The organism is Methylobacterium sp. Leaf85 (assembly GCF_001422125.1).
Lineage (GTDB): Bacteria > Pseudomonadota > Alphaproteobacteria > Rhizobiales > Beijerinckiaceae > Methylobacterium > Methylobacterium bullatum.
Genome location: NZ_LMME01000032.1, coordinates 1 through 223194, shown reverse-complemented (window position 1 = coordinate 223194; position 223194 = coordinate 1). Strand labels below are relative to the sequence as shown.

General features: G+C 65.1%; 221 protein-coding genes, 2 tRNA genes, 1 other RNA gene, 5 pseudogenes and 1 riboswitch (1 of these 230 only partly in view). Of the genes and pseudogenes, 85 read left to right on the top strand and 144 right to left on the bottom strand.

All coding sequences use genetic code 11. The annotated features are described in order from the left end of the window. Positions 1 to 92 carry the end of a citrate synthase gene (gltA, locus tag ASF08_RS18920; protein ID WP_027172387.1) on the top strand. The gene continues 1198 nt to the left of window position 1, outside the view, so the window shows 92 of its 1290 coding nt (coding positions 1199–1290); the start codon falls outside the window, past its left edge; its stop codon occupies positions 90 to 92. Positions 93 to 343: 251 nt separating this feature from the next. On the opposite strand, the gene rpsD is transcribed toward gltA, so the two are convergent. Further along, positions 344 to 961 (bottom strand): 30S ribosomal protein S4, encoded by a 618-nt coding sequence (gene rpsD / locus ASF08_RS18915; RefSeq protein WP_018044769.1) that lies wholly within the window; start codon positions 959 to 961, stop codon positions 344 to 346. A gap of 204 nt (positions 962 to 1165) precedes the next feature. Continuing rightward, a complete protein-coding gene (gene murI / locus ASF08_RS18910) occupies positions 1166 to 2044 on the bottom strand; it encodes a glutamate racemase (RefSeq protein WP_056148491.1) in 879 nt (292 codons plus the stop codon). A gap of 195 nt (positions 2045 to 2239) precedes the next feature. On the opposite strand from murI, the gene egtB reads away from it, so the two are divergent. Continuing rightward, on the top strand, positions 2240 to 3514 hold the full coding sequence (egtB, locus tag ASF08_RS18905) for an ergothioneine biosynthesis protein EgtB (RefSeq protein ID WP_056148839.1): 1275 nt from the start codon (positions 2240 to 2242) through the stop codon (positions 3512 to 3514). A gap of 59 nt (positions 3515 to 3573) precedes the next feature. Then, positions 3574 to 4545: an L-histidine N(alpha)-methyltransferase gene (gene egtD / locus ASF08_RS18900; protein WP_056148488.1), complete on the top strand. Its 972-nt coding sequence runs from the start codon at positions 3574 to 3576 to the stop codon at positions 4543 to 4545. A 3-nt stretch (positions 4546 to 4548) separates the two neighbouring features. On the opposite strand, the gene ASF08_RS18895 is transcribed toward egtD, so the two are convergent. From ASF08_RS18895 to ASF08_RS18880, 4 genes are all read right to left on the bottom strand, one after another. Then, the gene (locus ASF08_RS18895) at positions 4549 to 4824 is read right to left on the bottom strand and encodes a hypothetical protein (RefSeq protein ID WP_018044773.1); all 276 of its coding nucleotides are present in this window, start codon (positions 4822 to 4824) and stop codon (positions 4549 to 4551) included. 280 nt (positions 4825 to 5104) lie between these two features. Continuing rightward, positions 5105 to 7582: an ATP-dependent Clp protease ATP-binding subunit ClpA gene (gene clpA / locus ASF08_RS18890; RefSeq protein WP_056148484.1), complete on the bottom strand. Its 2478-nt coding sequence runs from the start codon at positions 7580 to 7582 to the stop codon at positions 5105 to 5107. Positions 7583 to 7605: 23 nt separating this feature from the next. After that, on the bottom strand, positions 7606 to 8052 hold the full coding sequence (gene clpS, locus ASF08_RS18885) for an ATP-dependent Clp protease adapter ClpS (RefSeq protein WP_200931879.1): 447 nt from the start codon (positions 8050 to 8052) through the stop codon (positions 7606 to 7608). A gap of 312 nt (positions 8053 to 8364) precedes the next feature. Beyond that, entirely contained in the window at positions 8365 to 8709 is a 345-nt protein-coding gene (locus tag ASF08_RS18880; protein WP_051074421.1) for a phasin family protein, read from the bottom strand. 300 nt (positions 8710 to 9009) lie between these two features. Between ASF08_RS18880 and ASF08_RS18875 the strand changes: the two genes are divergently transcribed. Further along, positions 9010 to 10500 (top strand): SPOR domain-containing protein, encoded by a 1491-nt coding sequence (locus tag ASF08_RS18875; RefSeq protein WP_056148468.1) that lies wholly within the window; start codon positions 9010 to 9012, stop codon positions 10498 to 10500. A gap of 146 nt (positions 10501 to 10646) precedes the next feature. Here the strand turns inward: ASF08_RS18875 and ASF08_RS18870 are convergent, their stop codons facing one another. The 3 genes from ASF08_RS18870 to ASF08_RS18860 form a co-directional block, all read right to left on the bottom strand. Continuing rightward, positions 10647 to 11360, bottom strand: coding sequence for a J domain-containing protein (locus tag ASF08_RS18870; protein WP_056148465.1), 714 nt, complete (start codon positions 11358 to 11360; stop codon positions 10647 to 10649). Next, positions 11357 to 11614, bottom strand: coding sequence for a hypothetical protein (locus ASF08_RS18865; RefSeq protein ID WP_056148462.1), 258 nt, complete (start codon positions 11612 to 11614; stop codon positions 11357 to 11359). Before ASF08_RS18865 ends, ASF08_RS18870 begins: the two co-directional genes overlap by 4 nt. 87 nt (positions 11615 to 11701) lie before the next feature. Further along, positions 11702 to 12835, bottom strand: coding sequence for a S1C family serine protease (locus ASF08_RS18860; RefSeq protein ID WP_056148458.1), 1134 nt, complete (start codon positions 12833 to 12835; stop codon positions 11702 to 11704). A gap of 424 nt (positions 12836 to 13259) precedes the next feature. Here ASF08_RS18860 and ASF08_RS18855 point away from each other — a divergent pair, with 424 nt between their 5' ends. After that, positions 13260 to 13475, top strand: a complete 216-nt coding sequence (locus ASF08_RS18855; protein WP_018044781.1) for a hypothetical protein — start codon at positions 13260 to 13262, stop codon at positions 13473 to 13475. A gap of 218 nt (positions 13476 to 13693) precedes the next feature. On the opposite strand, the gene ASF08_RS18850 is transcribed toward ASF08_RS18855, so the two are convergent. Both ASF08_RS18850 and ASF08_RS18845 read right to left on the bottom strand, forming a co-directional pair. Beyond that, a complete protein-coding gene (locus ASF08_RS18850) occupies positions 13694 to 13894 on the bottom strand; it encodes a hypothetical protein (protein WP_027172373.1) in 201 nt (66 codons plus the stop codon). Between the two features lie 71 nt (positions 13895 to 13965). Continuing rightward, positions 13966 to 14874 (bottom strand): DUF817 domain-containing protein, encoded by a 909-nt coding sequence (locus ASF08_RS18845; RefSeq protein ID WP_056148838.1) that lies wholly within the window; start codon positions 14872 to 14874, stop codon positions 13966 to 13968. A 113-nt stretch (positions 14875 to 14987) separates the two neighbouring features. Here ASF08_RS18845 and ASF08_RS18840 point away from each other — a divergent pair, with 113 nt between their 5' ends. The 3 genes from ASF08_RS18840 to ASF08_RS18830 all read left to right on the top strand — a co-directional run bounded on the left by ASF08_RS18840 (position 14988) and on the right by ASF08_RS18830 (position 19325). Further along, positions 14988 to 15410 (top strand): hypothetical protein, encoded by a 423-nt coding sequence (locus tag ASF08_RS18840; RefSeq protein WP_238254217.1) that lies wholly within the window; start codon positions 14988 to 14990, stop codon positions 15408 to 15410. A 139-nt stretch (positions 15411 to 15549) separates the two neighbouring features. Beyond that, the gene (gene scpA, locus ASF08_RS18835) at positions 15550 to 17715 is read left to right on the top strand and encodes a methylmalonyl-CoA mutase (RefSeq protein ID WP_056148835.1); all 2166 of its coding nucleotides are present in this window, start codon (positions 15550 to 15552) and stop codon (positions 17713 to 17715) included. Positions 17716 to 17891: 176 nt separating this feature from the next. Next, complete coding sequence (locus ASF08_RS18830) at positions 17892 to 19325, top strand: mannose-1-phosphate guanylyltransferase/mannose-6-phosphate isomerase (protein ID WP_026176106.1); 1434 nt, start codon at positions 17892 to 17894, stop codon at positions 19323 to 19325. Between the two features lie 15 nt (positions 19326 to 19340). Here the strand turns inward: ASF08_RS18830 and ASF08_RS18825 are convergent. The 21 genes and pseudogenes from ASF08_RS18825 to ASF08_RS18725 form a co-directional block, all read right to left on the bottom strand. Next, positions 19341 to 19895, bottom strand: a pseudogene (locus ASF08_RS18825) (ATP-binding protein); the annotation flags it as partial. A 104-nt stretch (positions 19896 to 19999) separates the two neighbouring features. Continuing rightward, a complete protein-coding gene (locus ASF08_RS18820; RefSeq protein ID WP_082473284.1) occupies positions 20000 to 20452 on the bottom strand; it encodes a helix-turn-helix domain-containing protein in 453 nt (150 codons plus the stop codon). A 111-nt stretch (positions 20453 to 20563) separates the two neighbouring features. After that, entirely contained in the window at positions 20564 to 20815 is a 252-nt protein-coding gene (locus ASF08_RS18815) for a hypothetical protein (protein ID WP_156629655.1), read from the bottom strand. Further along, positions 20806 to 21081: a hypothetical protein gene (locus ASF08_RS18810; RefSeq protein ID WP_056148449.1), complete on the bottom strand. Its 276-nt coding sequence runs from the start codon at positions 21079 to 21081 to the stop codon at positions 20806 to 20808. Before ASF08_RS18810 ends, ASF08_RS18815 begins: the two co-directional genes overlap by 10 nt. Next, positions 21078 to 21326 carry a hypothetical protein gene (locus ASF08_RS18805; protein ID WP_056148446.1) on the bottom strand — a complete coding sequence of 83 codons (249 nt, stop codon included), beginning with the start codon at positions 21324 to 21326 and terminating at the stop codon, positions 21078 to 21080. The genes ASF08_RS18810 and ASF08_RS18805 overlap by 4 nt, the downstream gene beginning before the upstream one ends. A gap of 369 nt (positions 21327 to 21695) precedes the next feature. Further along, positions 21696 to 21938, bottom strand: a complete 243-nt coding sequence (locus ASF08_RS18795; protein WP_056148441.1) for a hypothetical protein — start codon at positions 21936 to 21938, stop codon at positions 21696 to 21698. Beyond that, a complete protein-coding gene (locus ASF08_RS18790) occupies positions 21935 to 22114 on the bottom strand; it encodes a hypothetical protein (protein ID WP_156629654.1) in 180 nt (59 codons plus the stop codon). The genes ASF08_RS18795 and ASF08_RS18790 overlap by 4 nt, the downstream gene beginning before the upstream one ends. Next, complete coding sequence (locus ASF08_RS25215; protein WP_056148435.1) at positions 22114 to 22890, bottom strand: phage antirepressor KilAC domain-containing protein; 777 nt, start codon at positions 22888 to 22890, stop codon at positions 22114 to 22116. The genes ASF08_RS18790 and ASF08_RS25215 overlap by 1 nt, the downstream gene beginning before the upstream one ends. Before the next feature lie 91 nt (positions 22891 to 22981). Next, complete coding sequence (locus ASF08_RS25000) at positions 22982 to 23227, bottom strand: hypothetical protein (RefSeq protein ID WP_156629653.1); 246 nt, start codon at positions 23225 to 23227, stop codon at positions 22982 to 22984. Positions 23228 to 23441: 214 nt separating this feature from the next. After that, on the bottom strand, positions 23442 to 23660 hold the full coding sequence (locus tag ASF08_RS18780; RefSeq protein WP_056148432.1) for a hypothetical protein: 219 nt from the start codon (positions 23658 to 23660) through the stop codon (positions 23442 to 23444). Next, positions 23648 to 24586 (bottom strand): DUF7146 domain-containing protein, encoded by a 939-nt coding sequence (locus ASF08_RS18775; RefSeq protein ID WP_056148429.1) that lies wholly within the window; start codon positions 24584 to 24586, stop codon positions 23648 to 23650. Before ASF08_RS18775 ends, ASF08_RS18780 begins: the two co-directional genes overlap by 13 nt. Further along, positions 24586 to 26157, bottom strand: a complete 1572-nt coding sequence (locus ASF08_RS18770) for a DEAD/DEAH box helicase (RefSeq protein WP_162238976.1) — start codon at positions 26155 to 26157, stop codon at positions 24586 to 24588. Before ASF08_RS18770 ends, ASF08_RS18775 begins: the two co-directional genes overlap by 1 nt. Next, positions 26154 to 27254, bottom strand: a complete 1101-nt coding sequence (locus tag ASF08_RS24995; RefSeq protein ID WP_156629652.1) for a hypothetical protein — start codon at positions 27252 to 27254, stop codon at positions 26154 to 26156. Before ASF08_RS24995 ends, ASF08_RS18770 begins: the two co-directional genes overlap by 4 nt. A gap of 164 nt (positions 27255 to 27418) precedes the next feature. Continuing rightward, positions 27419 to 27778 (bottom strand): hypothetical protein, encoded by a 360-nt coding sequence (locus ASF08_RS18765; protein WP_056148421.1) that lies wholly within the window; start codon positions 27776 to 27778, stop codon positions 27419 to 27421. Then, a complete protein-coding gene (locus tag ASF08_RS18760) occupies positions 27775 to 28089 on the bottom strand; it encodes a hypothetical protein (RefSeq protein ID WP_156629651.1) in 315 nt (104 codons plus the stop codon). The genes ASF08_RS18765 and ASF08_RS18760 overlap by 4 nt, the downstream gene beginning before the upstream one ends. A gap of 821 nt (positions 28090 to 28910) precedes the next feature. Further along, positions 28911 to 29291 (bottom strand): VRR-NUC domain-containing protein, encoded by a 381-nt coding sequence (locus ASF08_RS18755; protein WP_056148416.1) that lies wholly within the window; start codon positions 29289 to 29291, stop codon positions 28911 to 28913. Positions 29292 to 29293: 2 nt separating this feature from the next. Further along, positions 29294 to 29500, bottom strand: coding sequence for a hypothetical protein (locus ASF08_RS18750; RefSeq protein ID WP_056148413.1), 207 nt, complete (start codon positions 29498 to 29500; stop codon positions 29294 to 29296). A gap of 1 nt (position 29501) precedes the next feature. Further along, positions 29502 to 29771, bottom strand: a complete 270-nt coding sequence (locus ASF08_RS18745) for a DUF2312 domain-containing protein (protein WP_056148410.1) — start codon at positions 29769 to 29771, stop codon at positions 29502 to 29504. Positions 29772 to 30073: 302 nt separating this feature from the next. Continuing rightward, positions 30074 to 30589: a helix-turn-helix domain-containing protein gene (locus tag ASF08_RS18735; RefSeq protein WP_162238975.1), complete on the bottom strand. Its 516-nt coding sequence runs from the start codon at positions 30587 to 30589 to the stop codon at positions 30074 to 30076. Positions 30590 to 30714: 125 nt separating this feature from the next. Next, entirely contained in the window at positions 30715 to 31092 is a 378-nt protein-coding gene (locus ASF08_RS18730) for a hypothetical protein (RefSeq protein ID WP_056148402.1), read from the bottom strand. Beyond that, entirely contained in the window at positions 31092 to 31676 is a 585-nt protein-coding gene (locus tag ASF08_RS18725) for a LabA-like NYN domain-containing protein (RefSeq protein WP_056148399.1), read from the bottom strand. Before ASF08_RS18725 ends, ASF08_RS18730 begins: the two co-directional genes overlap by 1 nt. A gap of 275 nt (positions 31677 to 31951) precedes the next feature. On the opposite strand from ASF08_RS18725, the gene ASF08_RS18720 reads away from it, so the two are divergent. From ASF08_RS18720 to ASF08_RS18690, 7 genes are read left to right on the top strand one after another with little or no spacing between them, the layout of a single operon-like run. Then, positions 31952 to 32509, top strand: coding sequence for a siphovirus Gp157 family protein (locus ASF08_RS18720; RefSeq protein ID WP_056148396.1), 558 nt, complete (start codon positions 31952 to 31954; stop codon positions 32507 to 32509). A gap of 3 nt (positions 32510 to 32512) precedes the next feature. Then, the gene (gene bet / locus ASF08_RS18715) at positions 32513 to 33448 is read left to right on the top strand and encodes a phage recombination protein Bet (protein WP_056148393.1); all 936 of its coding nucleotides are present in this window, start codon (positions 32513 to 32515) and stop codon (positions 33446 to 33448) included. Then, on the top strand, positions 33445 to 33834 hold the full coding sequence (locus ASF08_RS18710; protein ID WP_056148391.1) for a recombination protein NinB: 390 nt from the start codon (positions 33445 to 33447) through the stop codon (positions 33832 to 33834). Before bet ends, ASF08_RS18710 begins: the two co-directional genes overlap by 4 nt. Next, positions 33831 to 34322, top strand: coding sequence for a hypothetical protein (locus ASF08_RS18705; protein ID WP_056148388.1), 492 nt, complete (start codon positions 33831 to 33833; stop codon positions 34320 to 34322). The genes ASF08_RS18710 and ASF08_RS18705 overlap by 4 nt, the downstream gene beginning before the upstream one ends. Before the next feature lie 26 nt (positions 34323 to 34348). Beyond that, positions 34349 to 34696 (top strand): HNH endonuclease, encoded by a 348-nt coding sequence (locus ASF08_RS18700; protein ID WP_162238974.1) that lies wholly within the window; start codon positions 34349 to 34351, stop codon positions 34694 to 34696. 16 nt (positions 34697 to 34712) lie between these two features. Next, a complete protein-coding gene (locus ASF08_RS25925; RefSeq protein WP_244474579.1) occupies positions 34713 to 35234 on the top strand; it encodes a dATP/dGTP pyrophosphohydrolase domain-containing protein in 522 nt (173 codons plus the stop codon). Next, positions 35215 to 35481 carry a DUF3310 domain-containing protein gene (locus tag ASF08_RS18690; RefSeq protein WP_244474578.1) on the top strand — a complete coding sequence of 89 codons (267 nt, stop codon included), beginning with the start codon at positions 35215 to 35217 and terminating at the stop codon, positions 35479 to 35481. Before ASF08_RS25925 ends, ASF08_RS18690 begins: the two co-directional genes overlap by 20 nt. A gap of 146 nt (positions 35482 to 35627) precedes the next feature. Here the strand turns inward: ASF08_RS18690 and ASF08_RS18685 are convergent, their stop codons facing one another. Next, complete coding sequence (locus tag ASF08_RS18685; protein WP_156629650.1) at positions 35628 to 35783, bottom strand: hypothetical protein; 156 nt, start codon at positions 35781 to 35783, stop codon at positions 35628 to 35630. Positions 35784 to 35937: 154 nt separating this feature from the next. Here ASF08_RS18685 and ASF08_RS18680 point away from each other — a divergent pair, with 154 nt between their 5' ends. The 4 genes and pseudogenes from ASF08_RS18680 to ASF08_RS25920 all read left to right on the top strand — a co-directional run. After that, positions 35938 to 36231, top strand: coding sequence for a hypothetical protein (locus tag ASF08_RS18680; protein WP_056148375.1), 294 nt, complete (start codon positions 35938 to 35940; stop codon positions 36229 to 36231). Positions 36232 to 36262: 31 nt separating this feature from the next. Next, complete coding sequence (locus ASF08_RS18675; protein WP_156629649.1) at positions 36263 to 36871, top strand: hypothetical protein; 609 nt, start codon at positions 36263 to 36265, stop codon at positions 36869 to 36871. A 500-nt stretch (positions 36872 to 37371) separates the two neighbouring features. Beyond that, the gene (locus ASF08_RS24990) at positions 37372 to 38352 is read left to right on the top strand and encodes a phosphoribosyltransferase-like protein (RefSeq protein WP_156629648.1); all 981 of its coding nucleotides are present in this window, start codon (positions 37372 to 37374) and stop codon (positions 38350 to 38352) included. After that, positions 38304 to 38828 (top strand): annotated as a pseudogene (locus ASF08_RS25920) (NADAR family protein); the annotation flags it as partial. The gene ASF08_RS24990 and the pseudogene ASF08_RS25920, both read left to right, overlap by 49 nt. A 258-nt stretch (positions 38829 to 39086) precedes the next feature. Here the strand turns inward: ASF08_RS25920 and ASF08_RS25915 are convergent. The 5 genes from ASF08_RS25915 to ASF08_RS18650 form a co-directional block, all read right to left on the bottom strand. Continuing rightward, a complete protein-coding gene (locus tag ASF08_RS25915) occupies positions 39087 to 39701 on the bottom strand; it encodes a hypothetical protein (protein WP_056148370.1) in 615 nt (204 codons plus the stop codon). Continuing rightward, a complete protein-coding gene (locus ASF08_RS18665) occupies positions 39698 to 39928 on the bottom strand; it encodes a hypothetical protein (RefSeq protein ID WP_056148366.1) in 231 nt (76 codons plus the stop codon). Before ASF08_RS18665 ends, ASF08_RS25915 begins: the two co-directional genes overlap by 4 nt. Beyond that, positions 39925 to 40275: a hypothetical protein gene (locus ASF08_RS18660; protein WP_056148364.1), complete on the bottom strand. Its 351-nt coding sequence runs from the start codon at positions 40273 to 40275 to the stop codon at positions 39925 to 39927. Before ASF08_RS18660 ends, ASF08_RS18665 begins: the two co-directional genes overlap by 4 nt. Before the next feature lie 24 nt (positions 40276 to 40299). Beyond that, positions 40300 to 40806, bottom strand: a complete 507-nt coding sequence (locus tag ASF08_RS18655) for a hypothetical protein (protein ID WP_056148361.1) — start codon at positions 40804 to 40806, stop codon at positions 40300 to 40302. 170 nt (positions 40807 to 40976) lie between these two features. Then, entirely contained in the window at positions 40977 to 41675 is a 699-nt protein-coding gene (locus ASF08_RS18650) for an NlpC/P60 family protein (protein WP_056148359.1), read from the bottom strand. Between the two features lie 97 nt (positions 41676 to 41772). Here ASF08_RS18650 and ASF08_RS24985 point away from each other — a divergent pair, with 97 nt between their 5' ends. Then, positions 41773 to 42672 (top strand): hypothetical protein, encoded by a 900-nt coding sequence (locus tag ASF08_RS24985; RefSeq protein ID WP_156629647.1) that lies wholly within the window; start codon positions 41773 to 41775, stop codon positions 42670 to 42672. Between the two features lie 251 nt (positions 42673 to 42923). Here ASF08_RS24985 and ASF08_RS18645 read toward each other — a convergent pair whose 3' ends face one another. The 5 genes from ASF08_RS18645 to ASF08_RS18625 form a co-directional block, all read right to left on the bottom strand. Beyond that, entirely contained in the window at positions 42924 to 43535 is a 612-nt protein-coding gene (locus ASF08_RS18645) for a hypothetical protein (protein WP_056148356.1), read from the bottom strand. Continuing rightward, positions 43535 to 45199 (bottom strand): FAD-dependent oxidoreductase, encoded by a 1665-nt coding sequence (locus ASF08_RS18640; protein WP_082473276.1) that lies wholly within the window; start codon positions 45197 to 45199, stop codon positions 43535 to 43537. The genes ASF08_RS18645 and ASF08_RS18640 overlap by 1 nt, the downstream gene beginning before the upstream one ends. A gap of 3 nt (positions 45200 to 45202) precedes the next feature. Then, a complete protein-coding gene (locus ASF08_RS18635) occupies positions 45203 to 47419 on the bottom strand; it encodes a hypothetical protein (RefSeq protein ID WP_156629646.1) in 2217 nt (738 codons plus the stop codon). Between the two features lie 86 nt (positions 47420 to 47505). After that, positions 47506 to 48777, bottom strand: coding sequence for a phage tail protein (locus tag ASF08_RS18630; RefSeq protein WP_244474577.1), 1272 nt, complete (start codon positions 48775 to 48777; stop codon positions 47506 to 47508). A gap of 79 nt (positions 48778 to 48856) precedes the next feature. Then, on the bottom strand, positions 48857 to 49609 hold the full coding sequence (locus ASF08_RS18625; RefSeq protein WP_056148343.1) for a transglycosylase SLT domain-containing protein: 753 nt from the start codon (positions 49607 to 49609) through the stop codon (positions 48857 to 48859). A gap of 92 nt (positions 49610 to 49701) precedes the next feature. On the opposite strand from ASF08_RS18625, the gene ASF08_RS24980 reads away from it, so the two are divergent. Continuing rightward, entirely contained in the window at positions 49702 to 50097 is a 396-nt protein-coding gene (locus ASF08_RS24980; protein ID WP_210166706.1) for a hypothetical protein, read from the top strand. A gap of 268 nt (positions 50098 to 50365) precedes the next feature. Beyond that, on the top strand, positions 50366 to 50947 hold the full coding sequence (locus ASF08_RS24975; protein ID WP_210166705.1) for a hypothetical protein: 582 nt from the start codon (positions 50366 to 50368) through the stop codon (positions 50945 to 50947). 137 nt (positions 50948 to 51084) lie between these two features. On the opposite strand, the gene ASF08_RS18620 is transcribed toward ASF08_RS24975, so the two are convergent. The 19 genes from ASF08_RS18620 to ASF08_RS24970 form a co-directional block, all read right to left on the bottom strand. Then, the gene (locus ASF08_RS18620) at positions 51085 to 54390 is read right to left on the bottom strand and encodes a hypothetical protein (RefSeq protein ID WP_056148339.1); all 3306 of its coding nucleotides are present in this window, start codon (positions 54388 to 54390) and stop codon (positions 51085 to 51087) included. Positions 54391 to 54392: 2 nt separating this feature from the next. After that, positions 54393 to 56126, bottom strand: a complete 1734-nt coding sequence (locus tag ASF08_RS18615) for a hypothetical protein (RefSeq protein ID WP_056148336.1) — start codon at positions 56124 to 56126, stop codon at positions 54393 to 54395. Continuing rightward, on the bottom strand, positions 56123 to 57655 hold the full coding sequence (locus ASF08_RS18610; protein ID WP_200931878.1) for a tail fiber domain-containing protein: 1533 nt from the start codon (positions 57653 to 57655) through the stop codon (positions 56123 to 56125). The genes ASF08_RS18615 and ASF08_RS18610 overlap by 4 nt, the downstream gene beginning before the upstream one ends. After that, a complete protein-coding gene (locus ASF08_RS18605) occupies positions 57655 to 58074 on the bottom strand; it encodes a hypothetical protein (protein ID WP_056148333.1) in 420 nt (139 codons plus the stop codon). The genes ASF08_RS18610 and ASF08_RS18605 overlap by 1 nt, the downstream gene beginning before the upstream one ends. Further along, a complete protein-coding gene (locus ASF08_RS18600; protein ID WP_056148330.1) occupies positions 58074 to 58376 on the bottom strand; it encodes a hypothetical protein in 303 nt (100 codons plus the stop codon). The genes ASF08_RS18605 and ASF08_RS18600 overlap by 1 nt, the downstream gene beginning before the upstream one ends. After that, positions 58373 to 59851, bottom strand: a complete 1479-nt coding sequence (locus tag ASF08_RS18595; RefSeq protein ID WP_056148325.1) for a hypothetical protein — start codon at positions 59849 to 59851, stop codon at positions 58373 to 58375. Before ASF08_RS18595 ends, ASF08_RS18600 begins: the two co-directional genes overlap by 4 nt. A 3-nt stretch (positions 59852 to 59854) precedes the next feature. Then, positions 59855 to 60511, bottom strand: coding sequence for a phage adaptor protein (locus tag ASF08_RS18590; RefSeq protein ID WP_056148320.1), 657 nt, complete (start codon positions 60509 to 60511; stop codon positions 59855 to 59857). Between the two features lie 14 nt (positions 60512 to 60525). Then, positions 60526 to 61254, bottom strand: a complete 729-nt coding sequence (locus ASF08_RS18585) for a phage adaptor protein (RefSeq protein ID WP_056148317.1) — start codon at positions 61252 to 61254, stop codon at positions 60526 to 60528. Between the two features lie 229 nt (positions 61255 to 61483). Further along, positions 61484 to 61819 (bottom strand): hypothetical protein, encoded by a 336-nt coding sequence (locus tag ASF08_RS18575; protein ID WP_056148313.1) that lies wholly within the window; start codon positions 61817 to 61819, stop codon positions 61484 to 61486. A gap of 3 nt (positions 61820 to 61822) precedes the next feature. Then, on the bottom strand, positions 61823 to 62278 hold the full coding sequence (locus tag ASF08_RS18570; protein ID WP_056148310.1) for a hypothetical protein: 456 nt from the start codon (positions 62276 to 62278) through the stop codon (positions 61823 to 61825). Positions 62279 to 62360: 82 nt separating this feature from the next. Continuing rightward, positions 62361 to 63323, bottom strand: coding sequence for a DUF5309 domain-containing protein (locus ASF08_RS18565; RefSeq protein ID WP_082473274.1), 963 nt, complete (start codon positions 63321 to 63323; stop codon positions 62361 to 62363). Positions 63324 to 63387: 64 nt separating this feature from the next. Continuing rightward, the gene (locus ASF08_RS18560; RefSeq protein WP_156629643.1) at positions 63388 to 64551 is read right to left on the bottom strand and encodes a hypothetical protein; all 1164 of its coding nucleotides are present in this window, start codon (positions 64549 to 64551) and stop codon (positions 63388 to 63390) included. Between the two features lie 32 nt (positions 64552 to 64583). Next, positions 64584 to 64829, bottom strand: a complete 246-nt coding sequence (locus ASF08_RS18555; protein ID WP_056148302.1) for a hypothetical protein — start codon at positions 64827 to 64829, stop codon at positions 64584 to 64586. Next, positions 64829 to 67018 carry a portal protein gene (locus ASF08_RS18550; RefSeq protein WP_056148299.1) on the bottom strand — a complete coding sequence of 730 codons (2190 nt, stop codon included), beginning with the start codon at positions 67016 to 67018 and terminating at the stop codon, positions 64829 to 64831. The genes ASF08_RS18555 and ASF08_RS18550 overlap by 1 nt, the downstream gene beginning before the upstream one ends. Positions 67019 to 67099: 81 nt before the next feature. Continuing rightward, the gene (locus ASF08_RS18545; RefSeq protein ID WP_056148296.1) at positions 67100 to 67567 is read right to left on the bottom strand and encodes a hypothetical protein; all 468 of its coding nucleotides are present in this window, start codon (positions 67565 to 67567) and stop codon (positions 67100 to 67102) included. Beyond that, a complete protein-coding gene (locus ASF08_RS18540; RefSeq protein ID WP_056148293.1) occupies positions 67564 to 67944 on the bottom strand; it encodes a hypothetical protein in 381 nt (126 codons plus the stop codon). Before ASF08_RS18540 ends, ASF08_RS18545 begins: the two co-directional genes overlap by 4 nt. Positions 67945 to 67961: 17 nt before the next feature. Continuing rightward, positions 67962 to 68801, bottom strand: a complete 840-nt coding sequence (locus tag ASF08_RS25405; RefSeq protein WP_200931877.1) for a phage terminase large subunit family protein — start codon at positions 68799 to 68801, stop codon at positions 67962 to 67964. Beyond that, a complete protein-coding gene (locus ASF08_RS25400; protein ID WP_056148287.1) occupies positions 68690 to 69418 on the bottom strand; it encodes a terminase large subunit domain-containing protein in 729 nt (242 codons plus the stop codon). Before ASF08_RS25400 ends, ASF08_RS25405 begins: the two co-directional genes overlap by 112 nt. Further along, complete coding sequence (locus ASF08_RS24970; protein ID WP_156629642.1) at positions 69399 to 69761, bottom strand: hypothetical protein; 363 nt, start codon at positions 69759 to 69761, stop codon at positions 69399 to 69401. Before ASF08_RS24970 ends, ASF08_RS25400 begins: the two co-directional genes overlap by 20 nt. 138 nt (positions 69762 to 69899) lie before the next feature. Here ASF08_RS24970 and ASF08_RS24965 point away from each other — a divergent pair, with 138 nt between their 5' ends. Further along, on the top strand, positions 69900 to 70103 hold the full coding sequence (locus ASF08_RS24965; protein WP_156629641.1) for a hypothetical protein: 204 nt from the start codon (positions 69900 to 69902) through the stop codon (positions 70101 to 70103). Positions 70104 to 70115: 12 nt separating this feature from the next. Here ASF08_RS24965 and ASF08_RS18525 read toward each other — a convergent pair whose 3' ends face one another. Then, entirely contained in the window at positions 70116 to 70868 is a 753-nt protein-coding gene (locus ASF08_RS18525; RefSeq protein ID WP_056148284.1) for a phosphoadenosine phosphosulfate reductase family protein, read from the bottom strand. Positions 70869 to 71311: 443 nt separating this feature from the next. On the opposite strand from ASF08_RS18525, the gene ASF08_RS24960 reads away from it, so the two are divergent. Beyond that, entirely contained in the window at positions 71312 to 71674 is a 363-nt protein-coding gene (locus ASF08_RS24960) for a hypothetical protein (RefSeq protein WP_156629640.1), read from the top strand. On the opposite strand, the gene ASF08_RS18515 is transcribed toward ASF08_RS24960, so the two are convergent. Genes ASF08_RS18515 through ASF08_RS18505 form a run of 3 tightly spaced genes read right to left on the bottom strand, consistent with a single transcriptional unit; the run spans position 71650 to position 72448 of the window. Further along, entirely contained in the window at positions 71650 to 71928 is a 279-nt protein-coding gene (locus ASF08_RS18515) for a hypothetical protein (protein WP_056148277.1), read from the bottom strand. The genes ASF08_RS24960 and ASF08_RS18515 overlap by 25 nt on opposite strands. Continuing rightward, positions 71925 to 72188: a hypothetical protein gene (locus tag ASF08_RS18510; protein ID WP_156629639.1), complete on the bottom strand. Its 264-nt coding sequence runs from the start codon at positions 72186 to 72188 to the stop codon at positions 71925 to 71927. The genes ASF08_RS18515 and ASF08_RS18510 overlap by 4 nt, the downstream gene beginning before the upstream one ends. Further along, a complete protein-coding gene (locus ASF08_RS18505; protein ID WP_056148271.1) occupies positions 72188 to 72448 on the bottom strand; it encodes a hypothetical protein in 261 nt (86 codons plus the stop codon). Before ASF08_RS18505 ends, ASF08_RS18510 begins: the two co-directional genes overlap by 1 nt. A gap of 363 nt (positions 72449 to 72811) precedes the next feature. Between ASF08_RS18505 and ASF08_RS24955 the strand changes: the two genes are divergently transcribed. Further along, a complete protein-coding gene (locus ASF08_RS24955) occupies positions 72812 to 73186 on the top strand; it encodes a hypothetical protein (RefSeq protein WP_156629638.1) in 375 nt (124 codons plus the stop codon). A gap of 229 nt (positions 73187 to 73415) precedes the next feature. Here ASF08_RS24955 and ASF08_RS18485 read toward each other — a convergent pair whose 3' ends face one another. The 6 genes and pseudogenes from ASF08_RS18485 to ASF08_RS18465 all read right to left on the bottom strand — a co-directional run. Continuing rightward, entirely contained in the window at positions 73416 to 73883 is a 468-nt protein-coding gene (locus ASF08_RS18485; protein WP_056148261.1) for a hypothetical protein, read from the bottom strand. 2 nt (positions 73884 to 73885) lie between these two features. Beyond that, the gene (locus tag ASF08_RS18480; RefSeq protein WP_056148258.1) at positions 73886 to 74296 is read right to left on the bottom strand and encodes a DUF6538 domain-containing protein; all 411 of its coding nucleotides are present in this window, start codon (positions 74294 to 74296) and stop codon (positions 73886 to 73888) included. Beyond that, complete coding sequence (locus ASF08_RS24950; protein WP_156629637.1) at positions 74296 to 74901, bottom strand: hypothetical protein; 606 nt, start codon at positions 74899 to 74901, stop codon at positions 74296 to 74298. The genes ASF08_RS18480 and ASF08_RS24950 overlap by 1 nt, the downstream gene beginning before the upstream one ends. Before the next feature lie 113 nt (positions 74902 to 75014). Beyond that, positions 75015 to 75266 (bottom strand): hypothetical protein, encoded by a 252-nt coding sequence (locus ASF08_RS18475; RefSeq protein WP_056148255.1) that lies wholly within the window; start codon positions 75264 to 75266, stop codon positions 75015 to 75017. After that, complete coding sequence (locus ASF08_RS18470; protein ID WP_082473273.1) at positions 75263 to 77020, bottom strand: recombinase family protein; 1758 nt, start codon at positions 77018 to 77020, stop codon at positions 75263 to 75265. Before ASF08_RS18470 ends, ASF08_RS18475 begins: the two co-directional genes overlap by 4 nt. A gap of 58 nt (positions 77021 to 77078) precedes the next feature. After that, positions 77079 to 78065 (bottom strand): annotated as a pseudogene (locus tag ASF08_RS18465) (YifB family Mg chelatase-like AAA ATPase); the annotation flags it as partial. Between the two features lie 145 nt (positions 78066 to 78210). Between ASF08_RS18465 and ASF08_RS18460 the strand changes: the two are divergent. From ASF08_RS18460 to ASF08_RS18450, 4 genes are all read left to right on the top strand, one after another. After that, on the top strand, positions 78211 to 78474 hold the full coding sequence (locus ASF08_RS18460; protein ID WP_056148243.1) for a PepSY domain-containing protein: 264 nt from the start codon (positions 78211 to 78213) through the stop codon (positions 78472 to 78474). Between the two features lie 56 nt (positions 78475 to 78530). Then, positions 78531 to 78627: signal recognition particle sRNA small type (gene ffs / locus ASF08_RS24285), an RNA gene on the top strand. 87 nt (positions 78628 to 78714) lie between these two features. Next, positions 78715 to 80580 carry a DNA polymerase III subunit gamma/tau gene (locus ASF08_RS18455; protein ID WP_056148240.1) on the top strand — a complete coding sequence of 622 codons (1866 nt, stop codon included), beginning with the start codon at positions 78715 to 78717 and terminating at the stop codon, positions 80578 to 80580. Positions 80581 to 80640: 60 nt separating this feature from the next. After that, positions 80641 to 80961, top strand: a complete 321-nt coding sequence (locus ASF08_RS18450; protein ID WP_056148237.1) for a YbaB/EbfC family nucleoid-associated protein — start codon at positions 80641 to 80643, stop codon at positions 80959 to 80961. Between the two features lie 64 nt (positions 80962 to 81025). Here the strand turns inward: ASF08_RS18450 and ASF08_RS18445 are convergent, their stop codons facing one another. Next, positions 81026 to 82642 (bottom strand): phosphoenolpyruvate carboxykinase, encoded by a 1617-nt coding sequence (locus ASF08_RS18445; RefSeq protein WP_056148235.1) that lies wholly within the window; start codon positions 82640 to 82642, stop codon positions 81026 to 81028. 336 nt (positions 82643 to 82978) lie between these two features. Here ASF08_RS18445 and recR point away from each other — a divergent pair, with 336 nt between their 5' ends. The 6 genes from recR to ASF08_RS18415 all read left to right on the top strand — a co-directional run bounded on the left by recR (position 82979) and on the right by ASF08_RS18415 (position 87448). Then, positions 82979 to 83584 (top strand): recombination mediator RecR, encoded by a 606-nt coding sequence (gene recR, locus ASF08_RS18440; RefSeq protein ID WP_056148233.1) that lies wholly within the window; start codon positions 82979 to 82981, stop codon positions 83582 to 83584. A 114-nt stretch (positions 83585 to 83698) separates the two neighbouring features. Beyond that, positions 83699 to 84217 (top strand): peptide deformylase, encoded by a 519-nt coding sequence (locus ASF08_RS18435; protein ID WP_056148231.1) that lies wholly within the window; start codon positions 83699 to 83701, stop codon positions 84215 to 84217. A 28-nt stretch (positions 84218 to 84245) separates the two neighbouring features. Further along, positions 84246 to 85175, top strand: coding sequence for a methionyl-tRNA formyltransferase (gene fmt, locus ASF08_RS18430; protein ID WP_056148229.1), 930 nt, complete (start codon positions 84246 to 84248; stop codon positions 85173 to 85175). Positions 85176 to 85200: 25 nt separating this feature from the next. Next, positions 85201 to 85971: a tRNA pseudouridine(38-40) synthase TruA gene (gene truA / locus ASF08_RS18425; protein ID WP_056148226.1), complete on the top strand. Its 771-nt coding sequence runs from the start codon at positions 85201 to 85203 to the stop codon at positions 85969 to 85971. 91 nt (positions 85972 to 86062) lie between these two features. Continuing rightward, on the top strand, positions 86063 to 86572 hold the full coding sequence (locus tag ASF08_RS18420) for a hypothetical protein (RefSeq protein ID WP_056148223.1): 510 nt from the start codon (positions 86063 to 86065) through the stop codon (positions 86570 to 86572). Beyond that, complete coding sequence (locus ASF08_RS18415) at positions 86573 to 87448, top strand: hypothetical protein (protein ID WP_056148219.1); 876 nt, start codon at positions 86573 to 86575, stop codon at positions 87446 to 87448. A 45-nt stretch (positions 87449 to 87493) separates the two neighbouring features. Here ASF08_RS18415 and dapE read toward each other — a convergent pair whose 3' ends face one another. Then, positions 87494 to 88699 (bottom strand): succinyl-diaminopimelate desuccinylase, encoded by a 1206-nt coding sequence (gene dapE, locus ASF08_RS18410; protein ID WP_056148827.1) that lies wholly within the window; start codon positions 88697 to 88699, stop codon positions 87494 to 87496. 112 nt (positions 88700 to 88811) lie between these two features. Between dapE and ASF08_RS18405 the strand changes: the two genes are divergently transcribed. Continuing rightward, a complete protein-coding gene (locus tag ASF08_RS18405; protein ID WP_056148215.1) occupies positions 88812 to 89588 on the top strand; it encodes a HesA/MoeB/ThiF family protein in 777 nt (258 codons plus the stop codon). 3 nt (positions 89589 to 89591) lie between these two features. Here the strand turns inward: ASF08_RS18405 and ASF08_RS18400 are convergent, their stop codons facing one another. From ASF08_RS18400 to ASF08_RS18345, 12 genes are all read right to left on the bottom strand, one after another. Continuing rightward, the gene (locus tag ASF08_RS18400; RefSeq protein ID WP_056148212.1) at positions 89592 to 89795 is read right to left on the bottom strand and encodes a hypothetical protein; all 204 of its coding nucleotides are present in this window, start codon (positions 89793 to 89795) and stop codon (positions 89592 to 89594) included. 63 nt (positions 89796 to 89858) lie between these two features. Further along, a complete protein-coding gene (locus tag ASF08_RS18395) occupies positions 89859 to 90890 on the bottom strand; it encodes a formate dehydrogenase subunit gamma (RefSeq protein WP_056148209.1) in 1032 nt (343 codons plus the stop codon). Between the two features lie 47 nt (positions 90891 to 90937). Next, positions 90938 to 91534 (bottom strand): formate dehydrogenase FDH3 subunit beta, encoded by a 597-nt coding sequence (fdh3B, locus tag ASF08_RS18390; protein WP_018044800.1) that lies wholly within the window; start codon positions 91532 to 91534, stop codon positions 90938 to 90940. Between the two features lie 12 nt (positions 91535 to 91546). Then, positions 91547 to 94489 (bottom strand): formate dehydrogenase subunit alpha, encoded by a 2943-nt coding sequence (locus tag ASF08_RS18385; protein ID WP_056148207.1) that lies wholly within the window; start codon positions 94487 to 94489, stop codon positions 91547 to 91549. A gap of 7 nt (positions 94490 to 94496) precedes the next feature. Further along, on the bottom strand, positions 94497 to 94721 hold the full coding sequence (locus tag ASF08_RS18380) for a hypothetical protein (RefSeq protein WP_018044802.1): 225 nt from the start codon (positions 94719 to 94721) through the stop codon (positions 94497 to 94499). A 43-nt stretch (positions 94722 to 94764) separates the two neighbouring features. Continuing rightward, positions 94765 to 95412: a TorD/DmsD family molecular chaperone gene (locus ASF08_RS18375; RefSeq protein ID WP_244474576.1), complete on the bottom strand. Its 648-nt coding sequence runs from the start codon at positions 95410 to 95412 to the stop codon at positions 94765 to 94767. Between the two features lie 95 nt (positions 95413 to 95507). Next, positions 95508 to 96170, bottom strand: a complete 663-nt coding sequence (locus ASF08_RS18370; protein ID WP_056148205.1) for a DUF3306 domain-containing protein — start codon at positions 96168 to 96170, stop codon at positions 95508 to 95510. After that, positions 96167 to 96709: a DUF3305 domain-containing protein gene (locus ASF08_RS18365; protein WP_056148202.1), complete on the bottom strand. Its 543-nt coding sequence runs from the start codon at positions 96707 to 96709 to the stop codon at positions 96167 to 96169. The genes ASF08_RS18370 and ASF08_RS18365 overlap by 4 nt, the downstream gene beginning before the upstream one ends. Continuing rightward, positions 96706 to 97716 carry a DUF6352 family protein gene (locus tag ASF08_RS18360; RefSeq protein ID WP_056148200.1) on the bottom strand — a complete coding sequence of 337 codons (1011 nt, stop codon included), beginning with the start codon at positions 97714 to 97716 and terminating at the stop codon, positions 96706 to 96708. Before ASF08_RS18360 ends, ASF08_RS18365 begins: the two co-directional genes overlap by 4 nt. Then, positions 97713 to 98291 (bottom strand): DUF6505 family protein, encoded by a 579-nt coding sequence (locus ASF08_RS18355; protein WP_056148196.1) that lies wholly within the window; start codon positions 98289 to 98291, stop codon positions 97713 to 97715. Before ASF08_RS18355 ends, ASF08_RS18360 begins: the two co-directional genes overlap by 4 nt. A gap of 132 nt (positions 98292 to 98423) precedes the next feature. Next, positions 98424 to 99710, bottom strand: a complete 1287-nt coding sequence (locus tag ASF08_RS18350; RefSeq protein WP_056148193.1) for an OprO/OprP family phosphate-selective porin — start codon at positions 99708 to 99710, stop codon at positions 98424 to 98426. Continuing rightward, positions 99707 to 100444 carry a biotin/lipoate--protein ligase family protein gene (locus tag ASF08_RS18345; protein ID WP_056148190.1) on the bottom strand — a complete coding sequence of 246 codons (738 nt, stop codon included), beginning with the start codon at positions 100442 to 100444 and terminating at the stop codon, positions 99707 to 99709. Before ASF08_RS18345 ends, ASF08_RS18350 begins: the two co-directional genes overlap by 4 nt. A gap of 128 nt (positions 100445 to 100572) precedes the next feature. Here ASF08_RS18345 and ASF08_RS18340 point away from each other — a divergent pair, with 128 nt between their 5' ends. Further along, positions 100573 to 102615, top strand: a complete 2043-nt coding sequence (locus ASF08_RS18340) for a 4Fe-4S dicluster domain-containing protein (RefSeq protein ID WP_056148187.1) — start codon at positions 100573 to 100575, stop codon at positions 102613 to 102615. A 279-nt stretch (positions 102616 to 102894) separates the two neighbouring features. Here ASF08_RS18340 and ASF08_RS18335 read toward each other — a convergent pair whose 3' ends face one another. Further along, positions 102895 to 104184 carry a c-type cytochrome gene (locus ASF08_RS18335; RefSeq protein WP_056148824.1) on the bottom strand — a complete coding sequence of 430 codons (1290 nt, stop codon included), beginning with the start codon at positions 104182 to 104184 and terminating at the stop codon, positions 102895 to 102897. A gap of 422 nt (positions 104185 to 104606) precedes the next feature. On the opposite strand from ASF08_RS18335, the gene ASF08_RS18330 reads away from it, so the two are divergent. The 5 genes from ASF08_RS18330 (at position 104607) to ASF08_RS18310 (ending at position 110331) form a co-directional block, all read left to right on the top strand. Then, on the top strand, positions 104607 to 105692 hold the full coding sequence (locus ASF08_RS18330) for a molybdopterin-binding protein (RefSeq protein ID WP_056148184.1): 1086 nt from the start codon (positions 104607 to 104609) through the stop codon (positions 105690 to 105692). Then, complete coding sequence (locus ASF08_RS18325; protein ID WP_056148181.1) at positions 105689 to 107683, top strand: molybdopterin biosynthesis protein; 1995 nt, start codon at positions 105689 to 105691, stop codon at positions 107681 to 107683. Before ASF08_RS18330 ends, ASF08_RS18325 begins: the two co-directional genes overlap by 4 nt. A gap of 11 nt (positions 107684 to 107694) precedes the next feature. Next, positions 107695 to 108234: a molybdopterin-guanine dinucleotide biosynthesis protein B gene (gene mobB / locus ASF08_RS18320; RefSeq protein WP_056148821.1), complete on the top strand. Its 540-nt coding sequence runs from the start codon at positions 107695 to 107697 to the stop codon at positions 108232 to 108234. Beyond that, on the top strand, positions 108218 to 109474 hold the full coding sequence (locus ASF08_RS18315; protein ID WP_056148178.1) for a molybdopterin molybdotransferase MoeA: 1257 nt from the start codon (positions 108218 to 108220) through the stop codon (positions 109472 to 109474). The genes mobB and ASF08_RS18315 overlap by 17 nt, the downstream gene beginning before the upstream one ends. A 155-nt stretch (positions 109475 to 109629) precedes the next feature. Further along, positions 109630 to 110331 (top strand): TerC family protein, encoded by a 702-nt coding sequence (locus ASF08_RS18310; protein ID WP_056148175.1) that lies wholly within the window; start codon positions 109630 to 109632, stop codon positions 110329 to 110331. 205 nt (positions 110332 to 110536) lie between these two features. Here the strand turns inward: ASF08_RS18310 and ASF08_RS24945 are convergent, their stop codons facing one another. From ASF08_RS24945 to ASF08_RS18290, 5 genes are all read right to left on the bottom strand, one after another. Then, positions 110537 to 110992, bottom strand: a complete 456-nt coding sequence (locus tag ASF08_RS24945; RefSeq protein ID WP_162238973.1) for a hypothetical protein — start codon at positions 110990 to 110992, stop codon at positions 110537 to 110539. Positions 110993 to 111589: 597 nt separating this feature from the next. Beyond that, positions 111590 to 112153 (bottom strand): hypothetical protein, encoded by a 564-nt coding sequence (locus ASF08_RS18305; protein WP_244474575.1) that lies wholly within the window; start codon positions 112151 to 112153, stop codon positions 111590 to 111592. Positions 112154 to 112273: 120 nt separating this feature from the next. After that, a complete protein-coding gene (locus ASF08_RS18300; RefSeq protein WP_056148172.1) occupies positions 112274 to 113110 on the bottom strand; it encodes an extracellular solute-binding protein in 837 nt (278 codons plus the stop codon). Then, positions 113083 to 113814 carry an ATP-binding cassette domain-containing protein gene (locus ASF08_RS18295; RefSeq protein WP_056148169.1) on the bottom strand — a complete coding sequence of 244 codons (732 nt, stop codon included), beginning with the start codon at positions 113812 to 113814 and terminating at the stop codon, positions 113083 to 113085. Before ASF08_RS18295 ends, ASF08_RS18300 begins: the two co-directional genes overlap by 28 nt. Further along, a complete protein-coding gene (locus ASF08_RS18290; protein WP_056148166.1) occupies positions 113811 to 114506 on the bottom strand; it encodes an ABC transporter permease in 696 nt (231 codons plus the stop codon). The genes ASF08_RS18295 and ASF08_RS18290 overlap by 4 nt, the downstream gene beginning before the upstream one ends. Before the next feature lie 156 nt (positions 114507 to 114662). On the opposite strand from ASF08_RS18290, the gene ASF08_RS18285 reads away from it, so the two are divergent. Then, a complete protein-coding gene (locus ASF08_RS18285; RefSeq protein ID WP_056148163.1) occupies positions 114663 to 115643 on the top strand; it encodes a substrate-binding domain-containing protein in 981 nt (326 codons plus the stop codon). A 60-nt stretch (positions 115644 to 115703) separates the two neighbouring features. Here ASF08_RS18285 and ASF08_RS18280 read toward each other — a convergent pair whose 3' ends face one another. The 13 genes from ASF08_RS18280 to ASF08_RS18220 form a co-directional block, all read right to left on the bottom strand. Next, positions 115704 to 116432, bottom strand: a complete 729-nt coding sequence (locus ASF08_RS18280) for an amino acid ABC transporter ATP-binding protein (RefSeq protein ID WP_198290855.1) — start codon at positions 116430 to 116432, stop codon at positions 115704 to 115706. A 53-nt stretch (positions 116433 to 116485) separates the two neighbouring features. Continuing rightward, the gene (locus ASF08_RS18275; protein WP_018044823.1) at positions 116486 to 117178 is read right to left on the bottom strand and encodes an amino acid ABC transporter permease; all 693 of its coding nucleotides are present in this window, start codon (positions 117176 to 117178) and stop codon (positions 116486 to 116488) included. Positions 117179 to 117235: 57 nt separating this feature from the next. Beyond that, positions 117236 to 117958, bottom strand: coding sequence for an amino acid ABC transporter permease (locus tag ASF08_RS18270; RefSeq protein ID WP_056148160.1), 723 nt, complete (start codon positions 117956 to 117958; stop codon positions 117236 to 117238). Between the two features lie 28 nt (positions 117959 to 117986). Then, positions 117987 to 118865, bottom strand: a complete 879-nt coding sequence (locus ASF08_RS18265; RefSeq protein WP_056148817.1) for an amino acid ABC transporter substrate-binding protein — start codon at positions 118863 to 118865, stop codon at positions 117987 to 117989. 402 nt (positions 118866 to 119267) lie between these two features. Beyond that, positions 119268 to 120869 carry a porin gene (locus tag ASF08_RS18260; RefSeq protein ID WP_056148157.1) on the bottom strand — a complete coding sequence of 534 codons (1602 nt, stop codon included), beginning with the start codon at positions 120867 to 120869 and terminating at the stop codon, positions 119268 to 119270. A 467-nt stretch (positions 120870 to 121336) separates the two neighbouring features. Continuing rightward, complete coding sequence (locus tag ASF08_RS18255; protein WP_082473271.1) at positions 121337 to 122842, bottom strand: aspartate ammonia-lyase; 1506 nt, start codon at positions 122840 to 122842, stop codon at positions 121337 to 121339. A gap of 98 nt (positions 122843 to 122940) precedes the next feature. Next, positions 122941 to 123828 (bottom strand): amino acid ABC transporter substrate-binding protein, encoded by an 888-nt coding sequence (locus ASF08_RS18250; protein WP_244474574.1) that lies wholly within the window; start codon positions 123826 to 123828, stop codon positions 122941 to 122943. Positions 123829 to 123903: 75 nt separating this feature from the next. Continuing rightward, positions 123904 to 125178 (bottom strand): dicarboxylate/amino acid:cation symporter, encoded by a 1275-nt coding sequence (locus ASF08_RS18245; RefSeq protein ID WP_018044829.1) that lies wholly within the window; start codon positions 125176 to 125178, stop codon positions 123904 to 123906. Between the two features lie 318 nt (positions 125179 to 125496). After that, on the bottom strand, positions 125497 to 126114 hold the full coding sequence (gene eda / locus ASF08_RS18240) for a bifunctional 4-hydroxy-2-oxoglutarate aldolase/2-dehydro-3-deoxy-phosphogluconate aldolase (protein WP_056148151.1): 618 nt from the start codon (positions 126112 to 126114) through the stop codon (positions 125497 to 125499). Between the two features lie 171 nt (positions 126115 to 126285). Further along, positions 126286 to 128109: a phosphogluconate dehydratase gene (gene edd, locus ASF08_RS18235; RefSeq protein WP_056148147.1), complete on the bottom strand. Its 1824-nt coding sequence runs from the start codon at positions 128107 to 128109 to the stop codon at positions 126286 to 126288. Positions 128110 to 128258: 149 nt separating this feature from the next. Then, positions 128259 to 128345, bottom strand: a tRNA-Leu gene (locus tag ASF08_RS18230). A 37-nt stretch (positions 128346 to 128382) separates the two neighbouring features. Then, entirely contained in the window at positions 128383 to 129600 is a 1218-nt protein-coding gene (locus tag ASF08_RS18225; protein ID WP_056148145.1) for an FAD-dependent monooxygenase, read from the bottom strand. A gap of 32 nt (positions 129601 to 129632) precedes the next feature. Beyond that, positions 129633 to 129887 carry a zinc-finger domain-containing protein gene (locus ASF08_RS18220; RefSeq protein WP_018044833.1) on the bottom strand — a complete coding sequence of 85 codons (255 nt, stop codon included), beginning with the start codon at positions 129885 to 129887 and terminating at the stop codon, positions 129633 to 129635. A 212-nt stretch (positions 129888 to 130099) separates the two neighbouring features. Here ASF08_RS18220 and map point away from each other — a divergent pair, with 212 nt between their 5' ends. The 6 genes from map (at position 130100) to ASF08_RS18190 (ending at position 135939) form a co-directional block, all read left to right on the top strand. Beyond that, on the top strand, positions 130100 to 130930 hold the full coding sequence (gene map / locus ASF08_RS18215) for a type I methionyl aminopeptidase (RefSeq protein WP_018044834.1): 831 nt from the start codon (positions 130100 to 130102) through the stop codon (positions 130928 to 130930). Between the two features lie 26 nt (positions 130931 to 130956). Further along, positions 130957 to 131676, top strand: coding sequence for a RadC family protein (gene radC / locus ASF08_RS18210; RefSeq protein ID WP_244474573.1), 720 nt, complete (start codon positions 130957 to 130959; stop codon positions 131674 to 131676). A 139-nt stretch (positions 131677 to 131815) separates the two neighbouring features. Continuing rightward, positions 131816 to 133255 (top strand): circularly permuted type 2 ATP-grasp protein, encoded by a 1440-nt coding sequence (locus tag ASF08_RS18205; protein WP_018044836.1) that lies wholly within the window; start codon positions 131816 to 131818, stop codon positions 133253 to 133255. Between the two features lie 68 nt (positions 133256 to 133323). Next, positions 133324 to 134268: an alpha-E domain-containing protein gene (locus ASF08_RS18200; RefSeq protein ID WP_018044837.1), complete on the top strand. Its 945-nt coding sequence runs from the start codon at positions 133324 to 133326 to the stop codon at positions 134266 to 134268. 36 nt (positions 134269 to 134304) lie between these two features. Then, positions 134305 to 135132: a transglutaminase family protein gene (locus ASF08_RS18195; RefSeq protein ID WP_027172321.1), complete on the top strand. Its 828-nt coding sequence runs from the start codon at positions 134305 to 134307 to the stop codon at positions 135130 to 135132. A 57-nt stretch (positions 135133 to 135189) separates the two neighbouring features. After that, on the top strand, positions 135190 to 135939 hold the full coding sequence (locus ASF08_RS18190) for a peptidase (RefSeq protein ID WP_018044839.1): 750 nt from the start codon (positions 135190 to 135192) through the stop codon (positions 135937 to 135939). A 78-nt stretch (positions 135940 to 136017) separates the two neighbouring features. Here ASF08_RS18190 and ASF08_RS18185 read toward each other — a convergent pair whose 3' ends face one another. The 5 genes from ASF08_RS18185 to ASF08_RS18165 form a co-directional block, all read right to left on the bottom strand. After that, positions 136018 to 136650: a thiamine phosphate synthase gene (locus ASF08_RS18185; protein WP_056148140.1), complete on the bottom strand. Its 633-nt coding sequence runs from the start codon at positions 136648 to 136650 to the stop codon at positions 136018 to 136020. Beyond that, on the bottom strand, positions 136647 to 137441 hold the full coding sequence (locus tag ASF08_RS18180; RefSeq protein WP_056148137.1) for a thiazole synthase: 795 nt from the start codon (positions 137439 to 137441) through the stop codon (positions 136647 to 136649). The genes ASF08_RS18185 and ASF08_RS18180 overlap by 4 nt, the downstream gene beginning before the upstream one ends. Before the next feature lie 16 nt (positions 137442 to 137457). Beyond that, the gene (thiS, locus tag ASF08_RS18175) at positions 137458 to 137670 is read right to left on the bottom strand and encodes a sulfur carrier protein ThiS (protein ID WP_056148134.1); all 213 of its coding nucleotides are present in this window, start codon (positions 137668 to 137670) and stop codon (positions 137458 to 137460) included. Beyond that, positions 137667 to 138893, bottom strand: a complete 1227-nt coding sequence (gene thiO / locus ASF08_RS18170; RefSeq protein ID WP_443136826.1) for a glycine oxidase ThiO — start codon at positions 138891 to 138893, stop codon at positions 137667 to 137669. Before thiO ends, thiS begins: the two co-directional genes overlap by 4 nt. Before the next feature lie 70 nt (positions 138894 to 138963). Further along, a riboswitch (TPP riboswitch) is annotated at positions 138964 to 139094 on the bottom strand. 65 nt (positions 139095 to 139159) lie between these two features. Next, complete coding sequence (locus ASF08_RS18165; RefSeq protein ID WP_056148131.1) at positions 139160 to 140410, bottom strand: adenylate/guanylate cyclase domain-containing protein; 1251 nt, start codon at positions 140408 to 140410, stop codon at positions 139160 to 139162. Between the two features lie 163 nt (positions 140411 to 140573). On the opposite strand from ASF08_RS18165, the gene ASF08_RS18160 reads away from it, so the two are divergent. After that, positions 140574 to 140963: a hypothetical protein gene (locus ASF08_RS18160; protein WP_056148128.1), complete on the top strand. Its 390-nt coding sequence runs from the start codon at positions 140574 to 140576 to the stop codon at positions 140961 to 140963. A 132-nt stretch (positions 140964 to 141095) separates the two neighbouring features. Here the strand turns inward: ASF08_RS18160 and rpoD are convergent, their stop codons facing one another. From rpoD to ASF08_RS18145, 3 genes are all read right to left on the bottom strand, one after another. After that, positions 141096 to 143096 carry an RNA polymerase sigma factor RpoD gene (gene rpoD, locus ASF08_RS18155; RefSeq protein WP_056148125.1) on the bottom strand — a complete coding sequence of 667 codons (2001 nt, stop codon included), beginning with the start codon at positions 143094 to 143096 and terminating at the stop codon, positions 141096 to 141098. A 199-nt stretch (positions 143097 to 143295) separates the two neighbouring features. Next, positions 143296 to 145227, bottom strand: coding sequence for a DNA primase (gene dnaG / locus ASF08_RS18150; protein WP_082473270.1), 1932 nt, complete (start codon positions 145225 to 145227; stop codon positions 143296 to 143298). Between the two features lie 144 nt (positions 145228 to 145371). Continuing rightward, positions 145372 to 145833, bottom strand: a complete 462-nt coding sequence (locus ASF08_RS18145) for a GatB/YqeY domain-containing protein (protein ID WP_027174501.1) — start codon at positions 145831 to 145833, stop codon at positions 145372 to 145374. 227 nt (positions 145834 to 146060) lie between these two features. On the opposite strand from ASF08_RS18145, the gene carA reads away from it, so the two are divergent. Continuing rightward, entirely contained in the window at positions 146061 to 147299 is a 1239-nt protein-coding gene (gene carA / locus ASF08_RS18140) for a glutamine-hydrolyzing carbamoyl-phosphate synthase small subunit (protein ID WP_056148118.1), read from the top strand. 202 nt (positions 147300 to 147501) lie between these two features. Next, positions 147502 to 147879: a hypothetical protein gene (locus tag ASF08_RS18135; RefSeq protein ID WP_056148109.1), complete on the top strand. Its 378-nt coding sequence runs from the start codon at positions 147502 to 147504 to the stop codon at positions 147877 to 147879. A 51-nt stretch (positions 147880 to 147930) separates the two neighbouring features. Here ASF08_RS18135 and ASF08_RS18130 read toward each other — a convergent pair whose 3' ends face one another. Beyond that, positions 147931 to 148371: a pseudoazurin gene (locus ASF08_RS18130; protein ID WP_026176119.1), complete on the bottom strand. Its 441-nt coding sequence runs from the start codon at positions 148369 to 148371 to the stop codon at positions 147931 to 147933. Positions 148372 to 148688: 317 nt separating this feature from the next. Here ASF08_RS18130 and carB point away from each other — a divergent pair, with 317 nt between their 5' ends. The 6 genes from carB (at position 148689) to ASF08_RS18100 (ending at position 156505) form a co-directional block, all read left to right on the top strand. After that, positions 148689 to 152174 (top strand): carbamoyl-phosphate synthase large subunit, encoded by a 3486-nt coding sequence (carB, locus tag ASF08_RS18125; RefSeq protein ID WP_056148105.1) that lies wholly within the window; start codon positions 148689 to 148691, stop codon positions 152172 to 152174. Between the two features lie 125 nt (positions 152175 to 152299). Further along, on the top strand, positions 152300 to 152776 hold the full coding sequence (gene greA / locus ASF08_RS18120) for a transcription elongation factor GreA (protein WP_187273304.1): 477 nt from the start codon (positions 152300 to 152302) through the stop codon (positions 152774 to 152776). Between the two features lie 17 nt (positions 152777 to 152793). Continuing rightward, positions 152794 to 153330 carry a hypothetical protein gene (locus ASF08_RS18115; RefSeq protein WP_056148102.1) on the top strand — a complete coding sequence of 179 codons (537 nt, stop codon included), beginning with the start codon at positions 152794 to 152796 and terminating at the stop codon, positions 153328 to 153330. Positions 153331 to 153364: 34 nt separating this feature from the next. Next, the gene (locus ASF08_RS18110) at positions 153365 to 154393 is read left to right on the top strand and encodes a mitochondrial fission ELM1 family protein (protein ID WP_018044855.1); all 1029 of its coding nucleotides are present in this window, start codon (positions 153365 to 153367) and stop codon (positions 154391 to 154393) included. Positions 154394 to 154407: 14 nt separating this feature from the next. Beyond that, positions 154408 to 155382 (top strand): thioredoxin-disulfide reductase, encoded by a 975-nt coding sequence (gene trxB, locus ASF08_RS18105; RefSeq protein ID WP_056148101.1) that lies wholly within the window; start codon positions 154408 to 154410, stop codon positions 155380 to 155382. Positions 155383 to 155614: 232 nt separating this feature from the next. Further along, positions 155615 to 156505, top strand: coding sequence for a LysR family transcriptional regulator (locus ASF08_RS18100; RefSeq protein WP_026176123.1), 891 nt, complete (start codon positions 155615 to 155617; stop codon positions 156503 to 156505). Positions 156506 to 156517: 12 nt separating this feature from the next. Here ASF08_RS18100 and msrP read toward each other — a convergent pair whose 3' ends face one another. From msrP to ASF08_RS18080, 4 genes are all read right to left on the bottom strand, one after another. After that, complete coding sequence (gene msrP, locus ASF08_RS18095) at positions 156518 to 157474, bottom strand: protein-methionine-sulfoxide reductase catalytic subunit MsrP (RefSeq protein ID WP_056148098.1); 957 nt, start codon at positions 157472 to 157474, stop codon at positions 156518 to 156520. Positions 157475 to 157615: 141 nt separating this feature from the next. Beyond that, on the bottom strand, positions 157616 to 159319 hold the full coding sequence (locus ASF08_RS18090) for an AMP-binding protein (RefSeq protein WP_056148095.1): 1704 nt from the start codon (positions 159317 to 159319) through the stop codon (positions 157616 to 157618). 104 nt (positions 159320 to 159423) lie between these two features. After that, positions 159424 to 160125 carry a hypothetical protein gene (locus tag ASF08_RS18085; protein WP_162238972.1) on the bottom strand — a complete coding sequence of 234 codons (702 nt, stop codon included), beginning with the start codon at positions 160123 to 160125 and terminating at the stop codon, positions 159424 to 159426. 74 nt (positions 160126 to 160199) lie between these two features. Continuing rightward, positions 160200 to 161696 carry a leucyl aminopeptidase gene (locus ASF08_RS18080; protein WP_018044861.1) on the bottom strand — a complete coding sequence of 499 codons (1497 nt, stop codon included), beginning with the start codon at positions 161694 to 161696 and terminating at the stop codon, positions 160200 to 160202. A 238-nt stretch (positions 161697 to 161934) separates the two neighbouring features. Here ASF08_RS18080 and lptF point away from each other — a divergent pair, with 238 nt between their 5' ends. The 5 genes from lptF to rsmA are packed head-to-tail and all read left to right on the top strand — an operon-like array spanning position 161935 to position 168819. Beyond that, the gene (gene lptF, locus ASF08_RS18075; RefSeq protein WP_056148089.1) at positions 161935 to 163104 is read left to right on the top strand and encodes an LPS export ABC transporter permease LptF; all 1170 of its coding nucleotides are present in this window, start codon (positions 161935 to 161937) and stop codon (positions 163102 to 163104) included. 10 nt (positions 163105 to 163114) lie between these two features. Next, the gene (gene lptG / locus ASF08_RS18070; protein ID WP_018044863.1) at positions 163115 to 164203 is read left to right on the top strand and encodes an LPS export ABC transporter permease LptG; all 1089 of its coding nucleotides are present in this window, start codon (positions 163115 to 163117) and stop codon (positions 164201 to 164203) included. 56 nt (positions 164204 to 164259) lie between these two features. Next, positions 164260 to 166917 (top strand): LPS-assembly protein LptD, encoded by a 2658-nt coding sequence (locus ASF08_RS18065; protein WP_056148086.1) that lies wholly within the window; start codon positions 164260 to 164262, stop codon positions 166915 to 166917. A gap of 49 nt (positions 166918 to 166966) precedes the next feature. Beyond that, positions 166967 to 167986, top strand: coding sequence for a 4-hydroxythreonine-4-phosphate dehydrogenase PdxA (gene pdxA, locus ASF08_RS18060; protein WP_056148083.1), 1020 nt, complete (start codon positions 166967 to 166969; stop codon positions 167984 to 167986). Next, complete coding sequence (gene rsmA / locus ASF08_RS18055; protein ID WP_056148080.1) at positions 167983 to 168819, top strand: 16S rRNA (adenine(1518)-N(6)/adenine(1519)-N(6))-dimethyltransferase RsmA; 837 nt, start codon at positions 167983 to 167985, stop codon at positions 168817 to 168819. Before pdxA ends, rsmA begins: the two co-directional genes overlap by 4 nt. Before the next feature lie 70 nt (positions 168820 to 168889). Here rsmA and ASF08_RS18050 read toward each other — a convergent pair whose 3' ends face one another. Further along, entirely contained in the window at positions 168890 to 169342 is a 453-nt protein-coding gene (locus tag ASF08_RS18050; protein ID WP_056148076.1) for a response regulator, read from the bottom strand. A 55-nt stretch (positions 169343 to 169397) separates the two neighbouring features. Further along, entirely contained in the window at positions 169398 to 169865 is a 468-nt protein-coding gene (locus ASF08_RS18045; protein ID WP_018044868.1) for a BLUF domain-containing protein, read from the bottom strand. A 245-nt stretch (positions 169866 to 170110) separates the two neighbouring features. Between ASF08_RS18045 and ASF08_RS18040 the strand changes: the two genes are divergently transcribed. From ASF08_RS18040 to ASF08_RS18030, 3 genes are all read left to right on the top strand, one after another. Beyond that, positions 170111 to 171505: a flagellar hook protein FlgE gene (locus ASF08_RS18040; RefSeq protein WP_056148812.1), complete on the top strand. Its 1395-nt coding sequence runs from the start codon at positions 170111 to 170113 to the stop codon at positions 171503 to 171505. A gap of 37 nt (positions 171506 to 171542) precedes the next feature. Further along, entirely contained in the window at positions 171543 to 173420 is a 1878-nt protein-coding gene (flgK, locus tag ASF08_RS18035) for a flagellar hook-associated protein FlgK (protein ID WP_056148073.1), read from the top strand. 148 nt (positions 173421 to 173568) lie between these two features. Then, the gene (locus tag ASF08_RS18030) at positions 173569 to 175359 is read left to right on the top strand and encodes a hypothetical protein (RefSeq protein WP_056148066.1); all 1791 of its coding nucleotides are present in this window, start codon (positions 173569 to 173571) and stop codon (positions 175357 to 175359) included. A gap of 1 nt (position 175360) precedes the next feature. On the opposite strand, the gene ASF08_RS18025 is transcribed toward ASF08_RS18030, so the two are convergent. Next, positions 175361 to 177424 carry a M3 family metallopeptidase gene (locus ASF08_RS18025; protein WP_056148062.1) on the bottom strand — a complete coding sequence of 688 codons (2064 nt, stop codon included), beginning with the start codon at positions 177422 to 177424 and terminating at the stop codon, positions 175361 to 175363. Between the two features lie 170 nt (positions 177425 to 177594). On the opposite strand from ASF08_RS18025, the gene fliP reads away from it, so the two are divergent. After that, the gene (fliP, locus tag ASF08_RS18020; protein WP_056148808.1) at positions 177595 to 178359 is read left to right on the top strand and encodes a flagellar type III secretion system pore protein FliP; all 765 of its coding nucleotides are present in this window, start codon (positions 177595 to 177597) and stop codon (positions 178357 to 178359) included. 8 nt (positions 178360 to 178367) lie between these two features. On the opposite strand, the gene ASF08_RS18015 is transcribed toward fliP, so the two are convergent. The 4 genes from ASF08_RS18015 to ASF08_RS18000 all read right to left on the bottom strand — a co-directional run bounded on the left by ASF08_RS18015 (position 178368) and on the right by ASF08_RS18000 (position 182754). Beyond that, positions 178368 to 178673: a hypothetical protein gene (locus ASF08_RS18015; RefSeq protein WP_018044876.1), complete on the bottom strand. Its 306-nt coding sequence runs from the start codon at positions 178671 to 178673 to the stop codon at positions 178368 to 178370. Next, on the bottom strand, positions 178670 to 180970 hold the full coding sequence (locus ASF08_RS18010; protein WP_056148058.1) for an FdhF/YdeP family oxidoreductase: 2301 nt from the start codon (positions 180968 to 180970) through the stop codon (positions 178670 to 178672). Before ASF08_RS18010 ends, ASF08_RS18015 begins: the two co-directional genes overlap by 4 nt. A 321-nt stretch (positions 180971 to 181291) precedes the next feature. Further along, positions 181292 to 182380: a quinone-dependent dihydroorotate dehydrogenase gene (locus ASF08_RS18005; RefSeq protein WP_056148056.1), complete on the bottom strand. Its 1089-nt coding sequence runs from the start codon at positions 182378 to 182380 to the stop codon at positions 181292 to 181294. Further along, positions 182377 to 182754 carry a DUF952 domain-containing protein gene (locus tag ASF08_RS18000; RefSeq protein WP_056148052.1) on the bottom strand — a complete coding sequence of 126 codons (378 nt, stop codon included), beginning with the start codon at positions 182752 to 182754 and terminating at the stop codon, positions 182377 to 182379. The genes ASF08_RS18005 and ASF08_RS18000 overlap by 4 nt, the downstream gene beginning before the upstream one ends. Positions 182755 to 182958: 204 nt before the next feature. Here ASF08_RS18000 and ASF08_RS17995 point away from each other — a divergent pair, with 204 nt between their 5' ends. The 3 genes from ASF08_RS17995 (at position 182959) to ASF08_RS17985 (ending at position 185916) form a co-directional block, all read left to right on the top strand. Beyond that, on the top strand, positions 182959 to 183591 hold the full coding sequence (locus ASF08_RS17995) for a S24 family peptidase (protein ID WP_056148049.1): 633 nt from the start codon (positions 182959 to 182961) through the stop codon (positions 183589 to 183591). A gap of 96 nt (positions 183592 to 183687) precedes the next feature. Further along, positions 183688 to 184800 (top strand): ATP-binding protein, encoded by a 1113-nt coding sequence (locus tag ASF08_RS17990; RefSeq protein ID WP_056148045.1) that lies wholly within the window; start codon positions 183688 to 183690, stop codon positions 184798 to 184800. A 138-nt stretch (positions 184801 to 184938) separates the two neighbouring features. Further along, on the top strand, positions 184939 to 185916 hold the full coding sequence (locus tag ASF08_RS17985) for a TIM44-like domain-containing protein (protein ID WP_056148044.1): 978 nt from the start codon (positions 184939 to 184941) through the stop codon (positions 185914 to 185916). Positions 185917 to 186001: 85 nt separating this feature from the next. Here ASF08_RS17985 and ASF08_RS17980 read toward each other — a convergent pair whose 3' ends face one another. Both ASF08_RS17980 and ASF08_RS17975 read right to left on the bottom strand, forming a co-directional pair. Then, complete coding sequence (locus tag ASF08_RS17980) at positions 186002 to 187636, bottom strand: peptide chain release factor 3 (RefSeq protein ID WP_056148041.1); 1635 nt, start codon at positions 187634 to 187636, stop codon at positions 186002 to 186004. Between the two features lie 105 nt (positions 187637 to 187741). Further along, positions 187742 to 188494 (bottom strand): SDR family oxidoreductase, encoded by a 753-nt coding sequence (locus ASF08_RS17975; protein ID WP_056148038.1) that lies wholly within the window; start codon positions 188492 to 188494, stop codon positions 187742 to 187744. A gap of 88 nt (positions 188495 to 188582) precedes the next feature. Here ASF08_RS17975 and ASF08_RS17970 point away from each other — a divergent pair. Further along, positions 188583 to 188657: transfer RNA gene (locus ASF08_RS17970), tRNA-Gln, on the top strand. A gap of 1018 nt (positions 188658 to 189675) precedes the next feature. Here the strand turns inward: ASF08_RS17970 and ASF08_RS17965 are convergent. The 3 genes from ASF08_RS17965 to ASF08_RS17955 form a co-directional block, all read right to left on the bottom strand. Continuing rightward, positions 189676 to 190359: an HAD hydrolase-like protein gene (locus ASF08_RS17965; RefSeq protein WP_082473269.1), complete on the bottom strand. Its 684-nt coding sequence runs from the start codon at positions 190357 to 190359 to the stop codon at positions 189676 to 189678. Between the two features lie 270 nt (positions 190360 to 190629). Continuing rightward, positions 190630 to 191721, bottom strand: a complete 1092-nt coding sequence (locus ASF08_RS17960) for an alkene reductase (RefSeq protein ID WP_056148033.1) — start codon at positions 191719 to 191721, stop codon at positions 190630 to 190632. Positions 191722 to 191945: 224 nt separating this feature from the next. Further along, positions 191946 to 194093 (bottom strand): sodium-translocating pyrophosphatase, encoded by a 2148-nt coding sequence (locus ASF08_RS17955; protein ID WP_056148030.1) that lies wholly within the window; start codon positions 194091 to 194093, stop codon positions 191946 to 191948. Between the two features lie 342 nt (positions 194094 to 194435). Between ASF08_RS17955 and ASF08_RS17950 the strand changes: the two genes are divergently transcribed. From ASF08_RS17950 to ASF08_RS17935, 4 genes are read left to right on the top strand one after another with little or no spacing between them, the layout of a single operon-like run. Next, positions 194436 to 195026, top strand: coding sequence for a DUF1285 domain-containing protein (locus ASF08_RS17950; RefSeq protein ID WP_056148026.1), 591 nt, complete (start codon positions 194436 to 194438; stop codon positions 195024 to 195026). After that, positions 195023 to 195661 carry a CoA pyrophosphatase gene (locus ASF08_RS17945; RefSeq protein ID WP_056148023.1) on the top strand — a complete coding sequence of 213 codons (639 nt, stop codon included), beginning with the start codon at positions 195023 to 195025 and terminating at the stop codon, positions 195659 to 195661. The genes ASF08_RS17950 and ASF08_RS17945 overlap by 4 nt, the downstream gene beginning before the upstream one ends. A 33-nt stretch (positions 195662 to 195694) precedes the next feature. Continuing rightward, positions 195695 to 195952 (top strand): DUF6111 family protein, encoded by a 258-nt coding sequence (locus ASF08_RS17940; RefSeq protein ID WP_056148019.1) that lies wholly within the window; start codon positions 195695 to 195697, stop codon positions 195950 to 195952. Continuing rightward, positions 195949 to 197217 (top strand): CCA tRNA nucleotidyltransferase, encoded by a 1269-nt coding sequence (locus ASF08_RS17935; RefSeq protein WP_056148016.1) that lies wholly within the window; start codon positions 195949 to 195951, stop codon positions 197215 to 197217. The genes ASF08_RS17940 and ASF08_RS17935 overlap by 4 nt, the downstream gene beginning before the upstream one ends. A gap of 14 nt (positions 197218 to 197231) precedes the next feature. On the opposite strand, the gene atpC is transcribed toward ASF08_RS17935, so the two are convergent. The 7 genes from atpC to ASF08_RS17900 all read right to left on the bottom strand — a co-directional run bounded on the left by atpC (position 197232) and on the right by ASF08_RS17900 (position 203662). Further along, positions 197232 to 197633, bottom strand: a complete 402-nt coding sequence (gene atpC / locus ASF08_RS17930; RefSeq protein ID WP_056148013.1) for an ATP synthase F1 subunit epsilon — start codon at positions 197631 to 197633, stop codon at positions 197232 to 197234. A gap of 76 nt (positions 197634 to 197709) precedes the next feature. Further along, a complete protein-coding gene (locus ASF08_RS17925; RefSeq protein WP_056148010.1) occupies positions 197710 to 197958 on the bottom strand; it encodes a hypothetical protein in 249 nt (82 codons plus the stop codon). Between the two features lie 4 nt (positions 197959 to 197962). After that, positions 197963 to 199423: a F0F1 ATP synthase subunit beta gene (atpD, locus tag ASF08_RS17920; RefSeq protein WP_018044914.1), complete on the bottom strand. Its 1461-nt coding sequence runs from the start codon at positions 199421 to 199423 to the stop codon at positions 197963 to 197965. A gap of 46 nt (positions 199424 to 199469) precedes the next feature. Continuing rightward, positions 199470 to 200345: a F0F1 ATP synthase subunit gamma gene (locus tag ASF08_RS17915; RefSeq protein ID WP_056148008.1), complete on the bottom strand. Its 876-nt coding sequence runs from the start codon at positions 200343 to 200345 to the stop codon at positions 199470 to 199472. A gap of 161 nt (positions 200346 to 200506) precedes the next feature. Then, positions 200507 to 202036 carry a F0F1 ATP synthase subunit alpha gene (atpA, locus tag ASF08_RS17910; protein WP_056148003.1) on the bottom strand — a complete coding sequence of 510 codons (1530 nt, stop codon included), beginning with the start codon at positions 202034 to 202036 and terminating at the stop codon, positions 200507 to 200509. A 74-nt stretch (positions 202037 to 202110) separates the two neighbouring features. Next, a complete protein-coding gene (locus ASF08_RS17905; protein WP_056148001.1) occupies positions 202111 to 202680 on the bottom strand; it encodes a F0F1 ATP synthase subunit delta in 570 nt (189 codons plus the stop codon). Positions 202681 to 202966: 286 nt separating this feature from the next. Beyond that, positions 202967 to 203662, bottom strand: a complete 696-nt coding sequence (locus ASF08_RS17900; protein ID WP_056147999.1) for a DsbA family protein — start codon at positions 203660 to 203662, stop codon at positions 202967 to 202969. A 512-nt stretch (positions 203663 to 204174) separates the two neighbouring features. Between ASF08_RS17900 and ASF08_RS17895 the strand changes: the two genes are divergently transcribed. After that, positions 204175 to 205653 carry a methyl-accepting chemotaxis protein gene (locus tag ASF08_RS17895; protein WP_056147997.1) on the top strand — a complete coding sequence of 493 codons (1479 nt, stop codon included), beginning with the start codon at positions 204175 to 204177 and terminating at the stop codon, positions 205651 to 205653. A gap of 133 nt (positions 205654 to 205786) precedes the next feature. Here ASF08_RS17895 and ASF08_RS17890 read toward each other — a convergent pair whose 3' ends face one another. After that, positions 205787 to 206413 carry a 2-hydroxychromene-2-carboxylate isomerase gene (locus tag ASF08_RS17890; protein WP_018044920.1) on the bottom strand — a complete coding sequence of 209 codons (627 nt, stop codon included), beginning with the start codon at positions 206411 to 206413 and terminating at the stop codon, positions 205787 to 205789. A gap of 204 nt (positions 206414 to 206617) precedes the next feature. On the opposite strand from ASF08_RS17890, the gene ASF08_RS17885 reads away from it, so the two are divergent. Together ASF08_RS17885 and ASF08_RS17880 are read left to right on the top strand one after the other, a co-directional pair. Beyond that, positions 206618 to 207856, top strand: coding sequence for an argininosuccinate synthase (locus tag ASF08_RS17885; RefSeq protein ID WP_056147994.1), 1239 nt, complete (start codon positions 206618 to 206620; stop codon positions 207854 to 207856). Positions 207857 to 207867: 11 nt separating this feature from the next. Next, a complete protein-coding gene (locus ASF08_RS17880) occupies positions 207868 to 208830 on the top strand; it encodes a hypothetical protein (RefSeq protein WP_056147991.1) in 963 nt (320 codons plus the stop codon). On the opposite strand, the gene ASF08_RS17875 is transcribed toward ASF08_RS17880, so the two are convergent. Beyond that, the gene (locus tag ASF08_RS17875) at positions 208788 to 209363 is read right to left on the bottom strand and encodes a hypothetical protein (RefSeq protein ID WP_056147988.1); all 576 of its coding nucleotides are present in this window, start codon (positions 209361 to 209363) and stop codon (positions 208788 to 208790) included. The two genes, ASF08_RS17880 and ASF08_RS17875, sit on opposite strands and share 43 nt — an antisense overlap. A gap of 129 nt (positions 209364 to 209492) precedes the next feature. Continuing rightward, positions 209493 to 210290, bottom strand: coding sequence for a monofunctional biosynthetic peptidoglycan transglycosylase (mtgA, locus tag ASF08_RS17870; RefSeq protein ID WP_082473267.1), 798 nt, complete (start codon positions 210288 to 210290; stop codon positions 209493 to 209495). Between the two features lie 13 nt (positions 210291 to 210303). On the opposite strand from mtgA, the gene ASF08_RS17865 reads away from it, so the two are divergent. The 4 genes from ASF08_RS17865 to leuB all read left to right on the top strand — a co-directional run bounded on the left by ASF08_RS17865 (position 210304) and on the right by leuB (position 216655). After that, positions 210304 to 211263: a polyprenyl synthetase family protein gene (locus ASF08_RS17865; RefSeq protein ID WP_056147986.1), complete on the top strand. Its 960-nt coding sequence runs from the start codon at positions 210304 to 210306 to the stop codon at positions 211261 to 211263. 397 nt (positions 211264 to 211660) lie between these two features. Beyond that, positions 211661 to 213145 carry a SulP family inorganic anion transporter gene (locus tag ASF08_RS17860; protein WP_018044925.1) on the top strand — a complete coding sequence of 495 codons (1485 nt, stop codon included), beginning with the start codon at positions 211661 to 211663 and terminating at the stop codon, positions 213143 to 213145. Between the two features lie 344 nt (positions 213146 to 213489). After that, positions 213490 to 215124 carry a methyl-accepting chemotaxis protein gene (locus ASF08_RS17855; protein WP_082473266.1) on the top strand — a complete coding sequence of 545 codons (1635 nt, stop codon included), beginning with the start codon at positions 213490 to 213492 and terminating at the stop codon, positions 215122 to 215124. A gap of 421 nt (positions 215125 to 215545) precedes the next feature. Beyond that, complete coding sequence (gene leuB / locus ASF08_RS17850) at positions 215546 to 216655, top strand: 3-isopropylmalate dehydrogenase (RefSeq protein ID WP_056147980.1); 1110 nt, start codon at positions 215546 to 215548, stop codon at positions 216653 to 216655. 89 nt (positions 216656 to 216744) lie between these two features. Here leuB and ASF08_RS17845 read toward each other — a convergent pair whose 3' ends face one another. Together ASF08_RS17845 and ASF08_RS17840 are read right to left on the bottom strand one after the other, a co-directional pair. After that, positions 216745 to 217149, bottom strand: coding sequence for a hypothetical protein (locus tag ASF08_RS17845; RefSeq protein ID WP_018044928.1), 405 nt, complete (start codon positions 217147 to 217149; stop codon positions 216745 to 216747). Positions 217150 to 217250: 101 nt separating this feature from the next. Further along, positions 217251 to 218144: a hypothetical protein gene (locus tag ASF08_RS17840; protein ID WP_056147977.1), complete on the bottom strand. Its 894-nt coding sequence runs from the start codon at positions 218142 to 218144 to the stop codon at positions 217251 to 217253. 470 nt (positions 218145 to 218614) lie between these two features. Here ASF08_RS17840 and ASF08_RS17835 point away from each other — a divergent pair, with 470 nt between their 5' ends. After that, positions 218615 to 219646, top strand: a complete 1032-nt coding sequence (locus ASF08_RS17835; protein WP_018044930.1) for an aspartate-semialdehyde dehydrogenase — start codon at positions 218615 to 218617, stop codon at positions 219644 to 219646. Positions 219647 to 219841: 195 nt separating this feature from the next. Here the strand turns inward: ASF08_RS17835 and ASF08_RS25910 are convergent. Next, positions 219842 to 219954: pseudogene (locus tag ASF08_RS25910) on the bottom strand (IS630 family transposase); the annotation flags it as partial. 432 nt (positions 219955 to 220386) lie between these two features. Next, positions 220387 to 221670 carry a methyl-accepting chemotaxis protein gene (locus ASF08_RS26050; protein WP_274534502.1) on the bottom strand — a complete coding sequence of 428 codons (1284 nt, stop codon included), beginning with the start codon at positions 221668 to 221670 and terminating at the stop codon, positions 220387 to 220389. A 696-nt stretch (positions 221671 to 222366) separates the two neighbouring features. On the opposite strand from ASF08_RS26050, the gene ASF08_RS17815 reads away from it, so the two are divergent. Both ASF08_RS17815 and ASF08_RS24940 read left to right on the top strand, forming a co-directional pair. Continuing rightward, the coding region (locus tag ASF08_RS17815; protein ID WP_274534501.1) for an Asd/ArgC dimerization domain-containing protein at positions 222367 to 222642 on the top strand (276 nt) is incomplete at its 5' end. 425 nt (positions 222643 to 223067) lie between these two features. Further along, positions 223068 to 223194: pseudogene (locus ASF08_RS24940) on the top strand (IS256 family transposase); the annotation flags it as partial.

The following is a 223194-nucleotide window of genomic DNA, read 5'->3' as shown; positions in this document are numbered from 1 at the left end:
TCGAGGATCCCTCGCAGAAGATCGGCCGCCCGCGCCAGCTCTATATCGGCCCGGACAAGCGCGAATACGTGCCCATCGGCCAGCGCGGCTGATACTCGGGTTCAGACTCTCCGCCGTATCCAATCTTGGTTTCCGAGAGCGGACTCCAGGCTGCGAGTTGATCGTCCGTTAGAAGAGTTACCGAAGGCGGGGTGGCCAGATAGGCTGTCCCGCCTTTCTTGTGCTCTACCCGCACCGCAGGCCGCCAGCGGAGCGCAACCTGACCCGTTCCAAAGAGCATCGGGCAAACAAAAAGGCCGCCCTCTCGGGCGGCCTTTTTCGTCTCGGTGATGATCCGGTGGGATCAGCGCGAATAGAACTCGATCACGAGGTTCGGTTCCATCTGGACCGGGTAGGGAACTTCGCTGAGGCTCGGCACGCGGGTAACGCGAGCGGTCATCTTGGCGTGATCCACCTCAATGTAGTCCGGCACGTCACGCTCGGCGAGCTGCGAGGCGACGACGACGATCTCGAGCTGCTTCGACGAATCCTTCACCTCGATCACGTCGCCCGGCTTCACGAGGAAGCTGGCGATGTTCACGCGACGGCCATTCACCTTGACGTGGCCGTGGTTCACGAACTGGCGGGCAGCGAACGGGGTCGGCACGAACTTGGCGCGGTACACCACGGCGTCGAGGCGACGCTCCAGCAGGCCGATCAGGTTCTCGCTCGAGTCGCCGCGCAGGCGGATCGCCTCGGCGTAGTAGCGGCGGAACTGCTTCTCGGTGATGTTCGCGTAGTAGCCCTTGAGCTTCTGCTTGGCACGCAGCTGCGTGCCGAAGTCGGACATCTTGCCCTTGCGGCGCTGGCCATGCTGGCCGGGGCCGTACTCGCGGCGATTGACGGGGCTCTTCGGGCGGCCCCAGATGTTCTGGCCCATACGGCGATCGAGCTTGTGCTTCGCCTGAATACGTTTTGACATCGCGGTTCCTCTCAGCGAGTGAGATTGGTCGAGGAACGCGCCCTCCTCTTTCCGAAGCGGCCCGGGGCCGAAGCGGAACGACAGAGCGGACATTGCCGCTCACGGGTGCGCTTGAAAAAGCTGCGGGGCCCCTCTCGGAGCCCCGTAACTGAGCGCTGCATAGGCGAGAGAGGCCCGGAGGTCAATGCCGAGGCGGCAACGCATCTATTGCAGAGCGAGCGGCATCATCTCCACGGCGACATCGCCGACGCCCCTGGCATCGAGAGAGCGACGCAGGGAGGGCGTGATGCCGGCACCGCTGGTGAAGGCCGTCAGCCCCGGAGGGATGTCGTCCAGCGGCTTGCGCCGGGATGGACCGAGAAGCTGCGTGACCCGGCGGGCGATGGCCGGGGCCGGATCGATCCAGGTCACCTCCCAGGGGGCGAGGCGCTGGAATCGCGTGAGCAGCAGGGGATAATGGGTACAGGCGAGGCAGACTACGTCCGTACGTCGCCCGTCCTCGCTCTCGACGAAGCATGGGGCGATCTCGGCGGCGATCAACGCGTTGTCGACAGGGCGGCCCGCGAGTTCGGCCTCGGCATAGGCCGCCAGATTCGGCGATCCGACCAGGGTGACCGCACAGGCGCCCGCATAAGTCTCGATGAGGTCGTGGGTATAGGGCCGCGCCACAGTGCCAGGCGTCGCCAGGAGGCTGATCCTGCGCGAGCGTGTCGCCTCCGCCGCCGGCTTGATCGGCGGCACGACGCCGACGAACGGTGTCGAAAAGCGCGCCCGGAGTGCAGGAAGCACCAGGGTCGACGCCGTGTTGCAGGCGATCACGACGAGATCGGGGCCGTGGCGTAGGAGAAGTCTCTCCATCACCGCCAGGACGCGGGCGACGAGGATGGATTCCGATAGACGCCCGTAGGGAAAGGCGGCGTCGTCGGCGGCATAGACGTAACGCGCGTCGGGCCGGGCGCGCCTCACCTGTTCGAGAACGGTGAGGCCTCCAAGACCGGAATCGAACACGAGAATGGTTGGGGTCGGCCGGATTTCAGCCGCCAGGGCCGCCGTCATCACTCCTGCCATCAGATCGATCCGCATACGAGCCTTGCCTGGACACTGTGCGTGGATGGAGGAGTGTCGGGCCGGCAGGGTTAAGGCCGTGTCACTGAGGCATGAAAAAGGCCCGGCATTTTTCGCCCATGCGCGCCGCGTCGATGGGCGCAGGCGAACGGCCGTTGCCGAATGGCGGCGGGGCCATATTTCCGCATCATGGATGCGAGTGGAGTGATCGACATGGCAGCGACGGCGGCAATCCGCGAGACCTCGCATCGTCAGACGGAAAGCGCGGCATTCCCGCCGCCAAACGTCTCGGAAAGGCCGGTGGATCGCGCGGCCTGGATCAGGGCCTTCCGCGCCGTGCGTGACGAGACAGAGCGCCGCGCCGCGCCGCTATCGCCGGAGGACCAGCAGATCCAGTCCATGGCCGATGCCAGCCCGACGAAGTGGCACCGGGCGCATACCACGTGGTTCTTCGAGCAGTTCCTCCTGCGCGATCACGTGCCTGGCTACCGCATATACGACGAGCGGCTGCACTACCTCTTCAACTCCTATTATGTCGCCGCAGGCCCCCGCCAGCCGAGAATCATGCGCGGTCTCATCACACGGCCGACCGCGGACGAGGTCGCCGGTTACCGCACCCATGTGGACTGTGCAGTGGAGGGCCTCCTGGCGGATTCGACCGAGGCGACCCTCGACACGGTGCTGTCGATCCTGGAGATCGGCCTTTATCATGAGCAGCAGCATCAGGAGTTGCTCCTCACCGACATCCTCCATGCCTTCGCGCAGAACCCCCTGAGCCCCGTCTACGATGCCGGATGGCTTTTTCCTCGTCCTGTATCGCGGGGCGGAACCGCCGAGTTGGATGGGAGGGTCGAGAAGATCGGGCATCAAGGCGACGGATTCTCGTTCGATAACGAATCCCCACGCCATGAGACGCTGATCCTGCCGTGTCGGATCGACAGGGGCCTCGTCACTAACGCGCAATGGCTCGCCTTCATCGAGGATGGCGGCTACGCGCGGCCCGAACTCTGGCTCTCGGATGGCTGGCTCGCGGTGCAGGCGGAGGGCTGGGAGTCCCCCGGCTACTGGCAGCGCAATGAGGCCGGGCAATGGTCGAGCATGACCCTCGCCGGACAGGCCAGTATCGACCCGGCCCTGCCCGTCACCCACGTGAGCTATTTCGAGGCGGATGCCTTTGCCCGATGGGCGGGGCGCGATCTGCCCACCGAGTTCGAATGGGAGATCGCCGCCAAGGAGGGTCTGCTCGACGACGCCTTCGGCCTCGTCTGGCAATGGACCCGTTCTGCCTATTTGTCCTACCCGGGCTACAGGCCGGTGTCCGGTGCGCTCGGCGAATACAACGGAAAGTTCATGTCGAACCAGTTCGTCCTGCGCGGCTCTTCCGTGGCCACCTCCGAAGGTCATGCCCGGATCGGCTATCGCAATTTCTTCTATCCGCATCAGCGCTGGCAGTTCACGGGGCTGCGGCTTTCGAACTATCGCGACTGATCTCCGTTTCCCTCTCCCGCGAAACCTTACGTCCTTCGGCGTTCCTCGGAGACTTGCCCGTGACCATCAACCCCGTCTTCACGGACGCCACCCCCGTCTCCTCCGTCACTCCGGAGCATCAGTTCCTCGACGACATCCTCGTGGGGCTCTCGGCGGCACAGAAATTCATTCCGGCGAAGTATTTCTACGACGAGATCGGCTCCGACCTGTTCGAGGCGATTACCCGACAGCCGGAATATTATCCGACTCGCACGGAAATCGGCATCCTCGATGCGTCGGGGCCGGACATCGCATCGCTTCTTCCTTCACGAGCGAACCTCGTGGAATTCGGTAGCGGCTCGACGGTGAAGGTCCGGCGGCTTCTCGTCCATCTCACGGATTTGGCCGCCTACGTTCCGGTTGACGTTTCGGAGAACTTCCTACGAAGCGAAGCCGAAACCCTGTCGCGGGACTTCCCACACCTGTCGATTCAGCCGGTCGCGGCGGATTTCACCCGGCCCTTTACTCTCCCCGACGGGCTCTCCGATGGCGCTGTAGCGGGGTTCTTCCCAGGCTCGACCATCGGCAATTTCGAGCCGCCTCAGGCCGCTCATCTCCTTGCCCATTTCGGGCGGGTTCTCGGGCCTGGAGCATCCTTGATTGTCGGCGTCGATCTCGTGAAGGACAAGACGGTGCTGGATGCGGCCTATGACGATGCGGCTGGCGTGACGGCGCGTTTCAACCTCAACCTGCTCGATCGGATCAATCGCGAACTCGGTGCCGATTTCGACCGATCGGCCTTCGCCCACCGGGCCTATTTCGCACCTGAGGCGTCGCGGATCGAGATGCATCTCGTTAGCTTGCGCGCCCAGGATGTGTCGCTCGCGGGCCGCCGCTTCAGCTTCGCGGGTGGAGAGACGATCCACACCGAGAACAGCTACAAATACACGATCGACGGCTTCCGCGCCCTTGCGGCTCAGGCAGGATGGAAGGTTGCGAAAAGCTGGACCGATGCCGAGCGCCTGTTCTCGGTCCATGCCCTCACCCGGTAAGGGTCAAGCCTTCTTCTCAAGCATCTGCTTGACCTGCATCAACTGGTCCCAGACCGTGCCCGGAGTCGTTCCGAGCACGTCGAATCCGGCGCTGATCCCCCAATAAATTCCGTAGCAGATGATCGGAACGAGGATCCAACCCAGGATTTCCTCGCCCCGGCGCCGCCGTACACGACGACGACGTCGCTCTTCGCGCCGGGTTAGTTTTTGCGGGCGGGCCGCGACATGCGTGCCCTGGCTGGAGAGCGGTGTCAGGGGGCCCTCTTGCAGATCGCTCATGGATACTCCCCTGTCATCGCGAGTGGCTTCAACGATCCCACTCCAACCTTTCCCGCACCGGCATGAGCCGTGACGGGAAATCGAAGTCTGTGACGTTGCTCGGCGAGCCCCTCGAAGGTGTCACGGCCGAACGTGCGCTGATGCATTTACTCAAAGGCGCTAGCTAGCGACCGAGCCCGCGCATGTCGACAGCAGGACCGCGCATTTTCAGCCCGAACGCGAACGGGGCGCGCCTCCCTCGTAAGGAAGACGCGCCCCGTTCGGCAGAGCTTCGGTGCGATCAGGCCCGGACGAGAGGAACTTTCGGTACCGTGCGGACACCGCCCGAACCACCCTTGTCGTCCTTCTTCGCCTCTTCCTTCTTTCGCGGAGCGGCCTTGGCCCGGCTACGCTTGCGCTTACCGCCGGCATTGGTCACGTCCTTCTCCGGTTTCGGTGTCACGGGTCCGGCCGGGAACTCGAAGGCCAGCGCGTCTTTCTGCGCCAGCGTCACACCTTCCTCGGCCTTCTTCAGCACAACCCGAACCGCGCCGCCATCCTTGAGGCGTCCGAACAGGACTTCATCGGCGAGCGCCGTCTTGATCGTGGTCTGGATCAGGCGCGCCATGGGCCGGGCACCCATCGCCTCGTCGTAACCGTTCTCGGTCAACCACTCGCGCGCCTCGTCCGAGAGTTCAATGGTCACGTTGCGGTCGGCAAGCTGCGCCTCGAGCTGGAGCACGAACTTGTCGACAACCTTGGCCACCACGTCCTTCGGCAGATGTCCGAACGAGATGATCGAGTCGAGGCGGTTCCGGAATTCCGGCGCGAAGAGCTTGTTGATCGCTTCGACGTCGTCTCCCGTGCGCTTGGCCTGGGTGAAGCCGTAGGCCGACTTCGCCATGTCCGATGCGCCCGCATTCGTCGTCATGATGATGATGACGTTGCGGAAATCTACCTGCTTGCCGTTGTGGTCGGTGAGCTTGCCGTGATCCATCACCTGCAACAGGATGTTGAAGAGGTCGGGATGGGCCTTCTCGATCTCGTCCAGCAGCAGCACACAATGCGGATGCTGGTCGATCCCGTCAGTGAGCAACCCGCCCTGATCGAAGCCGACATAGCCGGGCGGAGCGCCGATGAGACGGCTGACCGTGTGGCGCTCCATGTATTCCGACATGTCGAAACGGATCATCTCGATGCCGAGTGACGAAGCGAGCTGATTGGCCGCTTCCGTCTTGCCGACACCGGTGGGCCCGGCGAACAGGTACGAGCCGATCGGCTTGTCCGGATCGCGCAAGCCGGCGCGCGCCAGCTTGATCGCCGAGGTGAGAGCCTCGATGGCATCCGTCTGCCCGTAGACAACGCGCTTCAGGTTCTCGGTAAGGTTCTTGAGAACCGCGGCATCGTCCTTCGAGACGGTCTTTGCCGGGATACGTGCCATCGTCGCGATGGTCGCTTCGATTTCCTTCACACCAATCGTCCGCTTGCGGCGAGCTTCCGGCACAAGCATCTGCGACGCGCCGGTCTCGTCGATCACGTCGATCGCCTTGTCCGGCAACTTGCGGTCGTTGATGTAGCGCGCAGACAACTCGACGGCGGCTTTCACGGCCTCGGTCGTGTATTTGAGTTTGTGAAACTCCTCGAAATAGGGCTTGAGACCCTTCACGATCTCGATGGCGTCCGGGATCGACGGCTCGTTGACGTCGATCTTCTGAAACCGGCGCACCAGGGCGCGGTCCTTTTCGAAGTACTGACGGTACTCCTTGTAGGTGGTCGAGCCGATGCAGCGGAGCGAGCCGTTGGCCAAAGCGGGCTTGAGCAAGTTCGACGCGTCCATCGCACCGCCGGAAGTCGCGCCGGCGCCGATGACGGTGTGGATCTCGTCGATGAAGAGCACCGCGTTCGGGTGCGCCTCGATCTCCTTCATCACCTGCTTGAGCCGCTCCTCGAAGTCGCCACGATAGCGCGTGCCCGCGAGCAGGGTGCCCATGTCGAGGGAGAACACCGTTGCGTCGATGAGAACTTCCGGCACTTCCTTGTTGATGATCTTGCGCGCCAGTCCTTCGGCAATGGCGGTCTTGCCGACACCCGGGTCGCCCACGAGCAGCGGATTGTTCTTCTGACGGCGGCACAGGATCTGGATGGTGCGCTGGACCTCGCTCTCACGACCGATCAGCGGATCGATCCGGCCATCGCGTGCCTTCTTGTTGAGATTGACGCAGTAAGCCTCGAGCGCGTCGCCCTTCTTTTTAGTGCGGTTCTCCGTCTCCTCGCCGCTCGGACGCTCGGTGGAAGGCTCCTCCTCCGCGCCACGGACGGGCTTCGGCTCGGACGCGCCGGGACGCTTGGCGATGCCATGGCTGATGTAGTTGACCGCGTCGTAGCGGGTCATGTCCTGCTCCTGCAGGAAATAGGCGGCATGGCTCTCGCGCTCGGCGAAGATCGCCACGAGCACGTTGGCCCCGGTCACCTCTTCCCGGCCGGAGGACTGGACGTGGATGACCGCGCGCTGGATCACCCGCTGGAAACCCGCCGTCGGCTTGGCATCCTGGCGCCCATCGCCGATCAGGTTGGCGAGTTCGGTGTCCACATACTCGACGAGGCTGCGTTTCAGCGTGTCGACCTCGACGTTGCAGGCGCGCATGACGGCCGCGGCGTCCTGGTCGTCCACCAGGGCGAGGAGCAGATGCTCCAGCGTCGCATATTCGTGCCGGCGCTCGCCGGCGAGCGCCAGGGCGCGGTGGAGAGCTTGTTCTAGGCTGCGAGAGAAGCTGGGCAAAAGCGGGTCCTCGTGTGAAGTGCCTATTTTTTTTCCATGACGCACTGGAGAGGATGTTGGTGTTTGCGCGCGAAGTCCATGACCTGCGTCACCTTGGTCTCCGCCACCTCATAGGTAAAGATCCCGCACTCGCCGACGCCATTCTGATGCACGTGCATCATGATCTGGTAGGCATCGGCCTGTGATTTGTTGAAAAATTTCTCGACCACGTGCACGACGAACTCCATCGGCGTGTAATCGTCGTTGAGAAGGAGCACGCGGTACAGGCTCGGCCGTTTCGTCTTGGGCTTGGTCCGGGTGATGATAGCAGTCCCCGAGCGACCGTCGTCATTGCCGCCCGGTCCAATGGGATCGGCTGCGCGCGGCGTCGAAGGATCGTCAGGGATCGCGCCATCAAGCCCAGCGGTCGTGGCGGCGCCGCCGTGATCCGTATTGAGGGAGACCAGACAACGCATCGGGTCGTCGGACATCGGAATAGCATCGACCCCATTTTTGGCAGAGAAGCCCGGACGCGGATCGTGAGACCCCACCGGCTTCCCGACTGCACGCTGGCGCCGCGCGCCTGCTTCACCGTCAATCTATAGGCCGTTTCCCGACTTCGCCAGTCGCCTGCGCGCACTTGTCCGGTACGTGGCGCGGTGAACGCCTGCCGCCGGGCGGACTTTACCCGGCAATGCCGCGGGAAGGTGCGATGACGCACGAAAAAGGGCGACCGAGCCGTCGCTCGATCACCCTTCGGCATATCTTTCCCGTCGTTGCCGGCTCCAACGCCGGACGGACGCTCAGTTGGTAGCGGGAAGCTTGATCTTGGTCAGGCCCTCGAGCGGCTTGCCGATCTCCTTGGCGAGCTCGGCATACAGGCCGCCGACCAGCTTCGCTTGAGCGACCATGCGCTCGTAGGACGCCTTCATGAACTCGGCCTGGATTTCCATGGCGCTCTGAGGGGTCTTCGCCTCAGACAGCTTCTTCATCGTGGCGGTGCCATGCTCGAAGGACTGCTTGGTGAAGTCCGCCATCTCGGTGCCGACGGTCTGGTTCGTCCGGGCGACGAGCGACACGCTCTTCATCGCCGAATCGAAGCCGGACTTGTCGAAAGCGGGGATCTTGTCGAAGGGCTGGAAAGTCATGGGATGCGAGATACCCTTGCGGGCATTCCTCTGGGGCCGGATGTCGACAAGGCCGGTTCCCCGACCCGCGGAATCGACCAACGCCGTCTTTATGTGCAATGCACCATGGATCGTCAAGATTTATATTGCACCGCAACGAAAGCGAGCAAATTGATGCCGAGGCATTAACCGGGCCGTAACCGCGTCGACCTAGCCTGATTGACAGATGTTGCGAGGGCACGGCGGCACGTTCGCCGGCCTTGCAGTGATGATGCAGTGCAAGCCGACCTCAGGGTCGGTTGTCGAGGACACCCCGTCGCGATGCGTAGCGTTCCGAGTCGCTCCCGGACGACCCATGGACTGCCGGCCCTGATTACGGCCGCAGCCGTTCTCGCGGCCATCGCCTCGCCCGCCGATGCGCGTCGTGGGCACCATCACCGGGGCGGTGGCGGGGGCTACAACCCGCCCTACGCCGCCATGGTGGTCGATGTGAAGACGGGCCGCACCCTTCATGCGGTCAACGAGGATTCCCTCCGCCACCCGGCGTCGATCACGAAGGTGATGACGCTCTACATGCTGTTCGAACAGCTCGAGCGTGGCCGTTTCAACCTCGACTCGCCCCTGACCATCTCGGCATTCGCCGCCGCCCGGCCGCCGTCCAAGCTCGGTCTCCGGCCCGGCTCGACGATCGAGGTGGAGGACGCGATCAAGGCGATCGTGACGAAATCCGCCAATGACGTGGCCTGCGCCATCGGCGAGAACATCGCCGGCTCGGAGCCGAAATTCGCCGAGATGATGACCCGCAAGGCACAGGCCCTGGGAATGTCCCGGACCAACTACGCCAACGCCTCGGGCCTGCCCGATGCGGACCAGATCACCACGGCGCGCGACCTGACCATCCTCGCCCGGGCGATCCAGGACCGGTTTCCGCGCTACTACAAGTACTTTCAGACCCGCTCCTTCGCCTTCCGCGGCCGGGTCATCGGCAACCACAACCGGCTCCTGGGCAATGTCGAAGGCGTGGACGGCATCAAGACCGGCTACACTCGCGATTCCGGCTTCAACCTGATGACCGCCGCCAAGTCCGACGACCGCCAGATCGTGGCGATCGTGCTCGGCGGAAAGTCCGGTGCCAGCCGCGACCGCATCATGGCCGATCTCGTCCGGGCGAACCTGCCGCGCGCCTATGCCGGCAACCGCCAGGCACCGGCGGTGACGGAAGTCGCCGAGCGTGGCCGCCCGGCCGTGGTGGCGGACGCCACGTCGCGGACGCGCACTCAGGTCGCCTCGGCCGACGACGAGGAGATCGAGGTGGAGACCACCGCCTCGACCCAACCTCTCGACATCAGCCCGCGCCAGACCACGACCCCTGGAAGTGCCGGTGCCAAGTGGCGGAGCGGCGCCCTCCCGGCCTCGGCTCAGGCCTATGCACCGAGCAGCGCACCCGCCGCTTTCCCCGGAACCAAGGCTTCGCCCAGCGGCAAGTCGGATGCACGTCTCGCATCGGTCGATGGCGCCCGGCCCGAGCCCGGCCCGAAGTCAGCGTCCACGAGCCGCGTCACGCCTACCGCCTGGGTGATCCAGCTCGGCGCCATGGACGACGAAGACAAGGCTAAGTCGATGCTTTCCGAGGCGCGCAGCCGGGCCGGAAGCGCTCTGTCCAAGGCCTCGCCCTACACGGTGAGGGTCGATCATGGCGGCGCCACCCTCTACCGGGCCCGGTTCTCGGGCTTCAGCGAACAGGAAGCCGCGCAGGACGCTTGCTCGACCCTGAAGCGCAACGGCTTCAACTGCTTCGCCACGCGAAGCTGAAACCCGCCATCGCGACGGCTTAGCTTTTCAGAAGCTGGAAGCCCTCCTGACATCGGTGACGACGCCATTTGCGTCCTCGCCGAACCCAGTCGGCTGTTCGCCGGCCGGGTCCGATCGAGCATTTTTCTGGCAACGCGCGTGGAGTATCAGCGATGTCGGCTCACAAGCCTGTCTCGGGCCGCGTTGATGCGCGAAGCCCCCTCGACCGTTCCGCCCTGGTCGGGATGCCACCGTTTCATCAGCGTGCGATGAGCCGTGCGGATCTGCTGCAGGGTCGCCCCGCTCTGAAGCCCCAGGATCTGGTGGGCCTCCTCTTGCGTCATCGCCCCTGGATCCGGCGGACGGCGCGACCGCGCGTCGGAATCTCTCTCAGCGTCTTCACGCCCGGCGGCCGTTCTGCCGTCGAGATACGTCTGTAAACGGCGAGCGGCGATGCGGTCGACTTTGCGGCAGACGGCGAGGATCTGTATCAGCGCCGCTTCAGGAAGCTGCGACAGGCGCCGCCCGGCATAGGGACCGATCTGGACGATCCCGTCAGCGGTCCGCCCATCGGGCATCACCTCGAACAGCACGATCGTGGGCCGCGAGACGGATGCGCGCCTGAACAGGCCGCGAAGCCGGACGAGCACGGCGTCTACACCATCGAGGAACCAGAACGCGACGCCCCCGAACAGGATCGCGAGTTCGATCCGACCACGAACCGCAGCCACGCCGGCCAGGGCGAGCAAGACATAGCCGCCGATCCGTCTCGCCAGTCGCGGCGTGATCAGCCGACCCATGCGCCGGACGAGGTGGGGCTTGGCGGTCTTGGCGTACCACCACAGGACGAACAGGGCCGCGAGGGCGGCAAGGATGGTCATCGGCGCATGTCGTGGTCGAGCGTGACCCGTCCGCCGATCCTGACCTGGACATCGCCGATCCGGTGGAAACCGCCCTGCGTTCCCACCTGCTCGGCGCTGCGATCCGGACACGTGTCGCGCGGCGGGAGGCGCCCCCCCTCGGGAGCATCGTCGAGGCATAGGCGCCGCGACCCGTCCCTCGCTCCGGCCGGCATCACGCCGAGCACGAGCGCGACGCGGACGAGGGATCGGAACAGGCGGGCCTTCGTCGTCATTGCGGTGTCTTGCGTGTTGTCGTTCGGCGCGGTTTCAACCCTACTGCACCGGAAACGGCCTTTGTGACAGCCCGGCCTGGGAAAGCCTTATTGCCGCGTCTCTGCCACATCCGCCGTGATGACCTTCACCTTGCGGATGCGGCCGTCCCGCTCGACGGCGAGATCGACGGCCTTGCCGATGCCCGCCGCCTCCATCGCGGCGGTGAGATCGGCGAGGCGGTGCACCGGCTGACCGCCGGCTCCGACGATGACATCGCCGATCGTACCGGTCTGGACATCGACACCGCGCAATCCGGCCTCGGCGGCCGGCGATCCGCGCAGGACCCGCAGGACCACGACGCCGTCGATCCCGAGACGCGCGGCGGTCGCTTCCTGACCGGCGATGATGCCGATGCCCGGATTGCGGGTGCGGCCGTTGCGGATGAGTTCGGGCACGACCCGGTTCACCACGTCCACGGGGATCGCGAAGCCGATGCCGGCGCTGGCGCCCGAGGGAGAATAGATCGCCGTGTTGACGCCCACGAGTCGCCCCGCGGAATCGAGGAGCGGCCCCCCGGAATTGCCGGGATTGATCGCGGCGTCGGTCTGGATCACGCCGGACAACTCCCTCCCCTCCCCCGTCGGGAGGCGGCGACGAAGAGCGCTGATGACGCCCGTCGTGAGGGTATGGTCGAGGCCGAACGGGTTGCCGATGGCGAAGGCCGCTTGCCCGACCTTGAGATCCGCCGAGGTACCGATGGCCAGGGGCGGCGGAACGACACCGGTGCCGCCGAGGCGAAGCACGGCGAGGTCGTAGCTCGGCGCGGTCCCGACGATCGTCGCCGGGCGGACCTCCCCCGAGGATAGGCGGACGGACACCGAGCCGCCTCGCTGGGCCGCGCCCGCCACCACGTGATTGTTGGTGACAACGTGCCCGGCGGCATCCCAGACGAAGCCCGTGCCCGTCTGCGCTCCGTTGCCCCCTTCGCCCTCCTCGGAATCGGGGCTCATCAGGGAACGCCCCTGGGCAGCGGCTTGGGCGAAGACATGCACGACCGACGGGCTCGCGCGCTCGAACAAGGTCGCGGTGGACGTTTCGGATGGGGCCAGATCCCCCCGAGCCGTGATCGCCCGAGGAGTTTCAGCCGAGAACAGGAGCGCCGCCAGATAGGGCTGTCCGACGTAGAGCGCCATGAGCACCAGGGCCGCCGTGATCGCCATGCGGCCAAAGCGATCCGACATGTCACATCCCTTTCACAGCTTTGGAAAAATTCTGGACTGCGTCCGTCGCATTAACTGGTCGGTCACCCATCTCCGTTCAACTGTTTTCACGGGCGGCACGATCCGGGTGCGCGGGCACACGGTTCCGTCCCAAGGTTCAAGCTACAAGTTCAATCAGCACTGTCACCCTAAACTCTTCATCATAAAAAGAGGGCGTCCCAGGGCAGCCGCTTCAAGCTTTGTGTTCAAAACATGATGTTTAAGGCGGGGGATAAAGGATCGGGTCTGCCATACTCATCATGGCAATGCCCAAATTGATCGCAAAGCTGCCCTAGAGATGCTTCCATTCTCACGGAAACACGTCCCGCTCTGGCTGCACCGAATGCTGGCCCAGCAGCACAGACCCGCGGGGAACGACCCTCTCAGGTTCAAGGAAAACATCGCTATGGAAACCGAAGCCCTCGAACGTCCCGCCGATCTAACGATCTGGCGGACCACTCCCGTCCCGGCGCCGCTGGCCCAGCCCGCGCGCTACGGCACCCTTCGCGAGGCGATCGAGGCCGCCGCAGGCGCCCTGACCGACCCGGCAAAGCAGCCGTGGATCATCACCGAGGAAGGCGAAATCCTCTCGCCGAACTGGATCCGCACCTATCTCAACTAAGGTGATGCGGCCTCTCGCAACCTCCTGACGAGGCCAGGAAGACCCAGCCGCCGGCGCGGAACCGACCGCGCCGCACGGCGGACGTCCCGATCTGTCGTGAACCGAGCCGGGCTGTCCGTTACGTTTTCGGCCCCTGGCGACACGCACGACCCATCCTGCCGGATGACCTGCCCCGATGCGGGCGATCATCCGGCCTCTCCACCGATGGCAACCGGGGCTCAGACCTGCCGGTCCACGACTGCGCCTTGGCCTTCGGGAAGAACGGCCTTCTGTTGATCGGCGGATTGCTGCAAGAGCTGGGCGATGGCCCGATCACTCTCACCTTGCTTGCGTATGAAGGTCGTCTGCATCGACTCGCGCGTCGCAGCGCTCTGGTTCGAGACGATCGACTGCGCGAGGCCGGCGATGGAATCACTCATGAACGGGGTTCCTCATGGCTCAGACGGGCTTAGCCCGCTCGATCTTGCCAAACACTGAAGAAAGCCAGTCGCTATTGTTTGTAATTTCCCCGTTCGATCTCGCCGTGCCTATAAACCTCCGGCTTGTTCACGAGGGAGACCAGAACGTAGGAAACGATCATCAGCAGGTACCAGGAACCAAGCTTCGGCCAGGAAACCATCGCCCAGCTCGATACCTGGTTCGGATAGAGCCAGACCCGCGTTCCGGTGCCGATGTTCTCGGCGAGCCAGATGAACAGGGCGACGAGCAGGAAGCCCAGGAGAAGCGGCATCCGCCGGTGTACCCGCCAGACCTTGAAATACACCCAGGTTCGGCCGAACAGCAGGGCCGTCGCCGCGAACAACCCGAGGCGGATGTCCGTTACGTAGTGGTGCGTGAAAAAGTTAAGGTAGATCGCCGTGGCCAGCAGAAGCGTCGCACCGGTGCCGGGATGGTGGGTGAAGCGGAAATCGAACAGGCGCCACACCCGGGCGATGTAGGAGCCAATGCTCGCATACATGAAGCCCGTGAAGAGCGGCACGCCGGCGATGCGGAACAGGCTCACCTCCGGGTAGATCCATGATCCGACGGCGGTCTTGAAGATTTCCATTACCGTCCCGACCACATGGAAGAGAGCGATCACCTTCGCCTCCTCCCAGGTCTCCATGCGCAGAGCGAGAAGGACGACCTGGATCATCACGGCCGAGAGGGTCAGCATGTCGTATCGGCTGAGCGTGGCCTGGGCGGGATAGAACAGGTAGCTGCCGATCAGGAGGGCGCACAGCAATCCGCCGAACAGGCAGGCCCATCCCTGCTTGATGCCGAAACGCAGGAATTCGTAGACCCCGGCCACCAGAGGTCCACGTGCCAGAGCCAAGGCGCCGACCCGCGCCTCGATGGCGACGAACCGGGCAATGGGGCGCCATAGGCGGGCCGCGCTGGCGGTCGGAATGTCTGTCACGGTGGCTGTCCCGAAGCTTTTGCGGTCTCCCTTTACCCGAATGGAGACCAGGCCCACATCGAGGCTCGGCCTTATCGATCGCGCGAGGGACCGACCGTTTGACGATCCACACGTTGTCCGACGAAACCGATCCCGAAACGCGCCGCGTGCGGCGGAACCTCGCCCGGCTTCAGGTTCTGCTCGAACGCCGCCGCGTACGCGCCGTGGCCATGCGCGGTGTCCGTGGGGCTCTCGGCGGCGGCGCCAGCTTCGCCGCCTTGGTGAAGCTGAAGCTCGCCGGCTCCCTCTTGCTAAAGGGCGGGCTAGCCCTGCTCGTCGGGCTCTGTTTCGCTTGGCCTGTCGTGGCCGGTCTACTCCTCGGGCTCGTCCTCGTCGTTCTCGCCGTGGTGGGTGCCTTCGAGGGCGAGGCGCCGAGTTGTCCCGATTCATGCTGGAGCGCCTCGAGGCGACGCGACAGGCTGCGCGAGCTGATCGACGAGCGTCTCGGATGGCTCGAAAGCCGCACCGGCCCGGCACCGCGATATCGCCGACCGTGATGAGATTGTCCCGCTCGTCGAACCCGGACCGACCGGTCCGATGACGTCACTGTTTCTCAAAATGGATTTGAGAGGGATAGCCCGAAGCCGGTGCTTCACTATAATGCTTCGCCAAACGCCGCCGCACGAGTTCGATCACATGACGTCCCGTATCCCCGATTTCGCGAACGTCCCATACGCGGCAGATGCCTTCACGGCGCCAGTGCCGCCGGCGGGCGAGCCATGGATGACGCCCGAGGGCATCCCGGTGAAGGGCGTGTACGGGCCGGAGGATCGCGAGGGGATCGAGTTTCTCCATACCTATCCGGGTGTGGCGCCCTACCTGCGCGGCCCCTACCCGACCATGTACGTGACCCAGCCCTGGACGATCCGGCAATATGCCGGCTTCTCCACGGCCGAGGATTCGAACGCGTTCTATCGGCGCAATCTCGCCGCCGGACAGAAGGGCCTGTCGGTCGCCTTCGATCTCGCTACCCATCGCGGCTACGATTCCGATCACCCGCGTGTCTCGGGCGATGTCGGCATGGCCGGCGTGGCGATCGATTCGATCTACGACATGCGGACGCTGTTCTCGGGCATCCCGCTGGACGAGATGACCGTGTCGATGACGATGAACGGCGCGGTGCTGCCGATCCTCGCCCTCTACATCGTGGCGGCCGAAGAGCAGGGCGTGCCGCCCGAGAAACTCGCGGGCACGATCCAGAACGACATCCTCAAGGAGTTCATGGTCCGCAACACCTACATCTACCCGCCGGCGGGCTCGATGCGGATCATCGGCGATATCTTCGCCTACACCTCTGCCCATATGCCGAAGTTCAATTCGATCTCGATCTCCGGCTACCACATGCAGGAAGCCGGGGCGACCAACGACCTCGAACTCGCCTACACGCTCGCCGACGGCGTCGAGTACATCAAGGCAGGTCTCGCCGCCGGGCTCACCATCGACAAGTTTGCCCCACGACTGTCGTTCTTCTGGGCGATCTCGACGAACTTCTTCATGGAGATCGCCAAGATGCGGGCGGCGCGCCTGATCTGGGCCAAGCTCGTGAAGGAGTTCGAGCCGAAAACGGATAAATCCCTCCCCCTGCGCACCCACAGCCAGACATCGGGCTGGTCTCTGACCGCACAGGACGTGTTCAACAACGTCACCCGCACGTGCATCGAGGCGATGGCCGCGACGCAGGGCGGCACCCAGTCGCTTCACACCAACGCCCTCGACGAAGCACTCGCGCTCCCCACCGACTTCTCGGCCCGCATCGCCCGCAACACGCAGCTTTTCCTGCAGCAGGAGAGCGGCACGACGCGCATCGTCGACCCGTGGGGCGGCTCCTACTATGTGGAGAAGCTCACTCAGGACATCGTCGCCCGCGCCTGGGAGCACCTGCGCGAAGTCGAGGAATTGGGCGGTATGGCAAAGGCCATCGAGGCCGGCATCCCCAAACTGCGCATCGAGGAAGCGGCGGCCCGCGCCCAGGCGCGGATCGATTCCGGCCGTCAGACCATCGTCGGTGTCAACAAATTCAAGCCCGAGGACGATCGCGCCATCGAGTTGATGCGCGTCGACAATGGCAATGTCCGCATGCTGCAGATCGACAAGCTCAAGAGGCTGCGCGCCGAGCGCAATCAGGCCGATGTCGATGCCGCGCTGGCGGCACTGACCGCAGCCGCCCAGGGAGAGGGCAATCTCCTGGCGCTAGGTGTCGAGGCTGCCCGCGCGAAGGCCACGGTGGGAGAGATTTCCGACGCCCTGGAGAAGGCCTGGGGCCGGCATCGCGCCGAGATCCGCTCGATCTCGGGTGTCTACAAGCGAGAGGTAGGTGGCATGTCGCCGGTGGTCGAGACCGTTCGTCAGCTCGTGGAGACCTTCGAGGAAAATGACGGGCGGCGCCCGCGCATCCTCGTCGCCAAGATGGGCCAGGACGGGCACGACCGTGGCCAGAAGGTCATTGCGTCGGCCTTCGCCGATCTCGGCTTCGACGTCGATATCGGCCCACTCTTCGCCACTCCGGCCGAAGCCGCACGACAAGCTGTGGAGAACGACGTCCACATCGTCGGCGTTTCGTCTCTCGCCGCCGGCCACCTGACGCTGGTGCCCGAATTGAAGGCGGCGCTGACTGAACAGGGACGCGGCGACGTGATGATCGTGATCGGAGGCGTGATCCCCCCGGGTGACTATCCGGCGCTCTATGCCGCTGGCGCATCAGCGATCTTTCCGCCCGGCACGGTCATTGCTGAAGCAGCCGTGAAGCTGATCGAGGAATTGAGCGGCAGGCTTGGCTACAACGCGCGGCAGGCCGCCGAATAGGATGACCGTATTGCTGCATCGGAATTCATGAAGTTAACTCCGAGGCCATTGCCGGACGCTCACCTCCTGCCCTAATCGCGTCCGTCGCATATTTTGCCCCGCAACGGGTTGGTTGCGGCGCAGCAAGATCGTATTTCCCGGCATCGTACTGAACCTGAAATTGTGAGTTGACGCCGATGGCCTCAGGATTTTCCGCCCTCATCCATCCGGTCATCCTATGCGGTGGCTCCGGTACGCGATTGTGGCCCGCCTCCCGCGAGAGCATGCCGAAGCAGTTCACGCCGCTCGTGAATGCCGATAGTTCGACCTTCCAGGACACGGCCCGTCGCGTCGCGGATGGAACCGCCTTCTCGCGGCCGACGATCATCACCAGCAGCGACGCCCGCTTCATCGTAGCCGAACAGCTGCTTCAGGCCGAAGTCCAGGCGGACATCGTTCTCGAGCCCGAGCGGCGCGACTCAGCCGCGGCCGTCGCGGTCGCCGCCCTCCATGCCGCCCGGCGCGACCCGGAAGCGGTAGTGCTCATCCTGGCCGCCGATCACGTCATCGGCGACACGGCTGCCTTCGTGGATGCTGCGCGCGCCGCCGCTGTTGGCGCGCAGGCCGGTCGGATCATGACGCTGGGGATCGAGCCCACCGCACCGTCCACTGCCTATGGCTATATCCGCAAGGGCGCATCGATCGACGGGGTCGAAGGCGCGTATGAGGTCGGTCGCTTCGTGGAGAAGCCCAACCGTCACGGAGCGGAAAGCCTGATCGCCGACGGCGCCTTATGGAACAGCGGCTACTTCCTGTTCCGGGCCGACGTCATGCTGGCCGAGCTGGAGACCTATGCTCCGGAAATCCTGGCCGCCACCCGCGCCGCTCTCGATGGGGCGACGACCGATCTCGATTTCCTGCGCCTGGATGCTACCGCCTTCGCAAGCGCGCCGAAGACCTCGATCGATTATGCCGTGATGGAGCGGACCGATCGCGCCGGAGTCTTGCCGGTGTCCTTCCCCTGGTCCGATGTCGGCACCTGGGACGCGGTCTGGGACGTGTTGCCCCGTGATGCGTTGGGTAACGCCGTGCGCGGTCGCGTGGAACTCGTCGAGACCCGCGGTAGTCTCGTGCATAGCGAAGGCGAGCATCTCACTGCCGTGGTGGGTCTCGACGATGTCGTCGTGGTCTCGACCCCGGACGCCGTCCTCGTGACCTCGAAGGCGAAAGCCGGCCTCGTGAAGGAACTGGTCACGCAGTTGCGCGAGAAGGCCCATCCCGAGGCGGATGCGCATCGTCGGATGTTCCGCCCCTGGGGTTGGTACCAGCGCATCGATATCGGCGAGCGCTTCCAGGTGAAGCGCATCATGGTGACGCCGGGCGGGCGGCTCTCGCTGCAGAAGCATTTCCACCGGGCCGAGCATTGGGTCGTGGTTCGCGGGACCGCCGAGGTCACCGTGGACGATCGCGTCGTGCTGGTTCACGAGAACGAGGCCGTGTACCTGCCCATCGGTTCGATGCATCGTCTCACCAATCCGGGCAAGATCCCCCTCGAACTCATCGAGGTCCAGGTCGGATCCTATACCGGTGAGGACGACATCATCCGCGTCGAGGACATCTACGGACGATAGGCGCGACGGTCGGGCTCAAGCGGCTACGGGTCGCTCGACCCGGCCGCGATAGGACAGGGCCTCGGCGAGATGGAGGCGGCGCACCTGCTCTTCGCCGTCGAGATCCGCCAAGGTTCGTGCCACGCGCAATACGCGGTGGAAGCCTCGTGCCGAGAGACGCATCGTCTCCGCCGCGTTCCGGATCAGAGCCGTACCGTCTGCATCAGGCGCTGCCATCTCCTCGATCAGCGGCACCGGACAGGTCGCGTTCGTAATGACGCCGGTCAGGCCGTGCGCCGCGAAACGTGCGGCCTGCAGCGCCCTTGCCGAGGCGACACGTGCCGCTGTCTCCGCCGAGCCTTCGGCTGGAGGAGGCAAGATCAGATCGGCCGCCGTGACGGCACCGACTTCGATCCGCAAGTCGATGCGATCGAGGAGTGGCCCTGAGATCCGCGCGCCATATTGGGCGACGCAGCGGTCGTTGGGTCCGCGCCGGCAGGCATAGCCCGGCTCCAGGGCCTGACCGCACCGACAGGGATTCATGGCGGCAATCAGCTGGAACCGCGCGGGGTACGTCACCCGGTGATTGCCCTGAATTGATATTGTCAACCCGAGGTCAAGCAATTGAGATTGTTGGTAATTTTCTCGGCATGCGCCCCGCCCGATGCCGAGCTTGATACCCGCGCCGAAGCTTCTCAGCGGTAGGTGATTTCACCGATCTTTCTGGTGACGAAGCCAGGACCGCGAACGGGCTCTTCCGGCTTGGCGCTGGCCTCGGCGACCACGGCAGCGGCAGCGATGGCCCGGATCGCCGCGAGCATGGCCGAACGCACCTTGGGGTTCACCGACCCGTAAGCCTGGAGGAGCTGAGGGGCGCCGGTAAGCCCCATCAGCGGCAGGATGCTGTCCTCGCCGCCCACCGCTTCCTCGCCGCACAGGCTCGCGACGGTCGTCTCAAGGAACCGGGCGATCTCCCCCAGCCGGCCCGCGCCGATCCGATTCTGGCCCTTTTCGTATTTCTGGATCTGCTGAAACGTCACCCCGACAGCCTGCCCCAACTCGGTTTGGGACTTCCCCATTGTCTTGCGCAGGAACGCAATCCGCGCCCCGACCTCGGCGTCCAGGTCGGTTGCCTTCTTCGTGCTCATATCGATCTCCCCGCGCCCCATGGCGCTGCATGTGAGGCCCCCGCGTACGGAGGCGATTCGCGCGCTACTTCGCGAGGCCCTTGCAGCGTGCGGCCTGCTCCACGGCACCCGTTAGGCCCAGCGCATCCTGAACTCGAAAAGCTCGTCCGGCCCGAGCAGGATCGTCGAATTGCCTGAGCGGATCTCTATGCCGCGAGCGGTGAACCACTCGATGAATTCGTCCGCATCGTCGCCGTTCAGCGAATCGGTCGGTGCAGCTCGCGTGAAATCCCGGAAGCGCACCGGGACGATTCCGAACACCAGCCCTCGGTGCCGTGGCATGAACGACAGGACGAGGACGTGCATCTCCTCCGTCACAGCCACACCATCTTGAACTCGAAGGCCAATGCCTCGGGCACGTCGAACCGCTGACCGCCGAACGGCCCAGGATAGATTACCTTCACCCCGCGTCGAGCGAGCCAACGCCGGAAGGATGATGCCGTTCGGCCGCCGACACAGCGGAATTCCACGCCATCATCGAACACGCCCCGATGGTCCGAGAGAGCCACCATCGAATAGAGGAGCGCGCTCGATCCAGGCCCGTCGAGCACCACCTCGATAGTCCAGGCCGGGGCCGACGAATCGCTCACAGCCAGCGCATTCTCAGTTCGAGCGCTTCGTCGTCACCGAGGCGGAGATCGGTCCAGCCCCAGCCTACACGGTGGCCCCTTTCCCGCATCCACTCGACGAACACGGGCACGTCGACATCGCGGAGCCGGCTGCGCGGCGCAGGCGCCCCGTCGAGTTGCCGGATCTCATTGAGGGCAAGATGGACACCGCCGTCGCCGCAGCCGCTTTCGACCGGCGAGCGATACACCTCAATCGAGTAGGTCATCACAACCACCGAACCTTGAACTCGGTTGCCTGTTCTCCGGTAAGTGCGATTGTCGCCGCGTTCGTGGCCAATAGGTGCCCCCTCTTGGCCATCCACTCATTGAAGGCGGGGACTTCTTCCAGCTCGATAAGGCGCGCATTGGCGAAGTTTCTTTCCTCTATCGCGCCCACGGTGTGCGAGGGGCCTAGAAGAATCGTTGCCCCATTGGGCCACGTCAAAGCCCCGAGTACCTGCACTACGTACGGAAGCGTCGGCGGTTTGGTCTGCGGGAAATGGTGTGCCCATATGTGTCTGATGGGCAAGTGCATGGGGTTGGACATGGCCACGTGACCTTTACGTCATGAGAGAATGCATCGGCGACCGGCTCCATCAGAACCATCGCATTCGGATTTCGAGCGCCGTCGCAGACGGGATGAGGAAGACGGACAGGTAACCGGGCTCCGCCGTGAAATCCCGGTCGGCAAGCCAGTCGCGCAGATCCGATCCGCGCTCCCCGCCGAGCCGGGCGAATCCGCTCCAGCCGTCGCTGTCATCCGCCATGGGCCGAAGCCGGACGGTCGTCGGCGAGGCAGGAGTGTCCCCCCAGACTTCGAGGGCGTACCTCTCGTTCATGACCGCCTCTTCCGAGCAGCCTGGACGGACGGCTTCACCCGCACGTCGGTGATGCAGGCGCCAGGGAAGCGCGCAAGCACCGCCCGGACGAGGGGATCGTTGAGGATGGCGGCCACGTCGCGCGGAGATCCGGCGAGGACGGGCACGGCCTGCCGGTCCTTTTGCTCAGCGCTCATCACGCCGCGCACGCAGCGGGCGGAAACGCCTTGGCCAGGGATGTCAGACCCTTTGCCGTCACCCGAACCTGTGTCGACGACCACTCCGTCCCGTCCGGCCGCAGGCCCGTCGTGATCTTGTGTTCAAGGAGCCCGTCGTTGATCTTGGACTGATATGCGATGTCGTCCTTGCCGCCCGGTCGCCTGAAGGTCCATCCGTTAGTCCGCATCCAGCGGGTCAGCGTCTGCGGCGGGACGTTGAGCATCTTTGCGGCGGTCGATCGGCAGAAGGTGCCATAAGTGTCCGCGATTCGGTCCAGGGCCTCGACCTGAGGTGTCATCTCGGCGACGCGGGATTCCAGCGCGATTACCCGCTCGGTGTAGCCAAGGAGCAGGCCGCGCATCGCAGCGGGATCGCTCAGCACGGCGATGGGATCGAGCGTCGCGCCACCCTTCAGCCGGCGCTCGCAATCAATGAAGTACTGCCGGACCCGCCTGCCCTGGTCATTGCGTTCGACCATGCCAAGCTCCTTGGCCATGTCGAGGGTAATGGCGTACTCGCTCGAAACCTGAGGCCGAGATTTTGTGCTCCCCGAAACGGGGGACCGCAAATCTTGTGTGACTACGAAGTCCGTGCCCTCGACAAAGCCGTAGGCGACGATCCGCTCCTTGATCCATGTTGTAAAATCTCGGCCGACGCAGAGGAAGGCGTGAAGCTCGCGAGCATCCACTGTCTGGACCCGTTCGGCTCCAATGTTGGCTTCCGAAACGACCGGAAAATTTGTATCGCTGCTCATCTGCGGTCTCCTGAACCGTGGGTGTGATGCAGAGGTCCGTGCAGGGCCTCGGCATTGATGGGGTGGCGGGCGTGTGAAGCCGCCCGTCACTTCAATGAGCGAGTTGGATCGGCCTTGCCGTCGTCAGCGTGGGCCGCGCATGCATGCGAGCAAGCTCCTCGAACGTGATGACGATGCCGCGCTCTTTTCCGGCCTCGACGAGCCTTACCCAGTGCCAAGCAGGTATCGAATCTCGCTTTATCATCTGCCCGACCTGACCTGTGTTGCGTAGATTCAGTGCCCGCGCCACCTCATACGCTGAATCAAATCGGTCGATGATTCCTTTTACATTCGACATCTTTCTGCTCCCGTGCCGATTGAGCGTTAGACGCCATTGATGCAGAGATCAAACAAAAAGCGCTTCCATAACGCTACGACGGCGCAGGCTACACAATCGACGATATTCGCGTTGCGCTACGAATTGGATTCCAACCAAATATCGCGCCAGCCCGGCCTGAATCTTTACGGAATCTGTACGCTCACACGGCTGCGATCGGCGTATGGATGGCGGACTATACCCACCGAAGCTTCCACTCGACCACATCCTCGGGGGTTATCTCGACCCCGATGATTCCGGCATCAAGCGAGTATCCGCGCGCCTCGATCCACGCGGTGAAATCCTTCGAAGCGCGGAGGTCCACTGTTCCGGTCGCACCCAGCGGGGAGATCCACCAAACGAACGCGGTGCCCTGCACGAAGAGCGGCAGAGGCAGGACGGTTAGGGCGTGCATCGGGACTGGCTCCAGACGTCACGCCAGTCCGTGCCCAGGGTCGGCGGGATTTCGACCCGCACACGGTACCGCTCCAGGGCCAGCGCGGCAGCGAGCGCGTATGCCCCGTTCTGGCCCACACCGTTGGCGTCGTTGTCGGCGAAGATCACCACCTCCTCGACACCATCCGGCGGCCTCCAATCCTTGAAGCCCCCGGCGTTTAGGACGGACCAAACAGGCAGGCCGTAAAGGGATGCCGCGCAGAGACAAGTCTCGATGCCCTCCCCGACACCCATGGAGGTTCCGACGACCGGGAACAGCCGAATCGCCGATCCGCGAGGCATAGGCGACTGCATCACCGCGCGTTGCGGCGTCACCGCAGCCTTGTCGCCGGCGTCCGTGAGGTAGGTGCGGTGGATCTGGCAGCCCGCCCCGTCTGGAGCTTGCACGCGAGCCAGCATGGCGGGATGCAGCGTCTTCGTCGCACCGTGAAAGAGGCGTGGGTGGTAGCGCAGGCATGACGGGACGGCAGTGACCCCGGCCCGTTTAGCCAGCCACAAACCAGCAGCGTCGTCGGGCCGTATCGCGGTGGACTCCTTCGTCCACAGCCGGGCCAGCCGCTTACGGTCGGTCTTGGCGGGTAGCGCAATCGGCGGCGACGTGCAGGCAGGACCGAGAGCGGGTAGAAGCTTATCAAGCTCCTCCGCCACGACATTGAACGGCTTGCCGGTGAACCGCATTGCAAGCGCGATGCCCCCTCCTGGGCCGCAGACCGAGCAGAAGAAGGAGCCGGAGCCCTCCTTGTCGTCGAATCGGAACCGATCACGCCCCGAGCAGACCGGACAGGGGCCATGACGGGCAACGAGAAACTTCCTGTCGATTCCGAGCTTCTGCAGGGCCTCGGGCCAGCGCCCTTTCATCCGATCGACGGTCGTCTGGCGCTGCATCAACGGACTCCTACCGGAGCGGCAGCAGCCGACGCGGTCGGAGCGCGGAATCCGCCCGCCTTTTCGCGACCCTTGGCCCAGCGAATATTCTGGGCCTTGATCCACGACAGGACGCGCGCACTGGGATCGACATCGGGAACATTCCGATGAGCATCCGGCCACTCCCCGAACCAGCTCTTGTACTTGTGGGCGACCCAGCCCCGGCTGTGACCACGCAGGGCCGCGCAGCTCTGGAGCTGACCAAGGATCGAACGCTGCTCCGCGAGATCCGCCTTGGCTTGCGCCTTGGCCCGAGCAGCATCGGCACGGGTCACCTCGATTAGAGATCCTTCCTCGCAAACGATCGTCGTCGGCTTGGCCGGTTCGAACCCGCACGAGGGGCACACATGAACATTGGGCGGCTTCAGGAACGAGCAGGATGGGGACGGGCAGACCTTCGGAAGCGCTTCCTCCTTCGCCTGGATCTGGTGCTTGCCGGCCTTGTTCGGCTTCCCGTCATCGAGGCGGTCAAGGCCGATGTCGGTGACAAATCCGAGCCGAGCGTGATTATCCGTGTGGTCGAGGATGATGCAGTCGGCCTTGGGACCGAACGGGCTGTCGGCCGGCGCCGTTCTCAGGCCCCTCCCGACGATCTGGACGTGGAGCATCGCGGATTTCGTCGGACGGGCCAGGATCAGGCACCTGACGTCCGCATCAACCCCCGTTGTTAGGCATCCTACCGAGGACACCACTCGGATCTCGCCCGCCTTGAACGCCCGGAACAGTTCCTTGCGCTCTTCGCGCTCGGCAAACCCATCAATGTACCCGCACGGTACTCCAGCCTTCTGGAATGCCGCCTGGATCGACTTGGCGTGCGCTCGATCGACTCCGAAGCAGAAGGTCGGGCGCATCTCAGCCCGCTCAAGCCAAGTCGTTACGATGTCGGCCACGAGCTTGGGCTTGTTCACGGCCTTGGTCAGGTCGGCCTGATTGTACTCGCCGGCCGTAGTCCGAACACCCGTCAGATCGGGGCGCTCGCCCGGCGCGAACACCCGGAACGGCGACAACCGACCGGCCGAGATCAGTTTCGATGTCGAGGTCGTTTGGATCAGCGTGTCATACAGCTTGCCGAGCCCCGCAGTGAACGGCGTCGCGGACAGGCCGACAAACGGTACGCCCTTCCAATCGGGGGCTTCCATCCACGGCTTCATCTTGGCGAAAACCTGATGGGCCTCGTCCACCAGAACCACGTCCGCCGGGCTGATCGCGCCCTTCAGGATCGTCTGGGCGGTGCCGACCTGAACGGGCCGCTCGGGATGCCAGCGAGGGTGATCGCCCTGCCGGATGCCGATCAATTCCGGGTCGACCCCGTGAGCCTCGAACGACTCCACGGCTTGTCCGCACAGGGCGATCGCAGGGACGACGAAGGTGACTCGCTTCTCCTTGGCCAATGCCCGCTTGACGATCTCGGACGCGATGACGGTCTTGCCTGCTCCGGTCGGCAACATCAGCATCGGCCTGCCCTTCCCCGAGCGGAGGGCTGAGTACAGGGCGCTCAGGGCGTCGATCTGGTCGGGGTAAAGCTGTCTCATCGGAGGAATCCCAGCGGCATCGAGAACGAGGAAGACGGGGGCGGCAGGCGGAAGGCCGGGGGACATCGGGACCGGGCTTGGATCGACTCAGCGGGTCCGCTGGCGGGCTTCAGTCGGAAATCCGCACTCGCCCTGCTCTGACCGCTTCCCGGCCGTCCTCGCGCCTCGGCGGGGTCTGGCCAGCCCTCGCGCGGGTGAGAGCTAACTGTTCCGAGTTCTTCCGGTTGGGCCGAGGCTGTCCGACCGTCGAGATGCCTTGCCAGGATGAGAGACTTGGCTGTCTGCGGCGTATCCTGATCCGGTTGAGGTGACCCGACCCGGTCTTCGCGACCCAAGTCCTGTTCCTGGCAAGGATCGACCTGTCCCTCACCCTCGGACTGTTCCGGACAAGGCGAGGTCAACCGAGGAGCGTCCAGGCTCTCTCCGTCCTGTTTATACGGAAGGTAGAGTTCTTTAGTGATGCTGACGAATTCGTCCAAAGCGGCCATCGACGGAATTGATGCTGACGAAATCGTCCAACCCCACATTTCGGGTGAGGGATTCGTCGGATTTGCCGGATTTTTCCGGGCGGCATACCAGCTCGAACGACTGACCCCTTCGGCCACCCAAGGCTTCGTTTGGGCCTTGGATTTCACGCGTGGCGTTGAGCCCCGCGACTGTCGCTTAAGCGCCTGATGCGCCGCGTTGGCCGCCAGCCGATCCCTCGTCCGAACCGCCTTCGTCCGCGACGCGGCCGGGATGATGCGGAGACCGAATTCCGCCACCTCGGCGACGGTGACCCCAAGCAGTCGAGCCAGATGGTCTGAGGAGGGGTATCGGCCGGACGACACCGCCTCACATGCGCGCGCCTTCGCTTCGATCCAGGCATCGCCATGTGCTTCGGCGAGGGCGGGCACGTGCCGGGCGACCCACTTGCGGACAGCGCTGAGCCAGCGAATGCGCGAGCCGATGATGTGCGGGAGGGCAGCGTCGAGGTACCGCTCGGCCAGCCCCAGATCCGCGCAAGCCCCCCGGTGCCGGCCGAAGATGATCCTCCCGATATCCGTCAGCCGCAGCCCATTGATCGGGCTATGAGAACCGCAGCGACGATCGCTCACGCGGTCCCCTCGGCATGGAGCAGGCTCAGGTCGACTCGTGGAGGCCGAGGCGCCCTCTGGAAGGGAAGCAGCCATAGGAATACCGTTCCGGGCCTCCCGAGGGAGCCGGCCATGGGGTCCGACGATGTGGTTGGTAGTCTTGGCCGGGCGCGATGCCCGTCAGGTCACGGCGGGAAACGAAGCCCCGCCGAGGTATCCTCGGGTCGCTTCAGGTGGCCGGTGAAGACCTTTTTCGGACGGTCCGGATGCAACCGCTCCGGAGCCGGTGGGTAGGCGAAATCACGCAAGGCCAGCAGGGAATCGGCCGTCACCGCCGACCATCTCGCGCGAGTCCGATTTCTGTCGGAAGCGATCTGAGAGCCCGTGCTGTAGACGTCACCGCCATTACGGCGTTCGATCGCGGCATCCCTCTCGGCCAGCGCTGCGAGAGACCGGGACAATTGGATCTCGGCCTCCGAGATCGAACGGTGATACTCGATCAACCGATCAAGGGTTTCGGCAGGAGGAAGCGCGAGGCCGCTCATTGCATCGCCCTCGCGCGCCGAGGGTGAGAGGCAAGCCAAGCCGAGAGCATCGCTTCGACGTAATCCGGGTCCGCATCGAAGACGAGGCCCCCATCTTCGTCTACAACGATTGCGTCGGTAAGCAGCCTGAGTTCCACGGCGACGTCATCGCGTGAAATTCCTTCGAGAAAGCCGGCAGGCACGAACGGACCGGACCTGACTTCCTCGGCAAGCGGCGCCGGCCATTCGCCGAGCCCGTCATCCCACAGTTGAACGAACGAGTGGTCATTCTCGCTGCCGAGATAAACCGCAGTGCTGGCGATCCCGATCATGACGCCACCCGCGACCGGGTTGCGGTTGACGTCGAAGCGCGAAGCCACATCCGATAGAGAGACGCAAAGCTAACGCCTCGAATGCCGCGCTTACGAGCGGAATCCACCGCCGCGCCCCAGTATCTCACTGGGATTCGTCCCTGATTCCTAAACACAGCCACGAGAGAAATGTCTCGGAATCCAAGATCAGCCGCAACCTCGGAATCCGAAGGCCATCTAGAAAGTATCGTCTTAATCGATGGGTCTTTGGCCATTCCCGTGAATCCCATAACGCCTAATTGCGTAGGGATATTGATAATTATAGCTGAAATGTACGTCAAGCGAGTGCTTCGGAGTCCTGCCGATCTACTATATGTTGACTTCGAAATCCGTCAAGCGGCAGCAGTAAGCGTTAAGTCATTACGATAGATCGAGGCAGAAGAGCTTGAAGAGTGGCGCAGGGCGCTTACTGCCGGTCGTAGTAGAAAGGGTTTTTTTTGCTGTCGGGCGATTCTTTGGGTGCAGCGGCCCTTACTCAAAAGACCTTCGCGGCTCGATGGGAGGGGCGCTTCCCCTCGCCTGAAAGTGCCGACACGACGGCGTGGCATGCGGCACTCCCGCCCCGGTCGCCCCCTGCATCAGGTTTGAGAACTTCGTGCAGCGACGCGGCGCCAGCGAACCACCACGGCGGCGAAACCGAGCGCCCTTGCCCCAAGCGCTACATTCGCGGCACGTCGTTCCTTCAGGCCCTGTCGTCGCCCAATGCGCCATGCCGGGGCGCGAGGCGGCGATGCGGGCGGCGGCAACTGGATCTGGTGACGTCCGGTGCGGCGGCTGGATCATCACCCATCACCATGCTTGATCGAGGCATCCAGAGACGGCAGGCCCCACGCCTCGACGGCAAGGCGAGCGTCATCCACCGACCGGGCGACCCGAACGCCGAACCCGATGTCCCTCAGGCGATCGTGGATCTCTCGCTGATGAGCCGGCACCGACACGCGAGGCGGCTTCACCTCCAAGAAGAAGACCCTCGGGGCGCCATCTATCTGTCCGAACACGGCAAGGTCAGGCCACCCCGAGATGGCGCCCATGGCCTTCTCGCGGGCGCCCTGCATCGCGCTCCGGGGCTTGTTCGCGCAGTGCTGAACGATCCACGCGTGCGGCAGCGTTGAGCGTAAATACCCAAGAATCGCCCGGTGGATCGGCCCCTCGACATCCTTCATCGTCAAAGGGCCGCCCGTTCAGACTCGGCGGCGACCGCATCGGCATCCGCCCTGGCTTGATCAAGGCGGGTGCTCTCTGCCCGCACCATCCTGTCCAGGGTATCGATGGCCGAGATCGATTCGCGCGAGAGCAGACCGCCGTGGGCGTCGTCGATCCGCAGGAACCGGACGGCCCTGCGAGAGGCGGAGAGGAGCGTTTCTTCTGCCATTTCAGACCAGCCCGAGGGCTTCGCGGTACAGAAGCTCGACTGCATCCTCGGCCTTGCGCTCGTCGGAGTCCTTCTTGCGCAGGGCGATGACCCGGCGCAGGGCTTTCACGTCGTAGCCCTGACCTCGGGCTTCCGAGAAGATCCCGGCAACGTCCTCTTTCAGGGATGTGATTTCCGCGAGGACGAACTCGGCCCTTTCGACGAAGGCACGGAGAGCGTCCGCCGCTTCCGAGGAGGTCGGCTCGACGGGGGTTGCAGTGGCTTCTGACATGTAGATTCACCTTTTGTTCTGAAGTAGACGAGGGACGTGAAATCCGGGCAGTTTGGGCGAGCCTTTGGGAGGGCGTCCGGGCGGAAGGACCGTGACCACGCGGCCCCCAAGGGCATCGCCATCGATGACGAACCGATGCGTTTCGAGAGGGTCAGGCCGGGCGCGACGAGGAGCGGCGAGAGACGCGGCGACCTCTTCCAAGATCTCGGCGCGGATCGCCTCGACATCCACGCCCATGACCCTTTCCATGTACCGGACCAGGGCATGGTCGCTGACGATCGGGACGGAGCGACGCGGCGGGGTCATTCGACCGCCCCCTTCACCGCGAGGTTCAATTCGGAGACCGAGTAGAGGTCCAGTCTATGCCCCGGATCGAAGAGGGACGGCGCTCCCCGTAGCGCGCGACGCGCCTCAATTAGATCTTCCCTAGTGAAGCGAGGCCAGTCCGCCTCCCACAGCAATCTCATCGCGTCGAGGCCGTTGGTCTCAGGGGGGATCTTAAGGGCGACAATGACCAAGCCGACCCTGCGGACGCCGCTCATCACCGCGCTATTCGTGCGCCCTCCCCCCACGGTGCCGATCTGGTGCCACGAACGGCCAACGAACCTGCGGCAGGCCCAGAAACCGATCATCCTCGCCTTGACCAGGGCAGCGGTTCTGCGCGGGCCGAGGATGTGAGCAAGAGGCAGGCCGGTGATCCGAGCGACGACCTTCATCATGCTGTTCAGGGTCTTCGGCATATCGGCCCAGGGCGTATCGAGCAGATCCACGACCTCTGGTCGAGCAGAAGTTACCGCCGCCATCGGCAGCGATGACATCGGCGCCGGCTTCGGAGCTGGGCGAGGAGGGGCAGCACCAAAGCACCGCTCTCTCACAGCCCGCGCGTGCGCCCGCATCTCTTCGACAGAGGAAAACTCCCTAACGGGCAGGGGGCCGCCGCCGCTCATCCGCCGTACCCGGTGATGACGCGGCCGAAACGCCCAGCGAAGCTGCCCCAATTCGCGACGTTGCGCGGGTCGAACATCACCTTGTGGGTGTGGAGGACTTCCCGCATCACCGCGACCGGGACTATCGCCTCGGGCACTTCGGCAAGCTCGTGATGACGAAGCGCTGAGGTTTTCGCGTCGAAAACCCGATTGACCTGATCCGCATCAAGCTCGCCGTGGAAGTTATCCATCAGAAGCTCGATCAGTTTCTCCAGCTTGAGGTCGACGACCGCACGGGTGCTGGTGCTCTTGTCGTCCACCAGACAGGACCGCCAAGCCCGGAGGACGTCCTCGGCGCACTCGATGGCGACCGATCGAATATCAACGTTGCCCATTATGCCACCGCCCGCGTGAGGATCTGACGGGAGGGCTTAGGGGGAAGCGCGAGGACGCCCTTGAGGCTGTTCAGATCAACGAAGCGGTCAACCGCCCGCCGAAGTTCGTCCGACGCGATCGCCGGGCTCGAAGCGATCGTTGATACAGCGGTGACACGCGCTCCCCGCCTCTGCGCCTCCTGAACAGCGGCCGTGAAGTCGCCGTCACCAGAGAACAGGACGAGGTGATCGCACCGCTCGGCGGCTCGGATCATGTCGATGGTCATCTCGACAGCGACGTTCCCCTTGAGCCGCTTCTTTCCGTCCGCTCCGATGTATTCCTTTGGCGTCTTGCGCGTCACGCAATATCCATTGAATGACGTCCAGTCGATCAGGGGCTGAAGCGAATTGTATTCGGTATCTTGACTTACAGAGATATAGTATCGCGCGGACGTAAAGCGGCACAAACCTTCGAACTGAGCGAGCAGTGCACCAAAATCCACAGCGAATCCGAGGGCTGCCGCCGCCGAATACACCCCAGCTCCATCGATAAAGATCGCGACCTTTTCGTCGCCGTGGATGCCGAAAGGGGAAGTAGAGGACATATCAAAAACTCCACGGAATCAGCAACGGCCTTATGAGGACTGAATCATCCCGACCGAATCTGATCTAAGCAGCCACCCAACGTGACCGCAGGCCGACAATCGTGCGTGTTCGATCGCATGTCAATATATGATTACGCGGATTCAGCGGAGAAATACAGAATCATGCTTGGGTCGACGGCAGCTATACTTGACGTACTAACGATTCGGTGTATCGTAAGGAAAGATATACTTCAGAATAGGGTTGACGCTGAGATCGGTTCGGGCCACTGTCGCGCATGCCCACCGATACCCAATCCCTCCCCAGCCCTCGCAAGCCGCGTCGCGACATAAGTATTGCGTTCGACGCGGCGCGCGAGATCGAGGCGGCGAAAGTGCTCCGGGAGCAGATTGCTGCCCTGGCCGGCGGTGACGACGAATTCTTGCGGGACACGTTGGAAGGCGAAGTCGATTTTGAGGGGCTGTGTGGCCGGCTTGTCGCCTCGATCGGCGAGGATGAAGCGCTGGCGGCCGGACTGAAGACCTACCGCGACACGCTCGGCCAGCGCATCGCGGCCATGGAGAAGCGGGCTGACGAGAAGCGCGTGCTGCTCCTCACAACCCTGGAAATCTCGGGCCGTCCCGGCATCACCACGACAACGGGCACCGTCTCGACCAGACCGGTACAGCCGAAGCTCCTGATCGTCGAAGAGAGTGAAATCCCCTCGGAGTACTGGACGCCGCAGCCCCCTAAGCTCGATTCGGCCGCCGTCCGCAACGCCCTGAAGGACAGCAAGTCCGTCCCCGGCGCGACGCTGAGCAACGGCGGCAAGACCATCTCAATTCGGAGGGCCTAAGTGATGTCGAACGTTGTCGCCCTGCCCTCTCCCTCACAGTCCTACGACGCGAAGACGCTCGCGCTTATCCGCCGGACTGTCGCCGCCGACACCAACGACGACGAGTTCAATCTCTTCGCGCACACCGCGCGCCATTTGAGGCTCGATCCCCTTCGCCGGCAGGTGTTCGCGATCGTCCATAACAAGGACAAGCCGGACAAGAGGAAGCTCACGATCATCACGGCGATCGACGGTCTGCGTTCGATCGCGGATCGCACGGGCGCATATCGGCCCGATGAGGAAGAGCCGACCTACGATACCGATGCGGCCCTCAAGAGCACGAACAACCCGGCCGGGCTGATCAAGGCCACGGTACGATGCTTCAAGCATTCGCACGGAGCTTGGTTCAAGGTGACCGCCTCGGCCTATTGGGAGGAGTATGCCCCCCTGCGCGACGAATGGGCAGAGAACCGGGAGACTGGCCGGCGCGGTCCTACGGGCAACAAGACCCTCGACACGTCAGGCCAGTGGGGAAAGATGCCCCGGCTTATGCTGGCCAAGGTCGCCGAGGCCCTGGCGATCCGCAAGGCATGGCCGGACGACCTGTCCAACGTCTACGTGGCCGAGGAGATCGACCGCACCCGCGTCGCTGACATGCTCCCTTCAGAAGCTGCCGCCGAGGGTGCCGCTCAGGATCGCATGGAGCGCATCGGCGCCGGCAAGACCATCCTCACCTCGTGGGAGCCCATGGCCCCCCTCGAACCCGTCCCCGTGGGTGTTTTCGCCGATAAGGCCGTCGCGTTCATCCTGAACCATATCGACGAGCCATCGGCGATCCGAGGCTGGCAGATCCGCAATCGGGAGGGGCTCAAGCAGTTCTGGGCGCACGCCCCCGGCGATGCCCTGGAGGTCAAGAAGGCCATCGAGAAGGCGCTTGCTTCGGATGCCGCAGCGCCATGAACGGCAGCACCCTCTTCCTCACCGCCGACCATGTCCGCGAGCGCGCCGCGACGTGGATTCGAAACGCCCCGCACGGGACACGCGTCGAGTTCCGCGAGGCCAAGCGATCGGACGAACAGAATCGGAAGCTGTGGGCCGCTCTGGGCGACGTGTCCCGTCAGGTGGAGTGGTACGGCGCGATCCTCTCGGCGGACGACTGGAAGGATATCTTCACCGCCTCGCTCCGCAAGGCCCGCGTAGTGCCCGGCATCGACGCCGGAACGGTCGTCCCCCTCGGCATGCGCACGTCGACCATGACGAAGGCCGAGTTCAGCGACCTGTTGGAGCTGATCCATGCATTCGGAGCCGAGCGTGGCGTCGTGTTCGGCGACGAGGTCGTGCCATGAGCCACGAAGCACTTGGCCGTTCCGACGAGTGGTACACGCCGCCCCAGGTGTTCGAGGCCCTTGGTTGCAGCTTCGACCTCGATGTGGCGCCCGCTCGATACGGCGTGTCGCACGTCCCGGCTCGCACATTCTTGGCCGGCGATGGCTTGGCGGAGCCATGGTTTGGTTACGTGTGGATGAATCCCCCGTTCGGCGGCCGGAAGGATAAGGCCCCGTGGCTGGACCGATTCTTCGAGCACGGGAACGGCATCGCCCTCACCCCGGATCGGACGTCCGCGCCTTGGTTCTGGCCCGCATGGGAAAGGGCCGGCGCAGTGCTCTTCACCCGCAAAATCCGTTTCCTCCGACCTGATGGGTCCGAAGGCGAAAGCCCATCCAACGGAACAGCGCTCTTCGCCGCCGGAGAGGCTGGTGTGGTCGCGCTGGAGCGGGCGGCGCGGCTTGGCTTTGGCATTATCGGCACGCCTCGCAGGCTGGTGGCCGCGTAATGAGCCGCCGGGAATTCTCGAAGAAAGTGAAGCGCGATGCATTCGTTCGCGCCGCCGGCCACTGCGAAGGTCCGGGCTGCGGGGCGAAGCTGAGCCTCGGGAAATTCGCCTACGACCACGTGAATCCGGACGGCCTCACCGGAGAGCCGACCCTTGAGAACTGCGCCGTCCTTTGCGACCCCTGCCACAAGGCCAAGACGAAGAACGACGTGGCCGACATCGCCCGCGCGAAACGTCGGGAAGACGCCCACCGGGGCATCCGCCCTCCCCCACAGATCAAGTCCGCTGGATTCCGCCCTGGATCTCCCCGGCGCCGCGCCACCACCCCCATCGACAAACTGAAGATCGGATACAGACCCCATGGACGAGACTGAGACCGACAAGCGCATCGTGGCCGCGCTCGGCACCATCGACCTTGAGCTTGAGGCGGAGGAGTACGAGTTCCGGGCCGACGAGGGCGATCACACCCCCACGGACGCCGAGAAGGCGCTCCTGATCGATTTCGGCGCCGGCCTCATGCACGCCGTTCACGACGCGATCCGGCCGCTCATGGCATCGGCGCCGACTGCACCGAAGAGCGACTTGGCGATGCTGCTCGCGAGGCAAATGGTCTGGAGCCGAGAAACCTTTGGGCCGGCGCCGCGCACGAAGGGCATCATCCAGCACATCACCAAGGAGCTTCGCGAGATCGAGGCCGACCCCCATGACCTGATCGAGTGGGTGGACGTGATCATCCTCGCGATGGACGGCTTCCACCGGCACGGCGGGAAGCCCCAGGATCTACCCCGGCTCCTCAAGGAAAAGCAGCTCAAGAATACCCGCCGCCGCTGGCCCGACTGGCGCAAGGTCGCCGAGGACCAGCCCATCGAGCACACGCGCGAGGGAGATGACGATGCCCGCGCCGCAGCATGACCCGGTGAACCATCCCGCCCATTACACGTCGCATCCGAGCGGCGTGGAGGCGATCACGATCACCCGGCATATGAGCTTTTGTGTCGGCAACGCCGTGAAGTACCTTTGGCGCGCGGGGCTCAAATCCGCGTCGCCGATCGAGGATCTGAAGAAGGCCCGGTTCTACGTGGATGAGGAGATTCGCCGCCTCTCGGAAAGCGCAGGCGCCAATGCGACGCCCGCGCCGGCCGTAGGCAAGCCGGGCTAGCCGAACTTACCGGAGCGTCGGAGTTCCGGGCATGATTCTCACTCGACGTGCCATGATCGCCTCACGCTGAAGAGCCTGCATCGGCAGGATCGAGGGGATGCTACCGCCACCGCCCAGGGATGCAAGATGCTGGGGTCAACCTGGGCTCAGGAGACCGAATCGAGATCGCCCCGAACGAAGCCGTGGGAGACCTTCCTGATCGCGGCATCCAGCTTTCTCTCCAGGGTGAGGATGTCCTCGACAGCGAAGAGAAGGGCCGTCGAAACGTCACCGCCAGCGGCCTCTTGGTATGCGATGGCCACGTGTTCGGCGTCCGAAAGGTCTGCGACCTGAGCAATGTGATTGGCTTGCATAATCTTGGCCTGCATGAGAACGAAAAGAGAACGTTCATACGATTCTCACGACGGGATCAACAGGGAATCTCATGGCCCGGAGCAGCGTTCGAGGTCGGACCGCATGACCATCGTTTGGTCCCGCACCTACCCCGGCACCGCGCGCAGCCACGATTTCGTCGCCCATGAGGACGGCGCCCTCGTCGGCCGGATCTACCGGATGGGCGGCGGCCCGCAGGATGGTCGATGGCTATGGTTCGCGAACGGCATCCAGGCCGCGCCCGGAACGGTCGGATGCGCATTGAGCGGCGAGGCCCCGACGAAGCAGGAAGCGGCCGAGGCGGTGAAAGCAGCATGGGCGCGGTGGCGCGAGATCCAACCCGAGAGAGCACCGGACGCCCTCCAGCAGGAATCGTGAAATGACAACGATCGTCTTCTCTTCGGCCCGCATGATGTCCTCGGGCGCCCACACTCACTCGTTCAGCGGCCTCACGGCGAAGCCATCGGCGAAGGACAAGAAACGGGCGAAGGCCCTCAAACGCTCATCGGTGCGGAAGGGCGGAGTATCCGAACCGTCTAAAACGGCCTCCGCCGGATTCGCCTTCGTGGTCAGGGTCGGGCGCAACCCGAAGCACGCGGTCTGGAGGTACGTCACCCCCGAGTACGGGAGAGGGCTCGGAACCTCGCCGATGCCCAGAGGGGTATTCCAGGCCATTACGCCCGAGCTTCACAGAATCTGGAAAGCCGCCGTGATCGACGACGCCTTCGTATGGGACGATCCATTCGTGCAGAAGGAGACGCTGCGACTGGTGGAGGTGCATCTGTCCTCCCTCGACGTGACGGATCGACTGTTCTCCGATCCCGAGGCGTTCGACGATTCCGTGAAGATGGCCGCGCTGGCAAAGCTCTCACCGGCCGAGGCGCAGATCCTTGGCCTGGAGACCGAGTACACGATGCTCCGAATCATCCAGAGCAAGCCGACCGAGGACGAGATGGAGAAGCTTGTCGGCGACGCTCGGCAGCAGCTCGAAGAAGTTGGGTTGACCCGGCTGGACTGAAGCCAACGGCGGAGCCAGCTTAGACGAGAATGGCCTCGGCGCCATCCTTTCATCATTTCGACGTGGTTGATGCACTGGACTGCAGTGGCCGTTGGTGCAACTCTGAGCATGCAGTGAGCCTGCCTTGCCACCAAGTGCGAGCGGCAAGCTGTTCGTAGACCGCGATAAGGCTCGTGCCGGGAACAATGGCCGCATCGCATTCCCTAAAGTTCGAGAAGCAAGGAGGGTGCTCCGATATGGATCTGAAAACAGGCGACCGCGTACAACTTGTCGGCACCGGTCCAATGATGACCATCGAATTCATAAATTATGTCGATGGGATTGCAACATGTGCTTTTACCGGCGCATACAAATCTAAGAAACCGGTAGATTTGCCCCTGGCTGATCTACATAAGGTGAAGCGTTTCGCAATGCGAGCAGGATAGGCGTGCGTAAGATTTAATTAATATAGTACGCGTTGCTCTAACTAAGTAATTTTTTTATCAGACGGATTGCGAAAAATGAACGTTAGAACTCAACTACTTACGTCAATTGCGTCAACTATTGAGGATTACCGGCCAGAGTTGATGCGTCCGCCGACGCCCGATCACGTGGAGCGATGGATCAATCAGTTTCCTCAAAATGTTCAACTACCGATATTGTCGGAAATGAATCATGCGCTCAGTAAGTCCTATTTTCCCAAAAAGAAGGTCAAAAAGATTATTAAAGCAATGATACGCTTTGATGGGTGGGTAGGAGCTGACCCAGTCGCTTTCTGGCGGCAAGTCAACTTCCTAAACATTCAGCCAAGAGGTCATTCACAGACCGAGCTTTTGACGTTCTTTGATCAAATTTTGCGGGAAGAATGCGGTATTTCTACCGCTGAATGCAATAGAGGTAATAAATTCCTATACCTTGACGATGGTCTTTTTTCCGGTGGCCGGATAGGCGCAGATTTAGGTAGCTGGATCACCAATACAGCCCCTCCTAACGCAGAGCTTTTCATCGGTTTAATAGCAAGCCATACACAAGGCCGCTTTTTTGTAGAGAGGGATCTAAAGAGCAATATCGAAGCGTCGGGAAAGAATATTACCGTTAAATGGGGGGCTTATCTAAAAATTGAGAACGGACTTTATAAAGTCAATGATTCTGATGTTCTGCGGCCGACCTCGCAAGGGCTAGACGAAGACGTTGCAGCCTATGTTGCATCTCTCGGAAAGCCTCAAACTTGGCGCACGGGGGCAAGCGTCGGCCCCAAAGAAATCTTCTCTTCAGCGCAAGGGCGAGAAGTGTTGGAGCAGGAATTTTTGAAGAAGGGGATTAGCATTCGCGCAATGTGTGGAAATCTAAATGAATACCAGAGACCATTGGGCAACACGCTGATGAAAACGGTGGGGTTTGGCACGTTGTTTGTCACCTACCGAAACTGCCCGAACAATGCCCCTCTGGTGCTATGGGCTGGCGATCCGTGGTATCCTCTCTTTCTCAGGAAAACGAACTGAAAATTATGGTCGCTACCGAGACACGTGTTTACCGGGCCATTGAGGTCGTCTCTTTCCGCAAAACGGCGGAGGAGTTCGGCGGTTTATCGAACATGGCCCCCGGTTTTCCGATACGGATCGCCGACGTATCGTTGCGAACGTCTGAGGCTCTATATCAAGCGTGCCGATTTCCTCACCTGCCAGAGGTGCAGAAGATTATTGTGAGCGAAATCAGCCCCATGACGGCAAAGATGCGGAGCAAGCCGTATCGAAAGGATAGCCGTGAACATTGGGACGATCTCCGTGTTCCAATCATGAAGTGGTGCCTTCGTGTCAAGCTAGCGCAAAATTGGTCGAAATTTGGAAATTTGCTTCTACTGACCGGAGAAAGAGCAATCGTCGAAGACTCTCGAAAGGATGACTTTTGGGGAGCGATTAAGGACGACAGCGGAAAATTTCACGGTAGAAACGTGCTTGGGCGGCTCCTGATGGAACTCCGCGAAATATTGAAGCAAGACCCTGAAAGCCTTAGGTATGTTGCGCCGCTTAAACTTCCGGAGTTCACTTTACTTGGTCGTGAAATTCCGGAAGTAGCGATCGATCAAATTAGTTCCGCGAGCTTTTGGAGCGCCACGCCAAAGAGCGATATGTCGAAAGCGCGCTCATCGACGAAGGCCGCGACCAAGACAAACGAAAAGGCCCCGCCTAGCCGAAGCCAGACAGGGCCAGAATCATCGAAGCGGAAGAAGGCGGTCTTAGGTGAAGATGCCTCGCAAGCTTTTGGTGGCTCGGTCCAACACTCCGAGGAACCACGACGCGGTGTCCTCAAGAACGAATCGGCTCGCCTCGACGTAATTCGAGATGTCGGGACGGCTCCAGAGCACGATGCAGATTCCCATAACGGCGACGCCTATGCCGGCCCCGAGCACGATCCGGTTTCGCCGAGGGACAACCCCATCCACCGCGCCGGGGGCCACGATGTGGAGAATCCCAGAGATGGCCGACATCAAGATCCAGAGCGAGTTCGCGTCGATGTTGGTGAACCAGAGGGGCATGCCGGCGAGGCGAAAGATCACTGAGAACATCGCCTGACAGAACGTGGCGCACCATCCGATTGTAACCCCGACGATGAGGTAATCCCCGCGCTCCGGGGACTGAGACTTCCACGCCTCTCGCGCATCGGGCCAGTAGACCACGACCACCGTTGCCGCCACCGAGGCCTGAAAGATGCGCTCTGCCAGGATCAGATCGGCATTTGGAACGAAGAAGTTGAGCATGAACACCGTGCCGACGAGCACGATGGTGGCGAACACGATTTGCTTTTTAATGGTCTCGGGCGAGGTGTCATCGTAGCGTGGCAGCGGCATCATACTTCTTCCCCAACATGCAATCGATCATGCCGAAGCCGGTCCACCGCCGAATTCGCCACCTTCCTCATATCCCCGACTCGCAAGCCGGTTTTCCTGCTCTCGATCGCCGCATTCTTCGCGCTCATATCGAGCATCTTCTCCGCCCGCGCGAGACGGTCCTCACCCGGTGTCTGGTGATGCGATCCAAGATGCGGGCACAGGGCGCGGCGAATCCGATCCAAGATCATGGGCGGGCTCCCACGTTCCGTTCGATTGCCTTCCGGGATTCATCGATCTCCTTGAGGATGGCACGGTCGTTGGCCGAGCTAGTCAGGGCCGCTTCCGTCGCCGTCTTCAGGATCGAGGCTTGCGCATCCCTTAGATCCTTGATCGCCTCAGTCAGATCGACGTTGGTCGAGGACTGGCGCTCAATCGCGGTGGCGACGCGTTCCACCATCGCCTGCTTGTCGTCGAGGCGCGCTATCCACGATTCCTTCAGCCAATGGACGAGCAGTCCCAGAGCGGCCAGGGCCAGCGCCAGGGCGCCGACCAGCCCGTAATCCTTCAGCAGGGAAGCGATGGCGGCTGCGGTCATCTGCTCCGCCTCCACCTACCGGGCTCACTTCACGAACGGCAGATTCGGCAGGGCTTGGATCAGCGGCGTAAGGGTGTTCCTGTCTGACACTGTCTCGTCGAACTTGAAGACGCGGAACAGTCGCTCGGAGATGCCCTTCGCCCCGCCCATCTCCTTGATCAGCCAATTCGGCGTCGATCCGAGGATGCGCTCTAGAGCGACCTTCAGGACGGTGAACCCGACGTCGACCGACAGGGCCTTGCCGGCGGTGGCGCCCTCTACCGCGTTCAGAGCATAGTCGGCGCCGGTTTTCAGGGCGCGGTCGATTCGTTGCGTGGTCAACCACATCGTCACCCACCAGGGCAGGCGAATGGCAGCGGCGGCGACGGCAGCACCGGCAACCGGAATGATGCCCTCGACGGCGACCCTCAAGATGTTGTTGAGCGTATCGCCCCACGGGATCGAGAGGACAGACCCCTCCGCAGCAAGGGCGGGAGACAGGTTGAGCGCGAGGCAGGCGAGCGCCAGCGCGCCCAGAACGAGGCGATTCATATCGGATCTCACGATGTCAGAGGGAAAGGATCAGCGCCGCGTGATGCGGTCGAACAGCCAGCGCCCGAGGCGAGCCCACGGCGACGGATTCTCGGGGAAGCGAGGAGGAGGAAGGGCTTCGCTCACCCTTCGGAAGGCAGGCGGGAAGAGAGGGCGGCGATTGTCGTTCATCAGGCTTCACTCACGCCGGAACGAGCGCCCGCGATGGTTGCCGGCAGCGATGACAGAACCGGAATCGGCACGTCCGCCGGCCAACGGTAGGCGGTCACCTCGGAGCGCTTGAACGCCGCGACCGTGACGGCGTCGCTCTGATTGCCGCCGAGCAGGAACACCTGATCCTTGTTGGCGCCAACAACGAACGCCACGTGACCCTGCCAGGAGGAATTGCCGCGCTTCTTCGTGGCGATACAGCCGAGGACAGGACCAGGGAGACCGACGCCCCACCCCTCGTAGGATCGTGCTGCGAGGCTCCCAGACGGCTTCGGGCCTGCCCGGTGGAGCATCGCGCCGACGAAGGCCGAACACCACGCCACCGAGTCGTCCTTGATCCCGGTGAAGCCCGCGTCGGCGAAGTACCGGATCACCTTCGGGTTGTTGGACTTGCCGATGCCCTCGACGGTACCGACCTCATCGGCCGCCAGGGTAAGCCACGCGGGCTGATCCGGCTCGGCCCTCTTCTCGGCCACGGCGACGGAGGAAAGCGCCTTTACGGTGAGCGGCCCGGCGATGCCATCCGCAACGAGCCCGGCAGCGCGCTGAAACGCGGTGACAGCAGCGATCGTCTTGGGGCCAGCATCCCCATCGGCGCCGGCTCGGCCGAGGTCATAGCCACGCGCCAAGAGAGCGCGCTGAATGGCAGCGACGGTCATGGTCTTCTCACGATGTTGGGGATTGCGCGGCGACCGGCCGGCGCGGGCATGTTAGTGTTCGACGATTAGGTTAGCGCACTGAATCGGACACAATTTTATGTCTACAATTGAAGACGAAATCTCAGCTCGGGTTGAACGAGTGCTCTCTGGCAAAAGAAGATCAGACGATCTGTTGAAAACTGTATTATGGCTGCGATTTCAGTGCGCAGGATCTGTCAAAGAGTTGGGTCACTTTTTAGCGCATTTCGATGCAAAAGACCGAGGCGCACCAACTAAAGAGATGACGAATTACTTTTTGTATATGAAGACATTCTTGGGTTCTCGTGACGAATCAGCAATAACACCAGAACATATCATGGGAGTTTTCAAGTTTGATGATATGTCACCGGATTTTAGAGCTGGTCTGACCGCTCGATTCCAGAACGTAAAGGGAATAGAGCTATACAAAACCACTGGCATCCCAATTACGGAAGCCCCTAGAATACTAGAAACAGCCTTATCGAAAGCAGAGTTGAAGAAAAACGGGAAATACACCCTGAAGGGAAAGTGCACAAACGAAGAGGTAAAATTATTACAGGGCATGATGGGCAACTTCGGCGACAGGCACATCTTAAATGCTGATGAAGTTTTTAAGGAGTTCGTCTCAGCTTTAGCAGAAAACGGCGTTGTAGATGCGAATGACCCCCGAATTCAATCAGTTAAAGAGTTTTATTCCTTGTTTGTTGCCGTCAGCCTAAACAACTCGAAGCTTAATATGGGGGGAATCGAGGCAGATCTCGAATTGCTTGTCATAGAAGGCAAGGTCAAGGTAATGGCAAGAGCTATAATATACACCTCCGTCAAGGGTGGGCATATTTTCCATGTCGCGCCAATATATTGGACTGATATAATGGCAGAAAGCGTCATGGATGGACAGACGCAAGCTCATTTATCAGACCTTAAAATTCCCCATCGTCCTGTAGAAATCGATGAATTTGGAAGACTGGTCCTCATCTGATGATACCCTACCCCGCAGAACGTGCTATCGTTCGCAGATCAGTGCGGCGGCGGGGTCAGGCCCGAGAGTGCCTTCGTCAGGCATCGTCCGACGCGGGGTAGGCAAGTTAAGCGTTAGCCGCCGCAGACACGACGTGCGGTGTACGTGGGTATGATCGAACCCCACCCCCGCCAGGAGCCGGTATCCAGCCCGGCCCGCGCTGATCCCAGATCACCCGATCCGACGTGGAAGACGAGGCCCCCCCCCTCGCCTCACGCCTTGGGCTTCGCGTGGTTCAGAGCCCATTTCGGCATGCCCCAGACGGACACTTCGAAGGTGGTGGCGCCACGGACGACAGGTCGATACCAAAGCGCAACCGGGCGACGGAGATCGTGGAAGCACTCCACGCGCTTGCCCCGTCGTCCGCCGAGGTCGCCGAGAGCCGTCACCGGGATCAGTGCGGCAGCATCGGACCAAGCGCCATTGACCGGCGGCGCCGCGTAAATCGCCCCTGAGAGGTTGGCCGGAGAGAGCGAGCCGTCAGTGCCCGTCACGAAGCGTTGGAAGCTCACGTGCGTCCACTGGACCTCGTCCATACCGCCCATGATCTTGATGAGCGTCGGGGAGGTCGCGTTGGCGTTGACCGTTCCAGACGCGAGCCTCGTGATGGTCGGCTCGGTGTACCAGATCGGCGACTGCGTCTTGCCGTTGGCGTGAATCGCACGCAACCCACCCTCAAAGATGGGATCACGCACCACCGCGCCAGCAGCAGACCCGAACAGCATGCCGAAGCCTGCCGATACGGGATAGGATGCCCCACCCTCGACAACGATGGTCGTCGAGCCGCCGGCAGATTCGTCTGCGAGAATGTCGAACCCAGCCATTATGCAGCCCTCGGGAGCGAGATGATGGCACCTTCAGCAAGCAGCGCGGGCTTGAGGTGCTTCTGATAGTCGAGGTCGCCCGTGTAGAGTTCATTGTCGTTGGCAACGGACGCAGCGATGGCGCATGCCTGTGCGATCTTCATCCAGCACATCTCAAGGCGGACAGTAATCCAGCCCATCTTCGTGCCGGAGATGCATCGAGCGACGGTGAGGTTGCGGGCCTCACCTTCACGGGCTTTGACCGCTCCCCATTTCATGAAGGTCGCGACGATGGTCTGACCGTTATCGAGCCCGGCACCACCTTCGAACATGACGCCGCCGTCGTCATTTGCGGCACGCAAGACCCAATGGGCGTCCGCGTGTGGATAGCCATAAGCAGTGATCGGCTCGTCGATATCCTGCTCGGGCGCGACAGAGTCGTCCCAGATCTGATCGGCCTGACCGACGATGCGGAAGCTCTCGCGGACGTACATATGCGGGGACATGCCCGGCACGATGCTATCGGGGAACAGACCGGGGATCAGACCGTACTTGATGGTCTCTTCGACGATCTGCGTGTCGGAAATCAGAACGCCCTTATCGTCGTATTTTTTGACGCGCGGGATGGTCAGCCAACGCGGATTCGCGACGATGTCGTAGAACAGCCCCACCGTCCGAAGGATGTACTTGTCCTTGTACGCCTGCCGTTCGGCAAAGGTCATGTACGGCCAGTCCAGCCACCTTCCGATCCAGTTGGACCCGATCAGCAGCAGGCCGCCGTTGTTCATGTCGTACTCGGGATACGTCCCGATCGGCCGCATCGGCGAGTTCGAGATCGACCCCGGAATGGTGCCGTAGACCTTGTCCAGGCAGATTCGGAACTCGTTGTCGTAGTCCGATGCCTTGTAATAGGCGGCCATCGCCGGGATGGTCAGCGCCTTCGACCACAGCCACCGGTCGGCATGATCGGTGACGGAGATGCGCATGTTGAAGGCCATCGTCCGCCCATCGGCATCGCCGCGATTTTGGTAAGGGCGCGGGTCGAGGTCCGGCCACCGCTCGCCGGTCGCCGGGTCATACGCAGGGGTCGGGGTTCCCGAGACGGGGCGAACGCCGTTGGTCGGCTCACCGACGAGAGAGACGCTCTCGCGGCCGATGCGCATGCTGACGCCGGCCGCACGAGCGAGATCGCCCTCGTCAGAGCAATCAGTGAAGTTCTGTGCAGGATAGGTAACCCCGCCGCACTTCACTGAAATGATCAGATCGCCCTTACGGTTCTTCGTCACGGCTTCCAGCGGCGCGTTCAGCACCACCGTGATCTTGCCCGTCGTTTTGCCCGCGACGGTCTTGCGCGTCTTGTAGAGGTCGAGCTTGGCCTGAAAGACGTTGATCACCGCAGCGGTGGTCGCAAGCAGCAGTTCGTTTTTGGCCTTCGTCGGGTCGGGATTGAGACCCGCATAATCGGCGAGGCTTTCTGTAAAGCCCCGCAGGAAACCCCAACGAAGACTTACCCCGGACGGCGACGCAGCAAACGTGCTCTCGCGGTCAGTCTGGGTCAGGCCGGACGCCCACATCGCCCCGATGCGAGGGCCGGGCTCGATAAGGAACACATCGGTTCCGCGAGAAGCCGCAGTGCAGGCCGCAGCAATACCAGACGAATTAGCAGCATAGACAAGATATGCCATAGCTTAGGCCCCCGCGATGGTGGCCATCACGGCCTGGATGCGCTTGTTTGCTTGGAAGACGCGAATGACGGACTGGTCAGCGAGGCCAAAGCCTGCCGCCACGCCGTGAATCGGGAGAGAGGTCGGCCCAGCGAAACCGGCCGTGCTGTTGATCGCGAGCATGTTCAGGCTGCGGGTCGGCAAAGCAGCGATCGCGCGCGGCCTCGTCCAGATCTTCGCCTCGTCAACAAATGCGGAGAAGTTTGCCGCGTCGTTGTCGCGACTGAATCCTGCCCACATGTAGTTCGGCAGGGGCGTATCGTTGACTTCCAGACCGGAGCCAGAGCGGAACCCGTAAAGGCCCGCATCGCGGCCCGGCTGCATGCCGAAATTGATCGAGTTACCTACGGCAAACCCGTCCGTTTTGACGCCACCGCCGGGATAGACTTTCGCGGCCAGGAAGTGCCCGGCGAGCGTCATGCCGATGTCGGCAGCTAGACGCTGCGTATCGATGTACTGATCGACGCCGTTGCCCCGCATGAACTTGTACGGCTGCGTCTCGATCGCCCCTTCTGCGCCGTCGTGACAGACGAACAGCGGGCCATTCGGATCGGCGAGGTTGACCATGTTGTTGGCGCGAGAGGCGCCGGGCAGGAACCAGACCTTCAGCTTCTGGTAGATGCCGAGGCCGGCGAGGTAGTCGACCTCCTGTCGAATGGCGTCTTTGAAGCGCTGATCGGCACTGTCGGGCCAACGGACAAAGATCGCGTCCGCGAGCTTCGCCGGCAGTGGAGTGTTCACGCGGCGCCGGACGCGCATATTTATCTTGGCGGACAGAGGCGTGGTGCTGCCGTCGCCTGCCGTACGGCGCACGACGCCGGTAACAGCCAGCGTGCCGACGTCGCCATGGTTGACCCACTGGCCGGACTTCTGGCCCCAGGTTCCCGGCACATCCATCACGGCCGGGTTGCTGGTGAAGTTGAATCCCGCGTCGGCCTTGTCGATGATCTGAATAAGCAGATCGCCGGACCGCTGCGGATCTTCGGGCAGGATGAGGGAAGAGGTCTCCGTCAACACCACATCGGTGAGGTCGGTCGGATAGGTCGTCGGCACGGCGATCTCCTGAATGAAGGCAGCGCTGTCAGCCGGCGAAAGGACGGTCAGCAGGCTCGTGTCGGGGTCGCGGAAGGCGAGCTGGAGCGCGGGGGCGCGTGTGAGGGGGCTGGTGGTGATGCCCTTGCCGGCCTCGGCCGCTGCGGCGGCGGCAGTCGTCGGACCGATCCGAGCCCAGCCGAGCGGGGTGACCGAGCCTCGGTAGGTGCCGGGGTCCGGGACGACCGGATTGCCAGCGGCGACAGGGTCGGGGTGGGTGGTTGTGGCGGTGCCGGGGATCTCGGCCCGCGCGTTCAGCGTCGGCGTGATCGCGGCGAGCTGCGCCCAGGTTTCGACAAGGATGTTGCCGGCGTTCTGGCCGCTGCGAATCGTGGCGACCTCGTTGTCGAGTTCACCGAAGTCTTCTTGAAGAGCAGTGAGCCCCGTCGCGACCGTGCCAACGGAATCATCGACGTACTTCTTCGACGTCTTCCCGCTCAGGTCCGTCCGGATAGAGGAGAGCGATTCCTCGACTTGCTCGGGTGTGGACTTCGCAGCCAAAGCATTCGCAATGGCGCCCTCGGCGACCATCTCGTCTTCGGACTTGTTGGCGACGCGATCGACCTGAAGGAGCGTCCGAGCGGCATCGACCGTAAGATCGGTCAGGCCCTGTCCGTCGTTCCCCTTGATCGTGTTGGGAGGAGCGGCGTCGAAATCGTCGTTCTTGACGACTTCCAGGCCCTCCAAACGCCAGAACGAACCATCCGGATCGTAGAAGACGCGGGCCAGCCGTCCCGGCCGGAGAGCGTTGGGGAGAAGCGGAAGCCCATTCCGGTCCCGCAGAGAGAGCGAGACGTATCCATCGACGGACAAGCTCGCCGGGCCAAGGTTTGCCCGATCCGCGATGAAGGAGAGCGAAGAGCCCCGACGATACGGTGAGGAGCCGCCGAAGGTCTGGACGGTATAGGCGTCGTCGATTCCACCGGAGACAATGGCACCGCTCACATCGTCAGCGAACCGCCGAATGCCTGCCATCACCGCGCGTTGGCCGCGCTGATAATCGCGCGCTGCAGCGCCATCGGTTGCAGGAATGGTGGGGTCCGCCCGCCCGTTTTCGTCGGGATCTCGGGACCATGCTTGAACACCCATTCTGGGCTTCTCCAGGCGTGCGAAGGCCACCTCGATCGAGCGAGGCGAGCCGGGATGGCGGTCGGGTTGGGGAGGGGGCGGGGGCGCTAGGTCTTGATCGCGAAGGCGACGACGGCACCCGGAGGTACGTTCGCGTGCGCGGAGCCCGAGCCGGTGTCGTTCAGCGACAGGGTGTGGGTGTGGTCCGCAGCAGCCGCGATCGAATGCGTGTGATCGGCAGCAGCACTGATCGTGTGGGTGTGGCCGCCGACCGGATCGGTCGAGAAGCCGTGCTGGTGCTCGCCGCCCGCGTTGATGGACACGGCGTGGGTGTGCGCGCCGCCGGGATCGGTAGTGCCGTTGGCGCCCGGCGCACCGATGCTGATGGCCGCGTAGATGTCGGGACCACCCGCCAAGACAACCTGTGAATATTTCACGTTGTGCGAGTGAGTGCCGTCCGGTGCGGCAGACCCAGTATGCGTGTGCGACCCGCCAGCATTGGTCGTTCCGGAATGCGCGTGACCTCCTGCCGACGCCGTTGCGGCCCCATGGTCATGAGCACCCGCCGACCCTGTCGAGCCGCCGTGGTTGTGTCCGCCCGCCGCCGCCGCAGTACCCGTGTGCGAATGGCTCGGCATCTGCGCGATCGTCAGAGCAACCGTCTGGGCACCGCCCGAGCTGCCGAGCGCACCGGCCAGACCCGTCGCACCGCCCGCACCAGTCAGAACATTGGCCGCCGTGCCGCCGAGATTATCCGCGCCAAACATGGCCCGGCCACGGAGGTCGGGAATGTTGAAGGTCGTTGAATTGTCGCCGTTGCCCCAGGTCGTACCGATGATGGAGAACAGGGCCGAGTAGACGGTGCGGGAAAGCGCGCGACCATCACAGGGAAGCCAGCCCGGCTCCATCGCCGCGTCAGCCTGAGCGACGATCCGCCCAGGGCGATCGATCGTCGGCGAGACGATGAGATAGGCGTCTTCGGTCGGCACGTAGGCCACCGAGTAGATGATACCCGGAGTGATATCGCCGGGACCGCACTGTCGAAGCTTGTTGCGAAGGATCGGCCTTGCGGCCTGTCCATCCAGCGAGAGCGTCGCCGGCCCGGCATTGCTGGACGCGACGCGGAAGGAGATCGTGTGGCCCGCAGCGGCGGCGACGGCCGAGAACCCCTGAACGGTGGAAACCTGATAGGCGTCGCCGGCCGCACGCGAAGCGGATTGAATGCCGATATTGTCGTCGCGCCAGTTGGCAACCGACGCCATCATGGCCCGCATGGAGTTGTTGACCGCAGCAGCGGCCATGCCCTCGTTCAAAAGGATAGGAGGATCGGAGACATCGTTGGACGATGCATTCCGAGACCAGTTGTTCAGACCGGGCATCGCGACTCCAGGCACAGGCATGCGACGGTGCACGCTGGAGCGTGGGCGACCGAGGCAGGCATCAGGGATTGAGGGGCGGTTAGAGGCGTTTGCGCTTCAGCAGAGCGTAGAAGGCCGCCGGGTCGAACGGTTGTGCCGGACGCTGCAAAGGCTGAGTCATCGGAGTTGGAGCCGCAGGAGCAGCCGGAGCGGCCTGTTGCCCGCCCTGGCCCATAAGCGTCTGTAGAAGCTTGTTCGTGTCGAGCGGTGCGTCGGGCTCGGAAGCGGGCGTCGCCATCACCGGGGCCGCGTTGGTCGAGGCTTCAACCCCGGAGATGCCGAACCGACCGGACTGGCTCGTGTCACCTGGCATGGTCATTACCGGACCGGAACCATCGAATTTCCCGGTCCACCGGGCCGCGAACTCCGCCGCTGTCATCCCTGGAGAGCCGCCGTTCAACGCCACCGCCTTGGCCCCGACCAGCGACGCGGCAGGCGCATCGGGGCTCGAGAGGATCTTGGCTGCTCCACCCGCGCCCTGCTGGTGAGCGAGGTAGAGTTCTCCGGCCGAAGGAGTGCGTCCGAGCGTCTTCGTCAGATGCGCGCCGTTATCGCGGGCTAGACGTGCCGCTGCATCCGACGCCGCAACAGGATCGAACTTATCGGTCAGACCGTACCGGCTCGCGGTGCTATCGATGAACTGATAGAGCCCCCCGGCCGAAGAATTGGGGTTTTTCGCGTTGGGGTTGCCGCCGCTCTCGATCTCCGCTTGACGGACCATGTACGAGGGGTCTTGCCCATACTGCTTGGCCTTCGCCACGATGATGGCGGCAATGTCAGGACTCATGGCCATCGACGCGTGATCCCGTGATCTGTTGCTGTGCGGTCATCGACTTCAGTGCACCCCATGGCCATTGTCTGGCCGCAACTGAGAGGTGCTCGGCGATGGAGAGGCTTGTTGTGGTAGCCATGTTCGCAAACAGGCACATCGCTGGACGTCGTCCGCGCCTAGTCGCTGCTCTCTTGCTGCTTCCGTTCACGGGGGCTGCATGGGCGCAGGGCACTACCCCTGAAGGTATCGTGCGTGCCGCAAGTGTTCAGGCGGCGATCCTACAATTCTGTGGTCCATACCACCCGTTGGATGGCCCCAAAGCACTTCAGATCGGCAAGGCGTTCAACGATATGGCGTATAGCGTCTTCCCAAAGGGGAAAGCGAAGCCCGCTATCGATCGCGAGTTCAAGCGACGCTTCCAAGAAGTCAAAATTACCGGACCGCAGATGTGGTGCAGATATCAGCGCGATACGCAAAAATCGATCGGCAGCGGGGTATTCTTAGATTAGCCGAGCCACTCAACAGGCGCTCACTCAACTCGTGATCATGCTCTAGCGGATGGCACATACCCTGATCGACCGAGAAAGGTGAATTTCTGCCGGTTCGCTCTAAGGCGATTGAGCGAAGGTAATGACGTCACCGTCGCGCAAGCATAACATCGCGAACAGACCCTCACGATGCCCACTAGCGGTCGTATTCGTAAGGGTGGCCTCGCATGACTACATGCACCAATACTATTTCATAATCTAGGCGCGATTGATAAATAGGGCTGGAACAATGCAAATTAGCGATATCAATGCAATAGGACCCATGCTCCTAGGCGGCGTTGTAGGTTGGATGATCTATTATTTTATAAGACGTTTTTCTACATTCAGTCCACAAGCACTGGGTGCTACATTCGCTGCTTTTGCAGGTGGACCATTATTAAAGTATATTGGTGGTTTTGAACATTATTCTCAATCATATTATCTCGCAGGAGTTGGCATAGGATTTTTCATATATGCACTTTTTTTGGCTGTGCTTCTGTATTTGCTTGGAATTGGGCGGATTGACGATTCGGAATTTGCTTTTTTCGCAGGATGCGGAGGCGTAAGCCCTAGCGAAATCAGGTTTTCGAGAGTGATGACTGCCTATAAAGATTGGTCTAAAGGAAAAATTTCAAATCTTGCATTTGAAATTGCACTAAAGACCTCTGGGCTAACTGCTAAGGAGTATGCGGAAATATCAAGCTCACAGCTCGAATTTGCTTCAGAAGAAGGAGTTAAAATAGTAGAAGAATTTAATAAAGCTGGCTTGCCAGAAAAACTTAAGAAATCTCGAAGGGCTATTAAGAAAAACGAGCCTGACAAACAAGTCTAGGACTTTTATTGCACAACCGCCGGAGCGGCAGCAGTCCGAACGGCTGCATTTGGGTGCCGCGTGAGACGCTCTGAGCAGCGAGGTCGGGTCGAAAGCGGCCCCGGCAGCGGGCGCCAACCCGGCAAGTTGTTTGTGATCTACCTCGCCAGGACAGGTAGTCGCGGACGCTCGCCGGTCTGAGACCCAGCCGAGCCAAGAGCCAGAAGCCGCGTCAGCAGCATCTGAGCGCCGGGAGCGGAGCCGCCCTGGAGCATTGCGCGAAGCTCTTCGATCGATACGTTCTTATCGGTCAGAGCCCGTGCGATGTCCGAGGAGTTGCGCTGAACCCGCCGCTTGAGAAGCTCCTCGCCCGCAGCCCGCTTCATGCCGAGGAACGTGCCGCCGACCGCGCCACCGACGCCGCCCGCCGCTCCACCGGCCGCGCCGAGCGCGACGGCTTCTGTAATGGCCGATGAGAGCGGTCCATCACCGTTGGCGAGAGCTTTCGTGATGACCTGATTGAAGGCGGTGTCGGAGCCCTTCTGAGGCTTGTAGCCCGTCGCTTCGAGCGCGGTCAGCAGGCGATCCACGGCCGAGGTTTTGACGTCGCCGGCAGGCAACGCACGCAGAGCCGCGTCGAGGTTCTTCTCTTGCTGAGCCTGTCCACGCACCGCTGATGCGAATCCAGCGCCGCCGTACTGCGCCGGGCCACCCTTCAGATCCCGTGTGGCGGAGTTGAAGGTGCCCTCAAGGTACTGACGGGCGAGCTGTTGTGCCGTGGTCGGATCATTGCGCGCGATGGCGCCCATGCCGGCCGCGACCTCGCCTTCAGATCCAGCCAGGGCCTCGCGATCAAACAGAGCCCGCTGAGCGGCCTTCGTGTCATCCGTCTGGGCCAACCTTCCAAGGGGCGTCTTATCGAGGCGAGCCAGCCCGTCACGGGCGCGAACGATGCCTTCGAGCTTCTGATACACACCGGGCATCTGCCTCACGATGTCAGAATTATCCCGGAGCAGCTCGTTCAACCGATCGGCATTGACGTTCCCACGTGCATCGGTCGCGCCATCCAACAGCTTCGAGACCCAAAACTGTTCGTTTGCTTGCCGTGCTTGCGGGGTGACGTTTGCAAGCATCTCGCGCGTGGCAGACGGCCCCTGCACAAGCCCCGGCACCTGCTCCGAAGGGTATGCCATGCGCTTCGTCAGCGGATCTTGCTGGACCACCCGGCCGAGGGGCGTGTTGCCCGTGAACGGTTCGAGAGGCTTCGAATTCGCGGCGAACCGCGCATCAGCGGCGGCCACCTCGGGCACCTGCTTGAGCTGAGTGTCGAGCGCCGTGCGGGAGATCGTGAGGTCACGGACCTTCGTCCCGTCGCCGACCGCGCTGGCTTGCTGGATCTGGTAGTCCAAACGCTCACGGGCCTTGAGCAGACCCTCCACCGACATATCGGTCTGGGCGCCACCGGGCTCGAAAAGGTCTTTGCGCGCGGCGCCGAGAGCACCACGAACGTCACCTTTGGCGAAGCGGGCCTGATCGTCGATCGCGGCCAGCGCCGGCTCGGGATTGACCTGACCGAACCGCACGTCGGGAATCTCTTCCGTGATGGTGGTAGATTTCACATACGGGTCGAGCGGACCCTTCATCGCGTTGACGGTGCGCTCATAAGCGGCCAGCGGGTCGGTTTCTTCGCCACGCATCAAGGCGCCGACGACACGCTCGCGGATGTCCGGATGGAGGCTCTTCGGATCGACCTCGACCCGCGTCAGATCCTCGTCGAGGCGGCTCTCGGCCAGCGACCGGGCGTTGGCATATTCGTCCGCCGCCTGTCCGCCCGCCGCACGGCCCTTCGACCGGCCGGCACTGTCGAGCGGGTAAGAGGGGAAGCCGCGCTGCTCATTCTGAAGCTTGCGCAGGAGTTCGGATGAGATGTCCCGCGCCATGCCGCCATCGGCATCGGGGCGGAAGTAACCCTCCTCGATCAGGCGCTCGCGCCAGAAATTATCGATGCCTTTGCCGTCAGAACGGGCGACCTTGCCGACACCGGGCACCATGAAGCGCTGAAGGTCGGTTGCCGCCGCATCACCATCCAGGCGAATGCCGCCGTTCTTGGCAATGAACCGGGCGAGGCTTTCCGCACCGGGCTCGGCCGCACCAGCGGTGGCGCGTTCGAAGGATTCTGCGGGACGCGGCGCATCGGCCTCGAATTGCGGGCGCGCATAGGCCGGCTGAGTGATGATCGGATCGCCGGGGCGTTCGACCTGAATCGTGCGCTCGATGCCGACGTTCTCAGGCACCTCACGGGCGAGCCGGTAATCGCGGGCAGCATGACCCTGACGGACCGCCTCACGGAGATCCGCAGTGGCACGCAACGCCGGCTGAATCACCTGCCCGGCCATATCGGCGGTCATTCGTGGGCCGGCAGCTTCCCGAGCTTTCGCCAGGGCAATTCCTTCGGGGGTCTGATCCAAGCCGCGACGTGCCGCGCTCTGGACGTCCAGACCGAGCGCCGAGGGCGACGGAGCCAGAGGGCCGAACATGTTGAAGGTGCCGCGAGCCGCAGCGTCCATCTGGGCAGGACGCTGCGCATAGAGGTTGGTCAGCGTGTTGCCGCCCTCCCCGCCCGAATTGGCGACCACGCGCGAAAGCTGTGACAGGCGACCAGCCCTGCCATCGGTGACCTTGTTGAGGGCTTCGTCCAGAGGGAGATCGATACCGCCGTTCGGAAGACCACGGGCCTCCGCACGCAGCGCCTGAGCCGCAGCCAGATCCTCGGGAGAGAGGCCGCTCATCGCCTCCTTCATCAAGACGCTTCCGCCGCGCGGAGCCTGAGCGACCGCCGCGCCGACGCCACCCAGAAGCGCCCCGGTGAACCGAGCGACAGGCTCGGCCTCGGGAAGCAGCTTACGGGAACCCTGCCCAAGCCCTTCGGAGACCACGGCCGGAGCCACGACCTGACCGATACGCTGAGCGGCAGACCCACCACCGAGCGCGGCGTTGGGCGCGAATTCCATGAGGGTGTTCGCAAGCTCACCCGGCATGGTCTGGGGCTTGTACAGCTCCGGCAGACCACCCTTGCGAAGAGCCGCGTCGGTGCCCTCCTTCATGAGATCCGACGACGGGAACAGCCCGCGCATCCGGGTTTCGTTCGGCCCGTCGAGACCGGGGACCGGTTCTTTGAGTTTCGCGACCTGTGCCGGGGTGAGCGCGCCTGTCTTCTCCAGAAGGTAGCCCGTGGCATGCTGCCAGCCGCGATCGATAAGGTTCATCGCGTCGGCGGGCAGACCCACCAAGCTCATCGCCCCACGGGCCAACCCGCTCGGAATCGTCTTGACGACGTCCGACGCGATTCCGGGTCCGACCAACGACGGCACGTCCTCGATCAGCGTGCCCCCAAAGCGAGGGCCGACCGGAGCATTGGCCTGGACCGGCTCGTCAACTGGCGTGCCGGAGAAGCGTGGCGGCATCGTTATTTCCGATACTTCTTGCCGTCAGCCGGATCGACATAAACGGAGCCACGGGGCAGCGCATCGAACTCGGCCTGCGTCGTCGGAGCGGCGAGGCCGCCGGCACCGGTCGCCCCCGTCTGCCCGACAGGACGCGCGGTGGAGGCGGCGGACGCGGCAGGGAAGAGAGCGTTCTTGTTGGAATAATCCGTGAGCACGTCGTCGAAGCCGGAATCGATCCGGCCATTGTTTTTCGCGGCGTACTCGCGGGCGAGCTTGGCGACGTCCTGCTGCCGCTGCGCCAGGGCGCGGGCGATGCCGATGAGTTCGAGGTTGCCCTCTTTCGTGCGCGACAAGCCAGGCGCGACGCGGCCCAGGTAGTCACGGTCAGTGTTCGAGATGCCGGGGCCGAGCGATCCGCCGAGGCTATCGAGGACGACCTTGTTGGACAGGGCCTCAAAGACCTCAGTCGGCTTCGTGAAGCTGGCATCCTTCACGCCCAGGGCGACCATGAGCTGATTCGCCGTCTTCAGGCCCTCGGCACCGACACCGGAATAGAAGTTCGGATCGCGTGCAGCCTGCTCCATCAGGGACAGCGTGTTGAGGGTCGATCCCGCGTTGCGGCCCTTGTTGGCAAGATCGAGCTGATACTCGCCGTAGCCCTTGCCGACCGTCGAATCCTGAGCCTTTTCAGCGCCCATGTTGATCGTGGTGCCGGCCGGATTGACCGCCGAGAGCTTACCCTTGGAATCCCGCTGATACGCGCCCGCCGGCAGGCCGAGGGAGACACGCTCCGCCTCCGGGATCTGCGTATAGGTTTCGTCCGGCTTGCCCGCTGCGGTACCTTCCGCCTGCGCCTGAGCCTTCGCCCTGACAATCTCCGGGCTCACCTCGGCCGGACCGAGCATGTTCGACGCGGCCGGCTTCTCACCGGGCTTCAGCTCGTAGATATTGCCGCCGATGGTGACGCGGGACGGATCTTTGTTGAGCTGAGCCAGCGTCGCCGACAGAACGGTCGGATTGGACATCGCAGCCTCGGAAAGGCTGGCATCCATGCCCTTGCTGCGAAGGTAGTCGCGCGTCGCGTTCTCCCCACGCATCTCTCGGGCAAGCTTTTGCTGCTTGAGGAGCATTTCGGTGTTGGCGAGCCCCGTGGCGGTCGAGGCCGCACCGGCTCGTTGCATGTTCTCGAAACCCTTGGCCCACCCGGCACCGCCTCGTGCGGAGAGCAGGCCGGACGACAGGGCGAGGAGCTGATCGCCGAGACCGGAATCCGCAACCGCCTTCCACTTCTCCATGAAGCCAAGGCCATCGCTCGCCTTCGTCGCGGCGGTCGGCACCGTTCCCGACGCAGGTACGGCATCGGCGGCCGGCATGTCCGCCGCAGGGGTCGGAGGCGTGAGCGAGCCGAATGACAACGGGCGCGCGGGAGGTGTCGGAGTGTCCGCAGGCAGAGGCGCGGGCTGGAAATCGGGTAGGACCGGACCGCCCGCAGCCGCCGGCTCGGGAGCCGCGACGACGGGAGCGCGAGCGCCGCCCACCTTGCCGGGCAAAGCGCCGAAGCCCAACGGCGAAGCCACCGGGGCCTGAAGGGGAGCGGCCGGAGCCTGGATCTGATCAGCCGAGGGGACGGCACCGGTCGAGTAGCCTGAGAAGCCCTGCCCCGCTCCCATGGGAATCCGGCTGAAAAGGCGAGCGATGTCCTCCGGCGACAAGCCAGCCGACGCGCCAGGAAGGGGGCCGAAGCCGAAGCTCATGAGCGCGATCCCATATTGGCGGAGCGCTCTGTGGCGCGACCGTAATCGACGCCGAGCAGGCCGTTGGAGAACTGGCCCACCGCATGCGGCGCGGCGCGGGCGACTTCCTGAGCAAGCAGGCCGATCTGCGGGGTACTGTCACCCTTGTAGGTGTAAGAGTAGACAGTCTGACCGTCGTTCAGCGCGCCCACGGGCGTGACATTGTCCTTCGCCCGCTCATCGGAGAGCATCGCCAGCATGGGCGCTGCCTTCCCGATATTGGCGAGAGCACCAGCACCGCCCGTGATGCCGCCCAGAATCTGCTGAAACATGCTCGGCTGCGGGATCTGCTGTGTCGTCGTGCCGATCTGAGTGCCGCCAAGGCCCGCGATCGGACTGGCGAGCCCGGAGAGCAGGCCGAGCTGCTTCCACTGCTGCTGCTGTTGCTCGTTGAAGAGCTGCTGCTGAGCGTCAAGCTGATCCTGTCGTGCCGCGTCCTGAATCGCGCCGACCTGAGCGAGCGTCCTGCCGGGAGACAGAAGATTCTCTTGGACGCCGCCAACCTGACCAAGACCAGCCTGAGCGGACGCACGATCGCCCTGAGCGGACTGAAGCGCCGTACCGTACTGTGACAGGCGCTGTTGATTGTTCTGAGCCTGGATCGCGGCCAATGCGCTCGCGCCGGTCAGCGCGGCGGTATCGGCGCCGGACGAGAGATTCGCCCCCGTAACGGCCTGATTGGCATTGGCCGCCCGCACGTCGTTCTGAGCGCCGAGGAGGCCGGAGAGGACGCCCGTGCGCGCGTTGGCCTGGCTATCGATGGCATTTGCCGCCGCCGCCTGCCGTTCACGCTCGTTCGAATAATCGGTGTAGCGGAGATTGGTACCGACTCGATCGGCGGCATCCGCCACCGCGCCCGCGAAGCGTCCCGAGCCGTACCGGCCGGAAGCCGCGAACTTCTGCGCAACGGCACTCGCCGCGTCCCCTGCCCCCTGATCGATCATGGCAGAGGTGTAGGGATTCGACGCGTCGAGGAACTTGCCCGAGGCGACGTCCTGCAATGAGCGTTGGGTCTGGGTGCCCTGGCCCAGGCCGTTCGCAAGGTTCGAGTAGCCCGAGCCGTCAAGATTGTACTGACCGCCGACCAGACCTTTGCCCACCGACGACGCGGCGTTGTTCGGATCGGCCATGCGGTCGGCTGCGGACTGGACGCCTGCCGTGCTGACCGTGCCGACGCCGAGGACGTTATTCAGGGCCGACTGAGTGCCAGCGGTCGCGCCGCCGTTGCTCAGCAGTCCGTTGAGGAAGGTGTTTCCGGCTTGTGCCGTGGCCGCCGCGCCATTGGCGTTCGCAGCCATGCTGTTGAGGCCGGCTTGCGTCGTGTCCCCGAGCCCGGCCAGCCGAGGGCCGGTATAGACCTGAGAGCCCACGCCCGAATTGTACGCATCGGTCGCGCCCTTGAGGATCGTCTGAAGCGCCGGCTGGGCCGGAGCCCAGGGATCGGACTTCTGTTCCTGCGTCGTGGTCTGCGTCTTCGATCCGCCGCCCATCACAACCTCTTCGAATAGTGGGTGCCGGTGGCGCAGGCTTCGGCGAAGTAGGAGGGGAGCAACCGCTCCCACGCCCGTCGCCCGACGAATTCGACCGTCTCACAGCCGACATGGCGGGCACCGGCCTCGACGTGCTCCAGCGTGTGGAGCCATGCATTCGAGCGATGACCGCCGAGGGCCAAGATCCAGCAGGACCGGGCGCCGTTGGCCTGTTCCCGCACTTGGGTGACGCCGGCCGCGACGGGCCTGCCATCGTTGTCGAGGATCGCGATCAGCGCGGCTGCACCGGCAAGGCAGGCCGCACGCAATGTCGTTTCGGTATGGTCGCAACCGGGTCGTTCGCAGGCCCTGGCAATCATCCCGCCGAGATCCGGCCATGCCCGAAGGATGGCGCCCGGAGGAATCATCGCGAGGCGCATCAGTTTCGGCGCAGCTCGTACCGGAACAGCGCTCCGGGGATGTTCGCGGAGTGTCCGATCTCGAATAGGCTCTTCCGAACCGTGCGGACGTACCAGCCCGAGCGAGCCGCCGCAGCGTTCACAGGGACCAGCACCGGCATCGAGCGCTCCGAACACAGCGCGTCATTGACCACTGTGAATTCCGCCGTCGAATCGAGTTCAACGGTACCGACTCGAACCGCATTCGAGTTGCCCACGGCGAGATCCGCGATGGCCTGAATGATCTTCGGCAGATCGGTTTCCGACTTCGCGGGGACGTTCATCGAGCGCCCTCTTCGGTCGCGTCGGGCTCGGCCCCGGACACGTAGCTCCAGGCGGTACCAGCCGGGATTCGGATGCGAGCACGGTGATATCGGCCAGATGCGCGGCACGGGGCCATGCGCTCGGGATTCGGCCGCGCCTCACTCTTCCAGACTACAGGATCAGCCTGCCTGAGCGTTTCCCGCGTGCCGATCTGGACGCGCCAGTCATCGGCATCGGAATCGAGGCGCATGCCCCGGAGGAAAGATCGGTTTGGGCGCGAGAGCATCGCGTCGGGCGTTTCAAGCGTGGCCTGTAGCGGCGATCCGGTTAGAAGCGAGAGCTTGTTGTCGGCGGTGATCAGGCCGAGCGTCGGAGGACCGCCCGCATAGGAGGGATCGTCCAGAGGCTTCTGACCGGAATCGTCGAGCGAGCCGGGAATATCATCGATGGAGACCGCGAGCGTCGCGCCCACCAGCCCGTACCGAACCGGAACGTCGAGGAACGTCCACCGATCCAGCAGGTAATCGTAGATCAGACACTCATTGAGCAGCGTCGGGTCATCGGTTGGTGCCGCGAGGGTCCGGTACGCAAAAAGGACACGCGGTCCGGTCGCGTCGCGGATGCAGATGGTCGAGGTCACGCGGATCGGATCGACCCGGCCGGCGAAGAACCGGTTTACCCGCTCGGCACCGATCGACGCGGAAGCGCCACCAGTGAACAGGAAGAACCCCTCACGGTCGAGGAAGAACACCCGAGCGCCGACCTTCACCAGCGACCAGGGAGCGACCGCGCCACGATTCTCTTCGAGCGTCGAGAAGTCGAACACCGTCACCGAGCCCGGCGAAAAGACCATGCGTCGGATCTTGCCCTCTTGGAACACAAGGCCGAACTCGCCGCCTGCGAATCCCGTGACGGGACCGCCTTCGGGAAAGATCTGAAGGTCCGAGGTGTGGCCGCCCGACTGAACGCCCGGCTCCCAATAGGTGATGTCGCCGAGGTCCGACCAATGCACCGCGTTGGGATCGGAGCCGAGGCCGGCGAGCACGAGGAACTCGCTCACCACGCCCATATGCCGGGCACGCGGAGGATCGCCGCCGAGGTCCGCGAAGGCTTTGCCCGCGTCGATGTCGATGACCTGAACGACCGTGCCGAGGCAGGTAGCAAGGAGCTTCGTCCCGTAGACCGCGAAGGACCAATAGTCGCCCGGCGGGATGCTGTAGGTCGCGCCCGGCTTCGAGACGTTCAGCCACCGGCCGTTCGCGAACTTGAACAGCCCGGTCGCGGTGCCGGCGAAGTAGATGGGAAACCCGTAGGCGGGAGACGGAACCTCAATCGCCCCGAGGCACGGCGCAGGAAGGGCCGTGGACAGCGCGACCGGCGAGCGGACTGGAGCGTATCCATCCTTTCTCGCAATCACATTCGTGGCGACCGAGCACACCGCCGCATCGACAGCCGCGACGTCGGGCTCCCAAGGAGGCAGGGCGATCCGGGCCATGGATTAGTTCGGGGCCTTCGCCGCGATGACCTCGGCCTCGACTTCCGCATTGCGCTCGGCACGGCGACCGACCTTGGCGGCGCTGGATTCTTCGATGAAGAGCTTGAGCCGTTCGTCCGCAGCCTTGCCCCATTCGGCCGAGCGGACTTCATCCTTCTGAAACGAGTAGGCTTCGGCGAGCACCCCATACAGGTAGAGCTGCGGGGCCTTCGTGATCAGCCAGTTCGTGGGCGCAGCCGAGGTCAGAGGCGGAACGCGCTGATAGAACACCGTCTCGATCGTGCCCGCGCGTGCGGGAGCCAGACGGATCTTATTGCCGGCGACCGTGTAGTACTGAGCTGAGCCGTTCGGCCGGTGGCGATGGGTGAATTCGGGGGAGTTCGCCTCGACGTACCGCAGTCGCTGAGCACGCGCGGTCGGAGCAGAGCGCCAGGACACCAAGATCCACTCGACATAGGCCGAGGGCGTGGCGACGGTCCCATCGGCACTGAGCGTCAGCGTGGTTTCCGTCTCCATCCCCGGCACCTTCAGGGCCGAGTTCAAACGGTTTTCCGTGAGCTGAATGAAGGTCGGGTAATAGTCCTCAAGATCGTTCCGAGCGATGTAGTCGGACACGTTGAGGACGAGGCTATCGTAATCGGTGATCGGGGGCAGCGCCATCGTGCAGCTCCAGCTTAAGGCGTCGGTTCAAAGGAGCGCATGCGAGCGCGGCCCCAGCGGGATTCACGGTCGAGTGACGTCACGTCGCTGATCGCCGTCTCAAGCATCGACTGCCAGAGCGAGACGCGACGGTCGTTCTCAAGGAACGGTTCGGCTTCGAGCAGGGAAGCGTACAGGTAGAGGTCGGGATTGCGGGCCAGCAGCCAGTTCGAGGCGCGGGTCGGGCCAAGCGATGGAACGCCTTGGCGGTAGAGCAGGCTGATCTGCCCGGTGCCGGCCGGGGCGGTGAGCAGGAACGGCTGATTCAGTCCATTCGGCCAGACCGACACGTCCACGTCGATATCGTCCAGCGGGATCGAGCCGAGGATCGTGTACCAGCGCGGACGGCCACCCCCGTCGATGCCGCCGATGCCATCACGGACGTCGTCGTATCCGTCGCCCTGGCCGAGCCGGCGCAGACCGAATCCGCGCCCGTAGGTGCCCAGGAACACATGCGGCGGGACGTATTCGAGATCCCAGCCCTGAGCGCCGGTCACACCACGGACAGCGGAATAGTCATTCGGGAGAGGAGCGCGGCCGGCGACGAGATCCAGACGGGCTTGAACCTCGTTTTCCGCAAGGCCGAGGCGACGCGTCAAACGAAGCTCGGCGAGCCGAACGAAGGTGCCGATACGGTCGAGCAAATCCGCCCGTTCGAGGTAATCCTCGATCGATGCGACGAGATCCTGATAGGTGTCGAGCATCACTCGAATTCGCTCTGGGCATCAAGGATCGTGTGATCGACGAAGCCGACCGCGAAGACGTCAGTGGCCTGCCGGATGTGCTGGACAGGCGGAGCGTTCAGGCGCGGCGTGCGGAAGAAACCGGGCTCATTCGGACCCTGCGCATAGGCCCATCCTCGACGCTCAGGCTCACGCAGAGGACGCCCGGACGGATGGGGGATGCGTGCGAGGGGAATGAACCGAGGCGGCATCAAATACACCCGCCACGAACGCGGAATTTGCTGTGATCGGGGTCGTTCAGCCACCGATCGAGATAGGCGTTGTCGCCCTGTCTGAGCGCTTCCATCAGCCGATTGTGCATGATGTGCTCGGGGATGCGTGCCACCAGACTGAGCCCGTCAGCGTGACGCGTGCCGGCGGTTTCGGAGCGGAGGACAGCGTTGTCTTCGAGCAGTTCATCGACCGGCGCGAACTCACGCACGGTCATCTTGTTGCCGTCGATCTTGACCCACACCTCCCGCCCGGTTTCAGGGTCGGAGCCCATCTGGCGGAACCCGTCCGAGGCGAGAGATGCAGAATCGTACATCGATCAGCCCTCGCGCTTGTTCGCGCGCTCGGCGACGTCGTTTTCCATGAGGTCCATCGCCTCGTTCGACGGCAGCTTGACCGTCTCTCCGGCGCGGACACGCCACTCGGCGCCGTCGTCGAGGCTTGCCGGGCGGTGCTTGTTGCCGTCGCGCGGCCACAGATCGCGCTTTGCCACCATCTCGATATACCGAGTGGACGGCTTCTCATCCTCGACCGGCTCGGGAATCGGCGGGTTCAGAGGCTCGTTGCTCGTCGGAGCGCGGAGCGTGACGCCGTCCTCGGCGGTGAGGCTATCATCGCGATTCGTCACCGGATTGACGCCGGGCGTACCGGGCTGGTCCGTGAGTACGCCGGGATTGATGTCGCCGCGCGGATCGGGACGGGCGCCGGTCAGCTTCGTAGTGTCGATGACGGGCGGGACCGTCGTCTTCGCGGCAGGGAGGTTGGACTGTGCCATGGGAGTGTCCTCGCATAGGCAAGCGACCGGCCTCGCGGACCGGCGCTCACGTTGATTTCGGGATCGGTGGAAGGGTCGCCGCTTACGAGAGGTCGGCGATCAGACCGTGCGCGGCTTCGTTCGAGACTTCGAGCGTGTACTCGACGATCATCGCGCGCTTCTCGGCGTCGCCGGTCTTCGCGGGCTTGTCGACGAACAGCGGGCGCAGGGTCCGCAGCTTGACCATGTCCGGGTCGATCACGAGGACGTTGCCGTTGGCCATCTGACGGTTCGGGACGGCAGCGAGGCGACCGAAGTCACCCACGTAGACGTCAGCCGCAGCGACGATGGTCGCGGCCTTATCGCCGGTATCCCTCCGCTGCTGAGCGAGGCCGGCGAAGCTGGAGAACACGCGCTTCTGCTGGACGGGCATCATCAGCATGCCGGGGTTGCCGCCGGACTGATACGCGGCCTGCTGGACGTCCTTGAGCATGTTCTCCGTCCACGCACGGGCGGTGCCTGCGGTGGGCGCAGTGACGAGGCCAGACGTGGCGTTGTAGCCGCCGTTAGCGCCACCGGCACCACGGGAGACGTTCGAGGTCAGCCACGCGGTGAAGCCGCCGAGGCGACGGGCAGCGGCACCAGCGGCACCACCAGCATTGGAAGCCTGAGCGGAGAGGAGGATGCCCTCCATGTCCTTCTTCAGTTCGAGGCCGCGCTTGACGGACTGGTACTTGACCTCGTCCTTGCGTCCGGCCTTGTCGACGACCTGAGCGGTACCGGAGACGAGGACGGTCTCACGCGAGATCTGGCAGTAGTTGCCCGCGCGGACGGTCGGCGTTACGTCAGCGTAAGCGTATTCGTCGCCTTCGAGTACCGCGTTATTCAGGTTGGCAGGCGCGAGAGTATCGGTCTGCCATTCGTGCTTCACGGCAGATGCCTTGCCACGACCAATGTTGGCCATGAAGGGCGTGTCCGCCTTGTTGAGGAGGAAGATCTTGTCCTGAAGGTCTTCGCGACCCCCACGGATGTCATAGGTATCGGTAGTGCCGGCAAGCTGTGCCATGTGGTCCTCGGATGGGGCTGGACCGTTCAGGGGCCGCTATGCGGGAAGCCTGATCTGGTCATGATCAATCGATCCCGAACAGAGAGTCCGGGAGAGCTGCCACGGCGCCATCGATGGTCGGGTTACGACTGAACGCGTCACGTGCTTGTCTGGAGGCTTGGCCCTGCCGTGTGCCCGGTGACTGCCTGACGGCGGCCCGGATCGGAGGGGCGTTGCGGAGTTTCTGGAGAGCTTCCGGCTTCTTCGCCTGGAGCTTCTGGTACGCGATGGCGTCCTTGAGCACGCGCAGGGCGCGGTGATCCTGAATGCCCATCACATCGTTTGGGGTGAGGCCGTAGCAGCGCTCCCCGAATTTCGTGGCATCTGCGAAGAACGCCTTCTGGCCTTCGGGCGTCTTCAGCTCCGGCATGGTCTGCGCCATCAGCTCGGCTTCGCGCTGGAGGGCCTCGGCGGTCTGAGCTTGACGGGCGCGCTCGGCCTGATCCTGCGCGGCCCTCTGCTCTTCGGTCTGACGCTGGCCGACGCCCTGTTGCGCGGAGAGGAGCTTGTTCACCTCCTCGACCGCTTCCTGATACGCCTGCTGCTGCTCCATGAAGCCCATCGGGTCGGTCCGGATCATGTTGCGATCCGGTGGCGAGGGCATGCGGGTCCGAAGCACCTCGACCGCGATGTTCAGGATGTTGCCGAGTTCACCGCGCTCGGCCTCGGTCTGTTGCCGAATCGTCTGAAACTGTCGGACTTCCTCGGCGTGGGCCTGCGTCTTCCGCGTGTAGTCGGCCTGCCGCATGAATCCGCGACGGACTTCGTCGATCGGGACTTGGTGGCCATCGATCTCGACGACCTTGGCGGTGTCCTTGGCCTCGCCGTCCTTGCCCTTGCCCTGCTTGCCGGCCTCGCCGTCAGCATTGGCTTCCAGGCCATCCGCATCGGTGCCATCGTCTTCCGGCTCGACGTCGGATTCGTCACCGTCCTCGCCGTCCTCGTCGTCCTGCGTCAGAGGCTGCGGATTGCGCGGTGCGAACCGACCCTTCTCCCCGCGAGGCTGCTCGACCTGACGCTCGGCGTGATCGTAGGCCGGATCTGCCGGGTTCGGATCGCCGTCGTCATCGTCGAAATCGAAGCCATCGTCGGACAGCGACAGCGCGACGTCGTGAGCGTTGGGCTCGGGGGCAAAGTCATCGCGCACAGGTGCGGTCTCAGCCGGGGCCGAGTTATCGCGTTCAGACATGTGGGGCTCGTTCGGTTGGCGTGCCCGTGCCGTCAGGCGACGGTGGGCGGAACGCGTTGTGCAGCGATGCCGGTGGTCACGAGGGATTCGGCGGCTTCACGAACGCGGCGAGCGGCTTGCAGATCGGCGGTGGCGCGGATCAGGGAAGCCGGGTTGGAAACGTCAGCGGCGGCAAGCTCATCGACAGCGTCGGCCTCGATCTTGGCGAGGAGGGCGAGGAAGGTCTCGTTGTCGAGGAGCTGTTGGGCGGCAATGGCCTGAGCGACGCGGTCGGCCATCACTGCCTCGGGATATTCGTGGAGACGCCTTGGACGCCGGTCGCCATCGAGACGGCCCGGAGCTGCGCCTCGTTCTCCATCTCAGCACGACGAAGCTCGAAGTCCCGGTTCATTTGCTCGACCTTGAGCGCGTGTTCCTGCTCAAGCCGTTCACGGGCCATCTGTAGCTCCGCAGCCTGCTTCGCCTGATCCATGGCGACATCGGCCTGGATGCGCTGTTGATCGCCCTGAGCGCGGGCCTGGAGCGTCTGTTGATCCATCTGCGCTTTGGCCTGGATCGCCTGGAGCTTCGGATCGGGCGGAGCCGGCGGCTTCGACGCCTGCCACTGCGAAAATTCCTCGGCGGTGATCGGCCGGAAAAACTGTTCCGGATCTTTGACGCCAGCCGCCTCGACCATCTTATGCTCGGCCGCGACGACCATGGATGGAGTAACCACCGGGTTTTCGAGCCCGAGTTGTTCGATGATCGCATTCTGACGAGCGCGGATACCGGACAGCATCGTGAGGTCGCGCTCGCGGGAGCCCGTGCCGAGGCCGACGTTGATCGAGACGTCCATCGCGGCATTCCAACCGACCGGATCGAACGCCACCCACTCATCGCGCAGGCGAACCGTGCGAGGGCGATCCTGATTGCGGACGATGATGCGCAGGAGCTTCGAGAAGAGAGGCTTGAAGCCCATCTCGGCCATATTCCGCGCGATCAGCTCGACGCGGGCATAGGAGGCATCGTGTTCGAGGGACGCGGCGGTCGCCGTCTGCGGCTCCAAGGCCGTGGAATCCAGTGACGCGGTGGCGGTGGATACGCCGGTCCGACGCTGGATCACACTGTCGATGTATTGAATGCCGGCGAGGATGTTGCCCGAGATGTTCGGCGCCACGAGATCCTGAATCGCGCCTTGAGCCGTGTGGCCCCTCTTGATCCGGATGACGCCGCCATAGGTCGGGTTCAGCACCTCGTCAGGGTTGATGATCGCTTCGTCGACCACGCAGCGCTGCGGGCGATTCTGCGAATAGATGTTGTCGAGAACGCCGCGCAGGAGCGCTGTCTTGACCCGCTGCAGGTCGCCGACATTGTCGAATGTCGACCGGCCCATCCACCGATGCGGCACCGGCTGGCCTGTCATCGAGACGAACGGGACTTCCTCCGTCCACGGCTCATTCGAGAGCGGCTCGCGACCACCGGACGAGCCAGCGACCACGACCTTGCGCATCTCGGCGATGCCGTCGTCGTCATAGTCGAAGCGCACATACGCCTCGATCACCTCGACCTCGGCGGTGGCGCCGGTCTCACTCGCGAGCGAGCTTCGCGTGTCGTCGTCCTCGTATCGATCCGCGTCGCCCCGGGACTTGCGGGAGCCGTACGCGGGCAGATCCTCAACGACGTCGCGGGGATAGCCCTGCTTGACGAGGTCCGAGCGCGAGACCCTGGAGCGGTGCCACACCGCGCGGGCGGTCTCGATCGAGGATGCGCCCTTTGAGATGCCGAAATCGTCCGGAGGGACGTTCTCGACCACGAGCTTGCCGTTGGTGGTCGCCCGGTTGATTCGAACGTCATAGACGGTCAGCGGAATCATCTGGCCCGAGGCGGGATCGCGGATGATTTGATCGCGTCCGTCAGCGCCGATCAGCTCGACCTCAGGGTCTTCGAGCAGCGCGACGATCTGGTCCTCAACGAGGCCGCGCAGATCCTCACTCTCGTATTCCGGGGTTTGATCCCAATACGCCTTGACGATTCCATTGCGGACGTCGAGGGCATCTTTGATCCATGTGTGGGTAATCTGGTACCCGTTGATCTCGTTGGTCCAGACGTAATTGATGTAGTCAGTGGCCTGTGACGCGATCTCTTCGTCACCGGGCTTGTTCGGCGCGTAGATCGCTACCTTGTCGGCACCAGCGAACACCCGCATGAGGCCGGGGAGCATCGTGTCCGTGACGTCGGCCACATCGCGAGAGACCGCAGAGGAGCGACCTTGCTCGGATGGCAGATCGTCCATCACGCCGTCATAGTAGTCGAGAGCAGCGTCGCGTTCGCCCTTGCGGCTACGAATCGCCTTGTCGCCCACGAGGTCATCGTTTTCGAACGTGATGCCGTTCGAGACCTCATCGTCGATCAGGCGCAGCAGAGCGCTGTCAGCATCGCGGCGTGAGGAATCGACCCCCCTCGCGGCGAGCTTCGGCGATGCGGCCATGTGGTTTCCTTGAGCCCGCAGCATCGGAGTGCTGAGCGAGGCGGGCTTATTGGGTCGGATCGACCGCCCCGGAGTTGATCGTCACACGCGGGTGGTGCGGTATCGCCCTCGGAATCGGAGCGTGTAGGCCGTGCCCGAGGTGAACGCGGTAATTTGAGCGCCCTGTCCGCCCGCGCTTGTCTTCTGGCCCAGGATGATTGCGGTGGCGGTGCCGGACTGAGGCGCGAGCGCGATTTGCGTGGCCGTATTGGGCCAGGGAAACGCACTGCCGATCGCCATCTGAATCAAGTTCGAAGCGGTGTCGCCGTCGGCGGGGAACGGCAATCCGGTCAGGATAAAGTTGCCGGCAGCAGTCGTGTAGGTCGGCGTAAACGCGAACCCCATCGAGACGTCCACGAAGTCGCCGAGCTTATCGTACCGGCATGTCTGGGAGGAGATAGACACCGACAAGTCGCCGGGCGTGGCCGACGTGATTCCGATGGTGAAAGGCTGGTTGACGATTCTGTCGATGGCCGCACCGCCCGAGACGACCGGGAAGTAGTCGCTCATTTGGAATACTCGACGTTGAGGATCGCGCCGGCCGATTGCTGAATGAACCGTGCCACCGAAATCTCCGCCCCGTAGAGCTTCACGCCACCGCCGACAGGGATCGGCATGCCGACCGCAGCCGTGGGAGCCGTACCATCCTTGCGCATGCGGACGCCGGCACCATCGGGGATGACCGTCGCGACCGTCGCGTCGCCGGGGATGTTGGGGAGCGCGGTCGACGTCGAAACGTCGGTTACTTGGCGGTAGGTGAGCGGTGTGGAGCCGGCCGCCGCAGCCGAACCGGTCGGGATCGGATTCGAGGCGCCGTAAGGCAGGCCGGTCGCGGGATCGCTCAGGTAGACCCGCTGCGATCCGGGAATGTCGGCAGGATAGGGCATCGTTCAGTCCTGTCGGGTTAGACGACCCAGCGCCTGTCCGGCGGTTTCCATTCGGTCTTCTTGGGCTCGACGATCGCGTACCGGCGCATCATCACGGCGATGCGGGTCGCGCTGAGAAGGTCATCGTGCTTCTTCACGATCTGACCGTTTTCCCGGTGGTAGAGCCGGAACTCATCAAACCATTCGTCGAGATGGGCGAACACGCGGAACCGGCCGGTCTGCATCCGATCCAGCATCTCCATGATGCCAGCTTCGGTACCGAACCCGCCCTCTTCGTGCGTTGCGTGCTCAGTGAGCATGTCGAGCCCTTGAGCCCGGTACTGCTCAGCCAGGGCGAGGCCCGAGCCCTTGTCGTGCTGGTAGCCATCGTGCGGCCACGCGCAGGGGAGCCAGGAGCCCCACGGCTTGATCGAGGCCGCGTGGATCACCGGAGTGGATTCGCGCTTCCGGAAGCCGGAGACGACGTAGATCGTATCGTTGTCGCGGTCCCAGGCGATTCGCACAGCCGCGAACGGATGGTCGTACCCGAAATCCATGCCAACGAGCTGTGGCCAGCTTGGCGGGATCGGGAAGGCTTTGACGCGGATCTCTTCCTCGGCGATCGGGAAGATGCGACCGGACCCAAGGACGGGAATTCCCTTCGTGCGAGCGTCGCGCATGTGCGGCGGAATCGCGTCCCACAGTTTCTGCTTCTGATCGGCGGTGAGGTGCGGAACGTCGTCCCACGTCGCCTGAACACAGAAGGTCACGGCGTCTTCACTGTCCCGAGATAGCGCATGGTCACTTCCGTCATGCCGCTGAGCGGGGTGAAGGTGCAGAGCATCAGGCCGTCCGTGGTCATCAGACGGAGCATGCATTCGTCGAACACGTCGGACGGCGGCTCTTCGTCCAGCCAGACCCCGTGCTTGGCGGTGCCCTGAAACTTCTTCCGCCCCTGGTCGAAGCTCTTGAAGCCGAGGAGCGAGGCCCCGCCGGTCACATGGCGGACATGGACCTGATCGAATGCGCCGGTCACACCGGAGCGTCGCGATGGACTGCCGATGATGTCCGCTTCCGGAATCAGCCCCGTGCCAACGCTCTCCAGCGGACCCATCAGAATCGCCTGGACGATGTCGCGGGTCGTCTCCGAGGTATCGCCGGCCGCCCACCACTCGACGGGGTGAGAGAAGCGCCGGCCATCCCACCATTCGGGATACCGGCCGGTCAGGTGCAGCGCGGTTTCGTATCCACCCACACCGAACGATTTGCCGACGCGATTCGCGGCAAGCATGCAGCGATCGTATTCCGTCGCACCGGCCCGGAAGAACGCCATGTGCTTCGGGTAAAGCTCTCGGCGGAGCGGGCCTTCGTCCGGGTAGAGGCGGAGGAGCTTCGTGCGCTCGCGGCGCCGTGCCTTCTCGGCCAGCAGGACGGCGAGGCGCCGCTTCGCATCGAGACGCCCGAGGGACGCGGATTCAGTGCTCAGTAGCTCCATCGCCGGCCAATCCTGCCGCAACGGCCATCATGCGGATCTGGGCGTCGAGATCGTCCTCGGACGCGTCCTGAATTGTCGCGATGACCTTGGCCTCGACACTGGAGAGCGCCGGCTTCTCGTACTGGATCGCCTTGGACGCGGCTTGAACACGCAACGCCCATTCCCGAGTAGGATCGCGGTACACGGCCATGAGGAGTGCGTGAGCGTCACCGTCGAACGCGCCAGGGATCACCGCAGCAATCGTCTGGGCCGCGCGATGCATCGCCTCTTCGCGTTCCCGAGTGATCTTGCTCTTCGCGCCCTTGGGTCGGCCAGCGCCGGGGCGCCTTCCGCCAACAGCCATTTGATAGATCCTGATTTTCGTTGATTTTATTTCAACACTTGAGGTCTGTGTGTCTGGGCGTTGGGTACCCCAAGTTCAAGGCTCGACAGAACATAGAACTGCAACCAAGGTCTCGGCCCAACAACCTAGGAGGCATTCATGACAGACCAAGAACTCCTCGCTGCCTACAAGCGTGAGCCAGATGGTAGTTGGACGCTCGTCGAGACCATCTCAGGGGAAGGCTTCCAAATTGGTCCGGGCGTGACTTTTGGCGGCGGCGGAGGCGTAATCATCAACGGCGTCGACATCGTCCAGAGACTAAACGATGCCGCTGCTAGGCACCCTCACCTCGTGCGCCGCTGACCTTTCAATCACTCAAAGAGTGCAAGCACGACACTCGCCGGTCTCTCGGCGGGTGTCTTCCATCTTGCGGAGGCTCAGGGTCGGAACCCGGCCGCCCTCGAATGCCTTGCGGAGATCCTTCAGCGCCGCTGGCCAGCTATCCCGTTGGGGACTGCGGAACGTCGCCTCTTCACCGCGTGCCGTGCTGACGAAGGCTTCAAGCTCTTCGCCCTCGGCATAAGCGGCGGGATTGTCTCTCCAGAGTTTGTACCATTCACCCAGCTTCTGCCAGAAGCAGAGGGCGCAGTCCGTCCGCTCGGGGATCGTCACGCCCTTCCCGTCGAGGTAGGAGCGAACGTCGCTGATCGTCCAACCCCATTCCTTCATGGGGAAGCGCATGGTGATGCCGTCCGAGCCAGGGAAGAGCATTCCGGTTCGACCGGCTTCATCCGCTCTCAGGCCCACATACGAGACGCAGGGCGTGTTCTGGCCGAGCCAGCGGTAATAGGGTTCGAGCTTCAGCTTCCGGGTACACCACCTGGCATTATGCCGGGGCAGCATCTTCTGTCGGCGAATCTCACCCTGGAGGCTGGCGGCAACAATCGGCTTGAGGGGCTTGCCCAGCATGTCGCCGAGCTTCTTCCAGTGCGCGATCATCTCCGGCGGTTCGTTGCCGGTCGGGGTGATGACGTAGGTGTAATCGCGGGGCTCGATTTCGGCGAGGCGAAGGGCGAGCGCCGTGCTGTCCTTACCACCGGACAGGGCGACCACGTGGAGGTCGGACATAGCGCGACCCCTCCATGGGGCGGAGGGATGGCCGAAGCGGTACGGGAAACGTCAGGCGGCGCGGGCGACGAGGCTCAAGCCTTCAAGTCGCAGCTCTCGCTACTCTATTCGTCTGACATATCCACAACGTTATAACGTGTCAACACCTATCGACGCGAACGGCGGTCACTCCACAGGTTCCCGAGCGCGTTCAACGCGACGCGGAGAGATCCAAGCATTGCAGCGTCACCGGGCTCCCTATCGAGGACGCACACATGCATGAGGGCCGAAGCGCAGGCCCGCCATTCGAACGTGTCGGCCAGAGCCGTCTGAGCCTCGTTCCACGACCGTTTGAGCGCCACGGCCTCCTCGTATGACATCTCGGCGGCACAGGAGATTCCGGACGCGACGTCGTTGATCGCGGCGGACGGGAACCGGGGCAGGACGCCGACGACGTGGTGGCCATGACGCAGGAAAAGGCTCGTATATTTCTGGCCCGCTTCGAGCTGATCCCGGCTGATCACCCCGTGGAGGAAGAGCCGGCCGAGTGCGAAGCCGGCGAGCGGGTCGCGAGGGTCGACGTCCTGCCGCCGGCCATCGTCTCGAATCCGCGTTTTGGGCAAGCTTCTGCGATGAGGTTGGGCCAACGCGACGGCCATGATCTGATCCTCAGATTCCTTCCGGCGGCTTTCGAGGTCCGCCTTCGTCGAGGATCGCTTGTGCCGGCCATTGGCCTCACGATGCACCACGTTCACGGCGGCACGCATGCGGGCGAGTTGGTCGCTGGTCTTGGCGAAGGCCATCAGGTGAACCGCATCCGGAAGTGAAGAGCATCGTCCTCGCACTGAAAGGACACGAAGGCAGGGGCGTTCAGCCAGGGCGTGCTGACCATCGACGTTCCGGCCGGACAGTTTTCGTCGCGCCAAGCCATCACGTCCCTGAGCACGTCGTGCCATGCGGACGCGTGGATCATCACCGTATGGGGAAACCCGAGGTCGACCGCCTCGCGCGTCATCTGCGAGCACAGAGCGTCGTATGGGTACGGGTCTAGGGTGAAGCTGTGAGTGTGATGCTTGCTCATGCCACCCCGCCGAACCTGATCCGGTACGCGAAAGCCTGAACGGCCTGATCGGGACGAAAGGAGACGTATTGCGTGCCGAGGCCGGCAATGGAGTGTCGGACGTCCTCGATCCCTTGCTCGGCCAGCCAATCGGCGACCGCCCGCTCCTGAACCCGAGCGACCGCAAACGTCCAAGGGAAACCCATTTCGGCCGCAGAGTCCGACACGAGGTCGTCGAGGAATCGGGTCGTAAACCCTTCGTCCGGAGCGTCCTCGCGCATCAGCTCCACCGCATCTTGAATTCGAACGCCGCGTCGCCGCCGTCCCGCAGTGACACGAAGACCAACGGGAAGATTTCTAGGATTTGCGGCCGGTCCATCTCGCGCTCGGAGATCCAGGCCAGCACTTCTTCACGCTGACCGGTCCGCCAACGGTGATGCCAAAAGCCGAACGTGATGGGATAGCCGAGCGTCGCGGCGCTGGCGGCCACAGTCTCACCCAGGGCTCGCTCAACGGCATCGAGATCGGCCGGCATGGTCATGCCCACACCATCTTGAACTCGACCGCGAGGTCACTGTTGGAGCGGAATCCCACGTTCAGCACGGCGCCTTCGGGATGCGGGAAGCTGGCCCACGCCAACCCACGTCCGACCTTCCAGCTCTTCTCTTGGCCCCGATCGGCAAGCCAAGACTCGACCTCGACAGCAGCCTCACTGACCGTTCTGTTCGGGATTCGACGCGTGAACACGACAACCGGAAAGCCGGCCGCCCACATACGACGCGACGCCGTTTTGCGTTCGTTTGTGTCCCACGGCGGGAGCGTAAAGGGCTGTGATCGTGGAATGATCGGCAACGCGGCACCTCAGTACCATCGTATATCCGCGAACCGGCCGATAATATCAAGCTTGACGAACGTATCCGCCCCGGATCTGGACGGAATCTTCGAATACAGAGGGAATCATCGCCTCGGAATCATCGGATCTGAGCTTGATTCAGCCCCATCGCAACTTGAACGCGAACGCATCATCCGGATTTTTGAACCCCACAAGGCGGACACCCATCAGTCCGTCATGCCGGTCTATCCAGCCCTCTACGCTCCGCAGCCATTCACGGATCTGCTCAGCGCGCTCGAATGCTTGCACCATGGGCTGATCGAGCTTGGCCTCGACGAAATGCGGGAAGCCTTCACAGGCGAACCACCACCGGAAGTGCGCGGTTTCATCCATTGGGATCATCATCCGAAGTGGATCTTGAACTCGGTGGCGAGGATTTGGTCATGAAAGCCGACGCAGTAAATGCCGAATCCCAAGCAGTCCCGGACCTTCCAGCCTCTCTGCGTGGCCGCTCGGGGGTTTCGGACCGTCAGCCAAGCTCGGATCTCGTTCATCCGCTGATATGAATGCGGCTGGCCCATCTGCGTCGCCACGAAGAACGGGAATCCCTCCCGCTCCAGGCGATCCCGGAACCAATCGATCTCGTCCCGTGGCGACCGGTTGAGCCGTGCGGTAATCACCCAAACCTCATCTTGAATTCAAGCGCCAGATTCGGATCAGCAAAGGCGGCGGCGACGGCACCACGAAGCAATGGCGGGAAAAGGAAACAGGCATTTGGCCCGAGAGCGAAAGGGCCGGACGCCCGCGCATCGCTGAAGAAGTCCCCATGGTCCTCCAACCAATGCTCGACTTCTGAGTGTAGTCGATATGCCTCTTTGATTTCTGGCGTGCGAACTTCAACAATGTGGATTAGACCAATCGCCACAACAGCTTGGCGTAGATCTGCCGCCATTGCAGCGTTTTCAGCCAATTTTTCAGCGTTTTCAGCTTTCAACTTAGCGATCTTGCGATCACCTTTTTGATTAGCCGCGAGCGTATCGATGTTACACGTGAAATTGGCCTGCTTCGCCTCGGGCAGGCGCTTCACCCGCCGCCGCAGCTTCTCAATGATGCTTCTATGTTTCCGTTGAAGTTCCGTCCTCATGATCACCCGAACCTCATCTTGAATTCGAACGCGATATCGGGATCGGAGAAGAGGATGGTCAGCGTCGCCAACTCCATCACTTGGACGTCACCCACGGTGCCCTGCCGTTCGTAGATCCACTGCGCAATCTCGTTCGTTCGTGCGAGATCGGCGGCGGTCCGAAAGCCGATGGGGACGCTGCGGGTGCGAAGGTCCGCCTTGGCCCGCATTTCGTCGGCCGCAGCAATTCTGGCCTTGTGCTCCGCCACCAGAGGTTCTGCCAGCTTCTCAGCCTCGGCGCGGTCAGGTGTGCCGAGAGAGCGCACCTTCTTCTTGCCGAACTCCGCCCGAAGCTCGGGCGGGTACTCGAACGCAATGTACCAGTTCTTTGAGGCCGGCTGTTTGAAGAGATAGTCGCCTTTGCGTCCCGCCATTACGCACCCCACGCCATTTTAAGCTCGAACCTAGCATTAGGATTAAGGCATACCGCGTGTACTTGGTAAGGCCCAAGGTCGGAAAGCTCTCTGCTAGATTTTCTAATACTATAAATGAATGAATCTTTACGTCTAACAAACCACTCCTCAAGTTCAGAAAGAGGCCAATAATCTGAATAATGATGCGCCTCGTCAGTAGCGTATACGCCGACGTCGATCATCATGTCTTTATACACAATCAAGCTTGTCGTATGCAAGCAAGCCATAGCTATTTTTGTCTCATCGCATAGGTGAGTATAAATACGAAGCCTTTCCACTGAGCATGTCTCAAGTCCGTAGAAGATTTCTGCCGCAATTATGTCTTGAATAAAAGCGCCATGTACTCCATAGATATACTTGCTCCCTTTCGAAAGCCTTTTCCATGGGCCGTTCATTGTGTTCGGAGGGCCTCCTTCGAAACCGTGATTCTTCTTAGACAGCAGGTGCTGCATGAAATCGCGGTCCCGCTCGGCAGAGTAGCTGCTGTCATGCAGCACGAAAAAGCCCGCTTTGTTGAGGCGCTTGCGTGCCCCCTCCTCCCACTCATCTTCGCTGCGGATGCTCACACCGATGCTTTCCGACTCCGCCCGATCCACTGCCGTATCCCCTATCCAATTTATATATTGAAAGGGCTATATGGAAATAGCCGACCCGTCAACGGAGCCGAACTGCGCAGGCGCTATCCGAACCGCATCTTGAACTCGAAGGCCGCGTCCGGATCGGCGAACCCGACGATGCAGATGCCGCGATCCCCATCGTGGATGCAGTCACACCCGTCGCGCCCGGACAGGCACTGCCAGATCTCCAGGGCGCGCCCGTAGGAGGCCGTAGCGACCTCAAGGCGGACCGATACGACATGGGGGAAGCCCGAGCCGGCGAGATAGGCCACAGCGTCCGTGGAAGACATCTCGCCGACCGAGAGGGCGGTCATGGGACGTCGACTGCCGTGGCGCCGATGATGTGGATGCCGGGGCTTTTGCCGATCCCCTTCGGCACGAACACGCCGGGCGGAAGCTCATCGACGATTCTCGCCGTGTCCTCGTTTGAGGGCAGTCCCTCGATCACCGCGACCGCACCATCCGTCTCGTTCGGCGCGAGCAGCAGCACATAGCTTTTCGAGATACGCACCTTGGCCGTCTTCTGGACGGTGTCGCATTCGATATCGGTGATGATCTTGGCCAGCGCCTTCGACAGCCGAGCGCGAGCCTCGTACCGATCCGCGCCCGTGGCGTCGCGCATGGCCTCCACGAACCCAACGGCATCCTTGACCATGTTCGGCCGGTACAGTTGCGCCTTGGCCGTTCTTTCGGACTTCAGCACCTTGAGCTGCGCCTCGGCCAAATCGACCTTGTCCGTGGCGTCTTCGAGCGCCTTGAGCAGCGCTGGCAGGGTTCTGGTCGATTGCGCCATCGCGGCAGTGAGGTTGTCGGTCTGCTCCCTGTACCGCGCCAAATCATCACGAAGCGCTGAGATTTTCAGATCGAGCGGCCCCAGCGGATCACCGGGATTCTCAGCGCGGACGATTTCACCCCACGGGATTCGCGGCAGGAAATCGAGGATCGTCTTCTCCAGCCTGAAGAGGTTAAGCATCCCAGCGCCGTTGCATGCCTTCGAGTGCCGCCGCCGATTCGAACACAGGAGATATCGGATGGTCGGCCTCGGCCCGTGCTCCGGCCGATTCTGCGTGACCGTCATCGTGCCACCGCAATGCTTGCAGCGCAGAAGCCCCATGAAGAGATTGTGATGGCGCGTCCCCCGAGCGCCCTTCACGGACGTAGGACGGGTCCGCCTCATCGCCTGAGCATCGGCGAACGTTGCCGGCGACACGACCTGAGGGAAGTAGACGAACGGCCTCCCCTCCTCGCGGGGATCGAACTCGCCGAGGACTGCGCGGCTTTCCAGTATCGCGCTAATGTAAGCGGGATACCACCCTGCGTTCTTCGTCGGGGTCGTCCGCTTGGCGCAGTGATCGAAAATGGGAATCTCGCGCTCATTGAGCTGAGCGGCGATGGCGTAGTCCCCAAGGCCCGCGATCCGGAGGCGGAAAATCTCACGGACGACATCGCACCGAGGCGTGTCCTCGACGTACCTTTTGCCCTCGACCTTCAGCCAAGCAGGACCACGGAAGCCCTTCATCGCGAGCCCGTCCTCACGCGCCTTTTCGAACCGAGCATCGTAAGACGCCCGGACGCGGCTGCTCTTCGTCGCGGATTCGTTATGGCCACGCTGGAGCATCATCAGGACGGTGGTCATGAGAGACCCGTCCTTGTTGATCGTCTCCCGGTTGAGCGGCTTATCCTTGAAGTCGAGACAGACGATCGTCACCCCGTGGCTGATCAGATGCGTGAACCGCTCCAGGGCGTCATACGGCTGCTCACGAGACAGGCGGTCGAGGTTCTCGATAATCAGGGTGAAGTCGCGGGGGAGCTTGCTGTCCTTCATCAGCTCCAGCAGCGCCCCGAGAGCGCCGCTCTTCGCATGCTTGCCGCGATACCCGCTGACGCCCTTGTCCGAGTAGGTGTCGAGGAGGGTCAGCCCCTGCTCCCGGACATAGTCGTCACACGCCTTGAGCTGACGCCGAACGGAGTCGCCCTTGGCCTGCCGGGCATGGCTAAATCGCAGGTAGCTGATCGCGAAGCGCTGGACCGGCACGAGATTCTTTTTCGGCTTACGGCGTGATAGCACGGGCGGACTCCAGGCGTTGGGCCAAGAATCTGCCGGCGAGTGGACAATGTCAATTTTAGCTGGCGCGGGCTATCATGACCTCGCCGGTTTCCATTGGCTGGCGCAGGGAATCGAGCACCTGCGGTGTGAACTCGGGAAGCTCGTCGAGGAACAGCACGCCGCCATGCGCCAGTGAGGCCTCGCCGGGGCGGGCATTGATACCACCCCCTACGAGGGCAGCCATCGACGCCGAATGGTGAGGTTGCCGGAACGGCCGACGGTTCGACAGAGCTCCGCCTTTCAACTCACCGGCCACCGACTGGATCATCGAGACTTCGAGGAGCTCGCGGGGCCCGAGAGGCGGCAGGATGGAGGGAAGCCGGGCCGCGAGCATCGATTTACCCGCACCGGGCGGGCCATTCATCAGAAGATTGTGGCCTCCGGCGGCGGCGATCTCCAGGGCACGCTTGGCTCCCTCCTGGCCCTTGATGTCGCGAAGGTCCGGCAGCCGTCCCGTGGTCGTGGCCACGGCCGGCTCCGGGCGTGCCATGACCTGACTGCCCTTGAAATGGTTCGCGAGCTGGATCAGGGAGCGCGGGGCCAGAACGTCCATGTCGCCACCGGCCCAGGCCGCTTCAGGCCCCGTCGCGGCCGGGCAGATCAGACCGAGCCCCCGCGAATTCGCCGCCATTGCGGCAGGCAAGACGCCGTTCACCGCTGTGATCGTGCCGTCCAGGGCCAGCTCGCCGAGGACGCAATAACCGGCGAGCGCATCGGGCGGGATCGCGCCGATGGCGGCCATCACCGCAAGTGCGATGGGCAGATCGTAATGCGATCCCTCCTTCGGCAAGTCCGCCGGAGCGAGGTTGACGGTGATGCGCTTTGCCGGAAGCGCGAGTCCCGATGCGATCAGGGCCGAGCGGACGCGCTCCCGTGATTCCGCCACGGCCTTGTCGGCCAGACCAACCACCATGAAGACCACGGCGCCGGAAGCGATCTGCACCTGCACGTCGACGGCACGCGCCTCGATTCCCTCGAAGGCAACGGTGGCGACGCGGGTGACCATGGTTTCGAGCCTCTGAGGTTAAGGCCAAGGTTATGGCGAGCCGGCGCCCGTGACAACCAGCGCGTGCGCCCATGTGGAATTGTCATGGAACTCCGGCAGGGCTGTACCGTTCGCAACCGTCTGATTTCCATCCAAGGAGATGTCCATGTCGATCAAGACAGCCGGCCTCGCAGCTATTGCCCTCGGTTTCGCCCTGACCGGAATCGCCTTCGCCGACAGGGCACCGACGCCCGAGGAACTCACCAAGATCGAGGCGACCTTGAAGAAGGAAGGCTTCGTGAAGTGGAAGAAGATTGAGGTCGAGGATCATGAGATCGACGTGGACGATGCCATCGATGCCAACGGCAAGCAGTTCGACCTCGAGCTCGACCCCAAGACCTTCGCCATCACCACCCGCGAAGCCGAATAGAGGTCCGGCCTCGTGAGGCGCTTGCGTTACGCCGAAGCGCCGGCCATATAGCGCTCGGGAGGTTGGCGAGGGACGTTTCACTCGCCAACCGGGTCAGGTCCGGAAGGAAGCAGCCCTAACGAGACCGAGCGGGTCTTCGTCCAGCCTCCCACCTTCGTCGATCCTCACCGATCGACCTGTCCGAGGCCCCGCGTGGCGGCATTCCCCCGACCCGGGGCCGTTCGAACCACGCAAGGCGGCATGGACGCGACTTCCGGCTCACCGAGCGATCTTCCTGGCCTGCCGGGCTTGCCCGAGCCCGTGCCGGCGGTGACGCCCTATCGGGTGCTCGCCCGCAAATACCGCCCGCAGAATTTCGACGACCTGATCGGCCAGGGCGCCATGGTGCGCACATTGGCCAATGCGTTCGCGGCCAACCGCACTCCACAGGCGTGGATGCTCACCGGCGTACGCGGCGTCGGGAAGACGACGACGGCCCGCATTCTCGCACGGGGCCTCAACTATGTCCGCGACGGCCATCCCGATACCGGCCCTACCATCGCCATGCCGGAGCTCGGCCGGCATTGTCAGGCGATCATGGAATCCCGGCACATGGACGTGCTGGAGATGGATGCCGCCTCGCATACCGGCATCGACGACGTGCGCGGCATCATCGACGGCATTCGTTACTCGCCGGTCTCGGCTCGTTACAAGGTCTACATCGTCGACGAGGTCCATATGCTCTCGGAGAAGGCGTTCAACGCCTTCCTGAAGACCCTGGAAGAGCCGCCGCCCCACGCCAAGTTCGTCTTCGCCACCACCGAGATCCGCAAGGTCCCGGTGACGATCCTGTCACGCTGCCAGCGCTTCGATCTGCGCCGGGTCGAGGCGGACACCATGGTCGCGCATCTCGCCCGGATCTGTGCGGCCGAGAATGTCGAGGCAGAGCCGGAAGCCCTGGCGGCGATCACCCGCGCAGCCGAAGGCTCCGTGCGCGATGCGCTCTCTCTTCTCGATCAGGCCATCGCCCATGGGGCTGGTCTCGTGACCGGGGCCAGCGTGCGCGACATGCTCGGCCTCGCCGACAGGGGGCGGATCGTCGACCTCTTCGAGGCGGTGATGCGCGGCGACGTTCCGGCGAGCTTCGCGGAAGTGCGTGGCCAGTACGAGGCAGGTGCCGACCCGGCGGTGATCCTGTCGGATCTCGCGAGCTTCACCCATCTGGTCACTCGCCTGAAGCTTGTGCCCGAGGCCGCCGCCGCGGACCCAACGCTCAGCGCCGACGAGCGCGACCGGGGCGGCGCATTCGCGGCCAAGCTCTCGGTGCGCGCCCTGTCGCGGGCGTGGCAGATACTTCTGAAGGCCATCCCCGAGGTCCAGGTCGCAGCAAGACCGCTGGCCGCCGCAGAGATGGCGCTCGTGCGCCTCGCCTATGCCGCCGATCTCCCGACGCCGGACGAGGCGCTGAGGCAACTGAGGACCGAGGCTCTGGCATCGCCTCAGACGCAAGCGCCACCCTCCGCCTCCCCGCCCGCTCCCAGCAGTGCCCTGTCTCCTCCCCAGCCCTCGACCCCGGCATCAGTGGAGCCGCCGCCGCGACCGGCCCTGACCCTGGCCGCCAGCGGAAGCGTGCGGGCGGCCCTCGTACCGTCGCCCGTTCCGCAAGTTCCCGCCGTCTCGGCCGGTCCGCGTCTCGCGCGGTTCGAGGATGTCGTGGCGATGGCCGACGAGCGACGCGATATCGGCCTCAAGATGGCCCTCGAACGGGAGGTCCATCTCGTCCGTTTCGAGGAGGGCCGGATCGAATTCCGTCTCGCCGACGGCGGTCGCCAGAGTCTCGCCAACGATCTCGCCCGGTCCCTGGACGCCTGGACGGGGCAGCGCTGGATCGTCGCCCTATCGAAGGAGGTGGGCGAGCCGACCCTCGCCTACAAGGCCCGCGCCGCTCTCGAATCACGCCATGAGAATGCCGCCGCCCACCCCCTGGTGCGGGAGGTTCTGGCACGCTTTCCGGGCGCTCAGATCGTCGATGTTCGGGACAAGGCCCCTCCCGTCGAGATCGCCGAAAGCGTCGACCTCGCCGGTCCGGAAATCTCAGTCGGCGACGAACCGGACGACGAAGCGTAGCGTTCCTTCAGGCGCCACCCCAGATCACGTTCCCCGCAACTCTTTCGGACATCTCACGCCATGCGCGACCTCATGGGAATCATGAAGCAGGCCCAGGCCATGCAGGAGAAGATGGCGAGCCTTCAAAATGAGCTCGACCTCGTTGAGGTGAAGGGCGCCTCCGGCGGCGGGGCCGTTACGGTGACGATGACGGCGAAAGGGCTCGTCAAGGGCGTCACTCTCGACCCGAGCCTGTTGATTCCCGACGAGCGCGAAATCCTCGAAGATTTGATTGTGGCCGCGGTCAACGATGCGCGCGGCAAGGCCGAAGGCGTTGCGGCCGAGCGCATGGCCGAGTTGACCAAGGGGCTACCGATCCCGCCCGGTATGAAGCTTTTCTGAAGCTTCCTTCGGCCTAGAAAGTCCCCGATCCGGGCTCGCGCCGGGATCGGGCGATGATCTGCCGTCAGGCGGCGATGACCTGCACGGGCTCGGCGGCACGCACGTCTGCATCAACGTGGTCTTCGAAGCGCTTGAAGTTGTCCTTGAACATCGTCACCAACCGTGTCGCCGTGTCGGCGAAAGCGACCTTGTTGACCCAGGTCTTCACCGGCTGAAGGATATGCGGCTCGACTCCCGGAACGAAAGCCGGGACGGCGAAGCCGAAATACGGATCGCGGCGGAACTCCGCCTTCGACAGCGATCCATCCAACGCGGCCGCGAGCAGTCGCCGTGTCACCCGGATCGGCATGCGACGTCCGGTGCCTACGCCGCCACCGGTCCAGCCAGTGTTCACGAGCCAGCAATCGACGTCGTGATGGGCGATGAGGTCGCGCAGCAGGTTGCCGTAGACGCTCGGATGGCGCGGCATGAACGGTGCGCCGAAGCAGGTCGAAAACGTAGCTTCCGGCGCGGTCAGGCCGCGCTCCGTGCCGGCGACCTTGGCGGTGTAACCGGAGAGGAAATGGTACATCGCCTCAGCGCCCGTCAGCTTGGCGATGGGCGGCATCACCCCGAAGGCATCGCAGGTGAGCATGACGATGTTCTTCGGGTGCGCGGCCCGGCCCGTCGCGCTGGCATTGGCGATGAAGTCGAGCGGGTAGGCGCAGCGGGTGTTCTCGGTGAGCGACGCATCGTCGAAATCGGGGCGCCGCGACAGCGGGTCGATCACCACGTTCTCCATCACCGTGCCGAAGCGTTCGGTGGTGGCGTAGATCTCCGGCTCGGCATTGCGCGAGAGACGGATGGTCTTGGCGTAGCAGCCGCCCTCGAAATTGAAGATGCCGTCCTTGCTCCAGCCATGCTCGTCGTCGCCGAGGAGCTGCCGGGAGGAATCGTTGGAAAGCGTGGTCTTGCCGGTGCCCGAGAGGCCGAAGAACAGGGCTGAGTCACCCTCGGCATCCAGGGCTGCGTTGGCCGAACAATGCATCGGCATCACGCCCGCGCCGGGTAGGACGTAGTTCAGATAGGTGAAGACCGACTTCTTCATCTCACCGGCATAGGCGCTACCGCCGATGAGGACGATCTTCCGGGTGAAGTCGATGGCGATGACGGTCTTCGAGCGGCAACCATGGCGATGCGGCTCGGCCTGAAAGCTCGGCAGGTCGATAATCGTCAGATCGGGAACGTAGTCGGCGAGCGACGACCGCTCGGGCCGAATCAGCAAGTTGCGGATGAAGAGCGAGTGCCAAGCGAGTTCGGTGTAGACCCGCGCCTGGACACGGTGGGCCGGATCGGCACCGCCATAGAGGTCCTGGGCGAAGAGCTCGCGCCCGTCGGCATGGCTCAGGAAGTCTTGGTACAGCGTCTCGAACTGCTCGGGCGTGATCGCGCCGTTGTTCTCCCACCAGATCTCGTCCTCGGTGCCGGCGTCGCGGACGATGAACTTGTCCTTGGGCGAACGTCCGGTATGGCTCCCCGTCGTTGCCACCAGGGCGCCGCCATGGGCGAGCTGCGATTCACCCCGACTCAGGGATTCCTCATAAAGGCGTGGGGCTTCGAGGTTCCAATGAACCGCCTTGAGATTGCGCAGGCCGATTTTCTCGGATCCATGGCTGGCGTTGAAGTCGCCGAAATATGTCACGTCCGCTACTCCTCGAACACCTGATCGCTTTGAGGTCTGGCTTGGCCGGAAGCTCCCATTCGTCTTCCGAACTGTCCGATGGAGTGTCCGCGCGGTCGTTCAGGTCCGCCGCGCGCAGGTTCGCCACTCTATCGATCTGACCTGCTTAGTCCGCGAAGGGCACCGGTCAATTGAGCCGGCATTCGTTTCAACGACGAACGAGGGGATCTGTCAGAGAAACAAAGGGGTATCCGGAGCGGCGTCGCAACGCATGCGGCCGCGTCAAATCCCGACTACAAGGCGATCAGATCCGAACCCATTCAACGAGTACGGCCTCGGCCGTTTGACGGAACACGCATGGCCCAAGCCGTTGCCGGCCCCGAAATCGAGCGCCTGATCCAGCTCCTCGCCCGCATGCCGGGGCTCGGCCCGCGCTCGGCCCGGCGTGCGGCGCTGCACCTCATCAAGAAGCGCGAAGCTCTGCTCGCTCCACTGGCGGACGCGATGAAGGTGGCCTCCGAGCGCATCGTCGTGTGCCGGGAATGTGGCAACGTCGATACGAGCGACCCGTGCACCATCTGCCGGGACGCATCGCGCGATCCCTCCATCCTGGTGGTGGTCGAGGATGTCTCCGACCTCTGGGCCCTGGAGCGATCCGGCGCGGTGACGGCGCGCTATCACGTCCTCGGCGGCGTGCTCTCTGCCCTCGACGGCGTTCGGCCGGAGCATCTCAATCTCGCGAGCCTCGTGGACCGGGCCGGCAACGGCGAGGTCCGGGAGATCATCCTGGCGCTGAACGCCACGGTCGATGGCCAGACCACCGCGCATTACGTCACCGAATCCCTGGCGCATCACGGTCTGAAAGTGACCCGCCTCGCCCATGGCGTGCCGGTGGGGGGTGAGCTCGACTATCTCGACGAGGGCACACTCTCGGCGGCCATCCGAAGCCGGACGGCCTTCTGAATTGTTTTCCCATCGATTTGACCGGCCATCCGCCAAACCGTATCTGCGGGTCCGGCACGGCGGACCCGAGCGACGGGGAGCCGGACCCTTCTCATCGACAGATCCGGCCGAGTCATGACCATCCGCCCCCTCGTCATCCTGCCAGACGCCCGCCTGCGTCAGGTGTCGACCCCCGTCGGTGCCATCGACGACGAGATCCGCACCCTCGCCGCCGACATGCTGGAGACGATGTACGATGCCCCGGGCGTCGGCCTCGCCGCCATCCAGGTCGGCGTGACCAAGCGTGTCGTCACGATCGACACCTCTAAGGACGAGAACGCGCGGCAGCCGCAGATCTTCATCGACCCGGAGATCGTCTGGGCTTCGGAGGAGAAGCGCGTCTACGACGAGGGCTGCCTGTCGATCCCCGAATATTACGGGGAAGTGGAACGGCCTGACCGCGTGCGCGTGCGCTTTCGCGACCTTTCCGGCGAAACCCGCGAGATCGAGGCGGACGGGCTCCTTGCCACCTGCATCCAGCACGAGATCGATCATCTCGACGGCGTGCTCTTCATCGATCACCTGTCGAAGCTGAAGCGCGACCGCGTCATTAAGAAGTTCGTTAAGGCGGCCAAGCGCGGCGAGGACGTCTGATCCTATCCTTCAGCAGAGAGCGCGCGCGATGAAGCTCGTCTTCATGGGGACGCCCGATTTCGCCGTGGCGACCCTGGCGCGCCTGGCGGAAGACGGTCACGACATCGCCGCGGTCTATACCCGCGCCCCGGCGCGGTCCGGGCGAGGCATGGCGTTACGACCGTCCCCCGTCCATGCGCTGGCGGACGGGCTCGGCCTGCCGGTTCACACCCCCGCCACCCTGAAGTCGCCGGACGCGCTCACGCTCTTCCGGTCACACGGATGCGATGTCGCCGTCGTGGTCGCCTATGGGATGCTGCTGCCGCAGGCGATCCTCGACGTGCCGCGCCACGGGTGCCTGAACCTTCACGCCTCCCTGCTGCCACGCTGGCGCGGGGCTGCACCGATCCAGCGCGCTATCATGGCGGGGGATACGGAGAGTGGCGTGGGCATCATGCGCATGGAGGGGGGCCTCGACACCGGCCCCGTAGCCCTGGAAGAGCGGGTCGCCATCGCCCCCGGTATGAGCGCGGGAGACCTGCACGATGCGCTGATGCCCATTGGCGCGGCGCTCATGAGCCGAGCCCTCCGCCAGCTGGAACACGAGCCCCTCCCCCTCACGCGCCAGTCCGAAGAGGGGCTCGTCTACGCGCGCAAGATCACTAACGAGGAGGCGCGCATCGACTGGTCCAAGCCGGCGCGCGAGGTGGCGAACCACATCAACGGGCTCTCGCCCTTCCCCGGCGCCTTCTTCGAGGCCGATCTCGGTAAGGGGCCGGAACGCGTGAAGGTGCTGCGCGCCATGCCAACGGAGGGACAGAGCGCGCCCGGCACTCTGCTCGATTCAGCGGGAACCATCGCCTGCGGCGGGGGCGCCGTGCGGCTCACCGAGTTGCGCCGAGCCGGCAAGGGCGGCATCGTCACGGGTGCGGACTTCGTGCGTGGTGCGCATCTCGCGCCGGGAACGCGCTTCCCTTGAAGTCAGAGACCGGGGGCCGTCGCTGATGCCCCGCTACAAACTCGTTATCGAGTATGACGGCGCTCCATTCTGCGGATGGCAGCGGCAGGCCGAAGACGTAACCGTTCAGGGCGCCATCGAGGATGCCGTTAAACGCTTCACGGGGGAGGATCTGCGCCTGACCTGCGCCGGTCGGACGGATGCCGGCGTACACGCCATCCATCAAGTCGCTCATCTCGACCTGAGCAAGGACTGGCGCACGGATACGGTGCGCGACGCCCTGAACGCCCATCTCCGACCGCTTCCGGTCGCCATCGTCAGCGCCGAGCGAGTCGGAGCGGGTTTCGATGCGCGGCACTCCGCGATCCGCCGGCATTACCGCTATCGCATCTTCAACCGGCGCAGCCCCCCCGCCCTGACGCGCGACCATGTCTGGCACGTGCCATGGCCGCTCGATGCCGAGGTGATGCACAGGGCCGCGCAAGGTCTCCTCGGTCGCCACGACTTCACCGCCTTTCGTGCCGCCGAATGTCAGGCGAACAGCCCGATCCGCACCCTCGAACAGCTCGACGTAGCTACGGTGACGATGGGCCTGTTCGAGGAGATCGTGATCTCGACCTCGGCGCGCTCGTTCCTGCACCATCAGGTCCGCGCCATGGTCGGAACGCTTATGATGGCCGGCTGCGGCCGTTTCGGCATCGCCGAGGTCGCCGACATCCTGGCGAGCCGCGACCGCGCCCGCTGCGGCCCCATGGCGCCCGCCAAGGGACTGACCTTCGTGGGGGTGGATTACGGGCCTGACCGGGAATCTACTTAGGAAGCAATTTCAGATTGTATTATGCGATCAGAAAGGCATCTTCGGGCAACCTCGACGATTTTCGACATCGTGAGGCCTGGAGCCTTCACCTGTGGAAACGCCATTCCAGATCATCCTCGTTCTCGCGACCGCCTTCGCAGTCATCTCACCCCTGATTTTCGTTGCCATACGAGAGGCGATCAAACTTCAGAGGCAGGAGATCATCACGGATCTCGCCACGGTCTTCGACAAGACCGATCAGCCGGGTCCGATGCTGATCCCGTCATTCGAATTCGTGAAGTACAAGTATTTCGTCGGTGCGAGGCGCAGCAGCGACCCGATGGCTGGGACCACCGAAAGCGATAGAACCAACGCGATCGCGCGGGAGGCGCATCGCAAGCGCGAGGACTTTTCGACACTCTCCTGGCTCATCGGCTGCGCGCCCTTCAGCGCATGCGCGGCGATCGGCATGTTATACGGATTGTCGCTGCTCCTCTGGATGTTCGCCGGACAACCGGGGCATCCATCCGGTTTCCGCTGGCCGGGCGTGACCTATCCGACGCCCGGAAGTCTCGGGCTGGTTTGGCTTCTCGGGATCTGCGCGGCATTCGCGGGCAGCTAAGTGACGGCGCTGCGCAATTTCTACCGCGCGATCAAGAATTTCGACATGAGCCCCGGGACGATCGTGGGTGAAACCATAAGGATGCTGGTTAGTATCGTTCTCGGCCCGATCCTCGTCATATCGTTGCTCTGGATCGGGACGGGTCTGGTCTCCGCCCTGGTGACGGTCGATCCCAGCGCGACCGCGCCGGCCACCATCGCCGTGGTGGTCGCAGCCTGTTTCGTCGCCGGCATCATGCCCGATGTCGTCCTGCGCAGCATCGTGCAACGGGACCAGTTGAAAAACTTCAAGCGCGAGGAAGAGGAGGTTTTCCGCGCCTTCAAGATCACGCCGGTCGAGATCATCGACGGAATCGACAGCGATATTCGCGTCAGGCTCGACGACCATCACATCCATTCGACCCAGAATCTCGCGGCGGCCAACCCGCTGATGCTGTTCGTCGAGACCCCATACGGAGTTTATCAGATCATGGATTGGGTGGCGCAGGCGCAACTCTGCTGTTCGGTCGGCCGAGACCGCATCATCCGCCTCTGGCCCCTCGGCGTACGAACCCTCTTCGACCTCGAACGTCTGGCCGCCGCGAGCGACGAGATGCACGAGGCCCTGCTTCTGGAAGTCGGTCGCATCATCCTCGGGGAAGCACTCGTTCCGCTGAGCGTGAAGGATCCCAAGGCCGCAGCAGGTCTGACGCGAGCCAGTATCGAGTTGCGCCTCGACGATCCGCACGTCCAGCGCCTACGGCAGATCTACATTGCGGTCGGGGACCGGCTCGGCACGCGAAGCCGTCGCTTCCAAACGCGCCGTCACCCGTTCAATTGCCACTATCGCTTCCGCGGCGCGTGGATTCGACGGACAATGACGCGAAAAGCGGCATGACGCCTGCCGAGGTTCCGGGAGTGGAAACTTCGTGCCTGCCGCCGGTCAGACCTCGCCTTTCTCGGAAGCGACCGCGAAATAGGCCGAAAGTACCCGCCCATAGATCGCGGTCAGCCTATCCAGATCGGCGATAGCCACGCATTCGTCGGTCTGGTGCATGGTCTCGCCCACGAGCCCGAACTCGATGACTGGGCAGGCATCCTTGATGAAACGGGCATCCGACGTGCCACCGGTGGTGGACAGGACCGGGCGCAGCCCGGTCTCGGCCTCGATCGCCTCGACCACGAGGTCCGTGAACGCGTCCGGCGCGGTGAGGAAGGCCGGGGAGTTCGAGGGCTGAAGGTCCAGGGTGAACCAGACGTTGTTGCCGGCGGCCGCCTCCAGCCGCCGACGGATCTCGGCCCCCAGGGTCTCCGCCGTCCAGCCCTCGTTGAAGCGGATGTTGAACGTGGCGCGCGCATCGGCCGGGATGACGTTGGTGGCCGGGTTGCCGACGTCGATGGTGGTGAACTCGAGGTTCGATGCATCGAAATGCGCGGTGCCGCCATCGAGCGGCTCGGCGAGAAGGGCGGAGGCGAGGCGCAGCAGGCCGGGGATGGGATTCTCCGCCTTATGGGGATAGGCCACGTGGCCCTGACGGCCATGGACGACGAGCTTGCCGGTGAGAGACCCGCGCCGACCGATCTTGATCATCTCGCCGAGGCGCGCCGGGTTGGTGGGCTCGCCGAGAAGGCAATGGTTGAAACGCTCGCCCCGCGCCTTCGCCCATTCGAGGAGCTTCACCGTGCCGTTGATGGCTGGCCCCTCCTCGTCGCCGGTGATGAGGAACCCGATGGAGCCGTTGAACGCCCCTCCCCGCTCGGCGACGAAAGCGAGCGCTGCCGAGAGCATGCAGGCGATGCCGCCCTTCATGTCGACCGCGCCGCGGCCGTAGAGCATGCCGTCCGATACCGCGCCGTCGAACGGCCCGTAGCGCCACGCATCAACGGCACCGGGCGGGACGACGTCGGTATGGCCCGCGAAAAGGAGATAGGGGCTGCCTGTCCCGATCCGCGCGTAGAGATTGTCGATGTCGGGCGTTCCCGGCTCCGAGAAGCGCGGGCGCTCAACGGTGAAACCCGCCTCCTCCAAGACGTGGCCGAGCCATTGCAGGGCACCGCCCTCCTCCGGCGTCACCGACGGGCAGCGGATGAGGGCCTGGGCGAGGGCCAGCGGCGAGTGATCGGCGATAACGGGAGAGGACACGGGCATCGTCTCGTCGAGATGGGACATTCCGCTGTCGCGAATAAGCGGCACGGTACTGAGACGCAAATACCGTCCCGATGGTCTTTCAGCGCCTCGCCGCAGGGGTTATCTCACCGGGATGGCCTTCTCCAGCGACGAAGTCGAACGCTACGCCCGCCACCTCGTCCTGCGCGAGGTCGGAGGACCGGGACAAGCGCGTTTGCAGGCGGCGCGGGTGCTCGTCATCGGCGCCGGCGGGCTCGGCGCTCCGCTGATCCAGTATCTGGCAGCGGCCGGCATCGGCACGATCGGCATCGCCGACGACGACACGGTCACGCTCTCGAACCTGCAGCGGCAGGTGATCCACGGCACCCCCGATATCGGCCGCACGAAAATCGACAGCGCAACCGACGCCGTGGCGCGTCTCAACCCGTATGTGCGGATCGAACCGCATCACATGCGGATCGACCGGGACAATGCCGTCGACCTCATTCGCGAGTACGACGTTGTCGCCGACGGGTCGGACAATTTCGCGACCCGCTACGCCGTCTCCGATGCCTGTTTCCACGCGAGGCGTCCACTCGTCACGGCCGCCCTGGGGCAATTCGATGGCACACTGACGACAATCCGTGCCCATGAGACTAGGTCGGACGGCCGCCCCAATCCGACCTATCGCTGCTTGTTTCCGAACCCACCACCGCCCGGCAGCGTACCCGCCTGTGCGGAAGCCGGCGTGCTGGGTGCCCTTGCCGGGGTGATGGGATCTCTGATGGCGATGGAGGTGATCCGCGCGGTGGCGGATTTCGGCGAGCCGCTGGTTGGGCGGTTGCTCATGGTCGATGCCCGATCCATGCGGTTCGAGACGCTCGGCTATGGCTGGGACGAGGGCAATCCGTTGAGTGGATCGGCGACGTAAGGTTCAGGATTTCGAAGGCTTCTCCGGATCGGGCGTGATCCCGTTCCAGTTCGGTCCGACGAGGTTGCTGTGGCCCGCCGGGTCGGAGACCCGCGCGCCGGAGGTCGAGAAAGCCTGATACGCGAAGCGCTGCTGCTGGTTGAGGAGCATGGCGGCCAGCGTGCCGATGGCGACAGCGACGACGAGGGCGATGATGAAGGCTTTCATGGACGTTGTCCGATCCTCGACATGCCGGCGCCGATCGCCGAACGTCTGTGGTTGTCCGGTTGGTTACTCGGCAGGCACCTGATAGCGCCCGAGCTGCGGGCCGCTCGCGGTCTTGGCCTGCTCTTCCTCGACCCAGAGATCATGGTGGACTTTGGCCCAGCCGAGATCGACCTTGCCGCTACCCATGGCGTCGTAAGCACCCTCCATGCCGAGGGTACCGATGTAGATATGGGCGAGGATGCCAGCGATGAAGGCGATGCCGATGAGAGCGTGAATCACCTGCATCAGCTGCATTCCGGTGATGTCGGTGAGGGCGAAGGGGAAGATCATCATCAGGCCGGTGACGCTCATGGCCGAGCCGAAGCCGATCACCATCCAGAACACCAACTTCTGGCCTGCGTTGAAGCGGCCTGCGCTGGGATGCTTGTCGCCGACGAAACCGCCGAAGGCCTTGATCCAGTCGATGTCGATCTTGTTCGGGATGTTGTCCTTCAGCCAGAGCACCAGCATCAGGGCGACGCCGATCATGAATGGCCAAGCCAGGTAGATATGGCTGAACTTGGCGTATTGCGCCACGACACCGAACGCGTCCGCGCCGATGAGCGGCATCAGTAGGCGCTTGCCAAAGATGTAGTTCAGGCCGGACAGGGCCAGGATGATGAAGCAGCTCGACGTCATCCAATGCGCGAACCGCTCGAACCCGTTGAAGCGCAGGATCTTGCGGCCAGTGTCGGGCCCGCGCTCCATCAGGATACGGCCCCGCAAGAAGTAGAACAGGCCGAGAAGGGCGACGGCGCCGAGTACGGCGAGCGCGCTGAGCCAGGGCAGCCAACGTTCCCGGAAATCGCGATAGTCGCGGCCGGCGGGCTGGATCAGGTGCGCCGCCTTCCCGTCGGGGATGCTGATGCGGCCGGTGATCTTCGGGTCCTGCTTGAACAGGAACTCCTCGTTGACGGATTCCGCTGTCGGGTTCTGCCCGGTCGGGTTCATTCCGTCGCGCGTCTGCTGCGCGAAGGAGGTCGACGAGGCCCCGGCAGCCGCCGTGAGGATGGTCGCTGCGACCAGCGTCCTGAAAGTCGTCAGTGTCCGCCGCATCGGCGTTTCCTTCCTGAAGTCTCGACCCCGGCAGTCCAGTCCGCCGCCTAGATGGCGACGGTTTCGCGATAGGCGGTCTTCCAGCCCCAGGCGCCGGAGCCGTAGCCGCGCTTGATGACGCGCTGCTTGTAGATCTGAGCGATCATCTCACCGTCGCCCGCCAGCAACGCCTTGGTGGAGCACATCTCGGCGCAGAGCGGCAGCTTGCCTTCGGCGAGACGGTTCGAACCGTATTTCTCGTATTCGATGGTCGAGAAATCAGATTCGGGGCCACCCGCGCAGTAGGTGCACTTGTCCATCTTGCCTCGCGAGCCGAAATTGCCGACCTTCGGATATTGCGGCGCGCCGAAGGGACAGGCGTAGAAGCAGTAGCCGCAGCCGATGCAGATGTCCTTGGAATGCAACACCACCGCGTCGGCCGTAGTGTAGAAGCAGTTCACCGGGCACACCGCCGCGCAGGGCGCGTCGGTGCAGTGCATGCAGGCCATGGAAACCGAGCGCTCGCCAGGCTTGCCGTCATTGAGCGTGACGACGCGCCGGCGGTTGATGCCCCACGGCACCTCGTGTTCGTTCTTGCAGGCGGTGACGCAGGCGTTGCACTCGATGCAGCGGTCCGCGTCGCAGAGGAATTTCATGCGAGCCATGGCGATTGTTCCTCAAACGGCCCGGATCTGACACAGGGTGCACTTCGTCTCCTGCATGCCCGTCACAGGATCGAAGCCGTAGGTGGTCGTATTGTTGGAGCTCTCGCCCAGTACGACGGGGTCGGTGCCGTGCGGATAGAATTTTCGCATGTCGTCGCCCTGGTACCAGCCTGAGAAGTGGAACGGCATGAAGGCGACGCCCTTGCCGACCCGGTCCGTCACCAGCGCCTTCACCTTGGCCTTTGCATTGTTCTCAGGGCCGGATACCCAGACGAACTGCCCGTCCTTGATGCCGCGATCGGTGGCGTCGCCCGTGTTGATCTCGACGAACATGTCCTGCTGCAGCTCGGCGAGCCACGGGTTCGACCGCGTTTCCTCGCCGCCGCCCTCGTACTCCACGAGACGGCCGGACGTGAGGATAATCGGGAAATCCTTGGCGATGCCGCGATCCACCGCCGCCTTCTGCACCGAGAAGCCGATGTTGGGCATGCGCAACTGACGCTCGTCGGGGCGCGTCGGGTATTTCGCCACGAGGTCGGGACGCGGCGTGTAGATCGGCTCGCGGTGCACCGGAACCGGGTCGGGCAGGTTCCAGGCATTCGCCCGGGCCTTGCCGTTGCCGTAGGGCGTGACGCCACGGTCGAGGCAGACGCGCTGGATGCCGCCCGACAGATCGGTCGCCCAGCTCACCGCATCGATGTTGGCCCCACCGGTCTTGGTGATGCTCGCCATCTCGTCGGCCGTTAGGTCCTTGTCCCAGCCCAGCTTCTTGAAAACCGCCATGGTGAATTCGGGGTAGCCGTCGGTCAGCTCCGAACCCTTGGCGAAGGAATCCTCGGCGAGCAGGGTGACGCCGTTGCGCTCAGTGCCGAACCGCGCCCGGAACGTGCCGCCGCCCTCCTTGATGTGGAGGTTGGTGTTGTAAAGGATGTGCGTTCCCGGATGCTTGAGCTCGGGCTTGCCCCAGCAGGGCCAGGGCAGGCCATAGTAATCGCCGCCTACCTCAGGGTCGTCCTTTGGCGCCCGCAGCGTCACCAGATCGAACTTCGCCTGGTTGCGCATATGCGCCTTCAAGCGCTCCGGGCTCTGGCCGCAATAGCCCGTCGACCAGCCGCCGCGGTTGATTTCCCGCAGGATGTCCTCGGCCTCGGGGACACCGTTCACGACCTTAATGTTCTTGAACATCTTGTCGGCAAGGCCGAGCTTGGCGGCGAGGCGGTAGACCACCTCGTAATCGTTCTTCGACTCGAAGGCCGGCTTCACGATCTGCTCACCCCATTGCAGCGAACGGTTCGAGGCCGTGCGGCTGCCGTCCATCTCCAGGGAGGTGCAGATTGGCAGGAGATAGGTGTTGTCGCGCCGTGCATCGAGAGCGGCGAAGGTGGTGGGGTGCGGGTCGGCGACCACGAGCAGGTCGAGCTTGGCCAGCCCCTTCACCGCCTCGGGCAGCCGGGTGACGGTGTTGCCGCCATGCCCGAACACCATCATCGCCTTGATGCCCGTGCGCTGGTCGACCTGCTCTTCTGGAAGGTTCACGCCATCGAACCACCGCGTCGAGGTGATGCCTGGCGATTCCATGCTCTCCTTGCGCGTGCGGGCCTTGCGGCCGGCCTTGGCCGGCACCTCGTCGAAGCGCGACTGCAGCCAGTCGTACTCCACGTCCCATACGCGAGCCCAATGCTTCCAGGCTCCTTCGACGAGGCCGTAATAGAGCGGCAACGACGTCACATCGAGGCCCATATCGGTGGCCCCCTGCACGTTGGTATGGCCGCGGAAGATGTTGGCGCCCGTGCCCGGCTTGCCGACATTGCCGGTGGCCAGACACAGGATGCAGAGCGCGCGAACGTTGGCGGTGCCCACGGTGTGCTGCGTCGCCCCCATGCACCAGATCAGGGTCGCGGGCTTCTCCTTGGCGAAGGTCTCGGCCACGCGCCGCAATTGCTCGCCGGGCACGCCCGAGACGCGCTCGACCTCCTCCGGGTTCCACTTGGCGACTTCCTTGCGGACGTCGTCCATGGCGTAGACGCGCTGGCTGATGAACTCCTTGTCCTCCCAGCCATTCTGGAAAATGTGCCAGAGAATGCCCCAGACCACCGGGATATCGGTGCCGGAGCGGATTCGGACATATTCCGTCGCGTGGGCCGCCGTCCGCGTGAAGCGCGGATCGATAACGATCATGTTCGCGCGGTTGATCTCCTTGCCGGAGAGCAGATGCTGGAGGGAGACCGGATGCGCCTCGGCAGGATTGCCGCCGAGAATGATCATGGTCTTGGCATTGCGGATGTCGTTGTAGGAATTAGTCTGTGCGCCGTAGCCCCAGGTGTTGGCGACGCCGGCCACCGTGGTGGAATGACAGATGCGCGCCTGATGATCGACCGAGTTGGTGCCCCAGAAGGCGCCGAACTTGCGGAAGATGTAGGCTGCCTCGTTGGTGAACTTGGCCGAGCCGAGCCAGTATACGGAATCCGGGCCGTACTTGTCGCGAAGGCCGGTAATCTTGTCGCCGATCTCGTCGATCGCCTGGTCCCATGAGATGCGGGTCCATTGCCCGTCGACCATCTTCATCGGGTATTTCAGGCGGCGGTCGCTGGAGACGAGTTCGCGGATCGCCGCGCCCTTGGCGCAATGCGTACCCCGGTTGATTGGGCTACTGAAGGACGGCTCCTGGCCGACCCAAACGCCGTTCACGACCTCGGCCGTCACCGTGCAGCCCACCGAGCAGTGGGTGCAGATGTTCTTCTTGATCGTCACGTCGGGACCGATCGCGGACGACCCCGCCGCCTGCGCCTTACGTACGGAGCCGAGTTGAATCGAGCCGGCGGCCGCGAGCCCTCCGGCGACGAGGCCGGAATTGCGCAGGAAGGCGCGACGGTCGATGGCCCTTGGCGTGTCGCCGATGGCCACGGCCGGATGGAAGGTGCGGCCCGGGCCGCCGGTCTTGCGCTTGATCAGCATGGCGCCCTCAATTCTTCTTCAGGGTCTCGTAGCCGTTGGTCCGGTAGAACGCTTTCACGTGGTCAGACTCGCGGTAGCGGGCCTTCGTCTCATCCTCGCCGGGATCGTAGGCCTGCGCGGGCGTCGCGATCATCGGCTGGGCCGTGATCGCAGCGGCGGCCGCCACCGATCCGCCGCCAAGGGCGCGGAAGAAATGGCGCCGTCCCATCTCGTCCTTTCGATCGTCCCGCATGCTCGTCACTCCTGAATGCGACCGATGTCTCATGGTCCCCGCCTCACGCGTCGAGCGCGTAGGCCTGGGCCTCGATGTCGATGAATGTCCGGCCGAGGTCGCCCGCGGCGCGGTAGAAAGACGAACGGGGATTTGCGGCCACATCGTCGAACAAACGCCCGACCCAGGGCTTTAGATGCCGCTCGAAAAAGATGCGGTCCTCGCCGAGGTCGGTCTCGAACCGGCCGGAGACGAGACCCGCCATAGTCTCGAGAAGCATCGCCACATGGTCTTCCGGCTCGCTCATGCCGCCAGTGGCCTCGATGCCGAGCCGGGCTAGATCCTGCCGGATTCGGGCAAGCGGGCGCTCGTTGAGAAAGCCGGTGAGGTAGTAGGAGGCGTGCGGCACGACCTCGCCGCGCCCAACGCCCACGAACAGATCGAAATACTCCCGCCCGACCTTCGCGAGGTCCGCGCCGGCCGCTTCGCCCGCCAGCGAAGAACACGCCTTGCCGAGGGGGCTACCGTCACCTGCCGAGGCCGCGAGAAGCGACAAAATATCGTCGGAGGGCGCTCGGCCGATGAGGGCTGCGAGAACATCGTAGAGATGGGCGCGCAGGAGATCGACGTCGTCGGCGACCGGCTGCATCATGCCGGGCGCGCCGGAAGCGAGATTCGCCTCGTCCTCGCGCAACAACTCCACCGAACGCATACCATCCTTAAGCCGCGACCCGATCGCGGGCGAAGTGAATTCACTTTCTCCACAATAGCCCGGATTGGGACGTGCGCAACGTAGTTTTTAATCGCTCAAAGCGGGACGGCACGGCCATGTCGTCGCGGTTTCGGCATAGCCGCGTCCACGGGAGAAGGAATCGCCGGGGGAACGGCTAAGCTCGGCTGGTTTTGGGGCAACGCGACGAGCTGTTTTTCTGCACCGGCGGATTCAATTCCGTGGTCGCTTGTCGCGGCGACAGAGTCTTCTCCAGGCCGCTCCGCTTCGATCGGTTCGGCCTCGGCGGTCGTCGGCTCGGGCTCCGATTCTTCGACGGGAGTCCCATCGAAAATGTCCCGCAGCATGGCCTTGATGTCATCTGTGGGCAAAAGCGGGCCGTTTCCCGGCACACCGCCCACCGCATTCCAGTCATAGGCGTATTCCCGTGCCTCGCTGACATAGTCGCGGATGTTGGTGTCGACGGACCACATCCGTCGCAGTGCCGCTTTGCGCATCACCATCGGCACGCCCGCCCGGAGGAACTGGGTCAGGTCGGTCTCAGCCGTCAGACTATCCAGGGAGGGCAGCTTGGCGAGTTCCTCGGGCGGCAGGGTTTCGCCTTCGGCAAGCTCCTCCGGGCGGGATGCCCGCTCGCTTCCGTTCTCCTCGCTCACGGCCAAATCGCGCGCGGGCGCAGTTTTCCGGACGACGGCGCGCTTGCGCTTCGACCAGCGGGAAAGGAAATCGCCGCCGCTCATCCCTCGTCCCCCCGCCTGCGCGTACCGGTGCCCTGTCGGGCCAGGGCCTCCGGATCGGCCCTGTCGCGCTTGCGCTTGTGGAAGACCTGTTCGACGTGGAAGGCCTCGAAGAAGGCCAGGACCTTGGCCTGGACCTCCAGCGGCATGGGCACAGCCTCGACCACTTCGCCGATGCCCTCAGCCATGGATTCGCCCTCGTAGGGATCGGCCGTCACGTTCGCGACCTCGTAGTTTCCCTCCGCGACCTGTCGCAGGGCGACCCAGAGCGAGGGCCGGCCCGAGACCAGGTTGTCGCGGTAATGCGACGTCTCGGCGGGATGGAGCGAGACCTCATAGGCGCCGGCGTAGAAGGTTTCTTCCTCGGGCGTCGCCGAGAGCAGGGTCCAGGGCGAAGCGGCCGGGATGTCGGGAAGGGCCGAGACCGGCAGCCAGGCATGACTCGCCCAGCGGCTCTTCAACGCCCGCTTGGCGACGATGATGCCGACCTCGAAACGGTCGTCGGGCGGTGTCGCGGCTTGGGTCGTGTTCTGTTCGGTCATGCGGCCTCCGCACCGTCGATGATCGGCAATCCCGCCACGAGGTTTTGAGGTTTGAGAAAGAGGCGCTTATCGGGGTCCATGGCCATCAGGAGATAGACCGGCCGGCCGGCCGCGCGCGGGTCGATCCGCCGGTCATCGGCGAAGGTGAGGCGGAACAGGGCCAGGATGCGCATGCGGCTCGCCTCGTCCAGAGTCTCGCCGTTCCAGAGGGCGTTGCCGATCCGGGTCGCCTGTGCGTCGAGCCCGACGAACCAGCGCCAGTCCGGATCGTCCATGGACGCGATCGGCTCCACCTTCGCCTCCAGGTGCAATAGGTGGCGGATCCAGGCCTCGATGGCGCGGGCGAGTCCGTCGCGGCTCTTCGGGTTGCTTCCGAGGTTGAGCGCCATGGTGAACGCGTCGGAGCGGCTCCAATAGGTCCAGGCGGTCTCGTCCGTGAGCACGTCGAGTTCGTTCGCGGCTTCCTTGCCGAGCATGGCGACGAGGGGCGATTGCGCAGCCCCGGTCTCCCGCGCCTCGATCACCTCGGCATCGGCCAGCAAAGCAGCGCCGTCGACGAAGGAGACGCGCTGCGGCCGGAAGAAGAGCTCGCCGGCTCGAAGGGTGTAGGGGTCGTCGCAGCCGTCGAGGGCGTTGCGCAGGATGAGATGCGCCAGCTGGTTGAGGAAGATCGGCGGCGTGCCGTTCAGGCCGCCGCGAACGAGGTCGAGATAGGCCGCCTCGACGGAGCGCGCGGCCGTCAGCCGATCGCGGAAGGCGAGCATCATGGTCCAGTTCTCGCGCGCATCGGCATCCGCCATCGCGGCAACCTCACCGGGGGAGACCGCCCGGCGCGGTGACGTCACGAGGCTGCGGTGGAGTGCCCGCTCTGCCATGCAGGCCTCCTCGGGCGGCACCAGTTCGGGCCGGGCCAGATAGGCGAGGATCAAGTCGTCGGTCACGGCGAGGCCGCCCCCCTCCGTGCAGCCGGCGAGATGGTGGCCGCTGGAGACCCAGAACTCGGTCATCGTCCTTCGCCTTTCGATCCTGGTGTGGTCGCCATGCCGATGAGGTCCGCCCGCTCCTCGGGTTCGTCGTCGGTCTCCACGAAGGTGAAGGCCCGCGCATGAGCGTGAAGCTTGTCGGCTCCGGCAACACCGGGCCCGCGCTGGTGCAGGGTGCGGAACGCCTCCCGGATCTCGCCGTCCTCGAAGGTTCTGTGCAGGGCGATCACGCTGCCGATGGCGGGCTGGCACAGGGAGCCGGCGAACTCGATCTCCTCCGCCGCCGCGACGCGGGCCACGTCGAGGCTCGGCGCGCCGAGGCGCTCGCAGAGATGACGCGCCAAATCCTCCACGGCCGCGTCCCGCTCGGTCGGAGTCGCCTCGCTCACCACGACGAGGGTGGAGAATCCCAGGGAAGTCACGCCGAGGAATCCCGAGCGGAACGCCGTCCGCTCCTTGCCCTCGAGCAACGGGACATTGGCATCCCAGAACAGGAATGACCCGGCCACCGCCCATTCGCCGGGCTCGGCGGCCTGAGCGAACACGAAGGTATCCGACGGGTCGAGGCGGATGGTCCGTGGGAGTTTGAGACTGCTCATCGACAATTCCGAGGCCCATCCTGTCGCCGCTCCTCGAACTCGCGTTCCGGATGACGGCGATGATCGTGGCGTTCAAGGCCGGTATCTGGTGCGGGGCGTCCGCAATTGCTCGCGGACAAGGTCGGCACGGGTTCACCAGTACAGTTGGAACCGGCCGATGAACGTATCGGCATCAATGGTCCGCCCATTCTGGAGCGCGGAGGGGGACGTGTGCGACCGGACGTAATCGGCCATGATGCGGATGTTGGTGTCGGGATACCACGATAGTCCCACCGTGCCGTCCCGCTCGATGCCGCCGCGTATGCCGCCGTCGTCGAGATCGATGGCCGAGAACCGCAGTCCGAGCTCGAACACGCCGAAGCCGCCGCGGGTGATGCGCTGGGCCTCGGCGACCTTGACGCCGCCGAAGACCGCGTAGCTCGTCCCGTTGAAGTCGGGAGCCATGCGATAGGCCCGGTTGTCGCCGTTCAGCACCCAGCTCGCCTGAACGTATCCTCCCTGGAACTTCAGTGGCTTAGCGCCGTCGAAGCGGCCGATCTCGGTCCGTGTGTATTCCGCGCTCACCAGCAGCGGACCGGAGCGGTAGGCCAGCTCGGCGCCGAGGCGGGCGATGCTGGCGGCATCGCGGATGTCGCCGGTATCGACGAAGCGTCTGGTATAGAGGAACGCCTCCGACCGGCTGGACAGGGAGAGCGGGCTCTCGTCGCGGGGCAGGTCGCGGTAGCTGCCGGCGAGACCGACATGCAGGGTCCGGTGGTCGTCGTTGATCGGCGCATAGGTGACGCGGCTGGTCGAGGCGATACCTTCGGTGCCGATGCCGGTATTGGCGTTGCCGCCGAAAACTCCGGTGACGACGCTCCAGTCCTTGCCATGTCGTCCGACGGCGAAACCGAAGTTTCTGGCCGGCACGAAAGCGTCGGACAAGGCCCGCTCGGTGAAGAGGACATTGTTGTTGGAGGCAAGTTGATCGAGACCGAACGGTTCTTTCTCATTGCCGATACTGAAGAGCATGTCCGGCACGCCGCGATAGACCAGGACAGCATCGTTGATCGGCGTCACCGGATCGGCGAAATCGTATTGGAAGCCGAGGCCGACATCCTTGCCGAGGCTCAAAGTCGCCTCGATCCACGAACGGCGCACGGCGATGGTGTCGCTGAAGGGATCACCGAAGCCCGATTGGCGGATGCCCGCCACACCGAAATCGAGGTGAAGACGGCCGCCGATGCGTAACGCCATGGAATCATTTGGAAATGTCAGGGCGATGCCCTTGTCGTCGATGGTCAGCCGCTCGCCATAGGGGCCGGGTATGCCCTTGGCCTCGATGGCCGGCCCTCTCGGGGCATCCTCGGCCCGAAGCCCGCCCGGCGGGACCAGGAAGGCCGCGAGCACGGCGAGGAGGATCTTCGACGATGCGCTCACAGGAGCGGCTCACCGGTGAGTGGATTGCGCCACGCGACCCCCGTTAGGACCGCCACGAGAGGGTGCCTTCGACCGCCATCGGCGAGGACTTCGCCGTTCGCGTCGATCCGCTCGATCCGAGCCGACGGACCGCCATCGGCGAGGCGCCGGAGGTAGCGCCGTTCGACGGCTTCGAACCCGTCCTCGTCCCAGACGGCGAAGGTTTTCATGAGATGACGGGCGAAACTTTCGACGATGGCCCCGTTCCCGTCCTCGACGGCGAAGCCCTCGTTTTCGAGAGAGGTCGAATCCGGCGTCAGGCCGGGATCGCCGGCCTGCGCCTTCGAGGCGATGATCGTGGCGGAGAAGACGAGCCAGTCCGGCACCTCTCCCTCGCCACAGGTGGGCGGCCATCCGAGACGCCCGCCGCCGAGGCGCGCGCCATCGAAGCGGAGAGTGTCGGGCCAGTCGAACGTCACCGGGATCTCGGGCGGCCCATGGGCGCCGATGGCCTCGGCAAGCGCCACCATGCCGGCGAAGAAGGCGCGGCGCGCCGTGGCGAGGGGCTCGTCCGGCTCCAGGATCACGGCGAAATCGAGCACCTCGGCGCTGCGTCGCCAGACGAGGCGCCCGGTGGCGTCACCCGATGCGGCCGCATCGAGGGCTTCGTCGAACGCGCTCCCCGGCCCGTCCATGACGACGAAGGAGAAGACGGGCGGCAGGATCAGGTCCGGGTCGTCGGGGCTCGGCGCCATGCGTTTCGGTTCTACCTGCGCCCGTATGTCGGGTCCTAGTTTCGAGCCGTTATAGTATACGATGCACCAACCTGAGCGCGAGTGGGCTGGTCCCCTCGCCGCTGTGACCAAACGTTCGGGGTAAATCATTGTCCGACCGGATCGTATTCGCGTGCTCCTGCGATGAGACCGTCGCCCTCGACGCAGCGGCGATCGGCAAGGCGTGCGGCGGCCGCCTGGAGACCGCCGATCAACTGTGCGGGCGGGAGATCGCCCGGTTCGAGGACGCCCTGGCGCAGGGCTCGCCCGTCACCGTCTCGTGCACGCTCCAGGCTCCGCTCTTCACCGACATCGCCGCCGGGTCCGGGGCGGAATCCCGCGTGACCTATGCCAACATCCGCGAGACTGCGGGCTGGTCGACGGAGGCCGACGCGGCCGGACCGAAGATCGCCGCCCTCCTCGCCGCCGGAGCGGAGGTCCCCCCGGCGCCGGGCACCGTCGCGATGGTCAGCCAGGGCGTCGCCCTCATCTATGGCAGCGACGAGCTCGCCATCGAGGCCGGACGCCGCCTCGCCGATCATCTCGACGTGACGGTGCTGCTCAGCCGCCCCCGCGACGTGCCGGTGCCGCGCCGCCACGAATTTCCCGTGCTGCAGGGCAGCGTCGTGTCGGCGAGCGGCCATCTCGGGGCGTTCTCCCTGCGCATCGACGATTACGCGGTGCCGAGCCCGTCATCCCGCCAGTCCCTCTCCTTCGGCCCGGCGCGCAACGGCGCCACCTCCACCTGCGACGTGGTCCTCGACCTGACGGGCGGCACGCCGTTGTTTCCCACACATGACCTGCGCAGCGGCTATGTCCGCGCCGATCCCCGCGACCCGGCCGCCGTGGAGCGGGCGATCTTCACGATCTCCCATCTCGTCGGCGAGTTCGAGAAGGCGCGCTTCGTCGATTTCCAGGCCGATCTCTGCGCCCATTCGCGGTCGCGCATCACCGGCTGCACCCGCTGCCTCGAAGTCTGCCCGACCGGCGCCATCGCGCCCGCCGGCGATCATGTGGCCATCGATCCTTACATCTGCGCCGGCTGCGGCTCCTGTGCCTCGGTGTGTCCCACGGGTGCGGCCGCCTACGCACTGCCTGCCGCCGACGCGCTGATGCGGCGGCTGCGCACCCTGATGCGCGCGTACCACGAGGCCGGGGGACGGAATGGAATCGTCCTCTTCCACGATGAGGAGCATGGCGAGCCCCTCATCGAGGCGCTGGCCCGCTACGGCGACGGTCTGCCGGCCAACGTGCTGCCGGTCGCCGTCAACGAGGTCACGCAGCTGGGCCCGGAGGCCGCCGCCGCGCTTCTCGCCTACGGCGCCGTGGGTATCCGCCTCCTCGTCCGCGACCGTCCCAAGCACGACATCGCGCCCCTGCGCAGGATGGCGCTCCTCGCCGACACGCTCGCCGGGGCACTGGGCTACGGTGCCGCCGACGGGACGCCCGTGGTCTCCCTGATCGAGACCGACGATCCGGATCGGCTCGGTGCCGCGCTGTCGCCCGGCAGCGTCGGCACGGCCGCGCCGGTTCCCGCCGCCTTCATGCCGGTCGGCCCCAAGCGCAACGTGCTGCAATTCGCCTTCCGCGAGATGCATGTGGCCGCCCCGGCCCCCGTGGCAATGGTCCCGTTGGAGGCCGGATCGCCCTTCGGCGGCCTCGACTTCCGCAGCGAGGATTGCACCCTGTGCCTCGCCTGCGTCGGCACCTGCCCGACCCACGCCCTCAGCGACAGCCAGGACCGGCCGCTGCTGGCCTTCGAGGAAGGCCTCTGCGTGCAATGCGGGCTCTGCGCCGCCACCTGCCCGGAGAATGTCATTACCCTGACGCCGCAGGTCGATTTCGCCGCCTGGAGCCAGCCGCGCCGCATCGTCAAGGAGGAGGAGCCGTTCGATTGCGTCTCCTGCGGCAAACCCTTCGGCACGCGCAGCAGCATCGAGCGGGTCATCGAGAAGCTTCAGGGCCGCCACTGGATGTTCAAGGGCAGCGCCGGCGAGGCCAGGATCCGCACCCTGATGATGTGCGACACCTGCCGCGTCGAAGTCGTCGTCAACGAGGCCTTCGACCCGCACACGGCGCCCGAGCGCTCGAAGCCGCGAACCTCCGAGGATTATTTTCGCGCGCGGGAGACGGGCGGGAACGGCGGCGCTTAACACCCTGTCTGATCGGATCTCTCGGCGGATTCTCCTGCGAGAGTCGATCGTCCCATCCTGTCACCTCATCCTGAGGCGCCCGCGTCAGCGGGCCTCGAAGGATTACTCCAGTTCGCCCGGTGGATTCTGGAGCCCTCCTTCGAGGCCGCTACGCGGCACCTCAGGATGACGTAAGACATTGGACAAGCAACGCAAAATGATTTCGAGAGGCTTCCACTGCGCCGTCGCGTTCCGGGCGACGACCGGGAGTTTCGAGAGACGCAGCGAAACCTGGATGGATCACTGCGTCTTCGTCGCCTTTTCGAGAAACCGCACCAGGGCCTCGCGGTCGTCCGGGTCGTTGATCGTCTGCTCGGGCATCTTGGTGCCGGGGGTGTAGCGGGACGGGCCGATCTCGAAGAGCTTCGAAATGGTCCGCGCATCCCAGACGATGTCGAGGCTCTTCAGGGCCAGCGAGAAATTGTAGCCCTCGGCGGTGGCGATGCGGCGGCCGAACACGCCGCTCAGGGTGGGGCCGGCGCGGTGGCCCTCCTCCGGCGTCAGGGTGTGGCAGGCGACGCAGGCCCGGAACACCTCGGCCCCGTGATCGCCCTTGTAGGCGGCCAATGAATCCGCCGGCCGCGCCATCGACAGTGGCCCGATCGGCTCGCCGGTCCTGGCATCCCAGCGGCGCACCAGGCGATCGCCGCCTCCGGTCAGCAACTCGGTTCCATCGGGCCGGAAGGCGAGAGACCAGACCGGAAGTCCGGGGCCGACGAGGCTGAACGCCACCTTGGCAGCGCTTTTGTCGATCAGGGCCACGGTGCCCGCCACCGTGGCGGCGGCCACCCGTCGCCCGTCCGGCGACACGGCGAGCCCGATGACGGGGTTGGTCGCGAGGTCCACCGACGCACGGATAGCCCCATCCTCGGACAGGAAGCGCACCACGCTGTCCGCCCCGGCGGCGGCGATCTCGCCGTCCGGCGTCACGGCCAGGGCGTTGATCGGTGACGGCAGTTGAACGACGCGCGGCGGCTCGTCGGTCTCGGCGAGGGGCCAGACCCGAAGCGTGGCGTCGTAGCCTCCCGTCACGAGCCGGCCATCCGCCAGGAAAGCGACGGCGTTGACGTTGCCGGCATGGCCCCGCAGCACCCGCACCTTTCCGCCGGCGAGGAGCCGTATCTGCGCGGTGCCGTCCCAGGATGCGGAAGCGAGGCGCGTCCCGTCGGCCGAGACAGCGAGGGCCACGATGGGTCCGGAATGGTCGGCGAAGACCTCCACCGGCTCCGGGCGTCCGCCCTGCCAGAGGGCGATGCGCCCGTCCTCGCTGGCCGTGACGAAGCGGCCCCCGTCGAGGGCGGCGACGGCATTCACCGCGCCATCGTGGAACCGCAGGATCGCCAGGGCCGACCCCTGGTCGATTCCCCACAGGATGGCCGATTGATCGAACCCGCCGGAGATCGCCATGCGTCCGTCCGCCGCGATGGCCAGAGCCCGCACCGGCCCGCCATGCCCGCGCAACTGGGCCGAGGCCGGAAGGGGGGCGAAGAGGATGAGGAACGCCGCGCAGATCGACCAGGCATGGCGGATCGCGGCCCGCGAGGATCGAAGTCGGACGGACAACACGGATGCCTGCGCCACGCCGTCGCTCTCCTACGAAGTGCCAAGAACGCTGAAAATCAGAGGCCGTTTGAAGCGTCTATCCAAGTCTTCACCTCATCCTGAGGTGCCGCGGAGCGGCCTCGAAGGAGGGTTCCAGAAACCACCGAGCGTACTGGAGGGCTCCTTCGAGGCCCTTTGCTCAAGCAAAGGGCACCTCAGGATGAGGTGGTCCGATGGGATGATCGACTTCGGCAGCCGGTCGCCTTCGGCATGAGCATAAGCTCAGACATCCGATCAGACCGGCTTTTAGCCGGGGCAACGCATCCCGTCTTCCCCGCCGGCCACCGCTCGGCTGATCCGCCACGGGCGGGGTTGCTCACCCGCCCGCGATGCAGCATCCGTCTCAGCTCATGTCGATCCGGTCCGCCACTTCGGCCTCGATGCCCCTCGACGAGGCTGTGGCGCGACTTCTCGCAGTCTCGCCCGTGGCCACCATCCTCGTGCCCGTCCGGGACGGGATCGGCTTCATCCTCGCAGAGGATGGGGTGGCCCTCACCGATCGTCCCGTCGAGCCGCGCGCGCGCCGGGACGGTTGGGCCGTGGCCGCCGGGGATGTGACCGGCGCCTCCCCCTACGCACCCGTCGCTCTGCGAGGACCGCCCCCCTGGGTGGAGGATGGCGACGTGCTGCCGCCGGGCACCGACACCGTCTTGATGCCGGACGCGGTCGGCGCCGACGGGGACATCGTCGCCGATGCGGCGCAGGGCGAGGGCATCTCCCGCGTCGGTCAGGAGGTCGCGCGCGGGGACGTGCTGGCGCGGGCCGGCGAGCGGTTGACGCCGCTCCGTGCCCTCGCTCTCCTTGGCGCCGGGATCGAGACGGTCGTGGCCCGAAGGCCCCATATCCACGTCGTCGGAATCGGTCATGGGTCGGCCTCGGCTGTCGCCGATTGGGTCGCGGCGGCGGGAGTTCGGGTCACGTCTAGCGATTCCGAGCGTGACGCGGGCGCCATCGCCGCAGCGCTGCGGGTCGATGGGGCCGACGCGGTGTTCGTCGTCGGCGGCACCGGGTTCGGCCGCGCCGATCACAGCGCGGAGGCCCTCGCCCGAACGGGCCGCCTCGACGGGCACGGCATCGCCCTTCATCCGGGGGAGAGCGCCGGTTTTGGCCGGATCGGGACGGTTCCGGTCCTGCTGCTGCCCGGCCGGCCGGACGCCGCCCTCGCGACATTCCTCGCCCTCGGGCGGCCCTTGCTGGCCCGTCTCTCCGGCGCGGTTGCGCCCGAGGGCGTCAAAGGCCGCCTCACCCGGAAGATCGCCTCCACCGTCGGCATGAGCGAAATCGTCTTCGTGCGGAGGACGCGGGAGGGGGTGGAGCCCATCGGCGGCGGGGATCTGCCGCTGCGTCGCCTGATCCTCGCCGAGGGCGCGGTTCTGGTGCCGCCGGAGCGGGAAGGCTACCCTGAAGGCGAGTGGATCGAGGTCGTGCCCCTGTGAACCGCCCCGACGGAGCTGAGACGAAAGAGGATTTCCTGGCGAGGCTGTCGCGCGCGGCACGCCAGGAGCAGTTCCTCCAGGTGGTCGGCCGGGACGAGGCCGTCGCACGGTTTCGCACGGCGATCCCGCATGCCGCGCTGCCGGCGGAGAGCGTGCCGCTGGCCGCCTGCCTCGGACGCGCCTTGGCGGGTGATGTCGCCTCGCCCATCGACGTGCCTCCCTTCGACCGCGCCCTCGTCGACGGTTTCGCCCTCCGCGCCTCCGACACGATGGGCGCGAGCCAGGCCGAGCCGCGCCGGCTTGGCCTCAATCACGAGATCCTCGCCTGCGGCGTCGCGCCCCGGCTCGTCGTCCTGCCGGGCACGGCGACGGCCATCGCCACCGGCGGCGTGATGCCGCGCGGAGCCGACGCGGTGGTGATGGTGGAGGCCACGGGGATCGCATCCGGCGAAGGACCGCTCGCCATCGATCTCGACCGGGTGGCGGCACCCGGGCAGTTCGTCGGCTATGCCGGCTCCGACATGGCACGCGGCGAGACGGTACTGCGCAAGGGCACCGTGATCACGGCGCGGGAAATCGGCATGCTCGCCGCCTGCGGCCTCGCCGCGGTCGAGGTGGTGCGCCGCCCGAGAATCGCCGTGCTGTCCACCGGCGACGAGCTGGTGGCTCCGGGCCAGCCCCTGCCGGCCGCCGGGATCTACGATTCGAACGGGGCCATCGTCGCCGCCTCGGTCGCCGAGAATGGCGGCGCCCCCGTGCCCTTCGGCATCGTGGCGGATGACGAGACGGCGCTCGAAGCCGCGATCCGCGCGGCCCTGTCGGATTGCGACGTCGTCGTCCTGTCCGGGGGGACCTCGAAGGGGGCGGGCGATGTCTCGCACCGCATCCTCTCGCGCCTCGGCGAGCCCGGCATCCTCGTCCACGGGGTCGCGCTCAAGCCCGGCAAGCCCCTCTGCCTCGCCAAGGCGCAGGGCAAGGCCATCGTCGTGCTGCCGGGCTTCCCGACCTCCGCGATGTTCACCTTCCACGACTTCGTGGTGCCGCTCGTCCGGTCGCTGGCGGGGCTTCCCCCACGGGAGGAGGACAGCGTCGAAGCGGTCCTTCCCCAGCGCATCGCCTCCGAACGCGGGCGGATGGAATTCGTCATGGCCTCGCTCACCCATGGGCGGGACGCTCCCGTCGCGGTCCCGCTCTCCAAGGGCTCCGGCTCGGTGACGGCCTTCTCCCAGGCCGACGGCTTCTTCGCGATTCCCGCCGCACGCGCGGGCATGGAAGCCGGCGAGCGGGTGAGCCTGTCGCGGATCGGGGCCGGCTCCCGCGCGCCCGACCTCACCATCGTGGGCAGCCATTGCATCGGCCTCGACGCCGTCGTCGGACGCCTGGCCGAGCGCGGCATCCGCGCCCGCACCATCTGGGTCGGGTCCTCGGGGGGCCTCGCCTCCCTCAAGCGGGGCGAATGCGACATCGCCGCGATGCATCTCCTCGACCCCGAGACCGGCCGCTACAACACGCCCTTCCTCGTGCCGGGCTTGCGCCTCGCGGAGGGCTGGGGGCGGATGCAGGGCGTCGTGTTCCGCCCCGGCGATGGCCGGTTCGCGGGGCGCGACGCGGCGGAGGCGGTCTCGGCCCTGGTCCGCGACCCGGACGCGATCATGGTGAACCGCAACACTGGATCGGGGACGCGGCTCCTCATCGACGGGGTGCTGAACGGCGCCCGGCCGCCGGGGTTCTGGAACCAGCCCCGCTCACACAATGCCGTCGCCGCCGCCGTGGCCCAGGGCCGGGCGGATTGGGGTGTCGCCATCGAGAGCGTGGCCCGCGCCTATGGCCTCGGCTGCCTGCCGCTCACCGACGAGCGCTACGATTTCGCCTATGCCGAGGACCGGGCGCGGGAACCGGCTCTCGCCGCCTTCCTCTCCCTCCTCGCCGAGCCCAAGACCGATTCGGCGCTGGCCGAACTCGGCTTTCCCCGCGCGCGGACCTTGTCATGACGGAGCACGCCATGCGGGTCATGGGCCTTGCCGGCTGGAGCGGGGCGGGCAAGACCACCCTGCTCGCCAAGCTCATCCCCGCGCTGATCGCCCGTGGGTTGACGGTCTCCACCATCAAGCACGCGCATCACGCCTTCGACGTGGATCAGCCGGGCAAGGATTCGTACCGGCATCGCCAGGCGGGCGCGTCGGAGGTGCTGATCTCGTCCGCCGTCCGGTGGGTGCAGATGCACGAGGTGCGCGACGGCGAAGAGGCGAGCCTCGCCGAGTTGCTGCGCCGTCTCGGCCCCTGCGATCTCGTGCTGGTGGAGGGCTTCAAGCGCGAGGGCCATCCAAAGATCGAAATCCATCGGAACGCCAACGGCCGTCCGCCGCTTCATCCGCAGGACGAGAACATCGTCGCCATCGCCAGCGACCGGGCGTTCCCCGATGCGGGGATCCCCGTGGTCGATCTCGACGACGTGGCGGCCATCGCCGATCTCGTCGCGTCCCTGGCGGAACCGGTCGATGCCATCCTGAACAGGATCGAAGGCCATGGCGCAGCTGACTGACGATTGCTTCGCCTTCGGCGGACGATTGATGAGCGTCGACGACGCCCTCGCGCTGATCGCGGAGCGGCTTCCCGTCCTGGCCGGGATCGAGACCGTGCCGCTGCACGAGGCGGACGGACGCGTCGCGGCGGAGGACGTGACCGCCGGGATCGACCTGCCGCCCTTCGACAATTCGGCGGTGGACGGCTACGCCGTGCGCCATGCCGACCTCGCCCCTTCGGCTGAGACGCGGATGATCGTCGAAGGCCGGGTCGCCGCCGGCCAAGCCGGACTGACGATGGCGGGCGGCCCGAGCGCGGTCCGCATCTTCACCGGCGCGCGGATGCCGGGCGGCGCCGACACGGTCTTCATGCAGGAGGACGTGACGCTGGAGGGGACCGGCATCGTCTTGCCGCCGGGCCTGAAGCGCGGGGCGAACCGCCGGCTCGCCGGCGAGGACGTACCCAAGGGCGGCACCATCGTCACCGCCGGGCGGCGCCTCTCGCCGCAGGACGTGGCTTTAGCCGCCGCCACCGGCCGCTCGTCCCTGGCCGTCCGCCGCCGTCTCAAGGTGGCGGTGTTCTCCACCGGCGACGAACTCGCCGAACCGGGGGCCGTCCTGGCGCCGGGGGCGATCCACGATTCCAACCGGGTGATGCTGGTCGCCCTGCTGAAGCGCCTCGGCGCGCAGGTGAGCGACCTCGGAATCCTGCGCGACGACCGGGCTGTTCTCGCAGCCCACCTCGCCGAGGCGGCGTCCGCCCACGATCTCCTCCTCACCTCCGGCGGCGTCTCCACCGGCGAGGAGGACCACGTGAAACCGGCGGTGGAGAGTGTCGGCAGCCTGGTGTTCTGGCGTCTCGGCATCAAGCCGGGCCGTCCGGTGGCCATGGGCGTCGTGCGGGGCACGCCCTTCGTCGGGTTGCCGGGCAATCCCGTGGCCGCCTACGTGACCCTGCTCTTCGTGGTGCGCCCCCTGCTGGCGCGCCTGGGCGGCGAACGTCTCGACGCACCCCTCGCGATCCCGGTCCGCTCCACCTTCGCCTATCGCAAGAAGGCCGGCCGCCGCGAATTCGTGCGCGTCGGCCTGAGGCGCGTCGCCGATGGCGGGTTGGAGGCGGTGAAGTTCCCCCGGGACGGGGCCGGCCTCCTCACCTCGCTCACGGGCAGCGACGGGCTGGCGGCGCTCCACGACGAGGTGACCACGATCGAGCCCGGCGACACGATCGAGGTCTATCCGCACGTCGTGCTGTACCGATAGGGAATCTCCCGTCGCCATCGCGCAGAGCGTGACCGACGCTTGCATTGCACTGGCTCCGGCACGATGTGCCGGGTCATGGCCGAGGTCGATCCGCTTTCGAGCGGGGGGGCCGCTCACCTGTCTCCATTGCCACCCCGACCCGACCGAAAGCGCCGATGGACTTTCTCGACTCGCACTTCCTCGTCTCGGTGCTGCAGATCGTCTGGATCGACCTGCTCCTCTCCGGCGACAACGCGGTCGTCATCGCCATGGCCTGCCGATCCCTGCCCCCCGAGCAACGCCGGACCGGCATCCTCCTCGGCGCGGGGACGGCCGTGGGGCTGCGCATCCTGTTCGCCGTCGTCATCACCTATCTGCTGGCGGTGCCGTTCCTGCGGATCGGCGGCGGGCTCCTGCTCCTCTGGATCGCCGTGAAGCTCGCGCTGGGCGAAGACGAGGAGGGTCACGCGGTCGGAGACAGCGCGACCCTGTGGAAGGCGGTGCGGACCATTGCCATCGCCGACGCGGTCATGAGCCTCGACAACGTGGTCGCCATCGCCGCCGTAGCGAAGGGCGAGGTCTCGCTGTTCGTCTTCGGCCTGCTGCTGTCGATCCCGCTCATCGTGGCGGGCGCATCCCTCATCACGACGCTGCTGAAGCGGTTTCCCCTGGTCATCTGGGCGGGTGCCGCGCTCCTCGGCTGGATCGCCGGCGAGATGATCGTCACCGATCCCTACATCGCCGAACACGTGGCCTCCGTGCCCCACGCGCACCAAGCCGCCGCCGCGATCTGCGCCGTGCTCGTCGTCGCCGTGGCGTTCATCTGGAAACGGGCGACCGCATCGCCCGAGCCGATCGGCGATCAGGGCCGTCGTTGAGGCGAGCAGTCAAAACCTGACGGATGGGACCCGCCCTGAGCGTTACCGATGGGTGGTGAGCGGACCCTGCCCCTTGGCCTTGAATCGGACGTTCCACCTCCGACCCAACACGGTCGCCCCGACAGCTTTTGCATTTTCCCGGAAGCGGCCATTCTTCGGCAGTCTGGCGTTTACGACTCTCGTTGAGAAATGGAACCAGCGTCTACTATCCCCGTGGCCGAAGCTGCCTGTGATAGCGTCTAAGGCCGAAGTAGGTCGCGATAAAATTTGAGCAGAGAAATGCCATTATCGCGCAAGTAGATATTAGTTTGGCGCCTTCCAGATCGTAAGCTTTATCTCTCAAGAAAGGCATCATTACTCCAACCAAAAACCCCACAAGACTGAGCAATACAAAAAATCCAAGATAAACAACAACAAATATTATAATCAATATTGAGTGTTTCGGGTTAAAATTCTTTTTAAATTCCATAATCGGCTTGCCTTTTGCGGCTTGTTTATATGCTAAACATACAAATAGTATGATTATCGGCCAAAGTATAAGCGTATCGAGGGCTACTAATATCTTATTGACTGGCGGCGGAACGAAAACACAAATAAATAATAACGATACGAGAGCGGGTTTTGCTATCAACAATGCTGGCATCATTCGCTCGCTCGACATGACTTTCCTATTTTCGGGGACGCGGAAAAATGCAACCGCCTTTCAGCATGGGTGCGAGATATGGTCAGACCGCTCTCGGCTGAGTCGTCTCAACAACGAACCACAACCTTCATGAATGTCTTCTCACGGTCGTGCGCGGGCAGCAGGAGGGCGATGTCGCCTCAGATGCCGCTTCACTCAGAAGCAGCCCAGCCGAAAACCACCCGACCCGGACATCGGCCACCAAGCTGCCCCGAAGCGGACCTTCTAGGAGTCTGTGAAGGGTCGTGAGCAGCCCCGGCGGCGGGCACCGAACGTCAGATTTTTACCACTGGTTTCAGGTGTATTTCCAAGATTTTACCTCATCCTGAGGTGCCGCGCAGCGGCCTCGAAGGAGGGCTTCAGATATCGAAGCGGCTTCTGGAGGCCTCCTTCGAGGCCCGCTGACGCGGGCACCTCAGGATGAGGTGATGGGTTGGAATGATCGACTTTGGCGGATGGTCGACTCTGGCACGAGCATTCGCAGACGCATCGGGTCGAACAGGCTGCGAAGCCGGTGACCAACGCGAAACGGCCCCTCGCAAGGGGCCGTTTCTCGTCGTCGAGATGAGATCGGACTTACCGCGCCGCTTCGAGATACTTCAGATCGAGGGCGGCCAGCGACATGAGCGGTGACGGCATGACGACGCCGTCGCGGCGGATCATCCGGGCGACCCGCTGGCACCCGGCGATGTCGTTGGCACCGGCGGCGGCATCGCCCTGTTCGATGAAGGCGGCACTCGGCGTCTTCGGCGGCGGTGCTGCCGGAGCGGCGGGGGCGGCAGCGGGGGCTGGAGCCTGGGCCGACGCGCCCGAGGGGGCCGCGGTGTTCTGGGTCGCCCCCTGGGGACCGGAGGCACCGGGACCGTTGGAGGCCGTCGGACCGCTCAGGCCCGAATCCTTCTGCGTCTCGCTGCCGGAGGGTTTCTGCGATCCGGAGCCCGGAGCGGTGACGGCCGTGCTCGTCTGGGCCGTGGCCGAACCGGACGCGGCCGGCTGAGCCGGCGGATGCAGGAACGCCGTAAGTTCCTTGCAGATATTGGCCGGCTTGCCCGCCGATTCGGCCGAGGCGATTGCCGGAACCATCGCCATCGCCGCCGTCACGGCGACGATGGACAATCCTCTGATACCCGAACCCATCATGACACGGCCCTCCCGAGGCCAGCCGCCGCAGCTGCAACGGCGCGATTGACCAAGGAAGGTGCGCGGCACGCGGAAGGTGTCAAGGGCGGCGCGGCGCGCCCGTTCGTCGGGGACCGGCCGTCATCGGGATTCCGCATTGGGAAAGAAGAGCTGCTCCCCACCGATCCGGTAGGCCGCGATGGCCGCCTGGCCCGGGGCCGAGACGAGCCAATCCACGAAGGCCTGCGCCGCCTTCGCCTTCACATGCGGATGTTTTTCCGGGTTCACGACCATCACGCCGTATTGGTTGAAGAGGCGCTTGTCGCCTTCCACCAGGATCTTGAGGTCGCCCCGGTTCTTGAACGACAGCCACGTGCCCCGGTCACTGAGGACGTAGGCATTGGCGGCCGAGGCGGTGTTGAGCGCCGGCCCCATCCCCTGGCCCACATCCTTGTACCAATCGCCGCGCACGGCGCCGAGATCGAGGCCGGCCTCCTTCCAGTAGCGCAGCTCGGCGCTATGGGTGCCCGAGCGGTCGCCACGCGAGACGAAGGGCGCCTTGGCGGCGGCGATCTTGCGCAGGGCCTCGACGACGCTGGCGCCGGCCGCGCCGGCCGGATCGTCCTTCGGGCCGACGATGACGAAGTCGTTGTACATCACGGGATAGCGCTTCGTGCTCCACCCCTCGCCGACGAACTTCTCTTCGGCGGCGGTGTCGTGGACGAGGGCCACATCGGCATCCCCGCGTCGGGCCGCATCGAGGGCCTGCCCGGTGCCGAGGGCGACCACCTTCACGCCGATGCCGCTGGCTTGCGTGAACTGGGGCAGCAACTCCTTGAACAGGCCCGATTGCTCGGTGGAGGTGGTCGAGGCCACCGTGATGCTTTCGGCGGGCTCGGCGACACCCGGTGCGGACGACAATCCGGAGACGGCGACGAGGAGGCAGAAGCTCAGGAGAGAGCGGCGAAGGAGGTCCATGGCATTTCTCCGGTGAGATAGGCCCGCGCCTGCGGCGAACGGGGGGATGACAGGGTGGTGCGCACGGGCCCGTGCTCGACGGCGAGGCCGGCGGCGAGGACGACCACATCCTCGGCCAGACGCATGACCTGACCGAGATTGTGCGAGACGAGGACGACCTTCGTGCCGGCCACCGCCATCGACGCCACGAGATCCTCGATGACGTGGGACGAGGCCGGATCGAGATTGGCGGTGGGCTCGTCGAGCAGGAGGAGATCGGGCGCCCGCGCCCAGGCCCGCGCGAGGGCGAGGCGCTGCTGCTCGCCCCCCGACAGGCGGGTGGCCGGAGCGCCGGCCCGCTCGGCGAGTCCCACATGGCGGAGAGCGGCCCGCACGCGCTCCGCCCGCTCGCCCGCGCCGAGGCCGAGCGGCGCGAGAGCCAGGGCCACGTTGGCGGCGGCACTCGCACGGACGAGGCCGGGCCGCTGGAATACGAAGGCGGTGCTCGGAGGAGGACGGTCGGATGGCCCGATGCGGATCGTCCCCCCCGTCGGCGCCAGCAATCCGTCGATGAGGCGCAGGAGCACGCTCTTACCGGCGCCGTTCGCACCGACGATCGCCGTGATGCCGGAGGACGTCACCGACATGTCGATGCCGTTGAGGATGGGCATGTCTCCCACCCGGTAGCGCAAACCTTCGATGACGATGGGGAGTGCCGTGCTCATCCGTAGGCCCGCATGGCATGGGAGCGGAGCAGCGTGGCGGTCGCGCTGACGACGAGGACGATGGCGATGAGAACGAGGCCGAGGGCCAAGGCGAGGGGCAGGTCTCCCTTCTGCGTCTCCAGGGAGATCGCCGTCGTCATGGTGCGGGTATGCCCGTCGATATTGCCGCCGACGACGAGGACGGCCCCGATCTCCGAGATGGCGCGGCCGAAGGCGGCGAGGACCGCCGTCACCAGGGAGAAGCGCGTATCGTAGATCAGGATCGCGGCCCGCCGGGCGGGTCCGAGGCCGAGGGAGCGAAGCTGCTCGCCGAGATGCTCCTCCGCATCGGCGACGATCTGGCGTGCGAGGGCCGCGATGAGCGGGACGACGAGCACCGTCTGGGCCGCGATCATCGCGCCCGGCGTGAACAGGAGGCCCAGCCCCCCCAGCGGACCGGACCGCGACAGGAGAAGATAGAGGACGAGGCCGATGACCACCGGCGGCAGGCCCATCGCCGCGTTGAGGCATCCCGTGACCAGCCTTCGCCCGGGAAATGCCGACACGGCAACGAGGGCCCCGAGGGGCACGCCGACGAGGGTGCCGAGCCCCACCGCCGACAGGCTCACCCGCAGCGACAGGCCGGCGATGGCGACCACCTCCGGATCGAGGGCGGCGAGCCGTCTGAACGTCTCCTCGAGGGTCTGGAACATGGCCCCGGTGCTGTGCGCGGCGAATGTCTCTCGCAAAACTCCCGCTGCGCCGTGGTGCTTCGAGAAAGAGCCGACCGGGACCGGGAGTTGTGTGAGGCACTCTCACCCCCTCATGCTATCCCTCTCCCTGCCAGTTCAATAGGAAACGGATTGCCTATGAAGGTGGGATTGATCCTCGACGGGACCATTGCGGTGGCGGGCCGGCAACTCGCCTTCGCCCCCACCGTGGCGCTTCTGGACGCCGTCGCCACGGAAGGGTCGCTGCAGGGTGCCGCGGCGCGGCTCGACCTGTCCTATCGCTCGGCCTGGGGCCGCTTCCAGATCCTTGAGGAAGCGCTCGGGCAGCCCGTCATCCGAAAGACAAAGGGGCACGGCAGCGTTCTGACGCCCTTCGGTGCCGCCTTCCATCAGGCGCTCGGCGGCGCATTGCGGGCGAGCGGAGAGATGATTGATCGAGAAGAAAAGCGGTTGGAGGCGACGCTCGCCGGTCTGATCGGGCGTGCCGCCGGCCCCCTGACCTTCGCGGTCAGCCACGATTCCGTCCTGCTCGACGCTCTGCGCGAGATAGGCGGCATCGCGGTCACCATCGCGGGGAGCATGGACGCCCTCTCGCAGTTGAAGGCGGGGCGGGCCGATGGGGCGGGGTTCCATTTCGGCGCGGCCACGCCCGATCCGGGCTCGGCCTTCGCCGACATCCTCGCCGACCCGGCCCTCCTCACACGCCCGGTCCTGCGGCGCGAGCAGGGCCTGATGCTGCAGCGGGGCAATCCCTTCGCCGTCTCCACCATCACGGACCTGACCACGGGCGGCATCCGCTTCGTCAACCGGCAGCTCGGTGCGGGGACGCGGATCTGGTTCGACCGGCTCTGCGCCGAGGCCGGCATCGGCGGGCGCGACATTCGCGGCTACGAGACGGAGGAATTCACGCATCAAGCCGTCGCGGCCCTGATCGCGTCAGGGGCGGCCGATGTGGGAATGGGCACCCGCGCCATCGCGGAGCGGTTCGGGCTCGATTACCTGCCGCTGGGGGAAGAAACCTACTTCCTGGCCGTCCGGGCGTTCGTCGGCGGCGAGCGCCTGGACGCGATCGCGGCAGCGATTCGGCAGCGGGCGGAGGCCACGCCGGGCTACGCCTGAGGCGTTAGCCACGGGAATGCACGGGCGAGAGCATGGATTGCCCTCGCCCGTGGTTGGGAGTCAGTGAGCCAGGATCTTCGACAGGAAGGTCTGCGCACGCTCGGAACGCGGCTTGTCGAAGAAGTCGTCCTTGGTGGCGTCCTCGACGATCTCTCCGCGATCCATGAACACCACGCGGTTGGCCACCTTGCGGGCAAAGCCCATCTCGTGGGTGACGACCATCATCGTCATGCCTTCGCGGGCGAGCTCGATCATCACGTCGAGGACCTCGCCGACCATCTCCGGGTCGAGGGCCGAGGTCGGCTCGTCGAACAGCATGACGATGGGGTTCATCGACAATGCGCGGGCGATGGCGACGCGCTGCTGCTGACCGCCCGAGAGCTGGCCCGGATATTTGTGCGAATGCGCCGAGAGGCCGACCCGCCCGAGGAGCTTCAGGCCGCGGTCATGGGCATCGTCCTTGGCCCGTCCCAGCACCTTGCACTGGCCGAGCATCAGGTTGTCGATGATCGACAGGTGGGGGAACAGCTCGAAATGCTGGAACACCATGCCGACACGGGCGCGCAGCTTGGGCAGGTTGGTGCCCTTGGCCTGGACGCCGATGCCGTCGACGGTGATCGCCCCCTTCTGGATCGGCTCCAGGGCGTTGACCGTCTTGATGAGGGTGGACTTGCCCGACCCGGAAGGGCCGCACACGACCACCACCTCGCCCTTGGTGACCTGTGTCGTACAGCCGTTGAGAACCTGGACCGGGCCATACCACTTGCTGATGTTGTCGATGGCGATCATCGGCTTCGTCGAAGCCTGGGGATCGATGGCGGACATGACGGATCCTCGAGAGCTTAGCGGATGATGGCGACGCGGCGCTGAAGACGCCGGACGAGGGTCGAGGCGGTGATGCAGATCACTAGGTAGACGGCCGCGGCGAACAGATACATCTCCACGAGACGACCATCGCGCTGGGCGACCTTCGAGGCGGCGCCGAGGAAGTCGGTGAGCGAGATGACGTAGACCAGGGACGTGTCCTGGAAGAGCACGATGGTCTGGGTCAGCAACAGCGGCAGCATGTTGCGGAAGGCCTGCGGCAGGATCACCGTCCGCATGGTCTGGCCGTAGGTCAGGCCGATGGCCTGCGCCGCCGCCGTCTGCCCCTTCGGGATCGCTTGGATGCCGGCGCGCATGATCTCGGAGAAGAACGCCGCCTCGAACAGGGTGAAGGTGACGAGGGCCGAGGTGAAGGCACCCACCGAGATCGGCCGCGACGCGCCCGTCATCCATTGGCCGATATAGGGAACGAGGAAGTAGAACCAGAAGATCACCAGAACGAGCGGCAGCGACCTCATGAAGTTCACGTAGATCTTGGCCGGGAGCGCCAGGGCGGTGATCCCGGAGAGACGCATCATCGCGATGATGGTGCCGAGGATGATGCCGCCCGAGGCGGCGAGCGCGGTGAGCGTCAGCGTGAACACCATTCCCGTCCCGAACAGGTACGGCAAGGATGAGAGGACGACTCCGAAGTCGAAATCCGTGAACATCGGTCCTCTAGTCCCGTCTGACGGTCGCGAAGGATGGGGAGAGGGATCGCGCCGTCATCAGCGCGATCCCGGGACGGCGATGCGGGTCTCGAGCTTGCTCGACACCGTCACGACGATCAGGCTGATGCCGAGATAGATGACCGTCGCCGCCGTGAAGGATTCGAAGACCTGCGAGGAGAATTCCTGCATCGAGCGCGCCCGCGCGGTGAGTTCGAGCAGGCCGATGGTGAGCGCCACCGAGGTGTTCTTGAGGTTGTTCAGGAACTCGGAGGTCAGCGGCGGCAGGATCACCCGGTAGGCGTTGGGCAGCAGCACGTAGCGATAGGTCTGCCACGTGGTGAGGCCCAGAGCCGTCCCGGCCATGCGCTGGCCGCGCGGCAAGGTCTCGATACCGGTGCGGACCTGCTCGGCGACGCGGGAGGCCGTGAAGAAGCCGAGGCAGAGGACCGCCGTGTAGAACGACGAGTTCGGCAGCTGCTTCAGCCAGGTCCCCCAGGAGCCGGGCAGGATCTCCGGCACCACGTAGAACCAGAGGAACATCTGCACGAGGAGTGGGATGTTGCGGAACAGCTCCACATAGGTGGTGCCGACCCGTTGGGCCCCCCGGCTCGGAAGGGTGCGCAGCACCCCGATGAGCGAGCCGAGGGAGAAGGCGATGATCCAGGAACAGAGCGCCGTGGCGATCGTCCAGGAGAGGCCGGAGAGAAGCATATCGGCATAGGTGCCGGTGCCTTCCGGCGACGGTTCGAAGAAGATCCGCCAGTTCCAATTGTAATTCATCGCCTGTCGTCTGCTCCGATGCGGCGGCTTAGTAGGCGGCCGGGTCGGCGCTGTCGCTCGGCGACTCGAAGGCCTTCTTCATGGGATCGCTCATGGGAAGGCTGAGGTTAATGCCGCGCGGCGGGATCGGCTTGGTGAACCAGGTCTCGTACAGGGCCTTGCCCTCGGGGCTCTTGTAGAGCTTGGCCGTCGCCTCATCGACCACGGCCTTGAACGGCGCGTCGTCCTTGCGGAGCATGATGCCGTAGGGCTCGGGCTTCGACAGGGCCTCGCTGGAGATCGCGTAGGCACCGGGCTCCTTGGAGCTGGCGGCCAGGGAGGCGAGGAGCACGTCGTCCATCACGAAGGCGGCGGCGCGGCCGGTCTCGACCATGAGGAAGGCTTCGGCGTGATCCTTGGCGGGCAGGATCGTCAGGCCGAGGCCGCGGGCGGTGTTGGCCTCGTTGATCTGGCGGATGTTGGTGGTGCCCGAGGTGGACACGACGGTCTTGCCCTTGAGATCCTCGATCGTGTCGAGCTTGGCCGACTTCTTCGCCACGTAGCGGGTGGCGGTGAGGAAGTGGGTGTTGGTGAAGGCGACCTGCTTCTGGCGGTCGACGTTGTTGGTGGTCGAGCCGCATTCGAGATCGACGGTGCCGTTGGCGATCAGCGGGATGCGGGTGGCGGAGGTGACGGGATTGAGCTTCACCTCGAGCTTCGTCAGCTTCAGGTTGGTCTTCACCGCCTCGGCGATCTTCTTACAGATCTCGAAGGCGTAGCCGACCGGCTTCTGGTCGCCGTCGAGGTAGGAGAACGGGACCGAGGCGTCGCGATAGCCGATGGTGATTTCGCCGGTCTCTTTGATCTTCTTGAGGGTGCCGGTCAGTTCCTGGGCGCCGGCACCGGATGCGCCGAGCGTAATGCCCATTGCCGATGCGAGGACGACCGCCGCCGACAGAGCGGCGGACCTGTGATGACCAAAATGCATGTGAAGGCTGGCTCCCGGAGGGGTTCTCGCCGATCGGACGACCGGCACGTGAGGCTCAACGTAGCAGCGGTCTCGCCCATCGCAATCGGTGAATGAGGCCTCACCGGAGATGTCAACCGCTCGACGAGGTTATAGCAATCGGCGTGCCGCGCGCGCGGCCAACATCCATTTCGGCGAAACAATGCCCCGCATTTGAAATCGTAACGGGTCGGAGAAGATGAGGGAGCACGGACCGGAACAGCACATGAAAAAGGCCCGGCTTTGCAGCCGGGCCTTTTTCAGAACATCTTGAATGATCTTGCGGGATCGGAGCATGGCTCCGATCCCGCCGACCATCGATGCTTAGAAGTCGCGCTGGACGCGCATACGCACCTGGTAGGTGTCGTCGGCGGTCACGGTGCGAACGGCGCCGGAGGCGATGTTCGCGGCGTTGACGGTGCCGCTCGACTGGGTGCGGTCCACGACGCGGCCGTTCTGAACGCCGACCTTGGTGTAGAAGCCCTCGACACCGATATCGAGGTCCTTCACCGGCGACCAGATCAGGCTCGCGCCGGCGACGATCTGGTAGGTGTCACGCAGAACCGGGCTGACGTCGAAAGAGGTCTGGCCGGGAACGCCGGTGAACTGACCAGTCGCACCGGTGGTCTGGAACGCCGCCGCATTGGCGGCGCGGGCGCCACGGGCGAAGGAGAGTTCGCCGTAGCTGCCGAACACGGCCGAACGCCACTCAGGCGACCAGTAGTGCAGGAACGAACCGACCACGGTGAAGCTGGTGGAGGTTTCGATCTTGCCGGTCAGAGGGTTCAGAGTGGCGTCGGACATGAAGGGATCGAAGGCAGCGCCGTTGATGGTGCTGGCAATCGAGGTGTAGCTGCCGTTGTAGGACGAGTAGCCCGTGTAGAGGGTCGCGCCCTCACCGTAGGCTCCCTGCAGGTACAGCGTATCGCCAGGAGCGATGAACGGGGTGTTGATCTTCACGCCACCCTGGACAGCCCAGCCGTACTCGCTGGCGGGAGCCCCAGTCACAGCAGCCCCACCAAGACCGGGAACCGAAGCTATACCGAAGGTCGATCCAACGGGATTCTGGACGTTGATTTCCTTGACTGCAGCCGAGATCTGAGCCGAACCCCAGGCAGCATCGTAGCGCAGCACGCCAACGAAGTCGGGCATGCGGTTACGCTGCGAAACGTCGTAGTTCGAGAACGTATTCGTCGCGCCGACTCCGATGAGGACCGGGGACGGAGCGCCAGTGACGCCAGCCGCACCGAAGGTCTGCGAGTAAACCGTGTTGCGACGGAAGGTCGGGTCTTCGAGCGAGACCGTGGCCGAGAAGCCTTCACCGAACTTGGCCGAGTAGGCCAGCAGGTTGGTCGACTGGACGTCCGAGTTCAGGGTCGCGCCGGCGAACTCGAAGTCGTGGGCGTAGAAGTCGAAGAACGAGGAGGCGCGACCGGCGGTGAGGCCGGCGAACTGGATGAACGCCTTGTCGGTGTTCACGAACTGCTGGTCGCGACCGACCTGGTCCTGGCCGGTTGCACCGAAGGCGGAGCCGATGCGCTCCTGGGTGCCGGAGCGGAGACCGCCGGTGGCGCCGGTGCGCGAGGCGAACTGGATACGGGTGAAGGCGCGCAGGGTGCCGTAGGCCGTCTGGGTGCGGGCATCGACGTTGATGCGGGCGAGACCGATATAGCCGGTCGTGTCACCGTTGCCTGAGCCAGAGCGGCTGTCCGTCGGCTGATAGCCGATGTCGAGGCGGGCGCGGCCCGAGAGACGGATGCAGGTATCCGTTCCGGGGATGTAGAAGAAGCCGGCGCCGTAGGCGCTGCAGACGCGGACGTATTCGATCGGCACGGCCTTCTTCACGGGAAGGTCGGCGGCATGCGCTCCAGCGACCGACGCAAAGGCTGCGGCAGTACCGAGGAGTGAGCTCTTCAAGAGCTTCATTGATATCTCCAAAAGCTTCGAGACCCGAGGGACAGGCAACTTCAACCCGGCATGGACCGGCGTTCGTTTGCCTTTATTTGTTAGCCGGCAGGACTTGAGTGCCCCGTTCCGGCCGTGCCCCGGGGTTTCCCCAGTGCGTATTCACTCTGTGCGAGCGGGTTCCTGCGAGCAACTCGGAATCGCGAATGCCACATCGGTTCTGAACTGCTGTGGCGGCGCTGCAACGTTCGTCAGGCGGCAAACCATGTCATCGCCGGGACCGATTGATGTGCAGAGCGGGGGCTGGGAGAAGAAAACCAATGCATCCTGCGGCGCTATTGAGATCAGTTGGTCCCGCCAGCGCACCCTTTGCTTAGTTTTTGTGCTTCGCACCGTCACGGGACCGTCATGAATCGGACATTGGCCCGGTCCGGCGCCGGCCCACGCACCGGCGCCGGAGGGATGGGTCATTTTCTCGGCGATGGCCGTCACGCCCCCGGATTGTTGCGCCTCACACGGGACGGACGGGTCATCGCCTCGAGTTCGAGCAGGTGATCGAGCTGGGTCTCGGTCAGAAGCCCTTCCTCCAGCACGATGTCGGCCACCGGGCGATTCTCCGCCAGGGCGCGCTGGGCCACCCTCGAACACGCCTCGTATCCCAGAGCCGGCACCAGGGCGGTCACGAGGCCGATGGAACCATGGACGAGGGAGCGGCAGCGTTCGCGATCGGCCTCGATCCCTTCGATGCAGCGTTTCGTGAGGGTATCCACCGCCGCGGTGAGCATGCGCAGGGAGCTGAGAACGCAGTATCCGATGGTCGGCTCGAAGGCATTGAGCTGGAGTTGCCCTCCCTCGGCGCAGAGAGTCACGGTGAGGTCGTGGCCGATCACGAGGAAAGCGACCTGGTTGACCACTTCCGGGATCACCGGATTGACCTTGCCCGGCATGATCGAGGAACCGGCCTGGACGGCCGGGAGCCGGATCTCGCCGAAGCCGGTGCGCGGCCCGCTCGAGAGCAGGCGCAAATCGTTGCAGATCTTGGAGAGCTTCACCGCCACGCGCTTCAGCACGCCCGAGAACAGCACGAACGCGCCGAGATCGGACGTCGCCTCGATGAGGTTCGAGGCGAGCACCATCGGGTGCCCGGAGATGCGCGACAGCTCCTCCACCGCCAGGGACGCATAGCGCGGGTCCGCGTTGATGCCGGTGCCGATGGCGGTGGCACCGAGATTGACCTCGCGGAACAGCCCGACGATCTCGTTCAGCCGGGCCACATCCTCCTTCATGGTGGCGTGGAACCCGTCGAATTCCTGGCCGAGGGTCATCGGCACCGCATCCATCAGCTGAGTGCGGCCCATCTTGAGGACATCGGCGAATTCCACGGCCTTGCCCTTGAAGGCGTAGGCGAGGTCGTCGAGGGCCTTGATGAGGGGCTGGGTCGCGAACATCACGGCCAGGCGCAGGGCGGTCGGATAGGCGTCGTTGGTGGATTGGGCCATGTTGACGTCGTCGTTGGGGTGGAGCGCCGCGTAATGCCCCAGCGGGTGCCCCATCAGCTCCAGGGCGACGTTGGCGATGACCTCGTTGGCGTTCATGTTGGTCGACGTGCCGGCCCCGCCCTGGATCGCGTCCACCACGAACGATTCGGCAAAGCGGGGCTCGGTGGCGACGAGGGTGCAGGCGCGGTCGATGGCATCGGCCTTGTCGGCGGAAAGGTAGCCCAGCCGCCGGTTGGCGCGGGCGGCCGCCTGCTTCACCAGGGCGAGGCTTTTGACGAATTCGGGAAAGTGCCCCACCGGCACGCCGGTTATGGGGAAGTTCGCCACGGCGCGCTTGGTGTGGATCCCCCAATAGGCGCCCACCGGCACTTCGCCATAGCCGAGGAGATCGTGCTCGGTCCGCGTCCGCGCGCCCTCCATCTCGACGGTTCGCACGGTGGCGACGGCGATGTTCTCGGCCGGCGCATCGGTGGGCTTCTGCGTGTCCGTCGCCATCGGTCGTCTCCCTCGCGCCACGCTCGCGGCGGTACCGCCGAAGCCACATGCGGCGGCGGAGCCGTCAAGCGCCGTGGGCCGGCAATCCTGACATCGGCTCAGTCCTGAAGCCCGATGACCTGGAAATTCGTTCTCAGCTCATCGGACATGGGGACGTTCAGGCGCTCGCCGTTCGGCAGCCGTTTGAGGAACCAGCGCTCGTAGATCCAGCGCAGCTCGCGCGACTCGGCGAGACGTTCGAAGGCGGCGTTCACGACGCCGGCGAATTGCAGGTCGTCCTTGCGGAACATCAGGCCGTAGGGCTCGAAGGACAGCTTGTCCGCCAGCACGGTGTAGGACGCCCCGTCCGGGCCGGCCGCGGTGATGAGGCCATAGAGCAGGACATCGTCGAGCCCCAGCGCGTCGGCCCGGCCGTCCCTGACCATGGCGAAGGATTCGGCGTGGTCGCGGCCCGTGACGATGGTGGCGGAGAGGTTCAACCGCGCCATCAGCGCGCGCAGGGCCGCCTCGTTGGTGGTGCCGGCGGTGACCGCGACGGTCTTGCCGGAGAGGTCGCGATAGGAGCCGATGGGCGCGCCGCGCTTCACCAGGAGCTTGGTGGCGCTGAAATAGGTGATGGGCGAGAATGCCACGAGCTTGCGGCGCTCCGCATTCGCCGTGGTCGACCCGCATTCGAGGTCGATCTTGCCCGAGGTGACCGCCGCGATCCGGGTCTCCGGGGTGACGGGCTCGTAGCGCACGGTGAGATCGGTGCGGCCGATCTCCTTGCCGATGGCATCGACCACCTCCAGGCAGAGATCGATCGCGTATCCCACCGGATGCCCGGCCGCGTCCTTGAACGAGAAGGGCAGCGAGTTTTCGCGATAGCCGAGGGTGACGGCCCGCGATTCGCCGATCTTCTTCAGCGTGCCGGTGAGAACATCGATGGCGGAAGCGGGCGCGGCGCTCAAGGCGAGCACCAGGGCCCCGGCGGCCACTGCCCTCATGCCTTTCGCGTGCATTGTCCGTGTCCCGTCATTCCATAGGGGTTGCGATCGGCGGCGAGCGATGCCGCCGGCGGTTCAGGCCGGCTCGGCCAAGGGCGACACGTCCCGGTCGAGACTCTGGTCGGTCAGTTCCAGCTGCCCCTCCCATTTCGCCACGGCGACGGTTGCGACGCTGTTGCCCAGGACGTTGGTTGCCGAGCGGCCCATGTCGAGGAACTGGTCGATGCCGATGATGAGGAGGAGGCCGGCCTCCGGGATGTGGAAGGTCGAGAGCGTGGCGGAGATCACCACCAGCGAGGCGCGGGGCACGCCGGCCATGCCCTTCGACGTCACCATCAGCAGCAACAGCATGGTCATCTGCTGCCCGAGGGTCAGCGGGATGTTGTAGGCCTGCGCGATGAACATCACCGCGAAGGTGCAGTACATCATCGAGCCGTCGAGATTGAACGAATACCCCATCGGCAGGACGAACGAGGTGATCTTGTTGGGCACGCCGAAGCGCTCGAGGTTCTGCAGGGTCTTCGGATAGGCCGCCTCGCTCGATGCGGTGGAAAAGGCGAGGAGGAACGGCTCCTTGATCAGGTTGAGGAGCCGCCGCATCTGCTTTCCGACCAGCAGGAAGCCGGCGAAGGCCAGCAGGCACCACAGCATGGCGAGGCTGAAGTAGAACTCCACCATGAACTTGCCGTAGGTCACGAGGACGCCGATGCCCTGCGTGGTGATCGTCGCCGCGATGGCCGCGAACACCGCGACGGGGGCGAAACCCATGACGTAGCCGGTGATCTTCAGCATCACGTCGGCGAGGCCCTCGATGCCCTCGGCCAGGAGCTTGCCCTTCTCCCCCAAAGCCGCGAGGGCCACGCCGAAGAAGATGGAGAACACGACGATCTGCAGGATTTCGTTGTTGGCCATCGCCTCCACGGGGCTTTTCGGCACCAGATGGGTGACGAATTCCTTGAGCGAGAGCGACGCGGCCTTGAGGTTGGTGGTGGCGCCGGCATCCGGCAGCGGCAGGTTCAGGGCGTCGCCGGGCCGCAGGATGTTGACCATCACCAGGCCGAGCAGCAGCGAGCACAGGGACGCGCCGACGAACCACAGCATCGCCTTGCCGCCGACGCGGCCGACGGAGGCGGTGTCGCCCATATGCGCGATGCCGACGACGAGGGTCGAGAAGACCAGCGGCGCGATGATCATCTTGATCAGGCGCAGGAACACGTCACTGACGAGGGCGATGTAGCCGGAGATTTCCTTGGACGTCTGAGGGTCCGGCCATGTGATGTTACAGAGATACCCGACCGCGATGCCCAGAAGCATACCGATGAAGATGTAAGTCGTCAGCCTGGACTGCATCGCACTTCCTCACCGGCAGAAACGTTGTCTAGGTCTTGCATGACACATGCCACACTCGACATGCCTCATGCCTTGCACCGTCGCATCGCGAAGTCGTGACGCCCGGTGATCCGATCGACCGGCCCATCACCTCAAATACGGGGTGAGCGCGAACTTTCGGCGGTGCTTCGACCTCGAAGATCAAGTCCTTCGTGATGTCGATCCGAGAGGAGGTTATTCCCTTTTCTTAGCCGCGCAAGCACCCTTCGACGGGACGGGTCCGCAAATCGGCGGGCGCCGCCATGCGGAGCCGAGGCTCCGTCGGATCGATACGGCGGGTCAATGCGGGCGCAGGCCCGACGCGACCCTCGCCGCCCGGCGGATGGCTTCCGGCTGCGGCTCGCCGGCCGGGACGACCCAGCTGCCGCCGACGCAGAGAACCTGCGCGATCTTCAGCCAATCCGGTGCGGTCGCCTCGGTGATCCCGCCGGTGGGGCAGAAGCGGACCTGCCCGAACGGGCCGGTGAGGGCCTTCAGGGCCTTGACGCCCCCGGCCGCTTCGGCGGGAAAGAACTTGAACCGGTCGAGCCCGTGGTCGAGGCCGCGCATGATGTCGGCGGCATTGGCGACCCCCGGCAGGAACGGGATGCCGCGAGCGATGGCGGCCTTCGTCAGCGGGTCGGTGAGACCGGGGCTGACGATGAACTGCGCGCCCGCCTCCATCGCCGCGTCGAGATCCCGCTCGTTGAGCACGGTGCCCGCGCCGACGACGGCCCCCTCCACTTGCGCCATGATGCGGATCACCTCCAGGGCGGCGGGGGTCCGCAGGGTCACCTCCAGGGCCGTCAGGCCGCCATCCACCAGCGCCCTGGCGATCGGCTCGGCATGGGCGGCCTCCTCGATCACGAGGACGGGGATCACGGGAACGGAGCGCATCAGCGCGTCGATGGTGGTCATGAAATCGTCCTCTGGGTCGTGAAAGGGAGACGGTGTCCGTTCGATTGTCCCGGATCGAGGTGTCTCGACAGGCCCCCTCTCCTTCCAGGAGAGGAGACCCGCGCCTTGCTTCCCGTCTCGGGGACACGCGCGAGCCGAGGGGCCGGAAGACCGCCCTGCAATAAGACCGTCCTACAATCCCGCGGCGCTGAGCATCGCGGACGCGCCCTGCTCGGCCCCGTCGGCCCCGTGGCGCATGAAGGCGAAGAGCTCGCGCCCGGTCCCGAAAGCCGGCGGCGGCGGGGTGGCGCCCTCCCGCGCCTCCCATTCCGCCGGGTCGACGAGGGCCTGGAGCGTTCCGTCCTCGGCGCTGAGGCGGACGATGTCGCCGTCGCGCAGCTTGCCCAGCGGACCGCCGCCGAGGGCCTCGGGGCTCAGATGGATCGCCGCCGGTACCTTTCCGGAGGCGCCGGACATCCGCCCGTCGGTGACGAGGGCGACGCGGAAGCCGCGATCCTGCAGGACGCCGAGCTGAGGCGTGAGTTTGTGCAGTTCGGGCATTCCGTTGGCTTTGGGCCCCTGGAAACGCACGACGACGACCACGTCCCGCTCCAGTTCGCCCGCCTTGAAGGCGGCCATGACATCGTCCTGATCGTCGAACACCCGTGCCGGGGCCTCCACCGTCCAGCGCGAGGGATCGACGGCGCTGGTCTTGAAGGTGGCCCGGCCGAGATTGCCCTTCACCAGCCGCATCCCGCCATCCGGCTGGAAGGCGTTGGCGGGGCCGCGCAGGATGCTCTCGTCGTGCGATGCCGCCGGGGCGTCCTCGAACACGAGTTCGTCGTCGATGAGCTTCGGGTCGCGGGCATGGTCGCGCAGGCGCCCGCCGGCCACGGTGAGGATGTCGTCGTGCAGCAGGCCCGCATCGATCAGGCTGGCGATGACGTAGGACATGCCGCCGGCGGCGTGGAAGTGGTTCACGTCCCCGGAGCCGTTGGGATAGACCTTGGCCACCTGCGGAATGACGGCCGAGAGCCGGTCGAAATCCTCCCAGTCGACGATGATCCCGGCGGCCCTGGCGATGGCCGGCAGGTGGATGGCGTGGTTGGTTGAGCCGCCGGTGGCCAAGAGGCCGATGATCGCGTTGACGATGGCCTTCTCGTCGACGCAGCGCCCGAGGGGCCGGTAATCGTTGCCGGCGGCACCGATCTCCGTGAGCCGGTGGACGGCCGCGCGGGTCACCGCCTGGCGCAGCTTCGTGCCGGGATTGATGAAGGAGGCGCCGGGCATGTGCAGGCCCATCACGTCCATCATCATCTGGTTGGAATTGGCGGTGCCATAGAAGGTGCAGGTTCCCGCCCCGTGATAGGAGGCGGATTCCGATTCCAGCAGTTCGTCGCGGCCGACCTTGCCCTCGGCATAGAGCTGGCGGATGCGCTGCTTCTCCTTGTTGGCGAGACCCGAGGGCATCGGCCCGGCCGGGATCAGGATCTGCGGCAGGTGCCCGAAGCGCAGCGCCCCGATGAGCAGGCCCGGCACGATCTTGTCGCAGATGCCGAGGAGGGCCGCCCCGTCGAACATGCCGTGGCTCAGCCCCACCGCCGTGGAGAGCGCGATGGTGTCGCGCGAGAACAGCGACAGTTCCATGCCGCGCTGGCCTTGCGTGACGCCGTCGCACATGGCCGGCACGCCGCCGGCGACCTGGGCCGTGGCCCCAACCTCGCGGGCGAACAGCTTCATCTGCTCCGGGTAGCGGCCATAGGGCTGATGCGCCGACAGCATGTCGTTATAGGCGGTGACGATGCCGATATTCATGCCTCGGCCTGCCTTGATCGCCGGCTTGTCCTCGCCGGAGGCCGCGAAGCCATGGGCGAGGTTGCCGCAATTGAGCATCGGCCGGTGCACGCCGCCGTCGCGTTCGCGGGCGATCAGGTCGAGATAGGCGCGCCGGCTCGCCTTGGAGCGCGTCACCACGCGCTCGGTGACGGCTGCGACTTCCGGGTGAAGCTCGGTCATGGCAGATCCTTCCCTCGCTGATGCGAAGCCACCTGCTGTCAGGAACGTAGAGGTCTCGTCTCGCAGGCGATAGATCGGTCGCCGCGCGGTACGATCAATGACCGGATCGGCTCAGCACGTTTCAGGCCATCGCGGTTCGGTGCGGGCGATGGTGCGGACGGCGGGACTCGAACCCGCACAGCCTTTCAGCCGCAAGATTTTAAGTCTCGTGCGTCTACCGGTTTCGCCACGTCCGCATTGCGGGATCAGCGGTAACGAGGCGAGGCTCCGAGATCAAGGCGCCCAGCCGTAGAGCCAGTCGTAGCGGCGGCCCATCCCGGCGGGGCCGAGGCGGCGCATGACGAGGTTGCGGGCAAAACCGACGAGCCCGCCCGCATGGTAGGTCCGGCCGTTGCCGCGCGCGGCCGATTGCACGCGCCGGGTGCGGGGCGCGCGCAGGCCGGCATAGGCCGCCAGGGACGCCGCCACGTCGTCGGCCCGCAGGGTCAGGGCGAAGACGGCCGCGTCCTCGATGGCCAGCGCCGCCCCCTGCGCCAGGAACGGCAGGACCGGATGGGCCGCGTCGCCGATGAGGGCCACCCGGCCCCGCGCCATGGGCCGCGCGGTCGGCCGGTCGACCAGCGACCAGACCAGCCAGGAATCCGGCGCGGTCAGGAGCTCGGCCAGAACCGGGGTCGCGTCCGGGAACTGCGCGCGCAGGACGGCGGGTTCGCCGAGCTGGCCCCAATCCTCGCTGCCGAGGCGCTCGGGCACCACGGCCACGATGTTGATGCTCCGCCCGCCCTGGATCGGGTAATGCACCACGTGCCGGCGGCGCCCGAGCCACAGGCCGGTCTCGTCGCCCTGCAATTCCGGTGGCGCGGCATCGCGTGGGATCGTGGCGCGCCAGGCGGCCTCGCCGCAGGATCGCAACCGCCGGCCGTCGAAATGACCGCGCAGGGTCGAGCGCACGCCATCGGCCCCCACCACGAGGTCGACGGCCAGCGTCTCGGATCGCGAGCCCTGGCCGCTTTCCAGGGTCAACTCGACGGAGGTGTCCGATTCAGCGAGCCCCCTGACGTCCCGCCCCATCATCAGGCGGATTCCCGGCCGGCTGCGCACGGCATCGAGCAGGAGCGTCTGCAGGTCGGCCCGGTGGATGACGTAATAGGGCGCGCCGTGGCGGCCGCGCAGTTCGGCCCCGAGTTCGACGCCGCCGATCTCGCGCCCCGACCCGAGGGCACGCACCACCACCCGTGGCGGCTCGCTCGCCGCCCGGCGCAGGGCGGCGCCGAGGCCGAGGGAGATCAGCACGCGGCTGGCATTCGGGGAGAGCTGCAGGCCGGCGCCGACCTCGCTGAACCCGGTCCGGCGCTCGACGAGCGTCACCTCATGCCCGGCGGCATCGAGGGCAAGGGCGGCCGTCAGGCCCCCTATGCCCGCGCCGACGATGGCGACGGCGAGGCTGGGGGCGGCGTGAGGGGCTCGGGACCCATGGGAACCGTCGGACACCTGCGGATCTCGCCCTCGCGAATCGTGTGCGATCAGGCGGCCTTCGCGCCGTTGTCGTCCCAGACGGCGGCGGCCGGATCGGCCGTGCCGGCCTTCAGGCCGGGGCGATAGCGGTAGAGCGTCGAGCAATACTGGCAGATGATCTCGTCGTCGGTCCCCATGTCGAGGAAGACGTGCGGATGATCGAAGGGCGGCTTGGCGCCGATGCACATGAACTCCTTGGAGCCCACTTCGATCAGGGCAACTCCGAGGTCGTTATGGAAATGCGGCACCGCCTTGTCAGCCATCGCCCGATCCTGCCTCCGTCCCGCCGGGGCCGAGCCCCGCCCGGGCACCATTGCTCCGTCCGGGCCATTCTCTACCCGCTCGTCGCCCTCAAGCCTAGCGCCGAGGATTCCCCAAGCCCAGCAAAAAGCCCGCCTCGTCGAGGCTTGGCCTCCCGCGCATGCCGCCTTAGAGAGGGATGTCTCTCAGCCGCTCTTACGAAACCATGTTCCCCATGACCCAGAACGAACAGGCCGTCGTCGAAGGCGGTCGCCGCGCGCCTCGGCCGCCGATTCACGGTCCCGAAGGGTTCGAGGGCATGCGCAAGGCCGGCCGCCTCACGGCGGAGGCCCTCGACGTGCTGATGGAGGCCACCGCCCCCGGCGTGACCACGGAGGCGCTGGACCGCCTCGCCTACGAATTCGCCATGGACAACGGCGCCTACCCGGCCTCGCTGCTCTATCGCGGCTACCCGAAGTCGATCTGCACCTCGATCAACCACGTGGTCTGCCACGGCATCCCCAACGACAAGCCCCTGCGCGACGGCGACATCGTCAATCTCGACATCTGCCTCATCGTCGACGGCTGGCACGGCGACAGCAGCCGCATGGCCTATGTCGGCGAAGTGCCGCGCAAGGCGGCACGCCTGTGCGAGATCACCCACGAATGCCTCATGCGGGGCATCGCCGCGATCAAGCCGGGCGGCTCCACCACGGATATCGGCCGTGCGATCCAGGCCTATGCCGAAGCCGAGCGCTGCTCCGTGGTGCGCGATTTCTGCGGGCACGGCCTCGGGCGCATCTATCACGATGCGCCGACCATCCTGCACTATGTCGAGCCGAGCTACGACGTGGCCTTCGAGCCGGGGCAGTTCTTCACGGTCGAGCCCATGATCAATCTCGGCCGCCCGGCGGTGAAGGTGCTCTCCGACGGCTGGACCGCCGTGACGCGGGATCGCTCGCTCTCGGCGCAGTTCGAGCACACGGTGGCGGTGACGGAGACGGGGGTCGAGGTCTTCACCTTCTCGCCCAAGGGCCTGCATCAGCCGATCGCCCCCTCCGCCTGACGATGCCGGGATCCGGAGGCAAGACGATGCCGCGCCTCCCCCTTGAAGCGCCCGCCGGCGAGGCGGCCTCGGACGCTCCCCATTATCTCGGGCACCGCGACCGGCTGCGGGCGCGCTTCGCCCAGGCCGGGGCGGATGCCCTGCCGGATTACGAACTCCTCGAACTCGTCCTCTTCCGCGCCATCCCGCGACGGGACGTGAAGCCCCTGGCCAAGGCCCTGATCCGCCGCTTCGGCAGTTTCGCCGAAGTGGTGAGCGCGGAGCCGAACCGCCTCGCGGAGGTGGAAGGCGTGAGCCAGGGCGTCGTCGCCGATCTCAAGCTCATCGAGGCGGCGGGCCATCGCCTGGCGCGGGGCGCCATCGCCGCGCGGCCCCTGCTCTCCTCCTGGGCGGCGCTCCTCGAATATTGCCGCGCCAATATGGCGTTCTCGCCGCGCGAGCAGTTCCGCGTGCTGTTCCTCGACAAGCGCAACCACCTCATCGCCGACGAGGTCCAGGGACGCGGCACCGTCGATCACACCCCGGTCTATCCGAGGGAGGTGGCCCGCCGCGCCCTCGAACTCTCGGCCACCGCCATCATCCTCGCGCACAACCACCCCTCCGGCGATCCGGCGCCCTCGGCGGCCGACATCAGGATGACGCGGGAGATCGTGGCGATCCTCGACCCGCTGGGGATCGTCGTCCACGACCACGTCATCCTCGGCCGGGATGGACACGCGAGCCTGAAGGGGTTGAAGCTGATGTGAACGTGCTACTCTGACGATCGGATCGCGGCGGATCGTTCGCTTCGCGGCGATCGGACGACACCATCGGTCTGCTGCGAAGCGCACATCGTCCCGGTGGCGCGCCTCTTGCGAAGATGCCGGGATAAAAGGGGAGGCGCGAATGGCGCTCGCTGCGTTCGACGAAATGAATGGGATACCGGGAGCCGCCCTGGGCGATGCCTCGGTTCGCGAAGCCTATGACAGCCTGAAATCGTGGCTCGAGACGACGCCGCCCGAGCACTTCAACACGCGGCGCAGCCAGGCCGAGATGCTCTTCCGGCGCATCGGCATCACCTTCGCCGTCTACGGCGCCAACGAATCCACCGAACGGCTGATTCCCTTCGACATCATCCCACGGGTGATCACGAAGCCGGAATGGAGCTTCCTCGAGCGTGGGCTGAAGCAGCGCGTCACCGCGATCAATGCCTTCCTCAGCGACATCTATGGCGCCCAGGAATGCATCAAGGCCGGAATCATTCCAGCCGATCTGGTCTATCGCAACCCGCATTACCGGATGGAGATGCGGGCCTTCAAAGTTCCGCACGACCTCTACGTCCACATCGCCGGCATCGACATCGTCCGCACCGGCGAGAACGACTTCTTCGTGCTTGAGGACAATGCCCGCACGCCGTCCGGCGTCTCCTACATGCTGGAGAACCGGGAGGTGATGCTACGGCTCTTCCCGGAACTGTTCTCGCGCCATCGCGTGGCGCCGGTGGAGAACTATCCCGACGCGCTCCTGGCCACCCTGCGCAGTCTCGCCCCGCAGACGGCGACGCGCGACCCTTCCGTCGTGCTGCTCACCCCGGGACGCTACAATTCCGCGTTCTACGAACACTCGTTCCTGGCCGACAAGCTCGGCGTCGATCTGGTGGAGGCCTCCGATCTCTTCACCAAGGACGACGTGGTCTACATGCGCACCACGGAAGGCCCGCGCCGGGTCGACGTGATCTATCGCCGCCTCGACGACGACTTCCTCGATCCCCTGGTGTTCCGGCCCGATTCGGTGCTCGGCGTGCCCGGCCTGATGAACGCCTACGAGCGCGGGACGGTGACCCTCGCCAACGCGGTCGGCACCGGCATCGCCGACGACAAGGCCGTCTACAGCTACATGCCGGAGATCGTGAAGTTCTTCACCGGCGAGGAGCCGATCCTGCACAACGTGCCGACCTATCGCTGCCGCGAGAAGGAGGCCTTCTCCTACGTGATGGACAACCTCGCCGACCTCGTCGTGAAGGAAGTCAACGGATCGGGCGGCTACGGCATGCTGGTGGGCCCGCACGCCACCAAGCGGGAGATCGAGGATTTCAGCCGCAAGCTGCGCCACGCGCCGGACGGGTTCATCGCCCAGCCGACCCTGGCGCTGTCCACCTGCCCGACCTTCGTCGCGTCCGGCGTCGCGCCGCGCCACGTCGATCTGCGGCCCTTCGTGCTATGCGGCTCCGACGAGATCCGGATCGTTCCCGGCGGCCTGACCCGCGTCGCCCTCAAGGAAGGGTCGCTCGTCGTCAATTCCAGCCAGGGCGGGGGCACCAAGGATACCTGGGTGCTGGACGCCTGACGCTACGTCAAAGCCCACCCCGGAAGCGGGGTGGATCGTTTTCTCGCCCATCGCCTTAACGGAAGCCCATGCTGTCCCGGACCGCCGACAATCTGTACTGGCTCTCGCGCTACGCCGAGCGGGCCGAGTTCGTCGCCCGCATCCTCGATGCGGCCCATCGGCTCGCCGCCCTCCCCTCGAGCTATGGTGGCGGCGAGACCAACGAATGGGCGTCGGCCCTGGCCTCCGCGGGCGACCCGGAGGTGTTCAAGCCGCTCTATGACAGCGTCAACGAAGCGACGGTGTGCAACTTCCTGGCCTTCTCGCCCCACAACCCGTCCTCGATCCGCTCCTGCATCGAGACCGCGCGCGAGAATGCCCGCTCCGTCCGCACCGCCCTGACCACGGAGATGTGGGACGCGATCAACGGCGCCTGGCTCGAACTGCGCAACTACGAAGGCCGCGATCTCAATCGCGACGAGTTCAGCCGCTTCCTCGAATGGGTGAAGGGTGTGTCCCTCGCCTTCGACGGCTCGGCCTACCGCACCATGCTGCGCAACGACGCCTACTGGTTCACGCGGCTCGGCACCGCCATCGAGCGGGCCGACAACACCGCCCGCATTCTCGACGTGAAGTATCGCATCCTTCTGCCGGCCACGGAGAAGGTCGGCGGCAGCCTCGATTATTTCCAGTGGACCACGATCCTGCGCGAGGTCTCGGCCTTCAACGCCTATCACTGGGTCTATCGCGAGAGCGTGAAGCCGCTGCTGGTGGCAGACCTGCTGATCCTCAATCGGCAGATGCCGCGCTCCCTGACCAATTGTTACGGCATGCTGGTGGAGCATCTCGATCTCATCGCCGACGCCTATGGCCGCCGCGGCGCGAGCCAGCGCCTGGCGAGCAACACCCTCGCACGCCTGGAAGGCGAGAACATCGACCGGGTGTTCCGATCGGGTCTGCACGAGTTCGTGACGGCCTTCATCGTCGAGAACAATCGTCTCGGCGCGGCGGTCATCGAGCAATATCTGGTGTAGGGTTCCGTCGAATCCCGAGTTCTACAAGAGACGTCCATGCGCATCCGCGTCTTCCATGAGACCAACTACACCTACGAGCAGCCGGCACGGGGTCTCATCCAGCTCCTCCGCCTTCGACCGCGCGACCATGACGGGCAATATGTCCGCCGCTGGCGGATCGAGCCCTCGGTGGATGGGCGGATCAGCGAGCGCGAGGACGGGTTCGGCAACGTCACCCACTGGTTCACGGCCGACGAGCCGGCCGACGCCCTGACGATCCGGGTGACCGGCGAAGTCGACACCAACGAGATGCACGGCATCGTCCGCGGCACCGTGGAACGCCTGCCCGACGTGTTCTATCTGCGCGATTCCGATCTCGCGACGGCCAATGGCGAGCTTCAGGCTTTCGCCAAGAGCGTGGTCGACGAGGGTGATTCCTCGGTTCTCCCCTGCCTTCACCGTCTCCTCGCCGCCGTCTTCGACACGGTCGCCTTCGAGCCGGGTCCGGCCAGCGCCAGCACCACCGCCGCGCAATCCTTCGCCGCCGGAAAGGGCGTCTGCCAGGATCTTGCCCATATTTTCATCGCCGCAGCGCGGCATCTGGAGATTCCCGCCCGCTACGTCTCCGGTTATTTCTTCCACGCCGACAGCGAGGAGGACCAGGGATCGGGGCATGCTTGGGCGGAAGCTCTGGTGCCCGGTCTGGGATGGGTCGGTTTCGACCCGGCCAATGGTATCGCTACGACGGAGGCGCATATCCGCGTCGCCATCGGGCTGGATTATTTAGGTGCGGCCCCGATCAGAGGCAGCCGGATGGGTGGCGGGACTGAAACACTCGAAGTAAAGCTTCGCGTCGAACAGGCTCAGGCCGCCGTCCAGGTCTAGCCCGTCACAGCATCAAGAATGGCCTGAGAGTCTCGGGCCATCAGGGGTATCGGTATCATGACCTATTGCGTCGGGCTCCTTGTCGAGGAAGGGCTCGTGATGGTTGCCGATACCCGCACCAATGCGGGCCTCGACGACATCTCGACCTACCGCAAGCTGCATCACTTCAACGTCCCCGGCGAGCGCGTGATGATGCTGGCATCGGCCGGCAACCTCTCCGTGACCCAATCGGTGCTCAGCATGCTCGCCGAGGGTGTTGCCGGCGACGACGGCGAGCCGACGCTGAAGCTCACCGAAACCACGACGATGTTCCAGGCCGCCCAGCTCATCGGCAAGGCGATCCGTCGCGTCCGCGCCATCGAGAAGGCCGGGTTCGAGGCGGCCAATCTCCGGTTCTCGATCTCGCTGCTGTTCGGCGGTCAGATCGGCAACGAGCCCATGCGCCTGTTCCTGATCTATTCGGCGGGCAATTTCATCGAGTGCAGCACCGATGCGCCGTTCCTGCAGATCGGTGAGCACAAATACGGCAAACCCATCCTCGATCGGGCCGTGAAGTTCGAGACCGACCTCTACGATGCCCTGAAAGTGAGCCTCGTCTCCATGGATTCCACCATGCGGTCGAATCTCGGCGTGGGTTTGCCCATCGACATCGCCGTGGCCCGTCGCAATGCGCTCGACCTCGAAGTGAGCCATCGGATCGAGGCGGGAGAATCCTACTTCCACGATCTGCGCGAGCGCTGGTCCGCGGCCCTGCGCGCAGCGCACCGGGCCATCCCACGCCCCCCTTACGGCCCCGCTGGGCACTGAGCCGATTCCATTCGTTCAGCCCCTGGGAATCAGCCGGTTCCAAGACGCGGAACCGGCGAATTCCTGTGCGAGGCCCGCTCAGTTCCGGGTCTCCCAGGCATCGAGATAGGCGCCCACCGCCGCTCGTGAATCCACCGCCCCCATGACCCCGCCCATGACGGCGATCCCGGAAAACCCGGCGTCGCGGCAGGCTCCCGCATTCGCCGGAGTGACGCCGCCAAGGGCGAAGACCGGAATTGTCGGTCTGGGACCGCGCTTGAGGACGTCCGGGCCGAGCGCCGGCCCATATCCCGGCTTGCTCAGGGTCGCGAAGATGGGGCTGAGGGTGGCGTAATCCACGCCCGCTTGGGCGGCCCGGATCACCTCCACGGGTGAATGGGCCGAGATTCCGAGAAGGCATCCGGGCGGAAGATCCCGCCGTGCCGCCGCGATGTCCGGGGGCATCGCCCCTCCGCCGAGATGGACTCCATCGGCACCGATGGCGCGGGCGAGGGCCACATCTCCCCCGACGATGAGCCTTGCCCCCACCTCCCGCACCGGCCCCATCAGCTCTTCGGCGAGAACACGGCGCGAGACTGCGTCGAGGTCGCGGTCCCTGAACCAGATCCAGCGGGCCCCACCCGCCAGCGCCGCCTCGATCCTCTCGACCAAGCCCATCGGGCTTCCGGCCCGGTCGGTGACTAGAAGCAGCCCCGATGGGTTACGCGTCACGAACCGACGAGTCCGAGCTGCGGGCTCGACGGTTCGGCGCGTCCCCGTTTGGGGATGCGTCCGGCGAGATGGGCGAGCCGGCCGGCTTCGACGGCGTGGCGCATGGCGCGGGCCATGCGGACGGGCTCGTCGGCCTTGGCGACGGCAGTGTTAAGGAGGCAGCCGGCGGCGCCGAGTTCCATGGCCACGACGGCGTCGGAGGCGGTGCCGATCCCCGCATCCACGATGACCGGCACGCTGGCGCGGCGGCAAATCAATTCGAGATTGGCGGGGTTGGCGACCCCCATCCCCGACCCGATGAGCGACCCCATCGGCATCACCGCGGCGCAACCGATATCGGCGAGCCGCTGGCACACGACGGGATCGTCGTTGCAATAGGGCAGCACGACGAACCCGTCATCGACGAGGTGGCGACAGGCTTCCAGCAACTCGGCCACGTCCGGATAGAGCGTTTCGCGGTCGCCGATGACCTCGACCTTGATCCAGTTGGTGTCGAGCGCCTCGCGGGCCAGTTCGGCCGTCATGATCGCGTCGCGGGCGGTCTCGCAGCCGGCGGTGTTGGGCAGGAAGCGATACCCCTTCAGGCGCCGCACCGTATCCGAGCCATGGCCCTGGAGGGAGACCCGGCGGATCGAGGCGGTGACGACCTCCGCCCCGGAGGCTTCCACCGCATCGACCATGATGCTCTGCGTGGGATATCCCGCCGTGCCGATGAAGAGGCGGGAGCCCAAGCTCACGCCGGCGATGACCAGCGCGTCGTCGGCAGCGGCTTCGATCGTGTGTCCGTTCATGATCCCGATCCCTCGACTATCCGCCCTGCATGGCGCGCACGATCTCGACCTTGTCGCCCTCGGCGACAGGGGTCGTCTCCCAGTCGCGACGGCGGATGACGGTGCCGTTCAGCGCGATGGCGATGCCCTGCGGGCTCTCGATCCCCGTCTCCTCCGCCTCGACTTGGAAGAGGGTCGACAGGTCCGCCGCCTCGACCTCGCGCGGGTGCCCATTGATGGTGAGCCTCATGCGAAAGCCCTCCTCTCGGCCCGCGCGGGCCGCCGAAACCGGGCGAGGCCGAAGCCGCGCGCGAAATCGGGCAGCGCGCCGGTGGTGAGAAGGGCGCAGACGGCGTCGGCCGTGGCCGGAGCCAGGAGGTATCCATTGCGGTGATGGCCGGTGGCCGCCACGAGGCCGGGCGCCAGCGTGTCGATGATCGGCGCATCGTCGTCGGACGTCGGCCGGAAACCGCTCCAGACCGCCTCGACCTCCATCTCCTCGATGCCGGGCAACACGCGTCGCGCCCCTTCGAGGAGCGCGTAGAGACCGCCGGCGGTGACGCCGGGAACGAAGCCGCAATCCTCCACCGTGGCCCCCACGATGAGATGGCCATCGGCCTTCGGGGCCATGTGGACCTGTTCGGTCCACACCATGTGCGAGAGGTTGCCCGTCCGGGCCGTGGTCTTCAGCGCCAGCGACTGGCCGCGGATCGGCCGAACCGGCAGGGCGAGGTCCTCCGGCAGGAGTCCGGCCTCCCCGCTCCATGCGCCCGCCGCGAGAATCACGGTCGCGGCCGATGCGGTTCCTCGAGGCGTCGTGACGCCCCGGACGCGGCCCCCCTCCCAATCCAGCGCTTCCGCCGGACATCGCTCGACGATGGTCACTCCGGCCGCCTGGGCCGCGCGGGTGAGCGCCGCCATGACGAGGGGCGGGTCGACCTGATGATCCTCCGCGCAGAACAGGCCGGCGGTGACCGAAGGACGAAGGGCCGGCTCGCGGGCACGGACTTCCGTCCCCGACAGCCAGCGCGCCGTGAGGCCGGAGCGGATCTGAAGATCGTGCCGAAAGCGCAGGCGGTCCACCTCGTCGCGCCCGATGGCGAGGACGAGGGTCCCCTCCTCCCGGTAATCGATGCCGATACCGGAGGCGGCCTGGAGTTCGTCGCGAAAGCCGGGCCAGCGCGCCAAGCTCTCGAGGGCCAGGGGGAGCAGGGGATCGGAGCCCGGTTCGTGTTCCGCCGCGGGCGCGAGCATCCCCGTGGCCGCGAGACTCGCCCCGGCGCCCACGGTGTCACGCTCGATCACCGTGACGGTGAGACCCGCCCGAGCCAGGCGCCATGCCGCGGAAAGGCCGATCAGACCGGCGCCCACGATCACGACGTCGCTTCGCGCGGGCAGAGCATTACCGTCGATGACGAGACCGGTGGACCGGCGCGACAGGGTATTCGGGGTGGCTGAGACGTCCAAGGGCAACCTCCGCGATGATCCGCAGAGATTGGTGTCCTTCAGCTTCCGATCCGAAGCATGCCGGGCTTCCTTGAACAGAAAACCCACGGTCCAATCCCTACGCCGGTATGAGCCGGTTCAGGTTCGAAGGATTTCCGCGCCGCACGGACCCGTGGTCCACGCTCATCGGTTTCTCAGCCCCTTGACGGGGATCTCCCTGGAACACCCCAGATGTGGGCAAGGAGCACGCTCCGGTCAATCCCCACCGACGCCGTTTGATAGGCCAGCCGGTGTCAGAGTGCCGCCGGTGTCCGGCCCGGCCGGTAGACGCCCATCGATTCGGCGAACCCGTCGAGCGCGTGCTCGCCGAGAGATTCCGATTCGTCCCAGAGGAAATCGACGAAGGGCTTCGACATGAGGAGCGGTTCGCCGAGGATCTTGTTCAGGCGCGCGAGCCGGCTCGCCAGATTCACGTCGCGGCCGATGACGGTGAAGTCGAGGCGCGCGCCGGACCCGACATTGCCGTAGGCCGCCTCCCCGTGGTGAAGCGCGATGCCGGCAACGACGGGCTGCGCGAAACGCCCGATGGCATTCGCCTCGTCGAGGGCGGAGAGGGCGGAACGGGCGGCGATGAGCGCGCCCTTGGCGGCCCCGCCGAGATCGTCGCCGCGCTCGCGGAAGATCGCCAGCAGCCCGTCGCCGAGATATTTCAGAACCTCGCCGCCTTCCCGCTCCACCGCCGGCACCAGGCAATCGAAGAAGATGTTGAGGAGGTCGACGGCTTCCTCGGGCGTCATGTCGGCGGAGATCTGGGTGTAGTCTCGCATATCGGCGAACAGGATGGCCGAGCGGATGCGCTTGACCTGCCCGCGACGGATGTCGCCGGACAGGATCGCCCGGTGCGGCTCGTCGCCCACATAGATGCGCAGGACCTGATCCAGCGTCTTGTTGACGATCCGCATCTCCATCACCGCAGCCAGGGTCGGCATGACGAACCGGAGTATGGCGATGTCCTCGTCCCGGAATCCGTCCGGGGCGCGGGTCGCGAAGGTGATGCCGTTGCGCGAGCCGTTGGTGAAGAACAGCGGCGCCACGATGTAATGCGTGTAGCCCCCGGCCTTGAGATCGCCGATGATCGAGTATCGCAGATCATCCGCGTCGTTCAGGTCGACCATCAGCCATTCGCCGGTCTCGTGGACGGTGAAGAACGGACTGTCGTGATAGGCCTTGTCGGACGCTTCCCCGTGCGGAAACAGGCGCACGGTCGATCCGCTCTCGGGGGTCCAGAATCGACCGACCCCGGAATACTCGGAATGAAGCGTGTCGATGGCGGTGGATGCCCGGTCGACGGGAACGCCGAGGGCGATCAGCCGCTCGGACATCCCCGCCAGGAGGTCGTCCGCCTGCGGCAGGCGCGCCCCTTCGATCAGGAGCCAGTCCCTCAGGGCAACGCATTCCTGCAGGGACCCGAACGGCACGTCGTTCGCCTCCGACCCATCCGCTTCGGCAGTCGGCGAGGGATGAGGCGGGCCAAGATCGAGCATGTTGCCAAAGTGGGTCGGAGGGGGCGGGGCGGCAACGGGTGCCGCCACGTTCGTCACCAGGTCCGACAGTCAATATCGTCCCATTGGTGCCATGATAAGGTGAAAATGACCAATACCGGCTCATCATGACGCCGAGATTCTACTCCCGTCATCGGAACCACCCATGCCTATCGCACCCCGTGCCGTCGCCCTCGTGATCGCCATGGCGCTTGCCGGGGCCGCGCAGGCCGGCCCCCTCCTGCTTCCCGCCGCCAACACACCCATGCAGGCTCCCCCCGCATCGCGGGACGAAGCCGGCATTCCGACGACGTCGAGCTTTTCGGAGTCCAACGAAGCCAGCAGCCGGCGTCAGACGGTCTTCAACGAGCGGATCGCCCGTCGCGGGGAACGGGCCATCGCGTCTCTCTGCACGGGTTGCAGGACGGATGGGTCTCGACAGAAGCAGCGCGTCGCCGGGCGCGTGACCCCCGTGGCGGGCGCCGTCATGCCCGACGCCGAAAGCATCTATTCGCGCAAGAGCGGCTTCGATCCGGCCCGGGCAGGGAACCAATAAGGGATCGGGGGCGACGTGTAGCCTCCCCTGGCGTGAAGACGTGAGCTGAAACGACAATGGCGCACCCTTCGGTGCGCCATTGTCGTTTCCGATAGACAGTCCCTCGTCGCGAAGGAGAGGGCCGGTCCGCCCTCAATTGTCGAGGAAACTCCGCAGCTTGCGAGACCGGCTCGGGTGCTTGAGCTTGCGCAGCGCCTTCGCCTCGATCTGGCGGATACGCTCGCGCGTCACCGAGAATTGCTGACCGACCTCTTCGAGGGTGTGGTCGGTATTCATGCCGATGCCGAAGCGCATGCGCAGCACCCGCTCCTCGCGCGGCGTCAGCGAGGCCAGCACGCGAGTGGTGGTCTCGCGGAGGTTCGACTGGATCGCCGCATCGATCGGCAGAACGACGTTCTTGTCCTCGATGAAATCGCCGAGATGCGAATCCTCCTCGTCGCCGATGGGCGTTTCGAGGGAGATCGGCTCCTTGGCGATCTTCAGGACCTTTCGGACTTTCTCCAGAGGCATGGCCAACTTCTCGGCCAGCTCCTCGGGAGTGGGCTCGCGGCCGATCTCGTGCAGCATCTGGCGCGAGGTGCGGACGATCTTGTTGATCGTCTCGATCATGTGCACAGGAATGCGGATGGTGCGCGCCTGGTCGGCGATGGAGCGGGTGATCGCCTGCCGGATCCACCAGGTCGCGTAGGTCGAGAACTTGTAGCCGCGGCGATACTCGAACTTATCGACGGCCTTCATCAGGCCGATATTGCCCTCCTGGATCAGGTCCAGGAACTGCAGGCCACGGTTGGTGTATTTCTTGGCGATGGAGATCACGAGGCGGAGATTGGCCTCGATCATCTCCTTCTTGGCCTGACGGGCTTCGCGCTCGCCCTTCTGGACCATGTTGACGATCTTGCGGTACTCGCCGATCTCGAGACCGGTCTCGGAGGCGAGCGTCAGGATCTGCTCGCGCAGGTCGGCGACCTGCTTGGCGCCCTTCTCGACGAGGTTCTTCCAGCCCTTGCCGCCGAGCTTGCCGACACGCTCCATCCAGTTCGGGTCGAGCTCCCAGCCCTGGTAGTGGCGCAGGAACTCGTCGCGGGCGACGCCGTGGCTCTCGGCATAGCGCATGAGGCGGCCCTCATGGCTGATGAGGCGCTTGTTGATGTCGTAGAGCTGCTCGACCAGCGCCTCGATGCGGTTCGAGTTCAGGGACAGCGACTTCACGTCGGCGACGACGGTGTCCTTGAAATCGGACTGCTTCTGGCTCTGGGCGGAGGTCTGCGTGCCGCCGCCGGCCTTCAGGTCGGCATGCTCGTTCTGGAGCTTGCGCAGTTTCTTGTAGTTGTTGGCGATGTTGTCGAACGTCTCGAGAACGCGCGGCTTGATCTCGGCTTCCATGGCCGCGAGCGAGACGTTGTTCTCCATGTCGTCTTCGTCGTCACCGCCCTCGGCGGGGATCGGTGCCTCCGCCTCGGCCTCGTCGCCGTCCTCACCCTCGGTGAGCTGCGGCGCGTTCTTGGCGTCCGGGCCGGCATAGGTGGCTTCGAGATCGATGATGTCGCGCAGGAGCACGCGGCCGTCGACGAGCTCGTCGCGCCAGATGATGATGGCCTGGAACGTCAGCGGGCTCTCGCACAGGCCCGCGATCATGGCTTCGCGGCCGGCCTCGATACGCTTGGCGATGGCGATTTCGCCCTCGCGGGAGAGAAGCTCCACCGAGCCCATCTCGCGCAGGTACATCCGCACCGGATCGTCGGTCCGGTCGGTGGGCTCCTTGGCCGTCGTCTCGCGCACGGCGAGGGGTTTGGTCGGCGCGATCTCGGCGACTTCCGTCCCCTCGGCGGCGTCGTCGTCGTCGGAGGCTTCGCCGTTGGCCGGCTTCTCGCCACCGGCATCCTCGGTCTCTTCCGCCTCGACGACGTTGATGCCCATCTCGGAGAGTTGCGAGAGCACGTCCTCGAGCTGGTCCGGATCGGACTGGCCCTCGGGCAGCACCTCGTTGATCTCCTCGTAGGTGATGTAGCCGCGCTTCTTGGCGAGCTTCACCATCCGCTTGACCGAGGCATCGGTCAGATCGAGGAGCGGTCCGTCCGTCTGTTGCTCAGGAGCAGCATCCGTTTCGTCCCGTTCCGTTGCCTTCGTCGCCATGGTCCGCCTATTGTTGCCCTGGTCGCGTTGAGCGGGAGCGTTCGGCTCACTCCGCGTCGTCCACGCCGCCATTCTCTTTGATGTGCGGCGCGCACGAGGCGACCGCGTCGATATCTCATATCCCGGTCTACAAGCGCTACGCTTGACCGACTGTTAACCATGTGCCGCAAGCGGCACCCTAAATTTCGGTTCGTCGCGGTTACGCGGCCGCCGTATCGTCCGATTCTGGCACTTCGGCGTCCGCCTCCGCCCCTGCGACCACGGCCATACGTTCCTTGACGTCGCATAGCCAAGCGAAGTTGGCCTCGGATCCCTCCTCGGCCAGTGCTCTCTCGGCAGCGCGAAGTTCGCTATTTAGCGCGCCAGACTTCCGGTGCAAGATCACGGCCTGACGCAATGCGTCTTCCAGACGCATCCGATCCGCATGCGAATCGAGTGTCCAGCGGTCTCCCGGACGAACATGGGTCGCAAGACGCGTGGCCGCGCCGTCCAGCCCCGCCCTTCGCAATCGGCTCTCCAGAACCTCCACATCGGGCTGATCGGCGTCCGCCGCCTGGTCCAGCAGGAGGGACCGCAGCGCCTGCGCGTCGGGATCGTCGAGTTCCAGAGCCGCAAGATCCTCGGCTTCTATCCCCAACAATTCCGGGTGGGCGAGCAGACTGGAGACGATCATCGCCTCGCGATCCCTGAACATAGCCGTCCCGCCGGAGTTCGTCGACCCGGCGAAGAGCGGATTGAACTTCGTGGTGATTCGCGGCGAGGGAGGCGGGTCTCCCGGCCTCGGCTTGCGCTGGAACGTCGAGCCTCCTCCGCTCCGGGGCTCGTAGCCGGTCCGGCGCTGGCCACCGCCACCGCCACCGCCTCCGGGAGAAAGGGCGCGCAGGCGTCCCTCGATCTCGTCCTTGTAGAACCGCCGCACCGTCTCGTCGCGGATCGAGGCGACCATCTCGCGCAGGCTCTTGGCGAGGCCGGCCTTGCGTTCGGGCGTATCCGTCGGCGTCGATTCGGTGGCGCGCGACCACAACACCTCCACGAGGGGGCGGGCTCCGTCGAGCACCCGGTCGATGGCCGAGGCGCCGGCCGAGCGGAGCAGGTCGTCGGGGTCCTGCCCCTCGGGCAGGAGGGCGAAACGAAGCGACTTGCCCGGCGTCAGCCCCGGCAGCGCCACGTCGAGGGCCTTGAACGCCGCGCGCTGGCCGGCGCCGTCGCCGTCGAAACACAGGATCGGCTCGTCGGCATGGCGCCAGAGCAGCGCCAGCTGTTCCTCCGTCAAGGCCGTGCCGAGGCCGGCGACGGCGTTCGGGTGTCCGGCCATGGTCATGGCGATGACGTCGACATAGCCTTCCACGGCGATGATCGTCCCACGATCATGGGCCGCCTTGCGGGCGCCATGCAGGTTGTAGAGCACCTGCCCCTTGTGGAAGAGCGGGGTCTCCGGCGAATTCATGTACTTCGCCTTGGCGTCGGCCTGCATCGCGCGCCCGCCGAAGGCGATGACCCGGCCCCGGCTGTCGGTGATGGGAAACATCACCCGGTCGCGAAACTTGTCGAAGGGGACGGCGATGTCGTCGCCGCTGACGAGCAGGCCGAGTTCGGCCATCAGCTCCTTGTCCACGTCCTTGGCGGCCAAGTGGTCGCGCAGTCCGTAGCGCTCCGACGTGGCGTAGCCGAGCCGGAAACGCGAGCGGATCTCGGGGCCGAGTTCGCGCCGGTCGAGATAGGCGCGGGCGCTGGTGCCGAGGCGACCCTTGAGCTGGTCCTCGTAATAGGCGGCCGCCAGTTCCATGACCTCGAAAGCGCCGGTACGCTTGGTTTCCATCTCCCGCGCATCGGCGCTGGGCGCGGGCAGGGTCACCCCCGCCTCCCCGGCCAGGCGCTCCACCGCCTCGGGAAAGCTGAGGCCCTCGGTCTCCATCAGGAAGGTGAAGACGTCACCGTGCTTGCCGGACGAAAAGCAGTGATAGAACTGCTTCTGGTCGTTGACGTAGAAGGACGGGGTCTTCTCCGAATTGAACGGCGACAGGCCGCGCCACTCGCGGCCGGCCTTCTTCAGCCGCACGCGCCGCCCGACCACGTCGGAAGCGGGAAGCCGCGCCCTGATCTCTTCGAGGATGTGGGGTGGGTAACGCACGGGTGAACCAGACCTTTGCAGGCCGGCAGTCTAGCCTACAGCGTTTAAGGAGTCCCGAACGCTTCGACGCATCCGCCCCTCGCGCCTCGATACGAGACGGTGACGAGTGGGCCTCATCACCGTCCGTTCGATGGATGCCGGCCTTCAGGCCTTGGCGTTGAGCACGTCCTTGACCAAACCGCTCGCCTTGCCGAAATCCATCCGGCCGGCGAACTTGCCCTTCAGGGCGGCGATGACCTTGCCCATGTCCTTCGGGCCGGCCGCGCCGGTCTCGGCCACGGCGGCCTCGATGGCGGCGCGGGTCTCGGCCTCGTCCATCTGCTGGGGCAGGTAGCCCGCGATGATCGCGGCCTCGGCCCGCTCGGTCTCGGCGAGCTCGGGGCGACCGCCCTGGTCGTAGACACCGGCCGATTCGTTGCGCTGCTTGATCATCTTCTGCAGCAGGGCGAGGATTTCCTCCTCGGAGGCCGGCTCCTTGCCGAGGCCACGGGCCTCGATGTCCTTGTCCTTCAAGGCGGCCTGGATCATCCGCACGGTGGCGAGTTTGGCCTTGTCGCCGGCCTTCATGGCCTCCTTCATCTCGGTGGTGAGGCGCGCGCGCAGCATGGTCGTCTCCTGAAAATCGCCTTGGCGGAATGTCATAGCTGGGCTCGACGCCCGGATGGTCTGCGAATTGCTGTGATCGGCCGACCGAGGTGGTTGAGCCGGTCGGGAACAGGGGCCACATTGACCCCATCACGGCCCGCTCGTTATGAGCGCCGCACAATGCGCCACCCGCACGCGCCGTCGCACCGGCGTCGATGGGTCGGCCGGACATAAGCGAGATCGCGACGATGCTGCAAGACGAAGGCGCCCCGGCGCAATCCTCCTCCACGCCCGCACCCTGGGCCGAGCCCGTCGCGACAGCCCTCCTCGTGCTGGCCGACGGCACCGTCCTCGAAGGATTCGGCATCGGCCAGACCGGGGCCGCCGATGGCGAGGTCTGCTTCAATACGGCGATGACCGGCTACCAGGAGATCCTCACCGACCCCTCCTATGCCGGCCAGATCGTCACCTTCACCTTTCCGCATATCGGCAATACCGGCACCAACGACGAAGACCTGGAGAGCCTCGACGCGGCCCCCGCCTCCGGCGTGCGCGGCGCGGTCATCGCCTCGGCCGTCACCAACCCGTCGAGCTGGCGCTCGTCGAGCCATCTCGACGCCTGGCTGAAGGCACGCGGCATCGTCGGCATCACCGGGATCGACACGCGGGCGCTCACCGCCCTCATCCGCGACCACGGCATGCCCAACGCCGTCATCGCCAACGATCCGGAGGGCCGGTTCGACCGCGAGGCACTGAAGGCACGCGCCGCCGCCCTCGCCCCGATGGAGGGTCTCGACCTCGTCCCGCCCGTCACGAGCCGCGAGACGTCCGACTGGTCGCAGACGACCTGGGCTGTGAAGGGCGGCTACGGCAGCCGCCAGATCGGCGAGGGCCTCAAGGTCGTCGCCATCGATTACGGGGTGAAGCGCAACATCCTGCGCCTGCTCGCCGAGGCCGGCTGCGATGTCACCGTCGTGCCCGCCACCACCTCCGCCGCCGCGATCATGGCGATGAAGCCCGACGGCGTCTTCCTGTCGAACGGTCCCGGCGATCCGGCCGCCACCGGCGAATATGCGGTCCCGGTGATCCGCGAGCTTCTGAACGAGAAGGTGCCGACCTTCGGCATCTGCCTCGGACACCAGCTCATGGGCCTGGCGCTCGGCGGACGCACCGTGAAGATGGCTCAGGGCCATCACGGGGCCAACCACCCGGTGAAGGACAAGACCACGGGGAAGGTCGAGATCGTCTCGATGAACCACGGTTTCGCCGTCGATCCGGCCAGCCTGCCCGAAACGGCGGTGGAAACGCATATCTCGCTGTTCGACGGCTCGAATTGCGGTCTCACCCTCACCGACCGCCCGGCCTTCTCGGTTCAGCACCACCCGGAAGCCTCGCCGGGTCCGCGCGACAGCCACTACCTGTTCGAGCGGTTCGTGGCGCTGATGCGCAGCGGCAAGGCGGAGACGGCCCCCACCACCGCCGCGTAGGGCCGTATCGCTCACCGCGCCGGGCGCATTTTTGCGCCTTCCAACGAGCCCTGGCGGATCGCCGCCGGGGCATTCGCGAAATGGTTCCCGCGCCCGTCACAAAAAACCCGGCTTTGACCGGCACTCCCCGAAGCCAACGACGATCGGCACGGTGACGACGCCGCAACGATCGTCCTGCTGCCATGAGCACGGGGTTTTCCACATGACGTTCGACGACGCGCGCGATGATTTCTCACGCCTGCATCGCGTCTTCACGTTCCATCTCGGCGTGGGTGTCGCCCTCTCCTGGATGACCGCCCTGTATTCGGCCTGCTACGCCCCCTGGGTCCGCAACATCCGCGCGCTCATCGACCCGACCGGCGGCGCCCAGACCGTCGAAAGCACCTGGTCCTTCCTGTTCGTCCTGCCCGTCGTCCTCACCATCGCCTGGCTCAGCCTGTTCTTCGGCCGCGAGATCCTGCGCCGCTCGCAGACCCTGCCCAACGTCGCCCTCGAATTCGCCGCCGCCGCCGCCGTGGCCTTCGGCGTGTTCTATCTCTCCATCGATCGCGCGGTGGCCGCCCTCTATATCGGCCTCTGACGGCACAACGCGGGAGGTCGGAGGCGGCTTGGCGCCGCCTCCTCTCTCACGTCACTGAACCTGGGCGAGCAGGGGCTCGAACCGCTTGGCGGCGAGCTTGTTGTGCGTCACCGCCTTCGCCGCCTCCAGGTTCTCCGGCTTGTCGCCGACCACCACCACGGCGATCATGCCCATGAGGTAATGCGGCGAGCACTTGATGCCGTAGACCCCGGGCTTGTCGAACTTGACGACCTCCTCCTTGCCCAGGACGGTCTTGAAGGTCTCCGCTCCCTCGGGCGCCATGCCCTTGATCAGCTCGGCATTGTGCCCCTTGTCCTGGGGGACGAACTTGATGCTGTCGCCCGGCGCCAACTTCACGAAGGCAGGGTCGAAGACCATCATACCACCCGGCCCGCTGTTGAGGGTCTTCACGGTGATCTCGGCGGCGAAAGCGGCTGGGCCGGCGGCGATGCACAGGGCCAGCGTGCCCACGAGCGTTCCTAGCTTTATCATTCTTATCCTCGATTTAGTCTTGTTCGAGATCGACAAGGCGCCGATCGTCTCAATTACACGTCTCCATGGAGGGCGCAATATTTCGTATCTTCTTAGATTTATAGTTATTATAGTTTGATTGTCCTTGATGACGGACCGGCGGCCCTCCGGGGCGGGCACAATCGACGCCAAGCCTCTCGGCGCTCTTCCAAAACCCTCCCGCCGCGTGTAGACGCGAGCGCTAACGATCATTCACGCCGCTCGCGTCCATATCCGGCCCGCTCCAGATTGTGGCGCCGCGCTTGACGGATGCGCGCGTCCGCAAGCCAAGGCGCCCGATGCCGAAACGCACCGACCTCTCCACGATCCTCATCATCGGTGCCGGTCCGATCGTGATCGGGCAGGCCTGCGAGTTCGACTATTCCGGGACGCAGGCCTGCAAGGCGCTGCGCGAGGAGGGTTACCGGATCGTCCTGGTCAATTCGAACCCGGCGACCATCATGACCGACCCTGACATGGCGGATGCGACCTATGTCGAGCCGATCACGCCGGAGATCGTCGCCAAGATCATCGAGAAGGAGCGCCACGTCCTTCCCGGCGGCTTCGCCCTGCTGCCGACCATGGGCGGCCAGACGGCCTTGAACTGCGCCCTTTCGCTCAAGAAGCTGGGCATACTCGAAAAATTCGACGTCCAGATGATCGGCGCCACGGCCGAGGCCATCGACAAGGCCGAGGATCGGCAATTGTTTCGCGACGCGATGACGAAGATCGGCCTGGAAACGCCGAAATCGGCCGTCGCCAACGCGTCCGCCGCCAAGAAGGTGGATCGCGAAAAGTACCTCGCCGAGATCGCCCGGATCGAGACCTCCACCGACGAGGCCGCTCGCCCGGCCGCCCTCGCCGCGTTCGAGAAGAAGTGGCACGCGGGCGAGTCCGACCGGCGCAAGCGCTACGGCGAGCATGCCATCGGGCAGGCGCTGATCGCGCTGGCCGAGGTCGGCCTCCCGGCCATCATCCGCCCCTCCTTCACCATGGGCGGCACCGGCGGCGGCATCGCCTACAACCGGGAAGAATTCCTCGACATCGTCGAGCGCGGCATCGACGCCTCGCCGACCAACGAGGTCCTGATCGAGGAGAGCGTCCTCGGTTGGAAGGAATACGAAATGGAGGTCGTTCGCGATAGACACGACAACTGCATCATCGTCTGCTCCATCGAGAACATCGATCCGATGGGCGTCCATACCGGCGATTCCATCACCGTGGCCCCAGCCCTGACGCTCACGGACAAGGAATATCAGGTGATGCGCGACGCGTCGCTCGCGGTGCTGCGCGAGATCGGCGTGGAGACCGGCGGCTCGAACGTGCAGTTCGCCATCGACCCGGCCACCGGCCGGATGATCGTCATCGAGATGAACCCGCGCGTCTCGCGCTCGTCGGCGCTGGCCTCCAAGGCCACGGGCTTCCCCATCGCCAAGGTCGCGGCCAAGCTCGCGGTGGGCTACACCCTCGACGAGATCGCCAACGACATCACCGGCGGCGCGACCCCGGCCTCGTTCGAGCCGACCATCGACTACGTCGTCACCAAGATCCCGCGCTTCGCTTTCGAGAAGTTCCCCGGCGCCGAGCCGACGCTGACCACGGCGATGAAATCGGTGGGCGAGGCCATGGCCATCGGCCGTTGCTTTGCCGAGTCGCTGCAGAAGGCGCTGCGCTCCCTGGAGACCGGCCTCACCGGCCTCGACGAGATCGAGATCGAGGGGCTCGGCAAGGGCGACGACCACAATGCCATCAAGGCGGCCCTGGGCACGCCGACCCCGGACCGTCTCCTCAAGGTGGGTCAGGCGCTCCGCCTCGGCGTCAGCCATGACGAGGTCCACGCCTCGTGCAAGATCGATCCGTGGTTCCTCGAACAGCTCCAGGCGATCATCGACCTGGAGAACAGGGTCAAGGCCCACGGCATCCCCACCACACCCGGCGCCCTGCGCCAGCTCAAGGCGGCGGGCTTCTCGGATGCCCGCCTCGCGGTGCTCGCCAAGACCGACGAGGACAGCGTCCGCGCCGCCCGCCGGGCATTGGGCGTCCGCCCGGTGTACAAGCGCATCGACACCTGCGCGGCCGAGTTCAAGGCGCCCACCGCCTACATGTACTCCACCTACGTGGCGCCCTTCGCCGGCGCCGTGGTCGACGAGGCGCAGCCCACCGACGCCAAGAAGGTCATCATCCTCGGCGGCGGACCCAACCGCATCGGCCAGGGCATCGAGTTCGACTATTGCTGTTGTCACGCCTGCTTCGCGCTCACCGAGGCCGGCTATGAGACCATCATGGTCAACTGCAACCCGGAGACGGTCTCCACCGACTACGACACCTCCGACCGGCTCTATTTCGAGCCGCTGACGCAGGAGGACGTGCTCGAAATCATCGAGACCGAGCGGCAGGCCGGCACGCTGCACGGCGTCATCGTCCAGTTCGGCGGCCAGACCCCGCTGAAGCTCGCCCGCGCCCTCGAAGCGGCCGGCGTGCCGATCCTCGGCACCTCACCGGACGCCATCGACCTCGCCGAGGACCGCGACCAGTTCAAGCGGCTCCTCGACAAGCTCGGGATGAAGCAGCCGAAGAACGGCATCGCCTATTCCGTCGAGCAGAGCCGCCTCGTGGCCTCCGATCTCGGCCTGCCCTTCGTGGTGCGCCCGAGCTACGTGCTGGGCGGCCGCGCCATGGCGATCATCCGCGACGAGGTCCAGTTCGCCGACTATCTCCTCGACACCCTGCCGAGCCTGATCCCGTCGGACGTGAAATCGCGCTACCCCAACGACAAGACCGGCCAGATCAACACGGTGCTGGGCAAGAACCCGCTCCTGTTCGACCGCTATCTCTCGGATGCCACCGAGATCGACGTGGACGCCATCTGCGACGGCAAGGACGTCTACATCGCCGGCATCATGGAGCACATCGAGGAGGCCGGCATCCATTCGGGCGATTCCGCCTGCTCGCTGCCCTCGCGCTCGCTCTCGCCGGAGACCATCGCCGAGCTGGAACGCCAGACCAGGGCGATGGCGCTGGCCCTGCAGGTCGGCGGCCTGATGAACGTGCAATACGCCATCAAGGACGGCGCGATCTACGTGCTGGAGGTGAACCCACGGGCATCCCGCACGGTGCCCTTCGTCGCCAAGGTCATCGGCGAGTCCATCGCCAAGATCGCGGCGCGCGTCATGGCGGGCGAGCCGCTCGCGAGTTTCGGGCTCGAGCCCAAGGTTCTCGACCACATCGCCGTCAAGGAAGCCGTGTTCCCCTTCGCCCGTTTCCCCGGCGTCGATGTCCTGCTCGGACCGGAGATGCGCTCCACCGGTGAGGTCATCGGCCTCGATTCGAGCTTCGGCGTCGCCTTCGCCAAGAGCCAGCTCGGCTCGGGCACCCTCGTGCCGAAGAGCGGCGCGGTATTCGTCTCGGTCCGTGACGCCGACAAGGCCCGCATCCTGCCGGCCATCCGGGAGTTGTCTGAGGCCGGTTTCGTCATCGTCGCCACCAGCGGGACGCAGCGCTACCTCCTGGAGAACGGCGTCCCGACGGAGCGGGTGAACAAGGTCCTGGAGGGCCGGCCGCACGTGGTCGATTCGATCAAGAACGGCGACATCCAGCTCGTGTTCAACACGACGGAAGGCGCAGGCGCCCTGGCGGACTCGCGCTCCCTGCGCCGGGCGGCCCTCTTGCATAAAGTGCCGTACTACACCACTCTAGCCGGAGCGATGGCGGCGGCCGAGGGGATCAAGGCCTATCTCGAGGGTGATCTCCAGGTGCGCGCCTTGCAGGAATACTTCGCGGCTTAACATTTGATGTGGTGTCCGTCTTGACGGACACGGCAGATGCCAAGCTTCAAGACCATCTTACTCTGGCCCGGAGGGAGCGTCCCGCTCCCGACCGGGCCTATTCATTGTGGCGCGAGACGATGACGATAGACAAGGTTCCGATGACGGTGCGCGGGTTCGCTGCGCTGGAAGCCGAGCTGAAGCATCGCCAGCAGGTGGAGCGTCAGCGCATCATCCAGGCCATCTCCGAAGCGCGGGCGCTCGGCGACCTCTCGGAGAATGCCGAGTATCATGCCGCCAAAGAGGCCCAGTCCCACAACGAGGGGCGGGTGATGGAACTCGAGAGCATGATCGCCCGGGCCGAGGTCATCGACGTCACCAAGCTGTCGGGCACCAAGATCAAGTTCGGCGCCACGGTGAAGCTCGTCGACGAGGATACCGAGGAAGAGAAGACCTACCAGCTCGTCGGCGAGCCTGAGGCCGATGTCCGTTCGGGGCTGGTCTCGATCACCTCCCCCATCGCCCGCGCCCTCATCGGCAAGGGCGTCGGGGACACGGTGGAGGTGACGACCCCCGGCGGCGGCAAGTCCTACGAGGTCGTCGCGGTCCAGTACGGCGTTTGACGCCCGAGGCTTCGAGCATGCGCCAGACCGTATTTCGCCGGTCCGTCACGGGCCGGCGGCGGGCATGGATCGGCCTCGTCGCCGTCCTGGCCATGGCGTCCCCTGCCCTGGCCGAGGGTCTGTCGTCCTTCGGCGCCACGCGGCTGTCGGCGATCCGCGTCGATGTGGGACCGCTCCTGGCGGAAGGCGGCGGCGCCCCGGCGGAAGCCTTGCGTGACGATCTCCTCGGCGCGCTGAACCGCGAGTTCGCGGACAGGATCGGGGGCGCCGGACCGGTTCTGGTGGTGAGGATCAAGAGCCTGTCGCTCCGGCCCTATACCGGGAGCGAAGGAGGCCGCAGCGGCTTCGGCGGCGGCTCGCAATCCGATTATCTCGACGGGGAAGCCCTGATCGTCGGTCGACGCGGCGAGGTGCTGGCCCGGCATCCGCAGCTCTCCGCGCTGCCGTCGAGCTCGGGCGGGGCGTGGTACGATCCGGATTCGGAACGTCGCCGCGTCGCCGCGATCGCACAGCATTATGCCGGCTGGCTGCGCCGGGCATTTCCGTCGAACTGACGCCGCCATGTCGATATCGGGAGCGTCCGGCGTGATGCGATCTGCTGGAGAGAAACTCGGCACCGGCCATGCCCCCGATCTAGCTCATGTGGGAGCGTGGATCGTCACCGATGGCAAAGCCGGTGACGAGAACCAGTGTATCGGCCTCGCGGAAACCCTCGGCCTCGATTTCGAGATCCACCGCGTCACGCCCCGTCCCCCCTTCGGCTGGCTCGCCCCTTGGGGACCGATCGACCCGCGCGACCGACCCGGTCATCGCGGCGGCGCCCTGGCCGGCCCGTTTCCCGAGATCGTGATCGCCTCGGGACGCCGCGCGGTTCCCTATCTCCGCGCGATCCGCAAGGCGTCGAAGGGCCGGACCTTCACCGCCTTCCTGAAGGATCCCCGGACGGGCCACGACACCGCGGATTTCATCTGGGTGCCGGATTACGACGACCTTCGCGGGCCTAACGTGTTCACGACCCTGACGGCGCCGCATCAGGTGACGGCGGCGCGGCTGGCGGCGGCGCGCCGTTCCCCCGACCCGCGCCTGATGCAACTGCCGAAGCCTCGCGTCGCGGTGCTGATCGGCGGCGACAGCCGCCATCTCAGCTATCGTTCCGCCGACATGAAGCGGCTGCTAGCCAAATTGACGAAACTCGCCGATGGCGGATCGTCGCTCATGCTCACGGTGTCCCGCCGGACGCCGCCTCCCCTGCGGACGGCGCTCCAGCGCCTTGTCGCGGAGAAGGGCGGCTTCTTCTGGGACGGCTCGGGGGCGAACCCCTACGTCTCCCTGCTCGCCCTCGCCGACGCCATCGTGGTCACGTCGGATTCGGCCAACATGGTGGGAGAAGCGGTGAGCAGCGGTGCGCCGGTGCTTCTCTTCGATCTCCCGAAGACCTACATCCGGCACAGGCGGCTCTTTGCCGGACTGGCGATGGCGGGCGCCCTGAAGCCCTTCACCGGTCGTCTGGAAGAGTTGCATTACACCCCCCTCGACGCGACACCGGCCATCGCGGAAGCTCTGGCCCGTGCCTTTGTCGAGCACCGCGCCGGGCTGGCACCTGCGCCGCGGCCGTAGGAGACGTCCGAACCATGGCCCCCCACCATTCCAAGCTCATCATCATCGGCTCAGGCCCCGCCGGCTACACCGCCGCGATCTATGCCGCCCGCGCCATGGTCGAGCCGCTGCTGATCTCCGGCTTCCAGCCCGGCGGCCAGCTCATGATCACCACCGATGTCGAGAATTATCCGGGCTTCGCCGACCCGATCCAGGGTCCGTGGCTGATGGAGCAGATGCGGCTCCAGGCCGAGCATGTGGGCACCAAGATCGTGTCCGAATACATCACCAAGGTCGATCTGCAGGCGCGACCGTTCCATCTGGAGGCGGATTCCGGCGAGACCTACACCTGCGACGCCCTCATCATCGCCACCGGCGCTCAGGCGAAGTGGCTCGGCCTTCCCTCCGAGGCCAAGTTCCAGGGCTTCGGCGTCTCGGCCTGCGCCACCTGCGACGGGTTCTTCTTTCGCGGCAAGGAGGTGGTGGTCGTCGGCGGCGGCAACACCGCCGTCGAGGAGGCGCTCTATCTCGCCAACCTCGCCGCGAAGGTCACGGTGGTGCATCGCCGGGGCGAGTTCCGTGCCGAGCGCATCCTCCAGGAGCGCCTGTTCAAGCATCCCAACGTCGAAGTGGTCTGGCATCACGCGATCGAGGAGATCTGTGGCACCCAGTCACCGCCTTCGGTCACGCATCTGCGCCTGAAGGACGTGCGCTCGGGCGCGATCACGGAGCTCAAGACGGACGGCGTCTTCGTCGCAATCGGGCATCAGCCGGCGACGGGGATCTTCGAGGGACAACTCGCCATGCGTCACGGCGGCTACATCGAGACGAAGCCGGGCACGACGGAGACGGCGATCCCCGGCGTCTATGCCGCCGGCGACGTCGCTGACGATGTCTACCGGCAGGCGATCACCGCGGCAGGAATGGGCTGCATGGCGGCTCTGGAGGCCGAAAAGTACATCGCGGCCCTCGAACTCGGCGAAACCCCACAGCAGGCTGCAGCGGAATAGGGAAATCTTTGTTCGGCGCCTTGCGTCGGGCATCAACCTAATCGCAAGATCGTTGTCCTAAAACCAGCACGAGCCGAGTTTCATCGGCTCGGCGTCCCATGTTGCCCGGCCGAACCGAATGAAACGGCGGCCGGGCACGCCGAGACACGGCAAGGGCCGATGCCTGACCGTACAGGGTCCGGCATCGGGCGACCGGCTATCGGCACGGGGCTGCGTGAGGGGGTTGGACGCCGTGGACTGGGACAAGATCCGGATCTTCCTCAACGTCGCCGAAGCCGGCAGCTTCACGCGTGCCGGCGACGATATCGGCCTGAGCCAATCGGCGGTGAGCCGGCAGATCAGCGCCCTCGAGCGGGAGTTGAAGGCCCCTCTCTTCCACCGCCATGCGCGGGGCCTCATCCTGACCGAGCAGGGCGACCTGCTATTCCGGGCGGCGCGGGACATGAAGCTGCGCCTGGAGAACACCAGGGCGCGTCTCGTGGAGACGAGCGAGCGGCCGAGCGGCGACCTCAAGGTGACGACGACGACGGGCCTCGGCACCTCGTGGCTCGCCCAGCGCGTCGCCGAGTTCCTCGACCTCTATCCCGACGTGCGCGTCGAACTCATCCTCACCAACGAGGAACTCGATCTCGCCATGCGCGAAGCGGACGTCGCCGTCCGGATGCGGCGCCCGGCCCAGCCCGACCTGATCCAGCGGCGGCTGTTCACGGTCCACTACCATGCCTTCGCCTCGGCCGATTACGTGAAGCGGTTCGGCGAACCCAAGGCGATCGCGGATCTCGACAACCACCGCCTCGTGTCCTTCGGCGGCAACGAGCCGTCCTACCTGCTGGCGACCCACTGGCTCTCGACGGTGGGCCGCGAAGGCCAGGAACGGAGGACGATTCACTTCACGGTGAACAACATCGCGGCCCTGCAGAACGCGATGGAGACCGGTGCCGGCATCGGCATCCTCCCCGACTACGCCGTGGAGGGGCAGACCGGCCTCATGCAGGTGCTGCGCGACGTCGAGATGCCGCATATGGAGAGCTATCTCGTCTATGCCGAGGAGATGCGCTCCGTCGCCCGGGTGCAGGCTTTCCGCGACTTCCTCGTGGCCAAGGCCCAGCGCTGGACCTATTGACCGGAAGCCCGCTCAGACGAACAGGCGCTCGTTCTCGAGACCCTTGTAGAGCCCGGCCACCTGCTCGCCGTAGCCGTTGTAGATCAGTGTGGGCACTCGCTGGTCGGTGCCCAGCACACGCTCCGAGGCCTGGCTCCAGCGCGGATGTGAGACCGCCGGGTTCACGTTGGCCCAGAAGCCGTATTCCGAGGCCTGGAGTCCTTCCCAGAAGGTCTTCGGCCGCTCGGCGACGAAGGACAGCTTCACGATCGACTTCACCGATTTGAAGCCATACTTCCACGGCACCGCGAGGCGGATCGGCGCGCCGAACTGATTGGCCAGCGGCTTGCCGTAGATGCCCGTGGCGATGAAGGCGAGATCGTTGTTGGCCTCCTCCATCGTCAGCCCTTCCACATAGGGCCAGGGATACAGGAACGAGCGCTGGCCCGGCGCCATGGACTTGTCCATGAAGGTTTCCATGCGGAGGTACTTGGCCCCCGATGCCGGCTTTGCCAGGGCCACGAGCTTCGAGAGCGGGAAGCCCGTCCAGGGCACCGACATCGACCAGGCCTCGACGCAGCGGTGGCGGTAGAGGCGCTCCTCAAGGGTCATCTTGCGGACGAGATCGTCGATCCCGATCTCGAACGGCTTCTCGACCAAGCCGTCGATCTTGAGGGTCCAGGGCCGGGTCTTCAGGGCGTTGGCCGCCGGCAGCACGGTCTTGGACGTACCGAACTCGTAGAAGTTGTTGTAATCCGCCGAGAACTTCTCGGCCGTCAGCGGACGGTCCAGCGTATAGGCCTCGTTGCGCGCGGCCGGGTAGAGGCCGCTCGTCGGGTCGGCGGCGGCGAAGGCGCCCTCGACGCCCACGAGGGACGTCGCGGCGAGGCCGGCGGCGCCGCCGAGCAAGGCGCGGCGGTTCAGGAACACGCTCTCGGGCGTGGCGAGGCGCTCAGGCATTTCCCAGCCGCTACGGCGCTTGATGTACATGTGGCGTCCTCGAACAAGGATAGGGATGGCCGCGCAGGGCGGCCTCGTCCCACGAAGATCGGCCCCGCCGCCCATCCGTGCAAGCGGGGCCTATCGTCACCGTTCGGCGAGACGCCGTCGCCGGTTACATCGGCGGGCTCGTCAGGGGCGCGGCGCCGCGTCGCGCAGGGCCCGGCGCAGCACCTTGCCGACATTGGTCTTCGGGAGCGCGTCGTGGAAGACCACGCGCCTCGGCACCTTGTAGCCGGTGAGCTGCTGGCGCGCGTAGGTCCGCAGCGCCTCGACGCCGACGCTGCTGTCCTTGAGCACCACATGCGCGACGACCATTTCGCCGGTCTCCTCGCATGGCGTGCCGATAACGGCGCATTCGAGCACGCCGGGATGGCCGACGAGGATCTCCTCCACCTCGTTCGGATAGACGTTGAAGCCCGAGACCAGGATCATGTCCTTCATCCGGTCGACGATACGCACCTGCCCGTCCGCCTGGAGGATTGCCACGTCGCCGGTGCGGAAATAGCCGTCACCGGTCGTCGCCCGCGCGGTCTCGTCCGGCCGCTTCCAGTAGCCCGCCATGACCTGCGGGCCGCGCACGCAGAGCTCGCCGGGCTCGCCCGGTAGGACGTCCCTGCCCTCGGCATCGCGGATCGCCACATCGGTGGAGGGAACCGGGAAGCCGATCGTGCCGGTCCAATCCGCCCGAGGGTCGTTCACGCAGACCACGGGCGAGGTTTCGGAAAGCCCGTAGCCCTCGACGATGGACTTGCCCGTGATCGCCTTCCACCTGGCCGCCACGGGAGCCTGCACGGCCATGCCGCCGGCGATGACGAAATGAATCCTGGAGAAATCCACCTCCGCGATCTTCGGATGGTTGTTGAGCAGGTTGAACAGCGTGTTCACCCCGGAGAAATGGGTGAAGCGGTTGCCCTTCAGGGTCTTCACGAACCCGTCCACGTCGCGGGGATTGGGAATGAGCAGGCAGCATCCGCCGATGCTCATGAACAGGAAGAAGCATCCGGTGAGGGCGAAGATGTGATAGAGCGGCAGGGCCGTGACCATCACCCGGTCGACCCCGTCGGTTTCCGACACGCAGAACCAGACCCGGCACTGAGCCACGTTGGCGACGACGTTGGCATGGGTCAGCATGGCGGCCTTGGCGGCGCCCGTCGTCCCCCCCGTATATTGCAGGAACGCGAGGTCCTGCGGCCCGACCGACACCGACGCTTTCGGCAGGCTTCGGCCGCGGCGCAGGACCGTCTCGAAGCGCAGCGTCTTGCCCTCGGGCAGACGATAGGGGGGCACCGCCTTCTTGATGTGGCGCGAGACGAGATCGACGATCCGCCCCTTGAGGCCGAGCCCGTCGCCCGGTCCGGCGACGACGATGCGGTCGAGATCGATATCGGCGCCCGCGCTGGCGACGGTATGGGCGAAATTCTCGAGGACGAAGAGCGCCCGAGCCCCCGAATCGTTGATCTGAACCGTCAGTTCGCGCGGGGTGTAGAGCGGGTTGACGTTGACCACGACGCAGCCGGCCAGGAGGATCCCGTAGATCGCCGCCGGATAGGCCGGCACGTTCGGCATCATCACGGCGATCCGGTCGCCCTTGTCGAACCCTTCGGCAACCAGCCAGGCCGCGATCGCGTCGGCGGAGGCGCCGAGTTCGGCATAGGTGATGGACTTGCCGAAACAGCGGATCGCCGGGCGGGCGGCACATTCCGTCGTGCTGAGGCGCAGGATGTCCACGAGGGTGCGCGGGCTGGCGACGTCGATCTCGGCGGGTATGCCGGGCGGATACATGGAGAGCCATGGGCGCACGGAAACCGGCCCGGGGGCCGTGCCTTGGATCATCTCGATCCTCCCTCTGATGTGCGCGGCAGATTGTTATCCGCGCAGCGGCTTGGTGCCGCGTTCGTTCATATGTAAACTATCTTTTCGACGACTCTGTCACCGGATCAATCCGCAACGGAGAGTGTATCGGGTTTCTTCCGACGCGATCTGTCACGAAGCGCCAGCCAGACCAGTATGGCATGAGGCAGAAACGCGGCGAGAACCAGAGACATGCCCATCCCTGCCTCGCCGGCCGACATTGCGCGGCGGGGCCATGGCCCGAAACCGGCCGGATGGGCCTGCCCGATCACCGCGAAGGCGAACCACAGGGCGAGAAAGCCCGTTCCGCAGCGGAAGAGACCGATCGCGAGGCGGCGGCCCCATGACGGGGCGGACGCACCACCGCCGATCAGAATCCGGCTCACGGCCAAGGCCGACCCGAAGACGAAAGCCGACGCCGCGGCGCCGATCGCTAAGGCGGCATTCATGGGCTGGTAGGTGAGGAAGGTCATGCCGCCGGTGGCGAAGCCCGCCCGGAGAACGAGACCGCCGAAGGTCGGATAGAGGCCGAGGGCGAGGAGCAGCGCGGCCCCCGCCAAGGCCCCGGCGATGCGCCTGGGCAGGGACGCCGTGCCCGTCGCCGCCATCGCGACGATCCGCGCGAGAGCGTAGATCAGCGCGAAGGTGAAGAGCGGGTATTGCAGCAGGAAGAACCCGTAGAACCGCGCCGCCAGATCGGGCGGCAGCGCCGAGGCCTGGCTCAGGCCGGCGAGGGCCGTGGCGCAGACCGCGAGCACCGCAGCGATGACCGGAAGTGCCGCAGCCATGACAGACAGTATCGCGGCTGTGGGAGGAGAGGCGGCGGCCGGGACAAGCACCGCGGACGCGCCGCCGGATGCCATCACGCCTCGTAATTGTCGCGCACGAGCCGGTCGAGGAGACGCACACCCCAGCCGGCGCCCCAGCTCCGGTTGATCTCGCTGGGGCTCGACGACATCGCGACACCGGCGATGTCGAGATGCGCCCACGGCACGTCGTTGACGTAGCGCTTGATGAAGGAGGCGGCGGTGGCCGCGCCGCCATGGCGCCCGCCGGTGTTCTTCATGTCGGCGAACTTCGAGTCGATGGCCTTGTCGTAGGCCGGGATGAGCGGCATCCGCCACACCGCCTCGCCGGTGGCCTCGCTGGCGGCGGCGATCTTGGCGGCGAGCGCATCGTCGTTGGAGAACATGCCGGCGATGTCCTGGCCGAGGGCGACGATGATCGCCCCGGTGAGGGTCGCCAAATCGATCATGAATTTCGGCTTGTAGGCACTCTGCACATGCCAGATCACGTCGGCGAGGACGAGGCGCCCCTCGGCGTCGGTGTTGATGATCTCGATGGTCTGGCCGGACATGGAGGTGACGATGTCGGCCGGGCGCATAGCGTTGCCGTCCGGCATGTTCTCCACGATGCCGATGGCGCCGATGGCGTTGACCTTCGCCTTGCGCGAGGCAAGCGCGAACATCGTGCCCACGACGCAGGCGGCGCCGCCCATATCGCCCTTCATGTCTTCCATGCCGCCGGCGGACTTGATCGAGATGCCGCCGGAATCGAAGCAGACGCCCTTGCCGATGAAGGCGATCGGCGCTTCCGAGGCATCGTCGCCGCCGTTCCAGCGCATGACGACCACGCGGGCCTCACGCGTCGAGCCCTGCGCGACGGCGAGGAGCGCTCCCATGCCGAGGGCCTCGAGCTTGCCGGGACCGAGAACCTCGACCTCGACGCCGAGCTTGGTCAGTTCCTCGGCGCGCCGCGCGAATTCCTCGGGATAGAGAACGTTCGGCGGCTCGTTGATGAGTTCACGCGCCAGGAGGACGCCGCCGGCCACGGCCTCCGAGACCTTGGAAGCCGCCTCCGCCGCCGAGGGATCGGCGACCATGAGGGTGAGCGCGGTGACGCGGGCTTCCTCGCCCTCCGGCTTCTTCTTCGTCTTGTAGCGGTCGAAGCTGTAGACGCGCAGACGCGCGCCGAGGGCGAAATCGGCGGCGTTCGCGGGGCTCACCGAGGAGCCGGGCCAATCGAGGGCGACATGGGCCTGGCGGCCGCTCACCTTGCTGGCCGCATAGCCGCCCAGAGCCGGCCAATCGATCTTGGCGCGGTCCTTCTCCGAACCGAGGCCGATGACGAGGAGCCGGTCGGCATCGATCCCGGCGGGGGCCGGGAGTGCCAGGGACGTCAGCGACTTGCCCTTGAACCGCTCGCTCGCGGCGGCGCGCGCCAGCAGGTCGGCCGCGCCGCGGCCAAGGGCCTGCGCGACCGTGGGCGAAAGCGCCAGATCATCTCCGACGAAGAGAACGATGTCGCCGTGGCCGACCGGGCCGAGCGGCCCGAATGCGATCGTGATACCGTCCGCCATAAGTCACGCTTTCCGAAGGTCTGAATTGGTCCGTGCGGCCCGACACACGGCGCCGCGACGCTCCCTGTGTACCCGTTGATGCGAAGAACGCAACGCGATCCGGCCGCCGCGAAAGCGCCTGATTTGAAGCGCCCCAAGGCGATCGACATCGGTGGACGGGTGCGATGCCGGGGGGCATGAGGAAGGCCCGTGGGACGCGTCCCACGCAAGCCGCGCGTAAGGCCCGCCACGAGATCCGATGACGCAGATCGAGCGCTACATATTCAGGATCGCGGCCGGGGCCTTCCTCGCTTGCCTGATCGGCCTCACGGGCACGATCTGGGTGACGCAGGCCCTGCGCGAACTCGACCTGATCACGGCCAAGGGCCAGACCCTCATCGTCTTCTTCCTGATCACCGGATTATCGGTGCCGACGCTGATCACCGTGATCGCGCCCGTGGCCCTGTTCATCGCCGTGGTCTACGCCCTGAACCGGCTGAACGGCGATTCCGAGCTCATTGTCATGTCGGCGGCCGGCATGCAGCCGCGGCGCATCCTTCGCCCGTTCCTCACACTGGGGCTCATCGTGAGCGCCGGCGTCGCCTTCCTCACCATCCAGGTGATGCCGTCCTCGTTCCAGGAACTGCGCGACGTGCTGACCCGCGTGCGCGGCGACTTCATCGCGAACGTGGTGAAGGAGGGCCAGTTCACCGAGCTCGACAGCGGCATCACCTTCCATTTCCGCGAGCGCGGCCCGGGCGGAACGCTGCAGGGCATCTTCATCCAGGACAAGCGCGAGGCCGGAAAGACGGTGGTCTATCTCGCCGAGCAGGGTCAGGCTGTGGATTACGAGGGCCAGAGCTACCTCGCCCTTGAGAAGGGCAGCATCCACCGGCAGCAGAAGGATTCTCGGGATTCCTCGATCATTACCTTCGAGCGCTACACGGTGGACCTCGCGGCCTTCACCCCCCCGGACGGCGAGACCGTCTACAAGCCGCGCGAACGGTCGACGGCGCAGCTTCTCTTCCCCGATACGACCGAGACCTATTACCAGTCGCAGAAGGGCCGCTTCCGCGCGGAAGTGCACGACCGGCTCTCGGCCTGGCTCTACCCGCTCGCCCTGACCCTCATCGCTTTCGCGGCACTCGGCGACCCGCGCACCACGCGCCAGGGGCGCGGCCTCGCCATGGCGGGCGCCGTCGTCGCCGTCATCGTCCTGCGCATCGCGGGCTTCGCGGCCAGCAGCGCGGCGGTGCGAAGCCAGGGCGCCGTCGTCGCGATCTACGCCGCCCCCGCCCTGGCGCTGGCGATTTCCTGCCTGATCGTCTTCAACGGTGCCGCGGTGCGGGACTGGAACGCGCGCGTCTCCAGGACCCTCTCGAATCTCGGCCGCGCCGTGATGCGTCGACCGCGCCTCGGCGACGGGTGAGGACGCCGCCATGATGATCGGCTTCACCCTCGGACGCTACTTCGCCCTGCGCTTCCTGCGCACGGTGCTCGGCGTGTTCATCACCGTCTTCGCCTTGGTCTACACGCTGGATTTCGTCGAATTGCTGCGCCGGGCGGGCGACACGGAGGGCGCGTCCACAAGTTTGATGGCGCAGCTCTCGCTCTATCGCACCCCGGCGGTGGCCGAGGGCGTGCTGCCCTTCGCGATCCTGTTCGGCTCCATGGCGGCGCTGCTCCAGCTGTCGCGCAAGCTCGAACTCGTGGTGGCGCGGGCCGCGGGCATCTCGGCCTGGCAGTTCCTCCAGCCCGGCATCCTGGTGGCGCTGGCCATCGGCGCCTTCACGGTGGGGATCTACAATCCGGTCTCCGCCGCGATGAAGCAGCGATCCACCGAAATCGAGGCGAGGATCTTCGCGAAATCCACGAAGGCGAATTCCGGCAAGGACCTGTGGATTCGCCAGAACAGCCTCGACGGCCAGGCGATCCTGCGTGCCGGGACGGCGATCGAGGGCACGACCACCCTGGCCGGCGTGTCGGTCTATACGTTCGACGAGGCCGGGGTCTTCGTGTCGCAGATCGAGGCCGCGCGCGCGACGCTGCATGACGGATACTGGACCCTCCAGGACGCGCGGCTCCTCACCAAGGGCCAGCCTCCCGAGAGTTACGACACCTACATTCTCGCCTCGAACCTCGACGCCGGACAGGTGAAGCAGCGCTTCACACCCCCGGAATCTGTGCCTTTCTGGCAACTGAACGAGACCATCGCACGCACGGAGAGGGCGGGGTTGGATGCGACGCGCTACCGACTCCAGTATGATGTCCTCATGGCGAGGCCCGTTCTCTTCGTTGCCATGGTGCTCGTGGCAGCCAGCGTTTCCTTAAGGTTCTTCCGCTTTGGTGGAGTGGGCAAGCTTGTGCTTGGCGGTGTGGCGGCGGGGTTCTTCCTCTACGTCGCGCGGCAGGTCATGGAAGGCCTCGGCGCATCAGGCATCGTGTCGCCCCCGGTGGCGGCATGGTTCCCGGCCGTGGTAGGGAGTCTTCTCGGTACGCTCACGCTTCTCTATCAGGAGGACGGCTGATGCCGTTGTCGGTGACGGGACGCGAAACGAGGCCGAGGCAGAGGTTGGGACACGGGTTGCGTACAGTCTCCGACATCGCGAAGCTCGCCGGGTTGCTGGCGTTCGTCTCCGGCGCCGCGCTCACGCTCGGCTCCGATGGTGCGAGCGCGCAGGCTGCCGGCCAGAGTGACAGGGGCCAGGCCCGCAAGGCTGCGGCGCCCAAATCCGCTGTGGCACCCAAGGCCGCCGCGCAGCCCGCTCCTGCCCCCACGGGCAAGCCGGCCGAGCGGCTCCTCGTCGAGGCCGCCGAGCTGATCTACGACAACGACAACAACACCGTCACGGCGCGCGGCAATGCCGAGCTGCATTACGGCCCGCGCACCCTGCAGGCCGACCGCGTGCGTTATGACAGGGCCAGCAGCCGCGTCTTCGCCGAGGGCAACGTCCGTCTCACCGACGAGACCGGCGCCGTCGTGACCGGCGACACGATGGAACTGACGGACGATTTCCGGAACGGGTTCGTCGACGCCCTGCGCATCCAGCAGACCGTGGAAATGCGGGGCCAGCCGGTGCGCACGCGCTTCTCCGCGCCGCGCGGCGAGCGGGTGGACGGCGAACAGACGACCTTCGAATCCGGCACCTACACCGCCTGCGAGCCGTGCAAGAACAATCCGGAGACGCCGCCCCTGTGGCAGGTACGCGCCGCCAAGATCATCCACAACAACGAGACCCACACGATCGGGTTCGAGGAATCGACCCTTGAGATCGCCGGTATCCCCGTCGGTTACCTGCCCTATTTCGAGGCGCCGGACCCGACGGTGAAGCGCAAGACCGGCTTCCTCACGCCGCGCTTCATCACCTCCACCGCCCTCGGCAGTGGCATCTCGACGCCGTTCTTCATCAACGTCGCGCCGAATTTCGACATCACCCTGACGCCGTCCTTCCTGAGCGAGCAGGGTATCCTCGGCCAGGGTGAGCTGCGTCACCGGCTCGACACCGGAACCTATACCATCCGCGCCAGCGGCATCTTCCAGACGACGCCCAGCGCCTTCCTTCCCGGGCCGCTCGGCGCGGGAGACCGCGACTTCCGTGGTTCGATCGAGACCACGGGCCAGTTCTACATCAACGACCGGTGGCGCACGGGCTGGGACGTGGTCGGCGTCACCGACAAGTGGTTCCTCGACAATTACCGCGTCCGCAATTCGAGCATCACCACGGATTATTTCCGTGAGGCGGTCTCGACGGCCTACCTGATCGGCCAGGGCGACCGCTCCTGGTTCGAGGCGCGCGCCTACTATTTCAAGGGTCTGTCGAGCTACGATTGGCAGAAGGAGCAGCCGGTCGTCGCGCCGGTGATCGATTACGACAAGCGCATCAACGGTCCGGGCTTCCTCGGCGGCGAAGTGCGTTTCGAGGCCAACATCACCCATCTCGACCGTGAAGCCACGGATTTTCAGGCGATTCCGCGCACGGGCTCCTACTACTTCAATCCCACGGTCAACGGGACGACCTACTCGCTCTACGAGACCTGCACCACCTTCACGCGCAGCACCTGCATCATCCGCGGCCTGTCGGGGAGCAACACCCGCGCATCCGCGCAGCTGTCATGGCGCCGGACCTTCATCGACGATGCCGGCCAGGTCTTCACTCCGTTCGCCTATCTGCGCACGGACGCCTTCTTCGTCGATCCGCGCAATTCCGGCTATCAGAACGCCCTCGCGCAGACGATCAGCACCACGGATTCGGATTTCTCAGGGCGGGTGATGCCGGCGGTGGGTCTCGATTACCGCTATCCCTTCGTGAGCAATTTCGGCCCCCTCGGCGTCCACACCCTCGAACCCATCGCGCAGGTCGTGATCCGTCCGAGCGAAACGCATATCGGCCGCCTGCCCAACGAGGACGCGCAGAGCCTCGTCTTCGACGACACGTCGCTGTTCGAGTGGGACAAGTTCTCCGGCTACGACCGGGTCGAAGGCGGCGTCCGCACCAATCTCGGCGCGCAATACTCGGTGGTGACGCCGTCGGGCTGGTACGCGAACGTGATGTTCGGCGAGTCCATCCAGGTCGCCGGGGTCAACTCGTTCCGTCGGGGCGATCTGGCCAATGTCGGCCTCGATTCCGGCCTGGAGCGCCGGGAATCCGATTATGTCGGACGCTTCCAGCTCTCGCCCAACCAGAACATCAGCTTCGTCACCCGTGCGCGGTTCGAGCAGCGGGACTTCACCGTCAACCGCCTGGAGACGGGCGTCATCGCGCGCCTCAACCCCTTTGCGCCCATCGACCTGTCGATGTTCTATTCCTACTACGCCGCTCAGCCGCTGCTCGGTTTCAACAACCGCAGAGAGGGCCTGACCGCCTCGGCGACCTACCACATCACCCCGAACTGGTTCGTCACCGGCTCGGCCCTGGTCGATCTCACGCACTATCTCGACGTGCGCGATAATTTCGCCAACGCTTACACATCCTATCTCGCCAATCCCGTGGGCGCGGCGCCGGTCTATACCAATCCCGGCCGCGCCAACCTCGCCGGATTGAGCATCGGCGGCGGTTATCAGGACGAGTGCACCACCTTCTCGCTCAACTACATCGTCTCTCCGACGGCCGCGGCCCTCGGCGTCACGGAGCGCAACCGCACCGTGCTGCTGCGCGTCGAGTTGAAGACCCTCGGCGAAGTCGACCTGCGCCAGAACGTCAACATCGCGAGCACGGCCGACGGCATCGCGGCGACCCGGTGAGATCGGGCGAGAACCCGGCCTCGCCTTCTTCCGGCGACGACAGCAGGCCATGACGGTGCACAGACCCATTGCGCTCACGATGGGCGATCCCGCCGGTATCGGGCCGGAGATCGCCCTCATGGCCTGGCTGGCCCGGGACGAAGGGGCCGGGCTTCCGCCGTTCTTCCTCATCGGCGATCCCGATTTCATTGAGGCGCGGGCGAGCAGCCTCGGCTTTCAGGTGCCGGTGGCGGAGGTCGGACCCGATCTCGCGGTCGAGGTCTTTCCCCGCGCGCTCCCGGTCATGCCCCTGCCGAGCGGCACGCGTGTCGGCGCCGTGGCGGGACGGCCGAGCGCGGCCGATGCCGGTGCGACCCTCGAATCGATCATGACGGCTGTCGGTCTGGTCCGGTCCGGCGAAGCGATCGCCCTCGTCACCAATCCGATCGCGAAATACGTCCTGACCAGCGTCGGCTTCGCCTATCCCGGCCATACGGAGTTCCTGGCTGCCCTGGCGGCAGAGCCCGGCAAGGCCGCGCCGCTCCCCGTGATGATGTTGTGGAGCGAGACGCTGGCCGTGGTGCCGGTGACGATCCACGTCGCCCTGCGCCGCGTGCCCGATCTGTTGACGCAGGACCTCGTGGTCCGGACGGCACGCATCGTGGCGCGGGACCTGACGGAACGCTTCGGCATCCCCCATCCCCGCCTCGTCTTGTCGGGGCTGAACCCCCATGCGGGTGAGGCCGGCACGATGGGGACGGAAGACCGCGACGTTCTGGAACCCGCCGTGGCGCAGCTCCAGGACGAAGGGATCGACATCAGAGGCCCGCTTCCGGCGGATACGCTGTTCCATCCCCGCGCCCGGGCGGCCTACGACGTCGCGCTGACGCCGACCCACGACCAGGCCCTGATCCCGATCAAGACCATCGCCTTCGACGATGGCGTCAACGTCACGCTGGGTCTGCCCTTCATCCGGACCTCGCCCGATCACGGCACCGCCTTCGACATCGCGGGCAAGGGCGTGGCGCGGCCGGACAGTCTGATGGGCGCCCTGCGGCTCGCCGCCAGACTCGCGGGGCAACAGGCATGAGCGAGGACGGACTTCCCCCCCTGCGCGAGGTCGTGCTGAAGCACGATCTCGCGCCGAAGAAGGCGCTGGGGCAGAACTTCCTGTTCGACCTCAACCTCACCGGGCGGATCGCCCGCGCCGCCGGCCCGCTGGAAGGGGTCACGGTGGTGGAGGTGGGGCCGGGCCCCGGCGGCCTGACCCGCGCCCTCCTCTCTGCCGGTGCCGCCCGCGTGGTCGCCATCGAGCGCGACCCCCGCGCCCTGCCGGCGCTGGCCGAGATCGCCGCGCATTATCCGGGCCGCCTCGACGTGGTCGATGCCGACGCGCTGAAATTCGATCCGCGCCCCCTCGTCGGTGAAGGAAAGGTGCGGATCGTCGCCAACCTTCCCTACAATGTCGGAACCCCCCTGCTGACGGGCTGGCTCACCGAAGCCGCCTGGCCGCCATGGTGGGACTCGCTCACGCTGATGTTTCAGCGCGAGGTCGCCGAGCGGATCGTCGCCGACGAATCCGACCGGGCGAATTACGGGCGCTTGGGCGTCCTGTGCGGCTGGCGCACCGAGGCGAACATCCTGTTCGACGTGGCGCCCTCGGCTTTCGTGCCGCCACCCAAGGTGACATCGAGCGTCGTCCACCTGCGGCCGAGGCTTGCCCCCCTGCCCTGTTCGGTGACGGCACTCGAACGGGTGACGCGGGCGGCGTTCGGCCAGCGCCGCAAGATGCTGCGCCAAAGCCTGAAAGCGGCAACGCCCGACCCGGCGCGCCTGCTTGACGCGGCGGGGATCCCCGAGACGGCCAGGGCGGAAGAGGTGCCAGTCTCGGGCTTCGTCGCGATGGCACGGGCGCTGGACTGAAGCCCGCCCGGACGACGACGCCGTGTGGTTGTCCAGGCGGGGCCGCCGCAGGGGCGACGGCCGGAATCGTTCAGAACTTGCCGAGCATCGGGAAATCGACGTTCAAGGCCGATTCGGCGGCCAGCGGCGCCTCGCGCCGGCGCGGCTTGCGGTTGATCACCTGTTTCAGCTTCGATTTCAGCACGGACATGTCGAACGGCTTCAGGATGAAGGCATCGGCGCCGGCCTGGTGCGCGAGGTTGATGTCCTCGAAATCGAACGACGCCTCGGTGAGGATGAAGGGCGTGTTCATGAGCGCGTCGTCGCCGCGGATCTCGCGCAGGAGCGTCAGCCCGTCCATCGGCTCCATCATCAGGTCCGAGATCACAAGGGCGTATTTGCGCTCGCGCAAACGCTCCAGCGCTTCGGGACCGCTGGTCACGCCGTCGACATCGGGGAAACCGATCCGCGTCATCAGCAGGATGACCAGCTTCAGCAGTTTCTCCTGATCGTCGACGATCAGGATCGGTGGGGTCTCACTCATGGGCTTTCGAAGCTCAAAGTCGGATATCCGACATCAGGAAGGCTGGGACGCAGCATCAGACGAAGAGATGGTCGATGCCCTGTTTGGCCAGCGATTCGGCCTGCAGGGCAACGGCGAGAGAATGGATCACCCCGCCTTTCGGAGTGCCGCGCTGAAACATCGGCAGCAGGCCGGCCTTCTGGAAGATCGCGTCGTTCGCGGGGTTGCGGATGACGGTCACGAACGAATTGACGAATTCCCGCTTCACGATCTCGCGCCACTCGACGATCTGCACGTCGCGATGCCGGGTATCGTTGCTGATCCGTCCGAACGTGTCGTTCACGGAGGTGCGCTCGCCTTCGATGATCTGGGCGGCGAAATTCTGCTCCACCAGCAAGAAGCTCGTGATGACGGAGAATTCGTTCTTCTTCTGCGCCTGCCGCGTGATCTCGCCGAGTTGGCGAGTACGGCCCGCCGCATCGGCGGCCAGATTGAGGCGCGAGAAATAGATGAGATGGACGAGGGTCGTCCGCTTGCTCTTCATGATCCCTCTCCGCTGCGCCAACGGCCCGACGATAACCGACCTGGGCATAACGCTGGGTAAACGACGCCGGCACTCTATCACGAAACCGGCAAAAGCTGCCGGGGCATTCCAGGCAAATGTCGGTTCTTGCCGGCCATCTAAAGAACTAATCTTGTATTTTCAATGAGTTAGATTTGGCATCCCGCTTGCGGATGATGGCATGAACCGATCTCGGTCCACATCATTTTCAACAAAGGTTGCCGGTCATGGATGTGTTTTCCGCGTTACAGACGGCGGTCTCGGGCATGAAGGCCCAGGGCTTCTCCCTCGAGAACATCTCCGGCAACATCGCCAACTCGCAGACCACGGGCTTCAAGCGGGTCGATACCAGCTTCGTCGACCTCGTCGCCGAGCAGGCACCCAGCCGTCAGGTCTCCGGCAGCGTCAGGGCGAATTCCGTCCTGACCAACTCGATCCAGGGCAACATCATCGCGACCGAGACACCGACCAACATGGCCCTGAACGGGCCGGGATTCTTCGCCGTGCAAACGAAGGCCAGCGACGTCAATGGTCAGACTTCGTTCTCGCCGGAAAATCTCTATACGCGCCGAGGCGATTTCAAGACAGACTCGGAAGGCTATCTGCGTAATGGCGGAGGAGCTTATCTGACAGGAAGCAATATCGATCCCATCACAGGCAACGCCGGGAGCGAAGGCCCTATCCAGATTTCGCAACGGCCAATCCCTGGCAAGGCAACGGGCACGATCAGCTATGCTGCGGATCTTCCAAAAAATCCCGCCAACACTTTGGTTGGAACAACCTTTTCTGGCACAGCTAGCCCAATTATTCTGACGGGCACCGGGAATGGAACTGTTCCTGCGGGCACGGATGCAAACAAACTCATGAATGGCAGTATCACAGGACCAATATTGCAGATATATTCAGCCAGCGGGGCACCTGTACAACTCAATACCGTATGGTCGAAAGTTCAAGACGCAGTTCCAGCGAAAACGACTACGAACGCCGATGGCACTAAGACTGAATTTCCTGCTAAGAATGCCGTCTGGAATCTATTCTATGCCAACGACACTACAGTTGACAGAGGAAAGTCGTCATGGACGAATGCAGGAACAGCGTTCGAATTCGATGCGGGTGGTACGCTTGTCGAGCCAGATACGGGTTCCATTACGCTCGCAGAGCCGACGATTGATGGTGTGAAGCTTGAATCTATTGCTATCAATTATGGAAAAGGTTTGTCATCCTTCGGCGACAAAAACATAGCAATGTCGGAGCTCAAACAGGATGGATTTACATCAGGTACATTCAAAGACAGCTACATTACCGAGAGTGGTGAGGTCGTTGCCAGTTATAGTAATGGCAATACTATTACCGTTGCAAATATCAAGGTGGTGCAATTCACAAACCCCGATGGACTGAAGGCGGATTCGTCAGGCAATTATCGTCAGACGCTTGATTCCGGAGTCCCGGTCACGGGCCTCAATGGCACGACGATCGAAGGCCAGAACATCGAGCAGTCGAATACGGACATTGCGAGCGAATTTTCTAAGATGATCGTAACCCAACAGGCCTATTCTGCGAACACGAAGGTCATCTCGACCGCGCAGGACATGATGTCCTCGTTGATCAATATCATCCGCTGAGTTCCGAGGTTTCCGGTGACGTAAAGGGAGGGCAAGCGTGTCGTTATCAGCCCTGAACACGGCCATGGCCGGCCTGAAGACCACTCAGGCCGCCATCGGCATCGTCTCGCAGAACATCGCGAATGTCGGCACCACCGGCTATGTCAAGCGCTCGCTCGACACTGTCGCGCAGGGGCCCGGCAATTCCGGCGTTGCCCTCGGCACGATCGACCGGGTCTTCGACGAGAATTCGTTGAAGCAGCTGCGGCTGGAGACGTCCGGCGCGTCCTATACGGGCATGATGGCGGACGTCCGGACCCAGCTCGACAAGCTCTACGGCACGCCCGGCACGACGAGCGCCCTCGACGGGGTGATGAACAGCTTCACCCTGGCGCTCCAGACCCTCGGCGCTGCCCCGGACTCCGCGCCCGCCCGCTCCGGCGTGGTCGCGGCGGCATCGAACCTCGCGACGAAGATCGGAAGCATCGCGGAGGGGGTCCAATCCCTGCGCACCGCGACCGAGAGCCAGCTCTCCAACGATACGTCGGCGGCGAGCGGCCTGCTCTCGTCCATCGCCCAACTCAACGTCAAGATCGCGGCCACCAGCGACGATGGGTCCAAGGTCGCCCTGCTCGACCAGCGCGACCAGGCCCTCAATTCCCTCTCCGGCTATCTCGACGTGCAGGCCTCGGTGCAGCGCGACGGGACCGTCACGGTCATGACCAATTCCGGCATGACCCTGGTGGACCGGGCCAGCGCGGCGAGTTTGAGCTTCGACGGCCGCGGCACGCTCGGTCCAGAGGACAGCTACTCCGCGGACCCGGCCCAGCGCGGCGTCGGAACCATCACGGCGACCACGCCGGGCGGCGGAACGATCGATCTGGTGGCCTCGAACGCGATCCGCTCGGGCTCGCTGGCCGCCGGAATCGAGCTGCGCGACACGGTTCTGCCCCAGGCCCAGCGCCAGCTCGACGATCTCGCGGCGGGCCTGTCGCGGTCGCTGTCCGATACGTCGGCGGTGGGCACGCCCGCCTCCACGACGACCGGAGCGGGTTTTGACATCGACCTGACCGGCCTCAGCGCCGGCAACGCCATCACGATCAGCCTCAAGGATGACAAGGGCGCCCAGCGCAACCTGATCCTGGTTCCGTCCAAACTGAATCCGCCGGCCGCCGTGAACCGGACCGATGTCGCCGACCCGCTGGCGACCATCGTGCCGTTCACGCTGGAGAGCGACCCGGCCAAGCTCGGAGCCTCGATCGCCGCTGCCCTCGGCTCGTCATTCACCGTGACGTCCAACGGCACTGTCGGCAAAGAAGGCGCGGTCAGAATCCTGACCCCGGCGAACGGGACCACGACGATCCAAGGGATCAGTGCGAGCGTCACCCAGTCGAAAACGGCCGACGACGTGACGAACGGCAAGCCGCAGATCCCGCTCTTCGTCGATGGCGGCGGCCAGGCCCGTCTCTTCACCGGCTCGTTCGATGGCGGCTCGCAGCTGACGGGCTTTGCTCAACGCATCGCCGTGAACCCGGCGGTGGCGGCGAAGACCGAATCGCTGGTGAAGATGTCGTCATCCACTCCGGCCAACGACGTATCGCGACCGCAATACCTCCACAACGCCCTCACGACCGCCAACCGGACCTTCTCGGCGGCGAGCGGAATCGGCGGCATCAGCGCCCCCTTCACGACCTCGGTTCAGGACTTCACCCAGAAGATCATCGACGCCCAGGGCGCCGCCACCGCGACCGCACAGTTTCTCGACGAAGGGCAGAGCATCGCTCTGGCGACGGCGCAGAGTCGGTTCGCGGGCACATCCGGCGTCAAGATCGACGAGGAGATGTCGAAGCTCGTCGGGTTGCAGACGGCTTATACCGCCAATGCCCGCGTCCTCACAGCCGCGCGCGACATGCTGGACACGCTTCTCCGGATCTAGAGATTCCTCACGGACTTCCTGTCCGTGAGGTTGCTCCAGGTCTTCTTTCCGCATTTCGTTCTTCCGAAACGTGGGCTCCACGGTTCGGGTCACTTGTCCGGCGTCTTCCAACGGTCATACCCGTGAAGACCCTTTCGCCGAGGTCACGATGACGATCAGCGCCTTCACGGCAGGCACCTATTTTCAGGATCGCAACACAGCGAATCTGGTCAGCCAGAAGGCGCGCCTCGATGCGTTGACGACCCAGCTCAGCACCGGACGCAATGCAGAGACGTATGGCGGCATCGGCTCTGCGCGAACCACCAGCCTCTCTGCCCATGCCTCGCTCAGCGCGCTCGATGGCTACGATGCCGCGATCAACGCGAACACCACGCGGGTGACGGTCGCCAGTTCGGCGGTGACACAGCTCTCCAACCTCAGCGGCATCGTCCAGGGTTCGTTGAATAGCGGGTCGATCGCGTCCGGTTCGAACGCCGTGCAGGTAGCCAGGAACAGCCTGGACGCCGCCGTGGACGCCTTGAACCAGGACGTCGCCGGCAATTACATCTTCGGCGGTCGTGATTCCGACGCCCCACCCGTCGCCTCGTCGGATGCGATCCTCAACGGCGTGCCCAGCCGCAACCTCGACGGCCTCAAGACCGTGGTGAGCGAACAGATCGCCGCCGATCTCGGCCCGAACGGCAATGGCCGCATCGCCACGAGCGTGTCGGGCTCCACCGTAACGGTCAGCGAAGAGGGTACCGGCGTCGGAGGCACGGAGGCGCGTGCGAATTTCGGCTTCAGCCTCGTCTCTGCGGCGAGTTCGAACCCGGCGGCCATCACGGCGGGGCCGATGACGGCGCGCACGAACCCGGACGTCACCTTCTCCGTGGCCAATGCGCCGGCGGAAGGCGACCGCATCCGCGTGGCGATCAACCAGCCCGACGGAACCCAGAGTTTCACCGACCTGATCGTCACCGCCAATCCTCCGGCGGATTCCACCAACACGATCCCGCTCGGTACGGCCGCCCAGACCGCCGCCGCCCTCACGAAGAGATTCGAAAACCAGCCCGTTGCCAGCATCCAGGGCAAGGCCTCCCTCGGGCTCGCCGCGAATTTCGGCGCCGGCACGCCGGCTTCGGTAGAGCTCAATGTGAAGACCCCTCCGGCGGCGGGGGACACGCTGACCTTCAAGCTCGCGCTTCGTGACGGCACCACGCAGACGATCACGCTGACCGCGAAGGCGAATGCGGATGCGAAATCCACCACCGAGTTCTCGCTGACCGGTGACGTCGCCGCCAACATCTCAACCGCCCTGTCGAACGCGCTGAAGGAGACGGCGGGGACGACCCTCTCGGCGAGTTCGGCGTCGCGCGCCACCCAGGATTTCTTCGCCGGGTCGAAGACCGAGGGTCTTGCGCCGCGCCGCGTATCGGCGGACGGGAACGGCTACGCGGAAGGAGCCAGCGCCACGACCGTCATCTGGTACACCGGCGACGATACCTCCACCGATCCACGGGCGACGGCATCGGTGCAGATCGGCTCGGACCGAAAGATCGGCATCGGAGCCCAGGCCAACGAGGCGCCGATCCGCGCGGTCCTCGCCGGGATCGCGCAGGTCGCGGTGCAGAGTTTCACCACCACGCAGACCGGAACGTCGGAGGCGGCACGCTACCTCGCCGTCGCGGAACGCTCACGCTCGGTTCTCACCTCCACCAACGGGCGCGAGGGATTACAGGCCATCGCCAGCGATCTCGGCCTCGCGGCCAAGACCATGACGGAGACGAAGGCCGACAACCGCGCCGCCAGGGCCACCCTTCAGGACAGTCTCGACGGTGTCGATACGGTCTCCCTCGAGGAAGTGACAGCGAAGCTCCTGGCGCTCCAGAACCAGCTTCAGGCGAGCTACCAGGTGACCTCGATGCTCTCGAAGCTGACGCTGACGAACTACCTCTCCTGAATCAGGCCGCCGCCAGGCCGCGCTGGCGCAGCAGCGGATCGATGCTCGGCAGGCGGCCGCGGAAGGCGGTGTAGGCCTCGCCGGGGTCGCGCAGGTTTCCGGCCCCGTAGACGAACTTGCGCAGGCGCGCGGCCGTCTCGGGGTGGAAGATGTCGCCGGCCTCGCGGAACGCGTCGAACGCATCCGCATCCAGCACCTCGGACCAGAGATAGCTGTAATAGCCGGCGGCATAGCTGTCGCCCGAGAAGATATGCGCGAAATGCGGCGAGCGGTGCCGCATGGAGATCTCCGCCGGCATGCCGATGCGCTGCAGGGCGTCGGCCTCGAAGGCCAGGACGTCGAGCCCGTCCTCGCCGCCGCTCGACAGATGCAGCGTCATGTCGACGATCGCCGAGGCGGTGTACTCGATGGTGGCGAAGCCCTGGTTGAAGGCCCGCGCCGCGAGCATGCGCTTGAGCAGGTCATCCGGCATCGGCTCGCCGGTGCGGTAGTGGCGTGCATGGGCGCGCAGCACTTCCGGCTGTTCGAGCCAGTGCTCGTAGAGCTGCGAGGGCAGTTCGACGAAATCGCCCGCCACCGCCGTGCCCGCGAGAAGCGGGTAGGTCACGTCGGAGAGGAGGCCGTGCAGGGCATGGCCGAACTCGTGAAACAGGGTGCGCGCGTCGTCGAAGGACAGAAGCGGCGTCTCGCCCGCCGGCGCCTTGGCGAAGTTCATCACGTTGACGATGATCGGCGTGATCGGGCCGTTAAGCCGCTCCTGTGAGCGGAAGGCACTCATCCAGGCGCCGCTGCGCTTCGACGACCGGGCGAAGTAATCGCCGAGGAAGATCCCGACCTCCGATCCGTCGGCATTGCGCACCGTCCAGGCCCGCACGTCGGGATGGTAGCGGGGGAAGTCGGTGAGTTCCTCGAAGCGCAGGTGGAACAGGCGCGAGGCCGTGTCGAAGGAGGCCGCGATGACGCCGTCCAGGGGCAGGTAGGGCTTGATCTCGCCCTCGTCGAGATCGTGCTCGGACCGCCGGAGCTTCTCCGCATAGTGGCGCCAATCGTGGGCGCGGATGGCGAAGTCGGCCCCTTCCGCCGTCGCCAGCGCCTGGAGCCGGTCGCGTTCCGCGCCCGCACGGGCATGGGCGGGCGTCCAGACGTTGCGCAGGAGTTCCATCGCCGCGTCCGGCGAGCCGGCCATGGTGTCGGAGAGCTTGAAATGAGCGAAGCTGTCGAAGCCGAGGAGCCGGGCCCGCTCCGCACGGAGGGCGACGATCTCGGCGATGATCCCCTTGTTGTCCGTGGCGCCCCCGCTCTCGCCACGGCGGGTCCAGGCCTCGTAGGCCTTCTCGCGCAGGTCACGCCGGGTGGAGAAGACCAGGAACGGCTCGATCAGCGAGCGCGACAGGGTGATGACGTGACCGTGCTCGCCGCCCCGGTCCTTGGCTGCGCTGGCGGCAGCCGCCCTCAGGAATTCGGGCAGGCCGGCGAGGTCCGCCTCACCCTTGAGGGGGAGGATGAAGGCGCTCTCATCGGCCAGCAGGTTCTGGCTGAACGTCGTCCCGAGCTCGGCCATGCGTCCGGCGATCTCGGCCATCCGCGTCTTCGCCTCGGGAGCGAGATCGGCACCGGCGCGGCGAAAGCGTGTGCGGTAGCGGTCGAGGACGCGCCGCTCTTCCGAGCCGAGCGTCTCCGCATCCGCGTCGACGGCGGCGATGCGCGCCCAGAGCCGGGAATTGAGGTAGATGGCGCTGCCGTGGCGGGCGAGACGCGGCGTGATCGCCCGCTCGACGGCCTGGAGGTCCGGGCTGGTGTTGCTGCCGCTCAGGTTGAAGAAGACGGAAGCGACGCGGTCGAGATCGAGGCCCGCGCGCTCCATCGCCTCCACCGTGTTGGCGAAGGTCGCCGGCTCCGAAGACTCGGCGATGGCCGCGATCTCGGCATCGTGCGAATCCAGGGCCGTCTCGAAGGCGGGCAGGAAATGCTCCGGCCGGATCCTGTCGAAGGGCGGCAGGCCGAACGGCGTGTCCCATACAGGCTCAGCGAACGGTCCGATGTCCCGGATGGTGGTGCTCGTCATGGTCGTCCTTCGAAGTCGTGCGCCGCTGGCTCGGCCGGAACGTAGCCATCGGAGGGAACGAGCGCAAAGTCCCCGCGTGGTTTTGCGGTGACATGCGCGCGCCTGTGGACGGCATCTGCGGGACATCATCGCTTGCGCCCGCGCACGGCTCGACGCAGGTTGCCGCCGCCATGACACCCTCCCTCCGATCCGTCACCGTCCCGATCCGCACCGCCCGCCTCGTCCTGGCGGCGAGCGGTTTCCTGGCCGCCGGCATCGGTGCGGCCATGGCTCAGAGCCTCTCGGTCGATCTCGGCCAGGGCGGGGTGACGGAGCGGGCGCTCCAACTCGTCGCCCTCATCACCGTCCTCGCGCTGGCGCCGTCCGTGCTCGTGATGGCAACTTCGTTCACGCGGATCGTGGTGGTCCTGTCGATCCTGCGCTCGGCCCTCGGCACGCAGAGCGCGCCGCCCAATGCCGTGATCACCAGCCTCGCCCTGTTCCTCACCGCCTTCGTCATGGCGCCGACGGCGCGGGAGGCTTACCGGACCGGCATCGAACCGCTGATCGCCGGGCAGATCACGCAGAGCGTGGCGTTCGAGCGGGCCTCGGCCCCGTTCAAGACCTTCATGCTGCGCAACGTGCGCGAGAAGGACCTGAAGCTGTTTCTCGACATGGCGAAGGCTCCCGCCCCTGCCGGGCCGGAAGCCATCGGCCTTGAGATCGTCACGCCGGCCTTCATGATCTCGGAACTCAGGCGGGCCTTCGAGATCGGCTTCCTCCTCTTCATCCCCTTCCTCATCATCGACCTCGTCGTCGCCTCGATCCTGATGGCGGTGGGCATGATGATGGTGCCGCCGGCGACGGTGGCACTGCCGTTCAAGCTGATCTTCTTCGTGCTGGTGGACGGCTGGACCCTGGTCGCGGGCTCGCTGATCCAGAGCTACGGAAGCTGAATGCGGGATCAGCCGTGCAGGTGGTCCAGGATGGCGAGCCCCGCCGGCGTCGCCTCGTAGCGGGTCCGCTGGGTGCGCTGGTTGCGCTCGGTGATCGCCAGAAGCTCCGCTTCCCCCGACAGGGTCTCCACGGCGCGCAGGACGAGGGCATGCTCCACGCCGAACACCCGCGCGAAGCTGCGGCTGTCGGCGGCGAGCTTCAGGTGCAGCCCCGCCAGCAGCCCGGCCTCCAGGGTGGAGAGGCCGGGCTGGAGATCGGCGATGGAATCGGTGACGGCGAGGAAGGTCTCGGCGTCGGCGGGCGGCTCGCTCACGCGGCTTGCGCCGGGCGGCGGATCGAGACCATCACCGATTTCGAGGTCGGCGTGTCGCTCTCCTTGCCGAAGGACGACAGGGGAACGAGGACGTTGAGCTCCGGGTAGTAGCCGGCGAGACTGCCGCGCGGCATGTCGAAGGGCACGAGGCGGAAGCCTTCGGCCACCCGCACCACGCCGTCGTCGTGGGTGCCGACGATGTCCACCCGGTCGCCGGCGACGGCACGGATCTCGGCCAGGTCGTCGGGATGGGCGAACAACACCTGACGCTCGCCGTAGACCCCGCGATAGCGGTCGTCGAGGCCGTAGACGGTGGTGTTGTACTGATCGTGGCTGCGGAAGGTCTGGAGCACGAAGGTGTCGCCCATCGCCCTCGCCTGCTGATGCTCGGTTGCCTCCGGCAGGGCATCGGCGGAGAAGTTCGCTTTTCCGTTCACCGTCTCGAAGTTGCGCTCGGCGGCGAGGTTGCGCAGCATGAAGCCGCGCGGACGGCGGACGCGGGCGTTGTAGCCGGCGAACCCCGGAATGGTCCGCTCGATCAGCGCACGGATGCCGTCGTAATCGTCGGCGAGGGCTGCCCAATCGACCTTGTCCGAGCCGACGGTGGCCGCCGCCATGCCGGCGATGATCGCGATCTCGGAGCGCAGCTCCGGCGAGGCGGGCTTGTTGATGCCGCCCGAGCCGTGGACCATGCTCATGGAATCCTCGACCGTGACGATCTGGATCTTGCCCTTCGAATTCCGGTCGATCTCGGTGCGGCCGATACAGGGCAGCAGGTAGGCGACGCGACCGGGCACGAGATGCGAGTGATTGAGCTTCGTCGCGATGTGGACGGTGAGTTCGCAGGAGGCGAGCGCCTTGGCCACCAGCGCGGTATCGGGCGTGGCGCGGGCGAAGTTGCCGCCGAGCCCGATGAAGGCCTTCGACGAACCGTCGAGCATGGCGCCGATGGCGCCGATGACGTTGTGACCGTGCTTGCGCGGGGCGACGAAGCCGATCTCGCGCTCGAGGGCGTCGAGCAGCGCGGCGGGCGGCTTCTCGTTGATGCCCACCGTGCGGTCGCCCTGCACGTTGGAATGGCCGCGCACGGGGCAGAGGCCGGCACCGGGACGGCCGATATTGCCGCGCAGGAGCATGACGTTCGTCATCTCGCGGATGGTGGCCACCGAGTGCTTGTGCTGGGTGACGCCCATGGCCCAGGTGCAGATCACCTTGTCGGCGCCGAGATAGACGTCGGCAGCCACCTCGATATCGGCGCGGGACAGGCCGGACTGGTCCTCGATCGCCTCCCAGCTCGTCGCCTCCACGACGGCGCGATAGGCCTCGTGGCCCTCGGCATGGTGGCTGAGGAAGGCGCGATCCAGGACGGATGGACGGCCGGCGGCGCGAGCCGCGTCGTCCGCCGCGAAGACCGCCTTGGCGATGCCGCGGAACGCCGCCATGTCGCCGCCCGGACGGGGCTGGTAATAGTGGCTCGCCACCGGGGCGCTGGCACCGCGCAGCATCTCCACCGTGTTCTGCGGGTCGGCGAAGCGTTCGAGCCCGCGCTCGCGCACGGGGTTGAACACGACAACGCGGGCGCCGCGGGTGGCAGCCTTGCGCAGGTCGCCGAGCATGCGGGGATGGTTGGTGCCGGGGTTCTGGCCAACCACGAAGATCGCGTCCGCCTTCTCGAAATCCTCGAGCAGCACGGTGCCCTTGCCGATGCCGATGGCCGCCTGGAGGGCGATGCCGCTGGCCTCGTGGCACATGTTGGAGCAGTCGGGGAAGTTGTTGGTGCCGTAGAGCCGGGCGAACAGCTGGTAGATGTAAGCAGCCTCGTTGGAGGCGCGACCGGAGGTGTAGAACTCGGCACGGTCCGGGCTGTCGAGGCCGCGCAGGGTGGCGCCGATCTCGGCGAAGGCGTCGTCCCAGCAGACCGGCAGATAGCGGTCGCTGCCTGCGTCGTAGCGCATGGGGTGCGTCAGGCGGCCCTCGCCTTCGAGGGCGTAGTCGGTCCAGCCACGCAGCTCCGAGACGGTATGCTTGGCGAAGAACTTCGGCGGCGTGCGCTTGTCGGTCGCCTCCCAGGAGACGGCCTTCACGCCATTCTCGCAGAACTCGAACGACGAGCCGTGCGCCGGATCACCCCAGGCGCAGCCGGGACAATCGAACCCGTCGGGCTGGTTGGCCTTGAGCATGGCGCGGGCCCCGGAGAGCGGGGCGCGGCTGCTCAGCAGGTGCTTGCCGCAGCTCTTCAGCGCGCCCCAACCGCCGGCGGCGGAGGAACGCTTGGGGGACGCGACCGGGTGATCCATGAACGATCCTGGTTCGGCAAATAAGGGATGGGACAGTGCCGTCGCAGGGCGAGGTTACCGTCTATCCCGCCAGCGATATCGCACCGCACAAGGATCACTCAATCAGGGGCAAACGCGGGCCAGTCATGCGCCTGTGGACATGGCATGGCATGAAACCGAGCAGTCTTACGGAGTTCTAAACTCACCTCCGATCCCAGCGCAGGAGACGCATGCGAATGACGCTGGGATCGGAGCTGCCGGCCCACTTCGAAAACCGGCCTCACCCAGGCGTCCATTGCAACGCAGGAGCATGTCTCGCCACGTCCCTGGGCCCGACCCTCGCTACCTCGCGCCGAGGCCGAGCCTGGCCAAGGTCGCGGCATCGCGGCCGACGATGGCGGACAGGTCGCTCGCACCCTCCGTTGCGAGCTTGCGCAGCAGGCCGGATTTGATGGTGCTCACGAGGCCGGGGCCGGCATAGACCAGGGCCGAGTAGAGCTGCAGCAGGCTCGCTCCGGCACGGATCTTGGTCCAGGCCGCCTCGGCGGAGTCGATCCCGCCGACGCCGACGAGCGGGATGGTACCGCCGACACGCAGGTAGGCCTCCGCCAGAAGGCGGGTCGCCGGTTCGAAAAGCGGGCGGCCGGACAGCCCCCCGGTCTCCGTCGCCAGGGAGGCTTCAGTGAGACTGGTCGGCCGCGCGATGGTGGTGTTGGAGACGACGAGGCCCTGCACCTTGCGGCGCAAGGCGGTGGCGACGATGGAATCGAGGGCTTCGAGCGAGATGTCGGGGGCGATCTTGAGCAGGATCGCGGTCTCGGGCGAGGCCTTGTCGCGGGCCTCGACCACGCGTCCCAACAGATCGTCGAGGAAGGCTTCGCCCTGGAGATCGCGCAGTCCGGGGGTGTTCGGCGAAGAGACGTTGACCGTGACGAAGGCGACATGGGGCGCCAGCGCCGTGGTGCAGGCCACGTAATCGGCGATCCTGTCGGTGGAATCCTTGTTGGCCCCGATGTTGATGCCCACCAGACCGGTCCGGCCGCCTCTGGCCGCGAGGCGGCCGCGCACGACGTCGAGCCCTTCGCTGTTGAGACCGAAGCGGTTGATGACGGCACCGTCGGCGCTCAGGCGGAACACGCGCGGGCGCGGATTACCGCCCTGCGGCTTCGGCACCACGCCGCCGACCTCGACGAAGCCGAAGCCCAGGCCGAGCAGGGCATCGGGCACCTGCGCGCCCTTGTCGAACCCCGCCGCCAGGCCGACCGGATTGGGGAACCGGCGGCCGAAGACGGTGACCGCGAGCCTCGAATCATCCGGACTGGGCTTTCGCGGAGGCAGAAGCCCCAGCCCGCGCAAGGTGAGGTTGTGCGCCGTCTCGGCGTCGAGACCGTGCAGGATCGGCTTTGCGAGGGGAAAGAGAGCGCCGATCATACCGATGCTCCGGTTGCGGGGCTGGCGGACGAGATAAGATCAGCTTGAAACACATGCCGTCCGTCCGGCCCGATCGGAAGCTCGGTCACGGATATGACGGCGTCGAGGGGCAGATCGCCGTAGAGATGGGGGAACAGCGCTCCGCCGCGGGAGGGCTCGTAGCGTAGGGCCTCGCCCAGCGCCTCGGCCTCGATGCCGATGAGGAGGAGATCGGAGACACCCGCGAAGTGCCGGGCGGCCGTTTCAGCCACCTGGTCGGCGGTGGAGAAATGGATGAACCCGTCGGCCTCGTCGACGGGCGCACCCGCGAACCGCCCCGCTTCCTCCGCCTCGCGCCAGAGGGCGCGCGGGCAAATCTTGTAGATCACGGGCATCGCGCGTTGCCTTCCGGTTCGACGGTCCACGCGATAGAACGGGTCGGCATCCGTCGCAACCACGATCGGTCGCTACCTCAAGTCGTCCTTTCCGAGTTCCTACACCTTCTGGATAATGGCGGCGTGCCGTTGCTTCCGGCGTAGTTTAGTTCTACTTTCCTAAAGCTAGGCTGGATGTCTTAGCCATTCTGATCGAGTCTCGCCATGCTGTCCCACGAGCAGATCTGGACCGCGATCGACCGCCTCGCGGAACGCCACGGCTTCTCGGCCTCCGGTCTCGCACGCCGTGCGGGCCTCGACGCCACGAGCTTCAATCGCTCGAAGCGGATCGGGCCGGATGGGCGCAAGCGCTGGCCCTCCACCGAATCCGTGTCGAAGGTGCTCGCGGCCACCAACGCGACGCTCGACGATTTCCTTCGCCTCATCGAGCCACGGGAAGGCATGCCGCGCGCCATGGTGCCGCTGATCGGCATGACGCAGGCCGGCGCGGGCCGGCTCTTCACCGAGGAAGGCATGCCCACGGGCGGCCCGGGCTGGGAGGAGATCGAGTTTCCCGATCTCGGCGAGGATCGCGCCTTCGCCCTCGAAGTGCAGGGCGATTCCATGGAGCCGCTCTATCGCGACGGTGACGTGCTGATCGTCTCTCCCACCGCCAGTGTCCGCAAGGGCGACCGCGTGGTGGTGCGCCTGGCGAGCGGCGAAGTGCTGGCCAAGGAACTGCGCCGCAAGACCGCCCGGACCATCGAGCTGCTCTCTCTCAACCCGAACCACCCCGAACGCATCGTCCAGGTGGCCGAGATCGCCTGGATCGCCCGGGTGATGTGGGTGCGGCAATAGCCATCGCCGGGAGCCGCCGTGCCGATCGATCCTGGCACCCGCACCCGATGCGACTCACGCTGGAGCCCGTTTCGCTCCGACAGGCCTGGATAGAGCATGGCGTTGCATGATCAGGACGGCGAACCAGGCGATCCTCCGGACTCGCGCATCGATTTTCGCTCGGGCCTCGCGGCCAGCGCCGTACCGGCCCTGTTGATCGACCCGGCGACGGCGAGGATCGTCTCGGCCAATCCCGCCTTCGCGCAACTCACCGGCCATGAGACCGGCGATCTCGCCGGACGCGACGTCCATCTCCTTCTCGGCGCCAATACCGATAAGGACGCCCGAAGCGCTTTCGCCGCGGCCTTGGCGGGCACGCGGCCGGAAGGGATCGAGGTACTGGCCTGGCGCCGAAACGGCTCGACCTTTTGGGCCGAGATCTTCGCGGTGCCCCTGCCGGATACCGGTCTTCTCCTCGCGCAACTGGTCGACGTGACCCGGCGCAGGGACGCGGAAGGGGCGCTCGCTTTGTCCCGGCAACGCGAGGCCCTCGGGTTGCTCACCAACAGCGTCGCCCACGAGTTCAACAACTTCCTGCAGATCCTCATCGGCTATATCGATGGGCTGAAGCGGCGTCTCGGCGACCGGGAAGAACCCTTCATCCAGCGGGCCGTGACCCGGTCCACCGATGCCGTGGAGCGGGCGACGATCCTGACGCGGCATTTGCTGACTTTCTCGCGCCGGATCGCGCCGGATGTCCGCCCCGTCGACATGAACGCCCTCATCACCGCTTTCGGCACGCGCATGCGCGGGACGCTTCCGCCCGGAGTGACACTGACGGTCCACACCGCGCCGGATCTACCCAACGGCCTCACCAACCCGACCCAGGTGGATCTCGCCCTCTCTCACATCGTCGCCAATGCCTGCGAGGCGATGCCGGCCGGCGGCAGTGTCGAAATCACGAGCTTCCTGGTGCCGTCGAGCGACCCGGCGATCCGCCGGCAGGGAGACGGCGCCATCGGCATCTCGGTGCGGGATACCGGGCATGGGATGTCGCCGGAGATGGCAGCGAGAGCGCTGGCTCCCTTCATCACCACGCGCGAGGCCGGGCGCGGCACCGGGCTCGCCATCGTCCACGGCCTGGTGAAGCGCCAGAACGGCACCGTCTCCCTCGACAGCAAGCCCGGCGAGGGAACGACGGTGCGGATGATCTTCCCCGCCGCCGGCTGAGGCGTCACGGCTCTTCCCATCGTCGTCCACGGAACAAAAGTGGCGCCGAAGACGGACTAAAACTTGTCGCCGGACGTCACCATATAAGGTCCGGCATTCCCGCCGGGACTCTCTCAGACTTCGTTCAGAGGCGTATTCATGTTCATCTCCTCCACGCGTCGCACCCGCGCCGCGACCATCTTCGCGCTCGCCGCGGTGCTGGCCGTCGCAGCGCCCGTTGCCGAGGCCCGTCCGGGCGGCGGCGGCGGCATGGGCTCGCGCGGCTCGAAGACGTACAACGCCCCCTCCTCCACGGCCACGGCACCGGGCGCGGCGCCGATCCAGCGTTCGCAGACGCAGCCCGGCTCGACCATGGGCAATCCCGGCATGACCAGCGCCGCCACGCAGCGTCCCCGCTTCGGCGGCGGCTTCATGGCCGGCCTGCTCGGTGCGGGCCTGCTCGGCGCGCTCCTCGGCGGCGGCTTCTTCGGTGGACTCGGCGGCATCGCCTCGATGATCGGCCTCCTCCTGCAGGTCGGCCTCATCGTGATGGTCGTCGCCTTCGCCGTGCGCTGGTTCCGCCGTCGCCAGGGCAATCCGGCTCCCGCCGGCATGTCCCGGTCCGCTCTCCAGGGCGACTCCACCCCGGGCAACTACCGCTCCGCTCCGGGCTCGGCCACCGGTCCTGGGCCGGCGATGGGGGCGACCCCGCGCGGCGCGCCTCAGCCGACCGTCGGCAAGGTCGATATCGGCCCCGGCGATTTCCAGAGCTTCGAGATCGCCCTCAACGACGTGCAGGCGGCATATGGCCGTGGCGACGTCGCCGCTCTGCGCAACCTCGCGACGCCGGAAATGGCGGGCTACTTCACCGAAGAACTCCGCGGCAACGAATCCCGTGGGGTCGTCAACCGGATCTCGAACGTGAAGCTGCTGCAGGGCGACCTGTCGGAAGCCTGGAGCGAAGGCCGGATGGAATACGCCACCGTGGCGATGCGCTACGCCATCACCGACGTGACGATCGACCTTCGGACCAACCAGACCGTCGAGACCGGCGAGCCGGAGGCCCTGGAGCTCTGGACCTTCGTGCGCGAGCGCGGCGGGCGCTGGATCCTCTCGGCGATCCAGCAGGGCCGCTGATCGCCTCAACGGCATCGGCTGAAACCAAGAAAGGGCCGCGCGGTGCAAACCGCGCGGCCCTTTTCCATTCAGGCACCGCCGAGATTCAGACGGCGCGCTTCTGGTAATCCTTGATGTCGGTGAACCGTACCTTCGGCGCGCGCTCCTCCTCGTAGCGGAGGGAGAAGGCGGTGGTCGCCATGAAGACGGGCGCGCCGTCGAGATCGCTCGCCATGGCAGAGCCATGGGTGCCGATGAAGGAATCGAGGTCGGTTTCCACATCCGATTCGATCCAGCGGCAGATCGAGAAGCGCGTCGGCTCGTAATCGATGGGCAGGCCATACTCGGCCTGGAGCCGTTCCTTCAGCACGTCGAGCTGCAGCGCGCCGACGACACCGACGATGGCCTGCGAGCCGTCATGCGGGCGGAACACCTGGACGACGCCCTCCTCGCCCATCTGCTGAAGGGCTTCCCGCAGCTTCTTGGCCTTCATCGCGTCGGTGAGCTTGATGCGGCGCAGGATTTCCGGGGCAAAGCTCGGCACGCCGCGGAACACGATCTCCTCGCCCTCGGTGAGCGTGTCGCCGATGCGCAGGGTGCCGTGGTTGGGGATGCCGACAACGTCGCCGGCAAAGGCCTCGTCGGCGATGGCACGGTCCTGCGCGAAGAAGAATTGCGGCGCGGAGAGCGACATCGGCTTGCCGGTGCGCACGAGCTTCGCCTTCATCCCGCGGCTGAGCCTGCCCGAGCAGACCCGCATGAAGGCGATGCGGTCGCGGTGGTTGGGATCCATGTTCGCCTGGATCTTGAATACGAACCCCGTCATCTTCGGCTCGGTGGGCTCCACCAGGCGCTTGTCGCAATCCTGCCCGCGCGGAGGCGGCGCAAAGCGGGCGAGCCCGTCGATGAGATCGCGCACGCCGAAATTGCGCAGGGCCGAGCCGAAGAAGACCGGCGTGAGATGCCCCTCGCGAAACGCCTCGAGATCGAAGCGCTTCAGGCCGGATTCGGCGAGCTCCGCCTCCTCGCGCCACGTTGCCACCTCGCCCTCCTCGGTGAGCAACTGTTCGAAGAGCGGGTCGTCCACGCCGGACACGGCCACGGTGCCGGCGTCGTCCGCCGCATCGAGCCGGCGCACGCGGCCGTTGCCGAGATCGTAGGTGCCGGCAAAGCTCCGCCCGCGGCCGATGGGCCAGGTGACCGGCGCGACGTCGAGGGCCAGGGTCTTCTCGATCTCGTCGAGGAGTTCGAACGGGTCGCGCGCCTCACGGTCGAGCTTGTTGATGAAGGTGACGATGGGGATGTCGCGCAGGCGGCAGACCTCGAACAGCTTGCGTGTGCGCGCCTCGATGCCCTTGGCAGCGTCGATCACCATCACCGCCGAATCGACGGCCGTCAGGGTGCGGTAGGTATCCTCCGAGAAGTCCTCGTGACCCGGTGTGTCGAGCAGGTTGAAGACGCAGTCGCCGTACTCGAAGGTCATCACCGAGGTGACCACCGAGATGCCGCGCTCCTTCTCGATGCCCATCCAGTCGGATCGGGTCGAGACGCGATTGCGCTTGGCCTTGACCTCGCCGGCGAGCTGGATCGCGCCGCCGAACAGGAGCAGCTTCTCGGTGAGCGTGGTCTTGCCCGCATCCGGGTGGGAGATGATCGCGAAGGTGCGGCGGCGGGCGACGGGATCCTTGGCCCTGTCGGCATCCTTGCCGGTCGCGTCCTTGGGTTCTGTCTGCATCAACATCGCGGGCGGCTGCTTCTCTCGTCCGCCGGGGCGGGTCTGTCTGTACAAGGTCGGGTGCGTGCCCCGTCTGTAGTGCGAACGGGGACCGGGCGAAAGCGTGGGGCCTCAACCCCTCCCGATATAGGGCATCTTCGTCGCCATCACGGTCATGAACTGCACGTTGGCGTCGAGGGGCAATCCGGCCATGTAGACCACCGCATCCGCCACGTGACGGGCATCCATCACCGGCTCGACCTTCAGCGATCCGTCCGGCTGGCGGATGCCGGCCGCCATCGGCTTGGTCATGTCCGTCTCGGCATTGCCGATATCGATCTGCCCGCAGGCGATGTCGTGGTCGCGTCCGTCGAGGGAGGTGGATCGGGTCAGGCCGGTGATCGCGTGTTTCGTGGCCGTATAGGGCGCCGAATTCGGACGCGGCACCTGGGCCGAGATCGACCCGTTGTTGATGATACGGCCGCCGCGCGGGCTCTGCGCCTTCATCATCCGGAAGGCGCCCTGCGTGCACAGGAACGCGCCGGTGAGGTTGGCATTCACCACGGCCTGCCATTGCGCCAGGGTGAGTTCGTCCAGCGGCACGGACGGGGCGAACAGGCCGGCATTGTTGAAAAGGAGGTCGAGGCGACCGAACCGGGCCTTCACCTCCGCGAAGAGATGCTCGACAGAGGCGGCATCGCCGACATCGGTCTCCACCGGCAAGGCATCGACCCCGATCGCACGCACGGCATCCGCGACCTCATCGAGCGGCCCCCGTCGACGCCCGGCCAGAGCCAGATCGAACCCGGCTCGCGCGAGCCCGAGCGACACCGCCCGGCCGATCCCGGACCCCGCCCCGGTGACGATCGCGATCCGCTTCGACATGCGCACTCTCCATTTCCTGGTCGGCGCAGCGAACAGGCTGTTGCAACGGGCCGACGCGGCGTCTAGACAACGCGCGGCCTTGCGTCGATGGGGCGTCGCCAAGTGGTAAGGCAGCGGTTTTTGGTACCGCCATTCGGAGGTTCGAATCCTCCCGCCCCAGCCATCCACGCAAACGGGCCGGCTCGCCGGGCGCACAAGATTGTCTGTCGTCACTTGTGTGCGGAATGTCAGACGCGACAATCCCCGCTGACTGATTTTTTTGGAATTCGAACATATCGAAGAGTCAGGTTGTTCTCAAACAACTTTGGTAAATTCCCGCATTAAATTTTATAGTTCATTACAGATGCAATTTCACGGAATATTACAATAACAATAGATCGTTTATTTATAAAAATATGCTCCAATAGAATATCGGCAATGTAAATTTAATCCATATATTTATAAATCTACAATATACTAAATTGTTATAGTAAAAATTGAATGTCTCATGTTCTAATGAAGCAAAATTCACTTACCATTGCGCTGATGATTCACCCCCTTGAGGGTGTGGCAAAATAAAACCTATGAGGCGAAGGAACTTATTAATCCATATTAAAATCAGAATTTTTCTGCTTGGTTGGGCATTATAAAGCAGCTACCGTCGCGATGTTTCGCCAGCCAACGATAACGATATGTGAGTTCGCCATGGTGCCAGCCGCTTTCACCGCCGGCCTCGGAGTCGGTCTTTCGTTTCTTCTCGGACCCAATATTGGAGTCATCGCGCTGGTTCCGGTGCTCGTCCTGTGCATGATCCGCCTCTTTGGCGAACGTGTCCTTCGTATGATGGAAGATTGAAGGACTGGCGGGCGAGTGGAACTATCGTTCCGATAGCGCCAGATCTCTTACTGCGGTTGGTCATCGCCCCGGCGAAGGCGACCGATGATTTCGGCGAAAACCTCCGAGGTCGTGGCTTGGTCGTCGAGTGGATAGGCTGACCGCAGGCCGCCGATCAGGCTCTCCACCGTCCGTTTTCCAGGTGAGCGACGCCGCGCCGCAATGTGGCTGGCCGCACCGCGACCATTTTCATCCGAGCCGCCGGAGGAGCACTGAACTGACATCGCGTATACCCGTTGCCGTAGACGGTATCGGAGGTTCGCGCGTCGCGCCGGTCCTGGGCACTGCATCGAGCCCGACCTCCCTGTTCATGACGGACCACTATACAATATCGATGCCGCCGGGTGAGATCCTCGAAGCTCCGTCGAGCAGATCGCCTCCGCGACATGGCCGGGATGCTCGAAGAGAACATCCGGCCGCCCGGCAGCCAAAGCATCTCTTCGCGTATATCCCCATGATACGGCTCCGAAATCGCAACCGGCCGCCTTGGCCGCATCGTGGTCGCGCAATTCGTCGCCGATGTAGATGACGCTTCCGCGCGCTCCGGCCTTTCGCATGACCGCCGTCAGACGTTTGGCCTTGCCGAACATCGATGCGCCGCAGGCATAGTGGCGGAAACGAGCGGCACAGGGCCCCAGGACGTGCCGAATATTGGCCTCGCTGTTCGAGCTGACGATCGCGAGGACGATGCCGGCCTCATCGAGATCGCGAAGCATGTCGCGAATGCCGGGAAACAGCGAGATCGCCTCGATATCGCGGGCCGCGAGGCCGTGCATGTGCCGGGTGATGAAAGGCAGCTTCCATGCAGGCACGTCGAGTTCGCGAATGAGGGCACGGGCGGATAGGCCGCGAAGCGCCTCCGTCTCGGCGGGGTCGATGTGTCGGAAACGGTAGCGACGGGCGACACCGTTGATGACGCTGCAGAACCACGGGAAGGTATCGGCGAGCGTTCCGTCGAAATCGAAGACGACCAGTCCGTAGGGTTTGCCCATCACGCAGGCATTTCGTGCGAAAGCAGCCATTGCCCTGGCCACGCCCGCAGACGAAGTCGGCGATCGCCATGCCGGCACCGCCTCACCCCACCGGCAGTCGGAATTGCCAATGCGCCCGCGCCACGGCTTCGACACCAAAACCGGCGATGGGTCACTTGATCCATGCGGTCATTCCACTCCATCGAGGAAGGACCGACGAACGGCATCGGCCCGAAGGATGGGTTATCTCCTCCGAGCCGATTGTCTCGCAAACGAAGCGGTCTTGGGAAGTCAGGCCGCTTGCGACTCGGTGAGCGTCGGGTAGTCGATATAGCCCTCAGGTCCCTGGCTATACCACGTCGCCTGCACGTCCTTCTGCAGCGGAGCATGCGTCGCGATCCGCTCGACGAGATCGGGATTGGCGATGAAGGGCCGGCCGAAGGCGATGGCGTCGGCCTTACCATCGGCGAGGGCGGCCTCGGCGGCGGCGGGATCGTAATCCGAATTGAGGATCAGCGGCCCGTCGAAAGCCTGTCTGATCACGGGCGCCACCGGCGGGTGGTTCGGCTTGCCGAAGGTACCGTTCGGACCGGGTTCGCGCAGTTCGAGAAAGGCGATGCCGATCTTCGAGAGAGCGGCGGCGGCCGCACCAAACAGGGCGTCCGGGTTCGAATCGTCCACGCCCTGAATCTGGCCGTTCGGCGACAGGCGCACGCCGGTGCGGTCCTTCCCGATGGCGTCGGCCACGGTCTGCGTGACCTCCGTCAGCAGGCGGATGCGATTTTCGATGGAGCCACCGTAGCGGTCGTCGCGGTGATTGGTGTTGTCGCGCAGGAACTGGTCGATGAGATAGCCATTCGCCGCGTGGATCTGCACGCCGTCGAATCCGGCGGCGATCGCGTTGCGCGCGGCGCGGTCGTAATCCGCCAGGAGGCGCGGAATCTCGTCGACCGGCAGGGCGCGTGCCTCGGCATAGGGCTGCTTGCCCTCGTAGGTATGGGCCTCATCGGGCGCCGTGGTGGCGGAGGACGAGATCGGCGCCTTGCCGTCATTGAAGCTCGGATGCACCACGCGCCCCATATGCCAGAGCTGGCAGACGATCCTGCCCCCGGACTCATGGACCGCCTTCACCACGGGCTTCCAGGCTTCGACCTGCTCGTCCGACCAGATACCCGGCGCATAAGGCCAGCCGAGCCCTTCCTGGCTGATGCCCGTCGCCTCGGTGAGGATCACGCCCGCGCCGGCGCGCTGGGTGTAATACTCGACCATGATCGGGGTCGGTACATGCTCCCTGGTGGCACGGCCACGGGTGAGAGGCGCCATGAAGATGCGGTTCTTCGCGTCGATCGCGCCGATGCGGATCGGGTCGTTCAGTGAAGGCATGAAGATCTCTCGTCAGACTACGACAAAGTGAGCGCGACCGTTTCGGGTGCGTCCGCTGAGACCGTAGTTATGGCGCTGACGAGAGACCGTCAGGGGGACGGCTGGGCCGGGCGGCGCCACCTGTGCGCCGCCGCACGCCAACGTACCCACAACATCGCCCCTGCAATCACCTTTCCGGCACCTGCCGAGGCTTCATCTCTGCGACCGTCCATCGGAGCCGAGCTTCAGAGATGCGCGAGCACCGCCAGCAGAAGCAGAGCGATGATGTTGGTGATCTTGATCGCGGGATTCACGGCCGGCCCGGCCGTATCCTTGTAGGGGTCGCCGACGGTGTCACCGGTCACCGCCGCCTTGTGAGCGTCGGAGCCCTTGCCGCCGTGGTGACCGTCTTCGATGTACTTCTTCGCATTGTCCCACGCCCCGCCGCCGGACGTCATCGAGATCGCCACGTAGAGGCCGGTGAGGATCACGCCGAGCAGGGACGCGCCCACCGTGGCGAAGGCCTGGTTCTTCCCGGCGATCGCCTGGATCGCGAAGAACAGCACGATGGGCGACAGGACCGGCAGGAGCGAAGGCAGGATCATTTCCTTGATCGCCGCGCGGGTGAGCATATCGACGGCCCGCCCGTAATCCGGACGGTCGGTGCCCGCCATGATGCCGGGCTTCTCGCGGAACTGCCGCCGCACCTCCTCCACCACGGCACCGGCAGCACGGCCCACCGCCGTCATCGCCATGCCGCCGAACAGGAACGGGATCAGACCGCCGAGAAGCAGGCCAACGACGACGTAGGGGTTCGACAGGGAGAAATCGACGGTGACGCCCTGGAAGAAGCGGTACTGGGTCGGGCTCGCATTGGCGATGAAGTAGTCCAGGTCGCTGGTATAGGCGGCAAATAGGACCAGGGCACCGAGACCGGCCGAGCCGATGGCGTAGCCCTTGGTGACGGCCTTGGTGGTGTTGCCGACGGCATCGAGCGCGTCGGTGGACTTGCGGACTTCCGGTGGCAAACCAGCCATCTCCGCGATACCGCCGGCATTGTCGGTGACGGGGCCGAACGCGTCGAGGGCGACGATGAAGCCGGCGAGCGCCAGCATGGCGGAAACGGCGATGGCGATGCCGAACAGGCCCGCCAGCGAGTAGGTGGAGATGATGCCCGCCACGATGACGAGCGCCGGCAGGGCCGTCGATTCCAGCGAGATCGCCAGGCCCTGGATCACGTTGGTGCCGTGGCCGGTGACGGAGGCGTCGGCGATGGACTTCACCGGGCGGAAGTTGGTGCCGGTATAGTATTCGGTGATCACCACGATGAGCGCGGTGATGACGAGGCCGATCACGGCGCAGCCGAACAGGCCGCCGGAGGTGAAGGTGACCCCGGCGTTGGTCTTGAACTCGGTGGCGAAACCGCCGAACAGTGCAAAATTGACCAGCGCGATGGCGACGATGGAGAGCGCGCCTGCAGTGACGAGGCCCTTGTAGAGCGCTCCCATGATCGACTGGTTGGCCCCGAGCCGCACGGCATAGGTGCCGGCGATGGAGGTGAGGATGCAGGCCGAGCCGATGGCCAGCGGATAGAGCAGCATCGCCTCCAGCACGTTGCGGCCGCCGACATCGGTCTGGCCGGCGAAGAAGATCGCCGCGAGCACCATGGTGGCGACGACGGTCACCGCGTAAGTCTCGAACAGATCGGCCGCCATGCCGGCGCAGTCGCCGACATTGTCACCCACATTGTCGGCGATGGTGGCGGGGTTGCGCGGATCGTCTTCCGGAATCCCAGCCTCGACCTTGCCGACGAGATCGCCGCCGACATCCGCGCCCTTGGTGAAGATGCCGCCGCCGAGGCGGGCGAAGATCGAGATCAAGGATGCGCCGAAGCCGAGCGCCACCAGGGAATCGATGACTTCGCGGCTGGCGGGCGCGAGGCCCGAAACGCGGGTGAGGAAGGTGTAGTACAGAGCGACTCCGAGGAGCGCGAGACCGGCCACGAACATGCCGGTGACGGCGCCGGACTTGAACGCGACGTCGAGCCCCGCTCCGAGGGAGGTGGAGGCCGCCTGCGCCGTGCGGACATTGGCGCGAACCGACACGTTCATCCCGATGAAGCCGGCCGCTCCCGAGAGTACGGCGCCGATGAGGAAGCCGATGGCGACCTTGAGCCCCAGGAAATAGGCGAGCGCCACGAACAGGACCACGCCGACGATGCCGATGGTGGCGTATTGCCGGCGCAGATAGGCCTGTGCCCCTTCCGCGATCGCCCCGGCGATCTCCTGCATCCGCTGGGTGCCAGCGTCGCGTTTCATCACGTCGTTGATCGTGACGATACCGTAGGCGACGGCGCACAGCCCGCCCAGGATGATAAGCAACAATGCGGTCATTCTACCGTCCTTGCGTTGTTATCGTGATGACGAAGCTCGGCTGGCTGGCCGTGGGACGAGGCGCTTGATGCGTTTTAGGCATTCCCTACCTGGGATGCCTGCTCTGAGTGCCAAACTTCCGAGACAAGAGCAAATGCTGTCTAGCTATTTTCGCAGCGAATATTTTTGCATTGCACAAATCGCTAAGCGTTTGATTGAACTCGTTCGTATTCGCATGTGCTCGCATTGGGTCTGGAGCAGGATGCAACGCAGCGAAACTTTGAGTGCCAACACTCGCTTCGGCATCGATTCCCAAATCGAGGGCAGTTTCAAAATCTCGGAAACGCGGTATCTCCTGAGACCATGACTCAGGCGGAACAGCAGACACCGGACCCGGCTCTCGCCAGGCTGAGCCTGGCGCTCGACGGGATACCCCAACGCGGGTTGCCGCCGGTGGAGCGCTGGCATCCGCCCTATTGCGGCGAGATCGACATGCGGATCGCCGCGGACGGAACCTGGTTCCACAACGGCTCGCCGATCCGCCGCCCGGCCCTCGTCAAGCTGTTCTCCTCCATCCTGCGGCGGGAGCCCGATGGCCGCATCGTCTTGGTGACGCCGGTGGAGAGCGTGGGCATCGTCGTGGACGATGCGCCCTTCGCTGCCGTGGAGATGGCGGCGGAGGGGGAAGGCGAGGCCCGGCGGATCGCGTTCCGCACCAATGTCGACGATCTCGTCACCGTCGACGCCAACCATGCCCTTCGCTTCGAGGAAGGCGGCGACGGAGGCTTGCGCCCCTATGTCCATGTCCGCCGCGACCTCTGGGCGCTCCTCACCCGCGCCACGACCTACGACCTCCTGGCGCTGGGAGAGGAACGCCTGATCGATGGCGTCTCGTGGTTCGGCATCGCCGGCGGCGGCAGCTTTCACACCGTCGCGCGCAGCGAAGGCGCATGAGCTTCGACGCGCTGTCCGACCTGCTCGACAGGGCCGGGCGGGGCCTCTTGCCAACTCCGCCCAAGGCCGGTGACCCGATCTCGAACCCACGCGGAGACCACGACCTCGATCCCATCGGTATCGCGATCCCTCCGGGCAGACCGCACCGGCCAGCGGCGGTGCTGGTCCCCGTCATCGTCAGGGACGCGGAGCTCTCCGTGCTCTTCACCGTCAGGGCCTCGCACCTGCGGGACCATTCCGGCCAGATCGCCTTTCCCGGCGGCAAGATCGAACCCTCCGACAGGAGCCCGGCCGATGCCGCCCTTCGCGAAGCCCGGGAGGAGATCGGCCTTCGCCCCGACGACATCCGGATCCTCGGCTATCTCGACCCCTATCTGTCGGCCACGGGCTTCCTCGTGGTGCCGGTGGTGGGGCTCTGCGCAGGAGGGGCACGGCTCGATCTCGATCCGGCCGAGGTGGCGGACGTCTTCGAAGTCCCTCTCGCTCGCCTGATGGACCCGGTTCGCCGCCGGCTCGGCGTCGGGGTCTGGCAGGATCGCCCGCGCCGCTACTACGCGATCCCTTTCGGGGACCGCATGATCTGGGGTGTGACGGCAGGGATCGTGAACAATCTCCACGAACGCCTGTTTCCGTGACATGACGGGCTTCCACCACCCCGTGAAAGCCACATGATCCGTCGCCTTTTCGAAGAAGCCCTCATCTTCCTGCTGCCCTTCGTGCTGTTCGGCCTCTATCTCGCGATCAGGGGCCGCAACCCGCGTCATGGCGCCCATTGGGAAGGGTCGGTGTTCCGCCTGACCATGGGAGGGCTCGTTCTGGTGATCCTGTCTCTCGTCGTCGTGGGGTTGACCGGCGAGAAGCATCGCGGCGGCTATGTCCCGCCGAGCATCGAGAACGGCCAGGTCGTTCCGGGCCATTTCCAGTGACGATCCGTGATCTCAAGCGGGACGGGCTGAACGCCCTTCTTGCGGATCAGGCCATCTCGCACGTGCTTTCCGTGCTGAAGGCGCCAGGAGAGGAAACCCGGATCGTCGGAGGGGTCGTCCGCGATGCCCTGCTCGGGCGGGTCGGGTCCGACATCGATCTCGCCACCACTCTGCTGCCCGAGGATGTGATGCGGCGGGCAACGGCCGCCTCCTTGAAGGCAATCCCCACCGGGATCGAGCATGGAACGGTGACGATCCTGTTCGACGGCCGGGCGTTCGAAGTGACGACCCTCCGGGAGGATGTCGAGACCGACGGGCGGTATGCGGTGGTGAGGTTCGGGCGCGATTTCGCCCGCGATGCCGAGCGCCGCGACTTCACGATCAACGCCCTGTCCCTGAGCGGGAACGGCGCCTTGCACGACACGACGGGAGGCGAAGCGGATCTTCACGCGGGCCGCGTCCGCTTCATCGGGGATGCGGCGACCCGAATCCGCGAAGACGCTCTGCGCATCCTGCGCTTCTTCCGCTTCCATGCCCGCTACGGCATCGGAGCACCCGACGAGGAGGGGTTACGGGCAGCGGCCGACGCGGCGGAGGCCCTCGACGGCCTGTCGCGCGAACGGGTTCGTTCGGAACTCCTGAAGCTCCTGGAAGCGCCGGGCGCCGTCCAAGCCGTCGCAGAAATGAGGGGAGCCGGGCTGCTAGCACGTATTGTCGGCGCCGAAGGTCATCTCGACCGCCTGGAACGGGCCGTTTCGATGAGTGCGAATCATGGCTTGCCGCAGAGCGCTGTCGCACGGCTCGCCGCCCTGGCCGTCGATTCCGGCACCGATGCCGAGCGACTGAGACAATCGCTGCGCCTATCGAACGAGGAGCACGCCTGTCTTCAGGCGTATGCGGCGGCGAGGGGGGCGATAGAGCGTCTGCCCGTCATTGCGGCGGCAGATGTACGGCGCCTCGTCGCGACACAGGATCTGGGCGGCTTGGCCCTCGTCGTCGCCGCGAAGGGCGACCAGCGAATGAGTGAGATGAGCGTGGAGGCTCGCTTGGCCTTCGAGCGGTTCCTCGACGGCACCCAACCCGTACCCGTCTTTCCCCTGAGCGGGGGCGACCTCATCGCGGCGGGCGTCCCACCGGGCCGTTCGATCGGGAAGGGACTCGCAGCCAGCCATGCTTTCTGGCTCGAACGGGGATGTCCCTCCGGGAAGGAGGAGCGCACCCTCCTCCTCGATCATGCCGTCGCCACCGCCCGCTCGAAAGCCTGAGCGCGGCGAAGAAATCAGAAGTTGAGAGCGACCTTGGCATCCTGAAGCTGGACGATCTGACCACTGATCTCGTCCTTCCTGGCGAAATCTTCGGTGGCATCGCGCTGCAACTCGAGGGCGGCGATATCCTTGTCGAGGGAATCGGGCGTGATTTCCTCGAACGGGTTGGCTCGCTCGGCGATCACGGTGACCATCGTCGGTCCGATATCGGCGAAGCCACCGCGCACCAGCACGCGCTTGCCGGCATGCCCCGCCTCGTTGATGACGATGACGCCGACCTTGAGTGCGGTGAGAACCGGAGCATGACCCGGCAGCACGGTCATCTCGCCCTCGACGCCGGGAAGCTGCACGGCCTCGATCTGACCGGAATAGACCGTCCGCTCGGGGCCGACGAAATCGAACTGGAAAGTGGCCATGACGTCGCGAGTCCCGATTCGGGTTGTCATTTAGAACCGATGGCGCAGCGGCCTGAGCCCTGCGCCATAATGTGTTTCAGGCGCGTGCCCGACCAGCGACGAAGCCAACCCCGAGGCCGAGGGCCGCACCGATCACGGCGAAGATGCCGATGTGCTGCATCTGGCCGGTGGTCAATGAGCCGCCGTTGGTACCTGCCGGCTTGTCGCCCTGAACCTCGAGGCTGAAGTCGCCGATCCTGATCTCGGCAGCCTGAGGCCGGGTAAGATACCCGGCCAGGGCGCCGACCACGAGTCCGACGAGGAGAAGGCCAATCTTGGCGTTCATGCGCTCAGGCCGCGGCGGCGATCTTCTTCGCCTTTTCCTTGGCGTCCTCGATCGTGCCGACCATGTAGAAGGCCGCCTCCGGCAGGTCGTCGTAATCGCCGTTCACCAGGCCCTTGAAGCCCTTGATCGTGTCGGCCAGGGGGACCTGGATGCCGGGCGAGCCGGTGAAGATCTCGGCCACCGAGAAGGGCTGCGAGAAGAAGCGCTCGATCTTGCGGGCGCGGGCGACGGTGAGCTTGTCCTCTTCCGAGAGCTCATCCATGCCCAGGATCGCGATGATGTCCTGCAGGGCCTTGTAGCGCTGCAGGGTCTGCTGGACGCGGCGGGCGACGTCGTAATGCTCCTCACCGAGAACGGCGGGGTTGAGCATGCGCGAGGTCGAGTCCAGCGGATCCACGGCCGGGTAGATGCCCTTCTCGGCGATGGACCGCGAGAGCACGGTGGTGGCGTCCAAGTGGGCGAACGAAGCGGCGGGCGCCGGATCGGTCAGATCGTCGGCCGGCACGTAGATGGCCTGCACGGAGGTGATCGAGCCCTTGGTGGTGGTGGTGATGCGCTCTTGGAGGGCGCCCATATCGGTGGCCAGCGTCGGCTGGTAACCCACGGCGGAGGGGATGCGGCCGAGGAGAGCCGACACTTCCGAGCCGGCCTGGGTGAAGCGGAAGATGTTGTCCACGAAGAACAGCACGTCCTGGCCCTGGTCGCGGAAATCCTCGGCGATGGTGAGGCCGGTCAGCGCGACACGCGAGCGGGCGCCGGGGGACTCGTTCATCTGGCCGTAGACGAGCGCACACTTGGAGCCTTCGGCCGAGCCGTTGTTCTCCTTCGGGTCCATGTTGACCTTGGACTCGATCATCTCGTGGTAGAGATCGTTACCCTCGCGGGTGCGCTCACCGACGCCGGCGAACACCGAGTAGCCCGAGTGCACCTTGGCGATGTTGTTGATGAGCTCCATGATCAGCACGGTCTTGCCGACGCCGGCGCCGCCGAACAGGCCGATCTTGCCGCCCTTGGCGTAAGGGGCGAGGAGATCGACCACCTTGATGCCGGTGACGAGGATCTGCGACTCGGTGGACTGCTCGGCGTAGGACGGCGCGGGCTGGTGGATGGCGCGCAGGGTGTCCGACTGGATCGGGCCGGCCTCGTCGATTGGCTCGCCGATGACGTTCATGATGCGGCCGAGGGTGTTGAAGCCGACCGGTACCTTGATGGCTTCGCCGGTGTCGGTGACTTCCTGGCCACGAACGAGGCCTTCCGACGTGTCCATGGCAACGCAGCGCACGGTGCTCTCACCGAGCTGCATGGCCACTTCGAGAACGAGGCGGTTGCCGTTGTTCTTGGTCTCGAGGGCGTTGAGGATCTCCGGCAGGTGGCCGTCGAAGTGAACGTCGACCACGGGGCCGATGACCTGGGTGATCTTGCCGACCTTGTTGGAGCCGGCGCCGGGGAGAGCGGTGTTCGCCATGTTACGGGTCCTTCGAATATGTTGCGGTCAGGGCGACGGGGAGCGCTTAGAGCGCTTCGGCACCCGAGATGATTTCGATGAGTTCCTTGGTGATCATGGCCTGACGCGTACGGTTGTAGATCTGCGTCTGCTTCTTGATCATCTCGCCCGCGTTGCGCGTGGCGGAATCCATGGCACCCGTGCGTGCGCCCTGCTCGGAGGCCGCGTTCTCCAGGAGAGCGCGGAACACCTGGACGGTGAGGTTGCGCGGCAGGAGCGTGTCGAGGATCGCTTCCTCGCTCGGCTCGAACTCCAGAGAGGCATCCGGAGCGGTACCGCCGGCTGCGGGCAGCTCGGCCGGGATGAGCTTCTGGGCGGTCGGCACCTGGGCGATGACGGAGCGGAAGCGCGAATAGAACAGCGTCGCTACGTCGAACTCGCCGTCGTCGAAACGCGAGATGATGCTCTGCGCGATCTCGGCGGCGAACTCGTAATCCACCGGCTTGTTGCCGCGCAGGTCACGGCTCTCGATGATCTGGTCGCGGTACTGGCGACGCAGGAGGTCGTAGCCCTTCTTGCCGACCGTGACGATCTTCACCGTCTTGCCCTCGGCCGTCAGCGTGCGGATGTGCTCGCGGGCCAAACGCACGATTGACGAGTTGAAGCCGCCGCAGAGGCCGCGGTCAGCCGTGCAGACGACCAGCAGGTGAACCTTGTCGGCTCCCGTGCCGGACAGAAGCTTCGGACCCTGGACACCACCGACGAGGTTCGCGGCGAGGTTGCCGAGCACCTGGGACATCTTCTCGGCATAGGGGCGTGCGTTCTCGGCGGCATTCTGCGCCCGCCGCAGCTTTGCGGCGGCGACCATCTGCATCGCCTTGGTAATCTTCTGCGTGCCCTTCACCGAAGCGATGCGGTTACGCAGATCCTTCAAACTCGCCATGGGGTGACTTCCAGATCCGTTCGGTGCGGTTCGACGCCATCTCTCTTCCCCTCGAGTGAGGAAGAGCCGGAGTTGGGGGTGGTGTCGAAGAGGTCTCGGCCGGTCCGGCACACCTCCACCCCAGTCCCCTCCCCGCTAAGGGAGGGGATCATCGACTGGCTTTAGGCCAGCGACTTGGCGACGCTCTCGACGACGCCCTTCAGCGTCTTCGCGCTGTCGTCGGACAGATCCTTCGAGTCACGGATCTTGGTGAGCAGATCGGCGTGCTTGGTGCGCAGGGTCGAGAGCAGCGCGTCCTCGAAGGGACGGACCTTCGACACGGGCAGAGCGTCGAGATAGCCGTTCACGCCGGCATAGATCACCGCGACCTGCTCTTCCATCTTCAGCGGCGAGAATTGCGGCTGCTTCAGGAGCTCTGTGAGGCGCGAGCCGCGGTTCAGGAGCTTCTGGGTCGAGGCGTCGAGATCCGAGCCGAACTGCGCGAAGGCAGCCATCTCGCGGTACTGGGCGAGCTCGCCCTTGATCTTGCCGGCGACCTTCTTCATCGCCTTCGTCTGTGCCGACGAGCCCACCCGGGACACCGAGAGGCCCACGTTCACCGCCGGACGGATGCCCTGGTAGAACAGGTCGGTCTCGAGGAAGATCTGGCCGTCGGTGATCGAGATCACGTTGGTGGGGATGTAGGCCGAGACGTCGTTGGCCTGGGTCTCGATAACCGGAAGCGCGGTCAGCGAGCCGTTGCCGGCGGCGTCACCCATCTTGGCGGCGCGCTCGAGCAGGCGCGAGTGCAGGTAGAACACGTCGCCGGGATAGGCTTCGCGGCCCGGCGGGCGGCGCAGCAGCAGCGACATCTGGCGGTAGGCCACGGCCTGCTTGGAGAGATCGTCGTACACGATCACGGCGTGCATGCCGTTATCGCGGAAATACTCACCCATGGCGCAGCCGGCGAAGGGGGCGATGAACTGCATCGGTGCCGCGTCGGAGGCGGTGGCGGCGATGACGATGGAGTATTCCAGCGCGCCGTTGTCCTCGAGGGACTTCACGAACTGCGCGACGGTGGAGCGCTTCTGGCCGATGGCGACGTAGACGCAGTAGAGCTTGGCGTTCTCGTCGGTGCCCGCATGGGCCGGCTTCTGGTTGAGGATCGTATCGAGGGCGATGGCGGTCTTGCCGGTCTGGCGATCGCCGATGATGAGCTCGCGCTGGCCGCGGCCGACGGGGATCAGGGCGTCGATGGCCTTGAGGCCGGTGGCCATCGGCTCATGCACCGACTTGCGCGGGATGATGCCGGGCGCCTTCACGTCGACGCGGCGACGCTCGGTGGTGGCGATGGGGCCCTTGCCGTCGATGGGGTTGCCCAGCGCGTCGACGACGCGGCCGAGGAGTGCCTTGCCGACCGGAACGTCCACGATGGCGCCGGTGCGCTTGACGGTCTGACCTTCCTTGATGTCGCGATCGGACCCGAAGATCACGATGCCGACGTTGTCCTGCTCGAGGTTGAGAGCCATGCCGCGCACGCCCGACTCGAACTCGACCATCTCGCCGGCCTGGACGCTGTCGAGGCCGTAGGCGCGGGCGATGCCGTCACCTACGGAGAGCACTTGGCCTACCTCGGTGACTTCGGCGTCCTGGCCGAAATTCTTGATCTGCTCTTTCAGGATCGCGGAGATCTCGGCAGCGCGGATGTCCATCGTCTGGCCTCTTTAAATTCGGAACGAAGTTGCTGTGGAGAAAACGGGAGCGGTCGTGCGCCGGGGCGCCGACCTCAGGCTTCCCGCATCGCGAGTCGAATACCGTTGAGCTTGGTCCGCAGGGACGCATCCACCATCCTGCTGCCGATCTTGACGATGAGACCGCCGATCAGGGCCGGATCCACCCGCAGGTCGAGATCGATCTCGGACCGGGCGACATCGCGCAAAGAAGCCTTGATCTCTTCAAGGACGGCGTCGGAGGGGCGCTCGGCCACCGTGACTTCGGCCCGCACGATGCCCTTCGAAGCGGCCACGAGCCGATTGAAGCAGCGGATCATGTCCGGCAGCACGAACAGGCGCCGGTTTGCGGCGGCGAGACGGATGAAGTTGGCGCCGAGCCCAGTGATTCCGGCCTTGTCGAGGATGGCGCCGATGGCGGCTTCCTGCTGCTCGCCGGTGAAGACCGGGCTGCGCACGAGGCGCATCAGGTCGGCGCTCTCGTTCAAAAGGCCGTCGAATTGCTGAAGGCTCGCGGCCACCGCATCGATCTGGCGCTCGTCGCGGGCCAGCTCGAACAGCGCGGAGGCATAGCGACCTGCTACGCCTGCAACCGGGGAACCCGCCTCGGAACTGGTCTGCGCCACGCGCCACTCTCTCTTTTAATCCGGCCCGAGGTTCCGGCCCATGACACCGTTCTCGGCGTCGGCTCTGAAACCGTCAGGAATGGGAACCGCCTCGAAATACAGGTTTGAAACCCGTCCTCCCGGCGCGGCGAGGGCCTAGCATGCGTGTTGGGGAGGCGCAAGACGAAGACGGCTCTGCATAAGCTTGTGCGGCGCGCGGTCATGCGATCATCCCCAATCCGCGCAAACGATGGCGAAGGTGAGGCGCGGACCGGGTGGCATCGGTCGGGGCCTACGACGAGGACCGTCAACAGGCGATCTGGTCGCAACGGCGCATGGCGCCGATCATCCGGGCGAGGGATTTCGCTCCCGGATGCCCGAGCAGGCCGGTATTGCCGAGGACGTAGGAGGGAGTCGCCATGAGGCCGAGGTCGGCGGCCATCCGCATCTGCGCCCTCAGGGCGAGTCGCACCTCGTCGCTGTCGGCGATCGTCTCGATCTCGGAAGCGGAAACACCCAGGGTGGCGGCAACCTGAAGCGCGCCGCTGCCGTCGATCTTGCCCGGCTTGGCGAGGAGCCTCTGGTAGAGCGTCCAGGCTGCGGCCGAGCCCAGCTTACGCTGGATCGCCAAGGCGACCTTCGCCGCCTGGGCCGATTGCGGCGAGAGAATCGGATTGTTGACGAGCCCGATCCGCAAGGCGGCATCGCTTGCGGCGAGCGACACCATGTCGACCGCCGCCTTCCGGCAATACGGGCAATTGTAGTCGAAGAACTCGTAGAGCGTGATTTCCGCCTCGCGGGCGCCCACGTATGTGACACCCTTCAACGCTGGGATTTCTCCGACGATCTCGCCCGGGAGCCGCGTGTTCGCGATGGGTCGGCCGTCGTCGTTATCGACCTTGAAGGTCTGGCCGTATCCCTGGGCCACACTCGCGCCGGAGGAGGCGACGAGAGAGGCCAGGCTCACGGCCCCGGTTAGGAAAGTTCGACGGTCGATGGTCATGGGAACCAAGCCTCGAATGTGCGCGGTTTCCAATCATTCGGCACCGCAGGTCGCGCCTCATAATCCCGGTTCGTGACCGTATCCAGTCCGCCGGTGCCCGCAACGGGGATCGTTCCGGCACAGCCAGTCCGTCCGTCCGTCCGTCAATGAGATATCGTTCCATGTCCCAGAACCGGGCACCTAAAAGGGCCTCCGCTTCGTCTTACCAAATATCAAAATAATCAGATAAAAATTCGATATTGTATAATTCTAAAGGCAGAACTGACATGGATTTATACGGAAATATATAGTTCTATTTGAGAAATACTAAACTCAATGGCGAGTGCACTCACCTGATTTGAAATACAAATACATCTTGTTCACTTTTTATAACGTTATCGTGATGGGCGATTTCTGATTTTTGCGATCCAGTGAGGATCTCGTTAACTTGGCAGATAGAAACGCGAGCGTATCAAAGATTGCAGGGTCGAGCGCGGCGATCCACCCCCAACCCTTACGCGTCAAATAGGGTGATGAACTTCTTCACGAACAGCGATCTCCGGTCCAAGATCGACGCACTGGATCGCTCTCAGGCGGTCATCGAATTCGATACCGATGGCAAGGTACTGACGGCCAACGGGAATTTTCTTGCTGCAATCGGCTACGAACTGTCCGAGATCCAGGGCAAGCACCACAGCCTGTTCGTCGAACCGGCGTTCCGAGAGAGCCAGGATTACCGTGCCTTCTGGACCGCCTTGGCCGCCGGCACCTTCCAATCCGGCGAGTTCAAGCGCATCGGCAAGGGCGGGCGCGAGATCTGGCTGCAGGCCACCTACAATCCCATCCTCGGACGCGACGGCAAAACCACCAAGATCGTCAAGTTCTCGTCCGACATCACCGAACGGGTGATGCAGTCGATCAACAACGAGGGTCAGATCAAGGCCCTCAACCGCTCTCAGGCGGTGATCGAGTTCGCCCTCGACGGCACCATCCTCACCGCCAACCGGAACTTCCTCGACGTGATGGGCTACGACCTGTCCGAGATTCAGGGGAAGCATCACAGCCTGTTCGTCGATCCCGCTCTGCGCGCCGGCGCCGAATACAAGAGCTTCTGGGACGAGCTCGGCCGCGGCGAGTATCAGGCCGACGAGTACCGGCGGATCGCCAAGGGCGGCCGCGAGGTGTTCATTCAGGGCACCTACAACCCGATCCTCGACCGTGCAGGACGCCCGCTGAAGGTCGTCAAATTCTGCATCGACGTGACGCGGCAGGTGCTGGAGCGCAAGCGCCGCGCCGACATCCAGATCTCGATCGCCACCGACCTCAACGCCATCGCGGGATCCGCCTCCGGTGCGTCGCTGCAGGCCGGTCAGGCCGCGCTGGCTTCGACGCAGGTCTCCGCCGACATTCAGACCGTGGCGTCCGGCGCCGAAGAGCTTGCTGCGTCGGTGTCCGAGATCAGCATGCAGGTCACTCACGCGTCCGAAATTTCCGGTCAGGCGGTGAGGCAGGCTCAGGAAACCAGCACCATCATCGCCGGCCTGTCCGGTGCGGCGACCCGAATTGGCGAGGTCGTCGCCCTGATCCAGGGCATCGCGGCACAGACCAACCTTCTCGCTCTCAATGCCACGATCGAGGCGGCACGGGCCGGTGAGGCGGGGCGGGGCTTCGCCGTGGTCGCCACCGAGGTGAAGGCGCTGGCCGCCCAGACTTCCAAGGCCACCGAACAGATCACCGCTCAGATCGCGTCGACCCAGCAGGCGACGCAGGACGCGGTGGGGGCCATCACCTCGATCCAGGACACGATCATGACTCTGAACGAGGTCGCGAGCGCGATCTCGGCCGCGGTGGAGGAGCAGAGCGCCGTCACCCGTGAGATGTCGGCCAGCATGCAGACCGCCTCGAACGGCGTCACCCTCATCACCGGTAGCCTCAGCGAAATCGCCCGCTCCACCGAAGAGGTCGACGAGGCCACGCAGAAAGTGAGAACCGCCTCACAAGAGGCTGCCTGAGGCCTCACCGGCCTCGCTTCACGGATGGAAAGACACGGTCGCGGCCCGACCAAAGCGCGCGACCGACCTTTATCGTAGGGTAACCTCGTGGCCTCGGTTCAACTTGGCCGTCTCGGCCAGGAATCAGTGGCGCCTATCGCATCGCCCCCGGCCGGTCACCGGTCGCCCAGGCGAGAGCCTGCTCAAGCCGGTCGTTGCCCCAGAACAATTCGCCGTCGCCGGTCAAAAAGGTCGGGGCGCCGAAGATGCCGCGCGAGCGCGCCTCCTCTCCGTTGACGCGCAGACGCCCCTTGTTGCCCTCCAGAGCCGCGGCCTTGAGGATCACGGTGCCGTCGAGACCGAGCCGGTTGAGGATTCCGGCCACGGCCTGGGGTTCGGCGATGGAGTGCCCAACGGCGAACTGGGTCTCGTAGACGGCTTTCGAAAACGGAACGAGCCAGTCGTGATCCATGCCGTAGGTGGCTGCGCGCGTGGCGCTCAGGCTGTTCTGCGGGAACGGGTCGGGCCGTTTCAGCGGCGGCAGGCCTTGCCGCGCCGCCTCACGCTCTACGTCCCGCCACATATGCCGTCCCTTGGCGGGGAAGAGATTGAACGGAGAGGAATTCCAGCCCTGGCTGGCGAAGATGGGCCCCAGGAGAAACGGCCGCCATCGCAGGTCGACGCCGGCGGCCTGCGCCATCGCATCGATCCGCATGGCCGCCAGGTAGGAGTAGGTGGAGGAGAACTCGTACCAGAATTCGAGGGTCGGCCGTCTCGGCATTCGTCGAATCTCCGGCGTGGGATCAAGAGTGGGGTCGGATTACGCAGTTTCGGCTGTCGCGGCCAGGGCGGCAACAGGGTCCGCTGCCGCGGCCGTGGAAAGCGGGGCCGATACCTCTGCAACGTCTCCTGCGGCATGCCGGTTGCACGACGCGGCTCTCGGCTGATAAGTCGCCCCCACGTCACGAGAACCGAAGCGAGCCCCATGTCAGACGCGAATCCGAAGCCCGTCAACAAGGTCGTGCTCGCCTATTCCGGTGGCCTCGACACCTCGATCATCCTGAAATGGCTGCAGACCACCTATGGCTGCGAGGTCATTACGTTCACGGCCGATCTGGGCCAGGGCGAGGAACTCGAGCCCGCGCGAAAGAAGGCCGAACTGCTCGGCATCAAGCCGGAAAACATCTTCATCGAGGACCTGCGCGAGGAGTTCGTGCGCGACTACGTCTTCCCGATGTTCCGTGCCAACGCGGTCTACGAGGGCGTCTATCTCCTCGGCACCTCCATCGCCCGCCCGCTCATCGCCAAGAAGCAGATCGAGATCGCCGAACGTCTCGGCGCCGACGCGGTCTGTCACGGCGCCACCGGCAAGGGCAACGATCAGGTCCGGTTCGAGCTTGGCTATTATGCCTTGAAGCCCGATGTGACCGTCATCGCCCCGTGGCGCGAATGGGACCTCAAGAGCCGTGAGCAGCTGATCGCTTTCGCCGAGCAGCACCAGATCCCGATCTCCAAGGACAAGCGCGGCGAGAGCCCGTTCTCAGTGGACGCGAACCTTCTCCACGCCTCCTCCGAGGGTAAGGTCCTGGAAGATCCGGCCGATGAGGTGCCGGATTACGTCTACTCGCGGACCCTCTCGCCGGAAGAGGCCCCCGACACCCCGACCATCGTCACGATCGGCTTCGAGAAGGGCGACGCGGTTTCCATCGACGGCGAGGCACTGTCACCTGCCACGCTTTTGGCCAAGCTCAACCAGCTCGGCCACGACAACGGTATCGGCCGCCTCGATCTCGTGGAGAACCGCTTCGTCGGCATGAAGAGCCGGGGCATGTACGAAACGCCGGGCGGCACGATCCTGCTGCCGGCCCACCGCGCCATCGAATCGATCACGCTGGACCGGGGCGCGGCGCACCTCAAGGATCAGATCATGCCGCAATATGCGGAGCTGATCTATAACGGCTTCTGGTTCTCACCGGAGCGCGAGATGCTCCAGGCCCTCATCGACAAGAGCCAGGAGATGGTCACCGGCGAGGTCCGGCTGAAGCTCTACAAGGGCGGCATCCACGTCATCGGCCGCACCAGCCCGAACTCTCTCTACGATCAGGACCTCGTCACTTTCGAGGAGGGCGCCGTGGCCTACGATCACCGCGACGCGGCGGGCTTCATCAAGCTCAACGCCCTGCGCCTGCGCACCCTGGCGCAGCGGAAGAAACGACAGGCTTGAGAACCTCAACCTTGACGGACGGAGCGGTTCGGCCCGCACGGTTCGCTCGGATCATCGGCGCCTTCCTCGTTCTGACGATCGTCGCGAACGCCGCTCTCGGCGTCGCGTCGTCCGCTTTCGTAGACCTCCGTTCGACGGCGTTCCTGTGCCTCTGGCTGCACGCCTTCGTCTCCATCTACGACGGCGTCTCCGGTCGCCTGCGAACTCTGACCTGGCTCCTTCTGTGCGGTGTCTGGGTCGCGAGCGAAGCGGCCCTTTTCCTCGATACCTTCATTCCATGGGGGCAGATCGCCTTTTGGGTCATCGCCTCGCTGGCGACCCTGCCCGTCGTAGGTTCGGTGATCGCCAATCTTCTGACGGAAGCGCACGCGGCGACCGCCTCGACCTCGCGGGGCGGCGGAACTATCGGTCCGACCCCGCTTCTCCTGGCCGTGGCCGTGGCCGCCGATTTTTTCGTTCTCCATCTCGCGTCGCGGCAATGGACCCGAAGCGCAACCCTGAAAGCTGCGGTCTTCGCTGCCGCCGCATTGCTCGCGGGCGGTGCAGTGGGTAATCTCACGGGTCTTGCGCCTCCCGAACGTGTGCCCTCGAGCGACACCTTCGCGATCCTTCCTCCGTGGTACGCGCTGCCCTACTACGCGATCCTTCGCGCCGTGCCGGATAAGACCGGCGGCCTACTCTTGATGGCCTGCATCCTCGCCGCTCCCGCGGCCTGGCCATGGGTCGGCGCGTCGCGGGCGCGCAACGGACGGCTGCGCTTACTCTATGGTGCCGCCTGCGCAACCTTCGCGATGGCGTGGATCGGGCTGTGCATCCTGGGCGCGGGGGCTGCGGCCGAGTCGACCCTGGTCCATTCGCGGATTGCCGCAGCCTATGTGCTCGCCTTCTTCGTTGTGATCGTGCCCTTGATCGTACGGTTTTCGGACGACGGTCACACGGCCGCCCAGACGGTTGCCCCATCTGGTCGCCGGTAAAGGCCGGGGGCGAGATCGCCGTACCGCAGGAAGATCTGCAAGACCGGCTGCATCTCGTGATGCACGGAGGGAAGTTCTGTTCCCACCCCATAGGGCTCTGCCGTGTCGAAGGCGGGGACGTCGCGGGCCTCGTCCCAGAGCAGGTTGAGCTTCGGAATCAGAGCCAGATGTTCGGCCGTGACGTCGAAGGTGACGTGCTCGGGCGTCTCGCCCGTCGCCTCGTCGCGGAACACGTCGCCGACATCCTCCGAAGACAACTTTGCCAGGGTGTTGTGATAGGCGTAGCGCCCCGGCTTCAGCACGGCATTGTGGAGGAACACCGCGAGCGCCTTGCCCAATGCCCGGTGCTCCTCATCTGCTCCGTCATCGTCCCCGGTGACGTTGAAGATGTCCCCGTCGCGGTCGGTGCTGCCATAGGGTGCGTCGGGATGCACGATGGGGGCTCCTTGCCCGGCCGGGTTCCAGGCCACCACCATCCGGCGGATCAGGGCGATCCGCTCGAGGGTGAGGTCGAAGGTTGTGCTGTCGGCCATGTCGCGTCCGCTACCGATGTGGTGTTCGTCTTGCCTCGTATCCGCCCCATCACGGGCCGGCCCCGGCCGCCTGCCGGGCAATGGAGGGCTCTATGGCACGAGTCGCGGTGAGCCTCCACGTGTTGGGACTCAGCGAAGGCAGCCCATCAATCCGCCGACGCCGTTCATTCTTGCCTGGATGCGGGCGGCGACTGCGCGCACGCCCCGCGACGGCAGGGCCGGGTTGCGCTGGATCGGATTCGGCAGAACGGCGGCGAGGAGGCTCGCCTCGCTGCGATTGAGGTTCCGCGCGCCTTTTCCGAACCAGCGCTGCGAAGCGGCTTCGGCGCCGTAGACGCCCTCCCCCCATTCGGCGATGTTGAGATAGACCTCCATCATCCGCCGCTTGCCCCACAGGGCGTCGGCCATGACCGCGAGGGGAATTTCGAGGCCTTTCCGGATGAAGGAACGGCCCGGCCAGAGAAACACGTTCTTCACGGCCTGCATGGAGATGGTCGAAGCCCCGCGGCTCGGCCCCTCGTCATCATCCACCACGTCGCGCAGGGCGCCCCAATCGACGCCGTTGTGAAGGCAGAAGCGCTGGTCCTCGGACGCGATGACGGCCTGGACGAGAAACGGCGAGATCGCATCGAGGGGGACGGCCTCCCGGCTGACGGGCTTACCGCTCACCCATCGCGCCAGCATCAGGGTTGAGGGCGGCGTCAGCGCACTATAGACGAGCCCCAGAACAAGAATCAGGGCCAGCAACATGACGGGGAGCAGCATGACGAGGCCGACGAACCGCCTCACCCAATGCTTCCTTCGTCCTTGGCGGATGGAATCGAGATCGCGCGCATGGCGTGATCGCGAATCGCTGTCTTCCGCCGCGCCGTCGCGCCGTTCCTGAATCCGTACCTCCCGCACAACGACGCGCCCATTCTTGACCAAGGCCCTTCTTACGATGACCTCACCAAAAGCATCCCACGCTTCGGTCAAGGCGGACGCTTCCCAGGCGTTTTCCCACAAGCTTTCGAGCGTGGCCGACGCCGTCGAGGCGTTTCTGGCCGAACGACTCGGTCCCGAGACGCAGGCGGGCGAGATCACGCGGCCCGTTCGCCTGATGGAGGCCATGCGCCACGCCGTTCTCGGCGGCGGCAAGCGTCTGCGCCCGTTCCTGGCGGTGGAGACCGCCCGGATGCTGGGCGGCTCCGAGGCCGGGGCGCTGGCCGCCGGTTCGGCCATCGAGCTCGTCCATTGCTACTCCCTCGTCCACGACGACATGCCGGCCATGGACGACGACGACATGCGGCGCGGCAAGCCCACCGTCCATAAGGCCTATGACGAAGCCACCGCCATCCTCGTCGGCGATGCCCTCCAGACCCTCGCCTTCGAAATCCTGGCCGATTCCGCATGGCAGCCGGACCCGTCGATCCGCGCGGACCTCGTACTGGGCCTCGCCAAGGCCTCGGGCCTCGGCGGCATGGTCGGTGGGCAGATCCTCGATCTGGGCGCGGAAGGACGCTTCGGCGCCGTCTCCCTGGACGTCGAGGACACGCTCCAACTCCAGGCGATGAAGACCGGCGCCATTCTCGCCTTTTCGGTGGATGCGGGAGCCCTCGTGGGCGGAGCGACACCCGACCAGCGCGCCGCCCTGTGGCGCTACGGGCTCGCCCTCGGCCAGGCCTTCCAGATCGCCGACGACATCCTCGACCGCGAGGCCTCGCCGGAAGCCATGGGTAAGGCCACCGGCAAGGACAAGGATGCCGGCAAGGCGACCCTCGTCGACCGGCTCGGCATCGACGGAGCCCGCGCCGAATGCGACCGCCTCGTCGGCATCTGCGAGGAGGCTGTCTCCGGCTGGGGCGACAAGGCCCAGACTCTGCGGGAAGCGGCGCGGTTCACGGTGGCGCGTAAGGTCTAAAAATAATTTCGCCACGCCCGCGGGCCTCGAAACTCCGGGTCGCGGGATCTCCTTGGTGTGAGGGGTTGGGCCGGCTCCAAGACATCCCTCGTCATTCGGGGTCTGCGTAGCCGCGCTCGGAATGACGGCGTGATACCCTGGGCGTCGTGCGGGACCGGCAGCGGCGCGAATGTAAGCCGTGCCCTGACCCGCCGCGATGTTGCATCGCGGCGGGTCCATGCTATCAGGCGTCCATGCATCTCAAGCGGTTCATCGATTTTCTTGGCCTGACTCCGCCGTAGGCGGAGGCTGAGCATATCGTGTTCCGTCCATGCCCGGTGAGCGCTGAAGCGCCCGGGCCTCCAGATGCCTGTCCCTGCCGACGCTTCGCGCACGGGGACCCTCGAAAGCTTTATCCATGAACCGTCAGCACCTCCGGAGCGAGTGGGCTCCCGACGTCACGCGTGAACTCCTGGCCGGAACGGTGGTCGCCCTCGCGCTGATCCCCGAGGCCATCGCCTTCTCGATCATCGCGGGCGTGGACCCCAAGGTCGGTCTCTACGCATCGTTCTGCATCGCGGTGATCTCGGCTTTCGCCGGCGGACGCCCGGCCATGATCTCGGCGGCCACCGGCGCCATGTCCCTGGTCATGGTGACCCTCGTGAAGGAACACGGGCTCGGCTACCTGTTCGCCGCGACCATCCTCACCGGCCTCCTGCAGCTCGCGGCGAGCCTGATGCGCCTCGGCAATCTGATGCGATTCGTCTCGCGCTCGGTGGTCACCGGCTTCGTCAACGCCCTGGCGATCCTGATCTTCCTCGCGCAGATGCCGGAGCTCATCGGGCGAGGGCCGGTCGTCTACGCGATGACCGCCATCGGCCTCGCGATGATCTACGGCCTGCCCTACCTGACGAAGGCGGTCCCCTCCCCGCTGATCACGATCCTCGTCCTCACCGGAATCTCGGTCTGGTTCGGGTTCGACATCCGGACCGTGGGCGATATGGGCGCCCTGCCGAGCGAATTGCCCGTCTTCGCCCTGCCCCAGGTCCCGTTCACCCTGGAAACCCTGCGGATCATCCTGCCCTATGCGCTCACCCTGGCAATGGTCGGCCTGCTGGAGAGCATGATGACGGCGGCCATCCTCGACGAGATGACCGACACGACCTCCGACAAGAATCGCGAATGCGCCGGCCAGGGCCTCGCCAACGTCACCTCCGGCCTGTTCGGCGGCATGGCCGGCTGCGCCATGATCGGGCAATCGGTCATCAACGTCTCGTCCGGTGGGCGGGGCCGCCTCTCGACGCTGTGGGCCGGCGCGTTCCTGTTGTTCCTCATCGTCGTGCTCGGTCCCTACGTGGCACGAATTCCCATGGCGGCCCTGGTGGCAGTGATGATCATGGTGTCGATCAATACCTTCCAGTGGAACTCCGTCCGCACGCTGCTGACCCATCCGAAGAGTTCGAGCGCTGTCATGCTGGGCACGGTGGCCGTCGTCGTCACCACCCACGACCTCGCCAAGGGCGTCCTGTTCGGCGTCATCCTCTCGGGCCTGTTCTTCGCCCACAAGGTGACCCGGTTCTTCCGCGTGTCTTCGGTGCGGGACGAGGGGAGCCGGGTGCGGACCTACCGGGTGAGCGGGCAGATCTTTTTCGCCACGGCCGAGGCCTTTCACTCCGCCTTCGATTTCCGCGAGGACGACCTGGATTCCGTCATCATCGATCTTGCTGCATCGCATTTCTGGGACATCACCAGCATCAACGCATTGGACCGAGTGGTGCTGAAATTTCGCCATCACGGCGTTCCGGTCGAGATCTCCGGAATGAACGAAGCGACGGCAATGCTCGTGGACCAGGTCGGCACGCATCAGAAGCCGGGTGCCGCGCTCGCCGGCTCGGGACATTGAGCGTCACGATCCGGTCGAACCGGAGAACCACCGACTGATTTGCAGGACCGCACTGAGCCGTCCCCGGTGCCGCAGCCCCGGGAACGCGGCCGGGAGCCTCAGCTCCGACATGCCGTGAACGCCTCGGTCCGGTATGGGGCAGGTCCGTTCGACTCCCCGATGTTCCGTCCATGTCCCACCTGTGGTGGACAATCGCTGTAACGCCGCGCCGCTTCACGCTCTATATTAAAAAAACAGAAATTTAATTATCGGATGATAAGTACGAAGTCGGGCACATCGGAAGAGCATCGGCCATGTTGGCGAACTTAAAAATATTTAATAAGCTTATGCTTGTGATTTCATTGATGGCGACAATCATCGGAGGTTGCATCTGGTACGCAACATCACAGATGACGGCCATCGACGATTCTTATACTGTCTATCTCGACAAAAATGCAAAGGGAGCGACTGCGGGCGCCCGGCTCAATCGTACCGTTTTTCAGATGAGCTATATTGCATTTCGCATCCTCGCGGAGCCCAACCTTGGCGACAGAAAGCGTGTCAGCGCCACCTTTGAGGGGCTTCCCTCCAATGCGGCACAGTTGATCGAAAACATTCGGGAAACGGCACCAACGTTCAAAGCTCAGACCGACATAGTAGCGGCGCTCCTCGGTGAGTTCATCCGGAGCATCGAGGAAATGCGCGGACTCGCCGACAAGGACATGGGCGAGGCGGCGCTGGCTGTGGCCCATACGAAAGTCGATCCGGTGCAGCAGAAGCTGTTCACCGCGTGTCGGCAGTTGGTGGAGGACATCGACGCGATGATCCAGAAGGGCTCCAACGATCTGACCGTTCAGACCACGACGACCCGCCGTTTCACCATGATCCTGTCCACCGCGGGCGTGGCCACGGGCGTGCTCGCCGCGCTCTTCGTCGTCATCTTCGGCATCACACGACCGCTCCGCAGACTGACCGATGTGCTGCAGCGCATGGCCCGGGGAGAGGTCGACGCCGAAATCGCCGAAACCCGCCGCCGCGACGAGATCGGCATGATCGGCAAGGCCGTGGAAGGCATCAAGGCCATGGTTGCGCAGAAGGCGGCCGAGCAGGCCGAGATCCGACGCGTCGCGGACGAGGCCGCGGCGACCGAGCGCCGCCGGACGATGGTCGAACTCGCCGATACCTTCGAAGGCGCGGTGGGCGGCATCATCGGCATGCTGTCATCGTCGTCCACGGAGCTTCAGACCACCGCCCAGACCATGACCGCCACTGCCGCGGAGACCGCGAGCCAGTCCACCACCGTGGCAGCCGCCGCGGAGGAAGCAGCGACGAATGTCGGAACGGTGGCAGCCGCCGCCGAAGAACTGGGCGTTTCCGTCCAGGAGATCGGCCGTCAAGTCACCGGGTCGGCCACGCTGGCCCAGAGAGCGGTCGCCGAAGCGGACCAGACCGCCGCCTTCGTTCATACTTTGTCACAAGCGGCGACCCATGTCGGCCAGGTCGTCGGTTTGATCGCCAACATCGCCGGGCAGACCAACTTGCTGGCCCTCAACGCGACCATCGAGGCCGCCCGTGCGGGCGAGGCGGGACGCGGCTTCGCGGTGGTCGCCACCGAGGTCAAGGAACTGGCGAGCCAGACAGCGCGAGCCACCGAGGAGATTTCCAGCCAGATCGCACAGATTCAAGAGGCGACAGGTCAAGCGGTAGCGGCGATCGCCGGCATCACGAACCGTATCCGCGAGATCGATGTCGTGGCCACCGCCATTGCCGCCGCTGTGGAGGAACAGGGAGCGGCGACGCAGGAGATCGTGCGCAACGTCTCCCAGGCGGCGACGGGCACCGGCGAGGTGACCCGCAACATCGCCGGTGTGGCCGGCGCGGCCGAGGATACGGGTGCGGCGGCGACCCAGGTGCTGTCCTCGGCCTCCGAACTATCTCGCCAATCCGAGCATCTCAACGCCGAAGTGGCACGCTTCCTCACCACCGTGAGAGCAGCCTGATCCACCCGCACGGGTGAGAGGCCGCATCGATGTCTTTCGGCCGGCCACCCGGTCGAGGATGCAAGCAGGTGCCGGGGCGGTGATCGTCGTCCCGGCTGGCCCACCGGCTTCGGTTGGATCTCGCGATCCCGTCGCCCGTCGTCTGGCGCGAACAGCCGATTCTGGCCGCGACCGAGCAAATCGCAGTGTCGTGCGAGCCGTGCCCATTCTGATGATCCCGGCAGCCCACAGCTCCATCCCCTCGAGAGATGGAGCCCCAAAAGACCTGAAGCGATTGCCTCGTCGGGCGTGAGACCGAGCAAGGTGCTCACGCCGCGGACGACCTCGCGGGCATTGCCGGTCCCTACCGCGAACACTTGCCAAGCGCCCGAGCCCCTCGCTACAGCCGCCCGACGCATCACCCCTGGCCGCGAGTGCTCCCATGACCGCCTACAAGCTCCTCCTCCTCCCTGGCGACGGCATCGGCCCGGAAGTCATGGCCCAGGTGACGACTGTGATCGGGGCGCTGGCGGAGACCGGCCTCGCAAGTTTCGAGACCGAGACCGACCTCGTCGGCGGGTCGTCCATCGACGCCCACGGCGTTCCGCTCACAGATGCGGCCCTGGCACGGGCGGACGCGGCCGATGCGATCCTGCTCGGGGCAGTGGGCGGCCCGAAATGGTCCGGTGTCGCCTACGACATCCGCCCCGAGGCGGGGCTCCTGCGTCTGCGCAAGGATCTCGGCCTGTTCGCCAACCTGCGCCCGGCGATCTGCTACCCCGCACTCGCCGACGCCTCGGCCCTCAAGCGCGAGCTGGTGGAGGGCCTCGACATCATGATCGTGCGCGAGCTCACGGGCGGCGTCTATTTCGGCGAGCCGAAGGAGATCACCACCCTGCCCGACGGCACCAAGCGCGCCGTGGATACCCAGGTCTACACCACAGGCGAGATCGAGCGGATCGCCCATGTGGCCTTCGATCTGGCGCGCAAGCGCTCGGGACGCGTGGCCTCAGCCGAGAAGCACAACGTGATGAAGTCCGGCGTCCTGTGGAAGGAGGTCGTCACCAAGGTCCATGCCGAGCATTACAGCGATGTCGAGCTGGAGCACGTCCTCGCCGACAATTGCGCCATGCAGCTGGTGCGCCGCCCCAAGCAGTTCGACGTCCTCGTCACCGACAACCTGTTCGGCGACGTGCTGTCGGACGTGGCGGCCATGCTCACGGGATCCCTCGGCATGCTACCCTCCGCTTCGCTTGGAGCAGTGGATTCGAAGGGAAGCCGCAAGGCGCTCTACGAGCCGGTCCATGGCTCGGCGCCCGATATTGCGGGCCAGGATCTTGCCAACCCGCTGGCCATGATCGGCTCGCTCGCCATGGCGCTCCGCTACTCGTTCGGCCTCGGGGAGGCGGCGGACCTTCTCGACGGCGCAATCACCGATGCCCTCGCGGCGGGTGCCCGCACCAAAGACATCGCCGGAGAGGGTGCCACGCCGCTGGGGACCGCTGGGATGGGAGAGGCAGTCGTGGCGGCTCTCAAGTCGCGGGTGCGCTGAAGCGCGAACCGCGGTCTCGTCTGGACATGAAAAAGGCGCCGACCCAACCTGGTCGGCGCCATTTTCGGTCCATCGTCCGACAACTGCCCTTAGTAGGGGCTGCCGTTGCGCGAGACGTAGGATGTCGGGTCGATCGCATCGACGCCGGAGAAGTCGATATTGTGGATCGCGCTCGACCGGGCGCCGACGAACGGGCCGTTGGTGATCGGATCGGGCAGGATCGCACCGCCGAAGCGATCGTTGCGGCCGTAGGGCGGCGAGTTCAGGTAGCTCGCCGTGATGAAGTGCGGGTTGGTCGCCGGGTTGCTGATCGAACCGTTATTCGCCTCGACGACGTTTCCGGCATCGAGCCAGCTGCGCGGACGGATGCGGATCGGCAGCGGCTGGCTGACGCGGATACCGGGGGCGTAGCGACCCTGCGCCTCGGCGGCGGTGTTCGCGGCGACGGCGGTGAGGGTGAGCGCGCCCATCAGGGCAATCGTGGCAGTGCGCATGACGGACCTTCGTTGAACCTGTGTGAGGATAGACCTGATTTCCTTAAGAAACTCGGCCATTCATGGTGAGTAGACGTGCCAGCGGCGCCGTTGTTCCCGGCTTAAGGCCGCGCTTGTTCGGTACGCCGCAGTTTCGCCTCATTATGTCGAATTCGGAGCTTCGAGATCGAACCGGTTTCCCCGGCGGCCTCTCGATTGGGTGCGGCTGCGACCGGCGGTGCGCACCCGTCCACCCGCCTCGCCTCGAACACGCGATACGCCGCTTCGAGGTCCGGGAAAGCTTGGCCATTCAGAACGATCTTGTCCAGGGCGCAGACGATTGCGCGCGGCTCGGGAGGCTGGCTCAAGGGCGCACAGAGCCAACCGTCGATGCGCGGAGCGACCGGCACGGGCCCGTTTTGCCCCGCATTGGAGAAGCCGGTGCAGACCCGCGTCACCGGACCGCTCAACGTGGCTTCCAGGGTCTCGAACGGACCGAACTTGGTCACGATCGAGCCGCGCTCGCCGGTTCGCACCACGGCGAGGCCCTGCCCCTCGGCGGCACGCCGGGCGATGGTGACGAACAGGCTGACCGGAGGATTCGGGCCCTCGCCGATGGTCAGTCTGAGATAGGGCGCCTCGCTGGCGTCGAAGCGCCCCTGAGAGAGACTGTCCTCCCGCTGTCCCGTGACCGGGTTGATGCGCGCGGGCTCGATCTTCGCCGGGTCGAGGGCATCGGGGTCGTCGAGCCGGTATCGCGGCGCCGACGCGGCCATGGGAAGGGCCTGACGTACGTTCGCGGCGGTGGACGCACCATATGCCGGATGGTTCGCGTCCACCGCCCCGGCCAAGCCCGCTTTCGGATCGCGGGGCGTCGGCTCACCGCCGACGAATCGTCCGACGGCGGCAAAGCAGATCAGGACCGTAAGACAGGGCACGGCGAACCGCACCAGCGGGCGGCGGGCGCGCCTAGCCGGCAATTCCTGGATCTCGTCCTGAACAGCGATGCGATGCATGTAACCCTGAAACCGGCGGCATTTCTCGCGGCTCGCGCCGCTCGGGTGGCGACCATGCCGTCGAGGGTGCGCAGATCGGGTTTCCCGCCGTGTGTCCGGTTCGAGGTTTCGGAATTCGCGGTGAATCAATCCTTGCCGAAGGCTCGGCGCGCCTGCCGTCGTGATCCGTTTGTGACGCCGCGAAAGTCTCGCGTGCAGCGCAACCCTTGACAGCCACGAAGACGAAGCGTCTTGCTCCGCCGCTTACGGGATATCCGGTTTCCTTGACGGGCCGGACGAGACGGGGCGTGCCGGCATGTCTGCGGTACGGCGCGTTTTCGCAGCCGGTCGGTCCGGTCGAGACCGGGAACCTCTGCGAGCCCCACTGGCAACGGTACACGGATACGTGCCCGGAAATCCTGTCGGCGGAGCCGAGGCGAAGAGCCAGGCCACGGCGGCGAGCCAGGGCATCACGAAGCGGAGTTGGAGAGATGGGTTACAAGGTCGCCGTCGTCGGTGCCACGGGCAATGTCGGACGCGAGATGCTGGACATTCTGTCGGAGCGGGCATTCCCCGCCGACGAGGTCGTGGCTATCGCCTCGCGCCGCAGCGCCGGGCAGGAAGTCTCCTTCGGTGACAAGATCCTGAAGGTGAAGGCGCTCGACACCTACGATTTCTCCGACACCGACATCTGCCTGATGTCCGCCGGCGGCGAGACGTCGAAGGAATGGTCGCCGCGTATCGGCCAGACCGGTTGCGTCGTCATCGATAACTCGTCGGCCTTCCGCTACCATCCCGACGTGCCGCTGATCGTGCCGGAAGTGAATCCGGAGGCGATCACCGGCTTCTCGAAGATGAACATCATCGCCAACCCGAACTGCTCCACGGCGCAGCTCGTCGTCGCGCTGAAGCCCCTGCACGACGTGGCCAAGATCACCCGCGTGGTGGTGGCGACCTATCAGTCGGTCTCCGGCGCCGGCAAGGAGGCCATGGACGAGCTGTTCCAGCAGACCCGTTCGGTCTTCACCGCCGGTCAGATGACCATGGAGAAGTTCCCCAAGCGCATCGCCTTCAACGTCATCCCGCAGATCGACGTGTTCCTCGACGACGGCTCCACCAAGGAAGAGTGGAAGATGGTAGCCGAGACCAAGAAGATGCTCGATCCCAAGATCAAGCTGACGGCGACCTGCGTGCGCGTGCCGGTGTTCATCGGCCATGCCGAAGCGGTGAACGTCGAGTTCGAGCACCCGATCTCGCCCGAGGAGGCCACCGCCCTCCTGCGCTCGGCGCCGGGCATCCTGGTCGTCGATAAGCGCGAGCCCGGCGGCTACATGACCCCGCACGAGGCGGCCGGCGAGGATGCGACCTATGTCTCGCGCATCCGCGCGGATTCCACAGTCGATAACGGCCTCTCGTTCTGGTGCGTCGCCGACAACCTGCGTAAGGGCGCGGCCCTGAACACGGTGCAGATCGCCGAGATGCTGATCAACCGGAAGCTGCTTAAGGAGCGGGCTGCGGCCTGATCACTCCACTTCCGGTCCTCGGACCGGAACCCATCGACCGGCCACGGTGCAGATCGCCGAGATGCTGATCAACCGGAAGCTGCTTAAGGAGCGGGCTGCGGCCTGATCACTCCACTTCCGGTCCTCGGACCGGAACCCATCGTCCGGCCATTTTCATTGACGCCGTCCCGTTCACGGGGCGGCGTTTTTTTAGCATAGGCCCTGCGCGGCGAGGAAACTCCACAGCGTGTCGAGATTCCGACCGTGGGATCATGCTCGTCCCGTAGACGGGCGCGCATCTCCCTCCGAGTGACATCGCTCTTCGCGTCGGTCGGGTCCCTCGACGTGGTGTAGCTCGCTGAAGCCACCACGATAACCGGCTTGGACCGGGAGGATCAGGCTGACAGGGGGATCATCGCCCGGCGGAGCGATGTCATCCCAAAGATCATCGGGGAGGAGTGGTTTGGCCATGCCAAACCAACGCTCGACATCCGGCGCGGCGCCATTCGGAGGGGCGCCCTTAGTGGCCTTCGGTGGTGGCGGCCCGCGGTCACATCGTAAATCGCGAAAAGGTAGGGGCAAGCCTCAAGCTCGCCCGCAGGATCTCGATAGCCCGGCTGGCGAGAAGGTTTTGGCCTGGGCCGGGTCGTCAGCGAGGTGGAAAGCTTACAAGGTTTCGCAGATCACCTTCGCGGAAATGTCGACCTCGCTCTCCTAGATGACCTTTGATTCACGCGGAAGCCTGCAGTGGGGCTCGCCGATCAGGCGGCTCGTAATGTGCTCAAGAAGCGGCGAATCTCCTCCGAGAGGTGTTCGGACTGGGAGGACAACTGATCCGAGACGAGGAGAACCTGTTGCGCGGCGGCCCCGGTATCCTTCGAGGCATGAGCGACTCCGGCAAGGTTGCCCGTCACTTCGGCGGTGCCGGCCGAGGCTTGCGCTACGTTGCGCACGATCTCCTGGGTTGCGGTTCCCTGTTGGTCGACGGCCGCAGCGATGCTGGTGGCCACGTCACTGATCTCGCGGATTCGGTCCGTAATGGAGTCGATGGCCGACACGGCCTGATCTGTCACGCTTTGAATTTCGCCGATCTGCGCAGCGATCTCCTTCGTCGCGTCCGCCGTCTGTCTCGCCAGTTCCTTCACTTCGGCGGCGACGACCGCGAAGCCGCGGCCTGCATCACCGGCACGCGCCGCCTCGATCGTGGCATTGAGGGCAAGCAGATTGGTCTGGCCGGCGATGCTGGAAATCATCCCGACCATGTCACCGATCCGGGACGAGGTCTGGCGCAACGCCCCGACGAAGGCCACGGTGCGGTTGGCTTCGCCCACGGCGGCTTGAGCCAGTCCCGCGGAGCCCTGAACCTGGCGGGCAATTTCATGGACGGAACTGCCGAGCTCTTCGGCTGCGACCGCAACCATGCTGACATTTGCAGCCGCATGCTCGGCCGCCGAAAGCATAACGGACGATAACTCAGCGGTTTCCATAGCTGTTCTGGTCATGATTTTCGCAGATTCTTGGAGGTCACCAGAAAAAGAGTTGACCGATCCAGAAACTTTTCCAACTGTTTGCTCAAAATCTTCCGTCAATCCATTCATATATATTCTCTTTTGATTTTGTATTTCAATATATTTTGCGTCCTCTACGAATGTGATTCCGTAGCTTTTTCCATCGACACTCACAGACTCACAATAAATGTCGACCATGAATTCCGTTTTGTCGTAACGTAAAAATCTCATTGTTGCTTTAGCGTGCCCATCCCGGTTGATACTTTCCACGAAAGGGCCGGCCACATCGTTTATCGTGAGTCCATTTCCCTGTTCAAATGTATGATATGCCATTACTGAAATGTTTGTAAGTTCTCCTATAGAATTGGCGCGCATGGTCGTCATGAATTTGTTGTTCGCGTAGACAACATTGAAAACCGGGGAATCTCGATCAACGACGTAAATTGCATGAGACATGCAGTCGAGAAATTTTGCACACAGATCGTGCGAAAGCACCCGCGAAGTAACTTTATTAGAACGTCTAGGGAAAATCTTCATCGTCAACCGCCCTGCAGCAAAGTATTTTATATAGATGAGTTTTATAAACTATAATAGTGAATATTCCATTATTTCTTGCTCTTTATGATACGCTACCTGGGCAGTGCTTGGGCGCTGACTCAGACGGATGCGTCAGGAAGTCGATCGATGGCTTCAACCGGCTTGGTCCAGACGATGGGCGGACGCGGCTCTTGTGCTCGGCGATGTAGCGTTTGATATTGTCCTGCAGGTCGACGATGCGCTTGACGGTGCGCCTCCCATATCCGTTGCGCGGGGCGCAGAAAGATCCCGACATGTCTGGCCAATTCGCTTCCGGTCCAGTGGGTCACCTCCTCCGATGACTCAGAACAAGGCAGCGCCAATACGTCGGCCACCCTTCATGTGAAATGCGCGAGTGTACCGGGCGGGCGGATCTTGTCGCGAAACCAAGCCCTCGACGCCATCCGAGGTGACCACGGATTCGGAGCCCCCTGCATGACGTGGCAGAGATAAACCCGCGTGCTGGTGGCAACCTATCATTCGGTCTCCCGCGCTGGCACGGAGGCCATGAACGAGCTGTTCCAGTAGACCCATTCGGTCTTTACCGCTTCGAGCAACCGATCTCGCCCGAGGAGGCCACCGCCCTCCTGCGCTCGGCGCCGGGCATCCTGGTCGTCGATAAGCGCGAGCCCGGCGGCTACATGACCCCGCACGAGNCCGATCTCGCCCGAGGAGGCCACCGCCCTCCTGCGCTCGGCGCCGGGCATCCTGGTCGTCGATAAGCGCGAGCCCGGCGGCTACATGACCCCGCACGAGGCGGCCGGCGAGGATGCGACCTATGTCTCGCGCATCCGCGCGGATTCCACGGTCGATAACGGCCTCTCGTTCTGGTGCGTCGCCGACAACCTGCGTAAGGGCGCGGCCCTGAACACGGTGCAGATCGCCGAGATGCTGATCAACCGGAAGCTGCTTAAGGAGCGGGCTGCGGCCTGATCACTCCACTTCCGGTCCTCGGACCGGAACCCATCGNCGGTGCAGATCGCCGAGATGCTGATCAACCGGAAGCTGCTTAAGGAGCGGGCTGCGGCCTGATCACTCCACTTCCGGTCCTCGGACCGGAACCCATCGACCGGCCATTTTCATCGACGCCGTCCCGTTCACGGGGCGGCGTTTTTTATGGCCAATCCCCTTGCGAAGCAGGAGGAGATGCATTTCAACTGAAAGTTTTCCTATTTTAGGATAGCCATAAATAGAACAAATCACGACCATGGGTGATCGCGATGCGGGGCACTTCCAAACGCGGGAATGAAACCGAAACCGGTCGTGTCCCAGGCAGTGGTGTAGCTTCAGGGTGGTCATCGGCGGTTGCCGGGTAGGGTCGGGTTGCGACTTCCAACCCCGAACCCGAGAGCCCCCCGATGACCGACGAGATCATGACCCTGCGCAGGCTGATGGAGAAGAGCGCCGACGCGGATTTGCTACGCGAGATGATCGGCTTTGCGGCCGAGCGCTTGATGGAACTGGAGGTGGGCGGCCTGACCGGGG

What these genes read in the sequence shown, in the direction of transcription:
- ASF08_RS18600 (WP_056148330.1), bottom strand. Translation starts at nt 58,376, where the DNA reads ATGAACGTCCCCGCGAAGTCGGAAACCGATCTGCCGAAGATCATTCAG.
- clpS (WP_200931879.1), bottom strand. Translation starts at nt 8,052, where the DNA reads ATGTCCGACGACCCGATGCGTTGTCTGGTCTCCCTCAATACGGATCAC.
- ASF08_RS17915 (WP_056148008.1), bottom strand. Translation starts at nt 200,345, where the DNA reads ATGGCGAGTTTGAAGGATCTGCGTAACCGCATCGCTTCGGTGAAGGGC.
- ASF08_RS25405 (WP_200931877.1), bottom strand. Translation starts at nt 68,801, where the DNA reads ATGCATGCTCCGTCTGATGACCACGGACGGCCTGATGCTCTGCACCTT.
- ASF08_RS18135 (WP_056148109.1), top strand. Translation starts at nt 147,502, where the DNA reads ATGACGTTCGACGACGCGCGCGATGATTTCTCACGCCTGCATCGCGTC.
- ASF08_RS18050 (WP_056148076.1), bottom strand. Translation starts at nt 169,342, where the DNA reads ATGAGTGAGACCCCACCGATCCTGATCGTCGACGATCAGGAGAAACTG.
- thiS (WP_056148134.1), bottom strand. Translation starts at nt 137,670, where the DNA reads ATGAGGCTCACCATCAATGGGCACCCGCGCGAGGTCGAGGCGGCGGAC.
- ASF08_RS18620 (WP_056148339.1), bottom strand. Translation starts at nt 54,390, where the DNA reads ATGCCGCCACGCTTCTCCGGCACGCCAGTTGACGAGCCGGTCCAGGCC.
- ASF08_RS18030 (WP_056148066.1), top strand. Translation starts at nt 173,569, where the DNA reads ATGACGATCAGCGCCTTCACGGCAGGCACCTATTTTCAGGATCGCAAC.
- dapE (WP_056148827.1), bottom strand. Translation starts at nt 88,699, where the DNA reads ATGCCCGTGTCCTCTCCCGTTATCGCCGATCACTCGCCGCTGGCCCTC.
- ASF08_RS18405 (WP_056148215.1), top strand. Translation starts at nt 88,812, where the DNA reads ATGGCCTTCTCCAGCGACGAAGTCGAACGCTACGCCCGCCACCTCGTC.
- rpsD (WP_018044769.1), bottom strand. Translation starts at nt 961, where the DNA reads ATGTCAAAACGTATTCAGGCGAAGCACAAGCTCGATCGCCGTATGGGC.
- lptF (WP_056148089.1), top strand. Translation starts at nt 161,935, where the DNA reads ATGACGCAGATCGAGCGCTACATATTCAGGATCGCGGCCGGGGCCTTC.
- ASF08_RS25400 (WP_056148287.1), bottom strand. Translation starts at nt 69,418, where the DNA reads ATGGAGCTACTGAGCACTGAATCCGCGTCCCTCGGGCGTCTCGATGCG.
- ASF08_RS18260 (WP_056148157.1), bottom strand. Translation starts at nt 120,869, where the DNA reads ATGAAGCTCTTGAAGAGCTCACTCCTCGGTACTGCCGCAGCCTTTGCG.
- ASF08_RS18765 (WP_056148421.1), bottom strand. Translation starts at nt 27,778, where the DNA reads ATGAGCGGCCTCGCGCTTCCTCCTGCCGAAACCCTTGATCGGTTGATC.
- ASF08_RS18300 (WP_056148172.1), bottom strand. Translation starts at nt 113,110, where the DNA reads ATGGACCTCCTTCGCCGCTCTCTCCTGAGCTTCTGCCTCCTCGTCGCC.
- ASF08_RS18875 (WP_056148468.1), top strand. Translation starts at nt 9,010, where the DNA reads ATGCGTAGCGTTCCGAGTCGCTCCCGGACGACCCATGGACTGCCGGCC.
- ASF08_RS17940 (WP_056148019.1), top strand. Translation starts at nt 195,695, where the DNA reads ATGATCCGTCGCCTTTTCGAAGAAGCCCTCATCTTCCTGCTGCCCTTC.
- ASF08_RS18790 (WP_156629654.1), bottom strand. Translation starts at nt 22,114, where the DNA reads ATGAGCGCTGAGCAAAAGGACCGGCAGGCCGTGCCCGTCCTCGCCGGA.
- ASF08_RS18550 (WP_056148299.1), bottom strand. Translation starts at nt 67,018, where the DNA reads ATGGCCGCATCGCCGAAGCTCGCCGCGAGGGGGGTCGATTCCTCACGC.
- ASF08_RS18130 (WP_026176119.1), bottom strand. Translation starts at nt 148,371, where the DNA reads ATGATAAAGCTAGGAACGCTCGTGGGCACGCTGGCCCTGTGCATCGCC.
- ASF08_RS17860 (WP_018044925.1), top strand. Translation starts at nt 211,661, where the DNA reads ATGAACCGTCAGCACCTCCGGAGCGAGTGGGCTCCCGACGTCACGCGT.
- ASF08_RS17975 (WP_056148038.1), bottom strand. Translation starts at nt 188,494, where the DNA reads ATGTCGAAGCGGATCGCGATCGTCACCGGGGCGGGGTCCGGGATCGGC.
- ASF08_RS18145 (WP_027174501.1), bottom strand. Translation starts at nt 145,833, where the DNA reads ATGCTGCGCGCGCGCCTCACCACCGAGATGAAGGAGGCCATGAAGGCC.
- ASF08_RS18570 (WP_056148310.1), bottom strand. Translation starts at nt 62,278, where the DNA reads ATGGCACAGTCCAACCTCCCTGCCGCGAAGACGACGGTCCCGCCCGTC.
- ASF08_RS18365 (WP_056148202.1), bottom strand. Translation starts at nt 96,709, where the DNA reads ATGACCGAACAGAACACGACCCAAGCCGCGACACCGCCCGACGACCGT.
- ASF08_RS24965 (WP_156629641.1), top strand. Translation starts at nt 69,900, where the DNA reads ATGACAGACCAAGAACTCCTCGCTGCCTACAAGCGTGAGCCAGATGGT.
- ASF08_RS18640 (WP_082473276.1), bottom strand. Translation starts at nt 45,199, where the DNA reads ATGGCATATCTTGTCTATGCTGCTAATTCGTCTGGTATTGCTGCGGCC.
- pdxA (WP_056148083.1), top strand. Translation starts at nt 166,967, where the DNA reads ATGACGGTGCACAGACCCATTGCGCTCACGATGGGCGATCCCGCCGGT.
- ASF08_RS18085 (WP_162238972.1), bottom strand. Translation starts at nt 160,125, where the DNA reads ATGGCTGCGGCACTTCCGGTCATCGCTGCGGTGCTCGCGGTCTGCGCC.
- ASF08_RS18660 (WP_056148364.1), bottom strand. Translation starts at nt 40,275, where the DNA reads ATGACCGCAGCCGCCATCGCTTCCCTGCTGAAGGATTACGGGCTGGTC.
- ASF08_RS18460 (WP_056148243.1), top strand. Translation starts at nt 78,211, where the DNA reads ATGTCGATCAAGACAGCCGGCCTCGCAGCTATTGCCCTCGGTTTCGCC.
- ASF08_RS18615 (WP_056148336.1), bottom strand. Translation starts at nt 56,126, where the DNA reads ATGAGCTTCGGCTTCGGCCCCCTTCCTGGCGCGTCGGCTGGCTTGTCG.
- ASF08_RS17835 (WP_018044930.1), top strand. Translation starts at nt 218,615, where the DNA reads ATGGGTTACAAGGTCGCCGTCGTCGGTGCCACGGGCAATGTCGGACGC.
- ASF08_RS17885 (WP_056147994.1), top strand. Translation starts at nt 206,618, where the DNA reads ATGTCAGACGCGAATCCGAAGCCCGTCAACAAGGTCGTGCTCGCCTAT.
- ASF08_RS18855 (WP_018044781.1), top strand. Translation starts at nt 13,260, where the DNA reads ATGGAAACCGAAGCCCTCGAACGTCCCGCCGATCTAACGATCTGGCGG.
- ASF08_RS17945 (WP_056148023.1), top strand. Translation starts at nt 195,023, where the DNA reads ATGAGCTTCGACGCGCTGTCCGACCTGCTCGACAGGGCCGGGCGGGGC.
- ASF08_RS17995 (WP_056148049.1), top strand. Translation starts at nt 182,959, where the DNA reads ATGCTGTCCCACGAGCAGATCTGGACCGCGATCGACCGCCTCGCGGAA.
- ASF08_RS18370 (WP_056148205.1), bottom strand. Translation starts at nt 96,170, where the DNA reads ATGAGCGGCGGCGATTTCCTTTCCCGCTGGTCGAAGCGCAAGCGCGCC.
- ASF08_RS18280 (WP_198290855.1), bottom strand. Translation starts at nt 116,432, where the DNA reads ATGATCGCCATCGACAACATCAGCAAGTGGTATGGCCCGGTCCAGGTT.
- ASF08_RS18540 (WP_056148293.1), bottom strand. Translation starts at nt 67,944, where the DNA reads ATGCCCTATCCTGCCGACATTCCCGGATCGCAGCGGGTCTACCTGAGC.
- ASF08_RS18345 (WP_056148190.1), bottom strand. Translation starts at nt 100,444, where the DNA reads ATGGCGCCGAGCCCCGACGACCCGGACCTGATCCTGCCGCCCGTCTTC.
- ASF08_RS18265 (WP_056148817.1), bottom strand. Translation starts at nt 118,865, where the DNA reads ATGGGCATTACGCTCGGCGCATCCGGTGCCGGCGCCCAGGAACTGACC.
- ASF08_RS18080 (WP_018044861.1), bottom strand. Translation starts at nt 161,696, where the DNA reads ATGGCGGACGGTATCACGATCGCATTCGGGCCGCTCGGCCCGGTCGGC.
- ASF08_RS18665 (WP_056148366.1), bottom strand. Translation starts at nt 39,928, where the DNA reads ATGATCTTGGATCGGATTCGCCGCGCCCTGTGCCCGCATCTTGGATCG.
- lptG (WP_018044863.1), top strand. Translation starts at nt 163,115, where the DNA reads ATGATGATCGGCTTCACCCTCGGACGCTACTTCGCCCTGCGCTTCCTG.
- ASF08_RS17950 (WP_056148026.1), top strand. Translation starts at nt 194,436, where the DNA reads ATGACTCAGGCGGAACAGCAGACACCGGACCCGGCTCTCGCCAGGCTG.
- ASF08_RS25915 (WP_056148370.1), bottom strand. Translation starts at nt 39,701, where the DNA reads ATGATGCCGCTGCCACGCTACGATGACACCTCGCCCGAGACCATTAAA.
- ASF08_RS18435 (WP_056148231.1), top strand. Translation starts at nt 83,699, where the DNA reads ATGACCATCCGCCCCCTCGTCATCCTGCCAGACGCCCGCCTGCGTCAG.
- ASF08_RS18510 (WP_156629639.1), bottom strand. Translation starts at nt 72,188, where the DNA reads ATGCGCGAGGACGCTCCGGACGAAGGGTTTACGACCCGATTCCTCGAC.
- ASF08_RS18775 (WP_056148429.1), bottom strand. Translation starts at nt 24,586, where the DNA reads ATGCAGCGCCAGACGACCGTCGATCGGATGAAAGGGCGCTGGCCCGAG.
- leuB (WP_056147980.1), top strand. Translation starts at nt 215,546, where the DNA reads ATGACCGCCTACAAGCTCCTCCTCCTCCCTGGCGACGGCATCGGCCCG.
- atpD (WP_018044914.1), bottom strand. Translation starts at nt 199,423, where the DNA reads ATGGCGAACACCGCTCTCCCCGGCGCCGGCTCCAACAAGGTCGGCAAG.
- ASF08_RS18590 (WP_056148320.1), bottom strand. Translation starts at nt 60,511, where the DNA reads ATGGCGCTGCCCCCGATCACCGATTACGATAGCCTCGTCCTCAACGTG.
- ASF08_RS18755 (WP_056148416.1), bottom strand. Translation starts at nt 29,291, where the DNA reads ATGAAGGATGTCGAGGGGCCGATCCACCGGGCGATTCTTGGGTATTTA.
- edd (WP_056148147.1), bottom strand. Translation starts at nt 128,109, where the DNA reads ATGACCGAGCTTCACCCGGAAGTCGCAGCCGTCACCGAGCGCGTGGTG.
- ASF08_RS18575 (WP_056148313.1), bottom strand. Translation starts at nt 61,819, where the DNA reads ATGTACGATTCTGCATCTCTCGCCTCGGACGGGTTCCGCCAGATGGGC.
- ASF08_RS18605 (WP_056148333.1), bottom strand. Translation starts at nt 58,074, where the DNA reads ATGCGCCTCGCGATGATTCCTCCGGGCGCCATCCTTCGGGCATGGCCG.
- ASF08_RS18760 (WP_156629651.1), bottom strand. Translation starts at nt 28,089, where the DNA reads ATGATCGGGATCGCCAGCACTGCGGTTTATCTCGGCAGCGAGAATGAC.
- ASF08_RS18295 (WP_056148169.1), bottom strand. Translation starts at nt 113,814, where the DNA reads ATGAGCACGGCACTCCCCATCGTCATCGAAGGTTTGCGCTACCGGGTG.
- ASF08_RS24945 (WP_162238973.1), bottom strand. Translation starts at nt 110,992, where the DNA reads ATGTCGAGCGAGCGAATGATGCCAGCATTGTTGATAGCAAAACCCGCT.
- ASF08_RS18735 (WP_162238975.1), bottom strand. Translation starts at nt 30,589, where the DNA reads ATGTCATCGCTGCCGATGGCGGCGGTAACTTCTGCTCGACCAGAGGTC.
- ASF08_RS24975 (WP_210166705.1), top strand. Translation starts at nt 50,366, where the DNA reads ATGCAAATTAGCGATATCAATGCAATAGGACCCATGCTCCTAGGCGGC.
- ASF08_RS18195 (WP_027172321.1), top strand. Translation starts at nt 134,305, where the DNA reads ATGCGCATCCGCGTCTTCCATGAGACCAACTACACCTACGAGCAGCCG.
- ASF08_RS18610 (WP_200931878.1), bottom strand. Translation starts at nt 57,655, where the DNA reads ATGGGCGGCGGATCGAAGACGCAGACCACGACGCAGGAACAGAAGTCC.
- rsmA (WP_056148080.1), top strand. Translation starts at nt 167,983, where the DNA reads ATGAGCGAGGACGGACTTCCCCCCCTGCGCGAGGTCGTGCTGAAGCAC.
- ASF08_RS18275 (WP_018044823.1), bottom strand. Translation starts at nt 117,178, where the DNA reads ATGTTCACGGATTTCGACTTCGGAGTCGTCCTCTCATCCTTGCCGTAC.
- ASF08_RS18310 (WP_056148175.1), top strand. Translation starts at nt 109,630, where the DNA reads ATGGACTTTCTCGACTCGCACTTCCTCGTCTCGGTGCTGCAGATCGTC.
- atpC (WP_056148013.1), bottom strand. Translation starts at nt 197,633, where the DNA reads ATGGCCACTTTCCAGTTCGATTTCGTCGGCCCCGAGCGGACGGTCTAT.
- ASF08_RS18805 (WP_056148446.1), bottom strand. Translation starts at nt 21,326, where the DNA reads ATGACCTACTCGATTGAGGTGTATCGCTCGCCGGTCGAAAGCGGCTGC.
- bet (WP_056148393.1), top strand. Translation starts at nt 32,513, where the DNA reads ATGTCGAACGTTGTCGCCCTGCCCTCTCCCTCACAGTCCTACGACGCG.
- eda (WP_056148151.1), bottom strand. Translation starts at nt 126,114, where the DNA reads ATGACCACCATCGACGCGCTGATGCGCTCCGTTCCCGTGATCCCCGTC.
- ASF08_RS18220 (WP_018044833.1), bottom strand. Translation starts at nt 129,887, where the DNA reads ATGGCTGACAAGGCGGTGCCGCATTTCCATAACGACCTCGGAGTTGCC.
- ASF08_RS18180 (WP_056148137.1), bottom strand. Translation starts at nt 137,441, where the DNA reads ATGAACGGACACACGATCGAAGCCGCTGCCGACGACGCGCTGGTCATC.
- ASF08_RS17955 (WP_056148030.1), bottom strand. Translation starts at nt 194,093, where the DNA reads ATGACCGCATTGTTGCTTATCATCCTGGGCGGGCTGTGCGCCGTCGCC.
- ASF08_RS18770 (WP_162238976.1), bottom strand. Translation starts at nt 26,157, where the DNA reads ATGAGACAGCTTTACCCCGACCAGATCGACGCCCTGAGCGCCCTGTAC.
- ASF08_RS18375 (WP_244474576.1), bottom strand. Translation starts at nt 95,412, where the DNA reads ATGCGTTCGGTGGAGTTGTTGCGCGAGGACGAGGCGAATCTCGCTTCC.
- ASF08_RS17925 (WP_056148010.1), bottom strand. Translation starts at nt 197,958, where the DNA reads ATGAACGCCAAGATTGGCCTTCTCCTCGTCGGACTCGTGGTCGGCGCC.
- ASF08_RS18355 (WP_056148196.1), bottom strand. Translation starts at nt 98,291, where the DNA reads ATGAGCAGTCTCAAACTCCCACGGACCATCCGCCTCGACCCGTCGGAT.
- ASF08_RS18820 (WP_082473284.1), bottom strand. Translation starts at nt 20,452, where the DNA reads ATGAGCACGAAGAAGGCAACCGACCTGGACGCCGAGGTCGGGGCGCGG.
- ASF08_RS17965 (WP_082473269.1), bottom strand. Translation starts at nt 190,359, where the DNA reads ATGGGCAAACCCTACGGACTGGTCGTCTTCGATTTCGACGGAACGCTC.
- ASF08_RS18795 (WP_056148441.1), bottom strand. Translation starts at nt 21,938, where the DNA reads ATGAACGAGAGGTACGCCCTCGAAGTCTGGGGGGACACTCCTGCCTCG.
- rpoD (WP_056148125.1), bottom strand. Translation starts at nt 143,096, where the DNA reads ATGGCGACGAAGGCAACGGAACGGGACGAAACGGATGCTGCTCCTGAG.
- mobB (WP_056148821.1), top strand. Translation starts at nt 107,695, where the DNA reads ATGCGGGTCATGGGCCTTGCCGGCTGGAGCGGGGCGGGCAAGACCACC.
- ASF08_RS18680 (WP_056148375.1), top strand. Translation starts at nt 35,938, where the DNA reads ATGACCATCGTTTGGTCCCGCACCTACCCCGGCACCGCGCGCAGCCAC.
- ASF08_RS18630 (WP_244474577.1), bottom strand. Translation starts at nt 48,777, where the DNA reads ATGCCCGGTCTGAACAACTGGTCTCGGAATGCATCGTCCAACGATGTC.
- ASF08_RS18455 (WP_056148240.1), top strand. Translation starts at nt 78,715, where the DNA reads ATGGACGCGACTTCCGGCTCACCGAGCGATCTTCCTGGCCTGCCGGGC.
- ASF08_RS18650 (WP_056148359.1), bottom strand. Translation starts at nt 41,675, where the DNA reads ATGACCGTCGCTGCCATTCAGCGCGCTCTCTTGGCGCGTGGCTATGAC.
- ASF08_RS18655 (WP_056148361.1), bottom strand. Translation starts at nt 40,806, where the DNA reads ATGAATCGCCTCGTTCTGGGCGCGCTGGCGCTCGCCTGCCTCGCGCTC.
- fmt (WP_056148229.1), top strand. Translation starts at nt 84,246, where the DNA reads ATGAAGCTCGTCTTCATGGGGACGCCCGATTTCGCCGTGGCGACCCTG.
- ASF08_RS17980 (WP_056148041.1), bottom strand. Translation starts at nt 187,636, where the DNA reads ATGTTGATGCAGACAGAACCCAAGGACGCGACCGGCAAGGATGCCGAC.
- ASF08_RS18675 (WP_156629649.1), top strand. Translation starts at nt 36,263, where the DNA reads ATGATGTCCTCGGGCGCCCACACTCACTCGTTCAGCGGCCTCACGGCG.
- ASF08_RS18090 (WP_056148095.1), bottom strand. Translation starts at nt 159,319, where the DNA reads ATGATCCAAGGCACGGCCCCCGGGCCGGTTTCCGTGCGCCCATGGCTC.
- ASF08_RS26050 (WP_274534502.1), bottom strand. Translation starts at nt 221,670, where the DNA reads ATGAAGATTTTCCCTAGACGTTCTAATAAAGTTACTTCGCGGGTGCTT.
- ASF08_RS18255 (WP_082473271.1), bottom strand. Translation starts at nt 122,842, where the DNA reads ATGGCGACGGACACGCAGAAGCCCACCGATGCGCCGGCCGAGAACATC.
- trxB (WP_056148101.1), top strand. Translation starts at nt 154,408, where the DNA reads ATGGCCCCCCACCATTCCAAGCTCATCATCATCGGCTCAGGCCCCGCC.
- msrP (WP_056148098.1), bottom strand. Translation starts at nt 157,474, where the DNA reads ATGTACATCAAGCGCCGTAGCGGCTGGGAAATGCCTGAGCGCCTCGCC.
- ASF08_RS17855 (WP_082473266.1), top strand. Translation starts at nt 213,490, where the DNA reads ATGGCGACAATCATCGGAGGTTGCATCTGGTACGCAACATCACAGATG.
- ASF08_RS18635 (WP_156629646.1), bottom strand. Translation starts at nt 47,419, where the DNA reads ATGGGTGTTCAAGCATGGTCCCGAGATCCCGACGAAAACGGGCGGGCG.
- fliP (WP_056148808.1), top strand. Translation starts at nt 177,595, where the DNA reads ATGACACCCTCCCTCCGATCCGTCACCGTCCCGATCCGCACCGCCCGC.
- ASF08_RS18725 (WP_056148399.1), bottom strand. Translation starts at nt 31,676, where the DNA reads ATGTCCTCTACTTCCCCTTTCGGCATCCACGGCGACGAAAAGGTCGCG.
- ASF08_RS17985 (WP_056148044.1), top strand. Translation starts at nt 184,939, where the DNA reads ATGTTCATCTCCTCCACGCGTCGCACCCGCGCCGCGACCATCTTCGCG.
- ASF08_RS18005 (WP_056148056.1), bottom strand. Translation starts at nt 182,380, where the DNA reads ATGATCGGCGCTCTCTTTCCCCTCGCAAAGCCGATCCTGCACGGTCTC.
- ASF08_RS18160 (WP_056148128.1), top strand. Translation starts at nt 140,574, where the DNA reads ATGCCTATCGCACCCCGTGCCGTCGCCCTCGTGATCGCCATGGCGCTT.
- ASF08_RS18720 (WP_056148396.1), top strand. Translation starts at nt 31,952, where the DNA reads ATGCCCACCGATACCCAATCCCTCCCCAGCCCTCGCAAGCCGCGTCGC.
- ASF08_RS18860 (WP_056148458.1), bottom strand. Translation starts at nt 12,835, where the DNA reads ATGTCGGATCGCTTTGGCCGCATGGCGATCACGGCGGCCCTGGTGCTC.
- ASF08_RS24990 (WP_156629648.1), top strand. Translation starts at nt 37,372, where the DNA reads ATGAACGTTAGAACTCAACTACTTACGTCAATTGCGTCAACTATTGAG.
- ASF08_RS18360 (WP_056148200.1), bottom strand. Translation starts at nt 97,716, where the DNA reads ATGACCGAGTTCTGGGTCTCCAGCGGCCACCATCTCGCCGGCTGCACG.
- ASF08_RS18315 (WP_056148178.1), top strand. Translation starts at nt 108,218, where the DNA reads ATGGCGCAGCTGACTGACGATTGCTTCGCCTTCGGCGGACGATTGATG.
- ASF08_RS18330 (WP_056148184.1), top strand. Translation starts at nt 104,607, where the DNA reads ATGTCGATCCGGTCCGCCACTTCGGCCTCGATGCCCCTCGACGAGGCT.
- ASF08_RS18040 (WP_056148812.1), top strand. Translation starts at nt 170,111, where the DNA reads ATGGATGTGTTTTCCGCGTTACAGACGGCGGTCTCGGGCATGAAGGCC.
- ASF08_RS18555 (WP_056148302.1), bottom strand. Translation starts at nt 64,829, where the DNA reads ATGGCCGACCGCGTCGCTCAGGCCATTGCCGCCCAACAGCTCCTCGAC.
- ASF08_RS25000 (WP_156629653.1), bottom strand. Translation starts at nt 23,227, where the DNA reads ATGTCGAATGTAAAAGGAATCATCGACCGATTTGATTCAGCGTATGAG.
- ASF08_RS18850 (WP_027172373.1), bottom strand. Translation starts at nt 13,894, where the DNA reads ATGAGTGATTCCATCGCCGGCCTCGCGCAGTCGATCGTCTCGAACCAG.
- ASF08_RS18560 (WP_156629643.1), bottom strand. Translation starts at nt 64,551, where the DNA reads ATGTCTGAACGCGATAACTCGGCCCCGGCTGAGACCGCACCTGTGCGC.
- ASF08_RS25215 (WP_056148435.1), bottom strand. Translation starts at nt 22,890, where the DNA reads ATGAGCAGCGATACAAATTTTCCGGTCGTTTCGGAAGCCAACATTGGA.
- ASF08_RS17890 (WP_018044920.1), bottom strand. Translation starts at nt 206,413, where the DNA reads ATGCCGAGACGGCCGACCCTCGAATTCTGGTACGAGTTCTCCTCCACC.
- egtB (WP_056148839.1), top strand. Translation starts at nt 2,240, where the DNA reads ATGGCAGCGACGGCGGCAATCCGCGAGACCTCGCATCGTCAGACGGAA.
- ASF08_RS18710 (WP_056148391.1), top strand. Translation starts at nt 33,445, where the DNA reads ATGAACGGCAGCACCCTCTTCCTCACCGCCGACCATGTCCGCGAGCGC.
- ASF08_RS18165 (WP_056148131.1), bottom strand. Translation starts at nt 140,410, where the DNA reads ATGCTCGATCTTGGCCCGCCTCATCCCTCGCCGACTGCCGAAGCGGAT.
- ASF08_RS18380 (WP_018044802.1), bottom strand. Translation starts at nt 94,721, where the DNA reads ATGCGGGACGATCGAAAGGACGAGATGGGACGGCGCCATTTCTTCCGC.
- ASF08_RS18475 (WP_056148255.1), bottom strand. Translation starts at nt 75,266, where the DNA reads ATGACCGCCCTCTCGGTCGGCGAGATGTCTTCCACGGACGCTGTGGCC.
- ASF08_RS18200 (WP_018044837.1), top strand. Translation starts at nt 133,324, where the DNA reads ATGCTGTCCCGGACCGCCGACAATCTGTACTGGCTCTCGCGCTACGCC.
- ASF08_RS18880 (WP_051074421.1), bottom strand. Translation starts at nt 8,709, where the DNA reads ATGACTTTCCAGCCCTTCGACAAGATCCCCGCTTTCGACAAGTCCGGC.
- ASF08_RS18505 (WP_056148271.1), bottom strand. Translation starts at nt 72,448, where the DNA reads ATGACCATGCCGGCCGATCTCGATGCCGTTGAGCGAGCCCTGGGTGAG.
- ASF08_RS18515 (WP_056148277.1), bottom strand. Translation starts at nt 71,928, where the DNA reads ATGAGCAAGCATCACACTCACAGCTTCACCCTAGACCCGTACCCATAC.
- ASF08_RS24980 (WP_210166706.1), top strand. Translation starts at nt 49,702, where the DNA reads ATGGAGAGGCTTGTTGTGGTAGCCATGTTCGCAAACAGGCACATCGCT.
- ASF08_RS17900 (WP_056147999.1), bottom strand. Translation starts at nt 203,662, where the DNA reads ATGACCATCGACCGTCGAACTTTCCTAACCGGGGCCGTGAGCCTGGCC.
- ASF08_RS18395 (WP_056148209.1), bottom strand. Translation starts at nt 90,890, where the DNA reads ATGCGGCGGACACTGACGACTTTCAGGACGCTGGTCGCAGCGACCATC.
- ASF08_RS18895 (WP_018044773.1), bottom strand. Translation starts at nt 4,824, where the DNA reads ATGAGCGATCTGCAAGAGGGCCCCCTGACACCGCTCTCCAGCCAGGGC.
- scpA (WP_056148835.1), top strand. Translation starts at nt 15,550, where the DNA reads ATGACGTCCCGTATCCCCGATTTCGCGAACGTCCCATACGCGGCAGAT.
- murI (WP_056148491.1), bottom strand. Translation starts at nt 2,044, where the DNA reads ATGCGGATCGATCTGATGGCAGGAGTGATGACGGCGGCCCTGGCGGCT.
- ASF08_RS18690 (WP_244474578.1), top strand. Translation starts at nt 35,215, where the DNA reads ATGCCCGCGCCGCAGCATGACCCGGTGAACCATCCCGCCCATTACACG.
- ASF08_RS18780 (WP_056148432.1), bottom strand. Translation starts at nt 23,660, where the DNA reads ATGCACGCCCTAACCGTCCTGCCTCTGCCGCTCTTCGTGCAGGGCACC.
- ASF08_RS18485 (WP_056148261.1), bottom strand. Translation starts at nt 73,883, where the DNA reads ATGAGGACGGAACTTCAACGGAAACATAGAAGCATCATTGAGAAGCTG.
- ASF08_RS18045 (WP_018044868.1), bottom strand. Translation starts at nt 169,865, where the DNA reads ATGAAGAGCAAGCGGACGACCCTCGTCCATCTCATCTATTTCTCGCGC.
- ASF08_RS18625 (WP_056148343.1), bottom strand. Translation starts at nt 49,609, where the DNA reads ATGGCCATGAGTCCTGACATTGCCGCCATCATCGTGGCGAAGGCCAAG.
- ASF08_RS18205 (WP_018044836.1), top strand. Translation starts at nt 131,816, where the DNA reads ATGGCGCTCGCTGCGTTCGACGAAATGAATGGGATACCGGGAGCCGCC.
- ASF08_RS18000 (WP_056148052.1), bottom strand. Translation starts at nt 182,754, where the DNA reads ATGCCCGTGATCTACAAGATTTGCCCGCGCGCCCTCTGGCGCGAGGCG.
- ASF08_RS17990 (WP_056148045.1), top strand. Translation starts at nt 183,688, where the DNA reads ATGGCGTTGCATGATCAGGACGGCGAACCAGGCGATCCTCCGGACTCG.
- ASF08_RS17845 (WP_018044928.1), bottom strand. Translation starts at nt 217,149, where the DNA reads ATGCGCACTGCCACGATTGCCCTGATGGGCGCGCTCACCCTCACCGCC.
- ASF08_RS18705 (WP_056148388.1), top strand. Translation starts at nt 33,831, where the DNA reads ATGAGCCACGAAGCACTTGGCCGTTCCGACGAGTGGTACACGCCGCCC.
- truA (WP_056148226.1), top strand. Translation starts at nt 85,201, where the DNA reads ATGCCCCGCTACAAACTCGTTATCGAGTATGACGGCGCTCCATTCTGC.
- ASF08_RS18870 (WP_056148465.1), bottom strand. Translation starts at nt 11,360, where the DNA reads ATGACCATCCTTGCCGCCCTCGCGGCCCTGTTCGTCCTGTGGTGGTAC.
- ASF08_RS18190 (WP_018044839.1), top strand. Translation starts at nt 135,190, where the DNA reads ATGACCTATTGCGTCGGGCTCCTTGTCGAGGAAGGGCTCGTGATGGTT.
- fdh3B (WP_018044800.1), bottom strand. Translation starts at nt 91,534, where the DNA reads ATGGCTCGCATGAAATTCCTCTGCGACGCGGACCGCTGCATCGAGTGC.
- ASF08_RS18010 (WP_056148058.1), bottom strand. Translation starts at nt 180,970, where the DNA reads ATGGATCACCCGGTCGCGTCCCCCAAGCGTTCCTCCGCCGCCGGCGGT.
- ASF08_RS18025 (WP_056148062.1), bottom strand. Translation starts at nt 177,424, where the DNA reads ATGACGAGCACCACCATCCGGGACATCGGACCGTTCGCTGAGCCTGTA.
- ASF08_RS24970 (WP_156629642.1), bottom strand. Translation starts at nt 69,761, where the DNA reads ATGGCTGTTGGCGGAAGGCGCCCCGGCGCTGGCCGACCCAAGGGCGCG.
- ASF08_RS17865 (WP_056147986.1), top strand. Translation starts at nt 210,304, where the DNA reads ATGACCTCACCAAAAGCATCCCACGCTTCGGTCAAGGCGGACGCTTCC.
- ASF08_RS18115 (WP_056148102.1), top strand. Translation starts at nt 152,794, where the DNA reads ATGCGCCAGACCGTATTTCGCCGGTCCGTCACGGGCCGGCGGCGGGCA.
- radC (WP_244474573.1), top strand. Translation starts at nt 130,957, where the DNA reads ATGCCGCGCCTCCCCCTTGAAGCGCCCGCCGGCGAGGCGGCCTCGGAC.
- ASF08_RS18645 (WP_056148356.1), bottom strand. Translation starts at nt 43,535, where the DNA reads ATGGCTGGGTTCGACATTCTCGCAGACGAATCTGCCGGCGGCTCGACG.
- ASF08_RS18585 (WP_056148317.1), bottom strand. Translation starts at nt 61,254, where the DNA reads ATGCTCGACACCTATCAGGATCTCGTCGCATCGATCGAGGATTACCTC.
- ASF08_RS18450 (WP_056148237.1), top strand. Translation starts at nt 80,641, where the DNA reads ATGCGCGACCTCATGGGAATCATGAAGCAGGCCCAGGCCATGCAGGAG.
- ASF08_RS18245 (WP_018044829.1), bottom strand. Translation starts at nt 125,178, where the DNA reads ATGCAGTCCAGGCTGACGACTTACATCTTCATCGGTATGCTTCTGGGC.
- ASF08_RS17875 (WP_056147988.1), bottom strand. Translation starts at nt 209,363, where the DNA reads ATGGCCGACAGCACAACCTTCGACCTCACCCTCGAGCGGATCGCCCTG.
- ASF08_RS17960 (WP_056148033.1), bottom strand. Translation starts at nt 191,721, where the DNA reads ATGCCTTCACTGAACGACCCGATCCGCATCGGCGCGATCGACGCGAAG.
- carA (WP_056148118.1), top strand. Translation starts at nt 146,061, where the DNA reads ATGCTGCAAGACGAAGGCGCCCCGGCGCAATCCTCCTCCACGCCCGCA.
- ASF08_RS18730 (WP_056148402.1), bottom strand. Translation starts at nt 31,092, where the DNA reads ATGGGCAACGTTGATATTCGATCGGTCGCCATCGAGTGCGCCGAGGAC.
- ASF08_RS18545 (WP_056148296.1), bottom strand. Translation starts at nt 67,567, where the DNA reads ATGAGCGACTACTTCCCGGTCGTCTCGGGCGGTGCGGCCATCGACAGA.
- carB (WP_056148105.1), top strand. Translation starts at nt 148,689, where the DNA reads ATGCCGAAACGCACCGACCTCTCCACGATCCTCATCATCGGTGCCGGT.
- ASF08_RS18385 (WP_056148207.1), bottom strand. Translation starts at nt 94,489, where the DNA reads ATGCTGATCAAGCGCAAGACCGGCGGCCCGGGCCGCACCTTCCATCCG.
- ASF08_RS18750 (WP_056148413.1), bottom strand. Translation starts at nt 29,500, where the DNA reads ATGGCAGAAGAAACGCTCCTCTCCGCCTCTCGCAGGGCCGTCCGGTTC.
- ASF08_RS17840 (WP_056147977.1), bottom strand. Translation starts at nt 218,144, where the DNA reads ATGCATCGCATCGCTGTTCAGGACGAGATCCAGGAATTGCCGGCTAGG.
- ASF08_RS18110 (WP_018044855.1), top strand. Translation starts at nt 153,365, where the DNA reads ATGCGATCTGCTGGAGAGAAACTCGGCACCGGCCATGCCCCCGATCTA.
- ASF08_RS18565 (WP_082473274.1), bottom strand. Translation starts at nt 63,323, where the DNA reads ATGGCACAGCTTGCCGGCACTACCGATACCTATGACATCCGTGGGGGT.
- ASF08_RS18865 (WP_056148462.1), bottom strand. Translation starts at nt 11,614, where the DNA reads ATGACGACGAAGGCCCGCCTGTTCCGATCCCTCGTCCGCGTCGCGCTC.
- ASF08_RS18285 (WP_056148163.1), top strand. Translation starts at nt 114,663, where the DNA reads ATGAAGGTGGGATTGATCCTCGACGGGACCATTGCGGTGGCGGGCCGG.
- ASF08_RS18480 (WP_056148258.1), bottom strand. Translation starts at nt 74,296, where the DNA reads ATGGCGGGACGCAAAGGCGACTATCTCTTCAAACAGCCGGCCTCAAAG.
- ASF08_RS18595 (WP_056148325.1), bottom strand. Translation starts at nt 59,851, where the DNA reads ATGGCCCGGATCGCCCTGCCTCCTTGGGAGCCCGACGTCGCGGCTGTC.
- ASF08_RS18400 (WP_056148212.1), bottom strand. Translation starts at nt 89,795, where the DNA reads ATGAAAGCCTTCATCATCGCCCTCGTCGTCGCTGTCGCCATCGGCACG.
- recR (WP_056148233.1), top strand. Translation starts at nt 82,979, where the DNA reads ATGGCCCAAGCCGTTGCCGGCCCCGAAATCGAGCGCCTGATCCAGCTC.
- atpA (WP_056148003.1), bottom strand. Translation starts at nt 202,036, where the DNA reads ATGGACATCCGCGCTGCCGAGATCTCCGCGATCCTGAAAGAGCAGATC.
- ASF08_RS24985 (WP_156629647.1), top strand. Translation starts at nt 41,773, where the DNA reads ATGTCTACAATTGAAGACGAAATCTCAGCTCGGGTTGAACGAGTGCTC.
- ASF08_RS18270 (WP_056148160.1), bottom strand. Translation starts at nt 117,958, where the DNA reads ATGAATTACAATTGGAACTGGCGGATCTTCTTCGAACCGTCGCCGGAA.
- ASF08_RS18290 (WP_056148166.1), bottom strand. Translation starts at nt 114,506, where the DNA reads ATGTTCCAGACCCTCGAGGAGACGTTCAGACGGCTCGCCGCCCTCGAT.
- ASF08_RS18830 (WP_026176106.1), top strand. Translation starts at nt 17,892, where the DNA reads ATGGCCTCAGGATTTTCCGCCCTCATCCATCCGGTCATCCTATGCGGT.
- ASF08_RS18305 (WP_244474575.1), bottom strand. Translation starts at nt 112,153, where the DNA reads ATGATGGGTTCGGGTATCAGAGGATTGTCCATCGTCGCCGTGACGGCG.
- ASF08_RS17895 (WP_056147997.1), top strand. Translation starts at nt 204,175, where the DNA reads ATGAACTTCTTCACGAACAGCGATCTCCGGTCCAAGATCGACGCACTG.
- ASF08_RS24960 (WP_156629640.1), top strand. Translation starts at nt 71,312, where the DNA reads ATGACGCAGGAAAAGGCTCGTATATTTCTGGCCCGCTTCGAGCTGATC.
- ASF08_RS18525 (WP_056148284.1), bottom strand. Translation starts at nt 70,868, where the DNA reads ATGTCCGACCTCCACGTGGTCGCCCTGTCCGGTGGTAAGGACAGCACG.
- map (WP_018044834.1), top strand. Translation starts at nt 130,100, where the DNA reads ATGACCCAGAACGAACAGGCCGTCGTCGAAGGCGGTCGCCGCGCGCCT.
- ASF08_RS18745 (WP_056148410.1), bottom strand. Translation starts at nt 29,771, where the DNA reads ATGTCAGAAGCCACTGCAACCCCCGTCGAGCCGACCTCCTCGGAAGCG.
- ASF08_RS18250 (WP_244474574.1), bottom strand. Translation starts at nt 123,828, where the DNA reads ATGAGGGCAGTGGCCGCCGGGGCCCTGGTGCTCGCCTTGAGCGCCGCG.